The organism is Caballeronia fortuita, assembly GCF_001544835.2.
GTDB classification, from domain to species: Bacteria; Pseudomonadota; Gammaproteobacteria; order Burkholderiales; family Burkholderiaceae; genus Caballeronia; species Caballeronia fortuita.
The window spans coordinates 1-215,491 of record NZ_FCNX02000014.1; the positions used below are offsets into that span (position 1 = coordinate 1).

The window sequence follows — 215,491 nt, forward strand, 5'->3', positions numbered from 1 at the left end:
AGCGCGCTCGCAACCCAACTAACCCATCGGCCGCGAAGCGGGCTGGAGCTATTTGGTGCTGAACCAACGAGCCACGCGATGCAATATGGCAGACCGTGCGCGAGCCAAGTCGGGTAATTGCGATGAGGGCACTCTTTAGGCGAGTGCCACGGTGGACGAGAGGACTACCCAACGTGCGTGTGACCGCGGGCCTGAAAAGCTGCTTTCTTTGCCTACTTTCTTTGCAGCAGCAAAGAAAGTAGGTGCCGCCCCGCACAGGGGCAACGCTGATAGACCAAAAAGAAAACGGGATCCGGCGAAAACAAAGCCCCCAAAAATACGCCACCCGTCACCCAAAGAAAACAAAAAAAACACCAACTCCGCGAGAGAAAAACAAAAAACCCGATGCACCTCCAACCCGTAAAGTAGACCAATCGCTGAATGCGGAAAAGCAAGAGGAGAGACAACATGCTGCTAGGCCATCCCGTTCTGTTCAAATCGCTGTGTTATATCGACGGCCGCTGGGTCCACAGCAACAGCGCCGCATCGATTCCAGTAACCAATCCCGCCGATCAAAAAGTTCTCGCCCATGTCCCGATGCTCGACAAGGCGCAAATCGTCGCCTCAGTCGATGCCGCCGACCGCGCGTTTCAGTCATGGCGCTGGATGCCGCAACAAAGGCGCAGCGCGCTGCTCTTGCGCTGGCATGAACTCATCATGCGTCATCAGTCGGACCTCGCCGGCATTCTGTCGCTCGAGCAGGGCAAGCCGCTCGCCGAATCCAAAGGCGAAATCGCCTACGCAGCCAGCTTTGTCGAATGGTTCGCGAACGAAGCCAAGCGCCTCACGGGCCGCACCATTCCCACGCACATCGACGGCGCCCAACTCGGCACCTTGATGGAACCCGTTGGCGTTGCCGCATTGATCACGCCGTGGAATTTCCCCGTCGCGATGATCACGCGCAAGGCCGCCGCGGCGATCGCCGTAGGCTGCACGGTCGTCGTCAAGCCCGCACACGAAACGCCATTCTCCGCGATCGCGCTCGCACAACTCGCCGAAGAAGCAGGCTTTCCACCGGGCGTGTTCAACGTCGTCATCGGCGAGCCGCAAGTCACAATGGAAACACTCGTCAGCGATACGCGCGTGCGTGCCGTCAGCTTCACGGGTTCGACGCGTGTCGGCGGTCTCGTAGCGAAAACGGCAGCACAGGCCGGCATCAAGAAGCTCGCATTGGAACTGGGTGGCAATGCGCCATTCATCGTGACGGAAGACGCCGAACTGGAACAGTCGGTGCGCGTGGCGGTAGGCGCAAAGTTTCAAACGTCGGGACAAGATTGCTGCGCTGCGAACCGCATTCTCGTCGCGCGTCCACTTTATGAGCGATTCGTCGAACGCTATACGGAAGCAGTAAAGGCGCTGCGAGTAGGCACCGCATTCGAAGCGAATGTCGATGTCGGACCGCTCATGCATCAAGCCGCTTTCGATGCAACCGTCGCGCGTGTAGAAGATGCGCGAGCGCAAGGCGCGCGCATCACAACAGGCGGAAAGCCACATACGCTTGGTGGATGGTTCTATGAACCGACAGTCGTCGCCGATGCGGAACCAGGCATGCGTATCTACGATGAAGAGAACTTCGCGCCGATCTCCGCGATAACCCCGTTCGATACGCTCGATGAAGCCGTCACGCTCGCCAACGACACCGAATACGGCCTCGCCGCCTATGTCTGCGCGACGCGCATCGACATCATCTTTCAGCTCGTGCGACGACTCGAGTTCGCAATGGTCTCGGTCAACGGCGTGAAGTTCACCGGTGCACCGATTCCGTTCGGCGGCATGAAGGCATCGGGTCTCGGACGCGAAGGCGGCGCGGAAGGCTTCGAGCCGTTCGTCGAGACGAAATACTTCTGCCTCGGCAATCTCGGCCTGCCGCTCACGAACGCAGCCTGAAAAAATACTTTCAAAGATACGCAATACCGCATAAAGGAGAAGCACATGACCCAGCAGAATTCATCACTCGAACAACTGTTCGCGGAAGACCGCGCGCACTTCATGCATCCGTCGACGCACGCGCACGATCATGCGAGCGGCGCGCTGCCCGGCAAGATCGTCACCGGCGCGAAGGGCATTCGCATTAAGGATCATCAAGGCAGAAGTTATATCGATGCATTCGCCGGTCTCTATTGCGTGAACATCGGCTATGGCCGTACCGAGGTCGCCGAAGCAATCTATGAGCAAGCCAGGAAGCTCGCTTATTACCATACGTATGTGGGTCACTCGACCGATACGATCATCGAGTTGTCTTCGCGCATCATCGACTGGTCGCCGGAAGGCATGAAGAAAGTCTATTACGGCATGTCGGGATCGGATGCGAACGAAACGCAGATCAAGATCGTCTGGTACTACAACAACGTGCTCGGCCGTCCGAAAAAGAAGAAGATCATTTCACGTGAGCGTGGTTATCACGGATCGGGCATCGTCACGGGCAGCTTGACGGGACTGCCGAGTTTCCATCAGAACTTCGATCTGCCGATCGACCGTGTCAAGCACACGGTTTGTCCGCATTGGTATCGCAAGGCGCCCGCTGACATGAGCGAAGCGCAGTTCACCGCATATTGCGTTGAAGAGCTGGAGAAGTTGATCGCGAAAGAAGGCGCGGATACGATCGCCGCATTCATCGCTGAACCGGTGATGGGAACGGGCGGCATCATCACGCCGCCGCAAGGTTATTGGGAAGCTATCCAGGATGTTTTGAAGAAGCACGACATCCTGCTGATCTCCGATGAAGTCGTGTGCGGCTTCGGTCGTCTCGGCTCGAAAATGGGCGCGCAGCACTTCGGCATCAAGCCCGATCTCATTACGGTCGCGAAGGGTTTGACGAGCGCCTATGCGCCGCTGTCCGGCGTGATCGTCGGCGAGAAGGTATGGGATGTCATCGAAAAGGGCTCGCAGGAACATGGTCCGATGGGCCACGGCTGGACCTATTCGGGGCATCCGATATGCGCGGCCGCGGCAATCGCGAACCTCGATATTCTCGAGCGCGAAAACCTCACGCAAAATGCCGCCGATGTCGGCGCCTATTTGCAGCAGCAATTGCACGCTGCATTCGATGCGCATCCGCTCGTCGGTGAAGTGCGCGGCGCAGGCATGTTGGCGGCGCTCGAATTCATGGCCGATAAAGACGCGCGCAAGCCGTTCGATGCGGCGTTGAAGGTCGGCCCGAAGGTATCCGCGGCGGCGCTCGAACGTGGCGTTATTGCACGGGCTATGCCGCACGGCGATATCCTCGGCTTCGCGCCGCCGCTCGTTACCACACGTGAAGAAGCGGATGAAATCGTCGGTATCGTGAAGCAAGCGGTGGATGCGGTGGCGAATGAAGTTATCGGCTCTGCACTCGCTACGCAGGCTATCTGATTGCTCGCGTGCGGTTGTGGAACGCGCGTTGCTCGTTCATCGACGACATCTGAGTGAAAGGAGAGTGACGATGAGCGAAAGCGACGAGAAGCGCCATCAGCAACCGCATGCTGCGCCGCACCCGAACGCGGCGGAGAAGGAGCCCGAGAATCGCCGTCTCGATCAGCATCCTCATCAGACGGCGGAAGTGCCTTATGGGTCGGGTAACGAGCCCGAAGTCGCAGGCAAGGGCGGTCTCGATGCGCAGAATTCGGACATACCCGATCCCGCAAAGCAACATACCGACAAGCTGCGCCCGGACTGATCAAGCTAGCGATGTGTGCATAAAACAAAACGGCCACTAAGGTGGCCGTTTTGTCATTTTCGATTAGCGCGTCGCAATGTACATCGTGATCTCAAAGCCGAAGCGCATATCGGTGAAACTCGGGGTTTCCCACTTCATAGAGCCTCCTTGTGCATTGATTGGCCAGACGGATGCCAAGCCATTGCGCGGTTCATTTCATTCGGGCGCCGTGCAAAGCCGCGCACCCCAAATCGACGCTCTTTCATCGTAACGCGAAACGCACGTGCGGCGATTGGAAATTGCATCGATCTTCATTTAATTTATTTATAACGGCCTGGGGCGATTACCCGAATCGTCAGGTGTTGTACCGATCTTGTCAGGCGCGTTTGCCATGTCAATGCCTTCGGCCTCGCCCGGACGCGGGATAACCCTATCCGCGTCTTTCGGATCGATATTGTTCAGATTATTGCCGCCCGGTGCACGGGGCTTGTCGTGCGTATCGGACGTAGCGGGCTTTTCAGTCATAGCTTTCCTCGTGAGTGCTGTCTCATTCCACGCGCGTCGCTTCGCGCAGTACCGCGTCGGCGCTATCGAAGTTACGATCGGTCATCTTGTTGAGCACGGCCATTACTTCGCCATCAGCGCCATTGCTTTTTGCTAGCGCGATAAGTTTTTCCTTTCCCATCGGATAGTCGGCGCCATTCAATGCGCGAGCGATTTCTTCCGGCCGTGGCTCGTCCGGATGCCGATGATTCTGCGAATGCGCCGGATGCTGTGACATGTCCGCCTCCTGTGTGCGAATCGAAGATAACGCGTACAAGGCAGCAACACGCGTTCCCGTTATCGGGATCGCTTGATGCTTCGTCGGTGATGTCCACACACAAGGGAGGCACTATGGCCATTGCAGCAGACCGCATCTCCGATACCGAAATCAAGGTCGGCAACACTACCTACGTGTTCGAAGCCAAGGCAACCGCCGACGGCTTCCAGCAATGCCTCGGCAACGACACGGAAGAGACCTGCGCGAAGAATCACGCGCCCGTTTCGACGCGTGCCGCATTCGATGAAAGCGGCGCGCCGAAAGGCGAACCGGGCAGCATCATCTCGCCGTCGATGGGCGGCATGCCTTGATGCGCGATGCGCTCATAGCGCCGCGGTGGCGGTCGTCGGACGCGGCGCCAGCGATTCGCGCGTGAGCGCGTCGAGCGGAAGAGGCTTGTCGAAGAAGTACCCTTGCGCCTGCGCTGCGCCCATATCGCGCAATACGGCCAACGTCGCGGCATCTTCGACACCTTCCGCGACGAGCGTCAGATCGAGCGATTCCGCCATACGCACGATTGCACGCACGATCGCGCGGCTGCGCGGGCTTTCTGTCAATTCGAGGATGAACGATTTGTCGATCTTGAGCCCGGTGAACTGATACTGGTGCACATAACTGAGCGATGAAAAGCCCGAGCCGAAATCATCGAGCACGACGGACATGCCGTTGTCCGCGAGCCGCTGCATCGTGCGTCGCGCGAGATCGGGCTCGGCGACGAGCGCGCCTTCGGTCAGTTCAAGACACACCCGCGATGGCGACACGCGATAACGCCGCAACAGCGCGAGCACATCGTCGGCGAATTCTGGGCGCGTCATGCTGTAACTGGAGCAGTTCACATGCACCGGCGGCCAGTGGGCAAAGCGCGCATTGGCAAGAATCGCGGCAACGCGCTCCAGCATGTAGAGATCGAGTCTGCCGATAAGCCTCAACCCTTCGACGGAAGGGAGAAATTCGGCCGGCCCGACGATCTGACCATCGGGTTGATGCCAGCGGATCAATGCTTCGAGCGCGACGATCTCGCCGCTCTTCACATCGACGATAGGCTGGAAATAGGGCAGCAGCTCGTCGTCGCGTTTGATTGCATTGCGCAGCGCGCCTTCGCGTTCCACTTGGTCCGACACCTGGCGTCGCAGTTCCTGATTGAACACGACGAAGCTGTCGCGGCCCGCGTTCTTCACGCGATACATCGCCGTATCGGCATCCCGCAGAAGATCGGCGGGCTCCGTATGGAACTGGCTGTCCGCGCTCACGATACCGATGCTGCACGACGAAAACACGACATGTTCTTCGATGTGAAACGGCAGATCGAACGCGGCGAGGATGCGCTTCGCAATCGATACCGCATCGCGCACGTGCGCGCCCGGCGAGAGCACGGCGAACTCATCACCGCCCAGACGCGCGAGCAGATCGGACACGCGCAGACAATCGCGCAGGCGTGACGCGGCCTGAACCAGCAACAAGTCGCCGAAGTGATGGCCAAGGCTGTCGTTCACGACCTTGAAGCGATCGAGGTCGATGAACATCACCGAAAGCTGATCGCCGCGCGTCTGATAGTCCTGCCACGCGCTGCGCAGCTTGTGCATCAAATGGCTTCGATTCGGCAAGCCCGTCAACGAGTCGTGCGAGTTTTCGTAAAGCAGCCGCGCATTGACGTCGTCGAGTTCGCGCGTGCGCGCCTGCACGCGCGCTTCGAGTTCGAGATTCGCGGCATGCAGCGCTTCGGCGTCGCGGCGGCGTGAAAGGGCCGTGTCGATATGGCGTGACACGAAGGTGAGCAGTTCCTGATCGCGCAGCGAATAGCGCACGAGCGGCGAATAGCTTTGCACGGCGAGCACGCCGCGCACGACATCGCCGTCGAAGAGTGGAATGCCGAGCCATGAACGCAGACGCACTTCGCGATGTTCGGTTTCGAACGCGCCTTCCTCGATGAGGCGCAGCGCCTCCGCATGATCGATGAGGCGCGGGCGGCGCTCACAGATCACGAATTCGGTGAGACCGCGTTGTCCGCGTCGCGGAGCGGGGCGTTCCTCCACGATCTCGTCGACGTAATAGGGAAACGACACTTCGCCCGTTTCCGTTTCGAAGAGCGCGATATAGAAGTTGCGCGCGTAAAGCAGTTCGCCGACGATGCCATGCAGGCTGCGGAAGAACTCCATCATGTCGCCGGGCCGGCTCGACAATTCTGCGATCTGATAGAGCGCAGCTTGCAAATGCTCGGAACGCTCGCGCTCCGCGATGCCGTGACGCAGCGCCGCGTTGAGCTTCGATAGCTCGGACGTGCGCCGCGCGACCTGCTCTTCCAGATCGGCGCGATGCAGAATACGGTCGAGCGCCATCGCAACATGTCGCGCAACGACGAGAAAGAGCGCGCGGTCCTCGGCCGTGTAAATACGCGATACGTCGTAGACTTGCATCGCGAGCATGCCGAATACTTCGTCACTCGCGTTCTTGAGCGGCGCGCCCATCCAGAACTCGGGGCGATCGCCGATGCAATAGAAACGGCCCGCGCGCTCGGCCGCGCAGATATCGGCGGCGGTGATGAAAAGCGGTTGCCCGCTTGTGAGCACCTGGCCCGTCATCGAGAGCCGCGCCGGATTCAGGATGTCGTAGTTCTCCGCCGCGACGACATCGGTATCGATGACGTCGACGTAATACGGATAGGTGATCTTGCCCGTCTTGCGGTCATAGAGCGCGAGATAGAAGTTCTCCGCGTCGATGAGCAGGCCGAGGCGCTCGTGCACGCCGCGCAGAAAGTCGGCGCGTTCCGGCACCGAACTCGCGAGGTACGAGATTTCATAAAGCACGCGCTGGATGAGCTGCGCGCGCGCGAGGGCATCGGCCTGCACGCGTTCGCCTAACGTGCGTGCGAGTTCGGCGAGATGCGTGTCGTCGCGATGGGCGTGCGGCGCGAGCAGCCAGCCGAGCACGCTTTCGCCGCGGCCGGTCGGCCAGCGATGCCAGCCATGCGCCTCGCACGTCTGAGCGAGGCGTTCTTCGGCGATACTGCGCGGCCATTCCTGCGCATCGGAAAGCGGGGCATCGCCGCGGCGCTCGAGATGCAACTGCTCGCCCGCGCGGTACCACGCCCACTGCTGCGGGCAGCCCGTCGCGACGGCCTCGCGCAACAGGGCATCGATCGATGAAGCGACGCTCGCGAAAATCTTCTCGTCGGTCGCCGCTACGCTTGCGGGTTCGACCGCGCTTGCGCGGGCAACCTGCGCATCGTATGCGGGAAACACACTCATCGGCGCTCCAGGCCATATTGCCGCCACGTCGGGCGGTTCTCGTTCAGCGACTACGCTCGCACGCCGCCCGTGGCGCGCGTCTCAAGCAAACGTTCTTATTGGGCTAACGGCAGCCAGCTTACAGCCTTGAGCTTCCGGAACAAAAAAAGCGCCGCACCCGCACGCGTGCCGGGCATTCATGCCGGATGCGTGGCATCGGCGGCTTCGTGCCCGGTAAATCTCTCGCGATACGCTTGCGGCGATACGCCGAGCGAGCGCAGGAAGCCGCGCCGCATCGTTTCCTCGGTGCCGAAACCGCAACGCGCGGCGATGCGCTTGACAGGCAGCGTCGTATCGCCGAGCAGACGGCGCGCGGCTTCGAGGCGCATGCGTTCGATCGAGCGCGCGGGCGTCGTACCCGTCTGCGCGCGGTAATGGCGCACGAAACTGCGCTCGCTCATGCCGACGCGCGCGGCGAGCACGCCCACCGACAAGTCGGCCGCGAGATTTTCCGCGATCCATGCATGCAGCTCGCCGAAACGCTCGCCCGACTTTTGCAGCGACAGCGCCGCGCTAAACTGCGCCTGGCCGCCGGGACGCTTGAGGAACACGACCAGATGGCGCGCGACATCGAGCGCGAGCATGCGTCCAAGATCATCCTCGACAAGCGCGAGCGATAGATCGATGCCCGCCGTCACGCCGGCGGAGGTCCACACGTCGCCGTCGCGGATGAAGATGGGATCGGGCTCGACGCGGATTGCCGGAAAGCGCGTTGCGAGTTCCGCGCAGCGCGTCCAGTGCGTGACGGCGCGCCGTTCGTTGAGCAGACCGGCTGCCGCGAGCAGAAAGGCGCCCGTGCAGACCGACGCCGTGCGCCGCGCATGCGCCGCGTGCTCGCGTACCCAATCGACCAACTCGCGGTCATGCACCGCCCGATGCACGCCCCAGCCGCCCGCGACGATCAGCGTGTCGCAGGCTTCGTGCGCGCCGGGCAACGCTTCGCCGGCGAGCCCGAGTCCCGCCGACGTGTTCACGCTGCCGCCGCGCGACACCACGCGCGGGCGATACGGCTGCGGCAAGCCCGCCGCGACCGCCAGGTCGTTCGCCGATGCAAAAACCTGCAAGGGGCCGGCTACGTCGAGCAATTGCACGTCGGGGAAAGCGAGTATGTCGATGAAGCGCATGGCGTTGTTCTGAAGCGAGATTGGCGCGAAACGTGGGTCGTGTGTCAATTTCGCCATAGCGTAGCGGCGTAGCATCGGGACGTCTACTGCAGAGAACCATCGATCAAGGAGAAGACGATGACGCTACATATCGGCCTGCTGTTGTTTCCGCGCGTTCAGCAACTGGACCTGACCGGTCCCTACGACGTTTTCGCTTCCATGCCCGATACCAAAGTGCATCTGGTATGCAAAACGCGTGATTCCGTCCAATCGAGCGCCGGCATGGTTCTGACGCCCGATGCGAGTTACGCCGATTGCCCCGCGCTCGACGTGTTGTGCGTGCCAGGCGGCTCAGGCGTCGGCGATTTGATGGAGGACGAGGAGACGCTCGCTTTTTTGCGCGAGCAGGCGGCGGGCGCGCGCTACGTAACGTCGGTCTGCACCGGCTCGCTCGTGCTCGGCGCGGCCGGTCTGTTGCGCGGCAAGCAAGCGACGACGCACTGGGCGTATCACGATCTGCTCGCGGAACTGGGCGCAATTCCGGTGCACGCGCGCGTCGTGCGCGACGGCAATCTGTTCACGGGCGGCGGCATTACCGCGGGCATCGATTTCGCGCTGACGCTCGCGGCGGAACTCGTCGGCGAACATGAAGCGCAGGCGATACAGCTGCAGATGGAATACGCGCCCGCGCCGCCGTTCGATTCGGGCGATCCGTCACGCGCGCCCGCGAACGTCGCCGATGATGTGCGCGAGCGTTGCGCACCGTCGCTGGCGGCACGCGGCGCGATCACGGCGCGGGTCGCGGAGCGGTTGAAATCGAATGCTTAATTTAAGAGCACCGCATGGTTCGATGCATGCAAAATTCAAAACGCCAAATGGTTCAATGCATGCAAAACGCAAAATGCGAGACAACGACTAAAACCGTTTCTGCATGAAATAACGCGACTGGCCGGCATGGAAGTCGGCGAGTTCGCCGAACGCTTCATAACCGCAGCGCGCGTAGAGTGCGCGCGCTGCGGGATTGACGGTATCGAGCCACGCGGCGCGGCAGCCGCGTTTCTTCGCTTCGGTTTCGGCGGCGTCGAGCGCGCGTGCGCCCAGACCGCCGCCGCGCGCGTCCTCGCGGATCCACAGCCATTTCACGAAGAGCCAGTCCCACGCCGTGTAGCCCGCGAGACCGCCTATGAAATCGTCGTCACGATAGATCGACACCGAGAGATCGCGCTGATGGCCCGGTCCGAGCTGCGTGCGGTTAAATGCGGCGAGCCCGCCTGCGACATCGCGCTCGAAGGTCGCATCGATCCAGTCGGTGACGGCGAGCGTGAGGTCCGCGGTCATGTCTGAACCACTCGCTTCACGCGGCCGGCGCGACCGATGCGCCCTCGATGCCGTGCCGCGCGAGCGCTTGCGCAACAAAGCCCGAGCGCTTCACGTCTTCGACGAAATCGCGCAGATAACGCGCGGCTTCATCGCCACGACTTTTCGGCAAGCCCATTGCCTGCTGGATCACCATGAAGTGTCCGTCGAGCAGACGCACGCCGGATGAACGCGCGGCATCGGCTGCGAGTTGCTGCTTCACGCCCGCGGCGACTTCGAGACCGTCGCGCAAGAACTCGTCGACAACGGTCTGCGACGACGCTGTCCGAACGATCTGCGCATGCTTGATCTCGCGCGTGAGGAAGAGGTCGTATGCGCTGCCCTTGCCGACCATGATGCGATTGCCTTCGCGATCGACATCCTCGTTGCGCATGAGCGGCGATGCATCGCGCACGAGATAGCAGCCTTCGATCAGCACATACGGCGCGGTGAACGCGATGCCCGCGCCGCGCAGCGGATCGATCGCGAAGAAGCCGATGTCGGCGCCTCCGTTCGTGACGGTCTCGACGGATTCGGCGGCTCTGTCGAACGATGTGAAGGCGACCGGCACACCGAGCCGCGACGCAAGCTCGCGCGCGATATCCACCGATACGCCGCCCGGCTCGCTGCCCGCCGTGCGATGCGCGAGGATCGGGTTGCCTAGATTGATCGATGCGCGCAGCGTGCCCGTCGGCGCGAAGGCGTTCAGCAAGGAAGCAGAAAGGGTCATGGCGTTTCGTCGATGGTTGATGGAGATAGGGCGACACGAGCGATCCGATGCAGAATACGCGAACCGCAACGGCTCTGCCAAAGGAACGACATGCAACGCGCACGCATCGACAGCAAGGAATTGATTGAGCGTCTGAAGCTCGAACCGCATCCGGAAGGCGGATTCTTTCGCGAGACCTATCGCGCGAGCGGCAAGGTCACGCGCGAAAACGAAGTTGAAACGCGTTCGGCGTCGACCGCGATTTACTTCCTGCTTTGCGATGGCGCGCATTCGGCATGGCATCGCATTCGTTCGGATGAAGTCTGGCACTTCTACGCGGGCGATCCCGTCGATGTGCACGTGCTCGATGCGAACGGCGGGCTCGTCACGCATCGACTCGGCAATGCCCTCGACCATGCCGATAGCGTGTTTCAGGCGGTTGTCGAAGCGGGCAACTGGTTCGCGGCCGAATGTCGCGATACAGAGGGCGCGGCGCTCGTCGGCTGCACGGTCGCGCCCGGCTTCGAGTTCAGCGAGTTCGAACTTGCCGCACCGGGCGCGCTCGAATCAAGCTATCCGCAGCATCGTGAACTGATCGCGCGGCTGAGCCTTAAAGCATGACGCTTCGCGCGTGAGTGCGGTTATCATCGCGCGCATCATCGACAACAACACAAGGTCAGGCATGAGCGCAGTGCGCCGCGGGATTCAATCGATCGAAGTAGGTGGCGCGCTGTTGCGCGCGCTCGTGGATCACGGCGGCCCGATGCTGCTCGGCGATCTCGCGAAGAAGGCGGGCATGCCGTCGGCGAAGGCGCATCCGTATCTCGTGTCGTACGGCAATCTCGGCCTGATACAGCAGGACCCTGCAACCGGCCGCTACGAGCTCGGCCCGTTCGCCTTGCAGATGGGTCTGATCAGTCTGCAACGCGTCGATCCGGTGCGCCTCGCGATCGCGGAACTGGCGAGCATGACGCCGCGCATCGATCACACGGTCGCGCTCGCGAGCGCGGGCAGCTATGGACCGACGATCGTTCATATCCAGCAGGCGAGCGTGCCCATTCACGTGACGATGCGCACTGGCACGGTGATGTCCTTACTGCAGACCGCAACGGGCCGCGCATTCGCCGCCTTTTTACCGCCGATGACAGTCGATGCGCTCGTCGCGATCGAGCGAGCGGGCGCGTTGCAGACAGGCGCGAAGCTGCGCGAGTACACGCGTGCTCAAATCGACGCGATGCTCGCGCAAGTGCGCGAACGCGGCATCGCGCGCGCAATCGACGAACCGGTCGCGGGCATCAGCGCGATGAGCGCGCCGGTCTTCGATCACACGCGCAACATCGTGCTCGCGATCACGGCGATCGGCCCGAGCGGCTCGTTCGACGGCGCCTGGAACGGCGATATCGCAGAGGCGCTGCGCGTCTGCGCGCAACGCGTATCGAAGATGCTCGGCTTTGTCGTCGTCTGACCGATAGCGCGCGGTCACACGGGCCGCCAGTGCCCCGGCACCCACTGCCAGTGGTTGCCTTCCCATCGATAATGCCCCTTCACCCAGCGATACCCCGTCGCGGGCGGCGGCGGCATGACTTCCGCCACGGGCGCGGGCTGCTGCGGCGGCGCCGGTTCGACGACGCAACCCGAGAGCAGCGAGCCCGCCGTCATCGCGCTGACCAGCATCAGTGAAGCCTTCGCTTTCATCATTTTCATCCTCTAATGTTCATATGGGTTCCGGGGCATTCGCCGCCTGAATCTTGAACGCGCGTTCGCGGAAGGACCGTCGCACGTGCATGTAAGCGGATGTAAGTGCGCGCCCGTGAATTGGGGTAAACGCACATTCAACAATATAAAACGACTTGTACAATGATGAACAACTAAGCGAAAGCAAAGCGATTCGAGCCGATTGAGACGATCGACATGTCCGTGAACTACGCCAGTCTGCGTTTCGACTATCAGCGCGCGCCCGAACACGACGCGCCCGCATCGTCGCCGTATCCCGTCGCGGTGATCGGCGCGGGGCCGGTCGGTCTCGCCACGGCGATCGATCTTGCGCAGCAGGGCGTACGCACCGTGCTGCTCGACAACGACGACACCGTGTCGAGCGGATCGCGCGCCATCTGCTTCGCCAAGCGCACGCTCGAAATCTTCGATCGTCTCGGCTGCGGCGACAGGATGATCGAGAAGGGCGTGAGCTGGAATGTCGGCAAGGTATTTCTCCACGAAGACCTCGTCTATACGTTCAATCTTCTGCCGGAAACGGGACATTCGCGGCCCGCGTTCATCAACTTGCAGCAGTACTACGTCGAAGGCTTTCTCGCCGAACGTGCGATGCAACTGGAGCAGTTGCAGTTGCGCTGGAAGAGCAACGTGACCGGCGTGACGCAACACGACGAGCACGTCGAATTGCAGATCGAAACGCCCGACGGCGTGTATGTGCTCAAGGCGCGTTACGTCGTAGCCGCCGATGGCTCGCGCAGCGCGATGCGCGGGTTGCTCGGTCTCGACAGTCATGGCCGCACGTTCAAGGATCGGTTCCTGATCGCCGATGTGAAGATGAAGGCGCCGTTCCCGACCGAGCGCTGGTTCTGGTTCGATCCGCCGTTTCATCGCAATCAGTCGGTGCTGCTGCATCGTCAGCCGGACAACGTGTGGCGCATCGATTTTCAGCTTGGATGGGACGCCGATCCGGTCGCGGAGAAAGCGCCCGAGCGCGTGATTCCGCGCGTCAAAGCGTTGCTCGGCGAGGACGCTGAGTTCGAACTCGAATGGGTGAGCGTCTACACGTTCTCGTGTCTGCGCATGGACGATTTCAGGCACGGGCGCATCATCTTCGCGGGCGATTCGGCGCATGGCGTGTCGCCGTTCGGCGCGCGTGGCGCAAACAGCGGCGTGCAGGATGCGGACAATCTCGCGTGGAAACTGAAGCTCGTCGTGAACGGCGATGCACCGCATACGCTGCTCGATACCTACGCATCCGAGCGCGAATATGCCGCCGACGAAAACATCCTCAACTCGACGCGCGCGACCGACTTCATTACGCCGAAAAGCCCTGTTTCAAGGCTTTTTCGCGACGCGACGCTCAACCTCGCGAAGGACTGCGCGTTCGCGCGGCGCATGACGAACAGCGGCCGGCTATCGGTGCCCGCGGTGTTGCGCGACTCGACGCTCAACACGCCCGACAAGGAAGGCGACGTCTTCGATTGCGCGATGATGCCCGGCGCGCCCTGCGTCGATGCGCCCGTGCGCGTCGATGACGAAGACGCGTGGCTCTTGCCGCAGACGCACGGCGGCAGGTTCACGGGCATCTATTTCTGCGGGCTGGGTCACGGTCCCGAGGTCTGCGCACAGCGTCTCGCGGCGCTGTCGAACGGGCCGATTCCTGTCGGCGCGCTCATCGTCGTGCCGCGCGGTATGTCGTGTTCGGTGCCGGGCGTGACGGTGGTCGAAGATATGGAAGGGATGGTCGCGCATCGCTTCGATGCGCGGCCGGGCACGTTCTATCTGCTGCGTCCCGATCAACACGTGTGCGCGCGCTGGCGCGCCTTCGATGCCGCATCGGTCGCGGCCGCGGTAAAGCGTGCAACCTGCAACGGGTGACCAATCGTATGAAGCTCAATCTCGAACTGAATATCGCGGATCACGATGCGTTCTACGAGCGCCTCATCGACACGCACAACGGCCTCTCCGACGAAGCGAGCCAGATGCTCAACGCGAAGCTCGTGCTGTTGCTCGCGAATCATATCGGCGATAACGAAGTGCTGAGCGAAGCGCTCGCGATGGCGCGTCACGGCCTCGCCGCGAACTGATCGTCCAGCGCAATGCCCACGCGCGCGCAGATGAAAGCGCCGATGCTGTCGATGTCGTTCAGATCGAACGTCGGCAAGGACGAGTCGATCGCGGCGGCATCGTCGGTGGCGATTGCAATGATCTGCACGTCGGTCTTGTAGAGCGGATCGCGTCCCGCCGACGGCCGTACGACTTCGAGACGCGGCATGGCTTCGCGCGCGAATCCTTCGACGATCACGAGGTCCGCGTCCGATAAACGCGCGGCCAGTTCCGCGAGCGGCGGCTCCGCGTCGCCATTCAACTCGCGCACGATCGCATAGCGAAACGGCGATGCGATCAACACTTCACCCGCGCCCGCGCGACGAAAGCGAGCACTGTCCTTGCCCGGCGGCTCCAGCTCGATCGAATGATGACTGTGCTTGATGACGTTAGCCGTGATGCCGCGTGCGCGCAGCCACGGCAACAGCGTTTCGATCAACGTGGTTTTGCCTTGCCCCGAGCGGCCCGTGATGCCGAAGAGCGGCGGGTGCTGCGGAACCATACGCGAGTTCATGCGCGAGTTTATGTGACTCATATGAACGTAGTTCTGTCTCGGATCGGACGAGTGTAACGGCTCGATGGCGAGCGGGGAGAATTCGCGCTATCGTCAGGCATTGCCTTTGCGGCGATACGCGCCGGAACAGGAACGCTCCGACCCCGACGCCTGAGCCTCAGCACATCAAAGGAACCGACATGGCCGAAGACAATCCCAGCACCGCGCTTGCACCGCAGCAGTTCTCCATCGACGTGATGCTCGAAAAATATGCGAAGGGCGACGAAACGCGCGTCGAGGATATCTATCGTCGCGTGGCGCGTGGTGTCGCGCAAGCCGAGCCGCAAGAGACGCGCGCCAAGATCGAGACGGAGTTCGTCGATAACTTCAAACGCGGCGCGCTTGGAGCAGGCCGCATCATGAGCGCGGCGGGCGCGGGCATCGACGCGACGCTCATCAACTGTTTCGTGCAACCCGTCGGCGATGCGATACAGGATGTCGACAGCAACGGCTTGCCGGGCATCTACGTCGCGCTGTTGCAGGCGGCCGAAACGATGCGACGTGGCGGCGGCGTCGGCTATAACTTTTCGGCGATACGTCCGCGCGGCGCACGCGTGCACTCCACAGGATCGGCGGCATCGGGTCCGTGCAGCTACATGGATGTGTTCGATGCATCGTGCCGAACCGTCGAGAGCGCGGGCGCGCGGCGTGGCGCGCAGATGGGCATACTCGATTGCTCGCATCCCGATCTGCTCGAATTCATCGCGGCCAAGCATACGAAAGGGCGCTGGAACAACTTCAACGTGTCGATCGCGGTGACCGACGAATTCATGCAGGCCGTCGCCGATGACGCGACATGGCAGCTCGTCCACAAGGCCGAGCCGTCGCCCGCGCAACGCGCAGCCGAGGACATGCATCAGCGCGACGACGGCTTGTGGGTCTATCGCGAAGTGCAGGCGCGCGAAGTGTGGAACACGATCATGCGTTCGACCTACGATGTCGCGGAGCCGGGCGTCGTGTTCATGTCGCGCATGAACGACGACAACAACCTGCGCGCGATCGAAGCGATCCGCGCGACCAACCCGTGCGGCGAACAACCGCTGCCCGCATACGGTTGCTGCAATCTCGGTCCGCTCAATCTCACGCGTTGCGTGCGCGATCCGTTTGCGCAGATGCGCGCCGGCGTGCCGTCGTTCGACTGGGACGCCCTCGCGCAAATGACGCGCACGCAAGTACGTTTTCTCGACGACGTGCTCGACGTCACGCTCTGGCCGCTCGAAGAGCAGGCGCGCGAAGCGGCGGCGAAGCGGCGTATCGGCGTGGGCTTCACGGGACTGGGCGATACGCTGGTGATGCTCGGCTTGCGTTACGACGCGCAGGAAGGGCGCGACTTCGCCACGCGTGTCGCCCGCACGATGCGCGACGAAGCGTATCGCGCCTCGGTCGAACTGGCGAAAGAGCGCGGCAAGTTTCCGCTTTTCGATGCGAAGCGTTATCTCGAAGCGGGCACGTTCGCCTCGCGCCTGCCGGACGACATCAAGAGCGCGATACGCGAGCACGGCATCCGCAACAGTCATCTGCTGTCGATCGCGCCAACCGGCACCGTGAGCCTCGCGTTCGCGGACAACGCATCGAACGGCATCGAGCCCGCGTTCTCCTGGACCTATCAGCGCACCAAGCGCATGGCCGATGGCTCGCGTCAGACGTTTGCGGTGGAGGATCACGCGTACCGGCTGTATCGCGAGATGGGCGGCGATGTGAATGCGCTGCCCGACTATTTCGTGAGCGCGCTCGATATGTCCGCGCACGATCACATGGAGATGATGGCGGCGGTGCAGCCTTTCGTCGACACGTCGATCTCGAAGACCGTGAACGTCCCGGCCGATTACCCGTTCGACAAGTTCCAGGACCTTTACTTCGAAGCGTGGCGGCGCGGCTTGAAAGGGCTTGCGACGTATCGGCCGAACGAGACGCTGGGCGCGGTGCTATCGGTTGCGCCCGCCGAAACGCCCAGCGATTCGCCCGATCCGGAACTCGACCTCGATCCGCTGCGTATCGCGATCGATCATCGGCCGAAGGGCGCGTTGCCCGCGATCATCGAGAAGGTCGAGTATCTGACGCAGGCGGGGAAGAAGTCGCTTTATCTCGCGGTGTCGTTCATCGAAGTGACGGGGCGCATAGGCGGCGAGGACGTGACGATCGAGCGGCCCATCGAGTTCTTCATTCCCACCGGTCAGCGCGACGAATCGCAGCAATGGATAACGGCGACGATGCGTTCGATCTCGCTCGCTGCACGCGGCGGCTTCGCGGCGCGCACGCTGCAGGATATGCGCAAGGTGTCGTGGGATCGGGGGCAGGTGCGTCTTGGCGATGTCGAACGGCTCGACGGACATCGCAGCCCGCGCTGGCACGATTCGGAAGTGGCCGCGCTAGCGTATGCGATCCAGCAAATTCTTTATCGGCGTGGCTTTCTCGATGCAGAAGGCAACCAGGTACCGTCGCGCGTGCTTGCGCGCAAGGGCGCCGATCGCACGCCGCATCCGGTAGCTGTAGCCGATGAAAGCGACGAAGTAGCCGAAGGTGTCGCGCAAGCCGAAGTCGATCCGCATACCCTTCCCCTCATGCACGGCCGCAAGTGCGCGACGTGCGGCGCCAATGCCGTCATTCGCAAGGACGGCTGCGACTTCTGCACGGCATGCGGCGAAATCGGCGCGTGCGGTTGAGTTCAAGAAAAAGGCGCGGGCTTGTGTCCGCGCCTTTGATGTCACGCCCGGTGCGAGCGTTCGGTAGTCTCTTTCGATTCCTGCTCGACCGGCGACGTACGTTCCGCGTGTTGCGTGAACGGATGCCACACGGGCGTGAACGAAGGCAGTTCGTCCAAAAGCGAAAACTGATCGAGTGACGTGTTATCGAACATGATGACCTCTCGAATCCTGTGCTGACGGCGCGTCTCAGCGCGTCACGTTGACTTGCGTGGCCGAGCCGTTGGCATACTCGACGATCTCGCGGTTACGCGCTTCCGCTTGCGCCGCATCGCGTGCGCGTTGGTCGCTTTGCGCGGCCACCGCATCGCCCCACATGCTGCGATCCGGATACGTGTTGCGGTTCAACGCCGGCAACGAGCCGTTCGAATAGGCGGCGGCGAGTTCGGCACGCACTTGCGCCCGCGTCTTCGGCGTATCGCTCGCACTGCTTTGCGTTTGCGTTTGCACCTGATACGTGCCCGCGTGACCGATGCCCTGACCGCTCTCCGCAAAAGCAGTCGTCGTGACGACAGCGGAGATGGCTGCGAGAGAGAACCCCGTGATGAGTTGTTTCATGCTTGCGACTCCTTTCATTCCGGTGCTGCGTGCGGGCAAATGCGGATTGCATTCGGCGATGAGCACGCTGCGTTGGGAATGAATGTAGTCGCGCGGCGGATGCGGATAAATGCCGTATCGGCGAATAGATTTATCGATTCCGGCGAATAATCGCGCAGAGGCTTGTTGCGTGGGCTTCTCGGATGCCTCGCTACGCGACGATATCCTCGGTGCCGGCAACTTCCGGCGTGCCATGGCGCACGATGGTCGGCGACGGCGTGCTCGTCGGCAGGCAGCGCTCCTCCGCATCCTTCTGACCTTGCAACAGCGGGCAGCGCTCGAACAACTCGGCGGCCCAGTCGACGAACACGCGCACCTTCGGCGACAGATGCCGGTTATGCGGATACACCGCGGAAATAGGCATCGGCAGCGGATTCCATTGCGGCAGCACCTCGACGAGTTCGCCCGCGCGCAGATGCGGCAGCGCCATGAAACGCGGCACCTGAATGATGCCGACGCCCTTCAGTCCGCAACTCAGATACGCTTCGGCGTCGTTCACCGCGACCATGCCGCGCATCTTCACTTCGATGGTTTCATCGTCGACGACGAAATCCATGTCCATGATGCGCCCCGTGCGGCTCGAAAAATAATTGACCGCCGAGTGATTCTGCAAATCGTCGATGGACTTCGGCGTACCGTTGCGTTCGAGATATTGCGGCGACGCCACTGTCACGCCCTGAAACACCCCGATGCGCCGCGCGACGAGACTCGAATCCTGCAGCGTGCCGACGCGGATCACGCAATCGACGCCTTCCTGAATCAGATCGACGGGCTTATCGCCGAAGCCCAGCATCAGTTCGATCTCCGGATAGCGCGTGTGGAACTCGCATAGCTGCGGCATGACGATAAGGCGCCCGATCGCGCCAGGCATGTCCACGCGCAGTTTGCCGTGCGGGCCCTTGCCGTTATTCGAAAACGAGCCTTCCGCTTCCTCGATGTCCGCGAGAATGCGCACGCAGCGTTCGTAATACGCTGCGCCGTCGGGCGTGAGATTGAGCCTGCGCGTCGTGCGCTGAAGCAGCCGCACGTTCAGATGCGCTTCCAGATTCTGGATGATCGTCGTGACCGATGCACGCGGCAGATTGAGCGTGTCCGCTGCGCGCGAAAAGCTGTTGGTGTCGACGACGCGGGTGAAGACCTGCATTGCTTGTAGCCGATCCATGTTCTCTCACCTTCTTTGCTTAGCAGCGCACCGAATTAAGCGCGCGCTAAAGAATGACCGAAAAAATAATCGCGAGGGATAACCACGATTGTTCGGTGCGACCGAATTGTGTTGCCGGATTATAGGCATTTATTAAAAAAGGCGCGGACTCCAGAATTCGCAGCATCGCAACCTATGCGTAAAGGCCTTTCAGCATCGGCCTCGCACGGAAAATAACCATGGCATCACTGCTGGATCTGGAGTCGGGCCCGCGTTTGTGCATCGAAGATGTGCACATCACGGGGCACGCGCAGCCGATCACCTTGCGCAGCTATCGTCCTGCGTCGGACGGGACCGTGCTGCCCATCGTTCTTTACTTTCACGGCGGCGGTTTTATTCGCGGCGGACTCGACGACGCCGACACGGCCGCCGCGACGATCGCACGCGATACGCCGGCGTGGGTCGTGTCCGTGGGCTATTCCCTCGCGCCGAAGTTTCCGTTTCCCGCCGCGCCCGAAGACGGCTATCGCGCGGCGCAATGGGCGGTCGCGCATGCTCGCTCGCAGCGCGCGGACCCGCAGCGCATCGGCGTGGCGGGTCACGATGCGGGCGGCAATCTCGCGACTTGCGTCGCTGCAATCGCACGCGATCGTGGCGATATTCGCATGTCCGCGCAGGCGCTGCTCGCCCCGTTGCTCGATCCGAGCCTTACGCGCATGGCCGACGAACGCAAAGTGCTGTGCCCCGATTTCGAAGCGTGCGAGTGCGCGCAGTGGTATCGCGCGTATCTGCCGAATCCGTCGCAACGTTTGCATCCGTATGCCGCGCCGCTCGAATCGCGCCGGCTGGGCGGTCTGCCGCCCGCGATGATCGCAAGCGCCGAGCACGATCTGCTGCATATCGAAGCGGAGAAATACGCGGGCGAACTCATCGCCGCGGGCGTGCCGACCGAGGTCACGCGTCACTGCAAGACTTCGCACCAGGCGCTCGCCGCGCATCCCGACGCACTCGCCGATGTCGTCGCGTTCTTCAGGAAACGCCTTGCGCGCGCGAAGTAGACGCAAAAAAAGAGCGCAAGAAACGGCACGCCAGACACGCCATACACAACAACAATCTCAACGCTAATCGGAGCCTTCACATGTCATTCACTCGCAAACGTATCTACGCGGCGCTGGGCGCGGCGCTGATCGTGGCCGGCGCAGGCGGTTATACCGTCTTGCGCGGCCACGGCGATTCGGCGATCAACGAAGCCAAAGCCGCAGCGCATAGCCCGACCGCCACCGAAGTCGATGTTGCCGCCGTCGTATCGAAGACCATCACCGACTGGCAGAGCTACTCGGGCCGGCTCGAAGCGGTCGATCACGTCGACATTCGCCCGCTCGTGCCGGGCACGATCGTCGCCGTGCATTTCAAGGACGGCCAGCTCGTGAAGAAGGGCGATGCGCTCTTCACCATCGACCCGCGTCCTTACGAAGCCGAAGTGGATCGCGCGCAGGCGCAGCTCGCGGCGGCGCAGGCGCGCAACGGTTATACGTCGACGGATGCGGCGCGTGCCGAACGCCTGCTCGCCGACAACGCGATCGCCAAGCGCGATTACGACGAGAAGCAGAACGCCGCGCGCGAGGCCGTCGCCAACCTGAAGGCCGCGCAGGCTGCGCTCGAAACCGCGAAGATCAATCTCGCGTACACGCATATCGTCGCGCCGGTTTCGGGCCGCGTATCGCGCGCCGAACTCACGGTGGGCAACATCGTGTCGACGGGTGCAAACGCGCCTTTGCTCACGACGCTCGTGTCCGTGTCGCCGATCTACGCATCGTTCGATGTCGACGAACAAACGTACCTGCGTTATCTCGGCCGCGATGCGGGCAACACGGTGCCGGTGTCGCTCGGTCTTGCGAACGAGGACGGTTATTCGCGCGATGGCGTCGTCGATTCGGTCGATAACCGGCTCGATACGACGTCCGGCACGATCCGCGTGCGCGCGCGCTTCAACAATCCGGACGGCACGCTCGTGCCGGGTCTCTATGCGCGCGTGAAGGTCGGCGGCGGCTCGCCGCATCCGGCCGTGCTCGTGGAAGACGAAGCCATCGGCACGGATCAGGACAAGAAGTACGTCATGGTCGTCGACAAGGACAACCGCGTGCAGTACCGCGAAGTCACGCTGGGTCAGACACATGAAGGCCTGCGCGTCATCACGAAGGGCCTGCAGCCCGGAGAGCGCATCGTCGTGAACGGCTTGCAGCGCGTGCGTCCGAACGATGTGATCAAGGCCAACAACGTCGCGATGAACGATGACGACAAGGCGCCCGCCGTGAAAACGGCATCGGCGCAATAAGTCATTCGCAACAGACAGAACTCGTCATGAACATATCCAAATTCTTCATCGATCGCCCGATCTTTGCGGGCGTGCTCTCGGTGATCGTGCTGCTGGCGGGCATCATCGCGATGTTCAAGCTGCCGATCTCCGAGTATCCGGAAGTCGTGCCGCCTTCGGTCGTCGTGCATGCGCAGTATCCCGGCGCGAACCCGAAGGTGATCGCGGAGACCGTGGCCTCGCCGCTCGAAGAGCAGATCAACGGCGTCGAGGACATGCTCTACATGCAGTCGCAAGCCAATAGCGACGGCAACCTCACGACTACCGTCACGTTCAAGCTCGGCACCGACCCGGACAAGAACACGCAGCTCGTGCAGAACCGCGTGAACCAGGCATTGCCGCGCTTGCCGCAGGACGTGCAGCGTCTCGGCGTGACGACGATCAAGTCGTCGCCCACGCTCACGATGGTCGTCCATTTGAACTCGCCCAATGGCCGCTACGACATGACGTATCTGCGCAATTACGCGCTGATCAACGTGAAGGACCGGCTCGAACGCATCGCGGGTGTGGGCGAAGTGCAGTTGTGGGGCTCGGGCGATTACTCGATGCGCGTGTGGCTCGATCCGCAAAAGGTCGCGCAGCGCGGCATGACCGCAACCGATGTGGTCAACGCGATCCGCGAACAGAACGTGCAGGTCGCGGCGGGCGTGATCGGCGGATCGCCGACGCTGCCCAACGTGCCGCTGCAACTGAACGTGAACGCGCGCGGCCGCTTGCAGAACGAGTCGGAGTTTCGCGACATCGTGCTGAAGACGTCGCCCGATGGCGCGGTAACGCATCTTTCGGATGTCGCGCGCGTCGAGCTGGCCGCATCCGAATATGGTCTGCGTTCGCTGCTCGACAACAAGTCGGCGGTTGCAATCGCAATCAATCAGCAGCCCGGCGCAAACTCGCTGCAGATTTCCGACGAAGTCCGCAAGTCGATGAAGGAACTGCAAGCGGACATGCCAGCGGGCCTCGAATACCAGATCGTGTATGACCCGACGCAGTTCGTGCGCTCAAGTATCGAAGCGGTGATCCACACGCTCGCCGAAGCGATCGCGCTGGTGGTGCTCGTCGTGATCGTGTTCCTGCAAACATGGCGCGCGTCGATCATTCCGCTGCTCGCGGTGCCGGTGTCGATCGTCGGTACGTTCTCGTTGCTGCTGGCGTTCGGGTTCTCGATCAACGCGTTGTCGTTGTTCGGGATGGTGCTTGCCATCGGTATCGTCGTCGATGATGCGATCGTGGTCGTGGAAAACGTCGAGCGCAACATCGAAGCGGGCTTATCGGCGAGAGAAGCAACGTATCAGGCGATGCGCGAAGTGAGCGGACCGATTATCGCCATCGCGCTGACGCTCGTCGCCGTGTTCGTGCCGCTCGCGTTCATGTCGGGTCTCACGGGCCAGTTCTACAAGCAGTTCGCGATGACCATCGCCATCTCGACGGTGATCTCCGCGTTCAATTCGCTGACGCTGTCGCCCGCGCTCGCTGCATTGCTTCTGAAAGGCCATGACGAGCCGAAGGACTGGCTCACGCGCGGCATGGACCGCGTGTTCGGCGGCTTCTTCCGCGCGTTCAACAAGGTCTTTCATCGCGGCTCGGATGCATACGGCAAGGGCGTGAAGAGCGTCATCAACCGCAAGGCGCTGATGATGGTCGTGTATGCCGTGCTGCTCGGCGGCGCGGTGCTGATGGGCAAGATCGTGCCGGGCGGCTTCGTGCCCGCGCAGGACAAGGAGTATCTGATCAGCTTCGCGCAGTTGCCGAACGGCGCATCGCTCGATCGCACCGAAGGCGTGATTCGCGAGATGTCCGCCATCGCGCTGAAGCAGCCTGGCGTGGAAAGCGCGGTGGAGTTTCCGGGCTTGTCGGTGAACGGCTTCACCAACTCGTCGAGCGCGGGCATCGTGTTCGTTACGCTGAAGCCCTTCAAGGACCGGGTGCATGACAAGGCGCTGTCGGCGGGTGCGATTGCCGGTGCGCTGAATCAGAAGTACGCCGGCATCAAGGGTTCGTTCATCGCCGTGTTCCCGCCGCCGCCGGTGCTCGGCCTCGGCACGCTCGGCGGCTTCAAGATGCAGCTCGAGGATCGCGGCGCGCTCGGCTATGCGGCACTCGCCGATGCGACGCAGGCGTTCATCAAGCGCGCATCGCAAACGCCTGAACTCGGCCCGACGTTCTCCAGCTATCAGATCAACGTGCCGCAGTTGAACGTCGATCTGGATCGCGTGAAGGCGAAGCAGCTCGGCGTCTCCGTGACGGACGTGTTCGACACGATGCAGGTCTATCTCGGCTCGCTCTACGTGAACGACTTCAACCGCTTCGGACGCGTGTATCAGGTGCGCGTGCAGGCCGATGCGCCGTTTCGCGCGAACCCGGAAGACATCGGCTTGCTGAAGACGCGTAACGCGAATGGCGACATGGTGCCGTTGTCGTCGCTCGTGAAGGTGACGCCTACGTATGGTCCGGAAATGGTCGTGCGTTACAACGGCTATACCGCCGCCGATATCAACGGCGGTCCTGCGCCGGGTTATTCGTCGGGTCAGGCGCAGGCGGCGGCGGAGCGCATCGCGGCGGAAGTGCTGCCGCGCGGGATCAAGTTCGAATGGACCGATCTCACGTATCAGCAGATCCTGGCAGGCAACGCGGCGCTGTGGGTGTTCCCGATCAGCGTGCTGCTCGTGTTCCTCGTGCTCGCGGCCTTGTATGAAAGCCTGACGCTGCCGCTCGCGGTGATCCTGATCGTGCCGATGAGCATTCTGTCCGCGTTGCTCGGCGTATGGCTCACCGATGGCGACAACAACATCTTCACGCAGATCGGCTTGATGGTGCTGGTGGGCCTGTCGGCGAAGAACGCGATTCTGATCGTCGAGTTCGCGCGCGAGCTTGAGATGCAGGGGCGCTCGATCGTGCAGGCCGCGATCGAAGCGAGCCGCCTGCGTCTGCGCCCGATCCTGATGACGTCGATCGCGTTCATCATGGGCGTGGTGCCGCTCGTGCTGTCGACGGGCGCGGGCTCGGAAATGCGTCATGCGATGGGCGTCGCGGTGTTCTTCGGCATGCTGGGCGTGACGCTCTTCGGTCTCATGCTCACGCCGGTGTTCTACGTGATCCTGCGCAAGCTGTCGCGCACTGAACATGTGACGGACAAGCACGGCTCGCATCCGCAGATGCGTGGTATCGGTGCTTCGCCAGAAGCGCAATGAGGTCAACAATGAACAAGCTGCATGTTTTATCGAGTCTGATGGCGTCGTTGCTGCTGGTCGCGGGCTGCTCGCTCGCGCCCACTTACGAGAAGCCCGATGTCCACGCGCCGTCCGCCTACAAGGAAACGCCGCAAAAGACGCTCGACGGATCGGAGGCGGGTACCTGGAAGACCGCGCAACCTTCGGAAGAGATGATGCGCGGCGAATGGTGGACGATTTTCGACGACGCCACGCTCAACGATCTGGAAAAGCAGGCGCAGGACGCGAACCAGAACCTGAAGGCGGCGGCCGCGCGCGTGAAGGAAGCGCGGGCGATCAACCAGACGGCGCGCGCGGGCCTCTTCCCGACGCTCGATGCGGGCTTCGGCCCGACGCGCGAGAAGTTTTCGCCGGCATCGCAGTTCCTGCCCGCCGATGGCAACGTGCCCGCGCAAACGCTGTGGCGCGCGCAGGCGAGCGTGTCGTATGAGGTCGATCTGTTCGGCCGCGTATCGAACTCGGTGCAGGCCGCGAACGCCGACACGCAGCAAAGCGAAGCGTTGTTCCGTTCGGTGCAACTGGCGTTGCAGGCGGACGTCGCGCAGAACTATTTCAATCTGCGCGAGCTCGATGCGGAGAGCGATGTCTTTACGCGCACCGTGCAGTTGCGCGAGCAGGCGCTGAAGCTCGTGCAGCGCCGCTACACGGAAGGCGATATCAGCGAACTCGACGTCGCGCGCGCGAAGTCGGAACTCGCCACGGCGCGTTCCGATGCGATGACGGTGCAACGTCTGCGCGCGGCGTCGGAACATGGTCTCGCCGTGCTGCTCGGCAAGTCGCCCGCCGAATTCACGATGGCCGCGAATCCGCTTCAGCCGGTCACGGTGCGCGTGCCACCGGGTCTGCCTTCGGCGCTGCTCGAACGTCGTCCGGATGTCGCTGCTGCAGAACGTGCGATGGCGGCGGCCAATGCGCGTATCGGCGTGGCGAAGGCGGCGTTCTTCCCGTCGCTGACGTTGACGGGTTCGGGCGGTTTCGAATCGGCGACGCTCGGCGATCTCTTCAAGTGGTCGAGCCGCACGTTCCTGCTCGGGCCGTTCGCGGGCACGGCGCTGAACATCCCGATCTTCGATGGCGGCCGCCGCAAGGGCAATCTAGCCAATGCGCGCGCGATCTATGAAGAGGATTCGGCGAATTATCGCCAGCAGGTGCTCGTCGCGTTCCGCGAGGTGGAGGACAATCTGTCGGACCTGCGCATCCTCGAAGATCAGACCGCGACGCAGGACGATGCGGTGAAGGCCTCGGTGCGCGCGGCGCAGTTATCGCGCACGCAGTACACCGAAGGTGCGGTGAACTATCTCGACGTGATCGATGCGGAACGCACCGTGTTGCAGACGCAACGCGCATCGGTGCAATTGCGCGGCACGCAGGCGGTTTCGACGGTAAATCTGATTCGCGCGCTGGGCGGCGGATGGGGCGATGCGAAGCCCACGCCGGTGCCCGAGCCGAGTCTCGCACAGAAGTGACGTGAACGTGGCCCTGCATTGCGCGGGGCCATTTTTTTGCGTGGCGAACATGAACCGATTGTTCGCGTGACGGAACATATGTCTTCACCTGCGGGGCGTTTATCCGCACGGCTCGAATCCATAAAATTCAACTCATGGAATAGGGAGCCGATGATGAAAGACTTGATCGCAAGACAACTGTATCAGCCGGCGGTGGTCTTGCCACTGCTACTCTTGACGCGCCTGATGGTCACGCTCGACTTCAATCTCGCGCAGGTCATGTTCGTGATGGTGTTGAGAGGCTCGCAGCACGCGTATCAGTTCGCGCTGCGCCACACCGTAGCGCGTCAGCGCAGCAGCGGGGCCATGAAGCATCTGCCCTGCAACAACTGCTGCTGACGCATCGCTTTACCCAAGCTCAATACACTTCAGGTACGTACATTTCATCGGGAACGGGCTGGCGCAGATAGTCGGGATTGAATACGCGATCGGGCAATTCGATCGGCTGATGTTCGATCTCGTGATACGGCACCTGACTCAACAGGTGATGAATGCAATTCAGGCGCGCACGCTTCTTGTCGACGGCCTGCACGACCCACCACGGCGCTTCCGGAATGTGCGTGCGCTGCAGCATGACTTCTTTCGCCGCCGTGTACGCTTCCCAGCGACGGCGGCTTTCGAGATCCATCGGACTCAGTTTCCACTGTTTGAGCGGATCTTCGATACGCGCCTCGAAGCGCACTTCCTGTTCGTCGTCGGTGATCGAGAACCAGTACTTGACGATCTGAATGCCGCTTCGCACGAGCATTTTTTCGAACTCGGGAACCGAGCGGAAGAATTCCTCATACTCTTCGTCGGTGCAGAAGTTCATCACGCGCTCGACACCCGCGCGGTTGTACCAGCTTCTATCGAACAGCACGATTTCGCCGGCCGCGGGCAGATGCGACACATAACGCTGGAAGTACCACTGCGTGCGCTCGCGATTGTTCGGCGCGGGCAACGCGGCGACACGGCATACGCGCGGATTGAGCCGTTGCGTGATGCGTTTGATCGCGCCGCCTTTGCCCGCCGCATCGCGTCCCTCGAAAAGCACAACGAGCCGATGTCCCTTGTTCACGACCCAGTCCTGCAGTTTCACGAGTTCGCCTTGCAGACGAAACAGCTCGCGGAAATAGGTCTTGCGTAGTTGACGGTCTTCGTCGGAGAAAGTCGATTCACCGTCGAGGAAGCGATCGTCCACCTCCATCTCGAACTCTTCGTCGTAACTGTCGATGATGTCAGCGTGGAAACGGCGCTGTTTTTCCGTCGTGTTCATGAAGGGCTCCGTGGCGTTCTTGGGCTGCCGCCGCCGCGATGAACGGTCGCGGCGCGGGACGGCCGAGTATGACGATATTGGATGGCATGCATATGACAACGGTTCATTCGTTCATTCTAGCGAGCGATGCGCCGCTTTATGACGCGGCGTCGCGCACCGTTAGAATGTTCCGGCACTTCGATGGCATGCCGATGGCATCGCCTGCCTCCAACCACACAGCGAGCAAACGCGATGACCGCATCGATCCCGAGTTTCGACGAAACCCAGACCGCGCGCCTCGTGCCCTACGACCGGCTCGTCGACACGCTCGCCGCGACGATGCTCGACTACGCGGCGGGCCGCATCGTGAGTCCCGAGCGCATGGTCGTGCCGATCGAAGGCGGCGTCATGTTGTCGATGCCCGCGAGCGCCGCCGATCTCGCGATGCACAAGCTCGTCAACGTCTGCTCGGGCAATGGCGCGCTCGGCCTGCCGACGATCCACGGCCAGGTCACCGCTTTCGACGCCGCGACGGGCGTGCCGCAATTCATGCTCGACGGTCCGACGGTGACCGGACGACGCACGGCGGCCGTATCGATGCTCGCGATCCGCGCGCTTCACCACGCCGCGCCGCGCGACGTACTCGTGATCGGTACGGGCAAGCAGGCGGCGTATCACGTCGAGGCGCTCGCCGCCGTCTATCCCGATGCGCGCATCCATGTGCAAGGCTCGCGCCCCGGACGCGCGCGGGCCTTTTGTGCGGCGCATGAATCGGTATCGAGCAGACTGTCGGCGCTTGAAGATACGTCGATTCCCCATTCGATCGACGTCGTCATCGCCGCGACGACGAGCAAGACGCCGGTCTATACGATGCCTGCGCGCGCGGGTCGTCTCGTGATCGGCGTGGGCGCCTTTACCGCCGACGCCGCCGAGATCGCCTCGGCGACCGTTCACGCGAGCGCGCTCTACGTCGACGATCCGGCGGGCGCACGTCACGAAGCGGGCGATTTCATTCTCGCGGGCGTCGACTGGCGCGCCGTGACCGCTTTGGCCGTCGCGCTGGCAAACGGGGCGAAGGTCGTCGATATGTCGCGGCCGATCATGTTCAAGTCGGTCGGCTGCGCTGCGTGGGATCTCGCGGCGTGCCGGGTCGCGCGCGTGGTTTTGTCGGAGGAAAGTGGGGCGGCGCACTAAGCTGGGCAAGGGACTGCGCGCTTGGAACGCTATTTGCTGAAAGCCTTTTCAATGACAGAGACGCCATACAGCGTCACACGACAACGGCGCATCATGCGCCACAGCAATCAAGCCAGCGAACTGACCCATGAATAGTCGATACGACAGCAAATGGCACCCGTGGATTCCGGCGCGCGACGACGGACGTGAAGGCGCGGGCGGCGCGGCGGAGCGGGAGCGCCGGGCGCACGCTAGCGCGGCGCCGCCCGCAGCCTACTTCATCTCCGTGCTGGAGCTTGCAACTGGCGAGAAGCTTGGCAACGACGAGCGTCTGCGCGCGGTCGCGATGCTCGAATCGCAGTTCGGCGCGGGCAGGCCGCGCACGCTGAAAGAAGCGGTGCGCATCTGCGCCGCGGCGATCGATTCGTCGACTTTGCAGCGCATGGCGCGCGGCGCGAAGGCATAAAACGTCTGAGAACACTGCGACAAGTAAGGCGCTTTTTTCACACGAGTGTAAAACGCGCGTGCTTGCCGAAAAGCGTGCGAACGTTCGGACAAGCGCGCGCGTCGTTTCATTGACCGTTCATTTGACGGTCTGAATCACTTCGAAGCCCTCGAACTCGGGATGCCCGAGATAGAGTTGACGCGTCTCGCCGCCGGCATTGCGATGCGCGGCGCGAAACGCGTCCGAGCGCGTCCAGTCTTCGAACGCAGTCTGAGTCGCCCAGATCGTGTGGCTCGAATAGAGCACGTGATCGTCCTTCGCCGGGCCTTTGAGCAAATGAAACTCGACGAAACCCGGCACGTCCTTGAGATACGTGTCGCGGCTCGTCCACAGGCGTTCGAAGTCGGCTTCGGCGCCGGGAACGATCTTGAAGCGGTTCATGGCGATAAACATGTCGATGCGGTTCCTTCACCGTTGGCATTGAGAAAAAGTTATCGATCGCGCCCGAGTTCGACGAGGGTCGTAAAGCCGCCGAAGAACATGCGCTGAGGATCGAACGGCGGCTCGCCCGATTCCATCATCGATTTGAGGCGCGGGTCTTCCATCACCTTCGCGTTGACGCTGTCGCGCTGCTCGCGCGATTCATAGACGATATACGAGAACACGACCGTCTCGCCTTCCCTCATCTGCACGCTTTGCGGAAACGATGTGAGCTTGCCGGGCTTCACGTCGTCGGCGAGGGTCTCCACGAACTCCAGCGCGCCGTGTTCCAGCCAGATCTTGCCGGCCGCTTCGGCCATCGTGCGATAAGCGTCGATCTTGTCGAGCGGCACGGGTACGACGAATCCATCCACGTAATGCGCCATCTGAGTCTCCTGAACGGTTCGGGCGCACCGCGCGTGCGATGCGCTATGGTTCGATCGATTGGCGGCGCTCGAAGTTCAGGAAGGCGCGGCGCGCTGGAGCAACGTCGACGAGAGCGGCGCGAGATTCATCGCATAGACCGATTCGAGCGGTTCGCCGAGCCCATGCGCGAGCGCCACTTTGACGACGATCGCATGTGTGACGACGATGCAGCGCCCGCACGCAAGCGTTTCGTCGAGGTATGCGAGGCCTCTTGCGACACGCGCAGCGAGCATCGCGACACTCTCGCCGCCGTGCGGGCGCGCTTGCGGGTCCGCGAGCCACGCGGCGATGGCATCGGGTTCGCGCCCGGCGGTTTCGCGTATCGACTGTCCGCGCCAGCGTCCGTAGTCGATGTCGTCGAAAGCCGGGACGACGTCGAACGAATCCGCGATCCATTGCGCCGTTTCGCGCGCTACGCGTGCTGGACTCGCGATCACGCGCGTATCCGCGCATGCGCGCAAAGAGGCGACTTGCGCGCGCGCGTCGTGTTCGGCGGGTTCGTCGCCGGCGGGAAAGCGGCCGGTTTTCATCGCGCGCGTGGCGGCGTGACAGAGAAGAATGAGTTCCAAGGAATCGAGCGGGGCGATCGTAATCGTTTTACTTTGCAGCGGATCATCATAGAATGGCAAGCTTGCAGTGCGAGGAAGCCGGTGCAAACCCGGCACGGTCGCGCCACTGTATGCGGTTCGTCAACGCGAAAGCGCGGCGCCGCGAGTCAGACCCCGCTGCATGCTCTTCGTCAATCGGGACGCGCTTTTCCCTGGAGAACCACCATGAATGCTTCCAATGCGCCGGTCTTTTCAGCTCCGGTTTCCTCGTCGCCCGACACGCTCGCGCCCGTGCCCATTCCGGTGCGCGAAGTGCTGCCTTGGGCCGTTTTCATCGGCCTCCTTCTGCTGATCGCAATTTACTTCGTCGGCGCGGAGCAGGGCGCGACGTCCATCTTTTCGGGCATGTACGTCCACGAGTTCGTTCACGACGGCCGGCATCTGCTTGGCTTTCCGTGCCACTGAGGACGCGTCATGATTCGCACTTTGCTGATACGCGGCATGATCGCGGGGCTGGTCGCGGGCCTGATCGGCTTCGGCTTCGCGCGTGCGTTCGGCGAGCCGTCGGTGGCGCGTGCCATCGCGTTCGAAGCGCAGCATGAACAGTCGCATGAGCACGAACACGGACATGCCGACGCCGCCGCGCCCGCCGCGCATTCTCACGATCACGGCGACGATGAACTCGTCTCCCGCGATACGCAAGCGGGCCTCGGAATCCTGACCGGCATCGCCGTGTTCGGCACCGCGCTCGGCGGTCTCTTCTCGCTCGTGTTCGCGTTCGCCTATGGACGCCTCGGCGCGTTGCGCGCGCAGGGCACGTCGGCGCTGCTGGCGTTGCTCGGCTTCGTGAGCGTCGCGATCGTGCCGTTTCTGAAGTATCCACCGAATCCGCCGGCGGTCGGCAATGCGGAGACCATCGGGCCGCGCACTGCGCTGTTCTTCGGCATGGTGGCGATATCGCTTGTCGCAGCCGTGTTTGCCGTGCGTTTGCAGCGGCGCGTCGCAGCGCGGCAGGGCGGCTGGAATGCGACGCTCATCGCGGCGGCTGCGTATATCGTCGTGATCGTCGCGGCGCAGATCGCGTTGCCGCGCATCGACGAAGTGCCGGACGGCTTCTCCGCTTCGCTGCTGTGGAACTTCCGCATCGCGGCGATCGGCATTCAGGCGCTGCTCTGGACGACGCTCGGTCTCGTGTTCGGCGCGCTTGCTGCGCGCGAACTCGAACCGCCCGCGGTGAGGAGAATGGCGACGGCGTGACCGGTTCGCGTCGCCGTTTGCAAGGCCCGCGCTTCTTACGAACGCGGGCCTCGCGCTCAGCCTTTCGTTTGCTCTTTCGCCGCGCGCCGCGCGAGCAGTTCATCGAACAGATCGAGCTTCGTGGCATCGTCCATCGACCGGAAGGTCTTGATCTCCTCGCGGCTTCTGAAACAGCCAAGGCACAAGCCGGTTTCAGGGTCGAGCTTGCAGACATCGGTGCAGGGCGAGCCGATGGGTTCCTGCGCCTTCGCGCGTTCGATCGTGAAGTCGAGGTCTTCTTGCATGGTCGTCATAGTGATTCGCCGCGAAAGAGCGCGGCGGCAGCAGCCGGATTCGACGGCCAGTAAGCGTGCATGTACGTGGCCGACACCGATCCGTGCCTATAAAGCGCTTCGCCTTCGGCGCCCGTCGTCGCGTGCGCCGCGTGCAGCACGGCTTGCATCGGCGTTTGCAGCGTCGAATAGTGGAACGTGTGGCCCGTCATCGCGCCGTGCATCGTGTCGATGCGCTGCATCGCGAGGCGCGATAGCTTGCGTTGCATCGCGGCGTCGCCGGGAAGAAGGCCGAGCATTGCATGACGCGTTCCTTCGATGTCGGTCAGCGTATCGAGCAGATACAGCATGCCGCCGCATTCCGCGACCACCATCTTCTTGCGCTCGACATGCGCGGCGATCGATGCACGCGTGCGTTCGTTCGACGCCAGCGCCGACGCATGCAGCTCGGGATAGCCGCCGGGCAAATAGAGCGCGTCGGCATCGTGCGGCGCGGGTTCGTTCGCGAGCGGCGAGAACGTGCTGATGCGCGCGCCCATCGCGGCGAGCAGATCGACATTGGCCGGATAGACGAACGAGAACGCGGCATCGCGCGCAATCGCGATATGCACGCCGTCGAGCAGGCGCGGCGGCGCGGGCAGCGTGGCATCGTCGAAATGAACGGGCGGCGGAAGCTCGGCGAGCGTCGTCTGCGCGATGGCATCGGCGGCGCGTTCGAGGCGCGCATCGAGGCCCGCGACTTCATCGGGCTGCGTGAGGCCGAGATGACGCTCGGGCAAGGCGATATCGTCCGCGTTCGAGAGATGCCCGCAATAGCGCAGCCCGTCGGGGATGGTCTCGGACAACATCTGCGCATGACGCGCCGATGCCACGCGATTCGCGAGCACGCCATGAAAGGGCACATCGTCACGATAACGCGCAAGCCCGAACGCGATTGCGCCGAAGGTCTGCGCCATGCCGTGCGCGCCGATCACCGCGAGCACGGGCACGTTGAACGTGGCGGCGAGATCGGCGCTGCTGGGCGTGCCGTCGAAGAGACCCATCACGCCTTCGATGAGAATGAGGTCGGCCTCGCGGGCGGCCTGCGCGAGCAGCGCGCGGCAGGCGTCCAGTCCGACCATCGACAGATGCAGCGAATAGACGGGCGCGCCGCATGCGCGTTCGAGGATCATCGGATCGAGAAAATCCGGGCCGGTCTTGAACACGCGCACGTTCAGGCCGCAGCGCGTGTGATGGCGCGCGAGCGCGGCCGTCACCGTGGTCTTGCCTTGATGCGAGGCGCTCGCGCCGATGAAAAGAGCAGGGCAGTCGGGCATCGCGATCAGTACTCGACGCCGCGTTGCGCTTTCACACCCTGCTCGCGATACGGATGCTTGACGAGCCGCATTTCGGTGACGAGATCGGCCAGTTCGATCAGCGCATCGGGCGCGTGGCGTCCCGTCACGACGACATGCAGCATCGCGGGCCGCGCCTTCAGCACGTCGAGCACTTCATCGAGCGGCAGGTAGTCGTACTTGAGCACGGTATTGAGTTCGTCGAGCACGACCATCTGATACTCGCCGCTTTCGATCATGCGCCGCGCCTCGTTCCAGCCACGTCGCGCGGTGGCGATGTCGGCATCGCGGTTCTGCGTGTTCCACGTGTAGCCGTCCCCCATCGTGACGAAATCGCACTGTGCGATCGCGCCGAGAAAATCGCGCTCGGACGTATGCAGCGCGCCCTTGATGAACTGCACGACGCCGAGCTTCATGCCGTGTCCGAGCACGCGCACCGCCATGCCGAACGCGGCCGTGGTCTTGCCCTTGCCGTTGCCCGTATTCACGATCAGCAGCCCTTTCTCGTGATCGGCCGCGGCCTGCTTCTTCTCGTGGCCTTCCTTGCGGCGCTGGGTCATGCGCAGATGCGATTCGGTATCGGTTTTCACGGGATCTCCGTAAGAAAGACGGCCGTATCGTACAACAGCCAGCGGCTTAATTCTGCGCTAACAGACGTTGGGCATCATGCAGTCACGCAATCAACGACTTCGGGAGCACGCAAATGGACGCCGCCCTTTACCTCTATCTGGAACTCCTGGCGCTGGCCTTGCTGATCTGGCTGTGCCGCGACAAGTTCAGACCCGTCGTGGCGAAGCCGCTCGCCGATAAACCGCGTCCGCGCGCAGCGACCAGGCCGGTCTTCATGTTCCGTTCGCACCCGGCGCATGCATCGTTGCGATCGCGACGGTTACGCCACAATCGATCGTCCTTGGCACGATGAGCGTGCGCGCGTTGCCCGCGAGCAGCGCACATGGCTCGCATACGCCATCGACGTTCATATGCCTTAATACGTGATGCGATACCGACGTGCGCGGCGCGCGCGCGATGTCATCGACGCTGAAAAAGCGCAGCGCAAGACGATGACGCTCGCAGAATGCGCGCAGTCCGGCTTCTTCCCGTTTCGCTTCAATGCTCGCGACGATCGCGATATCGGCCATTGCGCGCGTGCCCAATGCACCGCGCACGGCGCGTTCGATTGCGTCCGCGTGCGTGCCCCTTCGACAGCCGATGCCCACGGCAAGACGCACGTCGGCGGATTCATTCGTGTGAGCGATAACGGATTCCATACCGGCCGACCTTACCACCTTTCTTGACGCTCGCGCCCGCCGGGCCTAGACTTCCACGCAGTCTGGTGCTCGCGCGCGGATTCTCTTGCGCGCAGTTAAACGGGAAGCAGGGCGCGTTCATCGCATTTGTCGAACGAACGTCAACCTGCGCTGCCCCCGCAACGGTAAGCGATGCCCCGCGCGCGACGTTTTCATCGCATGCACGGGAAGCCGTCTTCGAGGCCACTGCGCATCATCGATGCGCGGGAAGGCGAAGCGGCATCGTCGTCAGCCCGGATACCGGCCAGACTTTCAGCAGGGAACGCGCTCGCGGGGATGCGACGCGGACCATGATCCATCGAAGCGTGCGTTTCCTTTTCCACTTAGCCGCGTTGCCAGGCATCGCGCGATATGAAGCGCACGCACTGAAGCCACGGAGCGACGATGCAAACCCGCAAGATTCCCGTCACGGTCGTGACCGGCTTTCTCGGCAGCGGCAAGACCACACTGATGCGGCACATCCTGTCGAACGCGCGGGGCTTGCGCCTCGCGGTGATCGTCAACGAGTTCGGCGAGCTTGGCATCGACGGAGAAATCCTGAAGGGTTGCGGCATCGGTTGCGACGACGAAGCCGGCTCGCAAGACCGCAATCTGTATGAGCTCGCGAACGGCTGCCTCTGCTGCACCGTACAGGAAGAGTTCTATCCGGTGATGGAGCAACTCGTCGAGCGGCGCGACAGCATCGATCACGTGCTGATCGAAACATCGGGTCTCGCGTTGCCGAAGCCGCTCGTGCAGGCGTTCAACTGGCCGTCGATCAAGAACGCATTCACGGTCGATGCAGTGGTGACCGTAGTCGACGGTCCCGCTGCCGCGAGCGGCCAGTTCGCGGCGAATCCCGTTGCCGTCGATGCGCAACGCAAAGCCGATCCCAATCTCGATCACGAATCGCCGCTGCATGATTTGTTCGAGGATCAGTTGTCGTCGGCGGATCTCGTCATCGTCAACAAGACGGATCTCATGGACGAGGCCGCGTTGCAAAAGGTCGAAGCCCTCGTGCGTCCCGAGATCCCGCCCGAAGTGAAGATCGTGCCCGCGCAGATGGGCAGGCTCGACATGCATACGTTGCTGGGTCTCGAATCGGCATCGGAGGAAACGATTCATTTGCGGCACGATCATCACGGCTCGCCCGACGAAGAAGGCCATGCCGATCATCATCACGACGAGTTCGATTCGGTCGTCGTGCATGGCAGCGTTCAGACGCGCGAGCAGGCTTTGGCCGCATTGCATGCGCTCGTCGAGCAGCACACGATCTATCGCGTGAAGGGCTTCGCCGCGTTGCCGGACGCGGCGATGCGGCTCGTCGTGCAAGGCGTCGGAAGGCGCTTCGACAGCTACTTCGATCGACGCTTCGAAGCAAGCGAAGCGAAGACCGAAAGCCGCTTCGTGCTGATCGGCGAAGACCTCGAACGCGAGGTGCTGCAGCGCGCATTCGACGCCGCGCTCGCGAGCGCCACCGTGCGGGCATAACGGCGATGCATCTTCTTCGCACGACACCGGGCGGTTTCGTCGACGACGCGCAAGGCGTCATGCGTATCGACCAGACGAGCGCGCCGATCGTCGTGCTCAGTTCCGCCGACACGACGCTCGCGTTGCTCGCAAGTGTGTTTCCGCGGCTCGAAGCGGGCTTTCCCGAAGTGCGGCTCGCGAATCAATCGTTCTTGCGTCAGCCCGCATCGGTCGATTTCTATATCGACGATGTGCTGCGACACGCGAAGGTCGTGATCGTCGATCATCTCGGCGGCGAATCGTATTGGCCTTATGGCATCGAGCGGCTCGTCGCGCTCGCCAGAGAGCGCAAGCAGATGCTCGCGATGTTCTCGGGCGATCTCACCGAAGACCCGAACCTCATCGGCAAGAGCACGGCGGATGCGCAGTTTTGCCGCGACTTGTCGCGCTATCTGCGCGAAGGCGGCGCGCGCAACGCGGAAGCGTTCCTGCGCACGATCGCGCATCGCGCGTTCGGCTTCGGGCGCGAGCCGCAGCCGCCGAGCCCGCTGCCTGCGGTCGCGATCTATCATCCCGAACGCGATATCGCGACGATCGAAGACTGGCAGGCGCGCTGGACCGAGGGCGCGCCCGTCGCCGCCATTCTGTTTTATCGCGCGCATTTGCAGTCGGGCAATACGGCGGTATTCGATGCGCTCATCGACGCGCTCGAAAATGAAGGCATGAATCCGCTGCCGATCGCGATATCGTCGCTGAAGGAGAGCGTGAGCCGCGAAGTGGTCGAGCGCTTGTGCGCGCAACACCGCGCAACGCTCGTCTTGAACACGACGGCGTTCGCGGCGAGCGTGATCGGCGACGACGACGCATGCGAAATCGCGGGCGATGCGCCCGTGCTGCAAGTGATACTGAGCGGCGGCAATCGCGACGACTGGCAGAAGGACAATCACGGGCTGAACTCACGCGATGTCGCGATGCATGTTGCGCTGCCCGAAGTCGATGGCCGCATCATCACGCGCGCGGTGAGCTTCAAGGGCCTCGCGTATCACTGCAAACATACGCAGGTGGATGTCGTGCGCTATCAGGCCGATGCCGAGCGCGTGCGCTTCGTTGCCGAACTGAGCCGCCGCTGGTGCAAGCTGCGACATACGCCGAACGCGCAGAAGCGCATCGCGCTCGTGCTCGCGAACTATCCGGCGAGCGAAGGACGTATCGGCAATGGTGTGGGCCTCGATACGCCCGCATCGGCGATCAACATTCTGTCGATGCTCGCGCGCGAAGGTTATCGCACCGGCAACATTCCGAAGCACGGCGATGCGCTCATCGCCGCGCTGACCGAGGGCGTGACCAACGATCCTGTCGTGCGCGATCTGCGTCCCGCGCTGCAGAGTCTCTCGCTCGACGATTACCTCGATGCATATCGCGAGCTCCCCGCCGACGCGCGCGCCGCGCTCGAGAAGACCTGGGGCGCGCCGCAAGACGATCCGACGATAAGGCGCGGCCGCTTCATGATCGCGGGCTATCGCTGCGGCGAAATCTTTGTCGGCATTCAGCCTTCGCGTTCGCGCGAACGCAATGATTACGCGAGCTATCACGATGCGGAACTCGTGCCGCCGCATGCTTATCTTGCGTTCTATGTCTGGCTGCGTGTGCGCTTTCAGGCCGATGCGCTCGTGCATGTCGGCAAGCATGGCAATCTCGAATGGCTGCCGGGCAAGAGCGTGGCGTTGTCGTCGTCCTGCTGGCCCGATGCGATTCTCGGGCCGATGCCGCATCTCTATCCATTCATCGTCAACGATCCGGGCGAAGGCAGTCAGGCGAAGCGCCGCGCGCAAGCGGTCATCATCGATCATCTGATGCCGCCGCTCACGCGCGCCGAGAACTATGGGCCGTTGCAGGATCTCGAACGTCAGGTCGACGAATACTACGAGGCGCTGATGGTCGATGCGCGCCGCGCGAAGCTGCTGCGCAAGTCGATCCTCGCGAGCATCGTCGGCAACAAGCTGCATGAGGAACTCGGCCTCGAAGCACCGCGCGATGCCGTGGGCGAAGACGCGTTGCTCACGCGCGCCGATGCCTACCTTTGCGAACTGAAGGAAGCGCAGATTCGCGATGGCCTGCATGTGTTCGGCGTCTCGCCGCAAGGCGTGCAGCGGCGCGATACGCTGCTTGCGCTCGGCCGCTTTCCGATTGGCGACGGTCAGGGCGCGAACGCGAGTCTCATCACGGCGATCGCGCGCGATCTGAATTTGCCCGACGCCTTCGATCCGCTCGACGCCGATTGGTCTGCGCCGTGGAATGGCCCGCGTCCGCAAGCGCTCATCGATGTCATGGATGCGCCGTGGCGCCATCACGGCGATACGCGCGAGCGACTCGAATCGTTCGCGATGCAACTCCTGTCCGGCGATGCGGCGAACGCGCCCGGTCCCCATGCATCGCTCGTGCTCGAACGTCTGCGTGGCGATGTGCTCGCAAGGCTCGATGCCTGCGGTCCGCAAGAGCTGACGCAATTGAGGCGCGGTCTCGAAGGACGCTTCGTGCCGCCGGGACCGAGCGGCTCGCCATCACGCGGCAGGCCCGATGTTTTGCCCACGGGCCGCAACTTCTATTCGGTCGATACGCGCGCGTTGCCGACGCAAGCCGCGTGGTCGCTCGGCGTGAAGTCCGCGAATGCGCTCGTCGAGCGGCACGTGCAGGACCACGGCGATTTTCCGCGCGCGATCGGCTTGTCGGTGTGGGGCACGGCGACGATGCGAACCGGCGGCGACGATATCGCGCAGGCGTTCGCGCTGATCGGCGTGCGTCCGAAGTGGGCTGCCGGAAGTCATCGCGTGACCGACTTCGAAATTTTGCCGATCGCGATTTTCAACCGGCCGCGCATCGACGTGACCTTGCGCGTGTCGGGCTTCTTCCGCGATGCATTCGCGAACCTCATTCATCTTTTCGATGCAGCGGTGCAGGCCGTCGCCGAACTCGACGACGAACCCGCCGACGTCAACCCGATCCGCGCACGCATTCTGCGCGAACGCGACGAACTGATCGCGCGCGGCATCGACGCGAAGGAAGCGCGGCTTCGTGCCGGCTGGCGCGTGTTCAGCACGAAGCCGGGCGCGTATGGCGCGGGCTTGCAGGAACTGATCGATGCGAAGCAATGGCAGACCGATGCCGATCTTTCCGCCGCGTATCAAAGCACGGGCGGCTATGCGTATTCGCAATCGGGCGACGGCGTGGAAGCGCGCGCGAGCTTCGGCATGCGGCTGTCGACACTCGATGTCGTGTTGCAGAACCAGGACAACCGGGAACACGATCTGCTCGATTCGAACGACTATCACCAGTTTCAGGGCGGCATGGTGGCGGCCGTGCGTTATCTGTCGGGCGTGCAGCCGCAGACGTATAACGCGGATCACAGCAACCCCGCCGCGCCGCGCGTGCGCACGCTGAACGAAGAGATCGCGCGCGTGGTACGTTCGCGCGTGGTCAATCCGAAATGGATCGATGGCGTGAAGCGGCACGGTTACAAGGGCGCGTCCGAACTGGCCGCGACCGTCGATTATCTGTTCGGCTATGACGCGACCGCGCGCGTCGTGTCGGATCATCAATACGCGCTCGTCACCGATGCTTACGTGAACGACGCCGATACGCGTGAGTTCATCACGCAACATAATCCGCACGCGCTGCAATCGATCTGCGAGCGCTTGCTCGAAGCAATGCAGCGCGGTTTATGGCAGCGGCCCGCTGGCTATCGCGAGCAGGTCGAACGACATTTGCTCGATGTCGAACAGCGCATCGAAGGCCGGCAAAATTGAACGCACTCGCTTTTCCCTTTACCGCGCTCGTCGCACAAGAGCCCTTGCAGCAAGCACTTTTGCTCGCGGCGGTCGATCCTTCGATCGGCGGCGTGCTGGTGAGCGGCCCGCGCGGCACGGCGAAGTCCACCGCGGCGCGCGCGCTCGCGGAGTTGCTGCCCGAAGGAAAACTCGTCACGCTGCCGCTCGGCGCGAGCGAAGAACAACTTATCGGCACGCTCGATATTCAAAGCGCATTGCGCGACGGCGGCGTGAAGTTTTCGCCGGGGTTGCTCGCGAAAGCACATGCAGGTGTGCTGTATGTCGATGAGGTGAATCTGCTGCCGAATCCGCTCGTCGATCAGTTGCTCGATGTCGCGGCGAGCGGCGTGAACATCGTCGAGCGCGATGGCATTTCGCATCGGCATGACGCGCGTTTCGTGCTGATCGGCACGATGAATCCGGAAGAGGGCGAGTTGCGTCCGCAATTGCTCGATCGCTTCGGTCTCGCCGTAGAGATGAGCAATTGCTTCGATGCGAGCGTGCGGCAGCGCATCGTCAAGGCGCGTCTTGCATTCGATGCCGATCCCGATGCGTTTCGCGCGCGTCATCGAAACGAACAGGCGGTGCTCGGCGAGCGCATTCACACGGCGCGCGCGGCGCTTGCATCGTTCGAATTCGACGATGCGGTTCATGCGCGCGTGAGCGAAATGTGCATCGAGGCGCACGTGGACGGCTTGCGCGCGGACATCGTGATGCTGCGCGCGGCGCGTGCGTTGGCGGCGTTCGAAGGTGCACCGCACGTCGACGTGACGCATGTGGAACGTGTCGCGGATTCGGTGTTGAAGCACCGCAGGCGCGAGGGCGACGCGCCTTCGCGTGAACCGCAAGGGCGTGAATCGACGTCGCAGGAAACACGGCCGGACGACGCGGACTGGGGCTACGTACCGCCCGAGCCGACGGGCACCGCGAAGGTCAAACAAGTGAGGCCGCTCGCCGCAAAAAAAGCGTGAGCCATCGAAGGCGCGGCGCGGATGCCTTCGGTGCGAGGCATCGCCTTCGATGGAATGAAGCACCGTCAAAAGGCCGTCATGCAACGCGTGACGGCGAAGCAAGCCCATCGATCGACTGGATATCGACGCTGCGCGCGAAACGTAACGCGCGGCTCGATGCGCGGCATCTGCGCTATCGTCGCGCGCGCGGCGACGCTGCAGTGCTGCATTGCTTTCTTCTCGATTGTTCCGGCTCGATGCTCGCGGGCGACAGGCTCGCGCGTGCGAAAGGCATGCTCGTCGCGTTGTTCGATCGTGCTTATCGCGAGCGTGCGGAGATCGCGCTCGTGTGTTTTGGCGGTGGGCGGGCGCAGGTGCGCCGTCAGCCGGGCGCGGCGCACTGGTTCAACGAGCGCTGGGTGATGCCGATCGGCGGTGGCGGCGGCACGCCGCTCGCGTTGGGGCTGGCGAGCGCGAGCACGGTCCTGGAGAGGGCGGCGCGGCGCAGACCGTCGCAACGGCGCTGGTTGTGGCTGTTGACCGATGGACGAACGAACGAGCGACCGCAGGCGCCTTTGGCGGCGCATGAAATCGTCGTCGTCGATTTCGAAACGGATGCGATACGCGTTGGTCGCGCCGAAGCGCTCGCGCGCGACTGGGGCGCGCGTCATGTCACTGCCGATGCGTTGAGCGAGGACGCGGTCTAGTCATACCATCGCGGCGTATAAACCCAATCGCCCATCACCCGCGTCGTCGACGATCCGACGATCACCATCGTCCGCATATCGACGAGCTCGCTTTTCACTTCACCGAGCGTCACGATGCGCAACGCTTCCGCCGGCCGCCCGATATCTCGTCCGAGCACGACAGGCGTCTTCGAATCGCGATAACGCCTGACGATGTCGATCGCACGATCGAACTGCCACGGACGCGCCTTCGACAGCGGGTTATAGAACGCCATCGCGAGATCCGCCTCGCCTGCGTGCGCAATGCGCTTCTCGATCACGCTCCACGGCTTCAGGTTATCCGACAGCGACAACACGCAAAAGTCATGACCCAGCGGCGCGCCCGCGCGCGCAGCCGTCGCGAGCGATGCCGACACGCCCGGCACGATCGCGAGCTTCACCGCGTCCCACTCGGGATGCGCGGCGCGTTCATCGTCGAGTGCTTCGAGCACGGCGGCGGCCATCGCGAACACGCCCGGATCGCCAGACGACACCACGACCACGCGACGTCCTTCGCTCGCGAGTTCGAACGCGTGACGCGCGCGTTGCAGTTCCTCGCGGTTATCGGTCATGTGCACGCGTTGATCGTCGCGGAACGGACCGGCCATGCGCACATAGGTTTCGTAACCGAGCACGTCTTGCGCAACGACGAGCGCGCTGCGTGCGGCAGGCGTCATCAGTTCGGCGCTTCCCGGACCGAGTCCGATCACGGTCAGCGTGCCGCGCGCACGGCCGATCGATTGCGCATCGATCGGCGCATCGCTCACATGCAGCGCGATAGCGCGCGCATCGTCGATATCGAACGGAGCGGTATCGCAGAAACGCAGCGGGACGTTCAACGCGCGCGCCGCATCGTCGAGGGAGCGCGACGCCATGTAATGCGCTGGCGCCGTCAATGCCGCGAGCGCAAGCGGCGCGAGATTGCGTTCGCGCAACGCGCTACGCACGCGCTCCGCTACATCCTTATCGTTATCGATCCACGCAACGACGCAACGTGGATGTATCACGAGGCTATGTTCATCGTGCAACGCGTGCGGCGTGATGCGCACGGCGCGGGGTGCATCGTCGGCGCGGGGCAAGTCGGCGTCATCGAGCCAGGGCGCGCGGCCTTCGATGCGCGTCGCTTTGCCCGCCAGCAAGTCGGACACGAAGCGCTTGCCTTGTTCGATATCGGCAAGCACATAGCCTTCGGGCGGAGCAAGCAGACATTGGCCGAAGCGCAATTCGCCGCTCGTCGTGATCGCGGGCGTCACTTGCAAGGCAGCGCCGATCTCACGCGCAAGCACATTCACGCCGCTCATCCCGCCGACGAGCGGCACGACCGCGCTGCCATCCTGCGCGACGGCGAGCACCGGCGGCTCATTGCCCTTGTCGGCGAGACACGGCGCAATCGCGCGAATCACGATGCCCGCCGAACACAGCGCGACGATCGGCACGCCCGACGCGTACAACGCGCGCACGTGCGCGCCGAAATCCTCATACGCAATGTCGGCGTCCGCGCGGCCCGTAAGTGCATGCACGCGCGATTCGGGGAAGCGCGCCTGAATGCGCCGCGCGGTATCGAGCGCGGCCGCGCCGAGCACGACGATCGCCATCGGCATCGAAGCGGTTATGCGCGCCATTTCTTCCCCGGCACGACGAGCAGCGAGAAATACGGCGATGCCATCGGATCGACGTCATCGAGCGGCACGATACGCTGATTGGCCATCGTCGCGCGCTCGACATACAGCGCACGATCATCGAGTCCGAGTTCGACCAGCACGCGCCGCACCTTCTCGAAATTGCGCCCGAGCTTCATGATGACCGCCGCATCCGCCGCTTCGAGACGGCGCTTCAGGTCGTCTTCCGGCAGCACGCCCGACAGCACCGACAGACTCTGATTGCGATACACGAGCGGAACGCCCAGCACTGCAACGCCACCGAGCATCGAGCAGACGCCGGGCACGACATGCGCGTCGAATTGCGCGGCGAGCCGGTCGTGCAGATACATGTACGAGCCGTAGAAGAACGGATCGCCCTCGCAGATCACCGCGACATCGCGGCCCGCTTCGAGATGGCCCGAGATCGTGAGCGCGGCCTCATCGTAGAAGGCGCTGATGATCGTCTCGTAGCAGAGCGGCGGTTCGAGCGCTTCGGTCGTCACGGGATAGACGAGCGGCAGGCGCGTCTGGGTGTCGTCGAGATGCGATTCGATGATGCCGAACGCGTTGCCCTTCTTGCCCTTCGCGACGAAATACGCGACCACCGGCGCGGCCTTCAGAAGCCGCAGCGCCTTCACGGTGATCAGTTCGGGATCGCCCGGACCGACGCCCAATCCATAGAGGCTTCCGCGATTCATTCGGCCTCCGAAGCAAGTGCGTTCACGGCGGCCGCGGCCATCGCGCTGCCGCCGCGCCGCCCGAGCAGCGCGACGTAGGGCACGCCGCGGCTATGGGCGGCGAGCATGGCTTTCGATTCCGCCGCGCCGATGAAACCGACCGGAAAGCCGAGAATGAGCGCGGGCTTCGGCGCACCGGCATCGAGCATGTCGAGAAGATGAAAGAGCGCCGTCGGCGCGTTGCCGATCGCGACGATCGCGCCGTCGAGATGCGGCCGCCACAGTTCGAGCGCGGCGGCCGAGCGCGTGTTGCCCATCACGCGGGCGCGTTCGGGAACCGAGGGATCGCTCAGTGTGCAAAGCACGCGGTTACCGGCGGGCAAGCGCGCGCGCGTGATGCCTTCGGCGACCATGCGGGCATCGCAAAGTATCGGCGCGCCTTGGGCGAGTGCGCGTCTGCCCGCGATGCCCGCGCCCGACGAGAAACGCACATCGCTCACGATATCGACCATGCCGCACGCATGGATCAGGCGCACCGCGAGCTTCTCCAGATCGGCGGGAATGGCGGCGAGGTCGGCTTCTGCGCGGATCGTCGCAAAGGACTGGCGATAAATCTCCGCGCCGTCGCGGATGTAGTCAAGCATCGGTATGGCTCCGGGCGAGCCGTTCGGCCGCCTCTTCGATGGTCAGATTGCGCGCGACGGATCGTGCGTCGCGATGTAAGTCGTAGCGTCCCGGCGCGGCTGCGTAGAGCGTCGCCGGAACCGGATGCGCCGCCGCGCACGAACGCTCGCAGCCGCTCAGATGCACCTGCGCGTCGTCATGCGCGGGCAGCAACGCGGCGAGGCGATGCGCGTCGGCTTTGGTATCGGCGCGGCTCTTCGCGCAGCCCTCGGAACCCGCGCACGCGATGAGTCGCGCAAGCGGATCGCGCGCGTCGGTGGCGAGGCCGAGCGCACGCAGGCGTTGCAGCACTTCATGCGCTTCGTGCGCCGCGATGCCGGATATCAGCACGCTTTGCCACGGCGTCATCGTCAGATGCGCTTGCCCGTGGGTATTGGCGAACTCGGCGAGATCGGCGAGGGCGTCGAGCGTCGTAGCGTCGAGACGGCCGAGCGGCGTTTGCGCGCCCGCGTACCACGTCGCGCGATGCGGCTCCTCGTGCGCGCCGAGCCGCAGCGATGCATCGGCGGGGACGCGATGCCATGCGTCGATATCCGCATCGAAATGCAATGCCTCGATGAAACGCGTGTTGCCGACACGCGCCAGCAGATCGCGCATGCGATGTTCCTCTTGCCTGGCAAGCGCGAGAAATCGGTGCAGCACGTTCACGACGAACGTCGTCAGATCGTTTCGCGCGATCGCGCCGAGCGCTTGCTGCCGCAACGTGCCCGCGAAGCCGAACGCGAAACGCGCGCCGTCGTCGATAGCGGAGAACCACAGATCGTGCGGATGATCGAGCATCGCGAGGCGCTCGCCGGCATCGAGCTGCAAGGCGAATTTCGGCGACAGCGCGTGCAGCGGCGCATCGGCCTGCATTGCATCGACGATCTGCGCGGCGAGCGCGCGCGTGGCGTCGCTCGCGAGCGGACTCAGCATCATGTTGCGGATGTCGTCGCCGCCTGCTGTGGACGGGCCGAGGCCCGCGTCGAGTGCGATATCGATGAGCGCGGCGTGGGCATCGTCGCGAATGCCGCGCAGTTGCAGATTCGCGCGATTGGTCACTTCGACCACGCCCGAGCCGCACTCGCGCGCCGCGCGGGCGACCGAACGCGCCGCGCGCGCGCTCAGCACGCCGCCCGCGAGGCGCAGGCGGGCAAGGCCGCCGTCGCGCGCGGGCACGATGCGCATGAGGCCGGGACACGCGGATGCGCGCGGCGCGGCGTCGGGCGATGAGCGGTCGGAAGAATTCAAAAGCGTGGCCCGTTGGGCTTCGCGCATGATGAGCGAACCGGTACACCCCGCCCGGTCGGCGTCGCGCGAATGCGTTGAATCGGCAGGTCTCTTGGCTGGCAGGTCAACATGCGCGCCGGCCTTCCCGGTAAAAACCAGTGGCAGTGGAGCGCGCACTCGCTGCGTACAATTGCGGGGGCAGCCACAGTTTCGCTGTGTTCCCTTTTAAGCCCTGGGCTGTCAACCCCGGGCGCCGACGGACCTGTATTATGCCCGCTTTTATCGACCCTCCGAGCGCTTCCGGCAAGCATCCGGGCGCGCAATCGGAGTCACAAAGGAGGCCGCGCATGTCGAACTGGCTGACCGTGGTGGGGATCGGCGAGGACGGCTGGCACGGGCTGTCGCGCGTCGCGCGCCGTGCGCTGCTCGACGCCCAGTCGATCCACGGCGGCGAGCGTCATCTCGCGCTGCTGCCCGCACGCATCGCCGGGCGTCGGGTGCCGTGGCCAAAACCCTTTTCGCTCGATGCCGTGCTCGCCGGGCGAGGCGACGGCAAGACGCGCATCTGCGTGCTCGCGAGCGGCGATCCGATGTGCTTCGGCGTCGGCGCGACGCTCGCGCGCGAAGTCGCCGACGGCGAAATGCGCGTCATTCCCGCACCGTCGTCGCTGTCGCTCGCGGCGGCGCGTTTGCGCTGGGCGCTGCAGGACGCGGTGTGCGTATCGCTCGTCGGCCGTCCGGTGGCATCGCTGCTTGCGAGCCTGCATCGCGGCGTGCGCCTGCTCGTGCTTTCCGCCGATGGCGCGACGCCCGCCGCCGTCGCCGCGCTCCTGACCGCGCACGGTTTCGGCGCGAGCCGCATGACGGTGTTCGAGCATCTCGGCGGCATCCACGAGCGCCGCATCGACGAGCGCGCCGACGACTGGCGCGAAGCCGTCGTCGCACCGCTCAATCTCGTCGCGATCGAATGCCGCACGCACGCGGGACACGCCGGCCCGCCGCTCACGCCGGGTCTCCCCGACGACGCCTACCGGCACGACGGCCAGTTGACCAAGCGCGACGTGCGCGCCGTGACGCTCGCGCGACTCGCGCCGCAGCCCGCCGAACTGCTGTGGGATGTCGGCGCGGGCTGCGGCTCGATCGGCATCGAATGGATGCGCGCGCACGGCGCGTGTCGCGCGATCGCGATCGAGGCGAACGAGAGCCGGCAGCGTCTTATCGAACACAACCGCGACGCGCTCGGCGTGCCCGCGCTGCAGCTCGTCAAGGGCGAAGCGCCCGCCGCGCTCGACGGCCTGCCCGCGCCCGATGCCGTGTTCATCGGCGGAGGATTGACGGCGCCCGGCGTGCTCGATGCGTGCTGGGCGCGGCTGCGTCAAGGCGGGCGGCTCGTCGCCAATGCGGTGACCTTGCAGAGCGAAGCGGCGCTCGTCGAATGGCGCGCGCGGAACGGCGGCGCGCTGACGCGCATCGGCATCGCGCAGGCCGAGCCGCTCGGCAGCTTCGATACGTGGCGTCAGGCGCTGCCGATCACGCTCCTGCACGCGAGCAAACCGTGATGCGCCATGCGTGAAGAAACGCCGGAAAAGGCCGCGCCGCTGCGCAGCGGCTACACGACGGGAAGCTGCGCGACCGCGACGAGTCTCGCGGCCGCGCGTCTTCTGCTATTCGGCGAGGCGAGCGAGCGCGCGGAGATCGAATTGCCAAAAGGACGGCGCGTGACGATGACGCTGTCGTTCTGCCGCAGATTGCCCGATGAAAGCGCCGCGGCCGAAGCGGGCGTCATCAAGGATGCGGGCGACGATCCCGACGTCACGCATGGCGCGCTCGTGTTCGCGCGCGTGCGTCTGTCGGATGAGCCGGGCGTGCGCTTTCATGCGGGGGCGGGCGTCGGCACGGTGACGCGCGCGGGGCTGGCGCTTGCCATCGGCGAACCGGCGATCAATCCGGTGCCGCGCAAGATGATGGCCGAACATCTCGATGCGCTCGCTCGAAGCGCCGGTTATCGCGGCGGCTTCGACGTGACGATCGGCGTCGAGAACGGCGAGGCGCTCGCGCTCAAGACGATGAATCCGCGGCTCGGGATCGTCGGCGGTTTGTCGATACTGGGCACGACCGGCATCGTCCGGCCGTTTTCGTGCTCGGCGTATATCGCGTCGATTCATCAGGGCATCGATGTCGCGCGGGCGAACGGGTATCGGCATATCGCGGCGTGCACCGGCAATCAGAGCGAGGACGCGATGCGCGCGCGCTACGGTCTGCCCGACATCGCGTTGATCGAAATGGGCGATTTCGCGGGCGCCGTGTTGAAGCACCTGCGCCGCGCGAGCGTCGACAAGCTGAGCCTGTGCGGCGGCTTCGGCAAGCTCTCGAAGCTCGCGGCGGGGCACATGGATCTGCATAGCCGAAGTTCGAGCATCGACTTGCCGCTCATCGCCGTGTGGGCCGCCGATGCAGGCGCGAGCGCCGGCTTGCTCGCGTCGATCCGCGCGGCGAACACGAGCCAGGAAGCGCTCAGGCTCGCACACGCCGAAGGCATCGCGCTCGGCGATATCGTGTGCCGGCGCGCGCGCGACGTCGCGCTCGATGTGCTGCCGCCGGGCATCGAAGTCGAGACGTTCGCGATCGATCGCGCGGGCAATATCGTCGGGAGCGCGGCATGACGCGCGTGCTGCTGCTCGGGGGCACCGGCGACGCGCTCGCCATCGCGCGCATATTGCCCGCTGGACACGTCTACAGTCTCGCGGGCCTCGGGCGTGTGCCGGACGAGCTTTCGTGCGCGGTGCGCGCCGGTGGTTTCGGCGGCATCGGCGGGCTCGCGCGCTATCTGCATGACGAGAAGATTGCGCTCGTCGTCGATGCGACGCATCCGTATGCCGCGCAAATGAGCCGTCACGCGCGCGAGGCGTGCGCGCTCGCCGACGTGCCGCTCTGGGCCGTGCGCCGTCCCGCGTGGCAGCCGCAGGCGGGCGACGACTGGCGCGAGGCGTCGGACTGGGGCGAGATCGTCGAGCGGGTCGCGCCGTTCCGTCGGCCGCTCTTCACGCTCGGGCGCGAGGCGCTGCATCATCTGCATGAAATTCCCGCGTCGCAACACTGGACGATCCGCTGCCTCGACGCGCACCCGGGCAACGAACGCGCGAGCATCGTCGATGCGCGCGGTCCGTTCGACCTCGACGGCGAGCGCGCGTTGTTCGATGCGGCGGGCATCGATGTCGTCGTCAGCAAGAACAGCGGCGGGCGCGCGACCGAAGCGAAACTCGCCGTCGCGCGCGAACGCGGCCTGGCCGTCGTGATGCTCGCGCGGCCCGCGCTGCCCGCCGCCGACCGAATTTTCGACGACGCCGCCAGCGCCCGCGATGCGCTCCAACACTGGCTCACCCAACAATGACCGTCTATTTCATCGGCGCCGGACCGGGCGATCCCGAACTCATCACCGTAAAGGGACAGCGGCTGATCCGCACGTGTCCCGTGATTCTCTACGCGGGCTCGCTCGTGCCGAAGGAAGTGCTCGACGGGCATCGCGCGCGCGCGTGCATCGACACGGCCGAACTCGATCTCGACGCGATCGTCGCGCTTTTACGGCAAGCGCACGCGAACGGGCACGATGTGGCGCGCGTGCACTCGGGCGATCCGTCGCTCTATGGCGCGATCGGCGAGCAGATGCGCAGGCTCGACGCGCTCGCGATTCCCTACGAAGTGGTGCCTGGCGTGACGGCGACGGCGGCGTCGGCGGCGGCGTTGAAACGCGAGCTGACGCTGCCGGGCATCTCGCAGACGGTCATTCTCACGCGTTACGCCACGAAAACGTCGATGCCCGAAGGCGAAAGCCTCGGCGATCTCGCGCGCCATCGCGCGACGCTCGCCATTCATCTGGGCGTGCGGCATATCGAACGCATCGTCGCGGAACTGGTACCGCATTACGGCGCGGATTGCCCCGTGGCCGTCGTGTTCCGCGCGAGCTGGCCAGACGAGACGCGCGTCGAAGGCACGCTCGCGGAGATCGCGGAGAAAGTGCGCGCGGCGGGCATGGAGCGCACGGCGATGATCGTCGTCGGGCGCGTGCTGGCCGCCGACGGCTTCGCGGATTCCACGCTCTACGCCAAGGACCGATGACGCGATGCGCGACCTCGACGCCGTGTTCGATGCGCTCGCGAAATCCGCATTCCGGCGGCGCTTCGCGCTCGGCGTGCGGGAGGGGAAGTATCTGCGGGAGAAGGGCGTCGATACCGTCGTCGCGCAGGCGCACGAACTGATCGGCAAACGGCTCGCGCCGCAAGCGCCGTTGAACGACGGCAAACAGACGCCGTTTCGCGGGCATCCGGTGTTCATCGCGCAGCACGCGACGGCGACGTGCTGCCGCTCTTGTCTCGCGAAGTGGCACGGCATCGCATCGGGCAAGGTGCTCGACGATGCCGAACGCAGACACGTCGTCGATGCGATCGAGCGCTGGCTGCGCGCGCAGCCGCTGCCGGCGGCGTCGCAGCCCGCGATGGATGATCGGCAGCGCGAACTGCCGTTTTGAGACGCGTCGGCGCGATATTACGGCGTTACGCAGTTGTGGTAACTTGGGTCCGCGAGCGCTGGCCGGCGTCTGTCGGCCGACGATGTCAAACGTCGGAATCGATGCAGAGGAACCGTTGATGAATCTCGTCACCCAGCTTCGGCGCGGCCATCTCCTGAAGCACACCGACTTGTCGGGGATCGGGCTGGAACTCGGTCCGTACGATCAGCCGACCGTCTTCAAATCCGAAGCTCAGGTGCGCTATCTCGACTGGAAAAATCGCGAGCAGCTGGTCAGCGAGTGCAGCCATCCCGATCTCATCGACCAGATTCCGGAAATCGACTACGTCGTCAGTTCGAACCGTTACGGCGACTACATCAGCGACAAGTTCGACTACATCATCGCCAATCATGTGATGGAGCACGCGCCGAACATGATCCAGTGGCTTTCGGACCTCTGCGCGATGATGAACGACGGCGGCATTCTCTTTCTCGCGTTGCCCGACAAGAAATTCAGCTTCGACAAATACCGGCAGGACACGGCGTTGAGCCATTTCGTCGCGGAATATCTGGCCGGTGTCGAGGAGATTCCGCGCGAGCATCAGATCGAATGCGAAATCTATTACGACGAAGCGTTCGTCAATCGTCCGATGGACGTGCGTGACAAGCTGAATGTCGAGCGCATCAGGCGCAAGCTCGAGGCGCCGCCGCACGTTGGCATCCATAGCCATGTGTTCGATAGCGACACGATCGAGAACAAGGTGCTGAAGCCGATTCTGCTAATGGGCTTCCTCAAGTTCAATCTCGTCGATTTCGTGCCTGCGCGGGGCGAAACGGGCGGCGAGATGATCATCGTCCTGCGCAAGGAGACGCCGAACGTCGAGCTCACTACGGAGGCGTTTTATACGGCGAACGGCGGCATCGAGAAGCGGCTCGCGCAGACCGAGAGCCGTCTCGAGGAGGCCGAAAGCGCGCTCGCCGATGCGCGCCGCAGTCTCGCGGAGGCCGAAAGCCGGCTCGGCGAAACCATCGACAGACTGCGGGTTTCGCAGGCCGAACTACAGGCGAGCAACGCGGCGATCGTGGAGTTCGTCTCGTCCACGTCCTGGCGCATCACCGCGCCGCTGCGACGCGTCGTGACCGCGCTGCGCGGCAACGGCGAACGCGGCCGCGCGCATCCCGGCTAGGCGCGGCGCGCCTTCGCCCGCCGCGCGAGCATGTTCAGGCCTTCGACCAGCGCCGAGAACGCCATCGCCGCATAGATATAGCCCTTCGGCACGTGCGTGCCGAAGCCTTCGGCCACGAGCGTCATCCCGATCACGAGCAGGAAGCCGAGCGCGAGCATGACGATCGTCGGATTGCGTTCGATGAAGCGCGACAGCGGGCCCGCCGCGAACAGCATCACGGTCACGGCGGCGATCACCGCGACGAACATGATCGGAATGTGCTCGGTCATGCCGACCGCCGTCACGATGCTGTCGATCGAAAACACGAGATCGAGCAGCAGAATCTGGCCGATCGCCGACAGCGGCGTCAGATGTTTCTCCGCTTTTGCGCCGGCATTGCCTTCGGTGTCGTGCGCGACGTGATGATGGATTTCCGTCGTCGCCTTCCAGACCAGAAACACGCCGCCCGCGATCAGAATCAGGTCGCGCCATGAGAAGCCATGTCCGAACGCTTCGAAGATCGGCGTCGTGAGGCGCACGATCAGCGCGACCGTGCCGAGCAGCCCGAGCCGCATCACGAGCGCGAGCGCGATGCCGATGCGCTGCGTGCGTTCGCGGTGCGCGGCGGGCAGCTTGTTGGTCAGGATCGAAATGAAAATCAGGTTGTCGATGCCGAGCACGACTTCCATGACGACGAGCGTCGCGAGTGCGGCCCAGGCGGCGGGATCGGCTAAAAGGGCGACGAGATAGTCCATGTTCCGGTTTGTTCTACGGTGAGCGCGAAATATTAGCGTGATCGGCGGCGAAAATGTAAGGAACTTGAAAAGTTCAAGAGAATCCAACCGCGTCGGACGAAATTTTGCGTATCAACGACAAATGCCCGATTTGAAACGATTATTTGCGCTTGTTCCGATGATGCGCCGCCGCATTTACGGGTAAACTCCAATGCTTTCGTGCCGCCTGTTCGCGGCCGTCCAACTTCCTGTCGCCGCAGGACACCACGTTAAGCCGCATGCAGAGTAAATCGCAACGTCTCGTCGAGCTGGACTTCTTCCGGGGACTGGTACTGCTCATCATCGTCGTCGATCATATCGGCGGCAGCATGTTGTCGCGCTTCACGCTGCATTCGTTCGCGCTCAACGACGCCGCCGAAGTCTTCGTGTTCCTCGGCGGCTTCGCCACGGCGACCGCGTATGTGTCGCTCGCCGAGCGCCGTTCCGAGAGCGCCGCGCGCGTGCGCTTCGTGAAACGCGCATTCGAGCTTTATCGCGCGTTCATCGTCACGGCGGTGTTGATGCTCGCCGCGTCCTTCCTGCTGCGGCCCTTCTTCGGTCATGCGCCGAACCTCGCGCTGCATCATCTCGACAGCCTGATCTCGCAGCCGGTCGCGTCGATCGCGCAGATTCTCACGTTCGAGCGCCAGCCGTATCTCGCCGCCATCCTGCCGATGTACGCTTTTTTCGCGCTCGCCGTGCCGCTCATGCTGCCGCTCGCGCGCAGCAAGCCGTGGCTGCTGCTCGGCCTGAGCCTTGCGTTGTGGGCGTTCGCGGCGCAGATCGGCGAATACATGCCTTCCGTCGACGACAATCTTTGGGACTTCAATCCCGCCGCGTGGCAATTGATGTTCGTGCTCGGCGTGCTGGCGCGCTGCCAGCCGATCTACCAGCGCGTGAGCGCGAACCGCTTCGGCTGGATCGTGAGCGCGGGCGCGGTGGCGCTGATCGCCGGCATGGCGTATTACAAGCTGCTCGTGCTGCCGCCGGTGCTGGACAGCGCCTTCAAGCGCGATCTGGCCGGCCCGCGCGTTGTGAATTTCCTCGCTATCGCGTGGATCGCGACGAATCTCGCGCGCTACGGCATCGTGAAGGCGGCGGCACAGCGCCTGCCGTGGATCGGCGCGCTCGGGCGCGACGGCATGGTGTCGTTCGTCGCCGGAACGGTAGTTTCGCTCGTCGTCGATTCGATTCTCTTCACGCTCACCGACGGCCTCGTCAACGTGCCGGCCGGACTCGCCGCCGATGTCATCGCGATCGGCGCGCTGCTCGCAGTGCCGCATGTGCATCGGCAAGTGTCGTACTGGCTCGGCACGCGCAAGCCGGTGCCGGTGCCTTCGGCGGCCACGGCGCCGGTGCCGGTTGCTGCCACCGACAGTCGGGCGCGCTGACCTTTCGAAGCGGACAGTGCTCTGTCCGCTTTTATTTTGTGCTCCGAAAGCAACTAACGGTCGAGTTTCGTCGACCGCGCTAACAAACACCATCGAAAAATCCCGCCAAGGCATGCGTTTTGCATCCACGAAATGACCAAGAAAATAAACCTGGATTAACCTCATGCTCAAGCTCGCCATCCTGTTTGCGGTCATCTCCGTCGTCGCTGGCTTCTTCGGCTTTACGCGCGTGTCATCGGGCGCGGCCGGCATCGCGAAGATCTGTTTCTTCATCTTCCTGATCCTGTTCGTCGTGTTCCTCGTCATCGCGATTTCGGCGGGTTCGCTCGTCCTGTAGCGCAAGCGAGAGCGAACGCACGCGGAAAGCGCTGCGCGCCGACCGCGTGCTTTCTCGCATCGACCGGCGTGCCGCGACGGTGTTACATTGCCCCGAGAAGACGTTCACGCGACCGTGAATCGATAAGGAGGAGCGATGCAGCATGTCATCGGCGCGGCCGTGCAGCCGGCGCAATGCGATGTGATCCGCCATTCGCACGAGCGCTCGGCAACGTTCGGCCTGTTCGAGACGATGCGCCCGGATTACGCCGTGCTGTCCGGTCCGCAGCTCGCAGCGAAGCTCGATGAAAGCCGCGCGCTCTTCGCGCACGCGCTGCCGGTGATGGAAACGCTGTACGCGCAGATCGCCAACACGCACAGCATGATCGCGCTGACCGATGCGACCGGGCTGATCCTGCACTCCGTCGGCGACGACGATTTCCTGGCCCGCGCCGACAAGGTCGCGCTGCGAGCGGGCGCGGTCTGGAACGAGGCGCATCAGGGCACCAACGCAATCGGCACGACGATCGCCGAGCGCGCCGCCGTCACCGTGCACGGCGACCAGCACTATCTGCGCGCCAATCGTTTTCTGACGTGTTCCAGCGTGCCGATCCTCGATCCGCACGGCAATCTCTCCGGCGTGCTCGACGTCACCGGCGACCGGCGCGGCTATCACCAGCACACGATGGCGCTCGTCAGGATGTCCGGACAGATGATCGAGAACCGGTTGATCGCGAGCGCGTTCGGCGACGGTATTCGCATCAGCTTTCACAGCCGGCCAGAGTTCATCGGTACGTTGATGGAAGGCATCGCCGTATTCGATCTCGACGGGCGGCTCCTCTGCGCGAACCGCAGTGCGCAATTCCAGCTCGGGCTGGAACTCGGGCGCCTGCGGTCGCAGACGCTCGAAGCGCTGTTCGGTGTACGCGCCGATGCGCTCGTCGCATCCGCGGGCGATGCGCCTTGCCGGTTCGAACTTCACAGCGGCGTCGCGGTATTCGCGAGCGTCGATGTTCATGCGCGTGCGGCGTCGAACGTGGCGATCGCGCCCGCCGCACGGGATGCGGCAATCTCAAACCTCGCCAATCTCTGCACCGGCGACGCCCAGATGAACGACGTCGTCGCGCGCGTGCGCAAGGTCATCGGCAAGAACATCGCCATTCTGATCGGCGGCGAGACAGGCGCGGGCAAGGAAATGCTCGCGCGCGCCATCCACGGCGATTCGCCGCGCCGCGCCGGGCCGTTCGTCGCGGTGAACTGCGCCTCGCTGCCGGAGACGCTGATCGAATCGGAGCTTTTCGGGTATGCGCCGGGCGCATTCACGGGCGCGGCCAGGCGCGGCGCGGTCGGCAAGATCGTGCAGGCGAATGGCGGCACGCTTTTTCTCGACGAAATCGGCGACATGCCGCTCTCGATGCAAAGCCGCCTGCTGCGCGTGCTGCAGGAGCGCGTGGTCGAACCGCTCGGCGCGGCACGCGCGGTGCCGGTCGATTTCATGCTCGTCTGCGCGAGCAACCGCAAGCTGCGCGAGCGCGTCGCGCAGGGCGAATTCCGCGAGGATCTGTACTACCGGATCAACGGCTTGTCGGTGACGCTGCCGCCGCTCGCGCAGCGCACGGACCTGCGCGCGGTCGTCGACGGCATGCTGCGCCGCGAGCGTTTCGCGGGCCGCATCGTCGGTATCGGCGACGACGTGCTCGCGCTCTTCGCGCGTCATCCGTGGCCGGGCAACCTGCGCCAGTTGAGCAACGTGCTGCGCACTGCGTCCGCGATGCTCGACGATCACGATACGCATATCGGCGTCGAGCATTTGCCGCACGATTTTCTCGATGAACTCGGCGAACCCGTTCGCACCGATGACACGCCGCCGCCCGCGAACGGCGCGCGCCTCGCGGATATCGAAGCGGGCGCGGTGACCGCGGCGCTCAAAACGCACGGCGGCAATGTATCGGCGACGGCGCGCGCGCTCGGCATATCGCGCACGACGTTGTATCGGAAGCTGCGCGTCTAGCCTTCGACCGCGCCCGCGCCCGCGCCCGCGCCCGCGCCCGGCGCGGGCAGCGCGCCGCTGTGATCCTTCAGGCCGACGCCGGTCAGTTGCAGGCGGCGCGCTTCGTTCAGCAGCCACGTCAGCTTGAACGCGGCGGTGTCGTAATCGAGTCCCTCGGGCCGCACGTTCGAGATGCAGTTGCGCTCGGCGTCGTGGCGTCCCGCGCGCGGCGCGTAGGTCACATAGAGGCCGAGACTGTCGGGCGAACTGAGGCCCGGCCGTTCGCCGATCATCACCACGACAATCTTCGCCCGTAAAAGCTCACCGATGCGATCGCCCAGCGCGACGCGCGCCTGTGTCGCGATGACGACCGGCGCGATCGTCCAGCCGTCGAGTTTCGCGCGCACGCGCGCGAGCAGCGGCGCGACGTGACGTTGCGCGGCGAACGCCGACAAGCCATCGGCGGCGACGAAAACGAGATCGCACGCCGACGCATGCGCCGCGAGCCGCTCTGCGCTGTCATCGTCGAGCACGCGGCCCAGATCCGGGCGACGCAGATAGTGATCGCGATCGGGCGCGGCGCTTCGCGCGTCGAGCGTATCGAAGCCCGCGTCGCGCAGCGCCTGTGCGAGCGCGGCGGTGTCGAGCGGTTGGTGCACCGCGTCGCGCGCCTGCGCATGCGCAAGCTCGAACGCGAGCAACGGCGCGGTCGGCAGACTGCTGCCCGCGCGGCCGAGCGCGATGCGGGCCTGAGTGAAGCGGCGCAGCGCGTTCCAGGCGTCGGCATCCGTCATGAGTCGATCCATTCGAGGAGCGGTTGCGTGGGCGCGGCAAGCAACTCGCCGCGCGCGTCGGTGACGCGCATCTTCGCGAGCCACGCTTCGAACTCCGGCGCGCGTTTCAGGTTCAGCGCGCGCCGGATGTACAGCGCGTCATGGAACGACGTGCTCTGATAATTGAGCATCACGTCGTCCGCACCGGGCACGCCCATGATGAAATTGACGTTCGCCACGCCGAGCAGCGTGAGCAGCGTGTCCATGTCGTCCTGATCGGCTTCGGCGTGATTCGTGTAGCAGATGTCGCAGCCCATCGGCACGCCGAGCAGTTTGCCGCAGAAGTGATCTTCGAGCCCGGCGCGGATGATCTGCCGTCCATCGTAGAGATATTCCGGGCCGATGAAGCCGACCACCGTGTTTGTCAGAAGCGGTTCGAAGCGGCGCGCGACCGCGTAGGCGCGCGCTTCGCACGTTTGCTGATCGACGCCGTGATGCGCGTTCGCCGACAGCGCGCTGCCTTGCCCCGTTTCGAAGTACATGACGTTATCGCCGACGGTGCCGCGTCCGAGCGACAACGCCGCGTCGCGCGCTTCTTCCAGCAACGCGAGCGATACGCCGAAACTGGCGTTTGCGCGTTCCGTGCCCGCGATCGACTGGAACACGAGATCGACGGGCGCGCCTTGTTCGATGGCGGCGAGCGTATTGGTGACGTGCGTGAGGATGCACGACTGCATCGGCACGTCGTAGCGCTGGCGGAACTCGTCCATCATCGCGAGCAGCCTGCCGATGGCCGCGGGCGAATCGGATGCCGGATTCACGCCGATGACGGCATCGCCGCAGCCGTAGAGCAGGCCGTCGAGCATCGATGCGGCGATGCCCTTTGGATCGTCCGTCGGATTATTCGGCTGCAGGCGCACGGACAGATGCCCCGGCAGGCCGATCGTCGTGCGAAAGCGCGTGACGACCGGGCGCTTTCTGGCGGCGAGAATCAGGTCCTGGTTGCGCATGAGCTTGGAGACGGCGGCCGCCATTTCGGGCGTCACGCCCATCGTGATGCGTTCGAGCGCGGCGGTATCGGTGCTGTCGGCGAGCAGCCATTCGCGGAACGCGCCGACCGTCAGATGCGCGATCGGCGCAAAAGCCTCGCGCGAATGCGTATCGACGATGAGGCGCGTGACTTCGTCGTCCTCGTAGGGAATGAGCGGCTCGTCGAGAAACGCGGCGAGCGGTACTTGCGCGAGCGCCAGTTTCGCGGCGACGCGCTCTTCTTCGGTGGCCGCCGCGATGCCCGCCAGTTCATCGCCGGAGCGGCGCGGGCTCGCGCGCGCGAGCAGCGTCTTCAGATCGTCGAAGCGGTAGCGGCGCGCGCCGATCGTCTCGTGATAGCTCATCGCTGTTTCTCGCGGATGGATCGATTCGAGCACTTTAGCCGCTTTCGTGTGCGGCGCGCGCTGCTCAAAAAAGTGCGCGGGAACCCGAAATCCCCCCTCATGCGATAATTTTTCGTTCGATTCAGCCAAAACCCGCCCGCAAGCCCGTGAAAAACCTGCTCGTTTCCATCGATCGTCTGAGCGATTTCGGTGAAGTCGTCGATGTCCGCACGCCGCTCGAATTCGCCGAGGATCACATTCCCGGTGCGATCAACGCGCCCGTGCTCAGCAACGAGGAGCGCGTGATCGTCGGGACGATGTACAAGCAGGTTTCGCCGTTCGAAGCGACGCGCGTCGGCGCGGCGATGGTCGCGCGCAACATCGCACATCATCTCGACACGCTCTTCGCCGACAAGCCGCGCAACTGGCGTCCGCTGATTTATTGCTGGCGCGGCGGCAAGCGCTCCGGCTCGATGACGACGTGGCTCAACATGATCGGCTGGCAGGCGCGGCAGCTCGAAGGCGGCTATAAGAGCTACCGGCGCGACGTGATCGAGCGGCTCGGCGCGCTGCCGGGGCGTTTCCGCTATGTCGCGCTGATCGGTCATACGGGCAGCGGCAAGACACGGCTGCTGAAGGCGCTCGACGCAGCCGGCGCGCAAACGCTCGATCTGGAAGGGCTCGCCGCGCATCGCGGATCGTTGCTCGGCGCGTTGCCGGGACGCGCGCAGCCGACGCAAAAAGCGTTCGATTCGGCGCTGGTGCAGGCGCTTTCGGGCTTCGATCCGGCCAAACCCGTGTTCGTCGAAGCGGAAGGGCGGCGCATCGGCGCGATCACGATGCCCGATGCCATTCTCGACAATCTGCACGCGGCCTCGTGCGTGCAGGTCGAGGCGCGGCGCGAGGACCGCATCGCGTTCTTGCTGCAGGACTACGCGCATCTCTTCGACAATCCCGCGTTCTTCAAGGCGCAGCTCTCGAAGCTCGTCGCGCTGCATAGCCGCGAGCGCGTCGCGCGCTGGCATCGGCTGATCGATGAGAATGCGCGCGCCGACCTCTTCGCCGAACTCATCGACCATCATTACGATCCGGCGTATGGCCGCAGCAGCAAGGCGCTCTATGCCGGTTTGCCGAACGCGTCGCGCGTGCTGTTCCGCCCGAACGACGCGGACAGCGTCGAGCAGGCGAAAGCGCTGCTTGCGCGGCTCGCCGAGACCGCGGCCGCGTTCTGACTCAATCTCAACACACGAAAGAAAAAGATATGACCACGCTCCGACAACCTCGCGTCGCGTACGGCTGGATGGTGTTTCTGCTGATCGCCGTCGCGGGCCTGTTCTACGTGAAATGGTTTCCGTACTACAACCGCGCGTTCGTCGCGGCGAGCCAGCACTCCATCGGCAAGTCGATTCTGATGGGCACGTCGGCGAGCGCGCCCGCGCCTTCGTGGCAGGCCGCGCTCGATTACGCGATGGCCTACGGCCGTGCGATCTGGCAGGCGATGGTCCTGGGCCTTCTGCTCGGCTCGGCCGTGCAGGCGCTGATTCCGCCGCGCTGGGTCGCGCGCGCGCTCGGCGAGCACGATTTCGGCAGCGTCGTGAACGGCGGGCTCATGTCCTTGCCCGGCATGATGTGCACGTGCTGCGCGGCGCCGGTCGTCGCGGGTCTGCGCGCGCGTCAGGCGGCGCCGGGCGCGGCCGTCGCATTCTGGCTCGGCAATACGGTGCTCAATCCGGCGACGCTGGTTTTCATGGGCTTCGTGCTCGGCTGGCAATGGACCGGCTTGCGGCTCGTGCTCGGCGTGCTGATGGTGTTCGGTCTCGGCTACGCGATCAACCGCATGGTGACGCCCGCGCAGGCGGCGGCGTCGCGCGAGGCGCTCGGCAAGCTGATCGAAGAAGATGAACCGGGCACCGCGTTCTCGCGCTGGATCAAGATTCTCGGCCGCATGACGCTGCGGCTCGTGCCGGAGTACATCGTGCTCGTGCTGCTGCTGGGCGCGGCGCGCGCGTGGCTCTTTCCGCACATCGGTCCGGATATCGGCAACGGCATGCTGTGGATCGCCGCGTTTGCCGTCGCCGGCACGCTCTTCGTCATCCCGACGGCGGGCGAGGTGCCCATCATTCAGGCGATGCTGTCGCTCGGCATGGCGGCGGGTCCGGCGGGCGCGTTGCTGATGACGCTGCCGCCCGTCAGCGTGCCGTCGCTCGCGATGCTCGCGCGGTCGTTTCCGCCGCGCGTGCTGGCGTTGGTGGGGCTGGCGGTGGTCGGATTCGGCGTCGTTGGCGGAGTGATCGCGGCGGCGTTGTTCTGATCGATGAATCGATGAACGGCGCGCGGCGCTCAATGAATCGCCGCGCCCGCCTTGATGAGCAGCTTGAACGGCAGCGCGAGCAGCATCGCGCCGCCGACGCCCGCCATCCACAACGCGACGAACCAGAACAGCTTCCTCGCGCGCTCAATGGTAGTGATGTTCGCCATGACGCACCTTTCCTCTGAAGACCCAATAGCCTAGCGTCGTATACGCGACGATCACTGGCAGAATCACCGCCGCGCCGACGATCGTGAAGAGCTGGCTCGAACGGGGCGCGGCGGCATCCCAGATCGATACGCCCGGGAAAATCTCGTGCGGCGACACGCTCAGCACGAGACCCGAGTAGCCGAGAAACACGAAGCCGAGCGCCATCGCGAACGGCCGTTTCTCGTGACGCGAGCGAATCGAGCGGCGCATCGCCCACGCGCACGCGGCGACGAGCACCGGTACCGGCAACATGCGATAGAACCACGGCGAATCGAACCAGCGCGACGCGATGCCCGCGTCCTGCAGCGGCGTCCAGATGCTGACGACGGCAATCGTCGCGAGTTGCAGCAGCGTCAACGGCCATACGACGCGATACAGGCGCCGCTGCAGGTCGCCTTCGGTTTTTGCGATCAGCCAGCACGCGCCGAGCAGCGCATAGGTGATGACGAGCGCGCCGCCCGTGAAGATCGAGAACGGCGAGAACCAGCCGAAGGCATCGCCGGAAAAGCGGCCATCGGCGACGGGAATGCCGCCGAGAAACGCGCCGAGCGCCACGCCCTGAAAGAACGTCGCGCCCGCCGATCCGCCGATGAACGCGAGGTCCCACATATGCTTCGTGCGCTGCGCCTTCGCGCGGATTTCGAACGACACGCCCCGGAAGATCAGGCACACGAGCATCAGCACGAGCGGCAGATACAGCGCGGAGAGCACGGTCGAATAGACCATCGGGAAGGCGGCGAAAAGTCCCGCGCCGCCGAGCACGAGCCACGTCTCGTTGCCGTCCCAGACGGGCGCGACGGTGTTCATCATCACGTCGCGGTCGTGCTGATCCGGGAAGAACGGAAAGAGAATGCCGATGCCGAGGTCGAAGCCGTCGAGCACGACGTAAAGGAAGAGGCCGAACGCGATGATCGCGGCCCAGGCGAGCGTGAGGTCCATGTTCTTATGCTCCTTCGATGGACTGTTGCGGAAGGCTGAGTGGACGCCGCGCGCTGCCGTCGGACGGATGTTCCGGCGCGCCCGGCAGCGCGGGCCCGTGGCGCAACAGCTTCAGCAAGTAGTAGATGCCGGTGCCGAAAACGATCGTGTAGACGATCACGAACGCGAGCAGCGACACGCCGACCTGTTGCGCCGTGACGGGGGACACGGCATCTGCGGTTCGCATCACGCCGTACACCACCCAAGGCTGACGCCCGGCTTCGGTCGTGACCCAGCCCGCGAGTAGCGTGACGAAGCCGCTCGGGCCCATCGCGAGTGCGAAGCGATGGAACCATCGCGCATCGAATAGCCTGCGCTTGCGATGCAGCCACCACGCCGCGAACGACATCGCGATCATCAGCACGCCGAGCCCCGCCATTACGCGAAAGCTCCAGAACACGAGCGTCGAGTTCGGCCGGTCTTCCTTCGGGAATTCCTTGAGGCCGCGAATCTCGCCGTCCCAGCTATGCGTGAGGATCAGGCTGCCGAGATGCGGGATCTGCACGGCGTATTTCGTGGTCTCGGCCTCCATGTCGGGAATGCCGAAGAGATTGAGCGCGGTGCCGCCTTTCTCCGTTTCCCAGATGCCTTCGATCGCCGCGATCTTCGCCGGCTGATGTTCGCGCGTGTTGAGACCATGCGCATCGCCGACGAGCGCCTGGATCGGCGTCAGCGCGAGCAGCAGCCAGAGCGACATCGAGAACATCTTCTTGATGGCCGGATCGCGCCGGCCTTTCAGCAGATGCCACGCGCCGGTCGCGGCCACGACGAGCGCCGCGACGATGAACGCCGCGATCGCCATGTGCGCAAGCCGGTACGGAAACGACGGATTGAAAATGATCGCCCACCAGTCGACCGGCACGACATGATCGCCTTCGATGCGAAAGCCCTGCGGCGTCTGCATCCAGCTATTGGACGCAAGAATCCAGAACGTGGAGATGAGCGTGCCGATGGCGACCATCAGCGTCGCGCCGAAGTGCGCCTTCGGGCCGACCTTGTGCCAGCCGAACAGCATGATGCCGAGGAAGCCCGCCTCCAGAAAGAACGCGGTCATCACTTCATAGGTGAGCAGCGGACCGGTGATGGGACCGGCGAAGCTCGAAAAGCCGCCCCAGTTGGTGCCGAATTCGTAAGCCATCACGACGCCCGACACGACGCCCATGCCGAACGCGACAGCGAAGACCTTCGACCAGAAAAGACACAGTTCCTTGTAGACGGGTTTGCCGGTCTTGAGCCACGCGCCTTCGAGAACGGCGATGAAACTCGCGAGTCCGATCGAAAGCGCCGGGAAGATGATGTGAAACGAGACGGTGAACGCGAACTGGATGCGCGCCAGATCGAGTGCTTCGGGAGTCGAATGCATGATGACTTGTGCCTTGATATTCACGCTATGTGACGGGCCGGAGCTTAGCGTTATTTCGAGAAAGTGTTGCGCTGCGTCAGCGAACTTTCGTTGCGCGCAAATGCCGCAGTTTCAAGGGCTTGAGCGCTTCATCGGTTTGATTCGCCTGGGTTTTCGAGACGGCGATTTAGTGCGGTGCGGCAAGTGCGCGCAGCCGCTTTCGCGACAATCGACCGCACTGTGTCGCAGTCGGTCATTGGTCGGCTCGAAAAGAAGTTTTACGGTCCGCCGGCACGAGACGTGCGATGCGCCCGGTACCATAATGACTTTTGCACACGCGCGTCGCGCGAGCGGGAAGGAGAAGCATCATGCGCCTCGATGACCAACAAGAAAGTCAGAACGTCGAAGACCGGCGTGGCGGTGGCGGAGGCGGCTTTCGCATGGGCGGCGGATCGATCGGCATCGGCACGATCGTCGTGGCGCTTGCGGCGTCGTATTTCTTCGGCATCAATCCGATGACGATCATCAACGGTGCCCAGGTTCTGCACGGCAACGCGCCGCAGCAGCAGGCCGCGCCCAGCAATGCGCAACCGGCGACCGATCCTGGCGCGGTCTTCGTGCGTCGCGTGCTCGGCAATACGGAACAGACGTGGCAGCACATCTTTCGCGCGCAGTTCAATCAGGACTATCCGGCGCCGCGCCTCGTGATGTTCTCGGGTGCCACGCAGACCGCGTGCGGAACGGGACAGGCGGCCATGGGGCCGTTCTATTGCCCGAACGACCGCAAGGTGTACATCGATTTGTCGTTTTATCGCGAGTTGCGCGACCGCTTCGGCGCAAGCGGCGATTTCGCGCAGGCGTATGTGATCGCGCATGAAGTCGGGCATCACGTGCAGAACGTGCTCGGCATCATGAACAAGGTCGATCAGGCGCGCTCGCGTCTCACGCGCGAGCAGGCGAACGCGCTGTCGGTGCGCGTCGAATTGCAGGCGGATTGCTTCGCGGGCGTCTGGGCCGCCGTTGCGCAGCGTGATAACGCGAAGCTGATCGAGCCGGGCGATTTCGAGCAGGGATTGAACGCCGCCGCCGCCATCGGCGATGACCGCCTGCAGCAGCAATCGCAAGGGCGCGTCGTGCCCGAGGCGTTCACGCACGGCACGAGCGAGCAACGCCAGCGCTGGCTGCGGCGCGGCATGTCGAGCGGCGACGTTGCGCAGTGCGACACGTTCTCGTCGCGTTCGCTCTGACCGGCCGCCGCGCAACGCGGCGACTGGCCGGTTGAATTGAGCTATTCTCGAAGACGTCGCTGCGTTGCTTACAAACGCTGACAGTGCGTTCTTCTCAAATTTATTAGAATCGCTCGTTTCCGGGTTCGCTTCAGCGCGCCCGGAGCACTCTCGTATCTTCCATGAAGCGAATTCTGATCGTCAAAGTCACGTCGCTCGGCGATATCGTCGAGACGCTACCGGTCGTTTCCGATCTGCGGCGCGCGTTTCCCTCCGCCAAAATCGACTGGGCCGCCGACGCCGCTTTCGCCGACATTATCCGCTGGAATCCGGGCGTCGACCGCGTGCTGAGCGCGCCTTTGCGCAAGTTCAAGAAGGCGCGGAACTGGAACGATCTGAAGGAGATCGGCGCGTCGATCGGCGAGCTTCGCGCGGAGAAATACGATGTGATCGTCGACATTCACGGCGTCTACAAGAGCGCGATCATCGCCTTCATCGCACGCGGACGGCGGCGCTACGGCTATCTGAACAAGGATCTCGGGGAACGCGGCGCGGCATTCGCGTATAACGCGCGCTTCGGGCCGCGTCCGCTCACCGACGCGTGGCGCGGCATGCGCGTGAGCGTCGCCGACGCGCTCGGCTATCGTTTCGAAGACACGCCCGACTACAACATCCGCTTGCCCGCGCCCACGCGCGATCTGAACATTCCGCGCGACAGGCGCATCGCAATGCTGTTTCACGCGACTTCGGCGGATGTGAAGAAGTGGCCACAGGAACATTGGGGCGAAGTCGGACGCTGGCTCGCCGCGCGCGGTCACTCGATCGCGCTGCCGTGGGGAACGGAACGTGAGCAGGCCGAGGCGCAAGCGATCGCGGCGCTGGTGCCGGGCGCGATCGTGTTGCCGAAGCTTTCCGTCGTCGAATGCGCGCACTGGATCGAGGCGTCGGAACTGGTCGTCGGCACGGATACCGGACTCGTGCACCTCGCGCATGCGCTGCAGCGTCGCACCGTCATGCTGTTCGCCGCGACTTCGCGCGAGCACTTCGGCGTGAGCGACCCGGGGCGATCGATATCGATCGGCGAAGAGGGCGCGCCGCCCGACGTGGCGCGCGTGCTGGCCGCCATCGAGAGCGTGACGGATGCATCGTCGAATACGCCTGCGCGTTCCGCCGAAACCGCCGTGCCGGTCGCCAAGGGCGTTATCTCGTAGAACTTTTATGCGCATAAACCTCGATCGCACGGCCGGCGGTGCGGTAGGAGTGTAATATCTGGACCGATATATCAGTGCGCTAACGTAAAAGTTGCCACATGACACTTGACGGCGAACTCGGCAAGCACGACGATTGCGGGAAATACCTAAGAATCGTCCGATAAGATGACCGAACAAATCGCCGAAGAAGCACGTCAGTCGCTGACGCGCCTCGAACCTTCCGAGATTCCGCTGGGCGTGTCGCTCGAATGGCCGATCGTCGCGGCCGACGGCGCGCTGCTCTTCGACGCGGGCGCTATCGTGCCGGATGCGCCGGCGCTCGAGTTCATGTTCCGCCATTTCGAGCCGCACCGTGCCATTCGCGAGCCCGCGCCGCACGTGTTGGAGGAAGAAGCCGCCAGGGACGGGCCGCTGACGCTGGAGGATATCGGTCTCACCATCGGCGCGCGGGTCGGACTGCGCGGCACCGGCGGCACAGGATCAGCGATGTACGCGAGCCGCGTGATCGGCTTCTCGACGCCCCGCCGCAAAGGCGAGCGCTCGCTATTCGTGACACAACCCTTGATGGCCGGATTCGATCCGCTCGATCTCACGCTCGGCGAGCAGGTCGATCTCGTCGCGCTGACGGGGCGGGGCGTGTTCCGCTTCGCATGCACCGTCGACGCGACTTGCCGCGAACCGTTCGATTACGCGGTGTTGTCGGCGCCGGGCGCGATCCGCCGCCTGCGCACGCGCAAGTTCGCGCGGATGCCGACACGGCTCGCTGCGCATTTCGCCGTCGAGGGCGGACCTGGCGCGCGGCAACTGGGCCGCGTGAGCGATATCAGCCCGTACGGGATGTCGCTGACGGCTCCGAATGCGGCCGCGCATATGGGCGACCGTCTGCAACTCTCGTTTCAGTTCAAGACCGATGGCGTAGCAGTGAACATCGAGACGGTCGCGATCGTGCGGCACGTAGGCAATGCCGATCCGTCCGACGGCAGCGCGGCCTACGGACTCGAATTCGAAACGCTGGAGCCGTCGCAGCGGATCGCGCTGAAGTCGTTCATGGCCGAGCACAGCTAGACGGCTGCGAGGCGTTTCAGACGCCCGGAAAGCCGTCGGGGAAGAGGCGCTCGACGGCCGCTTCGAAGTGCTGGATCGGCGCGGCGCCGCGCAGCGCGATGGGCGGCGGCGGTTCCTGACCGGGCGCGGGCTCGCGCGAGAGCACGGCGAACGGCACGCCGGTCACGCCGAGCTTCTTCGCGAAGTCTTCGTCCTCGATGACGAGATCGGTGTACGTGCCGTCATCGAGCGCTTCTTCGAGCATTTCCGGATCGACGCCGCAGGTCGCCGCGATGTCGAGCAGCGCGTCGGTATCGCCGATATCGATGCCTTCCTCGAAATACGCCTTGAAAATCGCCCGATGCACGAGATCGAAACGGCCGGATTCGCGCGCGAACATGGCCGTCTCGAAAGCCTTGCGGCTGCGCGGCGTGACCGGCGGCATGCGCATCGTCACGCCGCGTTCTTCCGCGAGCGGGCGCACCGAGTTCTCCCACGATTCGACGATTTTCTCGTCGTTCGGATCGGTGAGCGGCGTCGGCTCGGGGCGCAATTCGAACGCGTGCCAGCGGATTTCGACCGCATCGCCGTAAGCGTTGCGGAACTGATCGAGCACGGGTGTCTCGAGATAGCAGAACGGACACGCGAAGTCCGACCAGACGTCGATATAAAGAACGGACGTGGATGCCATGTGAGCCTCAAAAGCGAACGGCGCGTGTGTGCGCCGTTTGACTGAACCGGGCGGATGTCGCGTTTCCAGCGACATCCGCAAAACCGGTATGTTAGCGCGTGCGGGCCGCCGCCGCCCGCGCGCCGGGCCCGCGCCGCGCATCAGAAGCCGCCATCGATCTCGATCCTGGAGCCGTCGAAGAAGCGCGACAGCCGGAACGCGCGCGGATCGACGAGCGGCGCGTCGCTCGCGACGAGATCCGCCATCAACTGGCCCGCGCCTGGCCCGATGCCGAATCCGTGTCCCGAGAATCCCGTCGCGATGAAAAGTCCCGGCTTGCCATCGACGCCGGAGATGACCGGCACGGCATCCGGCGTGACGTCGATGTAACCGGCCCACGTCTGTTCGATGTGCACGCGGCCGAGCATCGGAAAAAGCGCGCGGAATTCCTTCAGCGCCGCGGCGTTGAACGATTCGACCGGCGCGGGATCGAGCGTGCGCGCGGTTTCGAAGGCGGTCGGACGATCGAGCGGCCAGCGGCGCGGACGGCGCAGTTCTTCGAAGAAGTGCGCATTGAGTCCGAGCTTGATCGAGCCGATCTGACTCTTGAGCGCGGGCAAAAACTTGGCAAGCAGGCGAAAGCTGTCCGGCGTGATGTCGTGATAGCTGTGGAAGGCATTGGCGATCGAATAGCCGCCGTCCAGACGCTTGCGATAACCCATTTCCTGATTGCACGCGCTCACGTCCGGCCCGCCGTCGAGCGGCGCGGTGCGCATGACCGACGAGCGCACCATCAGCTGCGGCACGTCGACGTCGAGGCTGCCCGCGAAGTAGCGCGTCCAGGCGCCGCCCGCCACGACCACGCTCGAACAGCGGATGCGCCCGTATTCGGTGACGACGCCGCCAATCTTGCCGCCGCTCGTTTCGATGCCGCGCACCGCGCACGGCGTGAGCACCTTCACGCCGCGCTCGCGCAACGCGGCTGCCATCGCAGGCACGGCGCGTTGCGGTTCGGCGCGGCCATCGCCCGGTGTGTAGATGCCGCCCGCGAAGCGTCGCGAGGTGCCCGACAGCAACGCGCCGGTTTCATCGGGCGACGTGATGCGCGAATCGAGCGCGTCGCGGCCGACGAGCGCGACGGCGCGGGCGAGCCAGGCTTCGTGATCGGCGAGGGCTTCGGCGTCGTCGGCGGCGTAGAGGATGCCGCATTCGCGATAGCCCGTGTCGATGCCGAGTTCCGCATCGATGCGCCGCCAGAGCTCGAGACTTTCGAGGCTCAGTTCGAGCTCGCGCAAATCGCGATGCGTCGCGCGGCACCATCCCCAATTGCGGCTCGACTGCTCGCCGGCGATATAGCCCTTCTCGCACACGGCGACGGACAGCCCTTTCCCGGCGAGTGCGCGCGCCGTGCTGATGCCGATGACGCCGCCGCCCACGACGACGACATCGACGTGAGCGGGAAGCGTGCGGTCTTCGGTGATGCGTTCGGTAGGAGGACCCATATGGTGTGATGTTGTGTTTAACGCGAACGGGCGATGATAGTCCAATGCGCAGGCGCTCTGCATGCGCTCGTGCGATCGGCTACGATGCAAGCGCCCGATCTGGAAAGGCGCCGGACCGGGCACGGCGCGTGCGAATTCGTCGGTTCCAATTCATCTTCTGGAGAACTCTCGTGCAAAAGACAGCATCGGCAAAATGGAGCGGCGGCATCAAGGACGGCAAGGGTTTCATCTCCACGCAAACCGGCGTGCTCAACGAAGCGCCGTACGGCTTCAAGTCGCGTTTCGAGGAAGGTCCGGGCACGAATCCGGAAGAGCTGATCGGCGCGGCGCATGCGGGCTGCTTCACGATGGCCCTGTCGCTGCAACTCGAAATGGCGGGCATGAAGGCGGAGAGTCTGGAAACGAAATCGACGGTCACGCTCGACAAGGACGGCGACGGCTTCACGATCACCGCCTGCCAGCTCGATCTGAAGGCAAAGATTCCCGGCGCCGACAAAGCCGCATTCGACAAGGCCGCGCAGGCCGCGAAGGAAGGCTGCCCGGTGTCGAAACTGTTCGCGGGCAACGCGAAGATCACGCTGAACGCCGAACTCGTGTCGTAATCGGCGCGGCAGTCGAAACAGAAAACGCGGACGGGCACTTCACCCGTCCGCGTTTTTTTCGCGCGTGAGTTCCTCGATGATGAGACGCGCGGGCGCAGGCAACGACGCGCCTTTTCTCGTCACCAAGCCATACGGCTCCGTGCGCGAACGGACTTCGATCGCGAGGCGCTTCGCGAGACCGTGCGCGGAAAGGAACATCGCCATGTCGAGCGGCATCATTGCGACGAGCGTCGGGTCGCGTTGCAGCAGCAGAACGGTCGTGATCGTCGATGCCGTTTCGATCGGATGCACAGGCAGCGGCAGGCCCGCTTCCTTAAACTCGCGTTCGTAGAGACTGCGGATCGGCATGATCGCCGGATAGACGATCCATCGGCTCGACGCGAGTTCGCTCAGTTCGACGCGCGGTGCATCGACGAGCGCATGCGCGACACCCGCGACGATCGCGAGCGGTTCGTCGCGCAGCTCGACGTAGTGATAATGGTCCGGCTGGCGCGCGACGCTCGCGCGGCAGATCGCGACATCGAGCCGGCCCTGATCGAGCAGCGCGAGCAGTCGCGCGCTCGTGTCCTCGACCACTTCGACAGTCAACGCCGGCTGACGCTCGCGCAGGCGCGCGAGTGCATCGACGAGCACGCCCGAGACCGCGCCCGTGATCGCGCCGATCGCGAGCCGTCCGCCCGTGCCTTGCAGAATTCCCGCCATTTCCTCGCGCAGATGCGCGACGTCCATGTAAATCAGCCGCGCATAGCGGATCACGCAGCGCCCGAGTTCGTTCGGCTGAATGCCTTGCGCCGAGCGCGTGAAAAGCGTCGCGCCGAGCGTTGCTTCGATCTCGCGCAGCGCCTTGGTCGCGCCGGGTTGCGTGAGCGCCATTTCGTCGGCGGCGCGATGCAGCGAGCCATGATCGTCGAGCGCGATCAGAAGACGCAGTTGCTTCAGGCGCAGGCGCGCGGCGATGGAATCGGCATTCGGCAGCATGAACGTGAGCGGCTAGGGGACAACGAGAAGATAACGGAAAGTTATCGGCACGGCAGCAGCTTTCATTATTCAAGCCGTGCAGCGTTCTCTACATTGTGGGTTCCGTTCATCACGTTCAAGGATTGACCGCCTCATGAAGCTGCTGCGATACGGCGCTCCCGGCCGCGAAAAGCCCGGCCTTCTCGATTCCAATGGCGCGATCCGCGATTTGTCCGGCGTCATCGGCGATATTGCGGGCGATGCGCTTCTGCCCGAATCGCTCGCGCGTCTTGCGAAGCTCGATGTATCGACACTGCCGGTCGTGCCTGCGGGCGAGCGCATCGGGCCGTGTGTCGGACGCATCGGCAAGTTCATCTGCATCGGGCTGAATTACGCCGATCACGCGGCGGAGTCGAATCTGCCGGTGCCGTCGGAGCCAGTCGTGTTCAACAAGTGGCTCTCGGCGGTCGTCGGGCCGAACGACGACGTGCGTATTCCGCGCGGCTCGAAGAAAACCGATTGGGAAGTGGAACTCGGTGTCGTGATCGGCCGTGGCGGCGCCTATATCGACGAAGCCGACGCGATGAGCCACGTCGCCGGGTATTGCGTCATCAACGATGTTTCCGAGCGCGAGTATCAGATCGAGCGCGGCGGCACTTGGGACAAGGGCAAGGGCTGCGATACCTTCGGGCCGATCGGTCCGTGGCTCGTGACCGCCGACGAAGTGCCCGATCCGCACAAGCTGCCGCTCTGGCTGGAAGTCGACGGCAAGCGCTATCAGAACGGCAACACGAGCACGATGATCTTCAATGTCGGCGAGATTGTCGCGTATCTGTCGCGCTTCATGAGCCTGCAACCGGGCGATGTCATCTCGACCGGCACGCCGCCGGGCGTCGGCATGGGACAGAAGCCGGAAGCGGTCTATCTGCGCGCGGGCCAGACGATGCGTCTCGGCATCGAAGGCCTGGGCGTTCAACAGCAACGCACGGTGGACGCATGAATCGATACGACTTCACGGATCGCGCGGCTGTCGTGACGGGCGGCGCGCAGGGCATCGGGTTTGCGGTCGCGCAGCGGCTCATCGAAGGCGGCGCGCGCGTCGCGCTGTGGGATCGCGATGAAGGCGCGTTGTCCGAAGCACGCGCGCGTCTGGGCGACGTGCAAACCGTGCTCGTCGATCTGACCGATCGCGATGCCGTCGGCAAAGCCGCGTCGAGGACACTGGAAAGCCTCGGCCGGATCGACGTGCTCGTGCACAGCGCGGGCATCGCAGGCGCGAACGCACCGGTCGCCGATTACGCGCCGGAAGAATGGTCACGCGTGATCGACGTCGATCTCAACGCCGCGTTCCATGTCAATCAGGCCGTCGTCAAAACGATGATCGCGCGTGGCTATGGTCGCATCGTCAATATCGCGTCGATCGCGGGCAAGGAAGGCAATCCGAACGCGTCGGCGTACAGTGCGGCGAAGGCGGGCGTGATCGCATTGACCAAGAGTCTCGGCAAGGAAACGGCGGGGCTCGATATCGCGGTCAATGCCGTTACGCCGGCTGCTGCGCGCACGAAGATCTTCGAGCAGATGAAGCAGGAGCACATCGATTACATGCTCTCGAAGATTCCGCGCGGGCGCTTCGTCGAAGTGAATGAAATCGCCGCGATGGTCGCGTTCCTCGCGTCGTCGGAGAACTCGTTCACGACGGGCGCGGTGTTCGATCTGTCCGGAGGGCGCGCGACTTACTGACACTCGCGGCACACACATAACAAGCAAGGAGACAAGCAACGTGGATTCCATCGCCGCCCCGCGCGACGCAGCGCTCGACGACGCGCAGATCTACCGCAAGGTGTTCTGGCGCTTCGTGCCGCTGTTCGTCGCGTGCTTCGTGTTTTCGTATCTCGACCGCATCAACATCAGCTTCGCGAAGCTGCAGATGCAAAGCGAACTCGGCTTCTCCGACGCAATGTACGGCTTCGGGGCGAGCGTGTTCTTCGTCGGATACTTCTTGTTCGAAGTGCCAAGCAATATCGTTTTGCATCGCGTCGGGGCGAAGCGCTGGATCGCGCGCATCATGATTACGTGGGGCATCGCGTCGGCGTGCATGATGTTCGTGCGCACCGAAACGTGGTTCTACGTGCTGCGCTTTCTGATCGGCGCGCTCGAAGCGGGCTTCGTGCCGGGCGCGCTGTACTTCTTCACGAAGTGGTTTCCATCGTCGCGGCGCGGGCGCATCAACTCGTTCTTCATGGCGTCGATCGCGCTGTGCGGGATCATCGGCAGTCCACTCTCGGGCGCGATCATGAAGTTCTGCGATGGTCTCAACGGCATGCCCGGCTGGCAATGGCTCTTTCTGCTCGAAGGCATTCCGTCGGTGCTGCTCGGTTTCGTCGTGCTCGCGTTCGTCGATGACGATATCGATCACGCGAAATGGCTCGACGCCGATGAAAAGCGCGCGCTGAAAACACAACTCGCCCGCGATCCGAAAGTCGGCGAAGTGCATTCGCTGAAGGCCGCGCTCAGCGAGCCCGTCACGCTCGTGATGGCGGTGATCTATCTGTTCCTGGCGATGGGCATTTACGGGCTCGTCTTCTGGATGCCGCAGCTCGTCAAAACCGCCGGCACCAGCGATCCGTTCATGATCGGCCTGATTTCGATGCTGCCTTACGCGGTCGCGGGCATCGGCATGATTCTGATCGGCAGGCACTCGGACCGGACGGGCGAACGGCGCTGGCATCTCGGCGCGTGCGCGCTCGCGGGAACGATCGGCTACGCGCTGTGCGGCTTCTTCCCGGGCAATACGGTCATGCTCGTGATCGGTCTCACGATCGCGGCGACGGGCATCATCACGTCGCTCGGGCTGTTCTGGATCTTGCCGACGCGTTTTCTGACCGGCATCGCGGCGGCGAGCGGTATCGCGCTCATCAATTCGGTCGGGCAGTTCGGCGGGATCATCAGCCCGTACATGGTTGGCAAGGTGAAGACGATGACCGGCAGCGCGACGCCCGGCCTCTACGCGATTGCGTTCGCGTGCCTGCTCGGCGCGATGTTGATCGTGTGGGGTTTGCCGCGTCGTCTCTACTTCCGGGAGAGCGGAAGCGCGTGACGCGCGCGGTCATGGGCTGAATTTCCTGTAGCCGGAATTCAGCCCTTGGAGCTTCCTTCGACGCGGATCAGTGCGGCGGATTGATCACGACGTATTGCACGGTCGTGCCGGAGTATTGCGGCTGATACCACGTCGAGCCGCATTGCTGATATGTCACGCCGTTCACGTTCACCGCTGAGCAACTCGGCGGCAAGGTGTGAACGATCGATCCGACCACTGCCGCCGTCGCTACCACAGCCGTCGTAACGGCCGCTGCGGTCGCGACCGGGTGATCGTTGTACCAGCTTCCGTTGTTGTAGCAGCAGCCGTGATTGTTATTGCTGATGTTCTGCGCCGCGTTCATCCGGTTGTTGCTGATATTTTCCGCCGCATTCGTCCGGTTCGAACTGACCTGTTGAACCGTGTTCTGGCGATTGCCCTCGCGCGTGGTCCGATTGGCCTGCCGGGTTGCGACATTGGTTTCGTGCGCGGCCTGCCTTTCACCGCTGTTGACTGACGTTTGCGCGCCGCCGCGAACCTGAAACGCGCTTGCCGTCGGCGCGACGCCCGCGACGATCAGCCCCGTGACCGCCGCCGCCCAGATATTTTTCACATTCATGATAACGATCCCTGCATTAATGGATTATTGCGCGCCCTTGTTCTGCACGAACGTGATTTCGTGTGCATTCTTAGGGGCGGTAAATGCGAATGTGCCGTTGTCGATTTCGGGATTGAGATTCCAGTGATACACGGCGGTGAATTGCGGGCGCTCACTATCCAGTCGCGTCACGATATTCAACTTGCACGGCAGCGGCTGATCGCCCTTTTTGATCCAGAGTTGCCAGTCCACTGTGTTTTCGTGATATGCGTAATGCGAACAGGTTGCGCCGCTTACTACTTCATCGCCCAGATAGGCTGCGGAGATAATCCGTTTCATGTCGCTCGGGTTTGCACCCAGCGTGAATATATCGCTCAGCGGCAATTCAATTCCATACTTGGTGCCAAGATCGCTCATCAGTTCCTTGATGGTCGCGGGCGCATCGACAGTCGCATAATAGTTATCCGGCTGCGTGTAAAGGGTAAAATGCTTTCCGTCGAAATAGGCGTGGCGGCTGCTGTCCGGCGCAATGCCGGTAATGTCGGCCTTGAGATGGTCGGGGCGGTTCACGGTCAGCTTCGTGGTGTGTGCCATCTGAACCAGTTGCTCCGTTTTGCCGTTGACCAGGATCTGATCCGTCGTTGAATCCACGTCCAGAACGAACTGCTTAACGGTTTGCATATATGCGCTCATTCGTGTAAGCGCATTCAATGCTTCGGCGTCAGGCACTTGGGCGGCAGCGTGCGCAGTCTCTGTTTCTTTCGCCACCGCGTAGCTTCCGGCACTGCATAATGCGCCTGCGACTAAACCGCAAAGCGACAGTTTCGCGAATGTTTTTGTCATTTCCTTTTCCTTGAGTTAGCCGTCGCCGTTATCGACACGCATACCGCGCGTGCCTTTACATCGGTCACTGCGTAGCACGTCCGATGTCGCAATTGAGAAGTGAGATTTGTGTTCGAAATTGATCCCGGCAAACGGATCGGTTCAGAATACCTTTTCGATCAGGAGAATGTGATTTGCGTCACGTAAATTTTTATGCCGAATTGAAATAAATTATATGGCGATGGCAGGGTATTTCAATTGAAACAATGCGTTTCAATTCGCGCGATTTGCTGTGCTCCGAAGTATCGAAATAGCTGCCAAACGTGCGCTTTATTTGAAAGCGTGCAATCTCTTTCATTCGAATAAAGAGACCGTGGCGCCGGTTCGAGCGCTCGCTTCCGTCTGCCTCGCGCAGCGCAATCGAATCGTCTTACTCATTGATCGCGAACGCGCCGCGCCGCGTTTTCGCTATCATCCCGATGGTCTGCGGCCCTTTGTCACGGCAATCTCGTCGCACGCACGCCGCACTAGCGGGTCCGACCCATTCGGCGCGATTCACCTGGCTTTGCGCAGACCATGTCGCCATCGCATGAGCCGACGATCCCATTCACCGATCCGCCCGGAGCGCCGATGAAATTCAAGCTGGACTGGACCCTCATAACCCCGATCCTCGCGCTTGTCGTGCTGGCCGCGACCGCGCTCATCCAGAACGGCGTGATGATCGCGCTCGCGGCCATCGCGCTCGCGTTTGCCGTGTTCGCGGCCGTGCATCACGCGGAAGTGGTCGCGCATCGCGTCGGCGAGCCGTTCGGCACGCTCGTGCTCGCGATCGCGGTCACGGTGATCGAAGTCGCGTTGATCGTCTCCGTAATGCTGTCGGGCGGGCCCGAGAAAGCCGGCCTGCCGCGCGACACCGTGTTCGCCGCGATCATGATCTGCAGTTGCGGCATCGTCGGCTTGTGTCTGCTGATCGGCGGCTTGCGGCATCACGTGCAGGACTTCCAGCTGCAAGGCGCGAGCGCCGCGCTCGCGATTCTCTGCGCGCTGTCCGTGCTCACGCTCGTCCTGCCGAATTTCACGAGCACGGTCGTCGGGCCGGCGCTGTCGACGTCGCAGCTGATTTTCGTCGGCGTGATCTCGCTCGTGCTGTACGTGACGTTCGTGTTCGTGCAGACGATCCGTCATCGCGATTATTTCCTGCCTTTCACGCCGCCCGCCGCCGCCGGCGCGCTGGAGGAAGACGAAGCGCCGCACGCGCCGCCGCCAAGCAGCCGCGAGGCGTGGGTCGCGCTGTTTTCTCTGATGCTGTCGCTCGTTTCGGTGGTCGGGCTCGCGAAGCTGCTGTCGCCTGCGGTGGAGGCGGGCGTCGCGGCGGCGGGCGCGCCCGAAGCGGTCGTCGGTGTGGTGATCGCCGCGCTCGTGCTGCTGCCGGAAGGGCTCGCCGCGTTGCGCGCCGCGCGTCTGAATCGCCTGCAGACGAGCTTGAACCTCGCGCTCGGCTCGGCGCTCGCGAGCATCGGCCTGACGATTCCGACGGTGGCGGTCGTGTCGATCGTTATCGGACAGCCGATTTCCCTCGGGCTCGCGCCCAAGGAAATCGTCATGCTGGCGCTCACGCTGCTCGTCTCCGTCATCACGCTCGGCACCGGGCGCTCGACGGTCCTGCAAGGCGTCGTGCATCTCGTGATCTTCGCGGCTTTCCTGTTTCTTTCGGTCGTGCCTTGACGCGTGTCGCGCGAACAATCGTGCGGTTTTGTTACCATTCACGGTTTTTCGCGCGTCCGCGCGCGTCGTTTCGCGGTCTCATCGAAAGTCTCGAAGGAAAAGCATGTCATTCAAGAAGTCCGCATCGCTCGCGATGCTCGCTGCACTCGCCGCCGCCTCATTCGCGGCGCACGCCAGGGAACTGACGCAGATCCGTTTCGCCGTCGATCCATCCTATCCGCCGTTCGAATCCAAGCAGGCCGATGGCAAGCTCGCCGGCTTCGACATCGATCTCGGCAATGCGCTCTGCGCACAGATGAAGGTCAAGTGCGTGTGGGTCGAGAATAATTTCGACGGCATGATTCCCGGCCTGAAGGCTCGCAAATTCGATGCCGTGTTGTCCGACATGGGCATCACCGAAGAGCGTCTCAAGCAGATCGATTTCACCGATCCGCTCTACGATACGCACGCGCAACTCGTCGCGCGCGCGGGCTCGGGCATCCTGCCGACGCCGCAGGCGTTGAAGGGCAAACGCGTCGGCGTGGAGCAGGGCACGGTGCAGGAGCGGTACGCGAAAGTGAAGTGGGAGCCGCAGGGCGTGACCGTCGTCGCATACGGCGATCAGGAACAGGTCGAGGCCGATCTCGTCGCGGGTCGTATCGACGCGATTTTCACCGACGCCGCGCAAGCCGCCATCGGCTTTCTGAAGAAGCCGCAGGGCAAGCCATTCGCGCTCGTCGGACCGATCGTCGAAGACAAGGCGATCATCGGTCCGGGCACGGCCATCGGTCTGCGCAAGGGCGACGCCGATCTTAAGAGCGGCCTGAACAACGCGTTCGCCGAGATCAAGAAAAACGGCACGTTCAAGCGCATCATGGCGAAGTACTTCGAGACGGATATCTCGATTCAGTAAGCCCCGACTGATCCGTCCGTATTCGACCGTAAAGGCATCGTTCGCGATGCCTTTTCCTTTTGCCCGATCTTTTCGCTTTCGACGAGAGACATCGAAGATGCAGGTTCATCAACATCCGCTCGTCGGCGCGGCGCTCGGCACCGGGCGCGCGATCACGAGTTACCGGTTCGGTCCGCACGACGGCGATGCGTCGCCGAAGGTCTACATTCAGGCGTCGCTGCACGCGGACGAATTGCCCGGCATGGTCGTCGCGTGGTATCTGAAGCAGCGTTTCGCGGAACTCGAAGCTGCGGCCAAGCTGAAAGCGCAGGTCGTACTCGTGCCGGTTGCAAATCCGGCGGGCTTGAATCAGCACTGGTTCGGCACGCAGATGGGCCGCTTCGAGATGCGTTCGGGGCAGGACTTCAACCGGCGCTTTCCGGCGTTCGGGGCGGAACTGGCTTTGAGCCTCAGGCAGCGTCTGACGGACGATGCATCGCGGAATGCGCAGGTCATCCGCGCGGCGCTGCGCGAGCATCTGGCGGGGCTGACAGCCGCGACGGAACTCGAATCGCAGCGCATCGCGCTCATGCGGCTTGCGTGCGATGCGAATCTTGTCATCGACTTGCATTGCGACTGGGAAGCCGTCGCGCATCTGTACACGACGCCCGACGCGTGGCCCGGCATCGAGCCGCTCGCGCGCTATCTCGGCAGCGAGGCGCAATTGCTCGCGGAGGTGTCGGGCGGCGAGCCGTTCGACGAAGCGTGCACGGCCGCGTGGCGCTATCTGCGCGGCGCGTTCGGCGAGCGCTTTCCCATCCCGATGGGCGCGCAATCGGTCACGCTGGAGTTGCGCGGAGTGCGGGACGTGTCGCACGACATGGCGGCGCGCGATGCGCAGGCGATCGTCGATTATCTGACGCACATCGGCATGATTTCGGGCGATGCGCCGGAACCGCCGCCGCTGCGCCATCCCGCGACGCCGCTCGCGGGATGCGAATACGTGCAGGCGCCGATATCGGGCGTGATCCTGCATCGGCGAGACATCGGCGAGCGGATTCGCGCGGGCGACGTCATCGCCGATGTGCTCGATCCGCTCGATGATCGCGTCGTGCCGCTCGTCGCGCAAACGGACGGCGTGCTGTACGCGCGGCACTGGACGCGATTCGCGACGGCGGGCATGCTCGTCGCGCGCATCGCGGGCGAGAACGCGGCGCGTCACGGCGAACTGCTCGTGCCCTGAGCGGGTACCATGGTTCTGCTGGCCCTACGTCATGGAGAACAAGAAAACATGCTGAAGAACATTGATCCGCTGCTCAACGCCGACATCCTCCACGCTCTCTGCGCGATGGGGCATGGCGACGAAGTCGTGATCTGCGATGCCAATTTCCCCGCCGATTCCGTCGCGCGCCAGACGGTGCTCGGGCGCGTGCTGCGCCTCGACGGCGTGAGTTCGCCGCGCGCCGTGCGCGCGGTGCTGTCGGTGATGCCGCTCGATACGTTCGTCGATCATCCCGCCGAGCGGATGGAAGTCGTCGGCGACGCATCCGCGCTGCCCGCCGTGCAACGCGAAGCCCAGCAGGAAGTCGATGCCGCCGAAGGTCGCGCGTTGCCGTTTGCGTCGATCGAGCGTTTTGAGTTCTATACGCGCGCGAAAGCCGCATATTGTGTGATCGCGACGGGCGAAACGCGCGGCTATGGCTGCTTCATCTTCAAGAAGGGCGTGCAACTCGCGCCGGACGTCTCGGAGAAGAATTGACCGATGGACTAGGGAATACCCTGTAGCTTTTTTGAGAATGTGTTGCGGTGCAGCGAAAAAGGCGTATAGTTAGGGTTATCCCTAGCTACTTACCCTGAGAGATGCATATGAAAACCACCGCTCAACAATCCCTGCTCGTTTCGTTCGGTTCCTGGCTGCGCGCTTCGAAGGCTGCGTTGCGTCGCGAGTGGGATCGTGCGCTTCAATTGCATCTTCAAAACTGCGAAATCCTGGTCGAGTCGTATCGCCGCAAGTAAGCAGCGCGCGGGCAGCACCCGGTCAAAAGCAACAGTCACGACGCCCTGGAAGCGAAGCTTCCGGGGCGTCGTCGTTTTCCGACGTCCTGATGTCGAGCAGTCGGCTTGACATGCAACCATATGGTTGCATAATGTGCTCATGGATGACGATTCAGTTTTTCGCGCACTCGCGGATTCAAGCCGCCGGCAACTGCTCGACCGGCTGCACGAAGCGAACGGGCAGACACTCGGCGAACTATGCGACGGTCTGCGCATGACACGCCAAGCCGTGTCGAAGCATCTCGCGATACTCGAGGACGCGAACCTCGTATCGACGCAGCGTCACGGCCGCGAGAAGCGTCATTTCCTCAATCCGGTGCCAATTCACGGGATCGCGCGGCGCTGGATCAGCAAGTTCGAGCGTCCGCGGCTGGACGCTTTGTCCGACCTGAAACGCACGCTTGAAGGAGACGATCATGAGTAGCGACACGTTTGTCTATGTCACCTATATCCGCACGACGCCCGGAAAACTGTGGGAAGCGCTGACGACGCCGGAATTCATCCGGCAATACTGGTTCGGCATGCATCAGCAATCCGACTGGAAACCCGGTTCCGGCTGGAAGATGCTGTTCTCCGATGGACGCGTCGCGGACGGGGGAGAAGTGCTCGAATCGGAACCGGGCAAAAGGCTCGTGCTGAAGTGGCGCAATGAATTCCGCGAGGATCTGAAGGACGCGGGCTGGTCGCAGTGCACCTACGACATCGAGGCGCTCGGCGATGCCGTGAAACTCACCGTCACGCATGCGAGCGAGAGCAAGCCGTTCATCGAGGCCGTGTCGGGCGGATGGCCGAAGATTCTGTCGAATCTCAAGTCGCTGCTGGAGACAGGTCAGGTCGCGCTCACGACGAAATGAGAAACGGCGCGCATCCGCAAGGAGCGCGCCGTTTCCACTTCACGCGATGCAGCCGTCGATCAGATTGCCCAGCCGCCGAGATAGAACACGGCGAGCACGACCGCGATCGCCACCGTGCCCACGTTCAGCTTGCGCCATTCGCCCGCGACGACGCGGCCGATCACGAGCGTCGTGAAGCCCAGCATGATGCCCGTCACGATGTTCGCCGACAGCACGATATACACCGCGCAGACGAGGCCCGACATCGTGTCGACGGTATCCTCGAAATGCAGCTTGCTCACGTTGCCGAGCATGAGCAGGCCGACGTACATCAGCGCGGGCGCCGTCGCGTAGGAAGGCACGAGCGCGGCGAGCGGCGAGAGGAACATCACGACGAGGAACAGCACGCCGACGACGCTTGCAGCCAGCCCCGTCTTCGCGCCCGCCGCCACGCCCACCGACGATTCGATATACGCCGCCGCCGGCGCGCCGCCGAAGCACGCGGAGAAGATCGAGCTAAGAGAATCCGCGGTCAGCGCGCGGCCGCCGTTGACGATGCGCCCGTTCTTGTCGATTTGTCCGGCTTGTCCGGCGACGGCGCGGATCGTGCCGGTCGCGTCGAACACGGCGGTCATGACCAGCGCGAGCACGCTCGGCAGCACGGCCATCGACAGCGCGCCCTTGATGTCCATCGCGCCGATCAGCGACGCATGACCCGGCGCCGACAGCGCGGGCCACGCGAACACGCCGTGAAAGCGCACGGACGGATCGAACATCAGTCCGATTGCCGACAGACCGATCACCACGAGCAAAATGCCGCCCGGTACGCGCCGGCGCTCGAGACCGAAAATCGCGGCGAGACCGAGCACCGACATCAGCACCGGAAACGCCGTGATGTGGCCGAGGGACACCGGCATCCCCGGCGCGGGATTCTTGATGATGAGGCCGACATCGTTCGATGCGATCAGCAACAGAAACAACCCGATACCGATGCCCGTGCCGTGCGCGACGCCCGTCGGCAGATTGCGCAGGATCCACGAGCGCACGCCCGTCACCGAGATCGCCGTGAAGACGACGCCCATCAGGAACACGGCGCCGAGCGCGATGTTCGGCGTGAGGCCCTTGCCGAGCACGAGGCCGAACGCGGTGAACGCGGTCAGGGAAATTGCGCAGCCGATGGCGATCGGCAGGCGCGCCCACATGCCCATCAGCAGCGAGCCGAAGGCTGTCGTCAGACATACGGCGACGAACACCGCGCTCGTGTCGAAACCGGCTTTGCCGAGCATGCCCGGCACGACGAACACGGAATAGACCATCGCGAGGAACGTCGTGACGCCCGCGACGATTTCGCGTTTTTCGGTGCTGCCGGTTCTGGAAATGCCGAAGTAGCGATCGAGAAATCCGCCTGTGCCGGACGGAATCTTTTCCTCTCGTTCTGTGGGGGTGATGTCGATGTCGCCAAGCTGCTGGGCGGAGGATTCCAACATGAGCTGCTCCTTTATCAGCGCGCTGAAACGGAACACCGTGCGCCGCGCGTTCTGCTCGTCGGGCACTGCGGGTCCATCGTCAGGGTCGTCTCGTATGTAGTTCTGGATGATGCCGGGTGACGCGCTCGTATGGCTGCACTCGGTCAGGACAGAGACTAGGGGAACAGAACGCAGGGTCCAATCCCATGAAAAACATGCCGCTCATGCCGAGCGGCTTATATGCCGCGTATCCCGCGCGGGGCGGGCCTCTCGCACGAGCGAAAAAAGACCGGACTAGGGGAAACGCCTAGTCCGGTTCGGGCCGCTATTTTACGCGTTCGCCGCGATGCGGCGCATTACTGGATGATGCGCGACACGCCGCGTCCGCGCGGATCGGACATAGGTTCGGGCTTGTCGCCGTCGATGCGGATCGCCTGAATGTCGCCGTTGAAGTTCTGCATCGTGAACTTGTAGCCCTTGTCTTCGAGTTCCTTCACGACCGAAGCGTCGAGCTGATGGAACGGCTCCTGATAGATCGTGTCCGGCGGCAGCAACTGATGATGAAAGCGCGTTGCGCCGACGGCTTCGGGCAGCGCCATGTCGAAGTCGTACACGTTCGTGATGACCTGGAAGATCGACGTGAAGATGCGCGATCCGCCAGGCGTGCCGATCACCATCGCGACCTTGTCGTCCTTCGTGAGAATGGTCGGCGTCATCGACGAGAGCGGGCGCTTCTTCGGCGCGATGGAGTTGGCATCGCTGCCGACGACGCCGAACATGTTCGGCACGCCCGGCTTCGACGCGAAGTCGTCCATTTCGTCGTTGAGCACGACGCCCGTGCCTTCCGCGATCACGCCCGAGCCGAAATAGCCGTTGATCGTGTACGTGTTCGACACCGCGTTGCCCCACTTGTCGACGACCGAGAAGTGCGTCGTCTCGGCCTTCTCGGGCATCGACGTGCCGAGCCCCGGCTGCACGCTCTTCGTGTCCGAAGGCTTGTCGGGATTGACTTCCTGCGCGCGCTTGAGCAGATAGTCGTCGTTGGTGAGTTGCGCGACGGGCACCTTGTAGAAGTCCGGATCGCCGAGATATTGCGCGCGGTCTGCGAACACGCGCTTCTCGATCTCCGCCACGAGATGGATGTACTGCGCGGAATCGAGCGGCACGCCCTCGAACTTGTCCTTGAGATCGGCTTTCATCTTCAGCAACTGCACGAGGCCGACGCCGCCCGAACTCGGCGGCGGCGCGGTGATCACGCGATAGCCGTTCCAGCTCGCCGTGACCGGCTGGCGCCACACCGCCTTGTAATCCTTCAGGTCGCGCGTGGTAATGAGGCCGTGGCCTTCCATCGACCTGGCGATCAACTGCGCCGTTTCGCCTTCGTAGAAGCCTTTCGCGCCTTTGTCGGAGATGCGTTGCAGCGTCTTCGCGAGGTCCGGCTGCTTGAACACCTGACCCGCCTTCATGCCGCCGAAGTAGAGATCGAAGTTGGTCTTGCCGGCGAAATCCTTAGCCGCGTTGTCGCGCCGGGACACGAGCTGGTCGTCCACTTCGAAGCCGTCCTGCGCGTACTTGATGGCCGGCGCGAGCACCTGCTTCCACTTCAGCTTGCCGAAGCGCTTCTGCGCTTCCCACATGCCGTCGACGGTGCCCGGCACGCCCACCGCGCGATGCCCGACGAGGCTCATGCCCTTGATGACTTCGCCCTTGTCGTCGAGATACATGTTGCGCGTGGCGGAAAGCGGCGCGCGCTCGCGATAGTCGAGAAAGTACGGACGATGATCGACGTAGAGCGTCATGAAGCCGCCGCCGCCGATGTTGCCCGCCTCCGGATAGGTGACGGCGAGCGTGAAAGCGATCGCGACGGCCGCATCGACCGCATTGCCGCCTTGCTTGAAGATCTGCTCGGCGGTGTCGGCGGCGTATTTGTCTGCGACCGCGACGGCCGATGCGGTCAGGACCGCTGGCTGGTTATCGGCGGTTTTCGCGTGCGCCGGCGACGTCTCGACGAATCCCGCCGTCATGAGCGCCGATGCGACGATCGCGCCGATCGCGACGGACCGGATGCGCGGTTCTTTTCTCAGAAGCATCTCCTGCGTTCTCCTTTATTGCGTGCGACTTGTTACGTGCGACGAAAGACCCAACGCTTATATACCACGAGCCGCGCCGCGCTCAGGGCATGAGCTGGCCGCCGTTCACGTCGATGATCTGCCCGGTCACGTAACGCGACATCGCCTCGGACGCGAGATAGAGGAACGCGCCGCTGCAATCGTCGGGCTCGCCGATGAAGCCCATCGGGATCGACTTGCGGAACGATTCGAGCTGCTCGGGCGTCGTGAAGCGCTCCTGAAACGGCGTCGCGATCACGCCGGGCGCGACCGCGTTCACGCGGATGCGATCCGGCATCAGCTCTTTCGCCATGCCCTTGGTGATCGTGCTGACGAAGCCCTTCGATGCCGCATAGAGCAGCGCGCCCGGCCCGCCGCCGTTGCGCGCCGCCACCGACGTCACGTTGATGATCGAGCCGCCGCCGCCTTCCTTGAGCGACGGCAGCGCCGCGCGCGTGAACGCGACCACCGAGCGTGCGTTGATGTGCATGATCTCGTCGAAGAGCTCGTCGCTCGCCGACGCGATCGGCTCGCGCTTCACGAGGCTGCCCGCATTGTTGATGAGCACGTCGATCTTGCCGAAGGTATCGACGACCTGCGCGACGGCGGCATCGATCGCCTTCGAATCGCGCACGTCCGCGCCGACGGTGATCGCCGTGACGCCGAGCGCGCGGATCTCCTTCGCGACTTCCTCGGCCTTGTCCTTCGAACTGTTGTAATGCACCGCGACGTTCGCGCCGTATTGCGCGAACGCCCGCGCCGCCGCCGCGCCGATGCCGGTGCTCGCGCCCGTGATGAGAATCGACTTGCCTTTCAGATCGTGCATGAGTGCTCCGTATTGAAGGGGTTTGAAGCGATTGCAACAGACGAGAGTATGAAGCGAAAAAGCGGTCGCCGGCTGAGCGGCGTGCCGCGCGTCAGCCCGCCGCGAGCGTTGCTTCCTCGGGCGCCTCGAACGAATAGTGCTCGACGATGCGCTTCACCGAATTGCGGAACGACGCGACCAGATCCGAGCGGATGCCGCTGCTCGGATACGAGAGCACGTATTCGTATTCGATGTCGGTCTCGAACGGCCGCACGACGACGCCGTGCGCGCGCCAGACCTTCGCCGCGAAGGGTTCGACGATCGAGATGCCGAGCCCGCCCGCGACCATCGCGTAACGCGTGTGCGCGGTGTCGGTGAAAACGGTGTAGCGCGGGCGATCTTCCGTCGACGAAATAAGCGATTGCTCCGCTTCGTAAGGCTGACGCGAATTCGGCAGCCAGCCGATCAGCTTTTCGCCGCGTAAGTCCGACGGACGCACGATCTTCTTCTTTGCGAGCCTGTGCGTGACGGGCATCGCGCACGACGCGCGCGCCTTGAGCAACGTCTCCACCTCGATGCCCGCGACGGCCGGAAACGCGAGGCTCAGCGCGATATCGGCCTTGTGGTTCTGCAGGTTCACCAGCACTTCGGGCACTTTCACGGAGTCGACCTTGATCGGCACGCCCGGATGACGCTCGGTAAAGTCGGCGAGCACGGGCGGCAGCAGCGTGGTTGCGAGCACGGGCATGCACGCGACGGTGAGGCCGTCGGAGGCTTCTTCGCGGATCATTGCCGCGACCTGCTTCAGACGTTCCAGTCCGAGAAAGTTCTCCTCGACGGACTTGTAGAAGCGCAGGCCGGCCGTCGTCGGATTGAGGCGGCCGCCGATGCGGGAAAACAGGCTGAAGCCGAGATCGGCTTCGAGATCGGCGATCAGTCGGCTGATCGCGGGTTGCGTGACATGGAGTTTTTTTGCTGCGCCGACACTGGTGCCGGTCATGATGAGGCTGCGAAATGCCTCGATCTGGCGAAAACGGATCATCTTTCGGACGGCTCTCAAACGGCAGTTATACGGCGACGCAATCTTATAGGAAACAAGCACTTGCTGCCTGATATGCCTTTCGCCAGCGAAAGCCAGGAAGTGCGTTTAACCAACGAAATGAACGACTATTCGAAAAATTTAGTGACTATAAGCACATGTGAGTGGCATCCGACTTATTGATGCGAAATACTCGCCGCCAGCCTGAAGCGCGAATGAAAGCGAGCGCGTAAGCATGTTGCAGTTGCGCCCGACGGCGCGCAACAAATCGATCGCCAGCAGAAAGCCTTTCGTTAGATTTGCTAAGTTCGGCGCCGGTGTGTTTATCCTCATCGCGATAAACACGCCGTTGCACGAAGGACTCCGAAAGTCCGCAAGGAAGGCGAAAGGAAACAACCGATAAACGAGACGAAGAAAGAGGATTCCCCATGACGTTTCATGCCGTGCCCCACGCATCGATCCAGCGTACGAAGCTCGCCGCCGCCGCGGTGCTGCTGGCCTTCTCCGCGCTGAACGCGTCCGCTGCCATCGTGCCGCCGGGCGTTGCGCTCGCCGCGAAACAGGAGCTCGTGCGCAACAACGGGTCGGAGATCGAGACGCTCGATCCGGCGCTCGTCGAAAGCGTGGTGGCGGCGAACGTTTCGCGCGACCTGTTCGAAAGCCTGACCGCGACGAATCCGGACGGCCAGGTCGTGCCGGGCGTCGCGGAGAAATGGGAACAGAAGGACGCGACGACCTGGATCTTCCATCTGCGCAAGAACGCCCGCTGGTCCAATGGCGATGCCGTCACCGCAAACGATTTCGTCTACGGCTGCCAGCGTTTCCTCGACCCGAAGACGGCGTCATCGTATGCGAGCGTGTTCGGTCCGTTCATCCTGAACGGCGTGGATGTCGCCGCCGGCAAGAAGCCGGTCAGTGCGCTCGGCGTGCGTGCCATCGACGCGAACACGATCGAAGTCAAGACCGACGGCCCCGTGCCGTTCCTGCCTGAACTGATGTCGAATCCGAACCTCGGGCCGGTGCATCGCGCGACGGTCGAGAAGTACGGCAAGGAATGGACGAAGCCAGGCAACATCGTCAGCAACGGCCCGTTCCAGTTGAAGGACTGGCAGGTCAACAGCAAGCTCGTGCTGACGAAGAACGCGAACTATTGGGACAAGACTAACGTCCAGCTGACGCAGGTGACGTATCTGCCGGTGGAGGACGAGAACACCGATGTCAAGCTGTTCCAGTCCGGCGAAAACGACATGACGTACCAGATCCCGACCGGTACCTATGCGAAGTACAGCCAGCAGTTCCCGAAGGACATCCGCAACTCGCTGATTCTCGGCACGCGCTATTACAGCTTCAATAACCGCGATCCGTTGCTGAAAGACGTGCGCGTGCGCAAGGCGCTGTCGATGGTCATCGACCGCGATCTGCTCGCCCAGCGCGTGACCGCCGATGGCCAGACGCCGCTCTACGGTCTGCTGCCGAAGGGCGTAAGCGGTGCGGAAGTGTCGAACTACGAATGGGCGACGTGGCCGATGGCCAAGCGCGTCGAAGAAGCGAAGAAGCTGCTCGAGCAGGCGGGCGTGAAGCCCGGCACGAAGCTGCGCTTCGCGACGAACACGAGCGACTACAACAAGAAGATGGCGATTTTCGTCGCGTCGGAATGGAAGTCGAAACTCGGCCTCACGGTGGACATCGAGTCGATGGAGTTCAAGGTGCTGCTCAAGAAGCGTCACGGCGGCGACTATCAGATCGCGCGCAATGGCTGGGTCGCGGACTACAACGACGCGACGACCTTCCTGACGCTCGTGCAGTGCAAGTCGGAACAGAACGACAACTTCAGCTGCAATCCGAAGGCCGACGCGCTCGTCAAGGAAGCCAGCGAAACCACGGATCTCGCGAAGCGCACGCAGTTGCAGACGCAGGCCGCGAAGATCGTCATGGACGACTATCCGCTGCTGCCGCTCCTGCAGTACGGCTTGCCGCGTCTCGTGAAGAGCTATGTCGGCGGATACTCGCTGAAAAATCCGATGGATCACTACAGCAGCAAGGATCTGTACATCGTCAAGCACTGACGGCAAGGAGCCTCTTTCATGTGGTCTTACACGTTGCGGCGCGTGCTGCTCACGCTGCCCACGCTGCTGATCGTCATCACGGTCTGCTATCTGCTGCTGCACGCGACGCCGGGCGGCCCGTTCGATGGCGAGCGCAAGATTCCGGCGGAAGTGCTCGCCAATCTCCAGGCGAAGTATCACCTCGGCGAGCCGTTGTGGAAGCAGTATCTGCTCTATCTCGACGGCCTTCTGCACGGCGATCTCGGCGCGTCGTTCCGCTATGCCGACTGGAGCGTGAACGATCTCGTGCTGCGCGCGCTGCCGGTGTCGCTCGCGATCGGCGGCGTGTCGATGCTGCTCGCCATCGTGATCGGCGTGACGCTCGGGATCGCGGCGGCGCTGCGCCGCAACAGCATCGCGGATTACGCGCTGATGCTCGCGAGCAACGCGGGCAATGCGTTTCCGTCGTTCGTGCTCGGGCCGGTGCTGATCCTCGTCTTCGCGATCCTGCTTAAGTGGCTGCCCGCCGGCGGCTGGAACGACTTCCAGTTGCGCTACATGGCGCTGCCCGTCGCGCTGCTCGTGATGATCAATGTCGCGACGATCGGGCGCGTGACGCGCGCGAGTCTCATCGAAGTGCTGAACACGAACTACATCCGCACCGCGCGCGCGAAGGGCTTGCCGATGCGCACCATCGTGCTGCGCCATGCGCTCAAGCCGACGCTGATTCCGGTCGTGTCGGTGATCGGTCCGCTCGCGATCTCGTCGATCACGGCGGCGGTCGTCACGGAATCGGTGTTCTCGCTGCCGGGCATCGGCAAGCTGATCGTGAACGGCGCGGCCAATCGCGATTACACGCTCGTGCTCGGACTCGTCGTGCTGGTGACGGTCGTGGCCGTGCTGCTCAACCTGCTGGTCGATCTCGCGTATGCGTGGCTCGATCCGAAGATCCGCTATTGAGGCCGCGCGATGAAATCTGCTTCTCTTGCACCGATGCTTGAAAAAGCGGTCGCCGGCCGCAGCCCGTGGCAGGACGCGCGCGCGCGTTTCTTGCGCAACAAGGCGGCGGTCGTGAGTCTCGCGCTGCTCGCGCTGATCACGCTCGCGTGCATCGTCGGACCGTGGCTGTTGCCGAACGCATTCGACTCGACCGACTGGAACGCGACGAGCGCGCCGCCCACATTCGACCACTGGCATCTCTTCGGCACCGACGACACCGGCCGCGATCTGCTCGTGCGCTGCCTGGTCGGCGGGCGCGTGTCGCTGATGATCGGCGCGCTCGCCACGCTCACGTCGGTCACGCTCGGCATCGTGTGGGGCGCGATCGCGGGCTTCGTCGGCGGTCGCGTCGATAACGCGATGATGCGCATCGTCGACATGATGTACGCGATTCCGTACCTGCTCATCGCGATCCTGATGGTGACGCTGCTCGGCCGCGAGTTTTACCTCGTCGTCATCACCATCACGATCTTTTCGTGGATGGACATGGCGCGGGTCGTGCGCGGCCAGACGCTCTCGATCCGCTCGAAGGAATACGTCGAAGCGGCGCGCGCGATCGGCGTGCCGACGCGGCGCATCATCGCGCGGCATGTCGTGCCGAATCTGCTCGGCATCGTCGCGATCTATACGACCGTGACCGTGCCCGCCGTGATTCTCACGGAATCGGTGCTGTCGTTTCTCGGCCTCGGCGTGCAGGAACCGATGACGAGCTGGGGCGTGCTGATCCAGGACGGCGTCGGCGTGATGGAGTCGTCGCCGTGGATTCTGCTGTTCCCCGCCGCGTTTCTGTCGATCACGCTCTACTGCATCAACTTTGTCGGCGACGGTCTGCGCGACGCGCTCGACCCGAAGGACAGGTGAGCCATGCCGCTACTCGAAGTCAACGACCTGCAAGTCGAATTCAAGACGCACGACGCCGCCGTGCGCGCGGTCAACGGCGTGAACTTCACGCTGGAAGAAGGCGAGACGCTCGGCATCGTCGGCGAGTCGGGCTCGGGCAAGAGCCAGACCGTGCTCGCGATGCTCGGCCTGCTTGCATCGAACGGACGCGCAAACGGACGCGCGATGTATCGCGGCGAGAATCTCATCGGCATGTCGCACAAGTCAATGAACCGCATTCGCGGCAATCGCCTGTCGATGATCTTCCAGGATCCGATGAGCTCGCTCAATCCATATCTGACGATCGAGCGGCAGATGACCGAAGTGCTCGAACTGCACAAGAACGTCACGCGCCGCGAAGCGAAGAAGCGCGCCATTTCGATGCTCGAAGCCGTGCGCATTCCGGAGGCCGCGCATCGTATCGGGCAATATCCGCATGAGTTGTCGGGCGGCATGCGCCAGCGCGTGATGATCGCGATGGCGCTGCTGTGCGAACCCGAAGTGCTGTTCGCCGACGAGCCGACCACCGCGCTCGACGTCACCGTGCAGGCGCAGATTCTGCAACTGCTGCGCAACTTGCAGCACGACTTCGGCACGTCGATCGTGTTGATCACGCACGACCTCGGCGTTGTCGCGGGTCTATGCGAAAAAGTGATGGTGATGTACGGCGGCCGCGTGATGGAGCAGTGCGATGCGAACACGTTGTTCGCCGAACCTTCGCATCCGTACACCATCGGTCTGTTACGCGCCTTGCCGCGCCTCGATCACGACGGCGGCGAACTGACCGGCATCCCCGGCAATCCGCCGAACATGGCGCATCCGCCGGCGGGCTGCCCGTTCCACGAGCGTTGCGCCGATGCCAGCGACGAATGCGCGATCGATGCGCCCGCGCTGAAGGCGGTTGGCCCCGGCTGGCTGCGCGCGTGTCATCGCCCGGTTCATCTGGTCACGAAGGAAACGAGCCATGTCTGACGCGACGATTCTCTCCGTGCGCGACATGCGCGTGCATTTCCAGGTGAAGCCAAAGAATCGTTTGCCGTGGGCGGCGCGCCGCACGCTGAAGGCCGTCGACGGCGTGAGCTTCGATCTGAAGGCGGGCGAGACGCTCGGCGTCGTCGGCGAATCGGGTTGCGGCAAGTCCACGCTGTCGCGCGCAATCCTGAACCTCATTCCCGCGACGAGCGGCGACATCGTGTGGATGGGTTCGCCCTTGTCGGGCGCGTCGGCGCGCGAATGGCATCGCGTGCGCGGCGACGTGCAGATGATCTTCCAGGATCCGCTCGCATCGCTCGATCCGCGCATGACGGTCGGGCAGATCATCGCGGAGCCGCTCGTCGAGCATCGGCCCGGCATGAACAAGCGTGAAATCGATGACCGCGTGCGCGCGATGATGGCCAAGGTCGGCCTGCGTGAACAGATGATCAACCGCTATCCGCATGAGTTTTCGGGCGGGCAGTGTCAGCGGATCGGCATTGCGCGCGCGCTGATCGTCGAGCCGAAGCTCGTCATCTGCGATGAACCCGTGTCCGCGCTCGATGTGTCGATTCAGGCGCAGATCGTCAATCTGCTCAAGTCGCTGCAAAAGGAGATGCAGCTCGCGCTCATCTTCATCGCGCACGATCTGGCGGTCGTGCGTCACATCTCCGATCGCGTGATGGTGATGTATCTCGGCCGCGTGATGGAGCTCGCCGATAAACACGCGCTCTACGACACGCCACGGCATCCGTACACGCGCGCGTTGCTGTCGGCGGTGCCGGTGCCCGATCCCGCCGTCGAGCGCGCCAAGACCGTGCAGATTCTGTCGGGTGACATTCCCAGCCCGATCGATCCGCCTTCGGGCTGCGTGTTTCATACGCGCTGCCCGATGGCGCAAGCGCGCTGCTCGCGCGAAGTGCCTGCGTTGCGCGCGCTCGGCGAGGGGACTTCGGCCGCATGTCTGCTTGCGTGATGGCTGAGACATGGAAGCGCACTTTCGTTTTCACTAGCACGTACTGAACGAGCCGTTCGCGCCGATCCTTCGCGATCGACGGGAACGGTTTGGATGATGAAATCGTTCGGAATCCTTTTCAGTTGTTCAATTCATGTAGTCCGCAGTTGAGTCAGTTGGAGATAATTTGATGAAAAAACAAAAAACGTCAGCGGCATTGTCCATTCTGCTTTTCGGCGCATATATCGCCGCAGCCGTTCCGGTGCACGCCCAACAGGCGCCGACGCAAACGGCGCAAGCGCAGCAGCCTTCCGCCGATGATGATCTGCTTACGCGTCAGAAGGCGCTCGAGCCCAATTCGCCGCCCAATACGGAAGCGGATGCGCCCATCAGCAATCAGGCGAAGTCGAAGGGTTTCATCGAGGATTCGCATCTGAATATCCTCACGCGTTCGTTTACCGAGCACGACGAGTTCAAGGGCGCGGGCAAGAAGGACGCATGGGTGCTCGGCGCGCAGGCGGTGTTCGAATCGGGCTACACGAAGGGTTTGATCGGTATCGGCGGCGACGTGTCGTTGTTCGGCGCGTTCAAGCTCAACGGCGGGCAGGGCGCGGGCAATCGCGTGCACGTTTCGTCGAGCGGCGACCCGAGCGGCGCGAATCAACTCGCATGGGCCTATCCCGGCGTGTGGGACGTGAAAGCGCGCGTGTCGAACACGGTGCTGAAATACGGTCAACAACTCTTCGATAACCCGTTCCTCGTCCCGCACGACAACCGCGCGCTGCCGCCGACGTATCGCGGCTTCTCGCTTGCCAGCGATGAGATCAAGAACCTGACGCTGAAAGCCGGCACGGTTGACGGCGTAATCGCGCGCGGCATGACGACCGTCACCGGCCTCACGACGGAATACGGCGGCACGCACGTCTCGCAGTTCACCTACTTCGGCGGCGACTGGACCCACGGCGACGATACTGCCGTCTCGCTCTACGGCAGCGTCGCGAACAACGTGTGGCAGCAGTACTACCTGACGGCGACGCAGAGCATCGGCGAACCGAAGAGCATCCGCTGGACGGGCTCGTTGAACTACTACTACACGGGCGCCATCGGCGACAAGCGGCAGGGCGCGATCACCAACAACGCGTATTCGCTCGCGCTCGCCGGGACGCACGGCGCGCATACCGTGCAGTTCGCGTTCCAGCAGATCGTGAGCGATCAGACGTTCGACTACATGGGCCAGTCGGCGGGCGATTATTTGTCGAATTCGCTTGATGTGGACTACAACCAGCCGCATGAGAAATCGGTGAGCCTGTCTTACTCGCTGAACATGAAAGAGTACGGCGTGCCGGGCCTGAAGTTCAGCCTGTGGGGCGCGTATGGCTGGGGCGCGGACGGCAGCGCGATGGCCAACGGCGGCAGCGCGCAGGCAGCTAACTATCTGGTGAACGGCAAGCCGATCGGTGGTACGCACTACGAAATCGGCGTCATTCCGAGCTACACCGTGCCGGATGGCAAGTTCAAGAACACGTCGGTCAAGTTCTACTACATGCACCATCACAGCAACAGCGCGTACTATCCGGACGGCACGAGCGACGTCTACCGCCTGATGGTCAATGTTCCCGTGAATGTCTTCTGAAACTGCTGAAAAACACGGCATCGTAAACCCTACAAATATTTCCGTTTACATTACGTTTAACTTTCATCTATAAAGAGTGGGCGTGCTGCGGATTGCCATGTCTCGCCACGCTCGTCGCCCGGCAGGCCTGTCTCTGCCGGGCTTTTTTTTGTCCACTCGATTTGCAGCGTTGCAGCTTTCATACGCTTACGATACGCATCGTCCTAAGTGAAAACCCCTCCATTTCTTTCGCTTGACTTACTTGATATATCACATACTGTGTATATGCGCGCAGCATGGATGGGCGCGCAGGAGGCGTCGTTCGACGTCCGCATACACAAGGCATATCTGCCAAGGAGACAGGCATGGGAATGAATCGGATTGGCGGCGAAGACAAGGCGTCGCGTCTCGCGTCGCCGTGGGTGCAACTGGTTTTCGGCGTGATTTGCATGGCGATGATCGCCAACATGCAGTACGGGTGGACGCTCTTCGTCAATCCGATAGACGAGAAGTATCACTGGGGCCGCGCGGCCATTCAGGTGGCGTTCACGATTTTCGTCGTAACCGAGACATGGCTCGTGCCGATCGAAGGCTATCTCGTCGACAAGTACGGTCCACGGCCTGTCGTGGTCGGTGGCGGGCTGCTATGCGCGATTGCGTGGGCGATCAACTCGGTGGCGTCGTCGTTGCCGCTGCTGTACTTCGCGGCGGCGGTAGGCGGTGTCGGCGCGGGCGCGGTCTACGGCACGTGCGTCGGCAATGCGCTCAAGTGGTTCCCGGCGCGGCGCGGACTGGCCGCGGGCATCACGGCGGCGGGCTTCGGCATGGGGTCGGCTGCGACCGTCGTGCCGATCGCGCACATGATCAAGTCGAGCGGCTATGAAGCGACGTTCCTGTGGTTCGGTCTCGGGCAGGGCCTCATCGTGTTCCTGCTCGGCATGGCGCTCTACGCGCCGCCTGCGCAATTGCTCGCGACGGTAAAGAGCACCGTCAAGGCCGCGGTCTACAACGCGAGCCCGAAGCAGGTGCTGCAATCGCCGATCTTCTGGGTCATGTACCTGATGTTCGTGATGATGGCCGCCGGCGGCCTGATGGCGACCGCGCAACTCGGGCCGATCGCGAAGGACTTCGGACTGCACGATTCGCCCGTTTCGCTGCTCGGCCTGACCTTGCCCGCGCTGACCTTCGCGCTCACGATCGACCGCGTGCTCAACGGTCTGACGCGGCCGTTCTTCGGCTGGGTATCGGATCGCATCGGACGGGAGAACACGATGTTCGTCGCCTTCGCGATCGAGGCGGTGGGCATCGTCGCGTTGTCGAAGTACGGGCATAGCCCGATCGCGTTCGTCGTGCTGACTGGCATCGTGTTCTTCGCATGGGGCGAAATCTACAGTCTCTTCCCGGCGACGTGCGGCGATACCTTTGGGCCGAAGTTCGCGGCGACCAACGCGGGCCTGCTCTACACGGCGAAGGGCACGGCGGCGCTGCTCGTGCCGTTCTCGAGCGTCATCACGACGATGACCGGAAGCTGGCATGCGGTGTTCATGCTCGCGGCGGGGATGGCGGCGATATCCGCGCTGCTCGCGCTCTTCGTGCTCAAGCCGATGCGCAACGCACATTCGCAAAGGCATGCGCGCGCGGCGGCATCGCTGGACATGTCGTACACGGCCGTGAAGGACTGACGACGGCGAGGCGGGCGGCCTGGCGTGGCGCCCGCTTTGTGTTATCGGATAGTCCGATCAGAACCGCGTGCCGACGCTGCAGCCGCCGAAACCGCCGCCGTTCGTGGCGAAGCCGCTGCAGCCGAAGAGACCGCAGCCGCCGAGCGTGAGTGATGCGGCAACGAGCGCCACCACGGCGCAGAGAAAACGAAGGTGCTTCATGTCGAGATCGGGAACGGGAAAGGCGGAAGCGATTGTCGCGGAACCGGCGCATCCCGATGTCAAAAAGCGTCTGCTGAAACTTCGCGATGTCTCTAGCGCGGGATCGGCTGCTTGACCGGATCGTGCTCGCCGACGATCGCGAAAACGAGCAGCTTCGCCGGCTGCGTCGCGCTCGCATTTTTCGATACGACATGATGCGCGCCCGGCGGCTCGTACCACGATTCGCCGGGGCCATAAGATTTCGCGCTCCCGCCTTCGAGCTGCGATGTCACGCGGCCCTCCAGCACGTAAGCGAAGATCGATCCCGGATGCATGTGCGCTTCGGATGCCTGTCCCGGCTGGTACGAGACCGTCGCCATCAGCACGTTCTTGCCGGCCGCTTCCGGCACGGCCTGCTTCATGACGGGCGTGACGACTTCCTCGCCCGTCGTGTCGTGCGCGCCGGCGTTCGCCGCGCCGAATATCAGCGCCGCCGCCAGCAAGAGAGTGTCGCGCTTTCTCATGTCGATGTCCTCACGCCGGCAACTTGCGAAACGCGATCGCGAAGCGGTTCCAGCTATTGATCGCGGACACGAGCAGCGTCAGGTCGACGATCTCCTCGTCGCTGAAATGCGGCTTCACGGCTTGCCACACGGCATCGGGCACGTGGTCTTGCGACACCAGTGTCAACGCTTCTGTCCATTCGAGCGCGGCACGTTCGCGGTCGGTGAAGAACGGCGTTTCGCGCCACACGACGACCGTCGCTAAACGGCGGTCGGTTTCGCCGCCTTTGCGCGCATCGGTCGTGTGCATGTCGACGCAGAACGCACAACCGTTGATCTGCGATGCGCGCAGGCGCACCAGTTCGGTCAGCGATTTTTCGAGCGCCGACCTGGCAATGCGCTCTTCGACGCCGACGAGCGCCTTGATTGCAGCGGGACTGGCTTTATAGAAGTCGAGACGGGGTTCCATCGAAGTATCCTCTTTGCCTGGGTTTGAAGGTGCGCCGGAGTGGCGCGCGACAAGAGGAGATTAGGCCCACAGGTGGCATTTTGAAATGACCGCTTTCCAGGATTACGAGGTAACCACCTGCAAAGCTCGAATGCAAAGAAAACCGCGGCCGGATGCGCCGCGGGTTGAAATGAACTACGCCAGGCGCGAAGTCAGTCGAGCGCCGACGCCGGGCCGAAGAACTCATAGCGGCTCTGCTTTTCGGGCACGCCGAGCGCCTTCAGATGCTTCTTCACCGCCTTCATGAATGCCTTCGGGCCGAGGAAATAGGCATCGACGTCACGGTTTTCGGGCAGCCATGCGCCGAGCAGCTTTTCGTCGACGTAGCCGATGCCGTGCGCTTCGTGATCGCCGTCGCGCTTGTGCTCGTAGCAGTAGAAGCGCTTCAGTTGCGGATGACGCGCCGCCAGTTCATCGATCGCCGAACGGAACGCGTGCACGCCGCCGTGCCGCGCCGAGTGGATGAAGTGGACCGGGCGCTTGGTTTCGAGCGCGGCCTGCAGCATCGCGAGCGTCGGCGTGATGCCGACTCCGCCGCTGATCAGCACGAGCGGCTTGTCGCTCGCTTCGAGCCTGAAATCGCCGGCGGGCGGATAGAGATCGAGCACGTCGTTCTCGCGAATCTTCTCGTGCAGGAAATTCGATACCTTGCCGTTCGCCTCGCGCTTCACGCTGATGCGATATTCGCGGCCGTTCGGCGCGGCCGACAGCGAGTAATTGCGCCGCAGTTCTTCACCGTCGATGAACACGCGCAGACCGATGTACTGCCCCGGATGAAAGTCGAGCAGGGCGCCGCCATCTTCCGGCACGAGATAGAAAGACGTGATCTCGTCGCTTTCCGGCTTCTTGCGCGCGACGACGAAACGCCGCGTGCCGCGCCATCCGCCTGGCGTTTTTTCGCGATCGCTGTAGATGCCTTCTTCGAGCCCGATCAGCAGATCGGCCAGTCGCCCGTAAGCGGCGGCCCATGCTTCGATGACGGCATCGGTGGCGATTTCCTCGCCGAGCACTTCACGGATCGATGCAAGAAGACATTTTCCGACGATCGGATAGTGCTCGGGCTGAATGTTCAGCGCGACGTGCTTGTTGATGATCTGCCCGACGAGGCCGCCGAGCTTCTCCAGTTCGTCGATGTGCCGCGCGTACATCAGCACGCCATTGGCGAGCGCACGCTGTTGCGCGCCGCTGGCTTGATGCGCCTGGTTGAACATCGGGCGCACTTCGGGATATTCGGTGAGCATCTTGTCGTAGAAGTGCCGCGTGAGCGTCTCGCCGCCGCTTTCCAGAAGAGGGACGGTTGCCTTGACGATGGCACGGTGTTCTGCTGACAGCATTCTTCGTTTCCTCGCTTGATGAAGGCGAAAGCGGGGCGCTTTCGCGTCTGACTTTTCGTCAGACATTCATACACGTTCCATGCCAGAGTAGAATCTCAGATAAATCAACTGCTTATTTGAAACAATGGTCGATTCGACTCTAGTCAAAAGGACTGCAGACGTAGTCGCAATGACTTCGCGCGTGCTGCTCGATGCGCTCGTGCCGCTGATCGAAGACCTGTCGAGCGAGATGCCCGACACCGAGCGTTATCGGCGTTTGCTGCACACGTCGCGCGCGCTGTTCCCGAGCGATGCCACCGCGCTCTTGCGGCTCGACGGCGATACCTTGGTGCCGCTCGCCATCGACGGATTGTCGGGCGACACGCTTGGCCGGCGCTTTCGCGTGAGCGAACATCCGCGATTCGCGCGCATTCTCGCCCACGAGACGCCAACGCGCTTCGCCGCCGGCACCGATCTGCCCGATCCGTACGACGGCCTCGTCAAGGGCGTGAGCGGCCATCTCGAAGTCCACGATTGCCTCGGCTGCCCGCTCGTCATCAACGGGCGCGCCTGGGGTCTGCTCACGCTCGACGCACTCGATCCCGCGCGCTTCGACGGCATCGACATGGCTTCGCTGCAGGCGTTTCTGAGTCTCGCGGCGGCGACGGTGAGCGTGGCAGAGCGCATCGATTCGCTCGCTCGGACGAGCGAGGCCGAGCGGCAGCGCGCGGAGGTGTATCGGCAGGCGAGCGGGCCGCGCCGCCGCGAGATGATCGGCAGCAGCGGTCCCCACAACCGCTTGATGCAGGACATCGCGATCGTCGCGTCGAGCGATCTGACCGTGCTCGTGACCGGCGAAACGGGCGTCGGCAAGGAACTCGTCGCGAGCGAGATTCACGCGCTCTCGCCGCGCGCCGACAAGCCGCTCGTCAGCCTCAATTGCGCGGCGCTGCCCGATACGCTCGTCGAAAGCGAACTCTTCGGGCATGTGCGCGGCGCGTTTTCAGGCGCGTCGTCGGATCGGCGCGGCAAGTTCGAACTCGCCGACGGCGGCACGCTCTTTCTCGACGAAGTGGGCGAACTGCCGTTGCCGGTGCAGGCGAAGCTGCTGCGCGTGCTGCAAAACGGCCAGTTGCAGCGCATCGGCTCGGATAGCGAGCACAAGGTCGACGTGCGCCTCATCGCCGCGACCAATCGCGATCTCGCCGAGGAAGTGCGCGAAGGACGCTTTCGTGCGGACTTCTACCATCGGCTGTCGGTGTATCCGCTCGTCGTGCCGCCGTTGCGCGAGCGCGGACGCGATGTATTGCTGCTCGCGGGCTACTTTCTCGAAGAGAACCGCTCGCGTCTTGGTCTTCTGAGCCTGCGTCTTTCCGCCGACGCGCAAGCCGCGCTGCTCGCGTATCGCTGGCCCGGCAACGTGCGCGAACTGGAGCATCTGATCGGGCGCAGCGCGTTGAAGGCGCTTGCGGCGCATCGGGAGCGCCCGCGCATCCTCACACTTACTGCCGCCGATCTCACGCTTGCCGGCGACAACGCACTGGCCGCGCACGATGCACCATCGGCCGATACATCGCCGTTGCCCGCGCCGGGCGCATCGCTGCGCGACGCGGTGACAGCCTACGAGCGCACGCTCGTCCTCGACGCGTTGAAGCGTCACGACCAGAACTGGGCATCGGCCGCGCGCGAGCTTGGTCTGGATCGCGCGAATCTCAATCGCCTCGCGAGACGTCTCGGTCTCAAGTGAACGACTCGCCCTGTATCCCGAAAAGATGGACATCGCCGCACAAAGCGACTATCTACAGTTGCTAGCGGGTTAGCGTGCTTTCGTTGCGCGTCTCAAAAAAATGCGGATCTTTGTTCAAGCGCAAAAAACGATTCGATGTAGCGCACGCATCGATGCCACGCATTGAGACAATCTCGGAGTTGGGAAAAACGGGCGATCTCTTCTAAGATCAGAAAGGCCAAGCGAACCCTTCGGCATCAAGAACATTGCAGTGCCTTGAAGAACCGCGCCGAACGAAGCTCACGCGTCCGGCAATCGAACACGGCGAATCGACAACGGGGGTTACGTGCGAAACGTGGCAAAGCTCGGCACTTTCATCCGGTCCGCGCTCTTCGCGTTTTTTAGCATCGGCGCGTTCGCCGCGGACAACGCCCCGCTCGAACGCGCGCCCGATACGATGCAGGCGCGCGTGATGGGCTGCGCGGCGTGTCACGGCGCGCGCGGCGAGGGCACCGACAACGACTACTTCCCGCGTCTGTCCGGCAAACCCGCCGGTTATCTGTACAACCAGCTCCTCGCGTTTCGCGACGGCCGGCGCAAGTATCCGCCGATGAATTATCTGCTTGCCTATCTGCCCGATGCGTATCTGAAGGAGATCGCGGCGTACTTCGCGAGCGAACATCCGCCGTTCCCGCCGCCGTCGCCCGTTACCGTCGATGCGAAGACGCTCGATCTCGGCAAGACGCTCGTCACGAAGGGCGATGCAGCGCGCAAGGTGCCCGCGTGCGTGAGCTGTCACGGCGCCTCGATGACCGGCATGGAGCCGGCGATTCCCGGTCTGCTCGGCCTGCATGCCGATTACATCAGCGCGCAGCTCGGCGCGTGGCGTTACGGCACGCGCTCGACCGTGCCGCCCGATTGCATGGCGCAGGTCGCGAAGCTGCTGTCCGACCGCGACATCACCGCGATTGCCGCTTACCTCGCGTCGCTGCCCGCGCCGGCCGATCCGGTGCCGGTCGCCGCCGGGTCGTTCAGGATGCCGCTCGCCTGCGGCAGCGTTCATAACTAACCGAGGACCCGACGTGCTCCGTCTTCGACATTTCCGAGCGCTGACCGTCGCGGTCTTCCTGGCGGCGTGCGCCGCGCCGATCGGACATGCGCTCGCGCAAAGCGCCGACGCCGCCACCGTCAAGCGCGGCGAATACCTTGCGCGCGCGGGCGACTGCATCGCGTGTCACACGCTGCCCGCGGGCAAGACGTTCGGCGGCGGACGTCCGATGGACACGCCCTTCGGCACGCTCTATACGCCGAACATCTCGTCGGACAAGGAGACGGGCATCGGCAAATGGACCGCCGGCGAGTTCTACACGATGATGCACACCGGCAAGTCGCGCGACGGCTCCGTGCTCTATCCGGCGATGCCCTATACGTCCTATACAAAGGTCACGCGCGCCGACTCCGACGCCATCTACGCATTCCTGATGTCCACGCCGGCCGTGCATCAGCCGAACCGGCCGCACGAGCTGCGCTTCCCGTTCAATCGCCGCGAGTTGCTGTACGGCTGGCGCTCGCTGTTCTTCCGCGAAGGCGTGTATCAGCCGGACGCGACGCAATCGGCGGAATGGAATCGCGGCGCGTACCTCGTCGAAGGACTCGGACATTGCTCGATGTGCCATACGGCGATCAACGCGCTCGGCGGCAATGTGAAGTCGAAGGCATTCGAAGGCGGCCTGATCCCGATACAGAACTGGTACGCGCCGTCGCTCACGTCGAACAAGGAAGCGGGCCTCGGCGACTGGAGCATGGACGACATCGTCGGTTTGCTGCATGCGGGCGTGTCGAATCGCGGCGCGGTGTACGGACCGATGGCCGAAGTCGTCTACGACAGCCTGCAGTATCTGAGCGAAGACGACGTGCGCGCGATGGCCGTCTATCTGAAGGCGTTGCCCGCGCGTTCCGGCGACAAGTCCGAGCCGCCGAGCCAGGCTGTCGTCGAGCAGCAGACGAGCCTTTCGCCGCTCGGCAAGAAGATCTACGACCAGCACTGCGCCGAATGCCACGCGGCGCAAGGGCAGGGCAAGCCGCCCGACTTTCCGCCGCTCGCGAACAATCAGTCGATCGTGATGCATTCGTCCGTGAACCCGATCCGCATGGTGCTGAACGGCGGTTATCCGCCGGGCACGTTCAAGAACCCGAAGCCTTATGGCATGCCGCCGTTCGCTCAGTCGCTATCGGATGTCGAGGTTGCCGCGGTCGTCACGTATATCCGCACCGCGTGGGGCAATCGCGGCACGCCGGTCAGCGTGAAGGAAGTAAACGAGCTGCGATCGGCGCCACTTTACTGAGCATCGACCCCAACATGAACGAAGACCCGAATGAAAGCGCCAGCGAAGACGCGCGGATCGACGAGATCGTGAAGCGCGGCCCGTCGGGTGCGATTGCGCTCGCGGGCATCTCGACGGCAATCGTGATCGGTATCTGGTTCGTCTTCTACTTCGCCGTGTTCCTGCCGCGCGGCGTGATCCAGTGATTCATTAAGGCGTCGCATATGGCCATCAATTCAAGCTCGCACGACGTCGCCGAACGGGTCGAACGGCGCTGGGCGATCCTCGTGCTCGCGATCGTCGTCGTGCTGGTCGGCATGGTCGTCTACACCGGCCTGCACTGGGCGATGATGCCGCCCTCGCGCGTCGAGACCGTGCGCCCCGAAACGCTGCATGTGTCGGGCGAGTTCATCGAAAGCAATCTCGGCAGCGCGCCCGAGACCGATGGTTCCGTGACCGTTCGCATCGTCGCGCAGCAGTATTCGTTCACGCCGCAATGTCTCGTCGTGCCGGCGGGCGTGCCGGTCACGTTCCGCGCGACGAGCTCGGATGTCGTGCACGGCTTTCTCATCACCGATACGAACATCAATTCGATGCTGGAGCCGGGCTATGTCTCGACCTTCAAGACGACCTTCGACAAGCCGGGCGAGCATCTGATGCCTTGTCACGAGTACTGCGGCACCGGGCATCAGAACATGTGGGCGCACGTGAAGGTGGTGGAGCGCGCCGAATTCATGCAGATGGCCGACAAGCTGCCGGCCAATTCGCGGAGAGTGTCCTGTGTTCAATAGCAAGCGCCTCGTTCTCGCGCATTTCTGGCTGGCGTTCATCGCTTTCGGCGTCGCGCTTCTGCTCGGCGCGTGGCAGATGCTCGTGCGCAGCCCGCTGCATCCGTGGTTGCAGAATCCGGAGCTTTACTATCGATCGGTGACGGAGCACGGCACGGTGATGGGCTACGCGTTCCCGACGCTCATCGCGATGGGCTTCGGCTATGCGGTGAGCGAGCTTGCGTTGAAGCGCCCGCTCGTTGGCTTGCGTTTCGCGTGGCTCGGCTTCTGGCTCGTCGCGATCGGCGCGGTGACGGCGACGGTGCCTGTCGCGATGGGTCTCGCGTCGGTGCTCTATACGTTCTATCCGCCGATGATCGGCAACGTGTTCTATTACGTGGGCGTCGTGTTCGTGGTGGTCGGCTCGTGGGTGTGGGTCGCGCTGATGTCGGTGAATCTCGCGTCGTGGAAGCGCGAGAACCGCGGCAAGCCGATTCCGCTCGCGATGTTCGCAACCGTCGCGGGCGCGTATTTATGGGGCTGGACGGCGGTGGGCGCGGCGATCGAAGTGCTGTTCATGATCTTGCCCGTGGCGATCGGCTGGAAGACGACGATCGACGCCGGCCTCGCGCGCGTGTTCTTCTCGTGGACGCTGCACGCGATCGTTTATTTCTGGCTGATGCCCGCGTATATCGCTTATTACACGATCATTCCGCGCGCGATCGGCGGCCGTCTCTACAGCGATGCGATGGCGCGCATCTCGTTCATTCTGTTTCTCGTCGTGTCGATGCCCATCGGCATTCACCACTTGTTCGCCGATCCGCAAGTCGGCTCGGGCTTCAAGTTCATGCATTCGGTGTTCACGACGCTCGTCGCCGTGCCGACCTTGCTGACGGTGTTCACGATCTGCGCGTCGGTGGAGATCGCGGCGCGGCTGCGCGGCGGACGCGGGCCGCTCGGCTGGATCAAGGCGTTGCCGTGGGACAACCCGATGATGCTCGCGCTCGCGTTCTCCTTCGTGATGCTCGGCTTCGGCGGCGCGGGCGGGCTCATCAACATGAGTTATCAGCTCGACTCGACGGTGCATAACACGCAATGGGTGACCGGCCATTTCCATCTGATCTTCGGCGGCGCGATCGTCATCATGTATTTCGTGATCGCGTATGACTTGTGGCCGCATCTGACGGGCCGCGCACTGCAGAGTGTGAAGCTGATGCGCTGGCAACTGTGGCTGTGGTTCATCGGCATGATCGTGCTGACGTTTCCGTGGCATTTCGTCGGCATTCTGGGGATGCCGCGTCGCATGGCGTTCTACGACTACAACGATCCGGCGCTCGCGGCGCAGGCGCTCTCCGTGATGATTTCGGTGCTGGGCGGGCTGATCCTCGTCGTATCGGCGGTGCTGTTTTTCGTCGTTCTGGTGAAGGGACATCGCGCGCCGCAGGTGCAGCCCGAGGCGTTCCGTTTCGCTCGCGCGGTGCATGAGCCGCGCACGATTCCGGTGGCGTTGAACAGCTTTGCGCTGTGGCTCGTGCTGATGATCGGGCTTACGCTCGTCAACTACGGCTATCCGATTGCGCAACTGCTCGCGCGTTCGGATACGGCGGTGCCTGCGGTGCCGATCGGAGCGCAGCGATGAGCGACGAACGCCTCTTTACATTTCGCAATCGCTGGTTCACGGTCAGCGTCGTGGGGACGATCGCGATTGCGGCGGTATCGGCGCTGATCGGTTTCGTATGGTTGCCTTCGGTACATCGCGATGCGCCGTTCACCGGCATCTTGAATGCGATCTGCAGCGCGGCGGGCGTGCCACGCGACTGGTATGCGGGCGGCACGGCGGTCGAGCCGAAGGAGAAGCTGACGACGGTGGAGATGACGCCGCAACTGCTCGACAAGGTGAGTGCGAATTCGATCGGACGCGGCGCGACGCTGGCGTTGCGCTGCACGATGTGTCATGGCGAGCGCGGCATGAGCGAGGCGAATTCGCCGAATCTGGCGGGGCAGTATGCGTCGGTGATCTACAAGCAGTTGATCGATTTTCAGAAGGGCGCGCGGAATAATGCGGTGATGTCGCCGATGGCGATGAATCTTTCCGATCAGGACATGCGCGATCTTGCGGCGTATTACGCGAATCTGCCGCGGCCGCCGGCGCAGCGCAAGGTGAGCGATGCGCTTGCGCCGGCGATCGTGGCGCATGGCGCGCCGATGCGGAATATCGCGCCTTGTGCGGCATGTCATGGGGGGATCGATAGCAAAGCCGGTAGTCCCTGGCTCGACGGGCTTCCGGCTTCTTATACCAAGGCGCAGATGGTCGCGTTTGCTAATGGTACGCGGACGAATGACATCAATGAGGTGATGCGCAATGTCGCGAGGAATATGACTGCCGAGGAGATCGATGCGGCAGCGATGTATTACGCGCGGGAGTTGAATGCGGGGGTTAAGTGAGGTTTGTTGTTGCTGCTGTTGCTGCTGTTGCTGCTGTTGCTGCTGTTGCTATGTTGTTGCCGGATCCCGTATTCGTGTTGGTTTATTAGCACTGCCCCTGTGCGGGGCGGCAGTCACTTTCTTTGCTGCTGCAAAGAAAGTAACCAAAGAAAGCAGCTTCTCAGGCCCGCGGTCACACGCAGTTTGGGTAGTGCTCTCGTCCTCCGTGACACTCGCCTAAAGAGTGCCCTCGTAGGCCCAAGCGGGCGTGGATCGCGCACGGTCTGATTTGCCGTAACGCCAAGGGCGCTGGTTCAGCACGAAAGAGCATCGGCACAGCGCTACGCGCTGCCGTCGGGTATGCGAGGGAAACCGTCGGGGCGCATATGGTCGCGCTCGCGCTCGCGCTCGCGCTTGCACTCGCACACCCGATTGACCCATCGGCCGCGAAGCGGGCCGGCGCTATTCGGTGCTGAACCAGTTCGTTAGGCGTTGCGATGTGTCAGATCGTGCGCGATCCAAGCCGGGTGATTGTGATGAGGGCACTCTTTAGGCGAGTGCCATCTCGGACGAGAGAACTACCCAAACTGCGTGTGACCGCGGGCCTGAAAAAGCTGCTTTCTTTGGTTACTTTCTTTGCAGCAGCAAAGAAAGTGACTGCCGCCCCGCACAGGGGCAACGCTAATAGACCAAACGAAAACGGGATCCGGCGACAAACCGGCAAAAAAAATCGCCGCTAAGCCAAAAGGGCCTTCATTGCCCGAGCGGAATGCTTTCTGTATCGTGGCCCAAAGAATGCTGAATTACCTCAGCAGAGCCAATGGAAAGCCCCAAAAAAATGGAACCCCAAAGCGAAGCGATCAAGACAGACGTATTGATCATAGGCGCAGGCCCGGTAGGTCTATTCGCCGCATTCGAAGCCGGCGTGATAGGCCTCACATGCCAGATCGTCGATACGCTCGGTCGCATCGGCGGGCAATGCATCGAACTCTATCCCGACAAACCCATCTACGACATTCCCGCCATCCCCTCATGCACCGCGCGCGAACTCGTCGATCGCCTGCTCGAGCAAATCCGCCCCTTCGACGTGCCGATTCACCTCGATCAACGCGTGCAATCCGTCGTCCAACGCGAGGACGATCATCGCTGGACCGTGACGACCGAAAACGGCATGACCTTCGATTGCGCCGCCATCCTCATTGCCGCCGGTAATGGCGCCTTCGTGCCGCAGCGCCTGCAATTGCCCGAAGCCGCCGCGCTCGAAGGCAAGGACGTGCACTACAGCGTTTCGCGCGCAGCGGACTTCGCCGGCAAGGAGATCATCGTCGCGGGCGGCGGCGATTCGGCGCTCGACTGGGCGCTCGCATTGAAGGGCATCGCGAAGAAGCTCACGCTCGTGCATCGGCGCAACGGTTTCTCCGCCGCGGCGAATTCCGTCGCGACGATGAAGCGCGCAGTCGAAGCAGGCGAAATGGATTTCGTCGTGGGCATGATCGAATCGCTCGATGCGCCCGATGGCCTTCTGCGCGGCGCACGCATCAAGCAAGTAGAAGGATCGGTCGATATCGCCGCCGACAAGATCGTCGCGCTCTATGGTCTCGTCTCCGAACTCGGGCCGATCGCGACATGGAATCTCGACGTGCGCGGCGGACGCATCGAAGTGGATACGTCGAACTATGAATCGTCGCGGCCAGGCATCTTCGCGGTCGGCGACATCGCCAACTATCCGAACAAGCAGAAGCTGATTCTCTCGGGCTTTCACGAAGCCTCGCTCGCATTGCGCAAGGCATATTCATACGCTTATCCCGAGAAGAAACGCGTGCATGTGCATTCGAGCTACGACGCCAAACTCGCCGAACGCGTGAACGCCGCGCACGCGGCCGATAACGCGTGACCGGCCGCATCGTCGCGTGGCTGTTCATGGCGATCCTCGCCGGCGCGGCGATATTCGGCTATGCGGTGTACTCGAAGCGCATCGTACTGCCCGAGCAATACGATCCCTTCTCGCCGCTCGACGTGCGCGCGCCGCAAGGTCCGCTCACGCACTTCAAGCTCTGGCGCACGATGCACGACGCACAACTCTGCGACGCCGCGCTCGCGCGTTCCGGTCTCGTCTATCGCGACATGGCCGATTCGACAGGGCCGGGCGGCTGCGAACTCAAGGACGTCGTGCGCGTGACGCAAACGCAGGACGTGCGCTTTAGCGCGCCGTTTCTCGCAACCTGTCCGCTCGCGCTCGGCATCGCGTATTTCGATCAGCAGTATCTTCAGCAGGCCGCGCTCGATACGTATGGCGAGCGCGTCGTGCGTGTCGAACATGTCGGCAGCTATGCATGCCGCAACGTGAATCATCAGCAGGACACGGCGCTGAGTCAGCATGCAAGCGCGAACGCCATCGATCTCACGGCGTTCGTGCTCGACGATGGACGCCGCATCACGCTCGCGCGCTGGGACGATGCGGCATCGCCCGACGGACAGTTCTTGCGGCGCATCCACGACGGCGCATGCAACGCCTTCGATACGACGCTCGGCCCCGACTACAACGCCTTGCACAAGACGCACTTTCACGTCGACATGGGTCCGTACCGCATCTGCCGATGAATCACGCGTGCCGGCACATCGCGTGATCGTGAGGCTGATCGTTCCACGCCGAGCCCAGGATGATGCTGCAGAAGTTCAGCCGCCTGTAGCTCGGATCCTTCAGCGCGAGCACGTCGGCCTTCACGTTGCCGAACGTCGATTCGGGCTTGGCGATCGTGCCTTTGGCGAACGCATCGATGATGCCTTCCTTGAAGTTCGCCTCACGCGGATGCGCCGCGACCACCAGCCGCCGCTGATCGGCGCTGAACTCGTCGTAGGCGAGCCCGAGCACATCCATTTCGACGCCCGCCGTGACGAGCGCGACCACCGGTTTCTTGTGCTGCGGAATGCCGGGCGTCGTATGCAGCGCGATTGCATCCCACACCTGCTCGATCTCGCTCTCGCCGATGCCATGCCGATGCAGAAAGTCGCGCGCCGCATTCGCGCCATCGACTTCGAAGCGGTCGTGCGGGCTGCTGTATGCGTCGGTCAGGCCCATGTCGTGGAACATCGCGCCGATATACAGCAGTTCGGGATCGTACTTAAGTTGCTTGCGTTCGCCCGCGAGCGCGCCGAACAGAAACACGCGGCGCGAGTGGTGATAAAGGAGATCGGGCTCGGTATCGCGTACGAGTTGCGTGGCTTCACGCGCCATGTTGCTGTCGGGAATCCTGATGCCTGCGATGATTTCACTCATGTTGACGGCTCCGTTTCGAAGGTCGATGAAAGACGCGATCGCTTGCGCGTTGCTAAAATCGCGCAGCGCGTCCGATGCCTTCGAGTGTCGGCAAAACGCGTCCACGTCTCAACCAGAACGACGCGTCGAACACTGCCAGGCACACGCCGTCTTCTGCCACGCGCTCATCACACTTCTTCATCCGATGCGTACAGTCGCGATCGCAATCTTTCAGGGCGTGCAGGCGCTCGATGTCGCCGGCCCCGTCGATGTCTTCGCGGAAGCGAACGGGTTCATCGCCGCATCGGACGCGTACGAGATCACGCTCGTCGGCCCCGAGGAGCGCATCGTGCGCGCGTCGAACGGCACGCGGCTCGTCGCGGATCTGTCATTCGCCGAAGGGCACGCGCGCTTTGGCACCGCGCTCGTCGCGGGCGGCCCGACGCTTCCCTTCGATACACCGGACGCGCATCTCACCGCATGGCTCACCGATGTCGCATCGCACTGCGGGCGCTACGGCTCGATCTGCACGGGCGCATTCGCGCTCGGTCACGCGGGCCTGCTCGATGACCGCGATGTCACCACGCACTGGCAGAACGCGCCGCGTCTCGCGGAGCGTTTTCCGCGCGCACGCGTCGAGCTGGATCGCATCTACATGCGCGACGGCAATCTCGTCACGTCGGCGGGCGTGACGGCGGGCATCGATGTCGCGCTCGCGCTCGTCGCCGAAGATCACGGCGCGCAGGTCGCGCTCGCGGTGGCCAAGCGCCTCGTCGTGTTCGCACAGCGGCGCGGCGGCCAATCGCAGTTCAGCCCGTATCTGAGCGCGCCCGCCGACGACACGTCGCCCGTCGCGAAAGTGCAGGCGCACGTAATGGAGCACATCGGCGAGCGGCTCTCGGTCGCGCAACTGGCGCGCGTCGCGGGCATGAGCGAGCGCAGCTTCGCGCGCGCCTTCGTGCAGCTCGCGCAGATAACGCCGCACGAGTTCGTCGAACGCGCGCGCATCGACGCGGCGCGCAATATGCTCGAAAGCAGCGACACGCCGCTGAAGACCGTCGCTTACGACTGCGGTTTCGGCACGGCGGACCGCATGCGGCTCGTGTTCACGCGTCGGCTCGGAGTATCGCCGAACGATTATCGGCAGAGCTTTCGCGCGCGTTTTTCGAATTGACCGGCGGCTCGCGCGACAACGCGTCACGCAGGGTTCGCTAAAATTGAGATGAACGCGGCACGTGCGGCAGTGCGCGCGCCGCAGAATCCACCCTCGACATATCGGAACAGCGAATGACGAATCAAGAGACCGCCATGCTGGAACCCTACGAACGACGCGCGCTGCTGCTGCATCTCGGCGACGTGCTGGAGTCGGTGTTTTGCCTGAGCCAATGCGCCGACGAATACGCGAGCATCGGCGATGCGGTGAACGGCAACGATGCGCTCGCGGGCTTTACGCTGCTCGGCTTCATCGATGCGAAGATGACGCCGCGCGATTTCATCCGCCGCGCGTCGGGCGCGTTTTTCGTGTGGCCGAAAGCGTTGCTCGACGAGACGCTGAATCGCCCGATGATCGCCAACACGGTCAAGCACGATCTCTTTGCGGATAACGCGAAAGGCTGGAATGGCTACGTCGACGAGCGGCGCAAGGACGTGCCGTGGTTCGGCGAAGACTTGCCGGATGTCGCAACGAGCGCCGCACCCGCTCACGAGGCGCAGCCGGCTTCGGAGCCGGACAAGCCCTCGCGCTATGCGACGTGGCCGTGGCCCGATAAACCCGCCGACGCCTGATCTATTGCTTCTTGCCCATGCCGCTCGCGCCTGAATCGAAGCCGAGTCCGTTCGGACGATCCGGCGCGGCGCCCTTGCCCGACGATGTCTTGCCGGGCCGCGTCTTGAGCGCATCGCTGGCATTCGCGGCGGCCGCCGCCGGCGGCGTCACGTTCTTCTCCTGATACGCAGGCGTGCTGTCGTATTCGAGCTTGCTGGGCTTCTGCGGCGCCTGCTGCGCGCTCGCAACGACCGCCAGCGTGCCGCCGAGGAGTATCCCCGTCATGCGCCCGAGTGTGCCGATGTTGGGTCTCATCTGCTGCCTCCCTTTGTTCTGCGCTTTCCATTTCCACAGCAAGGCGTGGACCTGGCCGCAAGCGGCGAGCCGTCGCACGTTTGCCGTTGCGCAAGGTTCGTCGCGTTAAGCCGAACGTGACGATACGCATTGATCGCCGTCAAAAGCGCGCCGCGCCGCGCCCGGGACAATTCTCGTTTTAACGTGGAAAAGCAAGAAATGAGAAAAGGTCTCGGAGCAGTGGTCCTGGCATGTGCGGCGTTGTTCGCGGGCGCGGCGCACGCGGCGGGCGATGCAACGTCGGGTGATTCGATGGGCGGCATTCACGCCGGCGACGTGCTGGTCCGCCTGCGCGCGATCAGCATTCAGCCCGATGTCAAAGCGGGCGGCGCGCTCGGCTCGCTCGGCGTCGACGTGAACAATGCGATCGTGCCGGAGCTCGACTTCACCTACATGATTCGCGACGATATCGGCGTCGAGCTGATTCTCGGCACGTCGCGGCATCAGGTGACGTCGAGCATCGGCGGATTGGGCGGCGTGGGCGTGCTGCCGCCGACGCTGCTCCTGCAATATCACTTCAATCACGCGGGCCGCGTGCGTCCGTACGTCGGCGCGGGCCTGAACTACACGTACTTCTACAACGACAAGCTCAAGGCCGGCGATACACCCGTGTCGATCAAGCACAGCAGCTTCGGCCCGGCGCTGCAGGCGGGCGTCGACGTTCAGGTCGCGAAGAATCTCTTCGTCAACGCGGACGTGAAGAAGATCTGGATGCGCACGAGCGCGTCGGCGGGCGGCGCCGATCTCGGCTCGCTCAAGATCGACCCGTGGGTGATCGGCCTGGGCGTCGGCATGAAGTTCTGATCGCGCGGCACGCTCCGGCGCGTGTGCGCCGCGCCGCGCATCGTCCGCAAATTGGCGGAAGATGCCGGTGCTTCTGGCGTGGACGGTTCGGCGGTCGCGGTATCCTTGACAGCAGGCCCGGCGCAGACTCGCGCCGCCCGACGCATGTGCGGGCGGCGCAGTATCTGCAACGACTAATAAAACCGCATCGGGGAACTGCAAGCCAATGAGACCTTCCACTTACGCGGGAATCGCGTTGCTCGCGGCGTGTGGCGCCGCCTTCGCACAACAGCCGCTCACCGTGCCCGGACGCAGCCAGAGCGCCTGGCAGCAATCCGTCGATAACGCCGCCTGCTACGGCTATGCCAATCAGACGACCAAAGTGAACATGGCGCGCGAGCCGCAGACGCAGCCGCGCGATGCGCAGGCTCAGCGCGATGCGCGCACGCTCACGCCGCCGCGTCCCGTCGAGCCGCCGCTGCCGCCGGGCGCATCGGGCGCGTCGGCAGCATCGGCGGCGCACGCGGCTTCGGGAGCGGTGCCGGCATCGGGTACGGTTGCAGCTTCCGGCGCATCGGCGACGATGGCTTCAGGCGCGTTGCCGCATCCCGCATCGGGGACGATACCGGCAATGCCGGCCGTGCCAGCATCGATGGCGGCGGGCGCATCCGGCGCATCCGATGCGATCTACGGCGGCGACATGAAGATGCCGCCGCTGCCGCCGCCCGAACCGCCGATGACGCGCTACTGGCGCGCCTACAGCGAATGTATGCAGAACCGCGGCTACTTCACGCGATGAATCAGCAGGTTCACGAAGGCGGATGCGCATGCGGCGCGGTGCGCGTGCGCGTCGCGGGCGCGCCGAAGGAAGTGAATCTGTGTCATTGCATGACGTGCCGGCGCATCCACGGCGCGCCGTTCGGCGTGTACGCGATCTTCCCGCGCGATGCGGTTTCCGTGTCGGGCGACACGGTCGTGGGCGAGTTCCGCGACGGGCAGGCGGCATCACTGTCCGGCGTGCGGCTCGCCCGTCTATCTGACGTTCGACGGCGTCGACGAAATCGAAGTGCCGACCGGCATCTTCGATGAAACCGGCCTCTATCCGCCGCAGTACGAAATCTGGTGCAAGAACGCCGAGCCGTGGCACGACGCGCAAGGACGGCCGCGTTTCGTTCGCGGCACGCCCTGATTCAAACCATCAACATTCGACGATCGCCTTCACGACGCCGGCCTTCGGATCGAGCAGCGACGAGAACTGCGTGGGCACGTCGTTCAACGTCAGCCGGTGGGTGTTGAGCGCATCCGTCGGCACTTCGCCCTTGCGCATCGCCGCGAGCACGGTCTCGAAGTCTTCGGGCGTCGCGTTGCGGCTCGCGAGCAGCGTCGCTTCGCGCTTGTGGAACTCGGGATCGGCAAAGGAAATGCGGTCCGGCACGATCGACACCAGCACATACTTCCCGCCATGCGCGATGAACTCGAAGCCGCGCTCCATCGCGCGTGAATTGCCGGTCGCATCGAACACGACATCGAAGAATTCGCCGTTCGTGAGCGTCGACAGTTGTTCCTTGTCGTGCTCGCCGATCTGTACCGTCGCGTCCACTTTCAGCTCGCGCTTGCAGAACGCCAGGCGGTCTTCGCGCGTATCGAGCGCGGTGACGTTCGCGCCGCGCAGTCGCGCGAAGGTAAGCGCGGCCATGCCGATCGGGCCCGTGCCGACGACCAGCACGCGCTGCCCCGGCTGCACGTCCGCGCGGCGCACGGCGTGCGCGCCGATCGCGAGAAATTCGACCATTGCGGCCTGATCGAGCGTGACGCCCTCGGCCTTATGGACGAATTGCGCGGGCAGATTCAGATATTCGGTGAATGCGCCGTCGCGATGCACGCCGAGCACCTGGATATTCACGCAGCAATTGGTCTTGCCCTGACGGCACGCGATGCACTTGCCGCACGACAGATACGGCATCACATACACGGTATCGCCCGCCTTCAGGCCGCTCGCCGCGTCCGCTTCCTCGATCACGCCCGACAACTCGTGGCCCATCACGCGCGGATACGATAGATACGGCTGATTGCCGGTGAAGATGTGCAGATCGGTTCCGCACACGCCGACGCGCTTCACGCGCAGCAGCACTTCGTTGTCGCCGCGCTGGGGCTTTTCGCGCTGTTCGGCTTTCAGGGTTCCGGGCGTTTCGCAGATGACGGTCAGCATGCTGGATGTCTCGATATGTCGTTGGAGTGGGGCATCGACAATCTAACGAGGCGCGCTGTTTTGGTCAAGCCAATTTGAATCCTGAAAAAGTGGTAAGGCCAGCGACGTTCGCGGTTTCGCCTTATATTTCCACGGGAGCACATCGCTCTGACAAGGAAAAAAGGACGGCACGTGCAGCAGCTTCATGAATTCGTCGAGCGGCATCCGCGGCTTTTCGTGCTATCGGGCGCGGGCATCAGCACGGAATCGGGCATTCCGTGTTATCGCGACCGCGAGGGTCAGCGCACAGGCCGCGCGCCCATTCTGCTGAAGGATTTTCTCGGCTCCGACTACGCGCGGCGGCGTTACTGGGCGCGCAGTCTGATCGGCTGGCCGGTCGTGCAGAACGCGCAGCCGAACGCCGCGCATCACGCGTTGCGCGCGCTCGCGGCGCGTTCACGGGTGCATCGGCTCGTCACGCAGAACGTCGATGGCCTGCACACGCGCGCGGGCAATCCCGACGTCATCGAATTGCACGGCAATATCGGGCGGGTGCGCTGTATCGAATGCGGCGAGCGGCATACGCGCGCGGCCGTCCAGCGCATGCTGGAGGCGGCGAATCCGGCGTTCGCCGGCTATACGGCGCCCGCGGTTCCGGACGGCGACGCGCAGATCGAGGATCTCGACTTCGCATCGTTCGATGTGCCGGGTTGCACGCGCTGCGGCGGCGTGCTCAAGCCCGATGTGGTGTTCTTCGGCGAAAGCGTGCCGCGCGTGCTCGTCGACGACGCCGCGCGCTCGCTCGAAGCCGCCGACGCGATGCTCGTCGTGGGCTCGTCGCTGATGGTGTATTCGGGCTACCGGTTCTGCGAATGGGCCGCGAAGAGCGGCAAGCCGATCGCGGCGATCAACATCGGCAAGACGCGCGCCGATGCGCTCCTCGCGCTGAAAGTCGAAGCGCCGTGTTCGGACGCGCTCGAACGTTTGATCGAGCTTCTCGACGCGCGTCCCTGACGGCTACGCGCCCTCGCGCGAGAGCGCCGCGATGCCTTCCAGCAGACGCTCGGCATCCGACATCCGCGAAAAAAGCGCGGGCGTCACGCGCACGACTTCGCCTGCGTCCGGGCCTGGCCGCGTCACGGTGAACACGCCGAAGCGGTCGCGCAAAGCGGCGACGATCGCGTCGCAGCCATCTTTGGTCGCGTGCCCGTTCAGCCGGAACGCGGTGATGCCCGCGGTCATCGAAGGATCGTCGGGCGTCATGATCTGCACGCCGCGAAGTTCGCGCGCGGGTTTCGCCCACGCATCGCGCAACGCTCGCAGACGCGCTTCTTTGGCCTTCGCGCCGATGCGCACGTGCACGTCGAGCGCCGATGGCAGCGAAAACCACGCGGCGAAGTTCGGCGAGCCGGTGTGCACGCGCGCGCGGATATCGTCGGCGGGCCAACTGGTGTCGCCCAGATACGGATCGATCGATGCGACGTGTCCCTTGCGGATATAGATCGCGCCGCAGCCGAGCGGCGCGCCGATCCACTTGTGCAGATTCAGCGCGGCGAACGGCGCGTCCAGATCGGGCACGTCGAAATTGAGCTGACCCCAGGAATGCGCGGCATCGACGATCACGTCGGCGCCCGCCTGTTTCGCCATCGCCGATATCTCCGCGACCGGGATCACGAGGCCCGTCGCGAAGCATACGTGCGACAGCAGCACGAGCCGCGTGCGCGGATGCGCACGTAGCGCCTTCGCGTAAGTTTCGAGCACGGCTTCACGCGTCGCGGGTTCGGGCATCGTGATACGCACGGGCGACACGCCGCGCCGCGCGCGCAGCCATTCCATCGCGTCCTTCGCGCACGGGTAATCCAGATCGCTGTAGAGCACCGTGTCGCCGCTTGCGAGGCGGTTGTAGCCGCTGATCAGCGCGAGCAGCGCTTCGGTCGCGTTGCGCGTCAGCTCGATTTCCTCGACCGCGCAGCCCATCTCCCGCGCGACGCGCTCACGCAAACCCTGATACAGCGTCATCAAATGCGGACGGATCAGGAGCGTCGTTTCGCGATTCACGCGCTCGGTCCAGTAATGGAACATCGCCTTGACCGGCTCCGTCATCGCACCCCAGAAGCCGTTCTCCAGATTGATCAGCGCGTCCGACTGGCGCCACAGGCCGCGCACCGCATGCCAGTAATGCTCGTCGGTGGCGAGGGCTCTCGTGGGCGCGGGCGGAAGGGCCGCAAGCGCGGCGTCGAAGTCTGAGGTGCGGAAATCGAGGGGATCGGGCATCGAAAAAGGCGTTTTGTCGAAGAAAGGATGGAAAGGCTTACCTCGCCAACCGCTCAGATATGGTAACGAACTTACCGGGTGACGTGGACAAAGCAGGGACTAATTGCTTCTTTGCACTTAAGACGCAGAACAACGGGCCGTAATCATCAGGAAGAGCGTCGGCGCACCGCGTGCGCAGAAGGTCGTTCGTGCGTGCAGTATGCCGCGCGAATCGGTCGTGACGCCGTATGTCCCTTAACGGACCCTGAGAGAGCCCTGAAAATGAACCTCAAGAACATTACGATCCGGAACAAGCTGGTCGCTGGCTTCGGCATTCTGGCTGTGCTCGTCGTGCTGGTGGCGGGCATGTCCCTGCATGCGCTGTCGGCGGCGACGGACGGTTTCGCGAATTACGTGAACGGCATCAACGCGCGCGCCGACGTCGCCAGTCGGGTCCGCACGGCCGTCGACCGCCGTGCGATCGCCGCGCGTAATCTCGTGCTCGTTACGAAGCCCGCCGACATCGAGATCGAAAAAGCCGAGGTTACGCGCGCGCACGAGGACCTTCAGGCGCGGCTCAAGCAGCTCAACGACATGATCGCCGCCGCGAGCGACACGAGCGAGAAGGCGAAGCACCTCGTCGCCGAGATGCTGCGCGTGGAGGCGCTCTACAGTCCGGTCGCGACGAAAATCGCGGGGCTCGCGCTCTCGGGCAAGCACGAGGAAGCCGTGGTGGCGCTCGACGACGAATGCCGTCCGCTCCTCGCGCAACTCGTGAAAGCCACCGACGATTACGCGAGCTACACCGCCACGCGTCGCGACGAAATCGTGCGCGCGGATCAGGCCAGCTACGAGACGCAGCGCAACGTGCTGATCGCGCTGTGCGCGGCGGCGGCGCTCTTCGCCGTGGTCGCGGGCGTGATGGTCACGCGTTCGATCACGACGCCGATCGGCGAGGCGGTCGGCATCGCGCAGACGGTAGCGCGCGGCGATCTGACGAGCCGCATCGTCGCACAGGCGAAGGATGAGACCGGCGACCTGCTGCGCGCGCTCGCGACGATGAACACGCGCCTCACCGACATCGTGAGCCGCGTGCGCGAAAGCAGCGGCGCGGTCGGCGGCGCGGCGAAGGAGCTTGCGACGGGCAATATCGACCTGAGCCAGCGCACCGAGGAACAGGCCGCGTCGTTGCAGGAAACGGCGGCGAGCATGGAAGAACTCACCTCGACGGTGCGTCAGAACGCCGAGAACGCGCAGCAGGCGAGTTCGCTCGCGTCGAACGCGTCGGATATCGCAAAGAAGGGCAGCGATGTCGTCGGCCGCGTGGTCGAGACGATGAACGGCATCAGCGACAGCTCCGACAAGATCGCGGATATCACGGGCATCATCGAAGGCATCGCGTTCCAGACCAACATTCTCGCGCTCAACGCGGCGGTCGAGGCGGCGCGCGCGGGCGAGCAGGGCCGCGGCTTCGCGGTCGTCGCGAGCGAAGTGCGCAGTCTCGCGCAGCGTTCGTCGACGGCGGCCAAGGAGATCAAGGAACTGATCGCGGATTCGGTCGGCAAGGTGCGCGACGGTTCCGTGCTGGCAAGCGAAGCGGGCACGACGATGGCCGAAGTGACGCAGGCCGTCGCGCGCGTGACGGACATCATGGAGGAGATCGCGGCGGCGTCGGCGGAACAGGGACGCGGCATCGAGCAGGTGAACCTCGCGATCACGCAGATGGACGAAGTGACGCAGCAGAACGCCGCGCTGGTCGAGGAAGCGGCAGCGGCTGCGACCTCGCTCGAGGAACAAGGCCGCAGGCTCAACGAAGCCGTTGCGTTCTTCACGGTGGACGGCGCGCCGGCAGCGGTCACGCACGCCGCGCCTCGCATGGAGCGCGTGGAGAAAGTGCCGCACGCGACACATGTGACGCGCGCGCCCGTTACGAAACCCGCGCCGCGCGTGGCGCAGGTCGCGGTGGCGAACCCCGCCGGCGCCGACGGCTGGAGCAGCTTCTGACGCCGTCGCGTTGCTTCGGCCGCACGCTCGTGCGGCGGCCGATGCGCTTTAGTGATGCTCGAACTGCGCGCGCGGGATCGGCGTCGACTTGACCTTGTTGTACTGGAACTCGGGCAGCGCCTTGATCGCGTCCTTGGTCGCGCCCGCGAGCACGAACTTGCCGTCCTTCACGTCGAGCTGGTCGATGGGGATGGCCACGTCGTGACGCGCGACGCCCAGGAACTTGTTCGCCGCGATGATCGCGAACGACACCGATTTGTCGGGCGCGACGATGATGTCGTTGATGACGCCGACGCGTTGTCCCTGTTCGTTGACGACCGGCTTGTTGAGAACCGATTTCTTGACGCTCCAGCCGTCGATGATGGCGGTCGATACTTCGACCGATACGCCGAGCGGTTGTGAGCCCGCGACCTGGGCGAACGATGCCGTGGAAGTCAGGCCAAGTGCCGACGATGCAACGAGCAGTGCCACGAGTTTCGATTTCATTGGTTCGATTCCTCAAAGGATTGGGTGTACCGTTCAATGGAATGCGCGATTCAAGCTTCCAGCGCGGTAGAAGTTTGAACGTTAATCGTGGTTTCTGCAGAAACGGTGTCTGGACGCGCCGCACGCACTGCAATAGTGCGAACGTGCGGCGTCTCGAGCGCGTCCTGATAAAGGCGTCAGTGCGATATCCGCTTGAGCGCGTCGCCCTTGTGCACGGCGCGTCTGCCGCTCTTGTCGCTTTCCACTTCGAAATGCGGATCGTCCTGCGATGCGTTGACGGTATGACCGTCGAGCGTCGTGCGCTCGGTGACGACGCGCACGATATGCCCCGTCGTTTCGCCTTGCGGCGTGTTCCAGCGGACGTGATCGTGCAGCTTGAAGGTCTTGCTCATGGCGTGGGCTCCGGAGTAGTGAAGGCTCTGGCGCGGCGCAACCGCCATGCCCGTCATTTCAGGCGGCTGAGCGTCGCGTCGTCGGGACGGCTGTCGAAGTAGCGGCGCAGCGCTTCATCGAAGACCGCGGGATCGTCGGCGGTATGCGCGAAGAGCGTCATCGACGAATGAAATTTCATGTCGTCCGGATAGCCGAAAATTGCATCGGCGCCGCGCCCCTGCACGCCGTTGACGATGCGCGTCAGCTCGGCGAGCCGCGCGCCCAGCACGGGATGCGCGAGAAAGGCGCGGGCTTCGTCGCGCGACGAGATTGCGTAGTGCTGTGCCATCGCGCTGTGTCCGAGACCGGAGATCTGCGGAAAGACGAACCACATCCAGTGCGTGCGTTTGCGGCCGGCGCTGAGTTCGGCGCGCACATCGTCGATGACGTTTTGCTGTGCATCGACGAAACGCTGCAAGTCGAATGGATCGCTCATGTTTGCTCCTCGTTTTCCGCTAAGCGACGGCATCGGCAATGCGCTGCCGCATCGCCGCATCGGGATAGACGCCGAAGCCCGCGCGCGCGTTGTCGATCATGTATTCGCGCCGTCCCGTGCCGGGAATGACGCAGGTCACGGCGGGATTGCCCAGCACGAATTTCAGCAGAAGCTGTGCCCAGGATGTGCAGCCGATGTCCTGGGCGAAACCCGGCAGCGGCCGGTTGCGCAGGCTCGAAAGCAGCGAGCCGCCGCCGAACGGCTGATTCACGATTACCGCGACGCCGCGCTCGGCGGCGAGCGGCAAGAGGCGCGCTTCGGCGTCGCGATCGTTGGCGGCGTAGTTGATCTGGACGAAGTCGACGCGTTCGGCGCGCAGCACGGCTTCGACTTGGGCAAACGCGCTGGCGGTGTAATGCGTCACGCCGATATAGCGCACCTTGCCCGCCGCTTTCCAGTCGCGCAGCGTGGCGAGTTGCGTGCGCCAGTCGAGCAGGTTGTGTATCTGCATGAGGTCGATGCGATCGGTCTGCCACAAGCGCAGCGATTGTTCCATCTGCGCGATGCCGGCTTCGCGTCCTTCGGTCCAGACTTTGGTCGCGATGAACGCTTTTTCGCGCGTCTGCGACTGGGCGAGCAGCGCGCCGCCGACCGCTTCTGAGGAACCGTACATCGGCGACGAATCGATGACCGAGCCGCCGGCCGCGAAGAGCGCGCGCAGGACGTCGGCAAGTTCGCGGCGGCGGGCGGGGTCGTCGCCGGCGTCGAAGGTGCGCCAGGTGCCGCAGCCGACGACGGGAAGCGGCTCCTTCGTCGACGGGATCGGGCGAGTGTGCATGGCTTCGGCGGCGTGGGCGGAGCCGGGCGCTTGCGTCACGAGCGCGGCGGCGGTGGTGAAGCGCAGGAAATCGCGGCGGGTGGTCATGGGCGGAGCGGCGGATGTCGGCGGACATTGCATATTAGAAAAAATCGGACGATCCGTTGCGCACGTTCGATTCGACTTGGCAATGCGATGACCGGCGCCTCCAGTCGGCCAGCCCAGCGCCACGCCCATTTTTTCCCTTCCCGAAACGCCCGTTGACGAAAAGTGTCTTTCCGCATCCAGTTCCGCACGTCTACCTTGAAGTCACGCTTTTTTGCGCTTGCGATGCATCGGGCAACTAATATCTCCGCTCTTGACCGCCGCCTTTACGAACTACAAGCATGGCCGATACCGAAGACATCCGAGACATGACGCCGCTCGATCTCATCCGCGCGCTGCGGATGGCGGGTCGCGCCGCCGAAGCCTGCGCGCTCGCCACGCGGCTTGCCGATTCGCCCGACCCCGGCTGCTGGCTCGCGCAGCTCGGCATCGACCTGAATTTTCTCGGTATGCACGCGAAAGCCGAAAGATTTCTGAAGATCGGGCTCGCGGAGCCGCTATCGATGACCAACCGGTACTCGCTCACCGAGGAGCTTTGCACGGTGCTGATGTCCCTCGGAAAGTTCCACGAGGCGCACGAGCATTTCCGGACAATCCGCGGCAGGTCGTATGCGGAGGCGTTCCATCATCTCATTCTCGTCGACAGTTCTGTCACGCAAGGCGTATTGCAGGACAAGTTGCTCGGCATGGACGAGCCCGTCGCGGGGCTGCGGATATACGTTCTCGCGGAAGGCGGTTTCGGCGATTTCGTCCAGTTCTCGCGTTATATCGATGCCTTGTTGCGCGAAGGCGCGAGCGCCGTCGTCCTCGAATATTTCCCGGGATGGGACGAGATTTTCCAGCAAAGCGAACAGGTCGAACTGTCCTTGGCGACAAACGAGCAACGCTTCGCCAGGATCCAGAGTAGCGATCGGATAACCTTCCCGTTCAGCCTCTTCGCGCGTTATCAACGCTCGCCATACTTTCCGATGGAAAATCCCGGCGCGCGCATCGCCATCGATCCGGCCAAGCGCATGTCCGCCGACATCGACGCGCTGCTGAACATCGAAACGGCGCGTCCGAAGGTCGGCTTGATCTGGCGCAGCGCGAGCAAGGTGCGGCAGGAGCCGTACCGGTCCATGCCGCTCGCACGGCTCGAACCCTTGCTAGCCGGCCAGACGTGCCAGTTCTATTCGCTTCAGGTCGGCGACATCGGCGACGACGAACGCGCGATGATGGACCGCCACGGCGTGATCGATATCGGGCCGCGTCTCGCGACCTTCGGCGACACCGCGCGCGTGCTGGAACAGCTCGATCTGCTCGTTACCGTCGACACGGGCGCGGCGCATCTGGCCGGCGCGCTGAACCGGCCTGTCTGGGTGATGCTGTCGCAGGCCTGCGACAGCCGCTGGCTCGATTGTCAGCGCTTCACGCCGTGGTATCCGTCGATGTGGCTTTATCGGCAGACGGAACTCGGCAACTGGACGCAGCCGCTCGCCGATCTCCAGCGCGATCTCAATGCTTTCGCAATGCAGGCGGCTTCCGGAAACCCCTGAAACCCCTGAAACGCTCGCGCCGATGCTCTTCGTCGAAGTGCGCGCGCGCGGGCTTCACGAGATCGCTGCGCGACACGATGCCGACGAGCCGCCGCGTCGCCTCGTCCGTCACCACTGGCAGCCGCTCCAGTTCATGCACGGCGAGCCGCGTCGCGGCGAGGCGGCACGGTTCGCCCGGCAACGCCAACGCCGGCGCGCCGGGCTGTGAGCGCCGCAAGGCATCGCCGATATCGACGCCCGCATCCTGTCCCGCCAACGCCTCGATCAACGTCCCCAGCGACGCGCGATCCAGCATGCCGACAAGCACTCCGCCGCGGACGACCGGATAAGCACGATGCGCCTGTTGCGGCCCGAAGTGCTTTGCGAGCACATCGGTGAGCGGCGTGGCCGCGTCGATGGTCAGCACGTCGCGCGTCATGACTTCATCGACGTGATGACGCTCCAGCGGATCCACGCCGTATTCGCGATAGATGTGATAGCCGCGCCGCGCGATCTTCTCGGTCATGATCGAGCGCTTCATCACGACGGTCGCGAAGCCGTGCGCGACGAGCGTCGCGGCGAGCAGCGGCAGGAGCGCGTTGGCATCATGCGTGAGGCCGAAGGCGAAGACGATCGCGGTGAGCGGCGCGCCCAGCGTCGCGCCGAGCGTCGCGGCCATGCACACGAGCGGCCAGAGCGCGGCGTCGTGGCCGGGCAGGATCGCGCCGAGCGCGGTGCCGAGGCCCGCGCCGAGCATGAGCAGCGGCGCGAGCACGCCGCCCGACGTGCCCGAGGCGAGCGCGACGACCCAGATGATCGCCTTCACGGCGAGAATCGCGAGCGCCACCTGAATCGCGATGTGCTGATGCAGCAGATCGCCGATCACGTCATAGCCCACGCCGAGCGCGCGCGGCTCGATATATCCGCCGATACCGACGGCCACCGCGCCGAGCGCCGGCCACCACATCCAGTGGATCGGCAGCTTGTGGAACAGGTCTTCGAGCTTGTAGAGCGCCGCCGACAGCCCCGACGCCAGCGCGCCCGACAAAAGCCCCGCCACGAGGCACGACAGCAGCGAGATCATGTGCGGCGGCGGCGTGTCGAGCGGAAAGAGCGCGCCCGTGCCGAACACCGCCGCGCGCGCGAAACCCGCGACCGCGCACGCGAGCGCGACCGGCAGAAAGCTGCGCGGACGCCATTCGAAGAGCAGCAGCTCGACCGCGAGCAGCACCGCCGCGACGGGCGTGCCGAACACGGCCGTCATGCCCGCCGCCGCGCCCGCGACGAGCAGCGTCTTGCGCTCGGCCGCCGTCACGTCGAAGCATTGCGCGATCAGCGAGCCGAGCGCGCCGCCCGTCATGATGATCGGGCCTTCCGCGCCGAACGGCCCGCCGCTGCCGATCACGATGCCCGACGACAGCGGCTTCAGGATCGCCACCTTGGGCGACATGCGGCTCTTGCCGAAGAGAATCGCCTCGATCGCCTCCGGAATGCCGTGGCCGCGAATCTTGTCCGAGCCGAAGCGCGCCATCATCCCGACGATCAGTCCGCCGATCACCGGAATCGCGATCACCCACGCCCCGAGCGCGTTGAGCGCGGGCGACCTGTCTTCGATAGACAAGGTGCCGAAGAAAAAGAGATTGGTGAAGAGATGGATGAGCCCGAGCAGCAAGATGGCCGCGAGCGTCGCGATCCCGCCGATGACGGCGGCGAGCCCGCATATCTTAAGCAGCCGGTCGTTGACCGAAAAGTCGCGTTTGTGTTGGTCCATGCGGATGCTCCCGGAATTTCAGAGATCGATCTGCGGCACGCGAAACGCGCCTTCCAGCGATTTGATTTCAGCGCGATGCAGCGCAGCCAGCCGCGCGAGCACTTCTTCGCCGCGTGTTTCGAGCAGCACGCGCACCTGCCGGCGATCCTCCTCGCTTTGCGCGCGGCGCACGAGCCCGGCCGCCTCGCAGCGCGTAATCAGCGCCACGACGCCGTGGTGATGCGCTTGCAGCCGCTCCGCCAGTTCGCCGACCGTCGCCCAGTCGCGGCCCGGATAGCCCTTTATGTGCAAGAGCAGCAGATATTGCAGCGGCGTGATGCCTTCGTCCTGCGCGGCGCGCTCAGAAAAGCGCTCGAAGCGCCGCATCTGATAGCGGAATTCGGACAATTGTTCGAAGTCCGGTTTGTCGAGTTTGCGCGGCGTGTTCATCGGGTTTCCAGCGGCGCGGCGGCTTCGGGCTCGCCCGAAAGGGCCTGCCGATAAAGCCCGGCGATCAGATCGGCCTCGGTGATCATGCCCGCGAGCTGATCGTGCGGGCCGACAACCGGAATGTGGTGATGCCCGAAGTGCGCGAACATCGGCACCAGGTCGGCGATGGCCGTGCTCGTCTTCACCGTGCAGACGTCGGTCGTCATCAGCGCGGCGACGAGCGGCGTCGTCGCGGACGGGCCGCGCATCAGCCGTTCGATCGCCTGTTTCGCCCGCCCGGCGATGCCGCCGCGCACCGGCGCCAGGTCCGCGCGCGTGACGATGCCGCACACGCGGCGCGTCGCGTCGAGCACCGGCAGCGCCTTCACGCGATGTCTGTCGAGGAGCGCGAGCGCGGCCTGCGCGCTCGTATCGGGTGTCACGGAGACGATCGCGCGCGACATGATGTCCGCGCACGTGTATTCGGTGAAGCGGCGCGCGTAAGCCTGCAACTGCGTCTCGCGCAGCAGCGCTTCGAGATCGTCCGCATCGACGTCGAGCATTTCGCTGCGGCGCGACAGCACGGCTTCGAGATCGCCGCGCGTGAACGATGTGGCGCCGGGCGGCGTGGTCGCCGGCTTCGGCGCTGCGTGCCCGTGCGGATAGCGATGCCCGGTCAGCGCGTGGAATGCGATTGCCGATAACAACAGCACCGCCGACTGGAGCGCCACCGGCGCGATCACGAAGCCATAGCCGAGCGCGTGGATCGACGGCCCGCCGAGCACTGCCGTCAGCGCGACCGCGCCCGACGGCGGATGCACGCAGCGCAGCGCGAACATCGCGCAGATGGCGAGACAGACGGCGAGCGCGGCGGCATCGACGGGATCGTGCACGAACATCGCACAGGTGACGCCGACGATCGCCGAGACGATATTCCCGCCGATGATCGACCACGGCTGCGCGAGCGGACTCGCGGGCACGGCGAACAGCAACACGGCCGATGCGCCCATCGGCGCGATGAGAAACGGAGTCGCGGATGCGTCGCCGATCAGCAGATGCGCGAGCCCGCCCGTCAGCGCAATGCCGATCAGCGCGCCCAGTCCCGCGCGCAGACGCTCGGTCCAGCGCAGCGTGACCGGAGCGGGGAGAAAGCCTTGCAGCCAGCGAAGCAATGCGATACGCGACACTTTTCAGCGTTCCCGGAAGAGTCAGTGGACGGTCACACCGGCTCGCCGGATCGATCGGCGCGAACGCAAGCGTGCGACAATCTCAAAATTGTATCGCAATATGATACAAATTGTCGCCTGTTTCGATTTGCCGCGCGATGAATGTCCTCCTGTACGATGAGCTTTCCATCGCGCGGCGCGGATACCTCGACATGACTCGTCGTTTCTTTCTCCTGGTGGCGTGCGTGTGCGCGTCGTCCGATATTGCGTTCGCATCCGACGAAGACCCGTCGACCATCGTTAGCGACGTGCACGAATTCGTCGTCGCTGCCGATGGCTCGGTGACCGAAGACGACGTCACCGTGCTGCGCGCGAACACATCGGCGGGCGTCGACGAAATCGCGCAGCGTTACGTCTGGTACGACAAGAGCGTGACGAAGGTGGACATCGTCGAGGCATATTCCGTCGATGCGAACGGCGCGCGCCACGATGTCTCGCCCGAGCAGATCCGCGACATTCAGGAGCCGCGTTCGGCTGGCGCGCCCACGTTTCAGGACGCGAAACTGCGCGCGGTGATTTTTCCGGCGGTGGGCATCGGCTCGACGGTGCATCTGCGCTTTCGCAAGAGCCAGTCGGCGGCGGTGATTCCGGGGCAGTTCAACTATTACGTCGATCCGGGGCAGCGGCCCGTCCTGCAACAGACGCTCGTCTTCGATCTGCCCGCCGGCAAGCCGCTCTATGCCGATGCGCGCGGCTACGTCGCCGCGCCGCCCGTCACGGAAAACGGGCGCACGCGTTATGCGTTCGCGTACCGGCACGATCGCTTCGCGCGCCTCGAAAGCGGCTCGGTCGGCTATGCGCAGTATGGCGACCGTCTGATGGTCACGACGTTCCCCGACTACGCGAGCTTCGCGAAAAGCTATCGCGACGCCGCCGCCGATGCCAGCGCCGCCGATCCCGCGATCCGCGCGCTCGCGCAGTCGCTCACGCGAAACGACAGCGACGATCGCGCGAAAGCGAAAACGCTCTACGACTGGGTGCGGCAGAACATTCGCTACGTCGCGATGTTCATCGGGCAGAGTCCCGCGGTGCCGCATCGGGTGGCGGACGTGCTCGCGAACCGCTACGGCGACTGCAAGGATCACGTCGCGCTGTACGGCGCGCTGCTCGATGCCGTCGGCATCCGCAACGAGCCCGCGCTGATCGGGCTCGGCGCGGTCTACACGCTGCCGTCGGTGCCGGGTTACGGATCGGGCGCGATCAATCACATCGTCACGTGGCTGCCGGATCTGAGCGTGTTCGCGGACAGCACGGCGTCGAGCGTCGAGTTCGGCTTTCTGCCGCTTGCCGACATGGACCGCCCCGCGCTGCTCGTGCAAAGCGGCACGCTTTCGCGCACGCCCGCGACGCAGCCGCTCGCGCGCATGGCGCGTTTGCAGATCGACGTGCCGGAGGAGGGCGAGGCGCGCTTCGCCTATCGCGTCGAGGACGCGGGATGGAGCGCGGAGATCGAGCGGATGAATCTGCGTCTCGCGAATGCGCAGCGGCGCGACCAGATCGCGACGGACCGGCTGCGCTTCACGAATCTGCGCGGCGCGGGCCTGCTGACCACGAGCGATGTCGATGCAAGCAGCGGCCCGTTCGCGACGACAATGCGCGGCACGCTCGACGACGTCGTCTGGCCGACCGGCACGACCGCGCTGCCCGCGCTATCGAGCCTGTCGGGCGGCATCGCGACGACCGCGCGCAACTGGCTCGCCGAGCGCACGCGCACGCAGCCGTATCTGTGTATCGGCGGCACCTTCGACGAAGTCTCGCAGATCACGCTTCCAAGGACGATGCGCGTCGCCGAAGTGCCCGACGATCTCGATGTGACCACTGACGTTTTCCGCTACCACGCGCGCTATCTCTTCGATGCGTCGTCGAACGTGCTGCAGATTTCGCGCACGCTCGACGCGCGTTTCGGCAAGCAGGTCTGCACGCCCGACGATTTCCGGGCGGCGCTGCCCGCGCTGAAGAAGATCGAGCGCGATACGCAGGCGCAGATCATCGTCAAGGCAGCAGGCCGATGAACCTCACTCCATGTCCCGCGCGACCCGAAAACCGTTCTGCGATTGCCGCACGCTCGAGCTGTACTTGAAGCGCGTCGCGGACTGCATGTAGGCCGCGCCTTCGCGCCACGAGCCGCCGCGAATCACGCGCACGCTGCACGACGGATCGTCCCAGGCGCGGCCATCGGCGGGCGCGTTCTTATACGAGCTGTGCCAGCAGTCGGCGACCCATTCCCAGACGCTGCCGTTCATGTCGTAGAGACCGTACGGGTTCGCCGCGAACGATCCGACTGGCACCGGTCCTTCGGCCTTGTACGGATCGCCGCAATCTTTGCAGTCGGCGGTGCCTTTTTTCATCTGATCGCCCCACCAGTACGTCGATTGCGTGCCGCCGCGCGCGGCGTATTCCCATTCCGCTTCGGTCGGCAAACGATACGGCTTGCCGCCGACCTTGCTCAGCCATTTCACGTACACCTGCGCGTCGTCCCAGCTCACGTTGCGCATCGGTGCGCTGCCGGACGAGGGCGTCGCCGATTCGCCTTCGGGCGCGATCTTCGTGCACGCGCCCGCGTCGACACAGGCGTTCCATTGCTCGACGGTGACTTCGTATTTGCCGATGGCGAACGCGCGCCCGACCGACACGCGATGCGGCGGCTTCTCGGCGGGATCGTCGTTGTTGCTGCCCATCGTGAAGCTGCCGGCGGAAAGCGGAATCAGCACGGGGCACGCCGGGCAATCCTTGAGCTCGCCGCCGCTCGCGGTCTTCGCGGCCGGCTTCGTGGTGAGCGCGGCGGCGGGCGGTGCGGCGGGCGTCGCGGCGACGGGCGCGGGCGGCGGACTGGGACGCGGTTTCTCCGCTGCCGCCGTCGCCGATGCAGCCGGCGCGGCGGGCGGCTTGGGCGCGGGCGTGGCGGGCGTGGCCGTCGCTGCGGGCGGCGCGGATGCCGCTGGCTTCGCATTGCCCGCCGCGCGCAGCCGTTCGATGCGCGCCTTCGCCAGCGCGGCGAAACGGCCGTTCGGATACGCCTTCAGATACGCCTCGTAATCGCTCGGATAGGTGCTGTCCTTGATCGAGTCCCAGAACGTCAGTTCGTACTGCTCGTTGCTGTCTTTCGGAAGGATGCCGCGCGTACGCACGACGTTGGCGGATTCGGCGGAATCGATGGCGGTCGCGTCGGCTATGCGCGCATTCGTGGCTGCATCGGCGATGGCGAAGCGCGCATCGAGCGTCGACGCAATCCAGGGCCGCTGCGCGCCGTGCGATGCCATCGCAACATCGGATGCGGCGGCAGCGAACGCCGCTGGCGTCATCATCGAATGCGCACGCAGCGCGCGCAGCAACGCGGCGGTGTAGCGGCCATTGCGCGCGCCTTCGATTGCCGCATCGCCCGGCGCGGCCGCATAAGCGACGAGCGTGCGCGGCGGCAAAGCAGGCGACCGCGCGTTCGTTTTCTCGAAGGGCTCGGTGAGGCACATGTCGAGCACGACGATGTTCGCCGCACCGGGCCGCGCGCGGGTCATGCGCACGACGATCTCCCGCGCCGAGAGCGCGCCGCGCAGGAGCGTCGCGGGCCGCGTTTCTTTTGCGTCGATCAATCCAAGCGGCACGAGCAGCGCGTCGCCGCCCGCCTGCAATCCGTGGCCTGCGAAATAGACGAGCGCCGTGTCGTTCGGACCGAGACGCGCGGTGAACGCATCGAGCGTTTGCCGCATGCCTTGCTCGTCGAGATTGGTGCGGCGCGTGACATCGAAACCGAGCGCGCCGAGCGCGGCGCTCATGTCATCCGCATCGCGCGATGCGCTCGCGAGCGGATGATCGACATAGTCTGCATTGCCGATCACGAGCGCGTGTCGCGCGCTGACATGCGCGATCGTCGGATTGGAAAGAGGAGGCGGTGATGTCGCCGGTGCCGCGTTCGCCGCTGCGAACGTCTGGCCGATCGTCAGAAACATGCCCGCGATAAGAAGAGTTCGCCACATATTCACACCCTGTCCGTGCGGCTTTGAGTGGATGGCATCGCGTGCTGCACATGCGTGCGATGCCGAGGCTTCGGATACGGCATCAACAACGATAGCACGCGCTCGCACGCCGCTTAATCCCCTGAAAGGAGGTATCCATCATGAGGTCGAACGAGCCCCCCGCGTGGCCGTATCTTTTTTAAACGTTACGTCCTAATCTAAAAACCAGCGAAGCAGCATCACGCAATCCGCATCACGCCGCGGGCACGAGCGTTCGCACGTGCGATGAAACGAATACCCTGGCCGATCCGCGAGGCCCCTTCAACGAGAGAGGCGTGCATAACATGCTGAGAAGAACCATGCTTGGCGCGCTGGCATCCCTGGCCGCGCTGGCCGCCGATTCGTCGTTCTCCGCCGCCGCGCGTGCCCGCACGCCCGCGCCCGCGAACGCCGAGGCGTACATCATATGGCCGCCTGACGGCGCCGTGATATCGGGCGGCAAGCTCTGGGTGCGCATGGGCTTGCGCAACATGGGCATCTGTCCGAAGGGCGTCGATCTGCCGAACGTGGGGCATCATCATCTGCTGGTCGATACGGACCTGCCGCCGCTCGATCAGGAGATACCGTCCGATCGCAATCACCTGCATTACGGCGCGGGCGAAACCGATGCGCGCCTCGAACTGCCGCCGGGCAAGCACACCTTGCAGTTGCTGATGGGCGACTACAACCACGTTCCGCACGATCCGCCGGTGTATTCGAAGAAGATCACGATCACGGTGAAATAAGCTGTGCACTTGCCGAGGGCACATGACATGAAAAGACGATCCGCTGATGCGCTCGCGCTGCCGCGTTCGCTCCTTGTCGCCGCCACGCTGGCGACGGCGTTCGCCGCGCCTCTCGCGCTCGCCGGGACGACGCCCGCGCCGGCCAACGCGTATGCGTACATCGGCTATCCGAACGACGGCCAAACGGTGCCCGCGGGCAAGCCGTTCAAGGTCTGGTTCGGCCTGCGCTTCATGGGCGTCGCGCCGCGCGGCGTGAAGTTTCCTAACACGGGACATCATCATTTGCTGATCGATGTTGACCTGCCGCCGATGGATCAGGAGATTCCGTCGGACCGCAATCATCTGCACTACGGCGCGGGCGAAACCGAAGCGTTGATCGAACTGCCGCCGGGCAAGCACACGCTTCAGCTTCTGATGGGCGACGACAAGCATATACCGCATAACCCGCCCGTTTATTCCAGGAAGATCACGATCTACGTCAAGTGAACGCGGGCGCCGCATGACGTGCCGAGCGGCGCCTTCCCCGTTGCATGTTCAAGGTTCGAATGCGCGCGTGAGCCGCGCAGGAATACGTTCGTTCGTCGATGAAGCGCATGTGTTGTCGATGAACCGACAGTGCCACATAGATGTGTCGGAAAGAAAGCATCACGCGTCATGAACGAGCGTCGCGCCGCATGTCGAGGAAAGCCGCACGCAGCAAGGCATCGAACGAAAAGTGCATGAAACACGAAGCGATTGGCACAGCCTGTGCATTGAATGGCTTCGAGCAGACACGTTGCTCGAAGCCACCACCGAATGCGCGACGCACACCCAAGGAGAGCGGAAATGAAGACGCTGACCATCAAGGACCTTCCCGTCACCGAAGCGCTCGATAAGCGCGCGATGTCCGCTGTGCGCGGCGGCTACGCGGTCCTCTTTCCCGGCTATATCTCGATGAACGGCGCGACGCGTTCGATGCCGTTCAATCCGCAGCAGATCATCAACCAGACGCAGACGACGTTCAACCAGAACGGCAGCAACATCGCGTTCGCGGAAGCACTGAAGTCGCAATCGACGGTCACGCCGACGCAGAACGCGAAGAACATCTCCAACGTCAATTTCGGCGTGGCGGGCGATCTCGCGTGAAGCGAAAGTGATGAGGAACAAACCGCGCATCGATGCGGTAAAGCATCAACGCAGTCGGCAGTAAAAGCGGAGCACGGGGCGCTTCGCTGCAACACCGCCCTCGGCATCGGGCGTAGTGGTTCGCGCGCGGGTCGCATCCGTCGCCGGACCGCGTCACGTAACGCGCGACGTGCCGTCAGAGCACGCGCGCGCAGGTGATCTAACCCGTATGGAGTCGCGGCGCGCCGTGTGATTTACTTGAATGACCGGACGGCCGGCGCCGCGCTTCTCACCTTTGAAACTGACCGTCGGTGCGCGTTCACCGGGAGCGAGATCGTGCGAGCCTTGTTGCCATCGTTTGGGCTGATTGCAGCCGCGCTGCTTTCGGGCTGCATCGACGTGACGCCGCCGACCTATCAACGTCCCGACACGCCCGAAAAAACCGCCTTCACGAAAATCGATGCATCGAAGGTCGGCGCATCGGCCACGATTCAGCCCGACTGGTGGAAGCAGTTCCACGACCCGTATCTCGACTCGCTCGTCGAGAAGGCGATCAGCGGCAACTTCGACATCAAGGTGCTCGCCGCGCGCATCCAGGTGGCGGGCGCGCAGATCGGCGAGGCGCGCGCGGGCGCGTTGCCGTCGATGGATCTCGGCGCGGGCGCGAGCTTCGAGAAGACGACCGGCCAGCAGTTCACGAAGCAGTACAACCTGGCGACGCAGGTGAGCTGGGACATCGACATATGGGGTTCGGTGGAGAAAGGCGTGCAGGCGCAGAAGGCCGAATTCCGCGCGACCGAAGCGGACTGGCGCGCGGGCTATCTCGAACTCGTCGCGATTGTTTCGACGACCTACTTCCAGATTCTCCAGTTCGACGATCAGATCGAGCAGCAGAAGCAGACCATCGCGACGAACCAGCAGATCCTGACGATCTTCGAAGGCATGCAGAAGAACGGCCTCGTGCCGAAGACGCAGGTGCTCACGCAGCGCGCGGAACTCAATCGCCTCACGCGCGAGTTGCTCGAGTTGCGCCGCTCGCGCGATCTCGCGAACAACGCGCTGTCGACGGCGATCGGCGTGCCCGCCGGGGAATTTCGCATGCCCGACGGCAAGCTGCAAAAACGCGTGCAGGTCCCGCCGGTGCCCGAAGGCCTGCCCTCGCAACTGCTCGCGCGCCGGCCCGATCTGATCGCGGCGGAATATCGCGTGCTCGAAGCGTACGACCTCGTCGGCCAGGCGAAGCTTGCGCAACTGCCGACCATCAACCTCACGGGCCGCGCGGGCACAGCGAGCTTTCAATTGACCGACTTGCTCAAGATGTTCACGCTGAGCTTCGTGCCGAGCATCAACATCCCGATTCTCGATCCGTCCGTGCGTGCGCACGTGAAGACGACCGAAGCGCAGACGGCGGTGGCCGAACAGCAATATCGCAGCACGGTGATGAACGCATTCGAGGAAGTGGAGAACGCGCTCGTCAATCTCGATTCGCATACGAAGCAGCGCGTCGAATTGCAGCAGGAAGTCGATCAGTTGACTGTCGTCGCCGCGCAGATCGACGCGCAACTGAAAGAGGGCGTGATCTCGCAGCTCGAAGTGTTCGAGACCGAGCGCACGCTGCTCGCGGCGCAACTCGCGCTGCTCGCGAACCATCAGCAGATACTTTCCGACACCGTGACGCTGTACAAGGCGCTCGGCGGCGGCTGGCCCACGGTCGATGTGCAGAGCGCGAGCAAGGACGGTTTGAAGTGAAGCGTTCCATGAATAATTCGCGTGCGAATCGATAATATGAATGACTAACGATCGTTTCAAATCGCTGATCGATGGCGCGATGTGCCAGTGCCGCACGATTGACTACGACGATGCGTGACTTAAACTCTCAACAGCCGCCGGGTGCGAATGAGTTCGATAACGGCGCGGTCCAACCTGTCCATGCGCCCGACGTTGCCGGGCAACCCTCTGGCGCGTCGGCGGCAGCGGCTGGACGTACCTCGTGACATGGACATGGCTCAAGGCTTCTCCGTCGCGGAACCGCAGCCGAGCGTGGGCGAAGCGTTCGATATCGTCCTGAAGCCGGCGCCGCATGCCGGGCTCGATCGCGCGCTCGCGGACCGGCTCACGGACATCCGCATCGACGAAAATCTCTTTGCGATCGGCCGCGCCGAGGCGCCGTTCGATACGAGCCCGCCCGAAGCCGTGGCGCAGTTGTCACGCCGTCACGCGCGCATCTTCATCGAGCATGGTTTCGTCTATATCGCCGATCTCGCGAGCAAGAACGGCACGGCGGTCAATGGCACGCCCGTGCGCGAAGCGCCCGCACGCGTGCGCAGCGGCGATGTGATTTCGTTCGGCAGCAAGCTGTCGTATCGCGTGCAGTTCGCGCCGCGCGCGCGGCGTCTTTCTGCACCTAAGCCGGTCGGCATCACGCTCACGCCGCAGCGCGACGATCTCGGGCTTCATCCAATCGAACTCGCGCAGTTTCCGTTTCTCGTCAGCAAGACCGACGAGACGTTCGCGCGCTATCGCGAGCAGTATCCGCATCAGGTGAACTACGTGTCGCGCCGGCATGCGCATGTGTTCATCAAGAGCGGCGCGCCTTTCGTCGAAGACCTCGGCAGCACCAACGGCACGTTCGTCAACGGTGAGCGGCTCGGCGCGTCGGCGGTCGAGTTGCAGAACGGCGACACCGTCGCGTTCGGCGGCACGCACTTCGCGTACAAGGTGCATCTGCACGGCGACGAAGCCGAATCGACGCTCACCGAAATGGCCGCGCAAGACGCGCAATCTTTCGACGGCGACCTCGACAGCGACAAGACCACCTTCGTCGGTTCGGCGCATTCGTTTCTCGACATCTTCTGCGTCGATCAGGCCGCCGCGCGCGACGACGAAGTCAACGAAGAGGCGCAGCCGCAGCCCGCCGACGACACGCGCCCGGACGCGCGGGCGGCGAAGCGCGGCAAGTTCGCGCTCTTCGTGTCGGAATTGCGTCGAGCACTTGCGAGCGACGACGCCCACGCCGTGCGCCGCACGCGCATCGTGTTCGTATGTGTGCTCGCCGTGCTCGTCGCGGTCGGCGCGGCGTTGTTCTATACCGGTTCCTCCGAACGCGAAGCGAAGTCGCTGATGGCGCGCGGCGCGTTCAGCGAAGCCGCAGCCGTCACGAACGACTATCTGAAGACGCATCCGAAAGACGCGCAGTTCGCGGCGATGAACACGGAGGCCGTGCTCAAGTCGAACGTGCCGCGCTGGCTCGCTGCATCGAAGAAGGGCGATGCAGCGAGCGCGGACGCGATCATTGCGCAGATGCGAGCGCTCGGCGAGCACAACGCCGACGTGCATTCGCTCATCGACGAACTCGAATGGATCGGCAAGCTGGAAAGCTTCGTCACGGCGCGCGGCGGCGCGGATGCACCGATCCGCATCTATGGCGACGAGGCGCGCATCGGCGCGATACTGAAGCACTGGGAAGCGGACGCGGCGGGGCATCAGCGCGATCTGGACCGCATCGCGGGCTACGTGCCCGAGTTCCGCGATCCGTATGCGCTCGCGCTGAGCCATCTGCGCAAACTGCAAAGCGACGACTCCGTGTATCTCGCGGCCATCGACAGGCTCGATGCGAGCATCGTGAAGAGTCTCGCCCAAGACGATCCCGATGCGATAGGCGCGACGCTGAAGGAATACGCCGACAAGTATCCGCGCCTCGCGGGACTCGATCGCGTGCGCGCCGATCTCGATGCATACGCGAGTCTGCGCCGCAGTCTCAATGGCGCGAGCCTCGCGCCGCTTGCAAACGGTATGAGCAAGGCGAATTTTTCGACGCCGCCGTTCCAGGAAAAATTGCGGCAGATGGGCGCGAGCCAGTTGCCGCCGCCCAATGTGCTCGCGCAATACACCGCGGTCGCCGATGCATGGAATCGTGGCCAGAGCGCGCAAGCGATCGATGCTCTGCAAAAGCTGCCGCAAGGCGCGTGGTCGCCGACCGTGCAAAAGGAACTTGCGCACAAGAAGGCCGTGGCCGCGCAATTCGCCGATCTGCAAAAGGCGCGCGGCTCGAAGAGCTATGAAGATGCGCTGCTGTCGTTCTACGAAACGCTCGATCTCGATGGCGACACGTACTACGCGAAAGCCGTCGCGCCCGAGGTCGCATCGTTGAAGGACAAGGCGACCGCGCGCGCGCAATCGTTGATGACGCAGGCGCAGACATCATGGCAGCAGTATCGGACGAATGGCGGCATCGGTGGTTCGCAGCGGCTCGAATCGGGTGTATCGGATGTGTTCAGGACGCAGGCGCGGCTCTTGTCCGACGCGCACGATGCGGCGACGCGCGGCATGCGCATCTTCAGGCAGGTCAAGGCCGACAGCGCGACGGCGAAGTGGTCGGCGCTCGTCAACGAGATCGACACCGAAGCGGACTTGCAGCGGCGTTCGCTGCAGGATTTGCGCATGGTGCTCGAACCGGGACTTCTCAACACGAAGCTGAGTCTGATCGGCGGAGGCACGAGCAGTGAAGAGAGACGCACACCTTAAACCGTTGTCGGAGGCGCTCGGCGAACATGGCGCCGAAGGCATCGCCATATTGACGGCCGAGCCCGCGCGGCTCACGCAGGGCCTCGTCTTCGCGATGGTCGCGCTCGTCGCGTCCGCGCTCGTGTGGTCGTTCGTCGGCCATGCGGACGTGATGGTGACGGCGCAAGGCACGCTCGCGCCGGAATCGGAAGTGCGGCGTTTCTATGCGCCGATCGATGGCGAACTCGCGGACCTGTATATCGCCGAAGGGCAGCCTGTGCGCAAGGACGATGTCGTCGCGCGGCTGAATGCGCGCGGCGCGATCGAGGCGGCGACCAACGCGCTCGAAGCGCAATTGAAGCTCGACGACGCCGAGCGCGAATGGAAGCAGTTTCCCGAGAAGAAGCTGTTGATGGAGCGCAGGATCGCGGCGCTCAAGGATCAGATGGATGTCGAAGAACATCAGCATCAGCAGCGCGTGTCGGAGGGCACGAGCAAGCTCGCGGAAGGACAGAAGGCGCAGTTGCAGGAAGCGCGCAGCACGCTGGAAAACGCCCGCCGCGCACGCGATGCCGCGAAGGTCGAACTCGATCGCTTTCAGCGTCTGCTTGCGTTGCCGGGCGGCGGCGGCGTGGCCGAAGCGCAGGTCGACGCGAAGCGCAACGCATATCTCGAAGCGGATGGCGCGTATCGCGTGGAGCAATCGCGGCTTGCGGAACTCGACTTTCGTTTGAGCCACGATTTCACGCAGGCCAAGCGTCAACTGGAAACGAGCGGTCAGGAAGCGACGAGCCTGCGTCTGCAATACGAGGCCGCGATGCGCGAAGTCGCGAGCACCGAAGACAAGCTGCGTTTGCAACTGCAAACTGCGCGCCTCGTCGCGGATGCGGCCGCGCGCATCAAGTTCGAGAACATCGATAAAGATAACTTCCTGCTGATCCTCGCGCCGGTGTCGGGCGTGGTGACCGATGTGACATCGACGCAGCCTGGCGACAAGATTCAGGCGAACACGCCGCTCGGCGGCATCGCGCCGGCCAATGCGAAGCCGGTGCTGAAGATCGAGATCGCCGAGCACGATCGCGCGTTCCTGCGTGAAGGGCAGCGCGTGAAGCTCAAGTTCAATGCGTTTCCTTATCAGCGCTATGGCGTGATCGAAGGCACGCTCGCCTTCATCTCGCCCGCGACCAAGCCGAGCCCTTCGAGCAAGCAACCGGTCTACGAAGGACGCGTGACGCTCGATCGCGACTTCTATCAGATCGCGGACACGAAGTATCCGCTGCGTTACGGCATGACGGCGAGCGCCGAGATAGTCGTGCGCGAGCGGCGTCTGATCGATCTGGGGCTCGACCCGTTCCGCAATGTGGCGGGATAAGCATGGGGGGTTATCGCAGCGCCGAAACGCGAACATGATGCGCAATTCAACATGGAACCGAACGGAGAACGATATGACGGCGATTGTGCGTATCGACGACGAAGTGGTCGACGTCGGCGAATTCATCAGGTTGTTGAAGTTGAACGGTCAGTTCGACAGTCTCATCGAGCAGCTCGTGCGCGACAAGCTCACCGTGCGCGCGGCGAAGAAGTCGGGCGTCGCCGTGAGTGACGACGAGATACAGAACCGCGCGGATCAATTTCGCCGCATTCGCGGGCTGCATCGCGCGGCGGACATGAACAATTATCTCGATGCGCTGCACGTGAGTCTCGACGAGTTCGAGGTCTTCATCACCGACACGCTCTATCAGGAAAAGATGCTCGACAAGGTCGGCACCGAGCGTGAGGTCGAAGAGTACTTCCAGCTCAATTCGCCGAAGTTCGACAGCATCGAAGTGAGTCATATCCTGCTCGATACCGAAGGCAGCGCGAAGGAGATGATCTCGTACCTCAACGACGATCCCGACAGCTTCGCCGACATGGCGCGCGAGCACTCGCTTGCCGACACGCGCGAGCAGGGCGGCGTGATCGGCCGCGTGATGCGCGGGCAGATGAAGCCTGACGTCGAAGCGAAAGTGTTCAATGCGGAGGTCGGCGATCTGCTCGGGCCGTTCGTATCGGCGGATGGCGCATCGTATGAAATTTTCGCGGTGACGGCGAAGTATCCCGCGAAGCTCGACGAAGACGTATCCGCTGAAATACGCCGCCTGTTGCGCGAGGACTGGATGATGGCGCGCGCGCAGGAACACGTGATCGAAGCACGCTGACCGACGGGAACGCGATAGAACATGGACGCGCCATCGAGCCTTGATTCGCCCGCCGAGTTTCTCTCGTCGGTCGAGATTCTTTCGCCGTTCACGCGCGAAGAGATCGAACAACTGGCCGCGCAGACCACGTCGCGGCGCTTTGGTTTCGGCGAGACCGTGTGCAATGCGGGCGAGGCCGCCGACGGGCTCTATATCGTGAAAGCCGGGTCCGTGCGCATCTTCACCGAGGAGCACGGCAAGGAAATCAGCATGGGCGTGAAGAAGGAGCGCGAGACCTTCGCCGATATCGCAATGCTGCGCGATTATCGGCATGAGTCGTCGGTGCGCTCCTCCGGCAAGACCGAATTGCTCTTCATTCCACGCGCGGCGATCGAGCCTGTCATCGCGCGAGCTCCGGCCGCGCTCGCATTCATCACGAGCTATGTCGCGATCAATTCGGCGGGCGGCTTCGTCGCGAAGCTGTTCGATCTGCGCGGCAAGCTCAACAAGGCCGAACTCGAAGAATGCGTGCGCAGTGTGGGCGTGAAGCGCGTCGGTGAGGGCAAGGAGATTCTCAGGCAGGAGTCGCGCGACGACCGGCGTCTCTATGTTGTACGGCAGGGCGAAGTGCGTATCGTGCGCGAAGAGGGCGGTCAAACGCTCGTGCTCGCGACGCTGGGCCCCGGCGAGATCTTCGGCGAGAAGGCCTGCGTGATGCGTCAGGAGCAGATGGCCTCGGCGATCGCCAGCACCGATACGCGCCTGCTCGTGATTCCCGAGAAAACGGTGCATTTCATCATCGAGCGCAACGTGAAGCTGCGCGAAGTGCTCGAAGAGCGCATCCGTTTTACCGAACGTGAATTGCAGCGGCAGAAGAAAATCACCGAGCGCCGCAAGCTGCCCGCGATGCTCGATCTGCACACGAAGCCCGAGATGGGCGAGCGCGTCATCAAGCGCTTCGCGTGGATCGAGCAGGCCGAAGAGATGGATTGCGGCGCGGCGTGTCTAGCGATGATCTGCCGCCACTACGGCATCAACATGACGCTCGGCAAGCTGCGGGAACTCGCGAACGTCACGACCTCGGGCGCGACGCTCGATTCGCTTGCGCGCGCCGGAGAGTCGCTCGGCTTCACGACGCGCGGCGTGCAATGCACCTTCGAATCGTTGCGTGGCTTCGAGATGCCGTTCATCGCGCATTGGGAGGGATATCACTACATCATCGTATACGGCGTGTCGAGCGAGAACGTGTGGGTCGCGGACCCGGCGATCGGCTTCAGGAAGATGACCGTGGGCGAGTTCGAGCGCGGCTGGAGCGGTACGTGTCTGCTTTTCACGCCGGGACAGGACCTCACGCAGAAGGCCGTGTCGCGCTCGCCGTGGCTGCGCTTCGTCGGTTATCTAAAGCCGTACAAGAAGATACTGCTGCATCTCTTTCTCGCGACCTTCGTCATTCAGGTGCTGGGCGTGATACCGCCGCTCATCATCCAGAACATTCTCGATGGCGTGATCGTGCATCAGAACGTGAACCTGCTGCACGTGCTGATCGCAGGTCTCATCATCGCGAGTCTCTTCACGCAGCTCATGACGACGATACGCGCGTATCTCGCGAACTTCATGGTCCGCAACATGGACTTCGCGATGATGTCGCAGTTTTTCAGGCACACGTTCTCGCTGCCGTTCGGCTTCTTCGCGAAGCGCAAGACCGGCGATGTGTTCGCGCGCTTCCAGGAGAATCACACGATCCGTGCGTTCCTCACGGAATCGACGGTTTCGACCGTGCTCAACCTGCTGATGATCTTCATCTACTTCACGATCATGTTCCTCTACAACGTGAAGCTCACGTTGCTGCTGATCGCATTCGTGATCCCGATGATGGTCCTCACGATCGTCGCGACGCCGCGCATCAAGCAGAACGCGCGCGAGACCTTTTCCGCCGGCACGGATGCGCGTTCCTATCTGATGGAAGCGTTGGGCGGCGTGGAGACGGTGAAGGGAATGGGCATCGAGCGCGCGGTGCGTTTGAAGTGGGAGAAGAAGTACGCGAAGTCGCTCGAAGTGCAATACAAGTCGCAGCGCTTCAATATCGTCGTCGGCTTGTGCAGCCAGTTGCTGAATGCGGCGACGACCATCGGCGTATTGTGGGTCGGCGCGAATCTCGTGCTCGCGCGCGAACTGACCATCGGCCAGTTGATTGCGTTCAACGCCTACATGGGCAGCGTGCTCGCGCCGCTGATGGGCCTCATCAACTTATGGAGCCTTCTGAACGATGCGGGCGTCGCGATGGAGCGTCTGGGCGACGTGCTCGATATCGAGCCGGAGCAAAAGCCGGAGGACATGCAGCAGCGCGTCATGCTGCCCGACCTGCAAGGCGATATCAGCTTCAACGGCGTGTACTTCCGTTATGGCGAAGGCGATGCGCCTTATGTGCTGGAGAACATCAGCTTCGATATCAAGCCGGGCGAACTGATCGCGATCGTCGGGCGCAGCGGCTCGGGCAAGACGACGCTCGCGAAGCTGCTCGTCGGGTTTTATGCGCCGAGCGAGGGCAAGATGACCGTCGATGGCTACGATATCAATGTCGTCGACAAAGGCTTCTTTCGCGCGCAGATCGGCTATGTGATGCAGAGCAATCTGCTGTTCTCGGGAACGATCGCGGAAAACATCGCGAGCGGCGACGAGGCGCCCGACAGAAGACGCATCGAGGAAGTCGCGAAGATGGCCGACGCGCACGCCTTCATCGCGAAGATGCCGCTCGGTTACGAGCAGGTGGTCGGCGAGCGCGGCGTGGGATTGTCGGGCGGACAGATTCAGCGGCTTTGCATCGCGCGTGCGCTGTATCACGATCCGCGTCTGCTCGTATTCGACGAAGCGACATCCGCGCTCGATACGCAATCGGAAAGCAATATCCTCGGCAACATGCAGGAAATATTGAAAGGGCGCACTGCGGTCATCATCGCGCACCGGCTTTCGACGATCATGCGCGCCGACAAGATTCTCGTGCTGTACGAAGGCGGCATCGTCGAACAAGGCAGGCACGACGAACTCGTCGCGAGAAAGGGCATGTATTACCAACTCGTGCAAAAGCAACTGAGCGCAGCATGAAAATACTCGACCAACCGGAAAGCGACAGCAGCGCGCCGGCACCATCGGCGATTTCGTATGCGGGACTCATCGAGAAGATCGAGATTTTGCGCTCGACGCTGCGATGGACCTCACGGCTAGAACGGCCCGAAATCGAAAAGCTCTTGCGGCAGGCAAGCGCCTTGCGCGACGAAGTCATGCAACTCTCGCACAAGGAGCGCTTCGTGCAGGCGGCCGCCGCCGAGCCGAAACGCGATCTGCCGCCGGGCGCGCGGCGGCAGGCGCTGATCGAACGCAGCTTCGTGTTCGAAGGCACGTTCGGCGATAACCCGAAGCTGCTCGAAGCGCTGGAAATCGCGGAAAAAGCCGCGCCGACGGATCTTCCCGTGTTGATCGACGGCGAGAGCGGCACCGGCAAGGAACTGATGGCTAAGGTTATTCACGCGAACGGCTCGCGCGCGGACAAGCCGTATATCTCGGTGAACTGCGGCGCGATTCCGGACAATCTATTGGAATCCGAACTATTCGGGCATCGCAAAGGCGCGTTCACGGGCGCGACGAACGATCGCAAGGGAAAGTTCGAAAGCGCGCATACGGGCACCATCTTTCTCGATGAGATTGGCGAGTTGCCTTTGTCGGGGCAAGTGAAACTGTTGCGCGTGCTGGAAGCGCACGAAATTCAGCGCGTGGGTTCGGACGAGCCGATCGCGGTGGACACGCGCATCGTCGCGGCGACCAATCGCAATCTGCGCAAGTTCTGCGATGAAGGGCGCTTTCGCGAGGACCTTTTCTATCGGCTGAGCGTGATTCATCTGACGCTGCCCGCATTGCGCGAGCGTCGCGATGAAATACCGCTGCTGCTCGCCTATTTCGGCGATGAGGCCGCCGCGACGTTGAAGCGCCGGCCCGTGAAGCTGTCGCCGCGACTGCGCGATTTCCTGCGCAACTATGACTATCCGGGCAATATCCGCGAGTTGAGGAACGTGGTGTACCGGCTCGCGTGTCTTGCAGGCGACATGGCCGACATCGATCATCTGCCGGTCGATATCCGGCCGAAGTCATCGCTATCGCTGGCGATGGGCGGACCGGCCGTGAGCGGCAACGGCATTGCCGCCGCGAGTTCGCTGGCGGAAGCGAAGCGCGTTGCAAGCGACGAAGCGGAGCGCGCGTTTCTCGAACGGGGCTTGCAGGAAACCGGTGGAACGGTGGCCGAACTGGCGAGACGATACGAAATGAACCGCTCGCATCTGCAGATGCTTTTGAAGAAGCATGGGCTGCATTCCAAGGAGTTTCGTGCGGCGGCGCAGAAGAACAAGGAAACGGGTTAGATTCACAAACCGCAATCGACATATCGGCCGGGCGCGAAGCGTGTGCGCAACCAGTCGCGCATCGTCGGATCGAGGCTGTCGCGGCGTATGAATTCCGTCGCGGAAAGCTTTGGACGCAGACGCAGATCGACGGGATATGTCGCGTCGAGATACTCGCGAAACTGTTCGGCCGACGCGAACGGGGTGAAGTCGATAGCGCAGTTCGCGATGTGTCGAACGAGCACGCGCGCGCGAAACGCCGCGAACGTCTCCGCCGTGCGATAAGGCGCCGTTCCCGGCGAGACGACTTCTTTGCCCGGCGGATAGTAAAGCGCGCTCTCGCCTTCGATGGTCGCGTTCACGCGCGGCGTGACGAGACTCACGATGAGCGTCGCGTCGGTCGGCGCGCTCCGGTAAGTGCGCATGTCCGCGATGGCCGGGACGGGGGCATCGCGCGGGATGCGCAAGAGGCGAAGGGCGAAGCCGGGGCCTTGCGCGAGCAGCACGCATGTCAGTCCGTAAATGACCAGCGCGCGCAGTCGGACGGGCTTGTCGCCGAGTTGCGTGAAAAGGCCTGCCGCGCCGGATAACAGGAAGACATATCCATAGCCGAGAGTGCGTGCATCGAACGGATCGAACTGTGTGCGCACGCGTAACGCGAACTGCAACAGCAATGCACCCGCGCCCAACAGCACAAGGAACCAGTTTGCACGCGCGCGTTCTTCATCGATGACGGCGCGTTTGAAGCGCGCGCCCGCGAGCACGATGAAGATCGCCGCGGTCGCGCAAAACGTGCTGACAATGCGCACGGACGCATGAACGAACGTGTAGATCAGAAGCGCCGTCGATTCGGGCGCCGGGATGCGCGCCATGCCGGTGCTGAATCCCGTGTGCTGCACGTTGAATGTCTGATAGGCCCAGTAGAACAATGCGGCGAAGGCGAACGAGGGCAGGACGCGGATCGCGGTCCTGCGTCCCCAGACGAGCGCGACGCAGACGAACATCAGCGCCGCAAAAGGCCCGAATACATAGCGCGATGAACAGCCGATGACGAGCGCCGCTGCGAGCAGGACACCGTGCCATCCCGATCGGCCGTTGCGATGAACGGCCGCGATGCACGCAAACGAACCGGCGACGGCAAACAGGAACAGATTCTCGGACCACGTGTACTGATAGATGCGCAATGAGAGCGGATTGAGCGCGACGAGCGCGGCGATACCGATGCGCAGCGGCGATAACGCAAGAAAGACGAACGCGAGAAAGAGCAGCGCGAAGTTCAAGATTTTGCTGCTGACGAAGATGCTCGGGATATCGCTGAAGGGTGAGAGCAATGCAATGGCGAGCGGATAGCCGCACGGAAACGTCGCGAAGTAAGTGCCGTTTTCGGTGCAGCCGAGACCGCGCCGAAGCGATTGCGCGAGCAGCAGATAATCCCAGGAATCGTTCGAAACGAATCCGAAGACGCACGCGATCGCCGCGCCGATCGCGAGGATCGCGAGCACCATCGCGACGCTCGGCAAGTCGATGCGGTCAGGGTCGTCCGGTTTTCGTTCAACGCCTTCGAGCATCGTCGTTCCAGATTACCGAAAAGTGTCTAGATCGACGGATTCACCTGCGTCTTGTCGGTCGCCATCAGATCGACCGCATGCGCGACGACCACGGAAATATTGTCGCGCCCGCCACGCGCGAGCGCGATCTCCAGCAGCCGTTGCGCTGCGGCGTCGCAATCACCGGGCGCAAGCTCGTTCGCCATCTCCGCTTCGCTGACTTCGTTCGATAAGCCATCGCTGCAGAGCAGGAAAGTGTCGCCATCGTTGAGAGCGAGCGTGTTTTCGTCGAGTTCGAGCACGTCGAGCGCGCCGACCGCTCGCGTGATCAGATGCTGCGCCGGATGATGCAGCGCTTCTTCCGCCGTCAGTTGGCCGCGCGCCTTGAGTTCCTCGACATGGCTGTGATCGCGGGTCAACTGCATGAGCCGTCCCTGACGCAACAGATAGATGCGGCTGTCGCCCGCCCACACATAGCCGCACGCGCCATCGCGCGCCGCGAGCACGACCACCGTACTCCCGATGCGTGACACCTGACGACGCGCCGCTTCCGCGCGCAATTTGTCGTTCACATCGAGAAGACGCGCGCGCACGTCGCCGATGACGCCTGCGAGATCGCTCGCCGGCGACACCTTCGCGAGGGTCTCGATCACCATGCGGCTTGCGAGATCGCCGACCGCGTGGCCGCCCATGCCGTCGGCGACGGCCCACAGACCGCGCTCGGGCGCATCGAGCAGCGCGTCTTCGTTGATCTGCCGCACGCAGCCAGTGTCGGTGCGGGCGGCGGAAGTCCATCGAAACTCGGTGCTGAAGGTCATGGCAACCTCCGGAATCCTGGATGGCGCGGGCTCGGGCATGCGCGGCGGACGATCCCGCTCATTGTGTACCAACGCGCGCGGGAAGCGAATCTTCATGCGCACCGCTCAACCGGCGCGATTCCCCGCCGTCGAACTCGGATTGACGGTGAGCGTCGCGCCGTTGCCGGTATTGCTGACGGCGACGTTCTGAAACTGATTCACCATCTGGCCGACCGTGATGTTCGTGATGTTGTTGGTGATTTCGTAGATGTTGTTCGTGACATCGATGAGGTTAACCGTGGCGCTTCCCGCGCCCGCGCCGGCCGCGGCGCGCTCGACGAACGGCGTGATCCAGCCGAATACCCACGGCGCGCCGCCTCCGCCACTGATGGCGGACATCGCCGCATGATCCAGCTCGCGATCGTAGTCGAGATCCGTGACGGTGAGGGCGCGCATGTCGTTTCTCCGTGAGGGCCTGTGAACAGGACGCACGGAGCAATGCAAACCTCATGCCGACGTCTGGCTCATTGTCGATCGTCGTCCGGCGCGGTCGGCGGGGCGGCGGTCTCGCGTCATCGGCATACGGGGCGCCGTGGACGTGAAAGAACGCGTCCGTTGGATCGCGCCCAACACGCGATGGCCGCGCCGCTGCGCATAACCAACACCTGCAACCGCCATGAACGCGCGGCCATTCTGGCGCACAAAGCCCAACAAACGCCGCCGAAAACTGTTGGCCGGCCGGAAACACAAGGTCGGCAAAAAATGGCGGAGAGTGGCTATAAGTGATAAAAATCAAGGGGTTAATAAAACTGGCAAGGAAGATGCAAAAGGCTAGGCAACCCGGCGCGAAACAAACACCTGGCGCCAGGCAAAGAAGAATCGGAGCCAGCCATGTCAACCAACCAGCAATCCGGACTGATCGACGCGCAAGCCGCCGCGAGCGGCTTCTCGCTCGACGATGAACCGGCGCTCGGCACCGAACTCGTCACGCGCCGCTCGGGTTACGACCACCACGGCATTTACGCGGGCAACGGCATGGTCATCCACTATGCGGGCTTCGCGAAGTCGCTGCATCGCGGCCCGGTCGAGGAAGTCACCGTCGAACAGTTCGCCGCCGGCCACGATGTCGCGATCCGCCAGAACCCGGCCGCGAAGTTCGTCGGCATGGAAGCGGTGCGCCGCGCGCGCAGCCGCATCGGCGAAGACAAGTATCACCTGCTGACCAACAACTGCGAGCACTTCGTCACGTGGTGCCTCGACGGCCGCGCCCGCAGCCGTCAGGTGCAAGCGTGCTTCGTCCACCCGCGCGCGGCCGTTAGAGCCGTCGCGGGACTCTTTCGCGCCTATGTCGCCGCCGAGCGCCGCCGCCGCATGAACGCGGCGCTCGCAGCCTGAACCTCACCGCTGGCAAATCGATTCCGAGGAGACCATCATGCAAACCACCGAAAACTCGCTGCACTGGGCCGTCGACAAATGGCTCGCGCCGACGCCGGCGCATCCGGCACGCGTCGTGCGTCTGTGCCGTTCGCACGTCACCGGGGCGCGCTACGTCTGCATCGAGGCGCGGCATCCGGGCGGTCCGCTCGCGATCATCTTCTTCCGTCACGACGACGGCACCTGGAACGTGTTTCCGCCGCAAGCGAAGCGCCCGTCGATGAGCGCGCAGCGTCTCGCCGCCTGAGCGGGCGCCGGATGCGTACGAAGGGCCGGGGCGCGTCGGGCTGCCCCGGCTTTGACACGGCAATCCCGCTGCCGCTACTCTAGTCGCACGCATCGCGGCCAGCCGATGAAGCCGCCGGGTCGCACGGGAGCCGCAGGCCGTGGTAGGTTTCCGTCCGTGAACCAGTTCGTACAATTTCGAGGTATTGCCGATGACCCAGCCCGACTCCTCTTTCTCCGCCCGCGCGACGCCCGATGCGAACCTCGGCGACAATCCGCTCGGCATCGCGGGGCTTGAGTTCGTCGAGTTCTCCAGTCCTGATCCCGAGGGGCTCGCCACTCTCTTCGAAACGCTCGGCTTCGTGCCGGCCGCGCGGCACGTGAGCAAGGCGGTTACGCTGTTCCGGCAGGGCAGCATGAATTTTCTGCTGAACGCGGAGCCGGACTCGTTCGCGTCGCGCTTTGCGGAATCGCACGGCGTCGGCATCGCGGCGATCGGCATTCGCGTGCTCGATGCGCAAGTCGCTCACGAGCGCGCGCTCGAATACGGCGCGTGGGATTTCGAAGGCGAGAAGATCGGTCCGAACGAGCTTGCAATTCCGGCGATCCAGGGCATCGGCGACTCGCATATCTATTTCGTCGATCACTGGCCGGGCAAGAATAGCGGCGAGACGTCGATCTACGACATCGACTTTCGTCCGATCGAACATGCGGGCGCGCATGCCTCCGGTACTGGCACCGGCCTGCTCGAAGTCGACCACTTCACGCAGACGGTCGGCGCGGGGCGCATTCAGGAATGGCTCGATTTCTATCGCGAAGTGCTGCACTTCTCGGAGATTCATCAGGTGCATCCGGACTGGCACGTGTCGCAGGATTCGGCCGTCACGCTCTCGCCGTGCGGCTCGATCCGCATTCCGGTGTACGAGGAAGGCACGTATCGCACGGATCTGATGCAGCAGTATCTGCCCGATCACGAAGGCGAGGGCGTGCAGCATATCGCGCTGGCATCGGCGGATATCTTCGCTTCCGTCGATGCGTTGATGGCGCGCGGCGTGCGCTTCCTGCAGCCGCCGCCGCGCTACTACGACGAGATCGGCGAGCGTCTGCCCGGCCACGGCCTCGATATCGACAGGCTGCGTGCGCGCGGCATTCTCGTCGACGGCGAGATTCTCCCCGACGGCACGCCGCAGCTTTTTTTGCAGACGTTCGTCGAGCGCAAGCCCGGCGACATGTTCTTCGAGATCGTCGAGCGACGCGGGCATCATGGCTTCGGCGAAGGGAATCTCGCCGCGATCGCGAAGGCGCGGGGCTGACGGCGCAACCCCGCGCGCTGCGCCGCTCGCCGCTCACCGCTCACTGCACGACGACCGTCCCTGTCATGTGCGGATGCAGCGAGCAGAAATACTTGTACGTGCCCGGCTTGTCGAACACATGCGAGAAGCTGTCGCCGCTGTCGAGCGGATCGGACTTGAAGCTCTTTCCTTCATCGGCGACGGTGTGCAGCATGTCGTCGTGATTCACCCACGTCACTTTCGTGCCGGCCGGCACGGTGATCGTCGCCTGATTGAATGCGAAGTTGTCGATGGAGATCGTCGGCGCGTTCGTCGCCGCCACCTGTTGCGCGGGTTCCTGCGCGCACGCCGGCGGAATCGCCACGCTGATGACCCCCTTCACGACCAGTGCGAACGCGGCCTGGCGCAGGAACTTGGCCGCGAGCGGGCGGAGGTTGGCGGGCGACACATAGTTCGCGAGCGTCGATGCGATCATGACTGCACTCCCGCGAGCGATGTATCGGTGACGGCAAGCTGCCCGCGTCCCGCGACATGCGTGACTTCGCGCAGGCCGAGCATCGTGCGCAACTGTTCCGACGGCACTTTCATCGGCCCCGGCCCGGATGGCGCGCCCGGCGCGGGCTGCGGAAACGCGGTCGACATCGCCGAATAGAAGCGCATCTCTCCCTCCACTTTTTGCGCGACCTGATGCACGTGGCCGTTCAGCACGGTCACCGAGCCGAAGCGCTTCAAGAGCGCAAGCGCCTGCGCGCTGTCGTCGGTGCCCCAGCCCCATTGCGGATACAGCGCCCACAGCGGGATGTGGGCAAACACGACGATCGGCGTGCTGCTCGATTTGCCCTGCAAGTCGGCCTTGAGCCACGCGAGCTGTGCATCGCCGAGAAAACCGAGTCCGCCGCCCTTCAGATCGATCACGTTGGTGAGACCGATGAAATGCACGCCGCCCTGATCGAAGCTGTACCAGTGGCGCGTGCTGCCTGTGCCGTATTGCCCGGAGAAGCGCTCGAAGAACGCGTTGCCTTCTTCGACGAGCACATCGTGTTCGCCCGGCACGTAATGCACGTCCATGCCCGCTTTGCCGATGATCTGCGTCGCCGTATCGAACTGCGCGGGCTTCGACAGATGTGTGATGTCGCCGGTGTGAATCATGAACGCGGGGCGCTTCTGCATCGCGCTTACGTGATTGACGGCTTCTTCGAGCGTGCTCGTGGGCTCGGTGTTCGGGTCCTTGTTGAAGCCGATGTGGCTGTCGCTGATCTGCACGAAGCTGAACGAACTGGTCGTCTCGGCCGCTTGCGCCGATGAAATCAGCCGCGAGACGGGCACGCCGCCGCTCACCGTCCAGATGACGCCGGAGCCCGCCCACGCCATGCATGAGAGTGCGGTGCGGCGGCGCTTGCCGTGCGCGTCGAGTTCGTCGTGTGCGTCGCGTTCGTGCGTGGGCGGCAGTGCGGTCGGATCGGGTTTCATGATGGTTCCTTTGATGATGATGGCCGCGGTTCTTGTCGTTCGATGGGGCGAAGCCGCGCCCGCGGCGGCTCGATGCGCGAGCGCGAGGCCGGCGACGTCGGCTGCAATCGAGCGATGACGTGGCGGCATCCGTTCATCGAACCGGACGGCGCGGCCGGATATTCCCGCTATATTTTTTCGAGTCGCTGCTTCCGGACGGGAATAAACCGCCGCTGCGGGAAGTAACTGAGGGGAAGGCGCGAAAGCGGCGATGCCGCCGCGCCCGAACGATGTTTTCCGAACGTGGTTGTCGAAAGGAGATCCGCGCGATGTGGCCAGGCAGGTCGAAAGAAGACAAGTCCGGGCGCCGCGGCCAGGCGGACGCCGGGGCGGCGCACGCGCGTTTCGAGGCGACGGTGATGCCGCATCTGGACGCCGCGTATAACCTCGCGCGCTGGCTGTCGGGCAGCGCGAACGACGCCGACGATGTCGTGCAGGAAGCCTATCTGCGCGCGTTCCGTTTCTTCGGCGGATTCGAGGGCGGCGAGGAGGCGAACGCGCGTGCGTGGCTGCTCGCGATCGTGCGCAATACGTGGTTCACGGAATGGCGGCGGCGCGTGCAGCTCGCGGACGCGACGCCCTACGACGAAGAACTCGGCGGCGATGAAGCGTTGCCGGGCTGGTCGGAGGAAGGCGCGGCGGATCCTGAAACGCTCGCCGTGCGCCGCGACGAGATCCATCTGGTGCATCGCGCGCTGGAGGCGCTGCCGATCGCCTTTCGCGAGGTGCTGGTGTTACGTGAGCTGGAAGACATGAGCTACAAGGAAGTCGCATCCGTGACCGGCGTGCCGATCGGCACGGTGATGTCGCGGCTCGCGCGCGGCCGCAAGATGCTGGCGGGGGCGGTGCGCGCGGCGCAATGCGGGCAGGGGCAGGACAAGCCGAGCGTGCGCCTCGTGCGCCGCGCGGCGCCGGGTCATTCTGAGGAGTCGGGAAATGGAAAATAACGACACCGCCTCGCTCGATACGAGGCTCACCGATGGTTCGCTGTATCAGCGCGCGCCGGTGCATCTGCGTGGGCAGGTGCTGGCGCGGGTGCGTGCCGAGGCCGAAGACGACGCGCGCCGTCGCGCGCCGGTTCGTCCCGCGCGACGCGCCTCGCGCAATCCGTTCGCGGCGCCGTGGCCGTTCTTCGGCGGCGCGTTCGCGGGCGCCACGCTTTCCGCGCTCGTGCTCGGCACGATGCTGTGGTTCCAGGTGGTGCCGCTTGTGTCGAGCGTATCGACGGGATCGCCGATCGCGCAGGAGATCGTGTCGAGCCACGTGCGCGCGTTGATGTCGGACCGCCCGATCGACGTGCTTTCGAGCGACAAGCATACGGTGAAGCCGTGGTTCAACGGCCGCATCGACTATGCGCCGCCGGTGATCGATCCGGCGGGGCCGGGCTTTGCGCTCGTCGGCGGACGGCTCGATTACATCGATCATCGGCCTGTCGCGGTCGTGGTTTATCGCTATCTGAAGCATCCGATCGACGTGTACGTGTTTCCCGAGCACAAGGGCGAAGCGAAGACCGAGCCGGCCGTCACGCAATCCGACGATGGCTATGCGCTCGCGAAATGGAATCACGATGGCATGACCTTCTGGGCCGTCACCGATGCATCGGGCTCGGTATTGCGTCAGTTCGCGCAGGCCATGGAAACCGGCGCGCCGCGCTAAAAAGGTGCAGGGCGAAAAAAGTTATCGGCTCTTGAGGAATCGAAGGGTGCGCAAGGTTGCGCGCGGTCATCCGCCAGGGATGCCGCGCGCTTTTTTTTCGCTATCGGCATTACGCGTATACCCGCTGTTTCGGAGTTATCGAAATGCTTTGGGATGCTGGATAAATGCGGGTATTCCATGCTCTGCACGGTTACGATGCGTCAGTGTGGCCTAACGCTCGTGCTCTTCGGGTATGTCCGAATATGGCCGTATCCTTACATTTTTCTGAACTCGCTCACAGCCTATGTAATCGATAACTCGGAATGCGTTTAGAAATCTTGAAGGCATCTTCTGCGTTGCATGGGACTTTCGAATAACGAATCACGCGACGGAGACACACATGGGAATGAAGATGAAGCTCATCGCGAGCGCGCTCGCGTTCGGCGTTTTCTCGTTGGCGCACGCGGCCGACCCGATCAAGATCGGCGTCGATGGTCCGTTCACGGGCGGCTCGTCTTCCATGGGTGTCAGCATGCGCGACGGCGTGCGTCTCGCCACTGCCGAGATCAACAAGTCGGGCGGCGTGCTCGGCCGGCAGATCGTCCTCGTCGAGCGCGATGACGAAGCGAAGAACGAGCGCGGCGTGCAGATCGCGCAGGAACTCATCAACAAGGAAAAGGTCGTCGCGGTCGTCGGCTATACCAATACCGGTGTCGCGCTCGCGTCGCAGCGCTTCTTTCAGGAAGCGAAGATTCCGGTGTTCAATAACGTCGCGACGGGCACGGTGGTGACGAAGCAATTCGACGATCAGCCGGACAATTACGTCTTCCGCAACGCTGCCGCCGATCGTATCCAGGCGCCGATGATCGTCGAGGAAGCGGTGACGAAGCGCGGCTTCACGAAGGTCGCGATTCTCGCGGATTCGACCAACTACGGCCAGCTTGGACGCGAGGATCTGGAGAAAGCGCTGGCCGCGAAGGGCGTGAAGCCGGTGGCCGTCGAGAAGTTCAACATCAAGGACGTCGATATGACGGCCCAGTTGCTGAAGGCGAAGGAAGCGGGCGCGCAAGCGGTGCTGACGTATGGCATCGGGCCTGAACTCGCGCAGATCGCGAATGGCATGGCGAAGCTCGGCTGGAAGGTGCCGTTGATCGGAAGCTGGACGCTTTCGATGGCGAACTATATCGACAATGCCGGCGCGAATGGCGAAGGCGCGCGCATGCCGCAGACTTTCATTCAGGAAGCGAATACGCCTAAGCGCAAGGCTTTTATCGAGGCTTATCTGAAGGAATTCAAGCCGAAGAACGAACGTATCGATTCGCCGGTTTCAGCGGCGCAAGGTTATGACTCGGTGTATCTGCTCGCTGCCGCGATCAAGCAGGCGGGTTCTACCGATGGGCCCAAGGTCAAGGATGCGCTCGAGAACCTGAGCACTAAAGTCGAAGGCGTCGTGATGGTGTATGACAAGCCCTTTACGAAGGGCGATCACGAAGCTATCACGCCTAATGTGCCGGTTATCGGGGAGGTCAAGAGCGGGCGCGTGGTTTATGCGTATGACGCCGATAAGAAGGGCGGTGGGACGCTGCGGTCCAAGCAGACTGCTACTGCTACTGCTACTGCTACTACTGCCGCTGCGGCGAATTGAGTTTTTTGTTTCGCCGGATCCCGTTTTCTTTTTGGTTTATTAGCACTGCCCCTGTGCGGGGCGGCAGTCACTTTCTTTGCTGCTGCAAAGAAAGTAACCAAAGAAAGCAGCTTTTCAAGCCCGCGGTCATACGCAGTTTGAGTAGTTCTCTCGTCCACCGTGGCACTCGCCTAACGAGTGTCATCGTGGGCCCAATCGGGCTTGGATCGCGCACGGTCTGACGAGCCGGAAGTTTTAGGGCGCTGGATCAGCACGAAACAGTTTCGGCACGGCGCTGCGCGCTGCCGTCGGGTCTGCGAGGGAAACCAAGGGTACGCGAGCGCGCTCGCGTACCCGGTCACCCATCGGCTGCGAAGCGGGCCGGGGCTATTTTGTGCTGAACCAGCATGTTGTGCGGCACGATGTGACAGACCGTGCGCGAGCCAAGCTGGGTGATTGTGATGAGGGCACACGTTAGGCGAGTGCCACGTTGGAGGAAAGGACTACCCAAACTGCGTGTGACCGCGGGCGTGACAGAAGCTGCTTTCTTTGGTTACTTTCTTTGCAGCAGCAAAGAAAGTGACTGCCGCCCCGCACAGGGGCAGTGCTAATAAACCACGAAGAAAACGGGATTCCACGAAAAGCGCGAAAGCAACCAAAAACGAAAACCCATGATCCTTCTGCAACTCGTCTACAGCGGCATAGCCCTGGGCATGATCTACGCCGTGATCGCGTTCGGCTATCAACTCACCTTCGCGACATCGGGAACGCTGAACTTCGGCCAGGGTGATGCCCTCATGCTCGGCGCGCTCGTCGGTCTCACGCTCGTATCCGCAGGCGTCAACTACTGGCTCATGATCCCGCTCGTCTGTCTCTTCGGGCTCGTGCAGGGCGCGTTCGTCGAGCGCATCGGCGTGCGTCCCGCGATCAAGATCAAATCCGAGTTCGGCTGGATCATGTCAACCATCGCACTCGGCATCATCTTCAAGAACGTCGCCGAAAACGTCTGGGGCCGCGACGATCTGCGCTTTCCCTCGCCCTTGCCCGAAGCGCCGCTTAAAGTATTCGGAGCGAATGTCCTGCCGATGGAACTTCTCGTCGTCGGCGGCGCGCTCGTCATGATGCTCGCAGTCGAATTCTTCAATCGCAAGACGATCTTCGGCAAGGCTGTCGTCGCCACCGCCAACGATCGCGATGCGGCCTCGCTCATGGGCATCAACACCGGTCTCGTCATCACGTTCTCTTACGCGCTTTCCTCTTTGACCGCTGCATTTGCAGGGGTTTTGATCGCGCCGCTGACGCTGACCGGCGCAACGATGGGCGCGGTGCTCGGCCTCAAGGCGTTCGCGGTGGCGATCATCGGCGGACTGTCGAGCGGCATGGGCATCATCGTCGGCGGCATGATTCTCGGCATCGCGGAGACGACGACAGGCTTCTATATTTCCACCGGCTACAAGGATGTGCCGGGACTCGTGCTGCTCTTGATCGTGCTCGCGGTCAAGCCCGCAGGTCTCTTCGGCAAGACGGCGATCAAGAAAGTCTGAGGCGCGACGATGAAAGCAAAGAACTGGATCGCGGCACTCATCGGACTCGCTGTACTCGCTATCTTTCCGTTGGTGTCGGGCAATCCGTATTACATCCACCTCGTCGAAACCATCATGATCTATGCGATCCTGCTGTTCGGGCTCGATATCGTCGTGGGTTATACGGGGCAAGTGTCGCTCGGTCACGCGGGTCTGTTCGGCGTCGGGGCATACACGGCGGGCGTGCTGTTCATCAAGCTCGGCATGCCGTTCTACGTGACCGCGCCGCTATCGATTCTCGTGACAGCGGGCTTCGGAGCGATTCTCGCGCTTCCCGCACTGCGCGTGTCGGGACCGTATCTCGCGATGGTGACGCTCGCGTTCGGCACCATCATCCAGATTCTCATCAACGAGATGGACTTCCTCACGAACGGACCGATGGGCCTCAAGATTCCCAAGCCGATGTTCGCGGGGCACAGGCTCGATGAAGTGCAGTATTACTGGCTCGTCGCGGCATTGCTGGTGGTGTCGCTGATCGTCGTGCATCGCGTGTTGAAGTCGCATCTCGGCCGCGCATTCGAGGCGTTGCGCGATAGCCCGATCGCATCGGATTGCATGGGTGTGTCGGTGTATCGTTACAAGGTTATCGCGTTCGTCATAAGCGCGGGATTCGCGGGCCTCGCGGGATGCCTGTATTCGTACTCCGAGCAGTACATCTCGCCCAACACCTATAACTTCGAACTGACGATCCTGTTTCTTCTCGCGATCATCATGGGCGGACGCAAGACGCGCACGGGCGCGATCATCGGGTCGACGGTCATCGTGATGTTGCCCAAGCTGCTCGACGATATTTCGAACTTCCGTGTCGTCGCGACCGCGCTCGCGGTGATTGTCGTCGCGGGCGCAGCGTATTCGCTTGCGAAGAAGAGCACGACGCCGCGGCGCGTCGCGGTGCCGATAATTGGCACGGCGGGCCTCGCTGTGTTTTCGTTCTGGATCGAAGCGTTGACCAGTTATGGCTCGTCAGACCGTGCGCGATCCACGGCTACGGCAAGGTAAAAGTCCTCCACGGCATATCGCTAAGTGTGCCGAAGGCAAAAGTAGTGACCTTGATAGGCTCGAACGGCGCCGGCAAGACGACAACCATGCGCGCGATCTCCGGCATGATCAAGCCGACCGAAGGCGAAATCACGATGGGTGTCGGCAGCAACACAAAGCGCATCGACTCGCTGGATTCGCACAAGATCGCGCGCCTGGGACTCGCGCATTCTCCCGAAGGACGCCGCGTCTTCGCGACGATGTCCGTCACCGACAACCTTCTGCTCGGCGCTTTCCCGCGCCTCACGTGGTCAAGACCGAAAGGCGACGTCAACGCCGATCTCGAACGCGCAATCGAATTGTTCCCGCGTCTGAAGGAACGCCGCCATCAACTCGCAGGCACGCTGTCGGGCGGCGAACAGCAAATGCTCGCAATGGCGCGCGCCATCATGCTCAACCCCGACCTCGTGCTGCTCGACGAACCATCGATGGGCCTCGCGCCCATTCTTGTCGACGAAGTCTTTCGCATCATCGAACGTCTCAAGGGCGACGGCGTCACGATGCTGCTCGTCGAGCAGTTCGCCGCCGCCGCCCTCAATGTCGCGGATTACGGCTATGTGCTGGAAAACGGCCGCGTCGCCACGCACGGTCCCGCAGAACAGTTGCGCAACGATCCCTCGGTGAAAGCGGCCTATCTCGGCGCGAGTCATTGATTGCCGCACTGCGACAATAGCATTCCGCTCTATCATGATGCGGACGCCATCGCGCGCGCCCCGACATCCTGAAAGGAGCTGCCATGATCAGCGGCAAGACCACTCTGATTGCTCACCTCGGCTACCCGACCGAAGCGTTCAAGGCGCCGATGATCTATAACCCGTGGTTCGACAAACAAGGCATCGACGCCGTCGTCATGCCGATGGGCGTCAAGCCGGACGACTACGCCGCGTTCCTGCCGCATCTTTTCAAGCTCACGAACATTCGCGGCGCGCTCGTCACGATGCCGCACAAAATCGTGACCGTCGGCCTCATGGACGAGGTCAGTCCCACCGCGCGCATTGCAGGCGCGTGCAATGCGATTCTCAAACGCGACGACGGCACGCTCGTCGGCGATCAATTCGATGGTGCGGGCTTCGTGCGCGGTGTCGAGCGTAAAGGCCGCAAGCTTGCGGGCACGCGCGTGCTCGTGCTCGGCAGCGGCGGCGTAGGCTCGCCCATCGCGGCATCGCTCGCGGGGGCGGGTGTCGCCGAACTCGCGATCTTCGATACGAACACGGCGTCCGTCGAAGGACTGGCGTCGCGGTTGCGCGAGCACTACCCCAAGCTCATCGTAAGAACCGACACCAAAGATCCCGACGGCTTCGACGTGATCGTCAACGCGACGCCGCTCGGCATGAAAGATACCGATCCCTTGCCCTTCGATATCAACCGCATCGCGCCGGGCACGTTCGTCGGCGAAGTGGTCATGAAGTCGGAGTACACGCCGCTCTTGCGCGCCGCGAAAGACAAGGGCTGCGCCGTGCAGGTCGGCACGGACATGCTGTTCGAAATGATCCCCGCGTATCTCGAGTTCTTCGGCTACGGCACCGCCACTGCAGATGAGTTGCGCGCCGTCGCGCAGATCAAGTACGCGTAAGCAAGCTTGAGCGGACATAACCGCGCTTCGTTCCTATACTTCTATCGACATAGCAAGCAGACGCTCATCCTCTGACAAATAGGCCGCTCACGCATCCGTGCGCAGCCCCGATAACGGCAGGGAGGAATCATGGGATCGACTGCACCCGGCTTGCCGGCTGACGACAAGCACGAGCCGAAGTCGCACGGACATCCGGCATTGCTCGGGCTTTCGCTCGCGGCGCTCGGCGTCGTCTACGGCGATATCGGCACGAGTCCGCTCTATACGCTCAAGACCGTGTTCGATCCATCGGGCGGCCTGCCTTTGCAGCCCGCGAACGTGATCGGCATCGTGTCGCTGATCTTCTGGTCGCTTACCGTGATCGTCTCGCTCAAGTACGTGACGTTGATTCTGCGCGCCAACAATCACGGCGAAGGCGGCATCATGGCGCTGCTCGCGCTCGCGGCTTCATCGGTCGAATCCAAACAGCGTTTGAAGCACGTGCTTCTGATCGTCGGCGTGATGGGCGCTGCGCTCTTCTATGGCGATGGCGTCATCACGCCCGCCATCTCCGTGCTGAGCGCGGTGGAAGGGCTCGAAGTGGCCGCGCCCGGGCTTCAGCCGTATGTCGTGCCGGTGACGCTCGTCGCGCTGATCGCGCTCTTCGTCATGCAGAAGCACGGCACATCGGGCATCGGCGCAGTGTTCGGTCCGGTGATGGTGCTGTGGTTCATCGTGCTGGCCGTGTCGGGCTTCATGAACATCAAGGAATCGCCGCATATTCTCGCGGCGCTCAATCCGCTAGAGGGGCTCGCTTTCTGCGTGCATCATCGCTGGCTCGCGTTCGTGGCGCTCGGCGCGGTCGTGCTCTCGCTGACCGGCGCCGAAGCGCTCTATGCCGACATGGGCCACTTCGGTTCGCGGCCGATCCGCCTCACCTGGTTCGCAATTGTCTTTCCCGCGCTCGCGCTCAACTATCTCGGTCAGGGCGCGCTTTTGATGGCCGATCCTACCGCACTGCAAAATCCGTTCTATCGCCTCTTTCCTTCGTGGATGCTTTATCCGATGGTCGTGCTCTCGACCATCGCCACGGTCATTGCGTCGCAGGCCGTGATATCCGGCACCTATTCGATGACCAAGCAGGCGATGCAGCTTGGCTTCCTGCCGCGCATGAGCGTCGTGTACACATCGGCGAAGGAGATCGGGCAGATCTACGTGCCGGGCATCAATTGGACGCTTCTGCTCGCGGTGGTCGCCGCCGTGATCGGCTTCGGTTCGTCGACCGCGCTCGGCTCCGCATACGGCATCGCCGTGACGGGAACGATGCTCATCACGACGATGCTGACCTTCTTCGTGATCCGCTATGCATGGCATTACAACTGGGTGTTGTGCATCTTCTCGACTGCGTTCTTCTTCGTGATCGACGCCATGTTCTTCTCGGCCAATTGCCTGAAGATCGCGGATGGCGGCTGGTTCCCCGTCGCGATCGGCCTCCTGATGTTCACGGTCATGGCGACGTGGGGACGCGGCGCGCAGATGATGATCCAGGAAGCGCGCGTGCGCGCCGGCACGATGCCGCTGAAACCTTTCCTCGCGAATCTGCTCGCGCGATCGCCCGCGCGCGTGGAAGGCACGGCGATTTTCATGTCGAACGATCCGAGCGGCGTGCCGCATTCGCTGCTCAATAACCTCATGCACAATCGCGTGCTGCACGAACATACCGTGTTTCTCACGGTCGCGACCGAGCCTGTGCCGTGGGTCGACGAAGCGCGCCGCGTGTCGATCGAAACGCTCGGCAACGGCTGCTTCCAGGTGACGGTGAACTACGGCTTCAAGGACGAAGTCGATCTGCCCGCCGCACTGGAAAAGTGCCGTGGCGCGGGGCTCAAGTTCGACCGCGCAACGATTTCGTATTTCATGTCGCGCGCGACCGTGGTGCCGACGCCCGGCACCGGCATGGCGTTATGGCGCGAACGGCTCTTCGCAATCATGCTGCACAATGTAGGCAACGTCGCGGCCTATCTGCGATTACCGGCCGATCGCGTGATCGAGCTCGGTGCGCGCGTCGAGATATGACGGCGCAAATCGGCTGATACGCGTGTCTTTCACGCAGGCAGGCGGCGTCGATTCGAGCGAGACTCACCAAAGATACGCGGCCCACAGGAGACGCCATGACCGCCAGCAGCACGCCGACTCGCCATCCGTTTCCATCGACCGCGCGTCTCGTCGAGCGCGGCAAGATCGTCTCCGCGCGCGAGGCCGTGCGCCTGATCCGCTCGGGCGACACTATCGCGACGAGCGGTTTCGTCGGCATCGGCTTCGCGGAGGAAGTGGCGATCGCGCTGGAAGAGCGCTTCGTCGAAGGCAGCGATCCGATCGCGGATCTCACACTCGTCTACGCAGCAGGACAGGGCGATGGCCGCGGCAAGGGTCTCAATCATCTCGCGCACGAAGGTCTTGTCAAACGCGTGATTGGCGGTCACTGGGGACTCGTGCCGGGCTTGCAGAAGATGGCGATCGAGAACCGCGTCGAAGCGTATAACTTGCCGCAAGGCGTAATTTCGCAGCTTTTTCGCGATATCGCCGCGCATCGTCCGGGACAGCTTTCTACGGTTGGCCTCGGCACGTTCGTCGATCCGCGCAACGGCGGCGGCAAGCTCAACGCGCGCACGACGGAAGACATCGTGCGGCTGATGCCCGTGGACGGCACGGACTATCTGTATTACAAGACGTTCCCGATCGACGTTGCCATCGTGCGCGGCACCACTGCCGATCTCAACGGCAACGTGACGATGGAAAAGGAAGCGCTGACGCTAGAGGCGTTATCGATTGCGATGGCCGCGCGCAATTCAGGCGGCATCGTCATCGCGCAGGTCGAACGGCTCGCGGAATCGAACACGCTCAACTCGCGTCAGGTGAAGATACCCGGCGTGATGGTCGATTGCGTCGTGCTCGCGAAACCCGACAATCACTGGCAGACCTTCGGCGAGCAATACAGCGCGGCGTTTTCCAGCGAATTGCGCGTGGCCGCGAGTTCGGTGCCGCCCATGCCGCTCACGGAGCGCAAGATCATCGCGCGGCGCGCGGCGTTCGAGCTGATGGCCAATAGCGTCGTGAATCTGGGCATCGGCATGCCGGAAGGCATCGCGAGCGTCGCGAACGAAGAGCAGGTGATCGATCTTTTCACGATGACCACGGAGCCTGGCGTAATCGGCGGCATCCCGGCGGGCGGCCTGAACTTCGGCGCGGCGACGAACACGCAGGCGATCATCGACCAGCCCTATCAGTTCGACTTCTACGATGGCGGCGGCCTCGATATCGCGTTCCTCGGTCTTGCACAGGCGGACGGTGAAGGCAATCTTAACGTGAGCAAGTTCGGGCCGAAGCTCGCGGGCGCGGGCGGCTTCATCAATATCAGCCAGGCTGCGAAAAAGGTCGTATTCGTAGGCACTTTCAATGCAGGCAAGCTCGATGTCGCGATCGAAGAGGGCAAGCTCATGATTCGCCGCGAAGGCGATTGCAGGAAGTTCGTCGATGCAGTCGAGCATCGCACCTTCAGCGGTCGTTACGCGGCCGAGCGCGGACAGACCGTGGTCTATATCACCGAGCGCTGCGTGTTCGAGCTGACCGGCCGTGGCCTCGCGCTGACGGAAGCAGCGCCGGGCATCGATTTCGAGCGCGACATCATCGCGCAAATGGGCTTCGCGCCGCTGATCGACACGCCGCCGCGTCTCATGGATGAACGCATCTTCCGCGATGCGCCTATGGGCCTACGCGATATCCTGCTGCGCCTCGATCTGTCCGAGCGTTTCAGCTACGACGCGGAGAAGAATCTCTTCTTCATCAACTTCGAAGGGCACGAAGTCAAGAGCCTGAGCGATGTCGAAGCGATACGCGTCGAGGTCGAAAAGCAACTCGCGGGCGTGAAAGCAAAGCCGCATGCGATCGTGAACTACGATAACTTCTCGATTCGCCCCGACATGCTCGATGCGTATTCGGAGATGGTCACGAAACTCGTCGACGGTCACTACGATCGCGTCACGCGCTATACGACGAGCAGCTTCCTGCGCCTGAAGCTGGGCGATGCATTGAAGCGGCGCGGCGTTGCGCCGTATATCTACGAAAGTCCGGAAGAAGCGCGCGAACACGAAGCGAAACGCGCATCGGAATGAAACGAGGGCCGCGATTCGGGCGGCCCTTGCTTCAATGGTTCTTTAGCCGCGCGCGGTGCGGCCCGATGCGTCCTCTCGCCGATTGCGCAGCCTGCTATGGCGTATGCCGTAACCGAAGTAGATCGCGATGCCGATCGCCATCCATACAATGAGCCGTATCCACGTATCGGCGGGCAGGCCGGACATCAGAAAGAGCGATGACAGCGCACCGAGCGGCGCGACAACATAGACTGCGGGCGTCTTGAATGCGCGCTCGAGTTGCGGCTGCGTAATGCGCAACACCAGCACGCCGATGCACACGACCATGAACGCGAACAACGTGCCGATGCTGACGAGCTCGCCGACGAGTCCTATCGGCAAGAGTCCGGCGAGAATCATCACGATGATGCCGGTGATGATCGTCGTGATGTACGGCGTCTGGAAACGCGGATGGATCTTCGATGCGAACGGTGGCAAAAGGCCGTCTCTCGCCATCGAATAGAAGATGCGCGGCTGCGACAGCAACAGCACCAGTATTACGGACGTGAGGCCGAAGATCGCACCGAGCTTCACGATGGGCGAGAGCCAGCGCATGCCGATCGCATCGACGCCGACCGCGATCGGGTCCGACACATTGAGCTTGTCGTAAGAGACGATGCCCGTCAGCACGTACGAAACCAGCACATAGAGAATCGTGCAGATCGTGAGCGAGCCGAGCAGGCCGATCGGCATGTCGCGTTTCGGGTTGCGCGTTTCCTGCGCGACGCACGATACCGAATCGAAGCCGATATACGCAAAGAACACGACCGCCGTCCCGCGCAATACGCCGCTCATGCCGAAGACGCCGGATTCGCCGGTGTTCGGCGGAATGAACGCGCCTGTCGGATTCTGTGCGGTGACCCAGTGACTCGTATCGACATAGGCGATGCCTGCCGCGATGAACGCAAGCACGATCAACACCTTGATGACGACGATGAAGCTGTTCACGCGCGCCGACTCGCGTATGCCGATGACGAGCAGTATCGTGATGAGTCCGACGATCACCATCGCGGGCACGTTGAGGATCGCGCCGACATGACTCCAGCCGTGACCCGGATCATAGGCGAAGGGCGCTTTCGATAACTGCTCGGGAATGTCGATGCCAAGCGAATGCAGAAAGCTCACGACATAGCCCGACCATCCGATTGCAACGGTCGTCGCGCCCACGGCATATTCGAGAATCAGATCCCAGCCGATGAGCCATGCGATGAGTTCGCCCATCGTGGCATAGGCATACGTGTATGCGCTGCCGGATACCGGCACGGTCGATGCCATCTCCGCATAACATAGGCCCGCGAGCGCACAAACGATTGCGCCCAGCACGAAGGAAATGATGATGCCGGGGCCGGCGTTGGTCGCCGCCGCGTGTCCTGTCAGCACGAAAATCCCTGCGCCGATGATGCAGCCGACGCCGAGCATCACGACATCGAGCGCGGTAAGCGAGCGCTTGAGCGTGTGGCCGCCGTGTTCCTGAAGCACTTCCTCGGTTTCGGCCGCTTCGCTTTGCAGCGCCGCGATGGACTTCCTTTGCATGACGGTCACGATCGCCTCCTTGTGCGGCGTCAGCGCGGCCGCGCCCCGTGGCACGGCGAAGTCTGCCGCCTGTTCGACTGCGCGGTGAACCACGTGCCTGCCGCGTTACCTGCACGTTCGTTCTGACGTATTGTCGTTTCGTGATAGCAGATTTTGCCGGGGAATTCGAGCGCGGCGCTGTTGCGAAACGGATGCAATGAAAGACTTATGAATAAGCTTATACGCGGCGTGCGCAATGTAGCAGGAAGCGTGCCGCGTCGGCCGCAAGTATTTCGCCTGATAGTGCGGCGCAAGACCACTCGGCATTCAAGGGCATAAAGGGAGCACATCCAGCGAGGCTGCGCGGCGCACTATAATCGAATTCACAATTGCGATTTTCAACCCGGAATCCGTTCCGTCTATATACGAAACGTTCACCGGATTTTCCTTCACGTGGAGATTTGATATGGCTATACGCATTGGTGATGAAGCTCCCGATTTCACGGCAGAGACGACCGAAGGCACGATCCGCTTTCACGAGTGGATCGGCGATAAATGGGCGATCCTCTTTTCGCATCCGAAGGACTTCACGCCGGTCTGCACGACCGAGCTCGGCTACATGGCGAGGCTCAAGCCCGAGTTCGACAAGCGCAACACGAAGGTGATCGGCCTGTCGATCGATCCGGTGACGAATCACGCGCAGTGGGCGAAGGATATCGAAGAGACGCAGGGCACGGCGGTCAACTATCCGATGATCGGCGATGCGGACCTGAACGTCGCGAAGCTCTACGACATGATCCACCCGAACGCGAGCGGCGCGAATCCGCGCACGGCCAACGACAACGCCACCATTCGCGCGGTGTTCATCGTGGGTCCGGACAAGAAGGTGAAGGCTACGTTCACATATCCGATGAGCGCGGGCCGCAACTTCGACGAAGTGTTGCGCTTGCTGGATGCGCTGCAGCTGAATGCGAAGCACACCGTTGCAACGCCGGTGAACTGGAAGCCGGGCGACGACGTCATCATCCCGACGTCGGTCTCCGATGAGGACGCGAAGAAGAAGTATCCCGAAGGCTTCAAGACGCTGAAGCCTTATCTGCGCACGGTGGCGCAGCCGAAGTAACGCGCAGCGCCGGCCCGCGTCATGCAGGCCGGCGTTTTCATCGCAGTCTAGTTGTGACCCGTGCGGCGCTCCGGCGACGTTTCGACTTCGCCCGGCCGGCGCAGCATCTTGTCGACTTCGCCCGCATGCAGTTCCTCGACCTGGATCATCTGCCGCGCGTATTCTTCGAGCGCGACGGAGCGGTCTTCGACGAGCGTGAGCAATTCACGGTAATGACCGAGCGCCACGGTTTCCGACTGTAGCGATTCGCGCAGGATCGTCGCGATGTCGAAGGTGTGATTGTCGAGCAGCGGGCCGATTTCGAGCGACGGATACGCACCGAGCGTCGTGATCCATTCGCCGGCCTGATGCGCGTGCAGCAGCGATTCGTCGGCTTGTGCGCGCAGCCATGACACGATGGGAATGCGTCCGAAGCCGAATACGAGAAACGAATAGTGCGTGTATCGCACGACGCCCGCGAGTTCCGCTTCGAGAATCTTGTTCAGGACGCCGACGACCTTTTCCTTTTCGAGCTCTGCCATTCTTGCCTCCGTTTTCAATGTCAACGCATGCACGGGCATGACTCATTGTAGTCACGCGAGCGGCGCATGCGAGGTGAAAACTGCGGCGTCGGAGCGCGCAAGATGCGCTCCCGGAATGCCCTGATGACGATGTAGCCGCGCATCAGGGTGAAGATTGCAAGTTCAGGCGATTTCCTCGATCCACACCGATGCCGTGCGGGTCAGCACTTGCGACATCGCGGAACGCGCGCCGTCGCCATCGGCGGATTCGATCGCGCGCACGAGCCTGCCGTAATCGCCGAGCTGCGAATCCGGCACGCGCGGCAACGCATGCGGTTGCGCGCGCAACGCGGCCTTCATCGTCCGGATGCCGACGCGCACGACGCTGCCCATCTGACGCAGCACTTCATCACCGCTTGCATCGACGATAGCAGCCTGTAGCGCCTCTTCCGCAGCGGACTGCAAAGGTTCGGATGGACTCGCATGGAGGAGCCGCTGATAAGCCGCATTGATCGCAATACGTTGATGCCGGTTCGCGCGCGTGGCGGCGAGCGCGGCAGCGGGCGGATCGACGAGCGCGCGGAACTCCATCAGCCTGCGGAAGCAGTCGGGATCGTGCAGCGCGCGCATGCGCCATTCGGCGACTTCGGGATCCATGATGAGCCACTCGCGCGCGGGCTTGATGCGTGTGCCCGTCTTGGGCCGCACATCGAGCATGCGGCGCGAGATGAGGATGCTCAGCGCCTCGCGCATGATGGTTCTGCTGACGCCGTGCTGCTTCGAAAGAATGACTTGCGGCGGAAGCACGTTGTCCTGGTATTCGCCACTCACGATGCCCGCGACGAGTTGATTCACCACACGCTTGACGAGCGATGCTTCATATCCATGATTCATGTTTTTGTTCTCGTGATGACGCCCACGCTTGTGGCTTCGCGCGTTCGTCGCTGAACGGCAAAGCCAGCGTTTGTCTAAGTTCACAGCGCCTCGGTGCACCGCGCTTCGTACACTCGCGCGAAGCGCTTCCCTGGCACGCCGTGTATTTGGTCCCCGGATTCCTTTACCCGATGCGGCCTTGGCCGCACACCCCATAGCGGTCGGCATTGTTTGGACAGCATCGTCGATCCGCTGAAAGAAGCGTATCCTCGCGCGACCTGTTTTAACAATATGGTGCACCGCTAATTCGACTGACTATCGTGCGTCCGCCCACAAAATCGCACGCACGCGCGACATGGCGCAAATTCATGCGACACACGCAAGCGTTTGCGCAACATCGGTCATGCGAAGGCGCGTCCATAGGCATGTGTTACCGTGGCGAGCGATCAACACCAACATCGCAATGAGGAGAAGCAAGGATGAAAGTCGCCGTCATGGGTGCGGGCGCCGTCGGCTGTTATTACGGCGGCATGCTTGCGCGCGCGGGTCACGAGGTCGTGCTGATCGCGCGGCCGCAACATGTAGAGGCTATCGAACGCGATGGTTTGCGCCTCCAAACGCAGCACTTCGACGAACGCGTGCGTGTGGCCGCGAGCACCGAAGCGAGCGCGGCGCACGGCGCGCAGCTCGTGCTGTTCTGCGTGAAGTCCACCGATACGGACAGCGCCGCGCAAGCGCTCGCGCCCCATCTCGAACGCGATGCGCTGCTGCTCTCGCTGCAAAACGGCGTGGAGAACGCCGGGCGATTGCGCGAGCTGTTGCCGCACGAAGCGGCGGCTGCGGTCGTCTATGTCGCTGCCGAGATGGCCGGGCCGGGACACGTGAAGCACAACGGACGCGGTGAGCTCGTCATCGAGCCATCGACGAAGAGCGATGAAGTCGCGCGTGCCTTCGTGCAGGCGCATGTGCCGACCGACATCTCCGACAACGTGCGCGGCGCGCTATGGGCCAAGCTCGTGCTGAATTGCGCTTACAACGCGCTGTCCGCAATCACGCAGTTGCCCTACGGGAGACTCGTGCAGGGCGAGGGCATCACGCGTGCGATGCGCGATGTCGTCGACGAATGCCTCGCGGTTGCGAAAGCCGATGACGTGACGATTCCCGGCGACGTCGATGCCGCCGTGCAACGCATCGCCGAAACGATGCCGAACCAGTTTTCGTCGACCGCGCAGGATCTCGCGCGCGGCAGGACGAGCGAGATCGATCATCTAAACGGCTTGATCGTGCGGCGCGGCGAAGCGCTCGGCGTGCCGACGCCTGCGAATCGCCTGCTGCACGCGCTCGTCAAGACCATCGAAAGCAAGGGCCGATAAGGCCGGGCACGGGCGATGCTGATTTCATGGAGCGCGCACAGAAAACACTGTGCGCAGTCCAACACACCGGAGAGTTCACCATGAAATCGTTCGTCAAAGCAGTGGCCGTCGCCGCCGTGGTGGTGGCGCCGGCACTTTCTTTCGCGCAATCCGATGCGTCGGTCACGCGTGCCCAGGTGAAGCGGGATCTGCGGCAGGTCGAGGCCGCAGGGTACGATCCGTCGCGTTCGGATCAGACATCGTATCCATCGGATATTCAGGCTGCTGAAAGTCGTGCTTCGCACCAGAGCACTTCCCGTAACGCCGATACGAACTCGTATGGCGGCGCCAGCGACAGCCGTTCGGCTGCGGGCATGCGCATGATGCCGCCGCTCGGCAACGACGGCACCAAGCCAATCTATTTCGGCCGTTGATCTCGTCGGGGCCGGGTGACTTGAGCGCGCTTCGCGCAACGGCGTTACCATCGATTCCTCCGTTTGGCTTCAAGGAAACGAGTCATGGATAAAGCCGTCAAGATTCCCGGTCCCGATCATCCGATCACTATCGAGCGCAGTCCGTTGCGCGTGGTCGTCAAAGCAGGCGGCCGCGTGCTTGTGGATTCGACTTCGGCGCTGTCGTTGCGCGAGGCATCGTATCCGGAAGTGTTGTATGTGCCGCGTGAGGACGTCGACATGACGTTGCTCGAACGCACTTCGCATTCCACATATTGCCCTTACAAAGGCGACTGCAGCTATTACAGCATTTCGTCAGGTGGACAAAGAGGCGTCAACGCAGTGTGGTCATATGAGGCGCCATACGAAGCCGTCGCGTCGATCAAGGATCATCTGGCGTTCTATCGCGACCGTGTGGATACGTTCGAGACGTCCGGCGCGTAATCCTCCTTCCTCGATCGAGGAAGGATCTGGCGCGATGCTTGAGCATCGCGCTGAAATCATCGAGCCATCCAGGCGATCACGGTGACGCGCTCGCCATCGTCGACGCTTATCTTGATGCGACCGTCACGAGCACCGCGTCCTGACGATAGACGTCCGGGAACATCTGCTTGAGGTTCGCCACCTTGGGCAGATCATTGAACGCGATGTACGGGCTTTCCGGATGCTCCGTCAAATAGTTCTGGTGATAGCCCTCGGCCGGATAAAAGCCCCTGTAGTCTTCGATCTTCGTGACGATCTTGCCGCCATAGACATGCGCCTTGTCGAGCTGCGCGATATACGCATTCGCGATATTGCGCTGCGCGGTGTTCGTCGGGAATACTGCGGAACGGTATTGCGTGCCGTGATCCGGGCCTTGATAGTTCAGCTCGGTCGGATTGTGCGCGACCGAGAAGAAGATCTGCAAAAGCCTGCCATAAGAGACCTGCGCCGGGTCGTAAGTGATACGCACCGATTCCGCGTGACCGGTATCGCCTTCGCTGACGCGATCGTATTGCGCGGTGTTGGCCGCGCCGCCCGCATAACCCGACATCACTTCCTTTACGCCGCGCACGTGCTGGAACACGCCTTGCACGCCCCAGAAGCAGCCGCCCGCGAACACAGCCGTTTCGGTGTGCGTCGTGCCGGCGGTTTCGTCGTGCGCGGGCGGTGGAATCTTCACGGCTTCCTCGCTCGAATGCGCGGTGCGTTGCAGCGCGAACGCGCCCGCGAACAATACGGCCACGCTGGCGGCCTTGAACGTCATGCTGGTGGACTTGAACATATCTGGTGCTCCTCGGAAATGACTTGATCAACCGAACGTGAATGCGTAGGCTTCGACGCCGGAGTCGAGAAATTCGATCGTGAACGTGCGATCCGCGACGGGGCCCGCTTGACGCACGAGCTGATAGAGGCGCTGTTCGTTCACGGTACCACTTCCATCGGCGTCGATGTCGCTGCCGTGCGATGCGCCCGGCGCCGCACCGTCGATGTTCACGAGAAAGCGCACGGGCTTGCCGTCTTTCGACGGCCCGAGCACGAGATGCAGATCGCGCGCATGAAAGCGATACACGATGCGGCCTGTCGCGCCTTCGAGCGTCGCGTGTTCCGCACCGACCTTCCACGCGCCGGCGAGTCCCCAGTCGTTGACATCGAGCGCTTTGGGCGCGGCATAGTCGTGAATGCGATCGCGCGTTTCGCCACCCGGCGACATGAACTGCTCCGCGCGTTGATAGCCGATGTACGTTTCCGGCGAGCGCATGTCCGTGTTGTCGGCCTGCATCATCGCACCCTGACCGGGGGCTTCGTCGTTGTGCTGTGCCTTCATCGCCACGGCAGGCGCGGCACCGTGACCCGCTTCGGCGAGCAGTTGCTGAATCACCTGCTCGGAATGGGCATAGTCGCCTTCGCCGAAGTGGTGATAACGAATATCGCCCTTTGCATCGACGAAATAATGTGCCGGCCAGTATTGATTGTTCAGCGCGCGCCAGATGGCAAAGTCGTTATCGATCGCAACGGGATAGTCGATGCCGAGATCGTGCACGGCCTTCTTCACGTTATCGACGTTGCGCTCGAACGCGAACTCCGGCGCATGCACGCCGATCACGACGAGCCCCTGATCGCGATACTTCTGCGCCCATGTCTTCACATACGGCAGCGTACGCAGACAGTTGATGCACGAGTAAGTCCACACATCGACGAGCACGACCTTGCCGCGCAGCGCTTCCTTCGTGAGCGGCGGCGAGTTGATCCATTGCACCGCGCCATCGAGCGGCGGCAGCGTGCCTTCGACGGGCAACGGCGCGGCGCCCGATGACTTCGGCGGCTCGGTGCTCGCACGCATCATCGCGGACCCTTCGTCGTTGGTGTTCGCCGACATCATCATCGCGCCATCGTTCCTCTTCGAGAGCTTGTCGACGAGTTGCTGTTCGATGCCGGATGTCGCGACCGTCGATACGCGAGCGAGCACGCCGGTATCGAGCCCGAGCGAGATCGCAACGACGCCGAGCAGCATCGCCGCACCGATGCCGCGCCGCACCCATTCGCCTGCGCCGAGCGAGCGCTTCATCGCGGCGAACACGCGCCCGCCGATCAGCAATGCGACCGCAAGCGACGTCGCCGCGCCGGCCGCATACGCAAGCAGCAGCAGCGTGGTGCCGGCACTCGCGCCGTTGAGCGCGGCGCCTGTCAGAACGAGACCGAGAATCGGGCCTGCGCACGGTGCCCACAGAAGGCCCGTTGCAATGCCGAGTACGAACGATGCAACGAAGCCACGCTCGCCGTCGCCGCGTTGCGCGAACGTGCTGAGCCGATTGCCCGCGCTCACGAGCGGATGCATCGCGCGCTCGGCAAAGCCAGGCAGAAGCAGTGTGAGGCCGAACACAGCGAGCATCGCGATGGCCGCCCAGCGGCCGTATTGATTCGCCTGCGTGACCCAGCCGCCGCCGACCGCGGCAAGCGTCGCAACCGCGGCGAACGTCAGGCCCATGCCCGCGAGAAGCGGCAGGCCGCTCTTGACGAACGGCTGATCCGCGCGTGAGAACACGAAGGGGAGCACGGGCAGGATGCACGGACTGAGTATCGTCAACGCGCCGCCGAGATATGCAAGAACGATGAGCAACATGATGATGTCGGATCGAAGTTATCGTGATGTGAATGCGTCAGGCCGCGCCAGCCGTGAAATTCATCGCGACCCCGTTCATGCAGTAGCGCAGGCCCGTGGGCTTCGGACCATCGTCGAACACATGACCAAGATGACCGCCGCAGCGGCGGCAATGTACTTCGGTGCGCACGACGCCGAACGAGCCGTCGATGCGCGTCTTGACCGCATGATCGAGCGGCGCCCAGAAGCTCGGCCAGCCGGTATGACTATCGAACTTGGTGCGCGACGAGAAGAGCGTCAGCTTGCAGCCCGCGCATTCGAATGTGCCAGCGCGATGCTCGTCGTTCAGCGGGCTCGTATAAGGGCGCTCGGTGCCTTCGCGGCGCAGCACGTCGAACTGCACCGGATTCAGCAGACGATGCCATTCGTCGTCGCTATGAACGACCTCGAAGCTATCCTGCGGTTTCGTATCAGCCGCGAATGCGCGCAGACGCCCGCCCCACGCGAGCGCGGCGGCCGCGGCGGCGGTGCCCGTCAGAAGAAAGCGGCGGCGGCTTTGCATGATGCGTGCCTCGTATCGGAGTGGGTTAGCGGCATCGTAGTCGCGCGCGCATCGCAGAGTCCTCACCGAAAGTTAAATTAAATGTGATACTTTGCCGCGCGCTTTTCTGCACAATGGCAAGACGCCCGCATTCGTTTCGCGGATAACGCGCGCATGTCCTCTTTGCCGATTACATCGCTCATGGATCAACCGAAACGCATACTGATCGTCGAAGACGACGTGCATATCGCCGATGTGCTGAGCCTCAATCTGCGCGACGAGCGCTATGAAGTCGTGCATAGCGCCGATGGCGCCGAAGGATTGCGTCTGCTCGAACAGGGCGGATGGGATGCGCTGATCCTCGACTTGATGCTGCCCGGTGTCGATGGTCTGGAGATCTGCCGGCGCGCCCGCGCGATGACGCGCTATACGCCGATCATCATCACGAGCGCGCGCTCGAGCGAGGTGCATCGCATTCTCGGCCTCGAACTCGGTGCGGACGACTATCTCGCCAAACCGTTCTCCGTGCTCGAACTCGTCGCGCGCGTGAAGGCGTTGCTGCGCCGCGTCGATGCCGTCGCGAAGGACTCGCGGCTCGAGACTGGACGCATCGAAGCGGCTGGCATCGCGATCGATCCGCTCGCGCGCGAAGCATGGGTCGATGGCGCGCGCATCGAACTCACGCCGCGCGAATTCGACCTGCTTTATCACTTCGCGCGATATCCGGGCAAGGTGTTTTCACGCATGGACCTGCTCAACGCGGTGTGGGGTTATCGGCATGAAGGTTATGAGCATACCGTCAACACGCATATCAACCGCTTGCGTGCGAAGGTAGAGAAGGACGCAGCCGATCCGAAGCGCATCCTCACCGTATGGGGCCATGGCTACAAGCTTGCGGCGCAATCGCCTGAAGGCAGGGACGCCGCGCCGTGAAGCTCACGTTGTCGCAACGGCTCTTCGCGGTGTTCTGCGTGCTGCTGCTCGCATGCTGCGGCGCGTCGGCATGGCTGCAGATTCGCGCGAGCGACCTGCGCGAGAAAGAGGTCATTCAAAGCCTGTCGCGCGGGCTTGCTGCGCATATCGCGCGCGACGGCGCACTCGCCGACGCCAACGATATGAACGCGCCCGCCGTGCGCCGCCTCTTCAGTCAGTTGATGGTGGTGAATCCGAGCGTTGAAGTCTATCTGCTCGATAACACGGGCCGCATCCGCGCCGACGATGCGCCGCCCGGACATCTGAAGCGCGATCATGTCGATCTCGCGCCGGTGCGCAGCTTCCTCGATGGCGCGACGCTGCCCATACTCGGCGACGATCCGCGCAGCGACGACAAGCGCAAGGTCTTCAGCGCCGCGCCGCTCGCCGCGCCCGGCACAGCGCCTTTCGGTTATGTCTATGTCGTGTTGCTCGGCGAGGAACACGATGCGCTGGCGGCGAAGGCATCGGCGAGCGCGGTGTTGCGCACCACGCTCGCGTCGATGGGCCTCGTCACCTTGCTCGGGCTCGTAGCGGGCGTGGTCGCATTCGGGCTCATTACGCGGCCCCTGCGCCGTCTCACGGAAGCGATGCGCAAGTTCGACGCACGCGGCGCGCCCGCCGAAGCACGAGCGCTTCCGCTGATCGATGCTCTTGATACGCACGATGCCCGCGAAAACGAGCGCGATGAAATCATCGTGCTCGAAAGCGCGTTCGCGCAGATGGCCGAGCGCATCGGTGAGCAATGGCGCGCGCTCGGACAGCAGGATCGCGAGCGCCGTGAAATGGTCGCGAATATCTCGCACGATTTGCGCACGCCGCTATCGTCGCTGCATGGCTATCTGGAGACGTTGTCGCTCAAGTCCGACACGCTGCCCGATGCCGACCGTCGTCGCTATCTGTCGATCGCGCTTGCGCAGAGCGCGAAGGTCGGTCATCTCGCGCAATCGTTATTCGAACTTGCGAAGCTCGAACATGGCATGGTTGCGCCGGAACCCGAACCGTTTTCGCTGGCCGATCTCGTGCAGGACGTGTTCGAGAAGTTCGAATTGTCCGCGCAATCGCGCGGTGTCGGCCTGAGTGCGCAGATCGCACCGCGCCTGCCGAGTGTGATGGCGGACCTGGGCATGATCGAACGCGTACTGACCAATCTTCTCGATAACGCCATCCGTCATACGCCCGCGCAGGGAACCGTGGATGTGACGCTTGCGCCCGCGCGTGAGCAAGCGGACCGCGTGGAAGTCACGATCCGCGATACGGGTCCGGGCATTCCGCCCGCGATGCGCGAGGCGCTCTTTCTGCGGCCCTTCGCGTCGGGCGGGGCGCATCGTGGAGGACTCGGCTTGCTGATCGTGCAACGCATGCTGCAATTGCACGGCAGCCAGATTCGCCTGATCGACACGCAAGGCGCGGGCACTACGTTTCGCTTCGACTTGCCGGCCGCCATCGCGCAAACCGGCGACGGCGAATCGCACATGCGCGGTTAAAAAAAGCCCGGCATTCCTGCCGGGCTGAATAGGATGGTCGTCGCCAGGCGCCTGATTGCGCGGTTGGGTGCGCATGCGGCGTTGCCTGGTCTGACCATCCGCGTGGACGTTCCAGTGAAACGCGATTCGCAATGAATCGCCTGAAGCGGCATCCAAAGCTTTCTTGCCTGCCCTGAGTTACGTTTTAGCTGTTCAGGCTTAAACCAATCTTAAGGAAGATTCCTTCGCCATTGCCAGCCGCGACATAAGAAAGACGCGACCGTCGTTAAGCGGATAAAAGAATGAGAGCGCAAGAGAAAAATATGCCGAATGATGGCGGTATGAAGACGCTGAACGTTCTTCTATGCGGAAACTTTCCTTGGTTTCCCGCGATATGTTTGCTAGCATGTAATCGGATCACAGCCGTCGAATGAGCTTTCGGCGAGAAAGTACGGCGCTGTGGCGTGGAATTCGATAAGGCCCGGTCGAGGTCGATCATAAGCCAGGCGCGTATGCATCGCGATAGGCATTGTACCGTCCATTGTCAGATGTTTTCTGCAATTACATGACTGTGTAAGCAGCCGTGTGGTTTTGTGCGCAGCGCCGCGATTACATCATGCAGGATCGAGAAGCTCTGCCGTTCAACGCATTTCGTATTCTTCGCTCTTTGCGCTCTTTTTTTCGGCGCGTGAAATAACAAACACGTGATATTCATAAAGCGTGTTCAATCGAATCTTCCGAAGACAGCTTGCTTTAGCGTAGTCACCGCGCATGGCCTGCTTCAGGCGATGCACTCAAGGCAAGCATCACGCATATCTCTTGGCGTTGCAGGTGATTTCCAGGCAACCGGTTACCGTCGTCGATTCCTGAATGACGGTGAAATGTCGCACGCATACGATCCGCGCACCATGCGGGAGGAAACGTGGAAACGGAACTCAGTCAACGGCTTGCGAAGGCGTTATGGCGATGTGCATCGCATGGGCAGGTGCTGACGTATCAGCGCTTCCATTCACTTTGCGACAAAGGGGTGCCGCTGCCCCAGCGTTATGCGGCATTGGAATCCGCAATCAAGACACTCGGCGACGTGTGCGACATCGATTATGGCGTGCTCATGGCGCTCGATAGCGGCTTGCCAGGCGCGGAATTCTTCCAGCGTTATCTGCGGCATCGTCATAGCGAATATGTCATGCAGATGGGCGACCCGAAATATCATCGGCAGACGCTTGCGCGCAAGCGCACGCTCGTCGCGCGCGAACGCGATCGCGTATACGCGCATGCACGCATGGTCGAAGAGGAGAGAGCGAGACAAGCGGCATGAATTATCGCCAACCTTAGTTATCGTCCGCTTCTTCGAGACCGGCTTTCGCAAGCACCCAATCGCAGAAGCATTTCACTTTCTCGACGTTGCGCTCGTTCACGCGATAAGAAAGAAAGTGCGTCTCCCTTGCGAGCGGCGCGAACACACCCGCGCCCAGCTCGATCAAATCGCCGCGCGCGAGCTCGCGCTCGGCGAGGCGTGTCGTTTCCAGTGCGACGCCCATGCCATCCACCGCCGCCGATATCGCTAGCGCCGCGCGGTCGAACGAGGGACGCGGCCCGCGCGGCATGTCCAGTCCGTTCAGCGCGAACCAGCCCGGCCATGTCACGCGGCTCAATTGCGAGTCGATCAACGTCAGCCTGCCGATCTGCTCCGCAGCCGATACACCTTCGTCCAACAACGACGGCGAGCACATCGGGATGATGCGCTCCGTGCCCAAAGCGCGCGAGACGACGCCGGCCCGCTCATGCGCAAAACCATATGAAATCGCGACATCGACTTCGCGCGCGCGTGCGAGATCGGCGGGTTCCGCATCCGATGACAGACGGATCGTCACGTTCGGATGCGCCTGCATGAATTCGGGCAGACGCGGCCCGAGCCACTTCACGGCAAAGCTCGGCGCGCAGTGAACCGCAAGCACTTGCGCGAGCGGATCGAGTGTGACCTCGGCGCACGCGGCTTCGATCACATCGAATACCCGTCCGAGGCTCTCATGCAGGCGGCGCCCTTCGGATGTCGTTTCCACACGCCGGTTACGTCGATGAAAGAGTGGCCTGCCGAAGTACTGCTCCAGTTCCTTCACCTGATGACTGATCGCCGATTGCGTGAGATGAAGTTCGCTCGCGGCGAGGGTGAAGCTCTCGAGACGCGCGGCCGCTTCGAATGCGCGCAGAAGAACGAAGTTCGGAATGCGCCTCATGGAGACACCTCATGCATGAGCGCCTGTCATGTTTCGATGAACAGGCATCGTTTGTCTTTCGCGCCGGGGGTGACGAACATGTGAGCGATCGAGACGCCGCACATAACCAGGAGACAGAACATGAGTTCCCACAGTCCGGTTGCTTATCTTTCGGGCGATGAATCGTCCACCTATGCGAAGGTGACGTGGCGACTGCTGCCATTTCTTTTCGTGTGTTACCTCTGCGCTTATCTCGACCGCATTAACGTGAGTTTTGCGAAGCTGCAGATGCTCAACGACCTGCATTTCAGCGAGGCCGTCTATGGCGCTGGCGCGGGTGTGTTCTTCATCGGTTATCTGCTCTTCGAAGTGCCCAGCAATCTCATTCTTTTGCGTGTAGGCGCGCGGCGCTGGATCGCGCGCATCATGGTGACATGGGGCCTCATCTCCGCTGCGATGATGTTCGTCACCACGCCATCGAGCTTTTACATCATGCGCTTTCTGCTCGGCGTGGCGGAAGCGGGCTTCATTCCGGCGATCCTGCTTTATCTCACGTACTGGTTTCCGGCCTCGCGCAGAAGCAAGGTCACCGCGCTCTTCATGACAGGCATTCCGATGTCCGGTGTGGTGGGCGGGCCGCTGTCGGGCTGGATCATGACGCACATGAGCGGCGCGCACGGTATCGCGGGATGGCAATGGCTCTTCCTGCTCGAAGGCATTCCGACGGCAATCTTCGGCGTGATCGCATACTTCTATCTCGACGACAAGGTCGCCGATGCGAAGTGGCTCAGCGATGGGCAAAAGGCCATGCTCGAAGCGAATCTGCGTGACGAGAAGCCCGCGCACGCGCTGCATTCGGTGAGAGACGGCCTGCTGCATCCGAAAGTTCTGCTGCTTTGCGTGACGTACTTCTTCTTCACGATGGGACTCTATGGCGTGAGCTTCTGGCTGCCGACACTGGTTAAGGCGAGCGGCGTGACCGATCCGCTCGACATCGGTCTGCTTGCGGCGATTCCTTACGCTGCCGGCGCGATCGCGATGCTCGTCGTCGGCCATAGCTCCGACAAGCATGGCGAGCGGCGCTGGCATCTGGCGGGCGCGGGCCTCGTCGGCGCGATCGGCCTGTATCTGAGCGTGGTGTACGCGCACTCGACGCTCTTCGGCATGATCGGTCTCACGCTCGCGACGATGGGCGTCGTCACGACGATCTCGCAGTTCTGGGTATTGCCGCCCGCTATCCTCAGCGGCGGCGCCGCGGCCGCGGGCCTCGCGCTCGCAAATTCGGTCGGCAGCATATCGGGCGTCGTGAGTCCGTGGCTCATCGGCGTGATCCAGACGCATTCGGGCTCGACGGGCAGCGGCGTGCTGGGACTCGCGGTGAGTTGCGTGATCGGCAGCCTGCTCGTGTTCACCGTACCCGCCGCGCTCGTAAATAGCCGCAGCCGTCGCGCTTGACGAACGCGGGCCGTGCGTAAAAGCCCCATGAAAATGGGGCTTTCTTCGTCTATGACCTGCGTGGCGACATCCCGAGATCACGAGGCGCCCGATTCCTGTTCGCGTTGTTCGCTCAGCACGAGGCCGAGCCGTTCGACGAGATTCTTGCGCGCGTTGGCGGTGTGCAGATCGGTGAGCTCGGCTGCGCGCTGTCCATCGCCTTCGGCAATGGCCGCCGCGATAGCCGCATGCTCGTCCCAGATCGATTTGCGTTGTCCCGATGCCTGCAGCACGGCGCCCATCACGCGGCGCAAATGAACCCAGTGCATCTGCGCAGTCTCGGCGATCAGCGGATTGCCGGAGGCCGTATAGATCGCGTTATGGAAGGCCATGTCGGCATCGATCATCGCTTTCACGTCATCGCTCTTCGATGCGCGACGGCCGTTGGCGATGATCGCCCGATCGATTTTCGCGCCTCGCCCGGCTGCGAGACGCGCGGCGAGCGAGTCGAGCGCGCCGCGAATCTCGTAGAGATGGCTGATCCAGGCGGGATCGAGCGGTGTCACGAGCAGGCCGCGCCCGGGGGCGTCGATGACGAGGCCGTCTTTCTTCAGCAGGCGCAGCGCCTGAAGAACGGGCGAACGCGACACCGCGAGCTGCTCGGCGATCTCTTCCTGCGTGATGCGCGTGCCGGGCGCGAGCGAACCGGAACTGATGGCGTCCAGCAGCACTTTGTAGACTTCGTCCACGTAGTCGGTGCGAGCCTGAAGCTTGAGAAGTTTGGCGGGCATGATCTTCGACGCATTTCTGGATACAGAATACGACAAGGTTACAGCGCGCCGGCACGAAACGTCAACGCGCAACGACGCGTGCCAGATTGCGTTCACGTTTACCCATAGAGACAACGCCGCATCGCGCCGCTAATCTTTGTATACAGAGTTCGGAATTCGGAAAACGAAGTTCAGATTTCAGACATCGATTGCATTTCAACTCACTCCAAACAGGATTCCCCATGACCATCAAATCGGACAAGCTGGAAGGCCAGAAGAGCAGCGGCGGCGCGGCCACCATCAAGAAACTCGTGCCGTACGGCGGCTATTACGTGAACAAGGTTCCGGGCCACGACCCGGAACTGACGGAGACCGGGCCCGGCACGCCGATGGGCGAATACATGCGTGCGTTCTGGCATCCGGTCTGCATGTCGATCGAACTGACCGACACGCCGCGCTTTCTCAAGATACTCAACGAAGAACTCGTGGCGTTTCGCGACGGCAGCGGACGCGTCGGTCTGCTGCACGCGCATTGCGCGCACCGTGGCGCATCGCTCGAATACGGTGCGATCCAGGAACGCGGCATCATGTGCTGCTATCACGGCATGGTCTTCGACGTGGACGGTGCATGTCTGCATGTGCCGTTTCCCAAAGGCGAAGAAAAGGAAGCCGAAAAGTACGCATGCTCCATTCGACAGGGCGCGTATAAGGCCGTGGAGCGGCACGGCCTCGTATTCGCTTATATGGGACCGCCCGAGAACGAGCCGCCTTTTCCCGAGTGGGAAGGCGATTACACCGTGATGCCCGGCGACGAGCTCGTTCCGTATAGCAATTTCCAGCATTGCAACTGGCTTCAGGTGCAGGACAACGCCGCCGATAACTTTCATCCAACCGCATTGCATGCTGCGAAGAACGTCGTGAAAGGACATTTCCAGGGAACGACATTCGATGAAGTCGGCGCGGCATCGATGGAAGTCGCGCCCGACATGCACTTCCAACCGGTGCAGCAAGGCCGCAGTCTCGCATGCGCCGGTGCGCGTCGCGTAAACAAGGATCGTCTCTTCGTGCGCGTACAGCATCAGGTGTTGCCGAATCTGAGTCTGCATGCTTATACATCGGAGGATGGATCGAAGAAGAAACTCTTCAGCCGCTTCCACATCATCCGCTGGACAGTTCCTGTCGACGACGAGAACAGCAAGATGATCGGCTGGCGCGTGATGGGACCCGGAATCGATACGCGCGGTATCGGCAAGAAGGAACTCGTCGGCTACGAGTCGATCGACTTTCTCGACGGGCAAGTCGCGATGCGTCGACCCGAGCGCTTCGGCGACTACACGATCGACGATATCGTCCCAATTCCAGCGAATCATCGCGAGCGCGCGAATTACAAGCAGGCGCAATACGCGCCCGGCGACTACGAGGCGATCATCAGCCAGCGGCCGATCGCCGTGCATGCGCTCGAAAACCCGACCAAGTTCGACGCGGGTGTCTTCCTCTTTCGCAAGATGCTGCGCGATGCAGTGCGCGGTTCGAATCCGGCGGCATCGGCGCATGACTTCGCGGAATGGTTCCGCGACAATGCCGGCGCGCCGAATAGCTTCTGCTCGGGCAACGTGTTCGAGATTCCCGAAGGCGAAACGGTCGAAGAGGAGGTCGTGCGGCGTCGCAAGGTGACGAAGCAGATCGTCGCGATCATCGCGGAGAGCGAGACACTCAAGGGCGAGGCGCGCGCGGCATTCGTGCGCGAGCGCTTCGAAGAACTCGAACAGTCGATGAAACAGTGAGACGCGCATCGAATCGAGGAACGTCGATCATGTCAACACAAATTAAATCGAACCCTGTCGCGGGTGTGCAGGAACAGACACTGACTCTGCTCGTGCGTCAGGTTCGTTTCGAAGGCAGGGGCATCAATTCATACGAACTCGTCGATCCGGAAGGCGCGCCTTTGCCGCCTTTCGCGGCGGGCGCGCATCTCGACATTCATCTCTCGGGCGGCGTCGTGCGGCAATATTCGATCTGCAATGCGCCGCGCGAACGGCATCGTTATGTGATTGCCGTATTGCGCGACGAGCGCGGACGCGGCGGTTCCAAAGCGCTTCACGAACAATTGCGCGTGCAGGATATCGTGCGCGTGAGCCGGCCGCGCAACAACTTTCGTCTCGTCGAGGGTGCGCGCCGCGTGCTGCTGATTGCGGGCGGCATCGGCGTCACGCCTTTGAAGGCAATGGCCCATCAACTCGACGATGCGGGCATCGACTACGAGATGCACTACTGCGCGAAAGATGAACGGAGCGCGGCGTTCGCGGAGGAGTTCGAGCCGATGCGAGCAAGCGGACGACTGCATCTTCATTTCGATGGCGGCGATCCATCTGCCGGCCTCGACATCCGCGACTTGCTCAACGCGCCGGCGGACGGCGAACATGTCTACTATTGCGGTCCGGGCGGCTTCATGAAAGCTTGCGCGGAGGCGGCGCAGCACTGGCCCGCGGGAACTGTTCACTTCGAGCATTTCAAGGCGCCCGAGCGCGGCTCCGCCGAGCACGCAGCCAACGATGCTAACGATAGCTTCATCGTGCGCGTCGCGAGCACGGGACAGGAGATCGAGGTCTCGAAGGATCAAAGCATCGCCGATGCACTTCTGGAAGCGGGCGTAACGATGGAGACATCGTGTTGCGCGGGCTTGTGCGGCACGTGCAAGGTGCGTTATCTCGAAGGCGAAGTGGAACACAACGACTGCATCATGAGTGACGAAGAAAGGGTGGAGTATCTGACCGCGTGCGTATCGCGGGCGACGAGCAAGGTACTCGTGCTGGACCTGTGACGGACTATCGATATTCTTCAATGGAATATGAGGAGGCGGGCAAGCGAACCTGACGTTATGCCGACAACTTCTCGTTGAAGTTATGCGCGGCGGACAACACAAGCTATGCCTTATGCGCCAATAGGTAGTTCGTTTGCACACATTCTTTCGTGTCAAACGTGTTACGAAGGAGACGCTTAATATAATTGTCTCAATACCTCGCGATCCCGTCGCGGGGTTGTCGAATGGCTCATCAAGGGGCGTGTGTTGTGCATGCCGGCCAAGACGAGGACGATATCGATATGAGACCGGTTGTATTCGGGAACCGCTTCGGATGGTTGCATGAAGGCGGCGGCACCCACGGCGTAGTGCTCTGCAACACGTTTGGGCATGAATACGTGTGGACTTACAGCGGCATGCGCTATCTCGCGGATGCGCTGGCTGCGCGCGGCATTTCAGTGCTGCGCTTCGACTATATGGGCACGGGCGACTCGGCGGGCGCCGATCTCGCACCCGACCAGTTCGAATCATCAGTCGATGACGTCAGTGCGGCCGTCGACTGGCTGAGAACTTCCGCAGGCGCGGAACGCGTCACGTTATGCGGTTTTCGCGTGGGCGCAGCGTTCGCGCTCGCTGCGGCATTGCGTCGTCCCGTCGATGAGCTCGTTCTTCTCGCGCCTGTGTCGAGCGGTCGCTTGTATATGCGCGAGTTGAGCATCGTGCGCAAGACGTGGATCGAATTGCTTGCACCGCCATTGCGCGACATGCAGCAGGACGATGCACCGCTCAACGTGCTGGGTCAGGTCTATGGCGACGGATTCAGAGAGTCGCTGCAGGCGATCGATCTCGTCGCGCAGGTGCAAGGCGCGGCATCGGCGCCGGCACGACGCGCTTTGATCATGAACCTGAAGTCGGGCGGCACCGACCCGCTGCGCGATGCGCTGGCGGCGAAAGGCGTCGAAGCGCAGGCGCGTCCATTCGAAGATCTCACGGGCTTTCTTCAGGAAACCGCCTTCAACGCATTGCCGAAAGCCGCGTTTGCCGAGGTCGTGGAGTGGATCGCGGGCGCTGCATCATCGGCCACGCGGGCGGCTTTTGTGCGCGATGCCGATGACTGGCCCGCATTGAAGATCGACACACCCGAAGCGGTCGAGCGTCCGGTGCGTATCGGCGATGAAAAGCTATTCGGCATCTTGTGCGAGCCGCGCACCAGATCGACGCGCGGTTCGGTGTTTCTGATAGCGAATACCTCCGCGAGCGCGCGCATGGGCGACAGCCGGTTATCGGTGCGTATCGCGCGCGAACTGGCACGGCGCGGCATTGCGTCATTGCGATTCGATGCGCGGGGCCGGGGCGATAGTCCGGCCGCGCCGGGCGAAGTGCAATCGGATACGGCATTCGGCCGCATCTATAACCCGATCGCAACCGAGGACACCGCAGCCGCCGCACGTTGGCTCTCGCGGCAGGGCTTCAGGTCGATCTTCTCGTTCGGCGTCTGCTCGGGCGCATATCACGCGCTCAAGGCGGCGCTGGTCGAAGATGCGATCAATGGCGTCGTCACAGTGAATCTGCCGACGTTCAAACGGCCCGCGGATGTCGCGCCGGATGGCTTGCGTCAATCGACGCGCAATTCAATGGCAGGCTATGCATTCTCGATGCTCGATCCGCAAAAATGGAAAGCTATCCTGCGGGGCGAAAAGCAATTGACGCGCGTACTGCGCTTCGTGCTCGACTACATGGCGACGCGCGCACGCTCACGCGTCGTCGACATGCTCGGGCTCGATCGACTGAGCAGCACGCCGCCCGCACTCGCGACCGAGCCCGCGCCGATCATGCGCGCGCTCGATGCAAAGGGCGTGAAGACTGTGCTCGTCTATGGCGCATACGATGCGGGCATGGATCTTATCGCCGCGCATTTCGGCAGACAAGGCGCGAGGTTATCGCGCTTTCCTTCCGTGCGAATGGCGGTCTTTCCGGACCTCGATCACGCTCTCTTCATGTCGAGCGGATCGGCGCACGTCGTCGCATTGTGCGAGCGCATCGCGAAAGAAACGACTTCCCCCGTCGCCGATCCGGTTTTTTCGACCAGGGAATCCGTTGTGTTGTGACCGAAGCGGATGTTTCGGGTGCATCGCGCACGGTTCAGCGGGTTCGCCGCGTCTTCGGTATTCTTCGACATTGGAGTCCGCTTCCTTGCGGGGCGGTGTTCCATCGAAAATTCCCGTCAGCGGCTTTCGTCTGGCACATGCGTGTCGCGAGGGCGGCTCAACACAACGCATAGGAGTCTGGAGATGTCGATCGAAAAGGTTCTATACCGTGCACATGCCCACGTCACCGGCGGACGCGATGGCCGCGCGACCGTGCCCGAAAGCAATCTCGATCTCAAACTGACAACCCCGAAAGAACTCGGCGGCGGTGGCGGCGATGGCACGAATCCCGAACAACTTTTCGCCGCAGGTTATAGCGCATGCTTCATTGGCGCGATCAAGTTCGTCGCCGCTCGCGACAAGATCACGTTGCCGAAAGACGTCGCCGTGGATGGCAGCGTGGGCATCGGCCAAATCCCGGACGGCTTCGGCATCGAAGTCGAATTGAAGATATCGCTGCCCGGCATGGACCGAAGCGAGGCACAGGCGCTCGTAGACAAGGCGCACATCGTATGTCCGTATTCGAATGCGACGCGCAATAACATCGACGTCAAACTAACGCTGGCCTAAGCGTATCGAGCGTTCCAGCGTTCTCTTCGCGAGTGAACGCTCGAACTCCGGCAGCGAAAAGGGATAAGTTGCTAACGGATTGGAACGCGTCATGTAATCGACATGCGGAGGAAACGATGCTGACATCTGGAATCGATCACGTAGGTCTCACCGTGCGCAATCTCGACGCGACGCGCGACTTCTTCGTCGAATGTCTCGGCTGGCAAAAGGTGGGAGAGCGTGCCGAATATCCGGCCGTGTTCGTTTCGGACGGGAAGCTGCTGGTTACGTTATGGCAGGTAAAGGAAGAAGCGGCGCCAATTGCTTTCGATCGGCGAAAGAATATCGGGCTTCATCATCTCGCGTTCCGCGCCACCGACGAAGCTTCGCTGACGACGATTCTGGAACGCGTCTCGGCATGGCCAGGCGTGACGGTGGAATTCGTGCCGGAGTTGTTAGGCGCAGGGCCGAAGCGGCACATGATGATTTACGAGCCGGGCGGCATACGAATCGAATTCACTTTCGATCCTCGCATATAGATTTAAACGCGTGCGCAATAAAAACGGCGGAGTCGTGGAAGAACTCCGCCGCATGTAGATTTCCCTATCAGGCGATCAGATCAGAAAAGGCGTGCGGTCTTCGACCGATGCAAGCCATGCGGGCGCGCGGCCGCGACCGCTCCACGTTGCGCCGCTTTGCGGATCGCGATAGAGCGCGGGTTGAGGACCGCGCGGTTGTCCCTTTCTTTTGCTCTTGACTGCGGCGCGCGCATTGCCTTTTGTCTTCGCGCCTTGCGTGGAGGCGCCGACTGCAAACTTGCTACGGTCCTTTGCATTTGCGATCCATCCCGGCGCGCGTCCGCGGCCACTCCACGTCGCGCCCGTCTTCGGATCCCGATAAGCAACCGTGCCTTGTTTTTTAGCCGAATTCTTCCGGCGTGCTCTATTGCCCTTTCCGGAATATTGCTCGATGTCAGAGACGGTCAATCCGTGACTCGACATCAGATCATGAATCTTTTGCAGCGCGCTTTCCGATTGTTTGGCGACGAGCGCATCAGCTTTCGCCTGAAGTGCTTCGATACGTGCCTGAATACTTTCCAGCGTCGACATGACTTACCTCTAATAGATTGTCGCTTGCACTATGCCATGCGCACTTGCAATTCGCTAGAGTAAATTCGTGTAAAAAAGTGGCAAGTGACAGTCTATTAAATCGCTTCAAGACGGTAAGTGGCGAGACGCACATTGTGGATAAAAATTGCTATGGAGCAGAATCAGGAAAGCAAAAGCTATCGACTTGCTTGTTTCAATTCTTGCGTATTTTGTTCGTTGGGCGGCCGAAGGAGTGGAATAGCGCTTGAGTCAACTTCCGCGATAAGTGCCGAAGCTCCATGGCGAACAAAGCAGCGGCACGTGATAGTGCTGCGCCGCATCGGCGAGCGTGAAGCGCACCGGAACGACATCGGCGAAGACGTCGGGCGTCTTGAAGTAATCGGCCACCCAGAAGCGCAACTCGAAATCGCCCGCGCGCGCGCGCGCCGCCGGAAGGATCGGCGAATCGGTGCGCCCGTCGCGATTGGTGCGCGTGCGCGCGAGCAGCGTCGGCGGCTGCGTGCCGATATCGAACAGTTCGATCTGCATCCCGGCGGCGGGCTTGCCGAGCGCGACGTCGAGTACATGTGTGGTGATGCCTGCGGCCATGTTGCTTCTCCTTTTTTCGCGTTTCGTTTATTTCCGGCTCAACTGCCGCGGTAGTAGTTATAGCTCCACGGTCCGAACAGCACGGGCAGATGAATGCGTTGATTGACATCGGTGATGCGAAAACGAAGTGGAATCTTCGAAAGGAACAGCGGTTGCGGCAGATTCGCCTTGCGCGCGGCGAAGTATTCATCGGCATGCAGCAACAACTCATATGTACCGGCGCGATAGGTCTCGCCGATCAGCAGCGGCGGTTCGCTGCGGCCGCTCGCGGCAAGCGTGATCGTCTGCAACAGCTTCGCGTTGGCGTCACCGATTGCGAACAGATCGACGCGCATGCCCGCGGCGGGCGTGCCGTGCCATGTGTCGAGGCCGTGCATCGTAAGACGCGGGCTCAGACCGTCCTGTTGCACGGGGCCCGTCGTCTGATTCGGTGCGGGCGCATCGGCGGCAAGCGCGGCTTTCGGCATCAGCATGCTGCCGCCGAGCGCGACGGATGTCAGGGCAAAACGTCGGCGGCTCGCATCGAAAGCCGCAGTCGTGTCTTTGTCGCGCATGTCAGGCCTCTTGTTCGTTGCCGAGTTTGCGAATGCCGATCATGACGAGCACCGCGGCCAGAACTTCGATCACGGCAACGAGATACAGGCCGGTCGTGACTCTGCCCGTTGCGTTCTTGATGAGGCCCATCACATAGGGCGCGCCGAAGCCCGCGAGATTGGAAACGGAGTTGATGAGCGCCACGCCGATCGCCGCCGCGCTGCCCGCGAGATATCGATTCGGCAATTGCCAAAAAACGGGAATCGCACTCATCGTGCCCACGAGCGACGCCGTCATGGCCAGCAATGCAATGACTGGCGAGATCTTGTCGAAGCCCATCAGCACGGCGAGCACCGCCATCGCTACGCCGCCGATGATGGCCGCGCCGCTGAAGTGCCAGCGCACTTCGTTGCTGCGGTCCGAGTGCGCACCGTTGACGATCATGCCGGCCGCGCCGCACAGATACGCCACCGCCGCGATCCAGCCGACCGCCATCGGCGTGCTGATGCCGACGTCCTTGATGACCGTGGGAATCCAGAACGTGAGCGTCGAATTTGCGCACAGCAGGCAGAAGAAGATCGCGATCAGCAGCCACACCTTGCGGTTCTTGAAGAGCGAGCGCCAGTCGTGACCGCGCTCGCCCATCGCGGCATTGTCACGCCGCAAGGCATCGAGCACGACGCGTTTTTCATCGTCGGAAAGCCAGCGCGCCTGCTCGGGCTTATCAGTCATGTAGAAGTACGCGAACACGCCGGCGAGCACCGAAGGAATGCCTTCGATGATGAAGAGCCACTGCCAGCCGTGCATGCCATGCACGCCGCTCATCGACGTCATGATCCAGCCGGCGAGAGGACCGCCGAGTACGCCCGCGATTGCCGACGCCGACATGAACGTGCCGAATGCCCGTGCACGCCGTTGCGACGGATACCAGTACGTCAGGTAGAGGATGACGCCGGGATAGAAGCCCGCTTCGAATGCGCCGAGCAGGAACCGCAAGACATAGAACTGCGTGGGCGTGCTGACATGCGTTTGCAGCATGCATATGACGCCCCAGCAGATCGTGATTCGCATGATCGTCTTTTTCGCGCCGATCTTCTGCAAGAGCATGTTCGACGGCACTTCGAAGAGAAAGTAGCCGAGAAAGAAGATGCCCGCGCCGAGACCATATACCGCTTCGCTGAAATGCAGCGAGTCCAGCATCTGCAGCTTGGCGAAGCCGATGTTCACACGATCCAGCCATGCGAGCACCCACAGCACGCCGAGAAACGGCAGCAGGCGCCATGAGACCTTGCGATAGACGCTTGCTTCAGCGCTTTCCGCCGCGCTCGCGAAGACCGGCATCTCCTGTTTGATGAGCGACATGGTTTCTCCTTTCCAGTCGGTTTGCGTCGCGCGGACAAGGCCGTGCGTTCGGTTGGAAGCAAGTATAGAAACGGTCAAAAAATCGGGAACGGGGGACGGGCCAATAAGCCCCATAGCAACATGTATATAGGTTGCAACGCCTTGCGTGGCGCGGCTTCACACGGTATTGCGCAGCGCCGCCGGGCACTTATGGATTACCCTAGCGCGGCTTGCATGAAACGGTTCTGGCGATCGCCGCTGGCAAAATGGCGGCGCAGCCACGCGAATAACATGGACACGAAACTCATCATGAATCGCACCGACGATCCATTCGATACCTATCTGCTGCGCGTGCTGTGCACGCTGATCGGCGAACGCAGCGTGTCGCGCACGGCCATTCGTATGAACCAGTCGCAACCGGCCATCAGCTCGGCGCTCAAGCGGCTGCGCGCCATCTTCAACGACCCCTTGCTCACGCGCGAAAAGAACGCGATGGTGCCGACCGAGCGCGCAATACAACTCGCGCAAAGCGCGCAGGCCGCATTGAGTGCGCTCGATAACCTGCTCGTATCGGACGATCATTTCGATCCTGCAACCACGGAGCAAAGCTTCACCGTCGGCATGCCCGACTATCTCGCGCCGCCTTTTTTCGCCCATGTGGTGCGTGAATTCCGGCGTGCTGCACCACGCGCGCGCCTCGTCGCGGTGCCGCTCTCGGCTTCATTCAACTACGAACAAGGGCTTTCCGAAGGCGCGCCGGATATCGTGATCGGCAACTGGCCCAATCCGCCGGAACATCTGCACCTGTCGGTGCTGCTGGAGGACGACGTCGTGTGCGTCGTCGCGCGCGACAGCATCTACGCGCAATCAGGCAAGTTCGATGCCGAGGACTATCTGAGCGCATCGCATATCGTGCCGACGCCGTATTCCCGCGATCAGCGCGGCGTCGTCGATACGGGGCTCAGCACCATGCGCGTGCATCGCGATAACCGCGTGAGCTGTCCGTATTTCAATCTCGCGCCCAGTCTCATTCCAGGCACCGATCTCATCCTCACGACAGGACGGCATTTCGCCAATCATCACGCGCAGCATCTTCCGCTTGCCGTGTTGGAACCGCCGATCGAATTTCCATTCATGCGCTTCTATCAGTTATGGCATCCGTCGCGGCATCGCTCCGCGTCGCACGTATGGCTGCGCGGCATGTTGACGGCGGCATCTCAGGAGTTGCGCGCGTTGCGCGATATGTATCGGACATAGCGCTATCGCGTTCTGTTATGCGGTCAATAGGATCGGCTGTCTCGCGGCGCGCCCGCATGCTTCCTATACTCGGCACGAATCGTCATCGATGCCTATAGGAGAGCCGTTCATGTCGCATTCGATCAATCTCGCGCCGGTCAATTCGCTCGATCACGCCGGCTTCGTCGGCGCATTCGCCAGCGTGTTCGAGCACTTTCCGCAAGCGGCGGAAGGCGCGTGGAGCGTGCGGCCATTCGCGTCCGCCACGGCCTTGCATGATGCGATGATGGATGTCATCCGCAATCTCGACGACCAAAGCCAGCGCGCATTCCTGAACCTGCATCCGCTCTTGTCCGGAGCGAACATTCATTCAGGAACGATGACGGCGGATTCCGATGCCGAGCAGAAGAGCGCGGGGCTCGATGCGATGTCGAACGAGCAGGAAGCGTCGCTCGATCGACTCAATGCGGCGTATCTCGAGCGGCACGGCTTTCCGTTCATTATCTGCGTGCGGCATTACACGCGCGAAGGCATTTTCAGCGCGCTCGAGAGACGCATCGGACGCAGCACGCAGCAGGAGCTCGATGAGGCCCTCGCGCAGATCGCGGCTATCACGCGCGCGCGATTGAACGCGCGTCTTCACGCGCTCAATTGAGCGACGCGAAGACGCCTTTGCACATCACTGCGCAGCGCACACGCGCGGCACGCGATGGAAATTGCGGTCGAAATAGATCAGGCTGTCGCCGTCGTCGCGCACGCGAATCGCCGTCGTCTGCACGAACATCACCGAATGCGAGCCTACTTCCTTCGCTTCGACGATGGTGCCTTGCAGGCTTGCGAGCGCGTCGCGCAGCACCGGCACGCCGTTCGCGCCTTCGTCCCATACGGGTAGCGAAAAGCGTTCGTCCATCGACAACGGCGTGAGTCCCGCGAAGTGCCGCGCGATCTGTTCGAGGTGACCGGGCAACACGTTCACGCACACATTGCGATTGTTCACGAAGGCCGCATGCATCGTGCTCGAACGATTGATGCAAACGAGCAGCGTGGGTGGCGCATCCGTGACCGAGCACACGGCGCTTGCGGTAATGCCGCAGCGGCCATGCGAGCCCATCGTCGTGATGACGTTCACCGCGGCGCCCAGATGGGCCATGGCTTGCCGAAAGAGCTTGCGCGCCTGATCGATGTCGGAAAGGTCGGGACGGGGCAGCGCGGACATGGGAGCGTCTCCTGTTTGTTTCATGTTCAGGTTGTGTATATCAAATCGCCGATCAAGCGTACGCGCTGAACCGCACAAAAAAAATCCGCACGTTCCGCCGCCCTGCGCGGGTGGTTACCCAGCGCACTAAAGCTTTTACCTATGCCGCGAATTCGAAGTAATAAAGGGACTTTCGCAGCGATTTCCGGCTGGTTATCATTGGCGCTTCCGATAACGGGACCTTGCGACGAGACGGCCGGATTCGAAGGCCCGCATGGTCCCCGATGCATGTAGAGAAAGAGCCATCGCAATGAATGCTTCCGCTCCCGTGGTGTATATCGTCGACGACGATAACGGCATGCGCACGTCGCTCGCATGGCTGCTCGATTCGGTCGGCGTGAAGTCGGAGGGATTCGCGAACGCAGCCGATTTTCTGCGCGCATTCGACGTGCGCCGTCCCGCGTGTCTCGTGCTCGATGTGCGCATGCCCGAGACGAGCGGCTTCGACGTACAGGCCGAACTCAACCGGCGCGGCGCGACCTTGCCCATCATCTTCGTGAGCGGACACGGCGATATCCCGATGTCCGTGCGCGCGCTTCAGCATGGCGCGATCGATTTCGTCGAGAAGCCTTATAACTCGCAGCAGATGCTCGAGCGCGTGCAGCGTGCGATGAAACTGGCGACGCAACGTCACGCGAAGGATCAGCGGCAACGCGAATTGCGCGAGCGTGTCGAATCATTGACCGCGCGCGAGAAGGAAGTCCTGCGCGGCGTGATCGAAGGCAAGCCGAGCAAGCGCATTGCCGCCGATCTGTCGATCAGCGTGAAGACGGTCGACGTGCATCGCGCGAGCATCAAGGACAAGCTCGGTGCGGCATCCATTGCCACGCTCGTGCGCGACGTGCTCGAAGTATGGAGCCCGCCCGGCGACGAGCTCGCTTGAATCGCACGTCAGCGCATATACAGGCCGCCGTTCACGTCCCAGCATGCGCCGTTAGCGAAGTACGCATCGGGCGACGCAAGCAGCACCGCGACATTGGCGATGTAATCGGCCGAGCCCAAACGTCCTACGGGAATGCCCGCGATCACCTTGTCGAGCTTGTCGGCGGGCACGCTCTCGTGCACGATCGGAAGATCGAGCGGGCCGGGCGATATCGCGTTGACGGTTACGCCTTGCGCGGCGAGATCGCGCGCGAATACTTTGGTCAGCGTGATCGCGCCGCCCTTTGCGGCCGCGTAATGCGCGCCCGTCGCGGAGCCGCCGTTTTGTCCCGCGAGCGATGCGATATTGACGATGCGCCCCGCGCCGCGATCCGCAAAATAGCGGCCGAAAACTTGACAGCCGAATAGCACGCTGCGCAGATTGATGTCGATGACCTGATCGAATTGCTCCGCGGTAATTTCCATTACAGGCACGACTTTCGATGCGCCCGCGTTGTTGACCAGCACATCGATACGGCCCCAGCGTTCATGCACGGCATCGCGCGCGCGCTCGAAATGCGCCTTCGATGTGACGTCCAATTCGATTGCGCATGCGCTGCCTTGATCCGTATCGAGTTCGCGTGCGAGTGCCTGCGTTGCATCGATGGCGATATCGGCCAAGGCGACCTTGTAGCCCGCAGCATGAAAGCGGCGCGCAACCGCCGCGCCGAGTCCGCGTGCCGCGCCCGTGACAAGCGCGATTCTGTTCGACATGTTCCAGTTCCCTTATTGAGCGAGCGCGGCTTCGATATGCGCCGCGACCGCGCAGACGTTTTCGTCCGCGCCCTTGCGCCCGACGATCTGCAGACCCGCTTTGAGCGATGCACCTTCGACACGAACCGGAAAGCTCAACGCAGGATGTCCGCTGAGATTGAACGGCCTGATCAACGACGACATCGCAATCACCGATGCTCCGGCACGCGCGGCTTCGAGCGTGATCGGAAACGCGGGCAGAGTGGGAAGCACGAGCACGTCGACGGCTTCGAGCGCGCGATCCACGGCGGCCGTGAAGATGCGCCTCACGTCTTCGGCGGCGGCGAGATCGGCGGCGGTCGTGTTGGCTGCGCCGCGCAACCGCGCATCGAGGTCCGCACCGAGCTTGCCCGTCTCGACGAGATGCCCGAACGCATGCCATGTCTCTGCATTGATCACGGCGAGACCGGCGCGAAAGGCATCGTCCATCGAATTGAGTTCGATATTGCGCGCGGCAAGTCCCGCGCGATGCACGGCGTCATCGACGGCATTTCGGATACTTTCCTCCGCGACTGCCGCAACGATGCCGACACGAAGCGCCGATGCGTTTCGCCGCGCGCTGTACGCATCGAAAGACGGATCGATCGCAGTCATTGCATCGATCAGCACGCGCATGTGCCGCGCGAACGGGCCGACGCAATCGAGCGTGCTTTCGACAGGCGCGACGCCGCGTCGCGATACGCGGCCGAACGTCGGCTTCAATCCGATCACGCCGCAGCAGGCCGCCGGTCCACGCACCGAGCCGCCCGTATCGGTGCCGAGCGCGGCATCGACGAGGCCGAGTCCTACAGCCGACGCCGAGCCACTCGACGAGCCGCCGGGAATGCGGGCCGCGTCTTGCGGATTGATCGGCGTCCCGGTGAAATCGTTGATGCCGGTCATGCCGAACGCGAGCTCATGCATGTTGGCTTTGCCGTTGATGCGCCAGCCCGCATCGAGAAGACGCTGCACGACCTCAGCATGTTCGGTGGCGGCAGGCGCATCGGCGAGCGCGCGGCTTGCGGCCGTCGTCGGATAACCTGCTATATCGATGCTGTCCTTGATCGCGATGGATGGACCATCGGTATCGTCGTGTCCGCGTAGATCGAACTCGCTGATGAATGCGCTCATGCGCTCGTCTCCTTGCGAGGATTCACTTGCCAGGGCGCATCGAAGAGACGCTCGGTGCGGAAATGCCGGATCAGCCACGGCTGATCTGCATCTCGATTGGAAGGCTCGAAATCGATCTCCAGCCGCGCCGCGATGAGTTGCGCTGTTTCATCGACATAACCGGACGCCTGCAACATGATCCAGCGCCCCTTGGCTTTATTGCCTTCAATCTCGATATGCTCCGACGTCAGAAAATGCACATTCGTCGAAAAATGCGGCGCGGGTGGCAGATAACTTTGAAGCATGTCGACGATTGCAGCGCGTCCTTGCAGCCGCCCGAACTTATGCGCGTATTGCGGCCCGATGCCTTCCCACACGGCATCATTGGTGAAAAGCGCGGCGAGCGATTCGCCTTCGAACGACGAGCCAGGCACATCGCACAGCGCCATATACCGCGCGATCGTCTTTCGCACTTCGTTCTGCGCTTCCAGCGCACAGAGTCGCGCGAGTAATGCATCGATAGTGATTTGCGTCATGGCGTCAAGCGTTATTCGCGGCGGCGGGCGGGACCGCTAACGCACGTCCGACGCGCGCCTCGATCTTTCCGTAGCGCCACAGGTTGTACTCACCGACGGGCGTCGTGCGATAGAGATTGCACACGGCAACGGCGGTTTCGAAATCGGCGACATCGGCCATGATGTAGAACGTCCACGGTGCACCATCGGACTGACCGACGACGAGCCGGTCATCGTCCATCACGCCGAGCACGCGCACGTTGTCCATCGCTTCGATCGCGGCGAGCATCTTGCCGTAGGCTTGCCATACTTCGCCGATTTGTTCGCGCGGCAAGTCGAAGAAGTTTTGCGTGACGCCGCAGCAGAACAAAACGCGCAACGGCAGATTGATGTTATCGGTCATGAGGCATTACTCCTTTTGTCATGCGATGAATTGGATCAGAGATAACCCGGAATCGGCGGGACACCGACAAAGACAGCGCCAGCGCCGTCGTAATTTCCTTCTCCGAGAAATGCGTGTTGTGTGACGACCATCGCATCGCGCATCAGGCGTTGCAATGGATGCGTGCGATAGATCGCCATCGTTCCGCCGAGTCGATATGCGCGATTCACGACATCCGCGCCTTCGCGTGCGATCTGCGTGGCGGAAAGACGCAAGAGGCTCGCTTGCTCGGGCGTGACTTCATTGCCCGCGAGAATCGACTGCCAGGCATCGTCGGTCGTGTCGTAGAAGAACGCGCGGGCGGAACGCAATTGCGCCTCGGCCTTTGCAAGCTCGATGCGGTAATACGCGCGATCGGCGAGTTGCGGCGCGCCGGTCGTCGTCTTGCGCCCGCCGGCCATATGATTCGCGACATCGAGCGCAGCGCGTGCGAGACCGAGATTCACGACGGCGAGCACTTGCGCGGCATAAGCGATGGTCGGATAGCGATAGAGGGGCTCATCGACCATCGATGCACCGCCGCGCACGAAAGTCCAGTCTTCCGCGACGAACTGATTCGTGACGCGCAAGTCATGACTGCCCGTGCCCTGCATGCCGACGACGTTCCAGCTCTCGACGATCTCGACCTGTGCGGGACGAAACACCGCAGTGCGCGGTTTGCCCGGCGCTTCGCCGGTCTTGCCAGTGCCGATGCCCACGCCGAGCCAGTCCGCGCCCTTGCAGCCGCTCGCGAATTTCCACGTGCCGTTCACGCGATATCCGCCCGGCGCGGGTTGTGCGTTTTGTACCGGGAAGAGGCCGCCCGCGAAGACCTGATCGGGTCCGTCCGCATAAATCGATGCCTGCGTCGCGATTGGCAACGCGGCAAGATAGAGATTGGCGGAACCGAAGCTCGCGACCCATGCCGCGGAGCCATCGGCGACAGCGATGCGTTCGATCATGTCGAGGAATTCACCGGGCGCGCGCGCATCGCCGCCAAAGCGCTTTGGTGTTGCTGCACGATAGATGCCGACGCGCTTGAACATATCGATGACATCGCGCGGCACGTGCGACAGCCGATCGAATTCGTCACGGCGCTGCGCGATTTCGGCGATGACATCGTCGAGTGTGAGCTTATCGGTTTGATTGGACATAGCGTCGCGAATAGCGACGGCGGTCGCGGAAGTTGACATGCGGAACGTCTCCTTTTCGTTTGTACCGCGCATGAAGGATGAATGGGACATGCGTTGAATCGCACTGATTGATGCCAGTCTAAAAACGCAAAAAGGTCGAAACAATTGGGAAGGCGAGCGTGCGATTCAGTGAAGCATCCCGGTCGGATAAAGAAATCTTTATCTGCATGCGTGAGCCGTCAGTGCTATGGTTAGTCTCGCAATCCTGCATCGTTCGCACGACGCCATGAACTTTCCCGCTGAAGACGATTTCCACCGCCTGCTCGACGCGCTGACGCAATGCGTGCTTCTGCATGACGCCCAGACGAAGGCTATCGTGTGGGCCAATCGCGCGGCCTGCGTCGCGCTTGGCTTTTCGGTGGAGGAATTGCTTCCGCTCAAGGCACACGACATGACGCGCGATGACATTCGATATCGACGCGAGATCGCCGTAGGCGCAATGGATCGTTCGATCACGGATGGCCCGCAAAGTTATGAATGGTGTTATCGCTCGCGCGCGGGCATCGACATGTTGTCCGAGGCGATAGCCACTTACGTCCCGCTCAAAGACCGCGCAGTGGTGATGGTGCAGTTTCGCGACATCAGCGAGCAAGAAGCGATGCGCCAGAAGCTGCGCGGCTACGAAGCGCGTTTGCGTGAATACATGCAGGATCTGGGTGAGGGCGTCGCGGTGCTGACCCCGCGCGGCAAGGTGAGCTTCGTCAGCGAATCGGGACGGCGCGTGCTGGGCGTGGCAAGCGACGCGCCGCTCGGTGTCGCGCTCGACTACGTGACGCGAGACGATCGCGACCGCCTCATCACTCAATTGCGAAGTGCGACGCGCCAGCATTCGACGCCCGCGCAACGTTATGCGATTACGCGCCGCGACGGTGCGAAGCGATGGCTGCGCATCACGTGCAGGCGCGTCGATATCGAAGAGGGAACGCTGGTGCATTTCCGCGATATCAGCGACGAAGTGGCGATAGAAGACGCGCGCCGCAACGAAGCGCGCATGTTCGAATACGCCGGACGCTATAACGCGATGGGCGAAATGGCGACGGCGATCGCGCACGAGCTGAGCCAGCCGCTTGCCGCCGTGCGCAACTTCATCGAAGGGGCGATTCAGCGGCTTGCGCAGCTCGATTCCATCGACAATGCGATCTGGGGTCTGCGCGCGGCGGACCGGCAGGCCGAACACGCGGCGCATATCATCAAGAGCGTGCGCGAGTTCATCGTAAAGCGCGAACCCATTGAAGCGCAGGCCGATCTTCGCGACGTGCTCGCCGATGTCGCCTACTTCATTCAACTTCGCGCGCGCGACGAAGGCGTGACGGTGAAGATCGAACAAGCGCGCGAGCCGTTGCCGATACGTTGCGAGCGCGTGCTGATCGGTCAGGTGATTCTCAACCTCGCGTTCAATGCGGTAGAAGCATTGAGCGGCGCGAGGCCATCCGCGGGCATCGTCACGCTTGCCACGGCGATGCGCGGCGAGACTGCGGAGCTGCATGTGATCGACAACGGACCCGGCGTGCCCGACGATGCACTCGAGCGCCTGTTCGATGGCTTTTCTTCGTCGAAAGCGGGCGGCAATGGAATCGGCCTGTCGTTGTGCAAGAACATCGTGTCGCGCCACGAAGGACGCATCTGGGCCCAACGCGCGGCGAGCGGCGGACTGCAATGCTGCTTCGCATTGCCTTTGTCTCATCGCGCAGATCGACACGACGTTCCGTGATCAAAGCAGAAAGCCGATGGCGCTCAGCGCTTCGGTCGAATCGATCAGGCGAATGACCTTCTCCACGAGTTTCGGATCGCCATTCGCCATGCCGATCTTGTGCGTGAGATCGGCTGCGAAGATCGTCGATACGCCGCGCTTGTACGCGACGATAACTTGCGCGGACTTTACCTCAACGACATCGGCGCTGTCGCTCGACAAGGTGAAGCGCGACACGGTGCGAACGGTGCGGGCGGCATCCGATGCCGATGCCGAATAGCCCGACGTCATGCGTTGCACGCGCAACTCGCGCATATGCTGATCGTCGTATGCGTAGTTCAGCGTGGCTGCGAAATCCGTCGCGTTCGGATCGATGGGCACGACATAGAAGCCTTGCGGGTCCCATAACTCCAGCCACGCGCGATAGTCGCGGCGATCCAGCATTTCCGCTTCGCGCCAGATGAATTCGATCGCGCGCGCGAACGTCTGTTGAGAGAAGAGTGCGTTGCGATCGTCCATCATGCCTGCTCCATCATTGCGCGCCATTGCTTATAGGCTTCGCGCATGCCGGTTTCGTCCGTGGCGTGCGCGGTCTTTTCTCCGTTCGATGCGGTCGTTTCGCGATTCAAGCCGCGATTCACGAGAATCGGCACATCGGGGCCGGCGTGCGAGCCGCGCTGCACGCGCTCCCATGCTTCGGCATCGTCGGGGCTGCCGAAGCCAAACGGACCTTGAAAGTGCTCGTGAATGCGCAGACGCACGCGGTTCGCTTCTTCAGGGCCGCCGTCCATCGCGAGCGCGACATGGCGAATCTCGGTTTCCTCGGCGGAAATGGGCCGCAGGACGCGGAAGAACGCCATCGACAGCGCGAGATTCGGAAAGAGATTCAGATTGAAGCCGACGCCCATCAACGAGCGCACGATGCGGCGCACTTCTTCGGGCGAGTGCTTTTCAGCGAGCTGTGCAGCGAGGTCGTTGAAGCGTTCGGGCAAGGGCGCGCCGTCGTCCTTGTCGAGATCGACGATTTCAGGCACCAGCACCGCGAGGCTGTGGCCGTTGCCGAGCGAGCGGCAAAACGCTTCGTCGCTCGTCATGAAGCTCGTGATAGCCGCGGCTGTCTCGTCGTCGATGGACTTCATCCACGATTTGTGCACGACCGGAAAGTGATAGAGATCGGTCGTGTTCTCGAGCTGAATCTTCCAGTTGCCCTTGAACTTGAACTTATGTTCGCCGTTGGCCTTGATCGGATAGCCTGCGCCTTGCTTCATGAAAAGATCGATCCACGGCTTCGCGCCGCCGAGAAAATCGTCGAGCGGTTCGATAGCTTCGTTGAAGCTCGCGAAGATCAATCCCTGATAGATTCCGACGCGCAGCTTCTTGAGCGGCAGATCGCCTTTCTCGCAGACGCCTTCATAGCCGTCGCCATAAGGCAGCGCACGCAACGTGCCGTCGAGTGCATAAGACCAGCTGTGATAGGGGCACGTAAAGCCCTTTGCATTGCCCTTATGCTCTTCGCAGACCGTCGCGCCGCGATGGCGGCAGCGGTTTTGCAGCACGTGCACCGCGCCCGCCTTGTCGCGCACGACGATCACCGGCTGGCGGCCGATCGTCGTCGTGACGAAGTCGCCGGGCTTCGGCAATTCGCTTTCGTGGGCGACCCAGATCCACGTTTTATAGAAGATGCGCTCGAGTTCGGCCTCGAAAAGATCGGCGTCGTAATAGAGCGACGGCGCGATGCGGTCCGCTTGCGCGCGACGGCCGAGCGCGCTCGTATCGATGATATGGGTTGTCGGCGTACTCATCGTATTGATGTGGGGTGAGGTTGATCGGCAAACACGAGGACGGCGATGAATCTCGGCACATCCTCTCGTTGACATCAGTCTCGCTTTGCGAAGATCATGCGTCAAATCGATTAAAAAACGGGTGCCGGATAAGTACGGCCGATATCTTGAGAGTTCCCCAATGACTTCCCTCGACCATGTCGATCTCAATCTGCTGCGCGTCTTTCAGGCGATCGTGGAGGAACGCAGCCTTACCAAAGCCGGCGAAAGGCTTGCGCTCTCGCAGCCGGCGGTAAGTTATTCGCTGGGCCGTCTGCGCACGCTGTTCGACGACACGCTTTTTATCCGCACGCGCGCCGGCATGCAGCCGACGCCCGTCGCGCTGGAACTTGCCGAGATCGTCGGACGTGCACTCGATACCGTGCGTGAAGCGCTGCGGTTCGCTGAGCGCTTCGATGCGGCGACGAGCAACCGAACCTTCCGGCTTTCGCTTTCGGATGCGGGAGAAATGGCGTATCTGCCCGCGATCTGCAAGGCGCTGCACGAAGTCGCGCCGCGCGTGAAGCTGCTCGTCGAGCCATCGCCAGTGGAAGAAATCGAAGAAGCATTGCGTTCGAGCCGGCTCGACTTTGCCATCGGCAATCTGCCGTCGCTATTGCCGCGCACGCGTCACGCGTTGCTCTTCGAGGAGGCCTATGTCTGCATGACGCGAAAGCGCCAAGGATTGCCCGAGGGCAAGACGTTGGCGCTCGATCCGTTTCTCTCAGCATCGCATGTGCAGGTGCGTTCGCTCGAGCATAGCCATCACGCGCTCGACGATGCTTTGCGCGCGCAAGGCGTCGGACGCAACATCGCGCTCGCGCTGCCGCATTTCGTCGCGGTGCCCGGTGTGCTCGCAGTGACGGATCATTTCGCGACGCTGCCGGAACGGCTCGCGCATATCCTCAATCGAAGCGACGCGTTCAGGATCTACGCGTTGCCGGTGCGGCTACCCAGAGCCGCGGTGACGATGCATTGGCACGAGCACTTTCACGAGGATGAGGGCATTGCGTGGATGCGCGCTCTCATGTCCGAGATCCTCGCGGGCTTCGACAAGTTGTGAACTCACAGGTTGAGCACGAGCACGGGTGAGCGCGAGCGGGAAACGCAACAGCAGATCACGCTGTTGCTGGCGCGCTCGGCCTGGCTCAGGCAATGGTCGCGATGCTCGGGCTCGCCGCTCATGACATCGACCATGCAGGTGCCGCATATGCCTTCGCCGCATGACGTGTCCACTTCGATGCCGATCGATGCGAGCGCATCCACGATCGATGTGGAAGCATCCACGCGCACGGTCTGTCCGCTGCTCGCGAGACGGACATCGAAAGTATCGAGCGACGCTTCGGTATCGGATTGCGGCTCGGCCTTGAAGCGTTCGAGATGAATAGCTTCAGCCGGTAGATGTCTTTTTGCGGTGTCCACCACGGCGTCCATGAAAGGCGCGGGACCGCATGTGTAGACGTGTGCTTGCCCTTGGGCATCGCGCAGGCAGGCATCGAGTTCATCAAAGAGTGCTTCGCGCTCGATACCGAAGTGAAGCTGAACGTGCTTGTCGAAGGGCGCGCGCGCGAGGAGCGGCAAGAACGCTGCATGGCGTTCGCTGCGCGCGAAATAATGCAGCGTGAAGGACGCATCGATGGCGAGAAGGCGATATGCCATCGAAAGCAGAGGCGTAATGCCGATACCCGCGCCGATCAGGATATGTTCGCTCGCGCCTTCTTCGAGTCGAAACAGATTGCGCGGCGCGCCGACCGACAGCTCGCTGCCGACGCCGACTTCGTCATGCAACGAACGCGAACCGCCGCGCGATTGCTCTTCCTTTTTCACGGCGAAGAGATGCGAGTCGCGGCATGCCGGATCGCCGCATAGCGAGTATTGACGTGTGATGCCGGACGGTCCCGTCACGTCGATATGCGCGCCCGGCTCGTAGGGATCGAAGGGCAGGCCGTCGATACGCGACACGCTGAACGAACGTACGCCATGCGCTTCCTCGCGCAAGGCGTCGACGCGAACTTTGAAGGTTTGAGCTTGCATGATGCTGCCTTTCCTGTGTTATCGAGGGACGATGCCTCGAGCGTAGCGCCCCTCGCCGGATAAGCAAAATAGATAAGAAATCGCACATCACATCAATTCGACGGATATCTTCATGTTGTCGTAGTCGCGGCTGGCGGCACGTTCTGGCGCGTATCGGCGGTATCGATCGTCACGCGCGTTTGATGTGCTTCGCCTTCGATACTCGCGCGATACTGCCTGCATCCGATAAAGAGCAGCACGGCGGCGAGCACGATCGCCACCGCGTCGATGATCGCCATCGAATTGCCGACGGCGAGCGGCGAGCCGAATACCTTGTCGGTAATGAGCGCGACGAGTGTCGTGCCAAGGCCCAACCCGACAAGATTCGATACGAGCAGGAACATCGCCGAGATCTGCGCGCGCATCTGATTGGGCGCAAGTGCCTGCATCGCAGCGGCGGACGTCGGCAACGGAAACGACGCGAAGAACATCGCCGCGACGAGCCATGCCAGAGACGCGCCGAGGCTCGTCGTCTGCGCGAACGCGATTGCCGGAACGAGCATGCACGCCGCACCGATCCATGCTGCGCGCATCGGCGCATCGGTGCGCCCGCGACGCAGCAGCCAGTCGTTCAGCCATCCGCCGCAGAAGACGCCCGTCGTGTTGGCAACGAGCATCACGATGCCGAGCATATAACCTGTCTCGACCGGCGTGAGTCCGAAGCGGCGCATATAGAACGCGGGCGTCCAGCCCATCAGGCAATACAGGCCCATCGCATAGAAAGAAAAACCGAGGTAATGGCAGAAGAACGTCTTGCGATGTTGCGCGATGAAACGCAGCGCATCGCTCATCGCGACGCGCTTTGCCTTGCCCGTTTCGTCTTGCGCGAGTCCCTTGCGCGCGGGATCGCGCACCGTCAGCATGAACACGAACGCGACGAGAAGCCCCGGCAATCCGACGACAAAGAAGGTCAATTGCCACGCGCGTAATTCGCCGACGAGCGGCAAGGTGAACACGCTCGCATGCTTGAGCAATGCGATGACATAACCGCCGACGAGAAACGCAATGCCGCCGCCGATGAACGAGCCGAGCGAATAGATGCCGATTGCGCGGCCCAGCTTTTCCTTGGGAAAGAAGTCCGCCAGCATCGAATAGGTTCCGGGCGACAGCGCCGCTTCTCCCACGCCGACGCTCATGCGCGACGCGAACATATGCGTGAAGCTCTGGCTGAGTCCGCATGCGGCGGTCGCGACGCTCCACAGCGCGATGCCCGCCGCAATGATGCGCGGGCGCGCGAAGCGATCGGCGAGATAGGCGATCGGCATGCCCATGACCGCATAGAACAGCGAGAACGCGAAGCCATGCAGGAGGCTGAATTGCGTATCGGTGAGGTGCAGGTCGCGCTTGATCGGCTCGATCATGAGCGCGAGCACTTGCCGGTCGATGAAAGAGAAGACATAAGCCAGCATGCAGATCACGACGACATACCATTCGTAGGCATAGCGCTTGCCGTTCGGCTTTTTCGTGCTTGGGGAATGCATTCTTGCGTCTCCGATGAATGCTGGTTTCTGGACGTGCACAAGCATTCGCGCGAGCCAGCGCCGCGCGAATGCGATCGAAAAGATGGGAAGAAACTGCGCTTACGTGCGGCGCGTTTCGTGCGTGTATTTCAGCGTGATGATCGTGACGAGTGCGAGCAGGATCAGGAAGACCGATACCGGCCAATAAGCGTGGTAATGCGCGAGCAGCGCCGTGGCGATCAGCGGGGAAAGTCCGCCTGCGAAGATCGATGCGACTTCATGGCCGAGCGCGACGCCGGAGTAACGCACTTCGGTGCTGAAGAGTTCGCCGACGAGCGAAGGAAGCGTGCCGATCATCGCACCGTGGCAGACCGCTGTGCCGAGCACGAGCGCGAGCCAGATGAGCGGCGTGGAATGCGTGCCGAGCAGCCAGAAAAACGGAAACGCCATGAATGCGAGCGATACCGCGCCGATCATATAAACCGGCTTGCGTCCGATGCGATCGGATAACTTGCCCCATAAGAGCATCGCCGCCATTTCGACGACCATCGCGAGCATCACGCCGGTCAGCATCGTCGAATTGGCGATACCTGCGAACTTGCCATAGACGAGCGAGAAAGCGAGAAAGATATATGCGCCGCCGTTTTCGGCCACGCGCAATCCCATCGCCATCAGGATCTCTTTCGGATGCCGCCTGATGACTTCGATAACAGGCATATGCGAAGTCTTGCCCGCGCGATCGGCGTTTTCGAAGTCGCGGCTCTCGGGCAGGTTATGGCGGATATAGACGCCGAGTGCGAAGATCGCGATGCTCGCGAGAAACGGCAGACGCCAACCCCACGAGACGAATTGTTCGTGCGGCAAGGCCTGCACGGCGAGAAACGCGCCCGACGAGAGTACGAAGCCTCCGCCTACGCCGAGCTGGCTCCATGCCGCGTAATATCCGCGCTTGTCGGGCGGTGCGCTCTCGCTGATCATCAATACGCCGCCGCCCCATTCGCCGCCCGAAGCGACGCCTTGCAGCAGCCGCAGCGCGACGAGCGCGGCGGGCGCCCATAGACCGACTTGATCGTATGTCGGCAGCAGGCCGATGCCGAACGTCGCGAAGCCCATGATGAGCAGCGTCCATACGAGCGAGGCGCGCCGCCCGTATCGATCGCCGATATGCCCGAACACGATGCCGCCGAGCGGGCGCGCAACGAATCCCATCGCGAACGCGGCGAAAGCGCCGAGCGTGCCGACGAGCGGATCGGCATTCGCGGGAAAGAACAATTGGCCGAACACGAGCGCGGCCGCCGTGCCATAGACGAAGAAGTCGTACCACTCCATCGCATTGCCAGCGACGGACGCAACGACGATCCGGCTGAGCGCACGGTCCTGAGTGACGGCGACGCGATCGTCGGAAGTCGAAGAGTGAACGGAAGACATGTGGGCTCGCTTGGGGAATGAGTGGGGCGTCGATGCTTTCGAAAGCCTTCGCTTGCCATGCAGTGTCGATGTGACAGATAGCCGCGTCAAATTCGCCGAAAAGGGATGCGCTTATCAGTGCGGCAAATATGCATGCGCATAAGCGGGCTTTATCGATAATCGCGCTTTTGACTGATTTGCCGCGCGGGTCTCGCGAACGCAGACTGCGGTCCACGCCTTTATCCCCAACGCCTTCATACAAGGACTCGCACGCATGAGACTTACTCTGGGCGCATCGCTCGCGCTGCTCGCCATCGCGGGCGCGGCACACGCGCAAAGCTCCGTCACGCTGTACGGCATCGTCGATGACGGCTTCAACTGGACCTCTAATTCCGGTGGCCATAACCTCTACAACATGTCGAGCGGCGTCATGCAGGCAAGTCGCTGGGGCTTGCGCGGCAAGGAAGATCTGGGCGGCGGGCTCGGCGCGCTGTTCGTCATCGAAAATGGATTCGACCTGAACAACGGCTCGCTCGCGCAGAAGAATCGCGGCAGCACACAAGGGCTGATGTTCGGACGCCAGGCGTATGTGGGTTTGTCGAGCGGCTATGGTTCGATGCTCTTCGGGCGTCAATACGATTCGGTGGTCGATTATGTCGGACCATTCGAAGCCGGCACGCAATGGGGCGGTTATCTCGCCGCGCATCCGGGGGACCTCGATAACATCAACAACGCTTATCGCGTGAACAATGCCATCAAGTTTGCGAGCCCGAACTATGGCGGCTTTACGTTCGGCGGTGTGTATAGCTTCGGCGGCATCGCGGGAGACGTCTCGCGCAATCAGGTGTGGTCGCTCGGCGCGGGCTATGCGAATGGACCGCTGACGCTCGGTTTCGGCTATCTGAATGCGCGCAATCCGAACGTCGGCTTCTTTGGCGACAACGGCGCGAGCACAGCGCCCACGGCAAGCGCAAACTTCATTTCATCGCCTGTCTATAGCGGTTACGCTTCGGCGCGCACTTATCAGGTGATCGCGACGGGCGCCGCTTATTCGTTCGGTGCGGCCACGCTCGGCGCGACGTATTCGAACGTGCAGTTCAGGAACCTCGGCGATACCGCCGCATCCGGACCGAATCCTCGCGGCTACAGCGGCAATGCCACATTCAATAACGTCGAAGTGAATTTCAAGTACCAGGCGACACCCGCGCTGCTGCTCGGCGCGGCCTTCGACTACACGAAAGGCGGCGACGTCGATTCCGCGAGCGGCGCGAACCCGGGCGCGAAGTATTACCAGGGCGCGATCGGGGCTGACTATTTCCTTTCGAAGAGAACGGATGTCTATTTGATCGGCGTGTATCAGAAAGCATCCGGCACGGATTCGACCGGAAATTCGGCGGTTGCCGCGATCAATAACCTCACGCCATCGACGAGCGAACGTCAGAGCACCGTACGCGTAGGCATCCGGCATAAGTTCTAAAGTGATGTCTGAAGTGTGCTTGAACGGGCGTGCGCCTATACACGCGCGCGCGCGTTTTTCAATCGTGCATTGCTAGCATTGCGCGACAGGCGCCACTCGGAAAAGAATGGATAGCTTGACGACAAAAAATTGAAAACTTATAAGCAGTCGCATCAAAGACGACGCAAGTAGCAGGAGGAGGGCATGTACGCCAATTATGAAACCTTTGAAGACGCCGACCGCCACGCGCACGCGCTGACGGGATGGGAGCAGCGCTACGACCAGGTTGGCGAGGGCGCCTTTCGCAGCACGGTAAAGCAGGTTTCAGTCGCCGGCGTGCAGGTCTTTCAGGAATCCGCGAACGTTCGCATCGTGCAGCGCGGACAGTTGCCCGCCGGTTTCGTCACGTTCGGGCTTGTGCTCGGCGGTGGCGCGCCGTTCTCGTTTCAGGGCGTGCGGGTCGATGAAAACGCGCTCGTCGTCGCACCCGGCGACAAGGAGTTCCTGTTGCATTCGCCGCCCGATATGTCGATGCTCGGCGTCGCTATCGATGCGAAACTGCTCGCTGCCGCAGCGGATACGGCGGGCGTCGATGTCCAGGACGAGATTCTCGCCCGGCACGTGCTCAACATTCCCGGCGCGGCCGGCGCGCGCGCGGGCAAGCGCATCATCGCGGCGGTCGAGACCGCGCTCGCGGACCGCGATGCCTTTTCATCGGGCGAAGGCGCGCATCGCTTCACGCATACCGTGACGGAAAGCATTCTCGATCTGCTGACGTTTCATGTGCCCACGCGCGAAGATCGCTTGACGTATGCGTGTCGCGCTGATGTCGTTCGGCGCGCGCATGATCTCGTGCTCGCGCGCCCCGAGCAGCCGATTTCGGTGCTCGACCTGTGCGATAAGTTGCGCGTGAGCCGCCGCACGATTCAGAACAGCTTTCAATCGGTCACGCAGATGAACCCGGTGAGCTATCTGCGAGCAGTGCGTCTTGCACAAGTGCGAAGGCTTCTCACAACGACATCGCAGCACGAAGTGCCCGTTCGCGAAGCCGCGATGCGCTGGGGATTTTCGAACCTCGGGCACTTCGCGAGCGATTACAAAAGTCTGTTCGGCGAGCTTCCCTCGCAAACCCCGCGCGCACGCTGATCGCCGCATAGCGCATTCACCATTGCCGATATCGCCCGCATGAACTCGGCGCGATATCGGCATTGCCTTTTTGAAAGCGCGCTTTAATAAAAGTCGCGTCTCTGTCGGCTCCCTTTCTAATGCTCCATTTCGGCACGCACGCGCTGCCGGTTACGAAGTGCTCTTTTTTATTGTCGTCTTTAGAGTCGTCTCGACGATAAACAAGGAGGAGCACGATGGAGATGAGACGGCTGGTCACCGCCATGGGGGCCTTATTGTATGGACTGCTTGCGTGTCAACTGCACGCGGTCGCGGCCGAAAAGCCGGAGGAACTGACGGTGGCGAAGGTGCCGCCGTATAGCCCGCATCGTGTGTTCGTGACGGACGTATCGTTCGCGAGCATGACGGACGCGCGCGTTCACGTGTTCGATGGCGATACCAGACGGTTCCTCGGTGAAATCGATGCAGGCTTCGCGCCGGGCTTCACGATCTCGCCCGATCACAAGACGAGCTATGTCGCGACGACGTATTTCTCGCGTGGCAGCCACGGCGCGCGCACGGACGTGGTCGAGATCATCGATAACGCGACGCTCGAAGTGACCGGCGAAATCGAGATTCCGGCCAAGCACGGTCAAACCGTGCCGACGCCGTACAGCACGATTCTTTCGGAAGACGGCAGCCGTTTGTATGTGTCCAACATCACGCCGTCGACGTCGGTCACGGTCATCGATACGGCCGCGAAGAAAGTGCTCGGCGAGATCGATACCGATGGCTGCGTGCTCGCGTATCCGAGCGGCAACGACCGCTTCTCCGCACTGTGCGAGAGCGGCAAGGCGCTGACTGTCAGGCTCGATGCAGCGGGCAAGGAAGCGAGCCGAAAACTCTCCGATGCGTTCATCGACGTCGACAAGGATCCCGCGTTCATCAACGCGGTGCGCGACGGCAATCAGTATGTGTTCACCACGTTCCTCGGCAACGTCCGCACGGTGGATTTCTCCGGCGATGCACCGGTGTTCGGTACGTCGTGGTCCTTGCTGAGCGATCAGGAACGCAAGGCGGGCTGGCGTCCGGGCGGCTTGCAACAGACCGCGCTCAACACGACGAGTCATCGTCTTTACGTCGCGATGCACAAGGGCGCGGACGGTTCGCATAAGGAGCCGGGCACGGAGATCTGGGTCTACGACACGCAAACCAGAAAGCGCGTGTCGCGTTGGGATCTCGCGAAACAGAAGATCGATCCGCTGCTCGCGATTCAGGTCAGCACCGACGAAAAGCCGCTGTTCTACGGCCTCACGCCGACATCCGATCTCGTCGTGCTGGATGCGACGACCGGCAAGCGTCAGCACGTCGAGAAGCAGCTCGGCACGACGTCGACATTGCTCCTCAACCCCTGAGGTGACGCGATGATCGATCCCGTCATTCTCATGGTGTGCATCGCGTCCGCGACGATCATCGCGCTTGCGAGCACGGCGCCGAAGTGGCGCGAGCCGTCGCGGTTTCGCGCATCGCTCGATGCGTTCGCGCTGCTGCCGGCATTCGCGGTGACGCCGTTTTCATTCGCGTTCCCCGCACTGGAAGCAGCAGGCGCGATCGGTTTGTTGTTCGCCGATACCCGCATGGTCAGCGCCATCGTGCTGACCGCGCTCTTCGCGCTCTTCGGTGCGGCGCTCGCGATCAACGTGTTGCGCGGTCACACCGATATCGATTGCGGCTGCACGGGTTTCATCGCAGCGAGCGCGTCCAGGTCGATCGGCTGGTGGCATGTCGCACGCGCCGCAATGCTTGCCGCGCTCGCCGCCGCCGCGCTCATTCCCGCAAGCGGTCGCGCGCTCGTATGGTTCGACTATTTGAGCGCGGGCGCCTGCACGCTCTTCGCCGTCGCCGCGTGGTTCACGCTCGACGTGCTGCTGCTCAATCTTCCCAAGCTCGATTCTCTGAGGAATTCATGATGCAAACCGCCCTGATGATTTCGGCCGCACTGTCGTGGGCCGCTTTGCTCGCGCTCGGCGCGATCTGTCTCGCACTCGTTCGCCAAGTCGGCATTCTCTACGAACGCATGATGCCCGCAGGCGCACTGATGATCGACAAAGGCCCGGCAGTCGGCGCCATTGCACCGGTGTTCGAGTTGGGCGATATCGCGGGCCGCGCGGTGAAGGTCGGCGGCCTGTCCAACTCGAAGCGCAATACGCTCGTCTTCTTCCTGTCGCCGACATGCCCGGTCTGCAAGAAGCTGCTGCCCTTGCTCCCGTCGATTCAGGCGCGTGAAGGCGCGGTCGACATCGTGCTCGCAAGCGATGGCGAATTCGAAGAGCACGCGGCGTTCTATCGCAAATCCGGTCTTTCGCAGTATCCGTATGTGCTCTCGCAGGAACTGGGCCTTTCGTATCAGATCGGCAAGCTGCCTTATGCCGTACTGCTCGATGAAGAAGGCAAGGTCCGCGCGAAGGGTCTCGTGAATACGCGTGAACATCTGGAAAGCCTGTTCGAAGCAAAGGAACGCGGTGTCGCGTCGCTGCAGGAATTCGTGCATGGCAAGCACGATGATCACGCGCATCACGATCACTCGGGCCAGGTCGGGCAGCACGCCTGAAGACGCCGATCAATCATTCATTCCTACAGGTGAGCGTTCATGAAATGGCTGGATTCATTCTTCGAACATAAGGCGCGCGGCGTCGCGCAGCGCAGTTCGCGCCGCAGTGCGATGGCGAAGCTCGGCAAGGTGCTGGTTGGATCCGCGATGGTGCCGCTGCTGCCGGTAGATCGCACCGCGTATGCGACCGAGCCGAAGAAGCCGGGTGCATCGGCAAGCGACGATCCGACGAGTTGCGACTACTGGAAGTATTGCGCGATCGACGGCTGGCTTTGCAGTTGCTGCGGCGGCACGTCGAGCAGTTGCCCGCCGGGCACGACACCTTCGCCGATCACGTGGATCGGTACGTGCCGCAATCCGCACGATGGCTCCGACTACATCGTGTCGTACAACGATTGCTGTGGCAAGACGAGTTGCGGACGCTGCTTCTGCAATCGCAACGAACGTGAGAAGCCGCTCTACAAGTTATCGCTCAACAACGACATCAACTGGTGCATGGCGAACGGCAATTCGAATTACCACTGCTCGGTATCGGTTTTGTTGGGAGCGGCAACGCAATGAAGACTGCAACTGTGTTGATGACGGCGCTCGTCGTCGGCGCGATGGTTTTCGCTACCGGCGCATCGGCGCAAACGGTGCATTATCCCGGCGGCAAATCGACCTTCGATGGAAAGTGCGCAGTGTGCCATCAGGCAGGCGGCAAGGGCATGGATGGACTCGCGCCGCCGCTCGTCGAGTATCCCGGTAAGTATGCGAGTTCGTCCGATGGCCGCGCACAGCTCGGACATACCGTGATGTACGGCATGTTCGGTCCGATCAAGGTCAAGGAGAAGAGCTACAACTTCAAGATGCCGAGCTTCGCGTCGCTGTCCGATGAAGAGATCGCCGACGTGCTGAACTACGTCGTGTTCGATCTGAACGCGCAGCACGGATCGGCAAAGCCCTTCGATGCATCCGAGGTCAAGGCGTGGCGTGCGGGTCCGCTCGATCAGACCGCCGTGCATCAGCGGCGTGAAGCGGTCGTGAAGGGCCTCGGGCTATGAAGGCGCGCGCGGTCGTCGCTGCTGCGATGCTGGCCGCGTTGTCGGCGACAGCTGCATCGCAGACGTACGATGCCGCCCGCGCGCGGAAGGACTGGGTGCTCAATTGCATGGGATGCCACACCGCCGACGGCTCGGGCATTCCCGGCAAGGTGCCCGCATTGCGCAACTCGCTCGGCCATTTCGTATCGCTCGCCGAGGGGCGGCAGTTCGTGATGCGCGTGCCGGGCGCGGCCAATTCCGCATTGAACGATGCCGAACTCGCCAACGTCCTGAACTGGCTGCTCGCGACGATGAACGAAGAGTCTCGGCCCGCATCGTTCAAGCCCTACACGGCGGACGAAGTCGCGGCGCATCGCCGGCCCGCGCTCACCGATGTCGCCCGTGCCCGGATGAAGCTCGTGAAGGAATTACAGGAGAACGGCGTCGACGCCGTCCCTGAACATTACTAGGAGACACCAGGATGAACGATAGCCAGCATCTCGCGATGCTCGATTCGACGCGCGCTTTTATCGCGTCGGCAAAGCACATGTTGATCGACGGCGCATGGGTGCAAAGCGCAAGCGGCGCGATGCTCGACGTGATCGATCCCGCTAGCGGCGCATTGCTGGCACGCGTGCCGAGCGCCGATGAAACCGATGTCGATCGTGCGGTGCAAGCCGCGCGCCGCGCATTCGACGACTCCGCGTGGTCGCGCATGAAGCCGACCGATCGCGAGCGCCTCTTGTTGCGCGTCGCCGATCTCATCGAAGCGAACGCGCGTGAGCTTGCTGAAATCGAATCGCTCGATAACGGCAAGCCGGTGACGGTCGCGCAAGGTCTCGATGTGTCGATGGCGGCGCAATGCTTCCGCTATATGGCCGGCTGGGCGACGAAGATCGAAGGCAGCACGCTCGACGCATCGATTCCTTATAGTCCGTCCAACGAGTTTTTCGGCTACACGCGCAAGGAGGCCGTGGGCGTCGTCGGTGCGATCATTCCGTGGAACTTCCCCTTGCTGATGGCATCGTGGAAACTTGCGCCCGCGCTCGCGACGGGCTGCACCGTCGTGCTCAAGCCCGCCGAAGACACGCCGCTCTCCGCGCTGCGTCTCGCGATGCTGATGGAGGAGGCGGGCATCGAGAAGGGCGTAGTCAACGTCGTGACCGGTCTCGGCCGCACGGCGGGCGCTGCGCTCGCGCGTCATCCGGGTATCGACAAGATCGCGTTCACGGGTTCGACGCCGACCGGAAAAGCTATCGGTCATGCGGCGCTCGACAACATGACGCGCATGTCGCTCGAACTCGGCGGCAAGTCGCCGGTGATCGTGCTGCCGGATGTAGATATCGACAAAGCCGCGCAAGGCGTCGCCAACGCGATCTTCTTCAACTCGGGGCAAGTGTGCACGGCGGGTTCGCGCGTCTATGTACACGAGAAAGTATTTGACCGCGTGATGGAACGTGTCGCGGCCATTGCCGATTCATTACCGATGGGTCCGGGGCTCGATGCATCGACGCAGATCGGCCCGCTTGTTTCAACTCGGCAGATGGATCGCGTGCTGGGTTATATCGAAGCGGGACGCGACGAAGGCGCACGTGCAATCGCGGGCGGCGCGCGCAAGGAAGGCGCGGGCTTCTTCGTGAAGCCGACCGTGCTCGTCGATACGGATCATTCGATGAAAGTCGTGCGCGAAGAGATCTTCGGCCCGGTTCTTGTCGCGATGCCGTTCAACGATATCGACAACGTCGTCGCGAAGGCGAACGACACGCCGTATGGTCTCGGCGCGAGCATCTGGTCGAACGATCTGTCGGCGATTCACAAGCTCGTGCCGCGTATCAAGGCGGGCACGGTATGGGTCAACTGCCATTCGCTGCTCGATAACGCTATGCCGTTCGGCGGCTTCAAGCAATCGGGTTTCGGGCGTGAGCTCGGACGCGCGGTGATCGACATGTACACCGAAACCAAGTCGGTGCTGATCCATTACGCGTGAGGACGCTCGCATGACCACTAAAACAATTGCGCGCCAGCTCGTTTCGACGGCGGCGCTCGCCGTGTGCGCGAGCGCATCGGCGCAAAGCAACGTGACGTTGTACGGTACCGTCGATGCCGGGATAACCTATACAAGCAACCAGCAAGTCACGAACGCGGACGGAAGCGTCGGCTCGGGGCATAACTTCGCATTCTCGGGCGGCGATCTCGTACCTTCACGCTTCGGTCTGCTCGGCGTGGAGGAGCTCGGCGGCGGCCTGCAAGCGAAGTTCAACGTGGAGAACAGCTTCTATACGGGAACCGGTAGCTTCGTGCAGGGCGGGGCGCTCTTCAATCGTCAGGCGTGGGTCGGACTCGCGCACGAGCAGTTCGGCACGCTGTCGTTCGGTCGTCAATACGATTCGTATTCGGATTTCCTCGGGCCCTATGTGTCGAGCAATTCATGGGCGACGCTTTATGGCTCGCATATTGGCGACGTGGATAACCTCAATGAAGCGTTCAACTTCAATAACGCGATCAAGTACACGAGCCCGGACTGGAATGGCTTCTCGGTCGGCGGCACGTATAGCTTGGGCGGTGTTGCGGGCGATTTCGGGCAACGGCGCGGCTATGCGTTCGCGGCGGCTTATACGCGATTGCCGATATCGATCAGCGCGGGCTATCTGAATCTGCACAATCCGCTCGATGCGGCATTGGGCGGTGCGAGCGGCTATATTGGCGATTTCGCGTGTTCCAATCCGTCCGCGCTCTATTGCCAGTTGCAGAACGCCGAAGCATTGAAGGCGTATGGCGCGGGCGCATCGTATGCAATCGGGCCGGCGACCATCGCGCTGACTTATACGCATAGCCGTCTCGAGCATAGCCAGTACTTCGCCGACAGCGCCAATCCGCAAGGCCGTAACATCGCGTTCGATATCGGCGAAGTGAATCTGACTTATGCGGCCACGCCGTTTCTGCAACTCGGCCTCGCCTATATCTATAACAACGCGAAGCCGGACGGCGCATCGTCGACGCGCTTTCATCAGTTGAACGTGGGCGCGAATTACGCGTTGTCCAAACGCACCGCGCTCTATGGCGTCGCGATCGTGCAGAAGGCGGTGGGCGCGGGACTCGGTATCGATCCCGCGACGGGCGGCCCGGCGAATTACGCGCAGATTCCCAACGTGCCCAACTCGAACAGCGATTGTCAGTTATCGGTGACGCTCGGCGTTCGGCATAACTTTTAGGCTTTCCGAGGCGTGCTTTGACCCGGCCGAGATGTTTCTCCGCCGGGCTTTTTTTCGTTTGCGCACCGTATTCTTCAATCAATCTCATGGATGGATATCGGCATATATGATTGATTTGACCGATAACATCGCGTCGTTTAATTTCGTTGCAGATCAAACGAAACGGAGACGCAGGTCGTGTCATTTCCCTTCATCGGCATCGAAAAGATCGAGACGATGCTCGTCGATGTGCCGACGATTCGCCCGCACCGCCTGTCGGTCGCCACCATGAATTGCCAGACGCTCGTGATCGTGCGTGTGACGTGCACCGACGGCATCGTCGGATGCGGCGAAGGCACGACCATCGGCGGACTCGCCTATGGCGAAGAAAGTCCCGAAAGCATCAAGACCAATATCGATACGTACTTCGCGCCTCTGCTCAAAGGCATGGATGCGAGCCGGCCTGGGGCAGCGATGGCCAAAGCTCGGGCGCTTTTCCAAGGCAATCGCTTCGCCAGATGCGCGCTCGAAACCGCGCTCTTCGATGCCCAGGCGCAACGCCTGAACGTGCCGCTTTCGGAGTTGTTCGGCGGACGCGTGACGGATCGCGTCGATGTTGCATGGACGCTCGCGAGCGGCGATACGGGGCGCGATATCGACGAAGCGGAGCAGATGCTCGACCGCCGCAGGCATCGCATATTCAAGCTGAAGATCGGCACGCGCGCGGTCGCTGACGATGTCAAGCATGTCGTCGCCATCAAGCATGCGCTTGGTGATCGCGGCGATGTGCGCGTCGACGTGAATCAGGCATGGAGCACGAGCGATACGGTATGGGCCGCGAAGCGTTTCGCCGATGCGGGCGTGAGCCTGATCGAGCAGCCTGTCGCCGCGCACGATCACGCGGGCCTTGCGCGGCTCACGCAACTCGCACATGTGCCCATCATGGCCGATGAAGCGCTGCACGGTCCCGCCGATGCATTCGCGCTCGCGAGCACGCGCGCCGCCGATGCTTTCGCCGTGAAGATCGCGCAATCGGGCGGCCTCGCGGGCGCAGCGAGCGTTGCGTCGATTGCGCGGGCGGCGAACATCGGTCTCTATGGCGGCACCATGCTCGAAGGCGCAATCGGCACGATCGCATCGGCGCAGCTATTCAGCACCTTTGGCGAATTGCGCTGGGGCACGGAGTTGTTCGGGCCGCTGCTGCTTACCCAGGACATTCTCACGGAGCCTTTGCGCTACGAGAACTTCGCGCTTCATTTGCCGCAAGGGCCGGGACTCGGCATCACGCTCGACTGGGAGCGTATCGAACGCATGCGCCGCCACTGACCGATTAGAACCGAACAACGCAGCACCCCACATATACCGATTCACGGAGACATCGACAATGAACAGAGACACCATCGACGCGCTGCTTCAAAAGATCAACGACAGCGCCACGAGCGAAGGCAATGCGCGTACGAAGACCATTGTGAATCGCATCGTGCGCGATCTCTTCTATACGATCGAAGACCTCGATGTGACGCCTGGCGAGTTCTGGGCCGCGCTCAACTATCTCGGCGAAACGGGGCAAAGCGGTGAGTTCGGCCTGATCGCGGCGGGCCTCGGTTTCGAGCATTTTCTCGATGCGCGTCTGGACGAGAAAGAAGCGAAGGCCGGTCTCGAAGGCGGCACGCCGCGCACGATCGAAGGTCCGCTCTATGTGTCGGGCGCGCCGGAATCCGTGGGCCATGCACGGCTCGACGATGGCACGAGCTTGGGCGATACGCTCGTGATGCGCGGCCGCGTGCTGACGCAAGAGGGCAAGCCGCTCGCGAATGCACTGGTCGAAGTGTGGCACGCAAATCATCTGGGCAACTACTCGTACTTCGACAAGTCGCAGTCCGCGTTCAATCTGCGCCGCTCGATCCGCACCGATAGCGAAGGCAACTATGCGTTCACGAGCGTCGTGCCCGTGGGTTATAGCGTGCCGCCTGGCGGCAAGACGCAGCAATTGCTCGACCAACTTGGACGGCACGGACATCGTCCCGCGCATATTCACTTCTTCGTGTCCGCACCGGGTTATCGCAAGCTGACGACGCAGATCAATATCGACGGCGATCCGTATCTGTGGGACGATTTCGCGTTCGCAACGCGCGACGGCCTTGTTCCCGAAGTGAAGAAAGCGGAAGGCGCGCAAGGCAAACCGTATGGCGTCGAAGGTCGCTTTGCACTGATCGATTTCGACTTCACGCTGTGCAGCGAACGCGATGACGTACCGCGCACGGAAGTCGAGCGTGTGCGCGTGGCGCTCTGAACGCAAGCGTATTGCCTGCCTCCGCCGGAGACGGCGGAGCGTCGCATCACTTCAGGAGCGACCATGCTGTTTCACGTCGAGATGACGGTCAATCTTCCGCACGACATGACGAGCGCGCGGGCGGACGAACTCAAGGCGCAAGAGAAGGCGATGGCGCAGCAGTTGCAGCGCGAAGGCGTGTGGCGTCATCTGTGGCGCATCGCGGGACGCTATGCGAACGTCAGCATCTTCGATGTCGAAAGCCCCGCGCATCTGCATGACGTGCTGAGCCGTTTGCCGTTATTTCCGTATATGTCGATGGAAGTCACGGCGCTGTGCAGACATGCATCGTCGGTGAGGGAAGGGGACGCATAAGCATGAGCGTGCGATCGTTGTTACGATCTCGGCATGAACGATAAGCTCGATCAACATGCCGATCTGTTCGGCGTCGATGGCTGCAAGGCGGGATGGTTCGTCGCGAAGCAATGCGGGCGCAGCGGGACGATCGCGACGGATGTCATCGCCCGCTTCGCGGACCTGCTCGACTGGACTCGCGCGAATGCGATCGTGGCCGTCGACATGCCGATCGGCCTGTCATCGAACGGCACGCGCACATGCGACACGCTTGCCCGCAAAATGCTCGGCCGTCCGCGCGCCAGTTCGGTTTTCTCGCCGCCGGCGCGCGCGGCATTGGCGGCATCGGACTATGAAGAAGCGTGCGCGCTCAATCACGCCGCATGCGCAAAGCGCATCTCGATCCAGGCATTCCACATTCGCAACAAGATCGCCGAAGTCGACGATGTAGTGCGCACGCGCGCCGGTGCTGCGGCGCGCGTCTTCGAAGTACATCCGGAACTGAGCTTCATGCATCTGCGCATGGAAGAGGGCGGACCGTCGCACGGCTTGCGCGAAAGCAAGGCACATGCGCCGGGATTCGCCTTGCGTCATGCACTGCTCGTGCAATGCTTCGGCAGCGCGATCGACACGGCGCTGGCAGCGCGCAAGTCCGCGCAAGCATCGCGCGACGATGTGCTCGATGCCTTCGCCGTGCTATGGAGCGCACGCCGCATCGCTTCGGGAAAGGCCTTTCGCTTGCCGGAAGCGATCGAGCACGATGCGGCGGGCGTCCCGATGACGATCCATTGCTGAAAGCGCGACGTCATCCGCCTTGCCTGCGATAGTGCGCCACGTGCAACGCCTTTATGCGATCCGCGAATTCATCGACGGGGCCATCGACCACGATATCGTCGACGACTTGCTGAATCGGCAGTGGCCGCACGCGTCCCGGCCGGGCGCCGAGCTCGGTGCGCCAGCGCGTGAACTGCTCGCCCGACGCCGCATAAACGATGCGCCCCAATCCGACCCACGCATGGGCCGCCGAGCACATCGGGCAATGCTCGCCTGACGTGTACACGACGGCATCCTTGCGCTCCGCTTGCGGAACGTGCTCCGCCGCCCATTTGGCGATCGCGAATTCCGGATGCCGCGTCTGATCGCCGCTGCTTACGCGGTTGCGGTCTTCGAAAAGCACGCGCCCGTCTTTCGAAACGAGCATGGAACCGAAGGGCTCGTCGCCGTTGTCGAGCGCTTCCTGCGCCAGTTCGATGCAGCGGATCAAATGCTTCTTGTCGATATCGTCGATCATGGCGTGCGCTCCTTGTCTGACTGCCGGACTACGATGTTAGCGAACCAGCGAATAGCGAAAGGCTTTTCTCGATGCGCTGCAAACGGCGGGAATCGGGCTACGACGACCGGCAGGGCGGTATAAAATTGAGACGTACTTGTCTCGCGCTCGAAAGCGCCGCTGCCATGGAAACTCATTCGGGCAAAGAAGCCTCCCGCAAACGGATGACGCCGCGCACGCTCAACGTGCTGACGGCGCTCATCGGCCTGGCCACGCTTGCGTTGGGCGTGGCGTGGCTGATCTATACGTGGATAGTGCATCTGGAAGTGCCGTACTTCGCGATTCCGCTCGTGCTGACGGTGCCGGTAATCGTCGCGGTGGCGTTCCGGAATTGCTGGGACTGAAGCGTTTCGATGCGCGTCCGAACGTCCACGCAAAAGAAAACGCACCGTGGCGATTCGATCGCGACGGTGCGTCTGAATGTCGTTGGTAGGCTCGATTGGACTCGAACCAACGACCCCCACCATGTCAAGGTGGTGCTCTAACCAGCTGAGCTACGAGCCTACGGAAGCCGCGAATTATAGGGGAAAGTTTCGCGTTGTGGGGATTTTTGAGCGAGGAATTTTTTACGAGGTTCTGCGAGGTTCGCGGCCTAAGCGGCCAAAGGATATGCGTCGGTTTACATAACACAAATTATCGAATGATTTGTTGTAGGTCCCAAGTTCAGATGTCGTGTTTGCGCCAAGTAGAGATGTCGCGTTTTGACGT

The 215,491-nt window shown here is 62.9% G+C and carries 210 protein-coding genes, 1 tRNA gene, 2 pseudogenes and 3 riboswitches; of the genes and pseudogenes, 127 read left to right on the top strand and 86 right to left on the bottom strand.

Translation table 11 applies throughout. From position 1 onward, the window contains the following. Window positions 1–447 precede the first annotated feature (447 nt). The 3 genes from AWB77_RS24460 to AWB77_RS24470 all read left to right on the top strand — a co-directional run bounded on the left by AWB77_RS24460 (window position 448) and on the right by AWB77_RS24470 (window position 3,694). Entirely contained in the window at window positions 448–1,926 is a 1,479-nt protein-coding gene (locus tag AWB77_RS24460; protein ID WP_061137046.1) for an NAD-dependent succinate-semialdehyde dehydrogenase, read from the top strand. Window positions 1,927–1,971: 45 nt separating this feature from the next. Next, window positions 1,972–3,390 (top strand): aspartate aminotransferase family protein, encoded by a 1,419-nt coding sequence (locus AWB77_RS24465; protein WP_061137047.1) that lies wholly within the window; start codon window positions 1,972–1,974, stop codon window positions 3,388–3,390. Window positions 3,391–3,460: 70 nt separating this feature from the next. After that, on the top strand, window positions 3,461–3,694 hold the full coding sequence (locus AWB77_RS24470) for a hypothetical protein (protein ID WP_244158638.1): 234 nt from the start codon (window positions 3,461–3,463) through the stop codon (window positions 3,692–3,694). A 63-nt stretch (window positions 3,695–3,757) separates the two neighbouring features. Here AWB77_RS24470 and pqqA read toward each other — a convergent pair whose 3' ends face one another. The 3 genes from pqqA to AWB77_RS24475 form a co-directional block, all read right to left on the bottom strand. Further along, window positions 3,758–3,832 (bottom strand): pyrroloquinoline quinone precursor peptide PqqA, encoded by a 75-nt coding sequence (gene pqqA, locus AWB77_RS37245; protein ID WP_008353049.1) that lies wholly within the window; start codon window positions 3,830–3,832, stop codon window positions 3,758–3,760. A gap of 165 nt (window positions 3,833–3,997) precedes the next feature. Further along, window positions 3,998–4,198, bottom strand: coding sequence for a hypothetical protein (locus AWB77_RS36125; RefSeq protein ID WP_157694919.1), 201 nt, complete (start codon window positions 4,196–4,198; stop codon window positions 3,998–4,000). A 22-nt stretch (window positions 4,199–4,220) separates the two neighbouring features. Continuing rightward, a complete protein-coding gene (locus AWB77_RS24475) occupies window positions 4,221–4,454 on the bottom strand; it encodes a DUF2795 domain-containing protein (RefSeq protein WP_061137048.1) in 234 nt (77 codons plus the stop codon). A 113-nt stretch (window positions 4,455–4,567) separates the two neighbouring features. Here AWB77_RS24475 and AWB77_RS24480 point away from each other — a divergent pair, with 113 nt between their 5' ends. Beyond that, entirely contained in the window at window positions 4,568–4,804 is a 237-nt protein-coding gene (locus AWB77_RS24480; RefSeq protein WP_061137049.1) for a hypothetical protein, read from the top strand. A 12-nt stretch (window positions 4,805–4,816) separates the two neighbouring features. Here the strand turns inward: AWB77_RS24480 and AWB77_RS24485 are convergent, their stop codons facing one another. Together AWB77_RS24485 and AWB77_RS24490 are read right to left on the bottom strand one after the other, a co-directional pair. Continuing rightward, entirely contained in the window at window positions 4,817–7,738 is a 2,922-nt protein-coding gene (locus AWB77_RS24485; protein WP_061137050.1) for a bifunctional diguanylate cyclase/phosphodiesterase, read from the bottom strand. Between the two features lie 176 nt (window positions 7,739–7,914). Further along, complete coding sequence (locus AWB77_RS24490) at window positions 7,915–8,958, bottom strand: GlxA family transcriptional regulator (RefSeq protein WP_061137051.1); 1,044 nt, start codon at window positions 8,956–8,958, stop codon at window positions 7,915–7,917. A 60-nt stretch (window positions 8,959–9,018) separates the two neighbouring features. Between AWB77_RS24490 and AWB77_RS24495 the strand changes: the two genes are divergently transcribed. Beyond that, window positions 9,019–9,708 carry a DJ-1/PfpI family protein gene (locus AWB77_RS24495; RefSeq protein WP_061137052.1) on the top strand — a complete coding sequence of 230 codons (690 nt, stop codon included), beginning with the start codon at window positions 9,019–9,021 and terminating at the stop codon, window positions 9,706–9,708. Window positions 9,709–9,795: 87 nt separating this feature from the next. Here AWB77_RS24495 and AWB77_RS24500 read toward each other — a convergent pair whose 3' ends face one another. Both AWB77_RS24500 and AWB77_RS24505 read right to left on the bottom strand, forming a co-directional pair. Then, on the bottom strand, window positions 9,796–10,218 hold the full coding sequence (locus AWB77_RS24500; RefSeq protein ID WP_061137053.1) for a GNAT family N-acetyltransferase: 423 nt from the start codon (window positions 10,216–10,218) through the stop codon (window positions 9,796–9,798). A gap of 16 nt (window positions 10,219–10,234) precedes the next feature. Continuing rightward, window positions 10,235–10,966: an ABC transporter substrate-binding protein gene (locus AWB77_RS24505; protein ID WP_061137054.1), complete on the bottom strand. Its 732-nt coding sequence runs from the start codon at window positions 10,964–10,966 to the stop codon at window positions 10,235–10,237. Between the two features lie 90 nt (window positions 10,967–11,056). Between AWB77_RS24505 and AWB77_RS24510 the strand changes: the two genes are divergently transcribed. Both AWB77_RS24510 and AWB77_RS24515 read left to right on the top strand, forming a co-directional pair. Beyond that, the gene (locus tag AWB77_RS24510) at window positions 11,057–11,566 is read left to right on the top strand and encodes a cupin domain-containing protein (protein ID WP_061137055.1); all 510 of its coding nucleotides are present in this window, start codon (window positions 11,057–11,059) and stop codon (window positions 11,564–11,566) included. A 61-nt stretch (window positions 11,567–11,627) separates the two neighbouring features. Beyond that, on the top strand, window positions 11,628–12,410 hold the full coding sequence (locus AWB77_RS24515) for an IclR family transcriptional regulator (RefSeq protein WP_061137056.1): 783 nt from the start codon (window positions 11,628–11,630) through the stop codon (window positions 12,408–12,410). Between the two features lie 14 nt (window positions 12,411–12,424). On the opposite strand, the gene AWB77_RS24520 is transcribed toward AWB77_RS24515, so the two are convergent. Beyond that, the gene (locus tag AWB77_RS24520) at window positions 12,425–12,640 is read right to left on the bottom strand and encodes a YXWGXW repeat-containing protein (protein WP_061137223.1); all 216 of its coding nucleotides are present in this window, start codon (window positions 12,638–12,640) and stop codon (window positions 12,425–12,427) included. Window positions 12,641–12,856: 216 nt separating this feature from the next. Between AWB77_RS24520 and AWB77_RS24525 the strand changes: the two genes are divergently transcribed. Next, a complete protein-coding gene (locus AWB77_RS24525; protein WP_061137057.1) occupies window positions 12,857–14,536 on the top strand; it encodes an FAD-dependent oxidoreductase in 1,680 nt (559 codons plus the stop codon). An 8-nt stretch (window positions 14,537–14,544) separates the two neighbouring features. Further along, window positions 14,545–14,745: a DUF2783 domain-containing protein gene (locus AWB77_RS24530; RefSeq protein ID WP_061137058.1), complete on the top strand. Its 201-nt coding sequence runs from the start codon at window positions 14,545–14,547 to the stop codon at window positions 14,743–14,745. Here the strand turns inward: AWB77_RS24530 and mobB are convergent. Continuing rightward, complete coding sequence (gene mobB / locus AWB77_RS24535) at window positions 14,724–15,266, bottom strand: molybdopterin-guanine dinucleotide biosynthesis protein B (RefSeq protein WP_061137059.1); 543 nt, start codon at window positions 15,264–15,266, stop codon at window positions 14,724–14,726. The two genes, AWB77_RS24530 and mobB, sit on opposite strands and share 22 nt — an antisense overlap. 191 nt (window positions 15,267–15,457) lie before the next feature. On the opposite strand from mobB, the gene AWB77_RS24540 reads away from it, so the two are divergent. Beyond that, window positions 15,458–17,980 (top strand): adenosylcobalamin-dependent ribonucleoside-diphosphate reductase, encoded by a 2,523-nt coding sequence (locus AWB77_RS24540; RefSeq protein WP_061137060.1) that lies wholly within the window; start codon window positions 15,458–15,460, stop codon window positions 17,978–17,980. Between the two features lie 41 nt (window positions 17,981–18,021). Here the strand turns inward: AWB77_RS24540 and AWB77_RS36485 are convergent, their stop codons facing one another. The 3 genes from AWB77_RS36485 to AWB77_RS24550 form a co-directional block, all read right to left on the bottom strand. Beyond that, window positions 18,022–18,174 (bottom strand): hypothetical protein, encoded by a 153-nt coding sequence (locus tag AWB77_RS36485; RefSeq protein ID WP_167354179.1) that lies wholly within the window; start codon window positions 18,172–18,174, stop codon window positions 18,022–18,024. Between the two features lie 34 nt (window positions 18,175–18,208). Continuing rightward, on the bottom strand, window positions 18,209–18,577 hold the full coding sequence (locus AWB77_RS24545; protein WP_061137224.1) for a DUF4148 domain-containing protein: 369 nt from the start codon (window positions 18,575–18,577) through the stop codon (window positions 18,209–18,211). 190 nt (window positions 18,578–18,767) lie between these two features. Further along, the gene (locus tag AWB77_RS24550; protein ID WP_061137061.1) at window positions 18,768–19,778 is read right to left on the bottom strand and encodes a LysR family transcriptional regulator; all 1,011 of its coding nucleotides are present in this window, start codon (window positions 19,776–19,778) and stop codon (window positions 18,768–18,770) included. 218 nt (window positions 19,779–19,996) lie between these two features. Here AWB77_RS24550 and AWB77_RS24555 point away from each other — a divergent pair, with 218 nt between their 5' ends. The 5 genes from AWB77_RS24555 (at window position 19,997) to AWB77_RS24575 (ending at window position 27,202) form a co-directional block, all read left to right on the top strand. Continuing rightward, entirely contained in the window at window positions 19,997–20,815 is an 819-nt protein-coding gene (locus AWB77_RS24555) for an alpha/beta hydrolase (RefSeq protein WP_061137062.1), read from the top strand. An 80-nt stretch (window positions 20,816–20,895) separates the two neighbouring features. Then, window positions 20,896–22,092, top strand: coding sequence for an efflux RND transporter periplasmic adaptor subunit (locus AWB77_RS24560; protein ID WP_061137063.1), 1,197 nt, complete (start codon window positions 20,896–20,898; stop codon window positions 22,090–22,092). Between the two features lie 26 nt (window positions 22,093–22,118). Beyond that, window positions 22,119–25,319, top strand: coding sequence for an efflux RND transporter permease subunit (locus tag AWB77_RS24565; protein WP_061137064.1), 3,201 nt, complete (start codon window positions 22,119–22,121; stop codon window positions 25,317–25,319). Next, complete coding sequence (locus AWB77_RS24570) at window positions 25,316–26,824, top strand: efflux transporter outer membrane subunit (RefSeq protein ID WP_061137065.1); 1,509 nt, start codon at window positions 25,316–25,318, stop codon at window positions 26,822–26,824. The genes AWB77_RS24565 and AWB77_RS24570 overlap by 4 nt, the downstream gene beginning before the upstream one ends. A gap of 150 nt (window positions 26,825–26,974) precedes the next feature. Next, window positions 26,975–27,202 (top strand): hypothetical protein, encoded by a 228-nt coding sequence (locus AWB77_RS24575; protein ID WP_061137066.1) that lies wholly within the window; start codon window positions 26,975–26,977, stop codon window positions 27,200–27,202. A gap of 19 nt (window positions 27,203–27,221) precedes the next feature. On the opposite strand, the gene ppk2 is transcribed toward AWB77_RS24575, so the two are convergent. Next, window positions 27,222–28,118 (bottom strand): polyphosphate kinase 2, encoded by an 897-nt coding sequence (ppk2, locus tag AWB77_RS24580; RefSeq protein WP_061137067.1) that lies wholly within the window; start codon window positions 28,116–28,118, stop codon window positions 27,222–27,224. Window positions 28,119–28,349: 231 nt separating this feature from the next. Here ppk2 and lhpI point away from each other — a divergent pair, with 231 nt between their 5' ends. Both lhpI and AWB77_RS24590 read left to right on the top strand, forming a co-directional pair. Continuing rightward, entirely contained in the window at window positions 28,350–29,291 is a 942-nt protein-coding gene (lhpI, locus tag AWB77_RS24585) for a bifunctional Delta(1)-pyrroline-2-carboxylate/Delta(1)-piperideine-2-carboxylate reductase (protein WP_061137068.1), read from the top strand. A gap of 127 nt (window positions 29,292–29,418) precedes the next feature. Continuing rightward, window positions 29,419–29,736: a hypothetical protein gene (locus AWB77_RS24590; RefSeq protein ID WP_061137069.1), complete on the top strand. Its 318-nt coding sequence runs from the start codon at window positions 29,419–29,421 to the stop codon at window positions 29,734–29,736. A gap of 117 nt (window positions 29,737–29,853) precedes the next feature. Here the strand turns inward: AWB77_RS24590 and hmuQ are convergent, their stop codons facing one another. The 3 genes from hmuQ to AWB77_RS24605 all read right to left on the bottom strand — a co-directional run bounded on the left by hmuQ (window position 29,854) and on the right by AWB77_RS24605 (window position 31,190). Then, window positions 29,854–30,168, bottom strand: coding sequence for a heme-degrading protein HmuQ (hmuQ, locus tag AWB77_RS24595; RefSeq protein ID WP_061137070.1), 315 nt, complete (start codon window positions 30,166–30,168; stop codon window positions 29,854–29,856). A gap of 38 nt (window positions 30,169–30,206) precedes the next feature. Continuing rightward, the gene (locus AWB77_RS24600) at window positions 30,207–30,581 is read right to left on the bottom strand and encodes a DUF1428 domain-containing protein (RefSeq protein ID WP_061137071.1); all 375 of its coding nucleotides are present in this window, start codon (window positions 30,579–30,581) and stop codon (window positions 30,207–30,209) included. Between the two features lie 75 nt (window positions 30,582–30,656). Beyond that, complete coding sequence (locus AWB77_RS24605; protein ID WP_074168963.1) at window positions 30,657–31,190, bottom strand: histidine phosphatase family protein; 534 nt, start codon at window positions 31,188–31,190, stop codon at window positions 30,657–30,659. A 48-nt stretch (window positions 31,191–31,238) separates the two neighbouring features. Then, window positions 31,239–31,365: riboswitch (cobalamin riboswitch) on the top strand. A 29-nt stretch (window positions 31,366–31,394) separates the two neighbouring features. Here AWB77_RS24605 and AWB77_RS24610 point away from each other — a divergent pair. Together AWB77_RS24610 and AWB77_RS24615 are read left to right on the top strand one after the other, a co-directional pair. Further along, window positions 31,395–31,634, top strand: a complete 240-nt coding sequence (locus tag AWB77_RS24610; RefSeq protein ID WP_061137072.1) for a CbtB domain-containing protein — start codon at window positions 31,395–31,397, stop codon at window positions 31,632–31,634. 9 nt (window positions 31,635–31,643) lie between these two features. After that, complete coding sequence (locus AWB77_RS24615; protein ID WP_061137073.1) at window positions 31,644–32,426, top strand: CbtA family protein; 783 nt, start codon at window positions 31,644–31,646, stop codon at window positions 32,424–32,426. 56 nt (window positions 32,427–32,482) lie between these two features. On the opposite strand, the gene AWB77_RS24620 is transcribed toward AWB77_RS24615, so the two are convergent. From AWB77_RS24620 to AWB77_RS24635, 4 genes are all read right to left on the bottom strand, one after another. Then, window positions 32,483–32,719 carry a DUF1289 domain-containing protein gene (locus AWB77_RS24620; protein ID WP_061137074.1) on the bottom strand — a complete coding sequence of 79 codons (237 nt, stop codon included), beginning with the start codon at window positions 32,717–32,719 and terminating at the stop codon, window positions 32,483–32,485. Continuing rightward, on the bottom strand, window positions 32,716–34,014 hold the full coding sequence (locus tag AWB77_RS24625) for a cobyrinic acid a,c-diamide synthase CobB (RefSeq protein WP_061137075.1): 1,299 nt from the start codon (window positions 34,012–34,014) through the stop codon (window positions 32,716–32,718). Before AWB77_RS24625 ends, AWB77_RS24620 begins: the two co-directional genes overlap by 4 nt. 5 nt (window positions 34,015–34,019) lie before the next feature. Next, window positions 34,020–34,622 (bottom strand): cob(I)yrinic acid a,c-diamide adenosyltransferase, encoded by a 603-nt coding sequence (cobO, locus tag AWB77_RS24630; protein WP_061137076.1) that lies wholly within the window; start codon window positions 34,620–34,622, stop codon window positions 34,020–34,022. A 252-nt stretch (window positions 34,623–34,874) separates the two neighbouring features. Next, on the bottom strand, window positions 34,875–35,300 hold the full coding sequence (locus AWB77_RS24635; RefSeq protein ID WP_061137077.1) for a cobalamin biosynthesis protein: 426 nt from the start codon (window positions 35,298–35,300) through the stop codon (window positions 34,875–34,877). A gap of 46 nt (window positions 35,301–35,346) precedes the next feature. Beyond that, window positions 35,347–35,602: riboswitch (cobalamin riboswitch) on the top strand. A gap of 121 nt (window positions 35,603–35,723) precedes the next feature. Between AWB77_RS24635 and cobW the strand changes: the two genes are divergently transcribed. The 4 genes from cobW (at window position 35,724) to AWB77_RS24655 (ending at window position 42,269) form a co-directional block, all read left to right on the top strand. Then, window positions 35,724–36,809, top strand: coding sequence for a cobalamin biosynthesis protein CobW (gene cobW, locus AWB77_RS24640; protein WP_061137078.1), 1,086 nt, complete (start codon window positions 35,724–35,726; stop codon window positions 36,807–36,809). Between the two features lie 5 nt (window positions 36,810–36,814). Continuing rightward, complete coding sequence (gene cobN / locus AWB77_RS24645; protein WP_061137079.1) at window positions 36,815–40,591, top strand: cobaltochelatase subunit CobN; 3,777 nt, start codon at window positions 36,815–36,817, stop codon at window positions 40,589–40,591. Beyond that, complete coding sequence (locus AWB77_RS24650) at window positions 40,507–41,583, top strand: magnesium chelatase ATPase subunit I (protein ID WP_082852754.1); 1,077 nt, start codon at window positions 40,507–40,509, stop codon at window positions 41,581–41,583. The genes cobN and AWB77_RS24650 overlap by 85 nt, the downstream gene beginning before the upstream one ends. 119 nt (window positions 41,584–41,702) lie before the next feature. Further along, entirely contained in the window at window positions 41,703–42,269 is a 567-nt protein-coding gene (locus tag AWB77_RS24655) for a vWA domain-containing protein (RefSeq protein ID WP_061137226.1), read from the top strand. Here AWB77_RS24655 and cobJ read toward each other — a convergent pair. The 4 genes from cobJ to cobG are packed head-to-tail and all read right to left on the bottom strand — an operon-like array spanning window position 42,266 to window position 46,518. Further along, entirely contained in the window at window positions 42,266–43,909 is a 1,644-nt protein-coding gene (cobJ, locus tag AWB77_RS24660; protein ID WP_061137081.1) for a precorrin-3B C(17)-methyltransferase, read from the bottom strand. The genes AWB77_RS24655 and cobJ overlap by 4 nt on opposite strands. Then, window positions 43,897–44,625 carry a precorrin-2 C(20)-methyltransferase gene (locus tag AWB77_RS24665; RefSeq protein ID WP_061137082.1) on the bottom strand — a complete coding sequence of 243 codons (729 nt, stop codon included), beginning with the start codon at window positions 44,623–44,625 and terminating at the stop codon, window positions 43,897–43,899. Before AWB77_RS24665 ends, cobJ begins: the two co-directional genes overlap by 13 nt. Then, a complete protein-coding gene (locus AWB77_RS24670; protein WP_061137083.1) occupies window positions 44,622–45,248 on the bottom strand; it encodes a precorrin-8X methylmutase in 627 nt (208 codons plus the stop codon). The genes AWB77_RS24665 and AWB77_RS24670 overlap by 4 nt, the downstream gene beginning before the upstream one ends. Beyond that, window positions 45,241–46,518 (bottom strand): precorrin-3B synthase, encoded by a 1,278-nt coding sequence (cobG, locus tag AWB77_RS24675; protein WP_074168968.1) that lies wholly within the window; start codon window positions 46,516–46,518, stop codon window positions 45,241–45,243. Before cobG ends, AWB77_RS24670 begins: the two co-directional genes overlap by 8 nt. Before the next feature lie 64 nt (window positions 46,519–46,582). Then, window positions 46,583–46,770: riboswitch (cobalamin riboswitch) on the bottom strand. A gap of 74 nt (window positions 46,771–46,844) precedes the next feature. On the opposite strand from cobG, the gene AWB77_RS24680 reads away from it, so the two are divergent. The 6 genes from AWB77_RS24680 to AWB77_RS24705 all read left to right on the top strand — a co-directional run bounded on the left by AWB77_RS24680 (window position 46,845) and on the right by AWB77_RS24705 (window position 52,187). Beyond that, on the top strand, window positions 46,845–48,056 hold the full coding sequence (locus AWB77_RS24680) for a bifunctional cobalt-precorrin-7 (C(5))-methyltransferase/cobalt-precorrin-6B (C(15))-methyltransferase (RefSeq protein WP_061137084.1): 1,212 nt from the start codon (window positions 46,845–46,847) through the stop codon (window positions 48,054–48,056). A gap of 6 nt (window positions 48,057–48,062) precedes the next feature. Beyond that, the gene (locus AWB77_RS24685; RefSeq protein WP_061137085.1) at window positions 48,063–49,160 is read left to right on the top strand and encodes a cobalt-precorrin-5B (C(1))-methyltransferase; all 1,098 of its coding nucleotides are present in this window, start codon (window positions 48,063–48,065) and stop codon (window positions 49,158–49,160) included. Beyond that, window positions 49,157–49,888, top strand: a complete 732-nt coding sequence (locus tag AWB77_RS24690; RefSeq protein WP_061137086.1) for a cobalt-precorrin-6A reductase — start codon at window positions 49,157–49,159, stop codon at window positions 49,886–49,888. The genes AWB77_RS24685 and AWB77_RS24690 overlap by 4 nt, the downstream gene beginning before the upstream one ends. After that, window positions 49,885–50,613 carry a precorrin-4 C(11)-methyltransferase gene (gene cobM, locus AWB77_RS24695; RefSeq protein WP_061137087.1) on the top strand — a complete coding sequence of 243 codons (729 nt, stop codon included), beginning with the start codon at window positions 49,885–49,887 and terminating at the stop codon, window positions 50,611–50,613. The genes AWB77_RS24690 and cobM overlap by 4 nt, the downstream gene beginning before the upstream one ends. A gap of 4 nt (window positions 50,614–50,617) precedes the next feature. Then, on the top strand, window positions 50,618–51,022 hold the full coding sequence (locus AWB77_RS24700; protein WP_061137088.1) for a DUF4186 domain-containing protein: 405 nt from the start codon (window positions 50,618–50,620) through the stop codon (window positions 51,020–51,022). A gap of 118 nt (window positions 51,023–51,140) precedes the next feature. Continuing rightward, window positions 51,141–52,187 carry a methyltransferase domain-containing protein gene (locus AWB77_RS24705; protein ID WP_061137089.1) on the top strand — a complete coding sequence of 349 codons (1,047 nt, stop codon included), beginning with the start codon at window positions 51,141–51,143 and terminating at the stop codon, window positions 52,185–52,187. On the opposite strand, the gene AWB77_RS24710 is transcribed toward AWB77_RS24705, so the two are convergent. Continuing rightward, window positions 52,184–52,921, bottom strand: a complete 738-nt coding sequence (locus tag AWB77_RS24710; RefSeq protein ID WP_061137090.1) for a TerC family protein — start codon at window positions 52,919–52,921, stop codon at window positions 52,184–52,186. The genes AWB77_RS24705 and AWB77_RS24710 overlap by 4 nt on opposite strands. Before the next feature lie 257 nt (window positions 52,922–53,178). Between AWB77_RS24710 and AWB77_RS24715 the strand changes: the two genes are divergently transcribed. The 3 genes from AWB77_RS24715 (at window position 53,179) to AWB77_RS24720 (ending at window position 56,656) form a co-directional block, all read left to right on the top strand. Then, a complete protein-coding gene (locus AWB77_RS24715; protein ID WP_061137091.1) occupies window positions 53,179–54,330 on the top strand; it encodes an OpgC domain-containing protein in 1,152 nt (383 codons plus the stop codon). A 163-nt stretch (window positions 54,331–54,493) separates the two neighbouring features. Then, window positions 54,494–54,667: a DUF1328 domain-containing protein gene (locus AWB77_RS34095; protein ID WP_064506478.1), complete on the top strand. Its 174-nt coding sequence runs from the start codon at window positions 54,494–54,496 to the stop codon at window positions 54,665–54,667. Between the two features lie 135 nt (window positions 54,668–54,802). After that, entirely contained in the window at window positions 54,803–56,656 is a 1,854-nt protein-coding gene (locus AWB77_RS24720) for a sigma-54-dependent Fis family transcriptional regulator (protein ID WP_061137092.1), read from the top strand. On the opposite strand, the gene eutC is transcribed toward AWB77_RS24720, so the two are convergent. After that, the gene (eutC, locus tag AWB77_RS24725; protein WP_061137093.1) at window positions 56,653–57,429 is read right to left on the bottom strand and encodes an ethanolamine ammonia-lyase subunit EutC; all 777 of its coding nucleotides are present in this window, start codon (window positions 57,427–57,429) and stop codon (window positions 56,653–56,655) included. The genes AWB77_RS24720 and eutC overlap by 4 nt on opposite strands. Then, window positions 57,426–58,802, bottom strand: a complete 1,377-nt coding sequence (locus AWB77_RS24730; RefSeq protein WP_061137094.1) for an ethanolamine ammonia-lyase subunit EutB — start codon at window positions 58,800–58,802, stop codon at window positions 57,426–57,428. The genes eutC and AWB77_RS24730 overlap by 4 nt, the downstream gene beginning before the upstream one ends. A 146-nt stretch (window positions 58,803–58,948) precedes the next feature. On the opposite strand from AWB77_RS24730, the gene mnmH reads away from it, so the two are divergent. Together mnmH and AWB77_RS24740 are read left to right on the top strand one after the other, a co-directional pair. Then, window positions 58,949–60,013: a tRNA 2-selenouridine(34) synthase MnmH gene (mnmH, locus tag AWB77_RS24735; protein WP_061137095.1), complete on the top strand. Its 1,065-nt coding sequence runs from the start codon at window positions 58,949–58,951 to the stop codon at window positions 60,011–60,013. Between the two features lie 29 nt (window positions 60,014–60,042). Next, complete coding sequence (locus AWB77_RS24740) at window positions 60,043–61,092, top strand: permease (protein ID WP_061137096.1); 1,050 nt, start codon at window positions 60,043–60,045, stop codon at window positions 61,090–61,092. A 29-nt stretch (window positions 61,093–61,121) separates the two neighbouring features. Here AWB77_RS24740 and AWB77_RS36490 read toward each other — a convergent pair whose 3' ends face one another. The 3 genes from AWB77_RS36490 to AWB77_RS24750 are packed head-to-tail and all read right to left on the bottom strand — an operon-like array spanning window position 61,122 to window position 63,640. Beyond that, window positions 61,122–61,259 (bottom strand): hypothetical protein, encoded by a 138-nt coding sequence (locus AWB77_RS36490; RefSeq protein WP_167354180.1) that lies wholly within the window; start codon window positions 61,257–61,259, stop codon window positions 61,122–61,124. After that, on the bottom strand, window positions 61,237–62,238 hold the full coding sequence (gene cydB / locus AWB77_RS24745) for a cytochrome d ubiquinol oxidase subunit II (RefSeq protein WP_061137097.1): 1,002 nt from the start codon (window positions 62,236–62,238) through the stop codon (window positions 61,237–61,239). The genes AWB77_RS36490 and cydB overlap by 23 nt, the downstream gene beginning before the upstream one ends. Window positions 62,239–62,242: 4 nt before the next feature. Then, window positions 62,243–63,640 (bottom strand): cytochrome ubiquinol oxidase subunit I, encoded by a 1,398-nt coding sequence (locus AWB77_RS24750; RefSeq protein ID WP_061137098.1) that lies wholly within the window; start codon window positions 63,638–63,640, stop codon window positions 62,243–62,245. A gap of 347 nt (window positions 63,641–63,987) precedes the next feature. Between AWB77_RS24750 and ypfJ the strand changes: the two genes are divergently transcribed. The 3 genes from ypfJ to AWB77_RS24765 all read left to right on the top strand — a co-directional run bounded on the left by ypfJ (window position 63,988) and on the right by AWB77_RS24765 (window position 67,121). Beyond that, on the top strand, window positions 63,988–64,866 hold the full coding sequence (gene ypfJ / locus AWB77_RS24755) for a KPN_02809 family neutral zinc metallopeptidase (RefSeq protein ID WP_061137099.1): 879 nt from the start codon (window positions 63,988–63,990) through the stop codon (window positions 64,864–64,866). Between the two features lie 161 nt (window positions 64,867–65,027). Beyond that, on the top strand, window positions 65,028–66,056 hold the full coding sequence (waaC, locus tag AWB77_RS24760) for a lipopolysaccharide heptosyltransferase I (RefSeq protein ID WP_061137100.1): 1,029 nt from the start codon (window positions 65,028–65,030) through the stop codon (window positions 66,054–66,056). Window positions 66,057–66,221: 165 nt separating this feature from the next. Beyond that, window positions 66,222–67,121 carry a flagellar brake protein gene (locus AWB77_RS24765; protein ID WP_061137101.1) on the top strand — a complete coding sequence of 300 codons (900 nt, stop codon included), beginning with the start codon at window positions 66,222–66,224 and terminating at the stop codon, window positions 67,119–67,121. 16 nt (window positions 67,122–67,137) lie between these two features. Here the strand turns inward: AWB77_RS24765 and AWB77_RS24770 are convergent, their stop codons facing one another. Both AWB77_RS24770 and AWB77_RS24775 read right to left on the bottom strand, forming a co-directional pair. Next, window positions 67,138–67,791 (bottom strand): DsbA family oxidoreductase, encoded by a 654-nt coding sequence (locus AWB77_RS24770; RefSeq protein ID WP_061137102.1) that lies wholly within the window; start codon window positions 67,789–67,791, stop codon window positions 67,138–67,140. A 140-nt stretch (window positions 67,792–67,931) separates the two neighbouring features. Next, the gene (locus AWB77_RS24775; protein ID WP_061137103.1) at window positions 67,932–69,272 is read right to left on the bottom strand and encodes an NAD(P)/FAD-dependent oxidoreductase; all 1,341 of its coding nucleotides are present in this window, start codon (window positions 69,270–69,272) and stop codon (window positions 67,932–67,934) included. 170 nt (window positions 69,273–69,442) lie between these two features. Between AWB77_RS24775 and AWB77_RS24780 the strand changes: the two genes are divergently transcribed. Next, a complete protein-coding gene (locus tag AWB77_RS24780) occupies window positions 69,443–69,874 on the top strand; it encodes an OsmC family protein (RefSeq protein WP_061137104.1) in 432 nt (143 codons plus the stop codon). Window positions 69,875–69,913: 39 nt separating this feature from the next. Here AWB77_RS24780 and AWB77_RS24785 read toward each other — a convergent pair whose 3' ends face one another. Then, window positions 69,914–70,852: a LysR family transcriptional regulator gene (locus AWB77_RS24785; RefSeq protein WP_061137105.1), complete on the bottom strand. Its 939-nt coding sequence runs from the start codon at window positions 70,850–70,852 to the stop codon at window positions 69,914–69,916. 133 nt (window positions 70,853–70,985) lie between these two features. Here AWB77_RS24785 and AWB77_RS24790 point away from each other — a divergent pair, with 133 nt between their 5' ends. From AWB77_RS24790 to AWB77_RS24800, 3 genes are read left to right on the top strand one after another with little or no spacing between them, the layout of a single operon-like run. After that, a complete protein-coding gene (locus AWB77_RS24790) occupies window positions 70,986–71,831 on the top strand; it encodes a fumarylacetoacetate hydrolase family protein (RefSeq protein WP_061137106.1) in 846 nt (281 codons plus the stop codon). After that, entirely contained in the window at window positions 71,828–72,571 is a 744-nt protein-coding gene (locus AWB77_RS24795; protein WP_061137107.1) for an SDR family NAD(P)-dependent oxidoreductase, read from the top strand. Before AWB77_RS24790 ends, AWB77_RS24795 begins: the two co-directional genes overlap by 4 nt. 40 nt (window positions 72,572–72,611) lie before the next feature. Continuing rightward, window positions 72,612–73,928, top strand: a complete 1,317-nt coding sequence (locus AWB77_RS24800) for an MFS transporter (protein ID WP_061137108.1) — start codon at window positions 72,612–72,614, stop codon at window positions 73,926–73,928. A gap of 67 nt (window positions 73,929–73,995) precedes the next feature. Here the strand turns inward: AWB77_RS24800 and AWB77_RS24805 are convergent, their stop codons facing one another. Then, complete coding sequence (locus AWB77_RS24805) at window positions 73,996–74,526, bottom strand: DUF6515 family protein (protein ID WP_061137109.1); 531 nt, start codon at window positions 74,524–74,526, stop codon at window positions 73,996–73,998. A gap of 24 nt (window positions 74,527–74,550) precedes the next feature. Beyond that, entirely contained in the window at window positions 74,551–75,348 is a 798-nt protein-coding gene (locus AWB77_RS24810) for a DUF2092 domain-containing protein (protein ID WP_061137110.1), read from the bottom strand. 609 nt (window positions 75,349–75,957) lie between these two features. Here AWB77_RS24810 and AWB77_RS24815 point away from each other — a divergent pair. From AWB77_RS24815 to AWB77_RS24840, 6 genes are all read left to right on the top strand, one after another. After that, window positions 75,958–77,052: a calcium:cation antiporter gene (locus AWB77_RS24815; RefSeq protein ID WP_061137228.1), complete on the top strand. Its 1,095-nt coding sequence runs from the start codon at window positions 75,958–75,960 to the stop codon at window positions 77,050–77,052. Window positions 77,053–77,155: 103 nt separating this feature from the next. After that, window positions 77,156–77,944: an ABC transporter substrate-binding protein gene (locus AWB77_RS24820; RefSeq protein ID WP_061137111.1), complete on the top strand. Its 789-nt coding sequence runs from the start codon at window positions 77,156–77,158 to the stop codon at window positions 77,942–77,944. A 97-nt stretch (window positions 77,945–78,041) separates the two neighbouring features. Next, window positions 78,042–79,166, top strand: coding sequence for a succinylglutamate desuccinylase/aspartoacylase family protein (locus AWB77_RS24825; protein WP_061137112.1), 1,125 nt, complete (start codon window positions 78,042–78,044; stop codon window positions 79,164–79,166). A 48-nt stretch (window positions 79,167–79,214) separates the two neighbouring features. Continuing rightward, window positions 79,215–79,682 (top strand): RbsD/FucU family protein, encoded by a 468-nt coding sequence (locus AWB77_RS24830; RefSeq protein ID WP_061137113.1) that lies wholly within the window; start codon window positions 79,215–79,217, stop codon window positions 79,680–79,682. A gap of 396 nt (window positions 79,683–80,078) precedes the next feature. Next, window positions 80,079–80,402, top strand: coding sequence for an ArsR/SmtB family transcription factor (locus tag AWB77_RS24835; protein ID WP_061137114.1), 324 nt, complete (start codon window positions 80,079–80,081; stop codon window positions 80,400–80,402). Then, on the top strand, window positions 80,395–80,832 hold the full coding sequence (locus AWB77_RS24840) for an SRPBCC family protein (RefSeq protein WP_061137115.1): 438 nt from the start codon (window positions 80,395–80,397) through the stop codon (window positions 80,830–80,832). The genes AWB77_RS24835 and AWB77_RS24840 overlap by 8 nt, the downstream gene beginning before the upstream one ends. A 59-nt stretch (window positions 80,833–80,891) precedes the next feature. On the opposite strand, the gene AWB77_RS24845 is transcribed toward AWB77_RS24840, so the two are convergent. The 4 genes from AWB77_RS24845 to AWB77_RS24860 form a co-directional block, all read right to left on the bottom strand. Beyond that, window positions 80,892–82,298, bottom strand: a complete 1,407-nt coding sequence (locus AWB77_RS24845; protein WP_061137229.1) for an NCS2 family permease — start codon at window positions 82,296–82,298, stop codon at window positions 80,892–80,894. A gap of 335 nt (window positions 82,299–82,633) precedes the next feature. Further along, window positions 82,634–84,367 carry a gamma-glutamyltransferase gene (ggt, locus tag AWB77_RS24850; protein WP_061137116.1) on the bottom strand — a complete coding sequence of 578 codons (1,734 nt, stop codon included), beginning with the start codon at window positions 84,365–84,367 and terminating at the stop codon, window positions 82,634–82,636. 82 nt (window positions 84,368–84,449) lie between these two features. Further along, window positions 84,450–85,211 (bottom strand): SDR family NAD(P)-dependent oxidoreductase, encoded by a 762-nt coding sequence (locus tag AWB77_RS24855; protein WP_061137117.1) that lies wholly within the window; start codon window positions 85,209–85,211, stop codon window positions 84,450–84,452. Between the two features lie 91 nt (window positions 85,212–85,302). Next, on the bottom strand, window positions 85,303–86,232 hold the full coding sequence (locus tag AWB77_RS24860; protein ID WP_061137118.1) for a LysR substrate-binding domain-containing protein: 930 nt from the start codon (window positions 86,230–86,232) through the stop codon (window positions 85,303–85,305). Window positions 86,233–86,657: 425 nt separating this feature from the next. On the opposite strand from AWB77_RS24860, the gene AWB77_RS24865 reads away from it, so the two are divergent. The 7 genes from AWB77_RS24865 (at window position 86,658) to oxlT (ending at window position 95,373) form a co-directional block, all read left to right on the top strand. Continuing rightward, complete coding sequence (locus AWB77_RS24865; protein WP_061137119.1) at window positions 86,658–88,295, top strand: peptide ABC transporter substrate-binding protein; 1,638 nt, start codon at window positions 86,658–86,660, stop codon at window positions 88,293–88,295. 18 nt (window positions 88,296–88,313) lie between these two features. Further along, window positions 88,314–89,234, top strand: a complete 921-nt coding sequence (gene oppB, locus AWB77_RS24870; RefSeq protein ID WP_061137120.1) for an oligopeptide ABC transporter permease OppB — start codon at window positions 88,314–88,316, stop codon at window positions 89,232–89,234. A 9-nt stretch (window positions 89,235–89,243) separates the two neighbouring features. Next, a complete protein-coding gene (locus AWB77_RS24875; RefSeq protein WP_061137121.1) occupies window positions 89,244–90,134 on the top strand; it encodes an ABC transporter permease in 891 nt (296 codons plus the stop codon). Between the two features lie 3 nt (window positions 90,135–90,137). Then, a complete protein-coding gene (locus AWB77_RS24880; RefSeq protein WP_061137122.1) occupies window positions 90,138–91,124 on the top strand; it encodes an ABC transporter ATP-binding protein in 987 nt (328 codons plus the stop codon). Further along, window positions 91,117–92,100, top strand: coding sequence for a murein tripeptide/oligopeptide ABC transporter ATP binding protein OppF (gene oppF, locus AWB77_RS24885; RefSeq protein ID WP_061137123.1), 984 nt, complete (start codon window positions 91,117–91,119; stop codon window positions 92,098–92,100). Before AWB77_RS24880 ends, oppF begins: the two co-directional genes overlap by 8 nt. Before the next feature lie 169 nt (window positions 92,101–92,269). Further along, entirely contained in the window at window positions 92,270–93,712 is a 1,443-nt protein-coding gene (locus AWB77_RS24890; RefSeq protein WP_061137124.1) for an OprD family outer membrane porin, read from the top strand. 344 nt (window positions 93,713–94,056) lie between these two features. Then, window positions 94,057–95,373 carry an oxalate/formate MFS antiporter gene (gene oxlT, locus AWB77_RS24895; RefSeq protein ID WP_374728713.1) on the top strand — a complete coding sequence of 439 codons (1,317 nt, stop codon included), beginning with the start codon at window positions 94,057–94,059 and terminating at the stop codon, window positions 95,371–95,373. Between the two features lie 57 nt (window positions 95,374–95,430). Here the strand turns inward: oxlT and AWB77_RS36495 are convergent, their stop codons facing one another. The 4 genes from AWB77_RS36495 to hmpA all read right to left on the bottom strand — a co-directional run bounded on the left by AWB77_RS36495 (window position 95,431) and on the right by hmpA (window position 97,898). Then, complete coding sequence (locus tag AWB77_RS36495; RefSeq protein ID WP_167354181.1) at window positions 95,431–95,574, bottom strand: hypothetical protein; 144 nt, start codon at window positions 95,572–95,574, stop codon at window positions 95,431–95,433. Between the two features lie 92 nt (window positions 95,575–95,666). Continuing rightward, window positions 95,667–96,077 carry a cupin domain-containing protein gene (locus AWB77_RS24905; protein ID WP_061137127.1) on the bottom strand — a complete coding sequence of 137 codons (411 nt, stop codon included), beginning with the start codon at window positions 96,075–96,077 and terminating at the stop codon, window positions 95,667–95,669. 10 nt (window positions 96,078–96,087) lie between these two features. Further along, the gene (locus tag AWB77_RS24910) at window positions 96,088–96,525 is read right to left on the bottom strand and encodes a carboxymuconolactone decarboxylase family protein (protein WP_061137128.1); all 438 of its coding nucleotides are present in this window, start codon (window positions 96,523–96,525) and stop codon (window positions 96,088–96,090) included. Window positions 96,526–96,716: 191 nt separating this feature from the next. Next, complete coding sequence (gene hmpA / locus AWB77_RS24915; RefSeq protein ID WP_061137129.1) at window positions 96,717–97,898, bottom strand: NO-inducible flavohemoprotein; 1,182 nt, start codon at window positions 97,896–97,898, stop codon at window positions 96,717–96,719. Window positions 97,899–98,022: 124 nt separating this feature from the next. On the opposite strand from hmpA, the gene norR reads away from it, so the two are divergent. The 9 genes from norR (at window position 98,023) to AWB77_RS24955 (ending at window position 107,719) form a co-directional block, all read left to right on the top strand. Next, on the top strand, window positions 98,023–99,624 hold the full coding sequence (gene norR, locus AWB77_RS24920) for a nitric oxide reductase transcriptional regulator NorR (protein WP_061137130.1): 1,602 nt from the start codon (window positions 98,023–98,025) through the stop codon (window positions 99,622–99,624). 385 nt (window positions 99,625–100,009) lie between these two features. After that, window positions 100,010–100,672 (top strand): c-type cytochrome, encoded by a 663-nt coding sequence (locus AWB77_RS24925; RefSeq protein WP_061137230.1) that lies wholly within the window; start codon window positions 100,010–100,012, stop codon window positions 100,670–100,672. Window positions 100,673–100,685: 13 nt separating this feature from the next. Continuing rightward, window positions 100,686–101,948, top strand: coding sequence for a c-type cytochrome (locus tag AWB77_RS24930; protein ID WP_061137131.1), 1,263 nt, complete (start codon window positions 100,686–100,688; stop codon window positions 101,946–101,948). A 14-nt stretch (window positions 101,949–101,962) separates the two neighbouring features. Next, the gene (locus tag AWB77_RS36500) at window positions 101,963–102,133 is read left to right on the top strand and encodes a hypothetical protein (protein ID WP_096031184.1); all 171 of its coding nucleotides are present in this window, start codon (window positions 101,963–101,965) and stop codon (window positions 102,131–102,133) included. An 18-nt stretch (window positions 102,134–102,151) separates the two neighbouring features. Further along, a complete protein-coding gene (locus AWB77_RS24935; protein ID WP_061137132.1) occupies window positions 102,152–102,718 on the top strand; it encodes a cupredoxin domain-containing protein in 567 nt (188 codons plus the stop codon). After that, window positions 102,708–104,333 (top strand): b(o/a)3-type cytochrome-c oxidase subunit 1, encoded by a 1,626-nt coding sequence (locus AWB77_RS24940; RefSeq protein WP_061137133.1) that lies wholly within the window; start codon window positions 102,708–102,710, stop codon window positions 104,331–104,333. The genes AWB77_RS24935 and AWB77_RS24940 overlap by 11 nt, the downstream gene beginning before the upstream one ends. Further along, entirely contained in the window at window positions 104,330–105,139 is an 810-nt protein-coding gene (locus tag AWB77_RS24945) for a c-type cytochrome (RefSeq protein ID WP_061137134.1), read from the top strand. Before AWB77_RS24940 ends, AWB77_RS24945 begins: the two co-directional genes overlap by 4 nt. 817 nt (window positions 105,140–105,956) lie before the next feature. Next, window positions 105,957–107,012 (top strand): NAD(P)/FAD-dependent oxidoreductase, encoded by a 1,056-nt coding sequence (locus AWB77_RS24950; protein ID WP_061137135.1) that lies wholly within the window; start codon window positions 105,957–105,959, stop codon window positions 107,010–107,012. Next, a complete protein-coding gene (locus AWB77_RS24955; protein ID WP_096031185.1) occupies window positions 107,009–107,719 on the top strand; it encodes an extensin-like domain-containing protein in 711 nt (236 codons plus the stop codon). The genes AWB77_RS24950 and AWB77_RS24955 overlap by 4 nt, the downstream gene beginning before the upstream one ends. Window position 107,720: 1 nt before the next feature. Here AWB77_RS24955 and AWB77_RS24960 read toward each other — a convergent pair whose 3' ends face one another. Continuing rightward, on the bottom strand, window positions 107,721–108,395 hold the full coding sequence (locus AWB77_RS24960; protein ID WP_061137232.1) for an HD domain-containing protein: 675 nt from the start codon (window positions 108,393–108,395) through the stop codon (window positions 107,721–107,723). A gap of 184 nt (window positions 108,396–108,579) precedes the next feature. Here AWB77_RS24960 and AWB77_RS24965 point away from each other — a divergent pair, with 184 nt between their 5' ends. Both AWB77_RS24965 and AWB77_RS24970 read left to right on the top strand, forming a co-directional pair. Beyond that, window positions 108,580–109,548, top strand: a complete 969-nt coding sequence (locus tag AWB77_RS24965; RefSeq protein WP_061137136.1) for a GlxA family transcriptional regulator — start codon at window positions 108,580–108,582, stop codon at window positions 109,546–109,548. A gap of 113 nt (window positions 109,549–109,661) precedes the next feature. Continuing rightward, the gene (locus tag AWB77_RS24970; RefSeq protein ID WP_061137137.1) at window positions 109,662–110,159 is read left to right on the top strand and encodes a hypothetical protein; all 498 of its coding nucleotides are present in this window, start codon (window positions 109,662–109,664) and stop codon (window positions 110,157–110,159) included. 1 nt (window position 110,160) lies between these two features. Here the strand turns inward: AWB77_RS24970 and AWB77_RS24975 are convergent, their stop codons facing one another. After that, a complete protein-coding gene (locus AWB77_RS24975) occupies window positions 110,161–110,454 on the bottom strand; it encodes a hypothetical protein (protein ID WP_157694921.1) in 294 nt (97 codons plus the stop codon). Between the two features lie 198 nt (window positions 110,455–110,652). On the opposite strand from AWB77_RS24975, the gene AWB77_RS24980 reads away from it, so the two are divergent. From AWB77_RS24980 to AWB77_RS24990, 3 genes and pseudogenes are all read left to right on the top strand, one after another. Then, window positions 110,653–111,297 carry an OmpW/AlkL family protein gene (locus AWB77_RS24980; protein WP_208601564.1) on the top strand — a complete coding sequence of 215 codons (645 nt, stop codon included), beginning with the start codon at window positions 110,653–110,655 and terminating at the stop codon, window positions 111,295–111,297. Between the two features lie 205 nt (window positions 111,298–111,502). Continuing rightward, window positions 111,503–112,075, top strand: a complete 573-nt coding sequence (locus AWB77_RS24985) for a hypothetical protein (protein ID WP_061137139.1) — start codon at window positions 111,503–111,505, stop codon at window positions 112,073–112,075. Beyond that, window positions 112,072–112,465: pseudogene (locus AWB77_RS24990) on the top strand (GFA family protein). Before AWB77_RS24985 ends, AWB77_RS24990 begins: the two are co-directional and overlap by 4 nt. Window positions 112,466–112,474: 9 nt before the next feature. On the opposite strand, the gene AWB77_RS24995 reads toward AWB77_RS24990, so the two are convergent. Continuing rightward, complete coding sequence (locus tag AWB77_RS24995; protein ID WP_061137140.1) at window positions 112,475–113,485, bottom strand: zinc-binding alcohol dehydrogenase family protein; 1,011 nt, start codon at window positions 113,483–113,485, stop codon at window positions 112,475–112,477. Window positions 113,486–113,632: 147 nt separating this feature from the next. Between AWB77_RS24995 and AWB77_RS25000 the strand changes: the two genes are divergently transcribed. Next, window positions 113,633–114,478 carry an NAD-dependent protein deacetylase gene (locus AWB77_RS25000; RefSeq protein ID WP_096031186.1) on the top strand — a complete coding sequence of 282 codons (846 nt, stop codon included), beginning with the start codon at window positions 113,633–113,635 and terminating at the stop codon, window positions 114,476–114,478. Window positions 114,479–114,481: 3 nt separating this feature from the next. Here the strand turns inward: AWB77_RS25000 and AWB77_RS25005 are convergent, their stop codons facing one another. Continuing rightward, the gene (locus AWB77_RS25005; RefSeq protein WP_061137142.1) at window positions 114,482–115,738 is read right to left on the bottom strand and encodes an aminotransferase class V-fold PLP-dependent enzyme; all 1,257 of its coding nucleotides are present in this window, start codon (window positions 115,736–115,738) and stop codon (window positions 114,482–114,484) included. A gap of 261 nt (window positions 115,739–115,999) precedes the next feature. On the opposite strand from AWB77_RS25005, the gene AWB77_RS25010 reads away from it, so the two are divergent. Next, entirely contained in the window at window positions 116,000–117,721 is a 1,722-nt protein-coding gene (locus tag AWB77_RS25010; RefSeq protein WP_061137143.1) for a methyl-accepting chemotaxis protein, read from the top strand. A gap of 48 nt (window positions 117,722–117,769) precedes the next feature. On the opposite strand, the gene AWB77_RS25015 is transcribed toward AWB77_RS25010, so the two are convergent. The 4 genes from AWB77_RS25015 to AWB77_RS25030 all read right to left on the bottom strand — a co-directional run bounded on the left by AWB77_RS25015 (window position 117,770) and on the right by AWB77_RS25030 (window position 120,000). Further along, window positions 117,770–118,207 (bottom strand): PRC-barrel domain-containing protein, encoded by a 438-nt coding sequence (locus tag AWB77_RS25015; protein WP_061137144.1) that lies wholly within the window; start codon window positions 118,205–118,207, stop codon window positions 117,770–117,772. A 176-nt stretch (window positions 118,208–118,383) separates the two neighbouring features. Then, window positions 118,384–118,599 (bottom strand): hypervirulence associated TUDOR domain-containing protein, encoded by a 216-nt coding sequence (locus AWB77_RS25020; protein ID WP_061137145.1) that lies wholly within the window; start codon window positions 118,597–118,599, stop codon window positions 118,384–118,386. Between the two features lie 53 nt (window positions 118,600–118,652). Further along, window positions 118,653–119,075, bottom strand: coding sequence for a DUF1810 domain-containing protein (locus AWB77_RS25025; RefSeq protein ID WP_061137146.1), 423 nt, complete (start codon window positions 119,073–119,075; stop codon window positions 118,653–118,655). Between the two features lie 19 nt (window positions 119,076–119,094). Next, window positions 119,095–120,000, bottom strand: coding sequence for an aldo/keto reductase (locus tag AWB77_RS25030; RefSeq protein ID WP_061137234.1), 906 nt, complete (start codon window positions 119,998–120,000; stop codon window positions 119,095–119,097). 278 nt (window positions 120,001–120,278) lie between these two features. Here AWB77_RS25030 and AWB77_RS25035 point away from each other — a divergent pair, with 278 nt between their 5' ends. Further along, window positions 120,279–121,532, top strand: a complete 1,254-nt coding sequence (locus AWB77_RS25035; RefSeq protein ID WP_061137147.1) for a glycosyltransferase family 9 protein — start codon at window positions 120,279–120,281, stop codon at window positions 121,530–121,532. Here AWB77_RS25035 and AWB77_RS25040 read toward each other — a convergent pair. From AWB77_RS25040 to AWB77_RS25050, 3 genes are read right to left on the bottom strand one after another with little or no spacing between them, the layout of a single operon-like run. After that, window positions 121,492–123,282 carry a chloride channel protein gene (locus tag AWB77_RS25040; protein WP_061137148.1) on the bottom strand — a complete coding sequence of 597 codons (1,791 nt, stop codon included), beginning with the start codon at window positions 123,280–123,282 and terminating at the stop codon, window positions 121,492–121,494. The two genes, AWB77_RS25035 and AWB77_RS25040, sit on opposite strands and share 41 nt — an antisense overlap. 18 nt (window positions 123,283–123,300) lie before the next feature. Continuing rightward, window positions 123,301–123,711, bottom strand: coding sequence for a MarR family winged helix-turn-helix transcriptional regulator (locus tag AWB77_RS25045; RefSeq protein ID WP_061137149.1), 411 nt, complete (start codon window positions 123,709–123,711; stop codon window positions 123,301–123,303). After that, on the bottom strand, window positions 123,708–124,877 hold the full coding sequence (locus AWB77_RS25050; protein WP_061137150.1) for an HPP family protein: 1,170 nt from the start codon (window positions 124,875–124,877) through the stop codon (window positions 123,708–123,710). Before AWB77_RS25050 ends, AWB77_RS25045 begins: the two co-directional genes overlap by 4 nt. 191 nt (window positions 124,878–125,068) lie before the next feature. On the opposite strand from AWB77_RS25050, the gene AWB77_RS25055 reads away from it, so the two are divergent. Further along, window positions 125,069–126,928 carry a DUF3857 domain-containing transglutaminase family protein gene (locus AWB77_RS25055; RefSeq protein ID WP_061137235.1) on the top strand — a complete coding sequence of 620 codons (1,860 nt, stop codon included), beginning with the start codon at window positions 125,069–125,071 and terminating at the stop codon, window positions 126,926–126,928. 3 nt (window positions 126,929–126,931) lie between these two features. Here AWB77_RS25055 and AWB77_RS25060 read toward each other — a convergent pair whose 3' ends face one another. Further along, entirely contained in the window at window positions 126,932–128,887 is a 1,956-nt protein-coding gene (locus tag AWB77_RS25060) for an SUMF1/EgtB/PvdO family nonheme iron enzyme (RefSeq protein ID WP_061137151.1), read from the bottom strand. Window positions 128,888–129,210: 323 nt separating this feature from the next. Here AWB77_RS25060 and AWB77_RS25065 point away from each other — a divergent pair, with 323 nt between their 5' ends. The 9 genes from AWB77_RS25065 (at window position 129,211) to AWB77_RS25105 (ending at window position 141,844) form a co-directional block, all read left to right on the top strand. Then, on the top strand, window positions 129,211–129,651 hold the full coding sequence (locus AWB77_RS25065; RefSeq protein WP_061137152.1) for a DUF4399 domain-containing protein: 441 nt from the start codon (window positions 129,211–129,213) through the stop codon (window positions 129,649–129,651). A 27-nt stretch (window positions 129,652–129,678) separates the two neighbouring features. After that, complete coding sequence (locus AWB77_RS25070) at window positions 129,679–130,137, top strand: DUF4399 domain-containing protein (protein WP_374728714.1); 459 nt, start codon at window positions 129,679–129,681, stop codon at window positions 130,135–130,137. A 339-nt stretch (window positions 130,138–130,476) separates the two neighbouring features. After that, a complete protein-coding gene (locus tag AWB77_RS25075) occupies window positions 130,477–130,776 on the top strand; it encodes a hypothetical protein (protein ID WP_061137153.1) in 300 nt (99 codons plus the stop codon). A gap of 315 nt (window positions 130,777–131,091) precedes the next feature. Beyond that, entirely contained in the window at window positions 131,092–132,504 is a 1,413-nt protein-coding gene (locus AWB77_RS25080; protein WP_244158640.1) for an efflux transporter outer membrane subunit, read from the top strand. Window positions 132,505–132,756: 252 nt separating this feature from the next. Next, the gene (locus tag AWB77_RS25085; protein ID WP_061137238.1) at window positions 132,757–135,279 is read left to right on the top strand and encodes an FHA domain-containing protein; all 2,523 of its coding nucleotides are present in this window, start codon (window positions 132,757–132,759) and stop codon (window positions 135,277–135,279) included. Next, on the top strand, window positions 135,257–136,630 hold the full coding sequence (locus tag AWB77_RS25090; RefSeq protein WP_061137154.1) for a beta-barrel domain-containing protein: 1,374 nt from the start codon (window positions 135,257–135,259) through the stop codon (window positions 136,628–136,630). Before AWB77_RS25085 ends, AWB77_RS25090 begins: the two co-directional genes overlap by 23 nt. Before the next feature lie 73 nt (window positions 136,631–136,703). Continuing rightward, entirely contained in the window at window positions 136,704–137,456 is a 753-nt protein-coding gene (locus AWB77_RS25095; RefSeq protein WP_061137155.1) for a peptidylprolyl isomerase, read from the top strand. Between the two features lie 21 nt (window positions 137,457–137,477). After that, on the top strand, window positions 137,478–140,537 hold the full coding sequence (locus AWB77_RS25100; protein WP_061137156.1) for a peptidase domain-containing ABC transporter: 3,060 nt from the start codon (window positions 137,478–137,480) through the stop codon (window positions 140,535–140,537). After that, entirely contained in the window at window positions 140,534–141,844 is a 1,311-nt protein-coding gene (locus AWB77_RS25105; RefSeq protein ID WP_061137157.1) for a sigma-54 interaction domain-containing protein, read from the top strand. Before AWB77_RS25100 ends, AWB77_RS25105 begins: the two co-directional genes overlap by 4 nt. A gap of 2 nt (window positions 141,845–141,846) precedes the next feature. Here the strand turns inward: AWB77_RS25105 and AWB77_RS25110 are convergent, their stop codons facing one another. The 3 genes from AWB77_RS25110 to AWB77_RS25120 all read right to left on the bottom strand — a co-directional run bounded on the left by AWB77_RS25110 (window position 141,847) and on the right by AWB77_RS25120 (window position 144,623). After that, the gene (locus AWB77_RS25110; protein WP_061137158.1) at window positions 141,847–143,391 is read right to left on the bottom strand and encodes a hypothetical protein; all 1,545 of its coding nucleotides are present in this window, start codon (window positions 143,389–143,391) and stop codon (window positions 141,847–141,849) included. A 26-nt stretch (window positions 143,392–143,417) separates the two neighbouring features. Continuing rightward, window positions 143,418–144,188, bottom strand: coding sequence for a PP2C family protein-serine/threonine phosphatase (locus tag AWB77_RS25115; protein WP_061137239.1), 771 nt, complete (start codon window positions 144,186–144,188; stop codon window positions 143,418–143,420). Between the two features lie 105 nt (window positions 144,189–144,293). Then, the gene (locus tag AWB77_RS25120; protein WP_061137159.1) at window positions 144,294–144,623 is read right to left on the bottom strand and encodes a hypothetical protein; all 330 of its coding nucleotides are present in this window, start codon (window positions 144,621–144,623) and stop codon (window positions 144,294–144,296) included. A 159-nt stretch (window positions 144,624–144,782) separates the two neighbouring features. On the opposite strand from AWB77_RS25120, the gene AWB77_RS36130 reads away from it, so the two are divergent. The 4 genes from AWB77_RS36130 (at window position 144,783) to AWB77_RS25135 (ending at window position 147,139) form a co-directional block, all read left to right on the top strand. After that, window positions 144,783–144,953 carry a hypothetical protein gene (locus tag AWB77_RS36130; protein WP_157694922.1) on the top strand — a complete coding sequence of 57 codons (171 nt, stop codon included), beginning with the start codon at window positions 144,783–144,785 and terminating at the stop codon, window positions 144,951–144,953. 105 nt (window positions 144,954–145,058) lie between these two features. Then, complete coding sequence (locus AWB77_RS25125; protein WP_061137160.1) at window positions 145,059–145,562, top strand: lecithin retinol acyltransferase family protein; 504 nt, start codon at window positions 145,059–145,061, stop codon at window positions 145,560–145,562. Between the two features lie 37 nt (window positions 145,563–145,599). After that, on the top strand, window positions 145,600–145,848 hold the full coding sequence (locus AWB77_RS25130) for a hypothetical protein (RefSeq protein ID WP_061137161.1): 249 nt from the start codon (window positions 145,600–145,602) through the stop codon (window positions 145,846–145,848). A 190-nt stretch (window positions 145,849–146,038) separates the two neighbouring features. Next, window positions 146,039–147,139: a 4-hydroxyphenylpyruvate dioxygenase family protein gene (locus tag AWB77_RS25135; RefSeq protein WP_061137162.1), complete on the top strand. Its 1,101-nt coding sequence runs from the start codon at window positions 146,039–146,041 to the stop codon at window positions 147,137–147,139. A gap of 40 nt (window positions 147,140–147,179) precedes the next feature. Here AWB77_RS25135 and AWB77_RS25140 read toward each other — a convergent pair whose 3' ends face one another. Continuing rightward, window positions 147,180–147,593: a cupredoxin domain-containing protein gene (locus tag AWB77_RS25140; protein WP_061137163.1), complete on the bottom strand. Its 414-nt coding sequence runs from the start codon at window positions 147,591–147,593 to the stop codon at window positions 147,180–147,182. Further along, window positions 147,590–148,588, bottom strand: a complete 999-nt coding sequence (locus AWB77_RS25145) for a metallophosphoesterase family protein (protein WP_061137240.1) — start codon at window positions 148,586–148,588, stop codon at window positions 147,590–147,592. The genes AWB77_RS25140 and AWB77_RS25145 overlap by 4 nt, the downstream gene beginning before the upstream one ends. Before the next feature lie 308 nt (window positions 148,589–148,896). On the opposite strand from AWB77_RS25145, the gene AWB77_RS25150 reads away from it, so the two are divergent. From AWB77_RS25150 to AWB77_RS25190, 9 genes and pseudogenes are all read left to right on the top strand, one after another. Next, complete coding sequence (locus AWB77_RS25150) at window positions 148,897–149,574, top strand: RNA polymerase sigma factor (RefSeq protein WP_061137164.1); 678 nt, start codon at window positions 148,897–148,899, stop codon at window positions 149,572–149,574. After that, window positions 149,564–150,283 carry an anti-sigma factor family protein gene (locus AWB77_RS25155; RefSeq protein WP_061137165.1) on the top strand — a complete coding sequence of 240 codons (720 nt, stop codon included), beginning with the start codon at window positions 149,564–149,566 and terminating at the stop codon, window positions 150,281–150,283. The genes AWB77_RS25150 and AWB77_RS25155 overlap by 11 nt, the downstream gene beginning before the upstream one ends. Before the next feature lie 385 nt (window positions 150,284–150,668). Beyond that, the gene (locus AWB77_RS25160) at window positions 150,669–151,907 is read left to right on the top strand and encodes an ABC transporter substrate-binding protein (RefSeq protein WP_374728715.1); all 1,239 of its coding nucleotides are present in this window, start codon (window positions 150,669–150,671) and stop codon (window positions 151,905–151,907) included. A 650-nt stretch (window positions 151,908–152,557) separates the two neighbouring features. Continuing rightward, complete coding sequence (locus tag AWB77_RS25165) at window positions 152,558–153,430, top strand: branched-chain amino acid ABC transporter permease (RefSeq protein ID WP_061137167.1); 873 nt, start codon at window positions 152,558–152,560, stop codon at window positions 153,428–153,430. A 9-nt stretch (window positions 153,431–153,439) separates the two neighbouring features. Next, a pseudogene (locus tag AWB77_RS25170) lies at window positions 153,440–154,426 on the top strand (branched-chain amino acid ABC transporter permease); the annotation flags it as partial. Window positions 154,427–154,446: 20 nt separating this feature from the next. Continuing rightward, window positions 154,447–155,160 (top strand): ABC transporter ATP-binding protein, encoded by a 714-nt coding sequence (locus AWB77_RS25175; RefSeq protein ID WP_061137169.1) that lies wholly within the window; start codon window positions 154,447–154,449, stop codon window positions 155,158–155,160. 83 nt (window positions 155,161–155,243) lie between these two features. Continuing rightward, window positions 155,244–156,080 (top strand): shikimate dehydrogenase family protein, encoded by an 837-nt coding sequence (locus AWB77_RS25180; RefSeq protein WP_061137170.1) that lies wholly within the window; start codon window positions 155,244–155,246, stop codon window positions 156,078–156,080. 129 nt (window positions 156,081–156,209) lie between these two features. Beyond that, window positions 156,210–158,135: a potassium transporter Kup gene (locus AWB77_RS25185; RefSeq protein WP_244158641.1), complete on the top strand. Its 1,926-nt coding sequence runs from the start codon at window positions 156,210–156,212 to the stop codon at window positions 158,133–158,135. 95 nt (window positions 158,136–158,230) lie between these two features. Next, a complete protein-coding gene (locus AWB77_RS25190) occupies window positions 158,231–160,231 on the top strand; it encodes an acyl CoA:acetate/3-ketoacid CoA transferase (RefSeq protein WP_061137172.1) in 2,001 nt (666 codons plus the stop codon). Between the two features lie 42 nt (window positions 160,232–160,273). On the opposite strand, the gene AWB77_RS25195 is transcribed toward AWB77_RS25190, so the two are convergent. After that, on the bottom strand, window positions 160,274–161,782 hold the full coding sequence (locus AWB77_RS25195; protein WP_061137241.1) for an amino acid permease: 1,509 nt from the start codon (window positions 161,780–161,782) through the stop codon (window positions 160,274–160,276). Between the two features lie 445 nt (window positions 161,783–162,227). On the opposite strand from AWB77_RS25195, the gene AWB77_RS25200 reads away from it, so the two are divergent. Continuing rightward, entirely contained in the window at window positions 162,228–162,884 is a 657-nt protein-coding gene (locus tag AWB77_RS25200; protein WP_061137173.1) for a peroxiredoxin, read from the top strand. Between the two features lie 47 nt (window positions 162,885–162,931). Here the strand turns inward: AWB77_RS25200 and AWB77_RS25205 are convergent, their stop codons facing one another. Both AWB77_RS25205 and AWB77_RS25210 read right to left on the bottom strand, forming a co-directional pair. Further along, on the bottom strand, window positions 162,932–163,405 hold the full coding sequence (locus tag AWB77_RS25205) for a ferritin-like domain-containing protein (RefSeq protein WP_061137174.1): 474 nt from the start codon (window positions 163,403–163,405) through the stop codon (window positions 162,932–162,934). A 162-nt stretch (window positions 163,406–163,567) separates the two neighbouring features. After that, complete coding sequence (locus tag AWB77_RS25210; RefSeq protein ID WP_061137175.1) at window positions 163,568–164,278, bottom strand: FadR/GntR family transcriptional regulator; 711 nt, start codon at window positions 164,276–164,278, stop codon at window positions 163,568–163,570. 458 nt (window positions 164,279–164,736) lie between these two features. Here AWB77_RS25210 and AWB77_RS25215 point away from each other — a divergent pair, with 458 nt between their 5' ends. From AWB77_RS25215 to AWB77_RS25225, 3 genes are all read left to right on the top strand, one after another. Beyond that, window positions 164,737–165,630, top strand: coding sequence for a ketopantoate reductase family protein (locus tag AWB77_RS25215; RefSeq protein ID WP_061137176.1), 894 nt, complete (start codon window positions 164,737–164,739; stop codon window positions 165,628–165,630). Window positions 165,631–165,710: 80 nt separating this feature from the next. Next, entirely contained in the window at window positions 165,711–166,043 is a 333-nt protein-coding gene (locus tag AWB77_RS25220) for a DUF4148 domain-containing protein (protein WP_061137177.1), read from the top strand. Between the two features lie 84 nt (window positions 166,044–166,127). Beyond that, window positions 166,128–166,505 (top strand): DUF427 domain-containing protein, encoded by a 378-nt coding sequence (locus tag AWB77_RS25225; protein ID WP_061137178.1) that lies wholly within the window; start codon window positions 166,128–166,130, stop codon window positions 166,503–166,505. A gap of 106 nt (window positions 166,506–166,611) precedes the next feature. Here AWB77_RS25225 and msrA read toward each other — a convergent pair whose 3' ends face one another. From msrA to msrB, 3 genes are read right to left on the bottom strand one after another with little or no spacing between them, the layout of a single operon-like run. Then, complete coding sequence (gene msrA, locus AWB77_RS25230) at window positions 166,612–167,325, bottom strand: peptide-methionine (S)-S-oxide reductase MsrA (RefSeq protein WP_061137179.1); 714 nt, start codon at window positions 167,323–167,325, stop codon at window positions 166,612–166,614. A 27-nt stretch (window positions 167,326–167,352) separates the two neighbouring features. After that, window positions 167,353–169,164: a cytochrome c biogenesis protein DipZ gene (locus AWB77_RS25235; protein ID WP_061137180.1), complete on the bottom strand. Its 1,812-nt coding sequence runs from the start codon at window positions 169,162–169,164 to the stop codon at window positions 167,353–167,355. Window positions 169,165–169,201: 37 nt separating this feature from the next. After that, window positions 169,202–169,705, bottom strand: coding sequence for a peptide-methionine (R)-S-oxide reductase MsrB (msrB, locus tag AWB77_RS25240; protein WP_061137181.1), 504 nt, complete (start codon window positions 169,703–169,705; stop codon window positions 169,202–169,204). 180 nt (window positions 169,706–169,885) lie between these two features. Here msrB and AWB77_RS25245 point away from each other — a divergent pair, with 180 nt between their 5' ends. The 3 genes from AWB77_RS25245 (at window position 169,886) to AWB77_RS25255 (ending at window position 173,440) form a co-directional block, all read left to right on the top strand. Continuing rightward, on the top strand, window positions 169,886–170,617 hold the full coding sequence (locus AWB77_RS25245; protein WP_061137182.1) for a response regulator transcription factor: 732 nt from the start codon (window positions 169,886–169,888) through the stop codon (window positions 170,615–170,617). Beyond that, entirely contained in the window at window positions 170,614–172,143 is a 1,530-nt protein-coding gene (locus AWB77_RS25250; protein ID WP_061137183.1) for a sensor histidine kinase, read from the top strand. The genes AWB77_RS25245 and AWB77_RS25250 overlap by 4 nt, the downstream gene beginning before the upstream one ends. Window positions 172,144–173,044: 901 nt before the next feature. Then, the gene (locus AWB77_RS25255; protein ID WP_061137184.1) at window positions 173,045–173,440 is read left to right on the top strand and encodes a hypothetical protein; all 396 of its coding nucleotides are present in this window, start codon (window positions 173,045–173,047) and stop codon (window positions 173,438–173,440) included. Between the two features lie 13 nt (window positions 173,441–173,453). On the opposite strand, the gene AWB77_RS25260 is transcribed toward AWB77_RS25255, so the two are convergent. Next, a complete protein-coding gene (locus AWB77_RS25260) occupies window positions 173,454–174,359 on the bottom strand; it encodes a LysR substrate-binding domain-containing protein (protein ID WP_061137185.1) in 906 nt (301 codons plus the stop codon). 120 nt (window positions 174,360–174,479) lie between these two features. Between AWB77_RS25260 and AWB77_RS25265 the strand changes: the two genes are divergently transcribed. Next, a complete protein-coding gene (locus tag AWB77_RS25265; protein WP_061137186.1) occupies window positions 174,480–175,793 on the top strand; it encodes an MFS transporter in 1,314 nt (437 codons plus the stop codon). A 77-nt stretch (window positions 175,794–175,870) separates the two neighbouring features. On the opposite strand, the gene AWB77_RS25270 is transcribed toward AWB77_RS25265, so the two are convergent. Continuing rightward, the gene (locus tag AWB77_RS25270; protein ID WP_061137187.1) at window positions 175,871–176,563 is read right to left on the bottom strand and encodes a GntR family transcriptional regulator; all 693 of its coding nucleotides are present in this window, start codon (window positions 176,561–176,563) and stop codon (window positions 175,871–175,873) included. 221 nt (window positions 176,564–176,784) lie between these two features. Between AWB77_RS25270 and AWB77_RS25275 the strand changes: the two genes are divergently transcribed. The 5 genes from AWB77_RS25275 to AWB77_RS25295 all read left to right on the top strand — a co-directional run bounded on the left by AWB77_RS25275 (window position 176,785) and on the right by AWB77_RS25295 (window position 182,577). After that, window positions 176,785–178,326 carry a Rieske 2Fe-2S domain-containing protein gene (locus AWB77_RS25275; protein WP_061137188.1) on the top strand — a complete coding sequence of 514 codons (1,542 nt, stop codon included), beginning with the start codon at window positions 176,785–176,787 and terminating at the stop codon, window positions 178,324–178,326. Window positions 178,327–178,355: 29 nt separating this feature from the next. Continuing rightward, window positions 178,356–179,363, top strand: coding sequence for a PDR/VanB family oxidoreductase (locus tag AWB77_RS25280; RefSeq protein WP_061137189.1), 1,008 nt, complete (start codon window positions 178,356–178,358; stop codon window positions 179,361–179,363). A 281-nt stretch (window positions 179,364–179,644) separates the two neighbouring features. Then, a complete protein-coding gene (locus AWB77_RS25285; protein ID WP_063936561.1) occupies window positions 179,645–181,450 on the top strand; it encodes an alpha/beta fold hydrolase in 1,806 nt (601 codons plus the stop codon). A gap of 183 nt (window positions 181,451–181,633) precedes the next feature. Next, entirely contained in the window at window positions 181,634–182,059 is a 426-nt protein-coding gene (locus AWB77_RS25290) for an organic hydroperoxide resistance protein (protein WP_061137190.1), read from the top strand. A 116-nt stretch (window positions 182,060–182,175) separates the two neighbouring features. Continuing rightward, window positions 182,176–182,577, top strand: a complete 402-nt coding sequence (locus tag AWB77_RS25295) for a VOC family protein (protein ID WP_061137191.1) — start codon at window positions 182,176–182,178, stop codon at window positions 182,575–182,577. A gap of 75 nt (window positions 182,578–182,652) precedes the next feature. On the opposite strand, the gene AWB77_RS25300 is transcribed toward AWB77_RS25295, so the two are convergent. The 4 genes from AWB77_RS25300 to AWB77_RS25315 all read right to left on the bottom strand — a co-directional run bounded on the left by AWB77_RS25300 (window position 182,653) and on the right by AWB77_RS25315 (window position 185,631). Continuing rightward, window positions 182,653–183,147, bottom strand: a complete 495-nt coding sequence (locus AWB77_RS25300; RefSeq protein ID WP_061137192.1) for an H-NS family nucleoid-associated regulatory protein — start codon at window positions 183,145–183,147, stop codon at window positions 182,653–182,655. A gap of 249 nt (window positions 183,148–183,396) precedes the next feature. After that, complete coding sequence (gene uraH / locus AWB77_RS25305) at window positions 183,397–183,735, bottom strand: hydroxyisourate hydrolase (RefSeq protein WP_061137193.1); 339 nt, start codon at window positions 183,733–183,735, stop codon at window positions 183,397–183,399. Between the two features lie 38 nt (window positions 183,736–183,773). Beyond that, the gene (locus AWB77_RS25310) at window positions 183,774–184,289 is read right to left on the bottom strand and encodes a hydroxyisourate hydrolase (protein ID WP_061137194.1); all 516 of its coding nucleotides are present in this window, start codon (window positions 184,287–184,289) and stop codon (window positions 183,774–183,776) included. A gap of 1 nt (window position 184,290) precedes the next feature. After that, complete coding sequence (locus AWB77_RS25315; RefSeq protein ID WP_061137195.1) at window positions 184,291–185,631, bottom strand: MFS transporter; 1,341 nt, start codon at window positions 185,629–185,631, stop codon at window positions 184,291–184,293. 288 nt (window positions 185,632–185,919) lie between these two features. On the opposite strand from AWB77_RS25315, the gene AWB77_RS25320 reads away from it, so the two are divergent. Together AWB77_RS25320 and uraD are read left to right on the top strand one after the other, a co-directional pair. Continuing rightward, a complete protein-coding gene (locus AWB77_RS25320; protein WP_061137243.1) occupies window positions 185,920–186,867 on the top strand; it encodes a LysR family transcriptional regulator in 948 nt (315 codons plus the stop codon). 109 nt (window positions 186,868–186,976) lie between these two features. Beyond that, window positions 186,977–187,501 carry a 2-oxo-4-hydroxy-4-carboxy-5-ureidoimidazoline decarboxylase gene (gene uraD, locus AWB77_RS25325; protein WP_061137196.1) on the top strand — a complete coding sequence of 175 codons (525 nt, stop codon included), beginning with the start codon at window positions 186,977–186,979 and terminating at the stop codon, window positions 187,499–187,501. 24 nt (window positions 187,502–187,525) lie between these two features. Here the strand turns inward: uraD and hpaC are convergent, their stop codons facing one another. Then, on the bottom strand, window positions 187,526–188,062 hold the full coding sequence (gene hpaC / locus AWB77_RS25330) for a 4-hydroxyphenylacetate 3-monooxygenase, reductase component (RefSeq protein ID WP_061137197.1): 537 nt from the start codon (window positions 188,060–188,062) through the stop codon (window positions 187,526–187,528). 289 nt (window positions 188,063–188,351) lie between these two features. Between hpaC and AWB77_RS25335 the strand changes: the two genes are divergently transcribed. Further along, a complete protein-coding gene (locus tag AWB77_RS25335; protein WP_061137198.1) occupies window positions 188,352–188,984 on the top strand; it encodes a response regulator transcription factor in 633 nt (210 codons plus the stop codon). An 8-nt stretch (window positions 188,985–188,992) separates the two neighbouring features. Here the strand turns inward: AWB77_RS25335 and AWB77_RS25340 are convergent, their stop codons facing one another. From AWB77_RS25340 to AWB77_RS25360, 5 genes are read right to left on the bottom strand one after another with little or no spacing between them, the layout of a single operon-like run. Next, the gene (locus tag AWB77_RS25340) at window positions 188,993–189,736 is read right to left on the bottom strand and encodes an SDR family NAD(P)-dependent oxidoreductase (RefSeq protein ID WP_061137199.1); all 744 of its coding nucleotides are present in this window, start codon (window positions 189,734–189,736) and stop codon (window positions 188,993–188,995) included. A 12-nt stretch (window positions 189,737–189,748) separates the two neighbouring features. Further along, a complete protein-coding gene (locus AWB77_RS25345) occupies window positions 189,749–190,885 on the bottom strand; it encodes an amidase (RefSeq protein ID WP_061137200.1) in 1,137 nt (378 codons plus the stop codon). After that, window positions 190,882–191,400 (bottom strand): nuclear transport factor 2 family protein, encoded by a 519-nt coding sequence (locus tag AWB77_RS25350; RefSeq protein ID WP_061137201.1) that lies wholly within the window; start codon window positions 191,398–191,400, stop codon window positions 190,882–190,884. Before AWB77_RS25350 ends, AWB77_RS25345 begins: the two co-directional genes overlap by 4 nt. 4 nt (window positions 191,401–191,404) lie before the next feature. Next, the gene (locus AWB77_RS25355; RefSeq protein WP_061137202.1) at window positions 191,405–191,782 is read right to left on the bottom strand and encodes a hypothetical protein; all 378 of its coding nucleotides are present in this window, start codon (window positions 191,780–191,782) and stop codon (window positions 191,405–191,407) included. A 35-nt stretch (window positions 191,783–191,817) separates the two neighbouring features. Beyond that, a complete protein-coding gene (locus AWB77_RS25360; protein WP_244158645.1) occupies window positions 191,818–192,954 on the bottom strand; it encodes an acyl-CoA dehydrogenase family protein in 1,137 nt (378 codons plus the stop codon). A 265-nt stretch (window positions 192,955–193,219) separates the two neighbouring features. Between AWB77_RS25360 and AWB77_RS25365 the strand changes: the two genes are divergently transcribed. Further along, window positions 193,220–194,704, top strand: a complete 1,485-nt coding sequence (locus tag AWB77_RS25365) for a sensor histidine kinase (RefSeq protein WP_061137203.1) — start codon at window positions 193,220–193,222, stop codon at window positions 194,702–194,704. On the opposite strand, the gene AWB77_RS25370 is transcribed toward AWB77_RS25365, so the two are convergent. Continuing rightward, complete coding sequence (locus AWB77_RS25370) at window positions 194,705–195,205, bottom strand: aromatic-ring-hydroxylating dioxygenase subunit beta (protein ID WP_061137204.1); 501 nt, start codon at window positions 195,203–195,205, stop codon at window positions 194,705–194,707. It lies immediately after the preceding gene. Next, on the bottom strand, window positions 195,202–196,485 hold the full coding sequence (locus AWB77_RS25375) for an aromatic ring-hydroxylating oxygenase subunit alpha (RefSeq protein ID WP_061137205.1): 1,284 nt from the start codon (window positions 196,483–196,485) through the stop codon (window positions 195,202–195,204). Before AWB77_RS25375 ends, AWB77_RS25370 begins: the two co-directional genes overlap by 4 nt. Before the next feature lie 160 nt (window positions 196,486–196,645). On the opposite strand from AWB77_RS25375, the gene AWB77_RS25380 reads away from it, so the two are divergent. After that, window positions 196,646–197,566 carry a LysR family transcriptional regulator gene (locus tag AWB77_RS25380; RefSeq protein ID WP_061137206.1) on the top strand — a complete coding sequence of 307 codons (921 nt, stop codon included), beginning with the start codon at window positions 196,646–196,648 and terminating at the stop codon, window positions 197,564–197,566. A 2-nt stretch (window positions 197,567–197,568) separates the two neighbouring features. On the opposite strand, the gene AWB77_RS25385 is transcribed toward AWB77_RS25380, so the two are convergent. The 3 genes from AWB77_RS25385 to AWB77_RS25395 all read right to left on the bottom strand — a co-directional run bounded on the left by AWB77_RS25385 (window position 197,569) and on the right by AWB77_RS25395 (window position 201,464). Beyond that, window positions 197,569–198,537, bottom strand: a complete 969-nt coding sequence (locus AWB77_RS25385; RefSeq protein ID WP_061137207.1) for a PDR/VanB family oxidoreductase — start codon at window positions 198,535–198,537, stop codon at window positions 197,569–197,571. 110 nt (window positions 198,538–198,647) lie between these two features. Further along, complete coding sequence (locus tag AWB77_RS25390; RefSeq protein WP_061137208.1) at window positions 198,648–200,057, bottom strand: spinster family MFS transporter; 1,410 nt, start codon at window positions 200,055–200,057, stop codon at window positions 198,648–198,650. A 99-nt stretch (window positions 200,058–200,156) separates the two neighbouring features. Continuing rightward, complete coding sequence (locus tag AWB77_RS25395; protein WP_061137209.1) at window positions 200,157–201,464, bottom strand: MFS transporter; 1,308 nt, start codon at window positions 201,462–201,464, stop codon at window positions 200,157–200,159. A 253-nt stretch (window positions 201,465–201,717) separates the two neighbouring features. On the opposite strand from AWB77_RS25395, the gene AWB77_RS25400 reads away from it, so the two are divergent. Further along, window positions 201,718–202,920: a porin gene (locus tag AWB77_RS25400; protein WP_061137210.1), complete on the top strand. Its 1,203-nt coding sequence runs from the start codon at window positions 201,718–201,720 to the stop codon at window positions 202,918–202,920. A gap of 183 nt (window positions 202,921–203,103) precedes the next feature. Then, window positions 203,104–204,045, top strand: a complete 942-nt coding sequence (locus tag AWB77_RS25405; RefSeq protein WP_061137211.1) for a helix-turn-helix domain-containing protein — start codon at window positions 203,104–203,106, stop codon at window positions 204,043–204,045. Window positions 204,046–204,061: 16 nt separating this feature from the next. Here AWB77_RS25405 and AWB77_RS36505 read toward each other — a convergent pair whose 3' ends face one another. Continuing rightward, a complete protein-coding gene (locus tag AWB77_RS36505; RefSeq protein WP_167354178.1) occupies window positions 204,062–204,289 on the bottom strand; it encodes a hypothetical protein in 228 nt (75 codons plus the stop codon). Between AWB77_RS36505 and AWB77_RS25410 the strand changes: the two genes are divergently transcribed. The 12 genes from AWB77_RS25410 to AWB77_RS25465 all read left to right on the top strand — a co-directional run bounded on the left by AWB77_RS25410 (window position 204,288) and on the right by AWB77_RS25465 (window position 214,248). Then, window positions 204,288–205,418, top strand: coding sequence for an amine dehydrogenase large subunit (locus AWB77_RS25410; protein WP_244158642.1), 1,131 nt, complete (start codon window positions 204,288–204,290; stop codon window positions 205,416–205,418). The two genes, AWB77_RS36505 and AWB77_RS25410, sit on opposite strands and share 2 nt — an antisense overlap. Before the next feature lie 9 nt (window positions 205,419–205,427). Continuing rightward, window positions 205,428–205,973 (top strand): MauE/DoxX family redox-associated membrane protein, encoded by a 546-nt coding sequence (locus tag AWB77_RS25415; protein ID WP_061137213.1) that lies wholly within the window; start codon window positions 205,428–205,430, stop codon window positions 205,971–205,973. Next, on the top strand, window positions 205,970–206,614 hold the full coding sequence (gene mauD / locus AWB77_RS25420; protein WP_061137214.1) for a methylamine dehydrogenase accessory protein MauD: 645 nt from the start codon (window positions 205,970–205,972) through the stop codon (window positions 206,612–206,614). The genes AWB77_RS25415 and mauD overlap by 4 nt, the downstream gene beginning before the upstream one ends. Window positions 206,615–206,653: 39 nt before the next feature. Next, window positions 206,654–207,175, top strand: a complete 522-nt coding sequence (locus AWB77_RS25425) for a methylamine dehydrogenase light chain (protein ID WP_035501898.1) — start codon at window positions 206,654–206,656, stop codon at window positions 207,173–207,175. Further along, complete coding sequence (locus AWB77_RS25430) at window positions 207,172–207,657, top strand: c-type cytochrome (RefSeq protein ID WP_061137215.1); 486 nt, start codon at window positions 207,172–207,174, stop codon at window positions 207,655–207,657. The genes AWB77_RS25425 and AWB77_RS25430 overlap by 4 nt, the downstream gene beginning before the upstream one ends. Next, window positions 207,654–208,106, top strand: coding sequence for a c-type cytochrome (locus AWB77_RS25435; RefSeq protein WP_061137216.1), 453 nt, complete (start codon window positions 207,654–207,656; stop codon window positions 208,104–208,106). The genes AWB77_RS25430 and AWB77_RS25435 overlap by 4 nt, the downstream gene beginning before the upstream one ends. 11 nt (window positions 208,107–208,117) lie before the next feature. Continuing rightward, window positions 208,118–209,623 carry an aldehyde dehydrogenase family protein gene (locus AWB77_RS25440; RefSeq protein ID WP_061137217.1) on the top strand — a complete coding sequence of 502 codons (1,506 nt, stop codon included), beginning with the start codon at window positions 208,118–208,120 and terminating at the stop codon, window positions 209,621–209,623. A gap of 10 nt (window positions 209,624–209,633) precedes the next feature. After that, window positions 209,634–210,848, top strand: coding sequence for a porin (locus AWB77_RS25445; RefSeq protein ID WP_082852757.1), 1,215 nt, complete (start codon window positions 209,634–209,636; stop codon window positions 210,846–210,848). Between the two features lie 177 nt (window positions 210,849–211,025). Continuing rightward, entirely contained in the window at window positions 211,026–212,153 is a 1,128-nt protein-coding gene (locus tag AWB77_RS25450; RefSeq protein ID WP_074168967.1) for a muconate/chloromuconate family cycloisomerase, read from the top strand. Between the two features lie 58 nt (window positions 212,154–212,211). Continuing rightward, window positions 212,212–213,120 carry a catechol 1,2-dioxygenase gene (gene catA, locus AWB77_RS25455; protein ID WP_061137218.1) on the top strand — a complete coding sequence of 303 codons (909 nt, stop codon included), beginning with the start codon at window positions 212,212–212,214 and terminating at the stop codon, window positions 213,118–213,120. A gap of 63 nt (window positions 213,121–213,183) precedes the next feature. Continuing rightward, window positions 213,184–213,474: a muconolactone Delta-isomerase gene (gene catC, locus AWB77_RS25460; RefSeq protein ID WP_061137219.1), complete on the top strand. Its 291-nt coding sequence runs from the start codon at window positions 213,184–213,186 to the stop codon at window positions 213,472–213,474. A gap of 33 nt (window positions 213,475–213,507) precedes the next feature. Then, window positions 213,508–214,248: a DUF429 domain-containing protein gene (locus tag AWB77_RS25465; protein ID WP_061137220.1), complete on the top strand. Its 741-nt coding sequence runs from the start codon at window positions 213,508–213,510 to the stop codon at window positions 214,246–214,248. Window positions 214,249–214,258: 10 nt separating this feature from the next. Here AWB77_RS25465 and AWB77_RS25470 read toward each other — a convergent pair whose 3' ends face one another. Continuing rightward, entirely contained in the window at window positions 214,259–214,744 is a 486-nt protein-coding gene (locus AWB77_RS25470; RefSeq protein ID WP_061137221.1) for a nucleoside deaminase, read from the bottom strand. A gap of 164 nt (window positions 214,745–214,908) precedes the next feature. Between AWB77_RS25470 and AWB77_RS25475 the strand changes: the two genes are divergently transcribed. After that, window positions 214,909–215,127 (top strand): hypothetical protein, encoded by a 219-nt coding sequence (locus AWB77_RS25475; protein ID WP_061137222.1) that lies wholly within the window; start codon window positions 214,909–214,911, stop codon window positions 215,125–215,127. A gap of 83 nt (window positions 215,128–215,210) precedes the next feature. On the opposite strand, the gene AWB77_RS25480 is transcribed toward AWB77_RS25475, so the two are convergent. Continuing rightward, window positions 215,211–215,287, bottom strand: a tRNA-Val gene (locus AWB77_RS25480). Window positions 215,288–215,491 lie beyond the last annotated feature (204 nt).

Coding starts and splice junctions, on each gene's coding strand:
- AWB77_RS24460 (WP_061137046.1), top strand. CDS start 448: ATGCTGCTAGGCCATCCCGTTCTGTTCAAATCGCTGTGTTATATCGAC.
- AWB77_RS24465 (WP_061137047.1), top strand. CDS start 1,972: ATGACCCAGCAGAATTCATCACTCGAACAACTGTTCGCGGAAGACCGC.
- AWB77_RS24470 (WP_244158638.1), top strand. CDS start 3,461: ATGAGCGAAAGCGACGAGAAGCGCCATCAGCAACCGCATGCTGCGCCG.
- AWB77_RS36125 (WP_157694919.1), bottom strand. CDS start 4,198: ATGACTGAAAAGCCCGCTACGTCCGATACGCACGACAAGCCCCGTGCA.
- AWB77_RS24475 (WP_061137048.1), bottom strand. CDS start 4,454: ATGTCACAGCATCCGGCGCATTCGCAGAATCATCGGCATCCGGACGAG.
- AWB77_RS24480 (WP_061137049.1), top strand. CDS start 4,568: ATGGCCATTGCAGCAGACCGCATCTCCGATACCGAAATCAAGGTCGGC.
- AWB77_RS24485 (WP_061137050.1), bottom strand. CDS start 7,738: ATGAGTGTGTTTCCCGCATACGATGCGCAGGTTGCCCGCGCAAGCGCG.
- AWB77_RS24490 (WP_061137051.1), bottom strand. CDS start 8,958: ATGGCGAAATTGACACACGACCCACGTTTCGCGCCAATCTCGCTTCAG.
- AWB77_RS24495 (WP_061137052.1), top strand. CDS start 9,019: ATGACGCTACATATCGGCCTGCTGTTGTTTCCGCGCGTTCAGCAACTG.
- AWB77_RS24500 (WP_061137053.1), bottom strand. CDS start 10,218: ATGACCGCGGACCTCACGCTCGCCGTCACCGACTGGATCGATGCGACC.
- AWB77_RS24505 (WP_061137054.1), bottom strand. CDS start 10,966: ATGACCCTTTCTGCTTCCTTGCTGAACGCCTTCGCGCCGACGGGCACG.
- AWB77_RS24510 (WP_061137055.1), top strand. CDS start 11,057: ATGCAACGCGCACGCATCGACAGCAAGGAATTGATTGAGCGTCTGAAG.
- AWB77_RS24515 (WP_061137056.1), top strand. CDS start 11,628: ATGAGCGCAGTGCGCCGCGGGATTCAATCGATCGAAGTAGGTGGCGCG.
- AWB77_RS24520 (WP_061137223.1), bottom strand. CDS start 12,640: ATGAAAGCGAAGGCTTCACTGATGCTGGTCAGCGCGATGACGGCGGGC.
- AWB77_RS24525 (WP_061137057.1), top strand. CDS start 12,857: ATGTCCGTGAACTACGCCAGTCTGCGTTTCGACTATCAGCGCGCGCCC.
- AWB77_RS24530 (WP_061137058.1), top strand. CDS start 14,545: ATGAAGCTCAATCTCGAACTGAATATCGCGGATCACGATGCGTTCTAC.
- mobB (WP_061137059.1), bottom strand. CDS start 15,266: ATGGTTCCGCAGCACCCGCCGCTCTTCGGCATCACGGGCCGCTCGGGG.
- AWB77_RS24540 (WP_061137060.1), top strand. CDS start 15,458: ATGGCCGAAGACAATCCCAGCACCGCGCTTGCACCGCAGCAGTTCTCC.
- AWB77_RS36485 (WP_167354179.1), bottom strand. CDS start 18,174: ATGTTCGATAACACGTCACTCGATCAGTTTTCGCTTTTGGACGAACTG.
- AWB77_RS24545 (WP_061137224.1), bottom strand. CDS start 18,577: ATGAAACAACTCATCACGGGGTTCTCTCTCGCAGCCATCTCCGCTGTC.
- AWB77_RS24550 (WP_061137061.1), bottom strand. CDS start 19,778: ATGGATCGGCTACAAGCAATGCAGGTCTTCACCCGCGTCGTCGACACC.
- AWB77_RS24555 (WP_061137062.1), top strand. CDS start 19,997: ATGGCATCACTGCTGGATCTGGAGTCGGGCCCGCGTTTGTGCATCGAA.
- AWB77_RS24560 (WP_061137063.1), top strand. CDS start 20,896: ATGTCATTCACTCGCAAACGTATCTACGCGGCGCTGGGCGCGGCGCTG.
- AWB77_RS24565 (WP_061137064.1), top strand. CDS start 22,119: ATGAACATATCCAAATTCTTCATCGATCGCCCGATCTTTGCGGGCGTG.
- AWB77_RS24570 (WP_061137065.1), top strand. CDS start 25,316: ATGAGGTCAACAATGAACAAGCTGCATGTTTTATCGAGTCTGATGGCG.
- AWB77_RS24575 (WP_061137066.1), top strand. CDS start 26,975: ATGATGAAAGACTTGATCGCAAGACAACTGTATCAGCCGGCGGTGGTC.
- ppk2 (WP_061137067.1), bottom strand. CDS start 28,118: ATGAACACGACGGAAAAACAGCGCCGTTTCCACGCTGACATCATCGAC.
- lhpI (WP_061137068.1), top strand. CDS start 28,350: ATGACCGCATCGATCCCGAGTTTCGACGAAACCCAGACCGCGCGCCTC.
- AWB77_RS24590 (WP_061137069.1), top strand. CDS start 29,419: ATGAATAGTCGATACGACAGCAAATGGCACCCGTGGATTCCGGCGCGC.
- hmuQ (WP_061137070.1), bottom strand. CDS start 30,168: ATGTTTATCGCCATGAACCGCTTCAAGATCGTTCCCGGCGCCGAAGCC.
- AWB77_RS24600 (WP_061137071.1), bottom strand. CDS start 30,581: ATGGCGCATTACGTGGATGGATTCGTCGTACCCGTGCCGCTCGACAAG.
- AWB77_RS24610 (WP_061137072.1), top strand. CDS start 31,395: ATGAATGCTTCCAATGCGCCGGTCTTTTCAGCTCCGGTTTCCTCGTCG.
- AWB77_RS24615 (WP_061137073.1), top strand. CDS start 31,644: ATGATTCGCACTTTGCTGATACGCGGCATGATCGCGGGGCTGGTCGCG.
- AWB77_RS24620 (WP_061137074.1), bottom strand. CDS start 32,719: ATGACGACCATGCAAGAAGACCTCGACTTCACGATCGAACGCGCGAAG.
- AWB77_RS24625 (WP_061137075.1), bottom strand. CDS start 34,014: ATGCCCGACTGCCCTGCTCTTTTCATCGGCGCGAGCGCCTCGCATCAA.
- AWB77_RS24635 (WP_061137077.1), bottom strand. CDS start 35,300: ATGGAATCCGTTATCGCTCACACGAATGAATCCGCCGACGTGCGTCTT.
- cobW (WP_061137078.1), top strand. CDS start 35,724: ATGCAAACCCGCAAGATTCCCGTCACGGTCGTGACCGGCTTTCTCGGC.
- cobN (WP_061137079.1), top strand. CDS start 36,815: ATGCATCTTCTTCGCACGACACCGGGCGGTTTCGTCGACGACGCGCAA.
- AWB77_RS24650 (WP_082852754.1), top strand. CDS start 40,507: ATGGCAGCGGCCCGCTGGCTATCGCGAGCAGGTCGAACGACATTTGCT.
- cobJ (WP_061137081.1), bottom strand. CDS start 43,909: ATGGCGCGCATAACCGCTTCGATGCCGATGGCGATCGTCGTGCTCGGC.
- AWB77_RS24665 (WP_061137082.1), bottom strand. CDS start 44,625: ATGAATCGCGGAAGCCTCTATGGATTGGGCGTCGGTCCGGGCGATCCC.
- AWB77_RS24670 (WP_061137083.1), bottom strand. CDS start 45,248: ATGCTTGACTACATCCGCGACGGCGCGGAGATTTATCGCCAGTCCTTT.
- AWB77_RS24680 (WP_061137084.1), top strand. CDS start 46,845: ATGTCGAACTGGCTGACCGTGGTGGGGATCGGCGAGGACGGCTGGCAC.
- AWB77_RS24685 (WP_061137085.1), top strand. CDS start 48,063: ATGCGTGAAGAAACGCCGGAAAAGGCCGCGCCGCTGCGCAGCGGCTAC.
- AWB77_RS24690 (WP_061137086.1), top strand. CDS start 49,157: ATGACGCGCGTGCTGCTGCTCGGGGGCACCGGCGACGCGCTCGCCATC.
- cobM (WP_061137087.1), top strand. CDS start 49,885: ATGACCGTCTATTTCATCGGCGCCGGACCGGGCGATCCCGAACTCATC.
- AWB77_RS24700 (WP_061137088.1), top strand. CDS start 50,618: ATGCGCGACCTCGACGCCGTGTTCGATGCGCTCGCGAAATCCGCATTC.
- AWB77_RS24705 (WP_061137089.1), top strand. CDS start 51,141: ATGAATCTCGTCACCCAGCTTCGGCGCGGCCATCTCCTGAAGCACACC.
- AWB77_RS24710 (WP_061137090.1), bottom strand. CDS start 52,921: ATGGACTATCTCGTCGCCCTTTTAGCCGATCCCGCCGCCTGGGCCGCA.
- AWB77_RS24715 (WP_061137091.1), top strand. CDS start 53,179: ATGCAGAGTAAATCGCAACGTCTCGTCGAGCTGGACTTCTTCCGGGGA.
- AWB77_RS34095 (WP_064506478.1), top strand. CDS start 54,494: ATGCTCAAGCTCGCCATCCTGTTTGCGGTCATCTCCGTCGTCGCTGGC.
- AWB77_RS24720 (WP_061137092.1), top strand. CDS start 54,803: ATGCAGCATGTCATCGGCGCGGCCGTGCAGCCGGCGCAATGCGATGTG.
- eutC (WP_061137093.1), bottom strand. CDS start 57,429: ATGACGGATGCCGACGCCTGGAACGCGCTGCGCCGCTTCACTCAGGCC.
- AWB77_RS24730 (WP_061137094.1), bottom strand. CDS start 58,802: ATGAGCTATCACGAGACGATCGGCGCGCGCCGCTACCGCTTCGACGAT.
- AWB77_RS24740 (WP_061137096.1), top strand. CDS start 60,043: ATGACCACGCTCCGACAACCTCGCGTCGCGTACGGCTGGATGGTGTTT.
- AWB77_RS36490 (WP_167354180.1), bottom strand. CDS start 61,259: ATGGCGAACATCACTACCATTGAGCGCGCGAGGAAGCTGTTCTGGTTC.
- cydB (WP_061137097.1), bottom strand. CDS start 62,238: ATGGACCTCACGCTCGCCTGGGCCGCGATCATCGCGTTCGGCCTCTTC.
- AWB77_RS24750 (WP_061137098.1), bottom strand. CDS start 63,640: ATGCATTCGACTCCCGAAGCACTCGATCTGGCGCGCATCCAGTTCGCG.
- ypfJ (WP_061137099.1), top strand. CDS start 63,988: ATGCGCCTCGATGACCAACAAGAAAGTCAGAACGTCGAAGACCGGCGT.
- waaC (WP_061137100.1), top strand. CDS start 65,028: ATGAAGCGAATTCTGATCGTCAAAGTCACGTCGCTCGGCGATATCGTC.
- AWB77_RS24765 (WP_061137101.1), top strand. CDS start 66,222: ATGACCGAACAAATCGCCGAAGAAGCACGTCAGTCGCTGACGCGCCTC.
- AWB77_RS24770 (WP_061137102.1), bottom strand. CDS start 67,791: ATGGCATCCACGTCCGTTCTTTATATCGACGTCTGGTCGGACTTCGCG.
- AWB77_RS24775 (WP_061137103.1), bottom strand. CDS start 69,272: ATGGGTCCTCCTACCGAACGCATCACCGAAGACCGCACGCTTCCCGCT.
- AWB77_RS24785 (WP_061137105.1), bottom strand. CDS start 70,852: ATGCTGCCGAATGCCGATTCCATCGCCGCGCGCCTGCGCCTGAAGCAA.
- AWB77_RS24790 (WP_061137106.1), top strand. CDS start 70,986: ATGAAGCTGCTGCGATACGGCGCTCCCGGCCGCGAAAAGCCCGGCCTT.
- AWB77_RS24795 (WP_061137107.1), top strand. CDS start 71,828: ATGAATCGATACGACTTCACGGATCGCGCGGCTGTCGTGACGGGCGGC.
- AWB77_RS24805 (WP_061137109.1), bottom strand. CDS start 74,526: ATGAATGTGAAAAATATCTGGGCGGCGGCGGTCACGGGGCTGATCGTC.
- AWB77_RS24810 (WP_061137110.1), bottom strand. CDS start 75,348: ATGACAAAAACATTCGCGAAACTGTCGCTTTGCGGTTTAGTCGCAGGC.
- AWB77_RS24815 (WP_061137228.1), top strand. CDS start 75,958: ATGAAATTCAAGCTGGACTGGACCCTCATAACCCCGATCCTCGCGCTT.
- AWB77_RS24820 (WP_061137111.1), top strand. CDS start 77,156: ATGTCATTCAAGAAGTCCGCATCGCTCGCGATGCTCGCTGCACTCGCC.
- AWB77_RS24825 (WP_061137112.1), top strand. CDS start 78,042: ATGCAGGTTCATCAACATCCGCTCGTCGGCGCGGCGCTCGGCACCGGG.
- AWB77_RS24830 (WP_061137113.1), top strand. CDS start 79,215: ATGCTGAAGAACATTGATCCGCTGCTCAACGCCGACATCCTCCACGCT.
- AWB77_RS24835 (WP_061137114.1), top strand. CDS start 80,079: ATGGATGACGATTCAGTTTTTCGCGCACTCGCGGATTCAAGCCGCCGG.
- AWB77_RS24840 (WP_061137115.1), top strand. CDS start 80,395: ATGAGTAGCGACACGTTTGTCTATGTCACCTATATCCGCACGACGCCC.
- AWB77_RS24845 (WP_061137229.1), bottom strand. CDS start 82,298: ATGTTGGAATCCTCCGCCCAGCAGCTTGGCGACATCGACATCACCCCC.
- ggt (WP_061137116.1), bottom strand. CDS start 84,367: ATGCTTCTGAGAAAAGAACCGCGCATCCGGTCCGTCGCGATCGGCGCG.
- AWB77_RS24855 (WP_061137117.1), bottom strand. CDS start 85,211: ATGCACGATCTGAAAGGCAAGTCGATTCTCATCACGGGCGCGAGCACC.
- AWB77_RS24860 (WP_061137118.1), bottom strand. CDS start 86,232: ATGATCCGTTTTCGCCAGATCGAGGCATTTCGCAGCCTCATCATGACC.
- AWB77_RS24865 (WP_061137119.1), top strand. CDS start 86,658: ATGACGTTTCATGCCGTGCCCCACGCATCGATCCAGCGTACGAAGCTC.
- oppB (WP_061137120.1), top strand. CDS start 88,314: ATGTGGTCTTACACGTTGCGGCGCGTGCTGCTCACGCTGCCCACGCTG.
- AWB77_RS24875 (WP_061137121.1), top strand. CDS start 89,244: ATGAAATCTGCTTCTCTTGCACCGATGCTTGAAAAAGCGGTCGCCGGC.
- AWB77_RS24880 (WP_061137122.1), top strand. CDS start 90,138: ATGCCGCTACTCGAAGTCAACGACCTGCAAGTCGAATTCAAGACGCAC.
- oppF (WP_061137123.1), top strand. CDS start 91,117: ATGTCTGACGCGACGATTCTCTCCGTGCGCGACATGCGCGTGCATTTC.
- AWB77_RS24890 (WP_061137124.1), top strand. CDS start 92,270: ATGAAAAAACAAAAAACGTCAGCGGCATTGTCCATTCTGCTTTTCGGC.
- oxlT (WP_374728713.1), top strand. CDS start 94,057: ATGGGAATGAATCGGATTGGCGGCGAAGACAAGGCGTCGCGTCTCGCG.
- AWB77_RS36495 (WP_167354181.1), bottom strand. CDS start 95,574: ATGAAGCACCTTCGTTTTCTCTGCGCCGTGGTGGCGCTCGTTGCCGCA.
- AWB77_RS24905 (WP_061137127.1), bottom strand. CDS start 96,077: ATGAGAAAGCGCGACACTCTCTTGCTGGCGGCGGCGCTGATATTCGGC.
- AWB77_RS24910 (WP_061137128.1), bottom strand. CDS start 96,525: ATGGAACCCCGTCTCGACTTCTATAAAGCCAGTCCCGCTGCAATCAAG.
- hmpA (WP_061137129.1), bottom strand. CDS start 97,898: ATGCTGTCAGCAGAACACCGTGCCATCGTCAAGGCAACCGTCCCTCTT.
- norR (WP_061137130.1), top strand. CDS start 98,023: ATGGTCGATTCGACTCTAGTCAAAAGGACTGCAGACGTAGTCGCAATG.
- AWB77_RS36500 (WP_096031184.1), top strand. CDS start 101,963: ATGAACGAAGACCCGAATGAAAGCGCCAGCGAAGACGCGCGGATCGAC.
- AWB77_RS24935 (WP_061137132.1), top strand. CDS start 102,152: ATGGCCATCAATTCAAGCTCGCACGACGTCGCCGAACGGGTCGAACGG.
- AWB77_RS24945 (WP_061137134.1), top strand. CDS start 104,330: ATGAGCGACGAACGCCTCTTTACATTTCGCAATCGCTGGTTCACGGTC.
- AWB77_RS24950 (WP_061137135.1), top strand. CDS start 105,957: ATGGAACCCCAAAGCGAAGCGATCAAGACAGACGTATTGATCATAGGC.
- AWB77_RS24960 (WP_061137232.1), bottom strand. CDS start 108,395: ATGAGTGAAATCATCGCAGGCATCAGGATTCCCGACAGCAACATGGCG.
- AWB77_RS24965 (WP_061137136.1), top strand. CDS start 108,580: ATGCGTACAGTCGCGATCGCAATCTTTCAGGGCGTGCAGGCGCTCGAT.
- AWB77_RS24970 (WP_061137137.1), top strand. CDS start 109,662: ATGACGAATCAAGAGACCGCCATGCTGGAACCCTACGAACGACGCGCG.
- AWB77_RS24975 (WP_157694921.1), bottom strand. CDS start 110,454: ATGAGACCCAACATCGGCACACTCGGGCGCATGACGGGGATACTCCTC.
- AWB77_RS24980 (WP_208601564.1), top strand. CDS start 110,653: ATGAGAAAAGGTCTCGGAGCAGTGGTCCTGGCATGTGCGGCGTTGTTC.
- AWB77_RS24985 (WP_061137139.1), top strand. CDS start 111,503: ATGAGACCTTCCACTTACGCGGGAATCGCGTTGCTCGCGGCGTGTGGC.
- AWB77_RS24995 (WP_061137140.1), bottom strand. CDS start 113,485: ATGCTGACCGTCATCTGCGAAACGCCCGGAACCCTGAAAGCCGAACAG.
- AWB77_RS25005 (WP_061137142.1), bottom strand. CDS start 115,738: ATGCCCGATCCCCTCGATTTCCGCACCTCAGACTTCGACGCCGCGCTT.
- AWB77_RS25010 (WP_061137143.1), top strand. CDS start 116,000: ATGAACCTCAAGAACATTACGATCCGGAACAAGCTGGTCGCTGGCTTC.
- AWB77_RS25015 (WP_061137144.1), bottom strand. CDS start 118,207: ATGAAATCGAAACTCGTGGCACTGCTCGTTGCATCGTCGGCACTTGGC.
- AWB77_RS25020 (WP_061137145.1), bottom strand. CDS start 118,599: ATGAGCAAGACCTTCAAGCTGCACGATCACGTCCGCTGGAACACGCCG.
- AWB77_RS25025 (WP_061137146.1), bottom strand. CDS start 119,075: ATGAGCGATCCATTCGACTTGCAGCGTTTCGTCGATGCACAGCAAAAC.
- AWB77_RS25030 (WP_061137234.1), bottom strand. CDS start 120,000: ATGACCACCCGCCGCGATTTCCTGCGCTTCACCACCGCCGCCGCGCTC.
- AWB77_RS25035 (WP_061137147.1), top strand. CDS start 120,279: ATGGCCGATACCGAAGACATCCGAGACATGACGCCGCTCGATCTCATC.
- AWB77_RS25040 (WP_061137148.1), bottom strand. CDS start 123,282: ATGGACCAACACAAACGCGACTTTTCGGTCAACGACCGGCTGCTTAAG.
- AWB77_RS25045 (WP_061137149.1), bottom strand. CDS start 123,711: ATGAACACGCCGCGCAAACTCGACAAACCGGACTTCGAACAATTGTCC.
- AWB77_RS25055 (WP_061137235.1), top strand. CDS start 125,069: ATGACTCGTCGTTTCTTTCTCCTGGTGGCGTGCGTGTGCGCGTCGTCC.
- AWB77_RS25060 (WP_061137151.1), bottom strand. CDS start 128,887: ATGTGGCGAACTCTTCTTATCGCGGGCATGTTTCTGACGATCGGCCAG.
- AWB77_RS25065 (WP_061137152.1), top strand. CDS start 129,211: ATGCTGAGAAGAACCATGCTTGGCGCGCTGGCATCCCTGGCCGCGCTG.
- AWB77_RS25070 (WP_374728714.1), top strand. CDS start 129,679: ATGAAAAGACGATCCGCTGATGCGCTCGCGCTGCCGCGTTCGCTCCTT.
- AWB77_RS25075 (WP_061137153.1), top strand. CDS start 130,477: ATGAAGACGCTGACCATCAAGGACCTTCCCGTCACCGAAGCGCTCGAT.
- AWB77_RS25085 (WP_061137238.1), top strand. CDS start 132,757: ATGGCTCAAGGCTTCTCCGTCGCGGAACCGCAGCCGAGCGTGGGCGAA.
- AWB77_RS25095 (WP_061137155.1), top strand. CDS start 136,704: ATGACGGCGATTGTGCGTATCGACGACGAAGTGGTCGACGTCGGCGAA.
- AWB77_RS25100 (WP_061137156.1), top strand. CDS start 137,478: ATGGACGCGCCATCGAGCCTTGATTCGCCCGCCGAGTTTCTCTCGTCG.
- AWB77_RS25105 (WP_061137157.1), top strand. CDS start 140,534: ATGAAAATACTCGACCAACCGGAAAGCGACAGCAGCGCGCCGGCACCA.
- AWB77_RS25110 (WP_061137158.1), bottom strand. CDS start 143,391: ATGCTCGAAGGCGTTGAACGAAAACCGGACGACCCTGACCGCATCGAC.
- AWB77_RS25115 (WP_061137239.1), bottom strand. CDS start 144,188: ATGACCTTCAGCACCGAGTTTCGATGGACTTCCGCCGCCCGCACCGAC.
- AWB77_RS25120 (WP_061137159.1), bottom strand. CDS start 144,623: ATGCGCGCCCTCACCGTCACGGATCTCGACTACGATCGCGAGCTGGAT.
- AWB77_RS25125 (WP_061137160.1), top strand. CDS start 145,059: ATGTCAACCAACCAGCAATCCGGACTGATCGACGCGCAAGCCGCCGCG.
- AWB77_RS25130 (WP_061137161.1), top strand. CDS start 145,600: ATGCAAACCACCGAAAACTCGCTGCACTGGGCCGTCGACAAATGGCTC.
- AWB77_RS25135 (WP_061137162.1), top strand. CDS start 146,039: ATGACCCAGCCCGACTCCTCTTTCTCCGCCCGCGCGACGCCCGATGCG.
- AWB77_RS25140 (WP_061137163.1), bottom strand. CDS start 147,593: ATGATCGCATCGACGCTCGCGAACTATGTGTCGCCCGCCAACCTCCGC.
- AWB77_RS25145 (WP_061137240.1), bottom strand. CDS start 148,588: ATGAAACCCGATCCGACCGCACTGCCGCCCACGCACGAACGCGACGCA.
- AWB77_RS25150 (WP_061137164.1), top strand. CDS start 148,897: ATGTGGCCAGGCAGGTCGAAAGAAGACAAGTCCGGGCGCCGCGGCCAG.
- AWB77_RS25155 (WP_061137165.1), top strand. CDS start 149,564: ATGGAAAATAACGACACCGCCTCGCTCGATACGAGGCTCACCGATGGT.
- AWB77_RS25160 (WP_374728715.1), top strand. CDS start 150,669: ATGAAGATGAAGCTCATCGCGAGCGCGCTCGCGTTCGGCGTTTTCTCG.
- AWB77_RS25165 (WP_061137167.1), top strand. CDS start 152,558: ATGATCCTTCTGCAACTCGTCTACAGCGGCATAGCCCTGGGCATGATC.
- AWB77_RS25180 (WP_061137170.1), top strand. CDS start 155,244: ATGATCAGCGGCAAGACCACTCTGATTGCTCACCTCGGCTACCCGACC.
- AWB77_RS25185 (WP_244158641.1), top strand. CDS start 156,210: ATGGGATCGACTGCACCCGGCTTGCCGGCTGACGACAAGCACGAGCCG.
- AWB77_RS25190 (WP_061137172.1), top strand. CDS start 158,231: ATGACCGCCAGCAGCACGCCGACTCGCCATCCGTTTCCATCGACCGCG.
- AWB77_RS25195 (WP_061137241.1), bottom strand. CDS start 161,782: ATGCAAAGGAAGTCCATCGCGGCGCTGCAAAGCGAAGCGGCCGAAACC.
- AWB77_RS25200 (WP_061137173.1), top strand. CDS start 162,228: ATGGCTATACGCATTGGTGATGAAGCTCCCGATTTCACGGCAGAGACG.
- AWB77_RS25205 (WP_061137174.1), bottom strand. CDS start 163,405: ATGGCAGAGCTCGAAAAGGAAAAGGTCGTCGGCGTCCTGAACAAGATT.
- AWB77_RS25210 (WP_061137175.1), bottom strand. CDS start 164,278: ATGAATCATGGATATGAAGCATCGCTCGTCAAGCGTGTGGTGAATCAA.
- AWB77_RS25215 (WP_061137176.1), top strand. CDS start 164,737: ATGAAAGTCGCCGTCATGGGTGCGGGCGCCGTCGGCTGTTATTACGGC.
- AWB77_RS25220 (WP_061137177.1), top strand. CDS start 165,711: ATGAAATCGTTCGTCAAAGCAGTGGCCGTCGCCGCCGTGGTGGTGGCG.
- AWB77_RS25225 (WP_061137178.1), top strand. CDS start 166,128: ATGGATAAAGCCGTCAAGATTCCCGGTCCCGATCATCCGATCACTATC.
- msrA (WP_061137179.1), bottom strand. CDS start 167,325: ATGTTCAAGTCCACCAGCATGACGTTCAAGGCCGCCAGCGTGGCCGTA.
- AWB77_RS25235 (WP_061137180.1), bottom strand. CDS start 169,164: ATGTTGCTCATCGTTCTTGCATATCTCGGCGGCGCGTTGACGATACTC.
- msrB (WP_061137181.1), bottom strand. CDS start 169,705: ATGCAAAGCCGCCGCCGCTTTCTTCTGACGGGCACCGCCGCCGCGGCC.
- AWB77_RS25245 (WP_061137182.1), top strand. CDS start 169,886: ATGGATCAACCGAAACGCATACTGATCGTCGAAGACGACGTGCATATC.
- AWB77_RS25260 (WP_061137185.1), bottom strand. CDS start 174,359: ATGAGGCGCATTCCGAACTTCGTTCTTCTGCGCGCATTCGAAGCGGCC.
- AWB77_RS25265 (WP_061137186.1), top strand. CDS start 174,480: ATGAGTTCCCACAGTCCGGTTGCTTATCTTTCGGGCGATGAATCGTCC.
- AWB77_RS25270 (WP_061137187.1), bottom strand. CDS start 176,563: ATGCCCGCCAAACTTCTCAAGCTTCAGGCTCGCACCGACTACGTGGAC.
- AWB77_RS25275 (WP_061137188.1), top strand. CDS start 176,785: ATGACCATCAAATCGGACAAGCTGGAAGGCCAGAAGAGCAGCGGCGGC.
- AWB77_RS25280 (WP_061137189.1), top strand. CDS start 178,356: ATGTCAACACAAATTAAATCGAACCCTGTCGCGGGTGTGCAGGAACAG.
- AWB77_RS25285 (WP_063936561.1), top strand. CDS start 179,645: ATGAGACCGGTTGTATTCGGGAACCGCTTCGGATGGTTGCATGAAGGC.
- AWB77_RS25290 (WP_061137190.1), top strand. CDS start 181,634: ATGTCGATCGAAAAGGTTCTATACCGTGCACATGCCCACGTCACCGGC.
- AWB77_RS25295 (WP_061137191.1), top strand. CDS start 182,176: ATGCTGACATCTGGAATCGATCACGTAGGTCTCACCGTGCGCAATCTC.
- AWB77_RS25300 (WP_061137192.1), bottom strand. CDS start 183,147: ATGTCGACGCTGGAAAGTATTCAGGCACGTATCGAAGCACTTCAGGCG.
- uraH (WP_061137193.1), bottom strand. CDS start 183,735: ATGGCCGCAGGCATCACCACACATGTACTCGACGTCGCGCTCGGCAAG.
- AWB77_RS25310 (WP_061137194.1), bottom strand. CDS start 184,289: ATGCGCGACAAAGACACGACTGCGGCTTTCGATGCGAGCCGCCGACGT.
- AWB77_RS25315 (WP_061137195.1), bottom strand. CDS start 185,631: ATGTCGCTCATCAAACAGGAGATGCCGGTCTTCGCGAGCGCGGCGGAA.
- AWB77_RS25320 (WP_061137243.1), top strand. CDS start 185,920: ATGAATCGCACCGACGATCCATTCGATACCTATCTGCTGCGCGTGCTG.
- uraD (WP_061137196.1), top strand. CDS start 186,977: ATGTCGCATTCGATCAATCTCGCGCCGGTCAATTCGCTCGATCACGCC.
- hpaC (WP_061137197.1), bottom strand. CDS start 188,062: ATGTCCGCGCTGCCCCGTCCCGACCTTTCCGACATCGATCAGGCGCGC.
- AWB77_RS25335 (WP_061137198.1), top strand. CDS start 188,352: ATGAATGCTTCCGCTCCCGTGGTGTATATCGTCGACGACGATAACGGC.
- AWB77_RS25340 (WP_061137199.1), bottom strand. CDS start 189,736: ATGTCGAACAGAATCGCGCTTGTCACGGGCGCGGCACGCGGACTCGGC.
- AWB77_RS25345 (WP_061137200.1), bottom strand. CDS start 190,885: ATGAGCGCATTCATCAGCGAGTTCGATCTACGCGGACACGACGATACC.
- AWB77_RS25350 (WP_061137201.1), bottom strand. CDS start 191,400: ATGACGCAAATCACTATCGATGCATTACTCGCGCGACTCTGTGCGCTG.
- AWB77_RS25355 (WP_061137202.1), bottom strand. CDS start 191,782: ATGACCGATAACATCAATCTGCCGTTGCGCGTTTTGTTCTGCTGCGGC.
- AWB77_RS25360 (WP_244158645.1), bottom strand. CDS start 192,954: ATGTCCAATCAAACCGATAAGCTCACACTCGACGATGTCATCGCCGAA.
- AWB77_RS25365 (WP_061137203.1), top strand. CDS start 193,220: ATGAACTTTCCCGCTGAAGACGATTTCCACCGCCTGCTCGACGCGCTG.
- AWB77_RS25370 (WP_061137204.1), bottom strand. CDS start 195,205: ATGATGGACGATCGCAACGCACTCTTCTCTCAACAGACGTTCGCGCGC.
- AWB77_RS25375 (WP_061137205.1), bottom strand. CDS start 196,485: ATGAGTACGCCGACAACCCATATCATCGATACGAGCGCGCTCGGCCGT.
- AWB77_RS25380 (WP_061137206.1), top strand. CDS start 196,646: ATGACTTCCCTCGACCATGTCGATCTCAATCTGCTGCGCGTCTTTCAG.
- AWB77_RS25385 (WP_061137207.1), bottom strand. CDS start 198,537: ATGCAAGCTCAAACCTTCAAAGTTCGCGTCGACGCCTTGCGCGAGGAA.
- AWB77_RS25390 (WP_061137208.1), bottom strand. CDS start 200,057: ATGCATTCCCCAAGCACGAAAAAGCCGAACGGCAAGCGCTATGCCTAC.
- AWB77_RS25395 (WP_061137209.1), bottom strand. CDS start 201,464: ATGTCTTCCGTTCACTCTTCGACTTCCGACGATCGCGTCGCCGTCACT.
- AWB77_RS25400 (WP_061137210.1), top strand. CDS start 201,718: ATGAGACTTACTCTGGGCGCATCGCTCGCGCTGCTCGCCATCGCGGGC.
- AWB77_RS25405 (WP_061137211.1), top strand. CDS start 203,104: ATGTACGCCAATTATGAAACCTTTGAAGACGCCGACCGCCACGCGCAC.
- AWB77_RS25410 (WP_244158642.1), top strand. CDS start 204,288: ATGGGGGCCTTATTGTATGGACTGCTTGCGTGTCAACTGCACGCGGTC.
- AWB77_RS36505 (WP_167354178.1), bottom strand. CDS start 204,289: ATGGCGGTGACCAGCCGTCTCATCTCCATCGTGCTCCTCCTTGTTTAT.
- AWB77_RS25415 (WP_061137213.1), top strand. CDS start 205,428: ATGATCGATCCCGTCATTCTCATGGTGTGCATCGCGTCCGCGACGATC.
- mauD (WP_061137214.1), top strand. CDS start 205,970: ATGATGCAAACCGCCCTGATGATTTCGGCCGCACTGTCGTGGGCCGCT.
- AWB77_RS25425 (WP_035501898.1), top strand. CDS start 206,654: ATGAAATGGCTGGATTCATTCTTCGAACATAAGGCGCGCGGCGTCGCG.
- AWB77_RS25430 (WP_061137215.1), top strand. CDS start 207,172: ATGAAGACTGCAACTGTGTTGATGACGGCGCTCGTCGTCGGCGCGATG.
- AWB77_RS25435 (WP_061137216.1), top strand. CDS start 207,654: ATGAAGGCGCGCGCGGTCGTCGCTGCTGCGATGCTGGCCGCGTTGTCG.
- AWB77_RS25440 (WP_061137217.1), top strand. CDS start 208,118: ATGAACGATAGCCAGCATCTCGCGATGCTCGATTCGACGCGCGCTTTT.
- AWB77_RS25445 (WP_082852757.1), top strand. CDS start 209,634: ATGACCACTAAAACAATTGCGCGCCAGCTCGTTTCGACGGCGGCGCTC.
- catA (WP_061137218.1), top strand. CDS start 212,212: ATGAACAGAGACACCATCGACGCGCTGCTTCAAAAGATCAACGACAGC.
- catC (WP_061137219.1), top strand. CDS start 213,184: ATGCTGTTTCACGTCGAGATGACGGTCAATCTTCCGCACGACATGACG.
- AWB77_RS25465 (WP_061137220.1), top strand. CDS start 213,508: ATGAACGATAAGCTCGATCAACATGCCGATCTGTTCGGCGTCGATGGC.
- AWB77_RS25470 (WP_061137221.1), bottom strand. CDS start 214,744: ATGATCGACGATATCGACAAGAAGCATTTGATCCGCTGCATCGAACTG.
- AWB77_RS25475 (WP_061137222.1), top strand. CDS start 214,909: ATGGAAACTCATTCGGGCAAAGAAGCCTCCCGCAAACGGATGACGCCG.